The organism is Actinoallomurus acanthiterrae, assembly GCF_054775715.1.
In genome coordinates, this window is the sequence record NZ_BAAHCO010000001.1 from 11,550,879 (window position 1) to 11,781,564 (window position 230,686).

Annotated in this window: 188 protein-coding genes, 1 tRNA gene and 2 pseudogenes (2 of these 191 only partly in view); 100 read left to right on the forward strand and 91 right to left on the reverse strand. The window is 69.5% G+C overall.

From position 1 onward, the window contains the following. A protein-coding gene (gene def, locus ACYVF7_RS54580; protein ID WP_460355695.1) for a peptide deformylase crosses the window boundary here: on the forward strand, positions 1-365 show its 3' portion. 166 nt of this gene lie to the left of the window's left edge; only the last 365 of its 531 coding nucleotides appear in the window; its start codon lies off the left edge, out of view; it ends in the stop codon at positions 363-365. 74 nt (positions 366-439) lie between these two features. Further along, positions 440-748 (forward strand): chorismate mutase, encoded by a 309-nt coding sequence (locus ACYVF7_RS54585; RefSeq protein WP_460355697.1) that lies wholly within the window; start codon positions 440-442, stop codon positions 746-748. A gap of 32 nt (positions 749-780) precedes the next feature. Here the strand turns inward: ACYVF7_RS54585 and ACYVF7_RS54590 are convergent, their stop codons facing one another. From ACYVF7_RS54590 to arfB, 3 genes are all read right to left on the reverse strand, one after another. Then, a complete protein-coding gene (locus tag ACYVF7_RS54590) occupies positions 781-1,572 on the reverse strand; it encodes an SDR family NAD(P)-dependent oxidoreductase (RefSeq protein WP_460355698.1) in 792 nt (263 codons plus the stop codon). 211 nt (positions 1,573-1,783) lie between these two features. Then, the gene (locus ACYVF7_RS54595) at positions 1,784-3,319 is read right to left on the reverse strand and encodes a DHA2 family efflux MFS transporter permease subunit (RefSeq protein ID WP_460355700.1); all 1,536 of its coding nucleotides are present in this window, start codon (positions 3,317-3,319) and stop codon (positions 1,784-1,786) included. Between the two features lie 154 nt (positions 3,320-3,473). Continuing rightward, positions 3,474-3,902 carry an alternative ribosome rescue aminoacyl-tRNA hydrolase ArfB gene (arfB, locus tag ACYVF7_RS54600; RefSeq protein ID WP_433180050.1) on the reverse strand — a complete coding sequence of 143 codons (429 nt, stop codon included), beginning with the start codon at positions 3,900-3,902 and terminating at the stop codon, positions 3,474-3,476. Between the two features lie 319 nt (positions 3,903-4,221). Here arfB and ACYVF7_RS54605 point away from each other — a divergent pair, with 319 nt between their 5' ends. Further along, complete coding sequence (locus ACYVF7_RS54605; protein WP_460355702.1) at positions 4,222-5,862, forward strand: carboxylesterase/lipase family protein; 1,641 nt, start codon at positions 4,222-4,224, stop codon at positions 5,860-5,862. A gap of 112 nt (positions 5,863-5,974) precedes the next feature. On the opposite strand, the gene ACYVF7_RS54610 is transcribed toward ACYVF7_RS54605, so the two are convergent. Continuing rightward, positions 5,975-7,048, reverse strand: a complete 1,074-nt coding sequence (locus ACYVF7_RS54610) for an alkene reductase (protein ID WP_460355704.1) — start codon at positions 7,046-7,048, stop codon at positions 5,975-5,977. Between the two features lie 114 nt (positions 7,049-7,162). Between ACYVF7_RS54610 and ACYVF7_RS54615 the strand changes: the two genes are divergently transcribed. Further along, positions 7,163-7,540, forward strand: coding sequence for a MerR family transcriptional regulator (locus ACYVF7_RS54615; protein ID WP_460355705.1), 378 nt, complete (start codon positions 7,163-7,165; stop codon positions 7,538-7,540). Between the two features lie 202 nt (positions 7,541-7,742). Here the strand turns inward: ACYVF7_RS54615 and ACYVF7_RS54620 are convergent, their stop codons facing one another. The 3 genes from ACYVF7_RS54620 to ACYVF7_RS54630 all read right to left on the reverse strand — a co-directional run bounded on the left by ACYVF7_RS54620 (position 7,743) and on the right by ACYVF7_RS54630 (position 11,387). Beyond that, positions 7,743-9,173: a glycoside hydrolase family 18 protein gene (locus ACYVF7_RS54620; protein WP_460355708.1), complete on the reverse strand. Its 1,431-nt coding sequence runs from the start codon at positions 9,171-9,173 to the stop codon at positions 7,743-7,745. 205 nt (positions 9,174-9,378) lie between these two features. After that, positions 9,379-10,329 (reverse strand): prolyl aminopeptidase, encoded by a 951-nt coding sequence (gene pip / locus ACYVF7_RS54625; RefSeq protein ID WP_460358588.1) that lies wholly within the window; start codon positions 10,327-10,329, stop codon positions 9,379-9,381. A 206-nt stretch (positions 10,330-10,535) separates the two neighbouring features. Next, positions 10,536-11,387, reverse strand: a complete 852-nt coding sequence (locus ACYVF7_RS54630; RefSeq protein ID WP_460355711.1) for an oxidoreductase — start codon at positions 11,385-11,387, stop codon at positions 10,536-10,538. Between the two features lie 205 nt (positions 11,388-11,592). Here ACYVF7_RS54630 and ACYVF7_RS54635 point away from each other — a divergent pair, with 205 nt between their 5' ends. Then, the gene (locus ACYVF7_RS54635) at positions 11,593-12,465 is read left to right on the forward strand and encodes a helix-turn-helix transcriptional regulator (RefSeq protein WP_460355713.1); all 873 of its coding nucleotides are present in this window, start codon (positions 11,593-11,595) and stop codon (positions 12,463-12,465) included. 88 nt (positions 12,466-12,553) lie between these two features. Here the strand turns inward: ACYVF7_RS54635 and ACYVF7_RS54640 are convergent, their stop codons facing one another. Next, complete coding sequence (locus ACYVF7_RS54640; RefSeq protein ID WP_460355716.1) at positions 12,554-13,402, reverse strand: LysR family transcriptional regulator; 849 nt, start codon at positions 13,400-13,402, stop codon at positions 12,554-12,556. Between the two features lie 169 nt (positions 13,403-13,571). Between ACYVF7_RS54640 and ACYVF7_RS54645 the strand changes: the two are divergent. After that, positions 13,572-14,299: pseudogene (locus ACYVF7_RS54645) on the forward strand (SDR family oxidoreductase). Between the two features lie 63 nt (positions 14,300-14,362). Here the strand turns inward: ACYVF7_RS54645 and ACYVF7_RS54650 are convergent. Next, positions 14,363-14,485, reverse strand: coding sequence for a hypothetical protein (locus ACYVF7_RS54650; RefSeq protein ID WP_460355717.1), 123 nt, complete (start codon positions 14,483-14,485; stop codon positions 14,363-14,365). On the opposite strand from ACYVF7_RS54650, the gene ACYVF7_RS54655 reads away from it, so the two are divergent. Then, complete coding sequence (locus ACYVF7_RS54655; protein ID WP_460355719.1) at positions 14,484-15,062, forward strand: MBL fold metallo-hydrolase; 579 nt, start codon at positions 14,484-14,486, stop codon at positions 15,060-15,062. The two genes, ACYVF7_RS54650 and ACYVF7_RS54655, sit on opposite strands and share 2 nt — an antisense overlap. A gap of 201 nt (positions 15,063-15,263) precedes the next feature. Here the strand turns inward: ACYVF7_RS54655 and ACYVF7_RS54660 are convergent, their stop codons facing one another. Then, the gene (locus ACYVF7_RS54660; RefSeq protein WP_460355721.1) at positions 15,264-16,931 is read right to left on the reverse strand and encodes a sensor histidine kinase; all 1,668 of its coding nucleotides are present in this window, start codon (positions 16,929-16,931) and stop codon (positions 15,264-15,266) included. Continuing rightward, positions 16,928-17,605 (reverse strand): response regulator transcription factor, encoded by a 678-nt coding sequence (locus ACYVF7_RS54665; protein ID WP_460355724.1) that lies wholly within the window; start codon positions 17,603-17,605, stop codon positions 16,928-16,930. The genes ACYVF7_RS54660 and ACYVF7_RS54665 overlap by 4 nt, the downstream gene beginning before the upstream one ends. A gap of 79 nt (positions 17,606-17,684) precedes the next feature. Here ACYVF7_RS54665 and ACYVF7_RS54670 point away from each other — a divergent pair, with 79 nt between their 5' ends. From ACYVF7_RS54670 to ACYVF7_RS54680, 3 genes are all read left to right on the forward strand, one after another. Beyond that, positions 17,685-18,179, forward strand: coding sequence for a hypothetical protein (locus ACYVF7_RS54670; RefSeq protein WP_460355725.1), 495 nt, complete (start codon positions 17,685-17,687; stop codon positions 18,177-18,179). Between the two features lie 84 nt (positions 18,180-18,263). After that, a complete protein-coding gene (locus tag ACYVF7_RS54675; protein ID WP_360887611.1) occupies positions 18,264-19,037 on the forward strand; it encodes an SDR family NAD(P)-dependent oxidoreductase in 774 nt (257 codons plus the stop codon). A gap of 10 nt (positions 19,038-19,047) precedes the next feature. Continuing rightward, a complete protein-coding gene (locus ACYVF7_RS54680) occupies positions 19,048-19,812 on the forward strand; it encodes a crotonase/enoyl-CoA hydratase family protein (protein WP_460355727.1) in 765 nt (254 codons plus the stop codon). Between the two features lie 2,392 nt (positions 19,813-22,204). Here ACYVF7_RS54680 and ACYVF7_RS54685 read toward each other — a convergent pair. The 3 genes from ACYVF7_RS54685 to ACYVF7_RS54695 are packed head-to-tail and all read right to left on the reverse strand — an operon-like array spanning position 22,205 to position 24,651. Further along, positions 22,205-23,008, reverse strand: coding sequence for an oxygenase MpaB family protein (locus ACYVF7_RS54685; protein WP_460355728.1), 804 nt, complete (start codon positions 23,006-23,008; stop codon positions 22,205-22,207). Positions 23,009-23,053: 45 nt separating this feature from the next. After that, positions 23,054-24,163 carry a WD40 repeat domain-containing protein gene (locus tag ACYVF7_RS54690; RefSeq protein ID WP_460355730.1) on the reverse strand — a complete coding sequence of 370 codons (1,110 nt, stop codon included), beginning with the start codon at positions 24,161-24,163 and terminating at the stop codon, positions 23,054-23,056. Continuing rightward, a complete protein-coding gene (locus ACYVF7_RS54695) occupies positions 24,160-24,651 on the reverse strand; it encodes a SigE family RNA polymerase sigma factor (protein WP_460355731.1) in 492 nt (163 codons plus the stop codon). The genes ACYVF7_RS54690 and ACYVF7_RS54695 overlap by 4 nt, the downstream gene beginning before the upstream one ends. A 191-nt stretch (positions 24,652-24,842) precedes the next feature. On the opposite strand from ACYVF7_RS54695, the gene ACYVF7_RS54700 reads away from it, so the two are divergent. After that, on the forward strand, positions 24,843-25,793 hold the full coding sequence (locus ACYVF7_RS54700) for a phosphotransferase family protein (RefSeq protein ID WP_460355732.1): 951 nt from the start codon (positions 24,843-24,845) through the stop codon (positions 25,791-25,793). A gap of 16 nt (positions 25,794-25,809) precedes the next feature. Here ACYVF7_RS54700 and ACYVF7_RS54705 read toward each other — a convergent pair whose 3' ends face one another. Then, positions 25,810-26,721, reverse strand: a complete 912-nt coding sequence (locus tag ACYVF7_RS54705) for a class I SAM-dependent methyltransferase (RefSeq protein WP_460355733.1) — start codon at positions 26,719-26,721, stop codon at positions 25,810-25,812. A 352-nt stretch (positions 26,722-27,073) separates the two neighbouring features. Here ACYVF7_RS54705 and ACYVF7_RS54710 point away from each other — a divergent pair, with 352 nt between their 5' ends. From ACYVF7_RS54710 to ACYVF7_RS54760, 11 genes are all read left to right on the forward strand, one after another. Next, positions 27,074-28,102: a glycosyltransferase family 2 protein gene (locus tag ACYVF7_RS54710; RefSeq protein WP_460355735.1), complete on the forward strand. Its 1,029-nt coding sequence runs from the start codon at positions 27,074-27,076 to the stop codon at positions 28,100-28,102. Continuing rightward, positions 28,099-29,211, forward strand: coding sequence for a GNAT family N-acetyltransferase (locus tag ACYVF7_RS54715; protein WP_460355737.1), 1,113 nt, complete (start codon positions 28,099-28,101; stop codon positions 29,209-29,211). Before ACYVF7_RS54710 ends, ACYVF7_RS54715 begins: the two co-directional genes overlap by 4 nt. Continuing rightward, positions 29,208-30,125, forward strand: coding sequence for a glycosyltransferase family 2 protein (locus ACYVF7_RS54720; protein ID WP_460355738.1), 918 nt, complete (start codon positions 29,208-29,210; stop codon positions 30,123-30,125). The genes ACYVF7_RS54715 and ACYVF7_RS54720 overlap by 4 nt, the downstream gene beginning before the upstream one ends. A gap of 68 nt (positions 30,126-30,193) precedes the next feature. Further along, a complete protein-coding gene (locus ACYVF7_RS54725; RefSeq protein WP_460355740.1) occupies positions 30,194-30,961 on the forward strand; it encodes a polysaccharide deacetylase family protein in 768 nt (255 codons plus the stop codon). Positions 30,962-31,011: 50 nt separating this feature from the next. Continuing rightward, positions 31,012-34,572, forward strand: a complete 3,561-nt coding sequence (locus ACYVF7_RS54730) for a hypothetical protein (RefSeq protein ID WP_460355742.1) — start codon at positions 31,012-31,014, stop codon at positions 34,570-34,572. Positions 34,573-34,622: 50 nt separating this feature from the next. Further along, entirely contained in the window at positions 34,623-35,021 is a 399-nt protein-coding gene (locus ACYVF7_RS54735; RefSeq protein ID WP_460355744.1) for a hypothetical protein, read from the forward strand. 294 nt (positions 35,022-35,315) lie between these two features. Next, positions 35,316-35,744 carry a hypothetical protein gene (locus ACYVF7_RS54740; RefSeq protein WP_460355746.1) on the forward strand — a complete coding sequence of 143 codons (429 nt, stop codon included), beginning with the start codon at positions 35,316-35,318 and terminating at the stop codon, positions 35,742-35,744. Positions 35,745-35,900: 156 nt separating this feature from the next. Next, positions 35,901-36,455, forward strand: a complete 555-nt coding sequence (locus tag ACYVF7_RS54745; RefSeq protein ID WP_460355747.1) for a hypothetical protein — start codon at positions 35,901-35,903, stop codon at positions 36,453-36,455. Between the two features lie 43 nt (positions 36,456-36,498). Next, the gene (locus ACYVF7_RS54750) at positions 36,499-36,855 is read left to right on the forward strand and encodes a hypothetical protein (RefSeq protein ID WP_460355750.1); all 357 of its coding nucleotides are present in this window, start codon (positions 36,499-36,501) and stop codon (positions 36,853-36,855) included. Between the two features lie 312 nt (positions 36,856-37,167). Further along, positions 37,168-37,611 carry a hypothetical protein gene (locus ACYVF7_RS54755; RefSeq protein ID WP_460355751.1) on the forward strand — a complete coding sequence of 148 codons (444 nt, stop codon included), beginning with the start codon at positions 37,168-37,170 and terminating at the stop codon, positions 37,609-37,611. 193 nt (positions 37,612-37,804) lie between these two features. Further along, the gene (locus ACYVF7_RS54760; protein ID WP_460355753.1) at positions 37,805-38,341 is read left to right on the forward strand and encodes a hypothetical protein; all 537 of its coding nucleotides are present in this window, start codon (positions 37,805-37,807) and stop codon (positions 38,339-38,341) included. Positions 38,342-38,371: 30 nt separating this feature from the next. Here ACYVF7_RS54760 and ACYVF7_RS54765 read toward each other — a convergent pair whose 3' ends face one another. From ACYVF7_RS54765 to ACYVF7_RS54775, 3 genes and pseudogenes are all read right to left on the reverse strand, one after another. Further along, positions 38,372-39,682: a GH39 family glycosyl hydrolase gene (locus ACYVF7_RS54765; protein WP_460355755.1), complete on the reverse strand. Its 1,311-nt coding sequence runs from the start codon at positions 39,680-39,682 to the stop codon at positions 38,372-38,374. Between the two features lie 23 nt (positions 39,683-39,705). Then, the gene (locus ACYVF7_RS54770) at positions 39,706-40,965 is read right to left on the reverse strand and encodes a cytochrome P450 (protein WP_460355757.1); all 1,260 of its coding nucleotides are present in this window, start codon (positions 40,963-40,965) and stop codon (positions 39,706-39,708) included. Between the two features lie 403 nt (positions 40,966-41,368). Beyond that, positions 41,369-42,451 (reverse strand): annotated as a pseudogene (locus tag ACYVF7_RS54775) (RNA-guided endonuclease InsQ/TnpB family protein); the annotation flags it as partial. A 93-nt stretch (positions 42,452-42,544) separates the two neighbouring features. On the opposite strand from ACYVF7_RS54775, the gene ACYVF7_RS54780 reads away from it, so the two are divergent. After that, positions 42,545-43,417, forward strand: coding sequence for a mechanosensitive ion channel family protein (locus ACYVF7_RS54780; protein WP_460355760.1), 873 nt, complete (start codon positions 42,545-42,547; stop codon positions 43,415-43,417). A gap of 31 nt (positions 43,418-43,448) precedes the next feature. On the opposite strand, the gene phoA is transcribed toward ACYVF7_RS54780, so the two are convergent. From phoA to ACYVF7_RS54805, 5 genes are all read right to left on the reverse strand, one after another. Beyond that, complete coding sequence (gene phoA / locus ACYVF7_RS54785) at positions 43,449-44,807, reverse strand: alkaline phosphatase (RefSeq protein WP_460355762.1); 1,359 nt, start codon at positions 44,805-44,807, stop codon at positions 43,449-43,451. Positions 44,808-45,227: 420 nt separating this feature from the next. Beyond that, on the reverse strand, positions 45,228-46,514 hold the full coding sequence (locus ACYVF7_RS54790) for a serine/threonine-protein kinase (RefSeq protein WP_460355765.1): 1,287 nt from the start codon (positions 46,512-46,514) through the stop codon (positions 45,228-45,230). 838 nt (positions 46,515-47,352) lie between these two features. Next, positions 47,353-50,076: a helix-turn-helix transcriptional regulator gene (locus tag ACYVF7_RS54795; protein WP_460355768.1), complete on the reverse strand. Its 2,724-nt coding sequence runs from the start codon at positions 50,074-50,076 to the stop codon at positions 47,353-47,355. Positions 50,077-50,193: 117 nt separating this feature from the next. Then, positions 50,194-52,653, reverse strand: a complete 2,460-nt coding sequence (gene pabB, locus ACYVF7_RS54800) for an aminodeoxychorismate synthase component I (RefSeq protein WP_460355771.1) — start codon at positions 52,651-52,653, stop codon at positions 50,194-50,196. A 344-nt stretch (positions 52,654-52,997) separates the two neighbouring features. Continuing rightward, the gene (locus ACYVF7_RS54805; RefSeq protein ID WP_460355773.1) at positions 52,998-53,906 is read right to left on the reverse strand and encodes a helix-turn-helix domain-containing protein; all 909 of its coding nucleotides are present in this window, start codon (positions 53,904-53,906) and stop codon (positions 52,998-53,000) included. 138 nt (positions 53,907-54,044) lie between these two features. Here ACYVF7_RS54805 and ACYVF7_RS54810 point away from each other — a divergent pair, with 138 nt between their 5' ends. Continuing rightward, a complete protein-coding gene (locus ACYVF7_RS54810; protein WP_460355776.1) occupies positions 54,045-54,890 on the forward strand; it encodes an SAM-dependent methyltransferase in 846 nt (281 codons plus the stop codon). A 150-nt stretch (positions 54,891-55,040) separates the two neighbouring features. Here the strand turns inward: ACYVF7_RS54810 and ACYVF7_RS54815 are convergent, their stop codons facing one another. The 6 genes from ACYVF7_RS54815 to ACYVF7_RS54840 all read right to left on the reverse strand — a co-directional run bounded on the left by ACYVF7_RS54815 (position 55,041) and on the right by ACYVF7_RS54840 (position 61,950). Beyond that, entirely contained in the window at positions 55,041-55,874 is an 834-nt protein-coding gene (locus tag ACYVF7_RS54815; RefSeq protein WP_460355779.1) for an NmrA family NAD(P)-binding protein, read from the reverse strand. 267 nt (positions 55,875-56,141) lie between these two features. Further along, complete coding sequence (locus ACYVF7_RS54820) at positions 56,142-56,729, reverse strand: hypothetical protein (RefSeq protein WP_460355781.1); 588 nt, start codon at positions 56,727-56,729, stop codon at positions 56,142-56,144. Positions 56,730-56,734: 5 nt separating this feature from the next. Next, on the reverse strand, positions 56,735-58,087 hold the full coding sequence (locus ACYVF7_RS54825) for a WXG100-like domain-containing protein (protein WP_460355784.1): 1,353 nt from the start codon (positions 58,085-58,087) through the stop codon (positions 56,735-56,737). 122 nt (positions 58,088-58,209) lie between these two features. After that, positions 58,210-58,506, reverse strand: a complete 297-nt coding sequence (locus ACYVF7_RS54830) for a WXG100 family type VII secretion target (protein ID WP_460355786.1) — start codon at positions 58,504-58,506, stop codon at positions 58,210-58,212. Positions 58,507-58,926: 420 nt separating this feature from the next. Then, on the reverse strand, positions 58,927-61,236 hold the full coding sequence (locus tag ACYVF7_RS54835) for an acylase (protein ID WP_460355789.1): 2,310 nt from the start codon (positions 61,234-61,236) through the stop codon (positions 58,927-58,929). 300 nt (positions 61,237-61,536) lie between these two features. Further along, entirely contained in the window at positions 61,537-61,950 is a 414-nt protein-coding gene (locus ACYVF7_RS54840) for a hypothetical protein (RefSeq protein ID WP_460355792.1), read from the reverse strand. A gap of 290 nt (positions 61,951-62,240) precedes the next feature. Between ACYVF7_RS54840 and ACYVF7_RS54845 the strand changes: the two genes are divergently transcribed. Further along, on the forward strand, positions 62,241-62,735 hold the full coding sequence (locus tag ACYVF7_RS54845) for a hypothetical protein (protein ID WP_460355795.1): 495 nt from the start codon (positions 62,241-62,243) through the stop codon (positions 62,733-62,735). Between the two features lie 62 nt (positions 62,736-62,797). Here ACYVF7_RS54845 and ACYVF7_RS54850 read toward each other — a convergent pair whose 3' ends face one another. Together ACYVF7_RS54850 and sigJ are read right to left on the reverse strand one after the other, a co-directional pair. Continuing rightward, entirely contained in the window at positions 62,798-63,925 is a 1,128-nt protein-coding gene (locus ACYVF7_RS54850; RefSeq protein ID WP_460355798.1) for an NAD(P)/FAD-dependent oxidoreductase, read from the reverse strand. Between the two features lie 187 nt (positions 63,926-64,112). Then, positions 64,113-64,988 carry an RNA polymerase sigma factor SigJ gene (gene sigJ, locus ACYVF7_RS54855; protein ID WP_460355801.1) on the reverse strand — a complete coding sequence of 292 codons (876 nt, stop codon included), beginning with the start codon at positions 64,986-64,988 and terminating at the stop codon, positions 64,113-64,115. A gap of 181 nt (positions 64,989-65,169) precedes the next feature. On the opposite strand from sigJ, the gene ACYVF7_RS54860 reads away from it, so the two are divergent. Beyond that, positions 65,170-65,787, forward strand: a complete 618-nt coding sequence (locus tag ACYVF7_RS54860) for a hypothetical protein (protein ID WP_460355802.1) — start codon at positions 65,170-65,172, stop codon at positions 65,785-65,787. Positions 65,788-65,942: 155 nt separating this feature from the next. After that, on the forward strand, positions 65,943-67,736 hold the full coding sequence (locus ACYVF7_RS54865) for a WD40 repeat domain-containing protein (RefSeq protein WP_460355803.1): 1,794 nt from the start codon (positions 65,943-65,945) through the stop codon (positions 67,734-67,736). A 136-nt stretch (positions 67,737-67,872) separates the two neighbouring features. On the opposite strand, the gene ACYVF7_RS54870 is transcribed toward ACYVF7_RS54865, so the two are convergent. Further along, complete coding sequence (locus tag ACYVF7_RS54870) at positions 67,873-69,441, reverse strand: alpha/beta fold hydrolase (protein ID WP_460355804.1); 1,569 nt, start codon at positions 69,439-69,441, stop codon at positions 67,873-67,875. A gap of 273 nt (positions 69,442-69,714) precedes the next feature. Here ACYVF7_RS54870 and ACYVF7_RS54875 point away from each other — a divergent pair, with 273 nt between their 5' ends. The 5 genes from ACYVF7_RS54875 (at position 69,715) to ACYVF7_RS54895 (ending at position 73,497) form a co-directional block, all read left to right on the forward strand. Further along, complete coding sequence (locus ACYVF7_RS54875) at positions 69,715-70,425, forward strand: hypothetical protein (RefSeq protein WP_460355805.1); 711 nt, start codon at positions 69,715-69,717, stop codon at positions 70,423-70,425. 272 nt (positions 70,426-70,697) lie between these two features. Next, on the forward strand, positions 70,698-71,582 hold the full coding sequence (locus ACYVF7_RS54880; RefSeq protein ID WP_460355807.1) for an ABC-three component system protein: 885 nt from the start codon (positions 70,698-70,700) through the stop codon (positions 71,580-71,582). Then, on the forward strand, positions 71,566-71,817 hold the full coding sequence (locus tag ACYVF7_RS54885) for an ABC-three component system middle component 6 (RefSeq protein WP_460355809.1): 252 nt from the start codon (positions 71,566-71,568) through the stop codon (positions 71,815-71,817). Before ACYVF7_RS54880 ends, ACYVF7_RS54885 begins: the two co-directional genes overlap by 17 nt. After that, positions 71,807-72,109 carry a hypothetical protein gene (locus tag ACYVF7_RS54890; RefSeq protein WP_460355811.1) on the forward strand — a complete coding sequence of 101 codons (303 nt, stop codon included), beginning with the start codon at positions 71,807-71,809 and terminating at the stop codon, positions 72,107-72,109. Before ACYVF7_RS54885 ends, ACYVF7_RS54890 begins: the two co-directional genes overlap by 11 nt. Continuing rightward, positions 72,106-73,497 (forward strand): ABC-three component system protein, encoded by a 1,392-nt coding sequence (locus ACYVF7_RS54895; RefSeq protein ID WP_460355813.1) that lies wholly within the window; start codon positions 72,106-72,108, stop codon positions 73,495-73,497. Before ACYVF7_RS54890 ends, ACYVF7_RS54895 begins: the two co-directional genes overlap by 4 nt. 37 nt (positions 73,498-73,534) lie before the next feature. Here ACYVF7_RS54895 and ACYVF7_RS54900 read toward each other — a convergent pair whose 3' ends face one another. The 3 genes from ACYVF7_RS54900 to ACYVF7_RS54910 form a co-directional block, all read right to left on the reverse strand. After that, entirely contained in the window at positions 73,535-74,755 is a 1,221-nt protein-coding gene (locus ACYVF7_RS54900; protein WP_460355816.1) for an exonuclease domain-containing protein, read from the reverse strand. A gap of 386 nt (positions 74,756-75,141) precedes the next feature. Next, on the reverse strand, positions 75,142-75,630 hold the full coding sequence (locus tag ACYVF7_RS54905; protein ID WP_460355818.1) for a hypothetical protein: 489 nt from the start codon (positions 75,628-75,630) through the stop codon (positions 75,142-75,144). A 57-nt stretch (positions 75,631-75,687) separates the two neighbouring features. Next, complete coding sequence (locus tag ACYVF7_RS54910) at positions 75,688-76,314, reverse strand: LysE family translocator (protein WP_460355821.1); 627 nt, start codon at positions 76,312-76,314, stop codon at positions 75,688-75,690. Between the two features lie 106 nt (positions 76,315-76,420). Here ACYVF7_RS54910 and ACYVF7_RS54915 point away from each other — a divergent pair, with 106 nt between their 5' ends. Further along, a complete protein-coding gene (locus ACYVF7_RS54915; RefSeq protein ID WP_460355824.1) occupies positions 76,421-76,990 on the forward strand; it encodes a CGNR zinc finger domain-containing protein in 570 nt (189 codons plus the stop codon). Between the two features lie 63 nt (positions 76,991-77,053). On the opposite strand, the gene ACYVF7_RS54920 is transcribed toward ACYVF7_RS54915, so the two are convergent. Both ACYVF7_RS54920 and ACYVF7_RS54925 read right to left on the reverse strand, forming a co-directional pair. Beyond that, positions 77,054-77,467 carry a hypothetical protein gene (locus ACYVF7_RS54920; protein WP_460355826.1) on the reverse strand — a complete coding sequence of 138 codons (414 nt, stop codon included), beginning with the start codon at positions 77,465-77,467 and terminating at the stop codon, positions 77,054-77,056. A gap of 177 nt (positions 77,468-77,644) precedes the next feature. After that, positions 77,645-78,124, reverse strand: a complete 480-nt coding sequence (locus ACYVF7_RS54925) for an ATP-binding protein (RefSeq protein WP_460355829.1) — start codon at positions 78,122-78,124, stop codon at positions 77,645-77,647. A gap of 156 nt (positions 78,125-78,280) precedes the next feature. Here ACYVF7_RS54925 and ACYVF7_RS54930 point away from each other — a divergent pair, with 156 nt between their 5' ends. The 5 genes from ACYVF7_RS54930 to ACYVF7_RS54950 all read left to right on the forward strand — a co-directional run bounded on the left by ACYVF7_RS54930 (position 78,281) and on the right by ACYVF7_RS54950 (position 84,153). Then, complete coding sequence (locus tag ACYVF7_RS54930; RefSeq protein WP_460355831.1) at positions 78,281-78,442, forward strand: hypothetical protein; 162 nt, start codon at positions 78,281-78,283, stop codon at positions 78,440-78,442. Positions 78,443-78,855: 413 nt separating this feature from the next. Next, entirely contained in the window at positions 78,856-81,285 is a 2,430-nt protein-coding gene (locus ACYVF7_RS54935) for a lamin tail domain-containing protein (protein ID WP_460355834.1), read from the forward strand. Between the two features lie 482 nt (positions 81,286-81,767). After that, on the forward strand, positions 81,768-82,700 hold the full coding sequence (locus ACYVF7_RS54940) for a helix-turn-helix domain-containing protein (protein WP_460355836.1): 933 nt from the start codon (positions 81,768-81,770) through the stop codon (positions 82,698-82,700). Between the two features lie 488 nt (positions 82,701-83,188). Further along, entirely contained in the window at positions 83,189-83,665 is a 477-nt protein-coding gene (locus ACYVF7_RS54945; RefSeq protein WP_460355839.1) for a hypothetical protein, read from the forward strand. A 35-nt stretch (positions 83,666-83,700) separates the two neighbouring features. Continuing rightward, positions 83,701-84,153: a hypothetical protein gene (locus ACYVF7_RS54950; protein WP_460355841.1), complete on the forward strand. Its 453-nt coding sequence runs from the start codon at positions 83,701-83,703 to the stop codon at positions 84,151-84,153. A gap of 333 nt (positions 84,154-84,486) precedes the next feature. On the opposite strand, the gene ACYVF7_RS54955 is transcribed toward ACYVF7_RS54950, so the two are convergent. Then, entirely contained in the window at positions 84,487-86,082 is a 1,596-nt protein-coding gene (locus ACYVF7_RS54955) for a phosphodiester glycosidase family protein (protein WP_460355844.1), read from the reverse strand. A gap of 384 nt (positions 86,083-86,466) precedes the next feature. On the opposite strand from ACYVF7_RS54955, the gene ACYVF7_RS54960 reads away from it, so the two are divergent. The 4 genes from ACYVF7_RS54960 to ACYVF7_RS54975 all read left to right on the forward strand — a co-directional run bounded on the left by ACYVF7_RS54960 (position 86,467) and on the right by ACYVF7_RS54975 (position 93,350). Further along, positions 86,467-88,059 carry an ImmA/IrrE family metallo-endopeptidase gene (locus ACYVF7_RS54960; protein WP_460355846.1) on the forward strand — a complete coding sequence of 531 codons (1,593 nt, stop codon included), beginning with the start codon at positions 86,467-86,469 and terminating at the stop codon, positions 88,057-88,059. 9 nt (positions 88,060-88,068) lie between these two features. Beyond that, a complete protein-coding gene (locus ACYVF7_RS54965; protein ID WP_460355849.1) occupies positions 88,069-88,680 on the forward strand; it encodes a hypothetical protein in 612 nt (203 codons plus the stop codon). A 549-nt stretch (positions 88,681-89,229) separates the two neighbouring features. Next, positions 89,230-90,762 (forward strand): hypothetical protein, encoded by a 1,533-nt coding sequence (locus ACYVF7_RS54970; RefSeq protein WP_460355852.1) that lies wholly within the window; start codon positions 89,230-89,232, stop codon positions 90,760-90,762. Next, complete coding sequence (locus tag ACYVF7_RS54975) at positions 90,759-93,350, forward strand: phospholipase D-like domain-containing protein (RefSeq protein ID WP_460355853.1); 2,592 nt, start codon at positions 90,759-90,761, stop codon at positions 93,348-93,350. The genes ACYVF7_RS54970 and ACYVF7_RS54975 overlap by 4 nt, the downstream gene beginning before the upstream one ends. A 21-nt stretch (positions 93,351-93,371) precedes the next feature. On the opposite strand, the gene ACYVF7_RS54980 is transcribed toward ACYVF7_RS54975, so the two are convergent. Beyond that, a complete protein-coding gene (locus ACYVF7_RS54980) occupies positions 93,372-93,584 on the reverse strand; it encodes a DUF6000 family protein (RefSeq protein WP_460355856.1) in 213 nt (70 codons plus the stop codon). Beyond that, positions 93,581-95,731 (reverse strand): WD40 repeat domain-containing serine/threonine protein kinase, encoded by a 2,151-nt coding sequence (locus ACYVF7_RS54985; protein ID WP_460355858.1) that lies wholly within the window; start codon positions 95,729-95,731, stop codon positions 93,581-93,583. The genes ACYVF7_RS54980 and ACYVF7_RS54985 overlap by 4 nt, the downstream gene beginning before the upstream one ends. Positions 95,732-96,281: 550 nt before the next feature. On the opposite strand from ACYVF7_RS54985, the gene ACYVF7_RS54990 reads away from it, so the two are divergent. The 7 genes from ACYVF7_RS54990 (at position 96,282) to ACYVF7_RS55020 (ending at position 106,191) form a co-directional block, all read left to right on the forward strand. Beyond that, positions 96,282-97,745 (forward strand): protein kinase family protein, encoded by a 1,464-nt coding sequence (locus ACYVF7_RS54990; RefSeq protein WP_460355859.1) that lies wholly within the window; start codon positions 96,282-96,284, stop codon positions 97,743-97,745. Between the two features lie 7 nt (positions 97,746-97,752). After that, on the forward strand, positions 97,753-100,647 hold the full coding sequence (locus ACYVF7_RS54995; RefSeq protein WP_460355862.1) for a DEAD/DEAH box helicase: 2,895 nt from the start codon (positions 97,753-97,755) through the stop codon (positions 100,645-100,647). Next, positions 100,644-101,834 carry a hypothetical protein gene (locus ACYVF7_RS55000; protein WP_460355864.1) on the forward strand — a complete coding sequence of 397 codons (1,191 nt, stop codon included), beginning with the start codon at positions 100,644-100,646 and terminating at the stop codon, positions 101,832-101,834. The genes ACYVF7_RS54995 and ACYVF7_RS55000 overlap by 4 nt, the downstream gene beginning before the upstream one ends. A gap of 189 nt (positions 101,835-102,023) precedes the next feature. Then, the gene (locus tag ACYVF7_RS55005) at positions 102,024-102,413 is read left to right on the forward strand and encodes a hypothetical protein (protein WP_460355865.1); all 390 of its coding nucleotides are present in this window, start codon (positions 102,024-102,026) and stop codon (positions 102,411-102,413) included. A gap of 209 nt (positions 102,414-102,622) precedes the next feature. Continuing rightward, positions 102,623-102,922, forward strand: coding sequence for a hypothetical protein (locus ACYVF7_RS55010; protein ID WP_460355867.1), 300 nt, complete (start codon positions 102,623-102,625; stop codon positions 102,920-102,922). Positions 102,923-103,127: 205 nt separating this feature from the next. After that, complete coding sequence (locus ACYVF7_RS55015) at positions 103,128-104,354, forward strand: HNH endonuclease (RefSeq protein WP_460355870.1); 1,227 nt, start codon at positions 103,128-103,130, stop codon at positions 104,352-104,354. A gap of 148 nt (positions 104,355-104,502) precedes the next feature. Further along, positions 104,503-106,191: an SWIM zinc finger family protein gene (locus ACYVF7_RS55020; protein WP_460355873.1), complete on the forward strand. Its 1,689-nt coding sequence runs from the start codon at positions 104,503-104,505 to the stop codon at positions 106,189-106,191. Between the two features lie 460 nt (positions 106,192-106,651). Here the strand turns inward: ACYVF7_RS55020 and ACYVF7_RS55025 are convergent, their stop codons facing one another. Beyond that, on the reverse strand, positions 106,652-107,995 hold the full coding sequence (locus ACYVF7_RS55025; RefSeq protein WP_460355875.1) for a WXG100-like domain-containing protein: 1,344 nt from the start codon (positions 107,993-107,995) through the stop codon (positions 106,652-106,654). A gap of 50 nt (positions 107,996-108,045) precedes the next feature. Next, a complete protein-coding gene (locus tag ACYVF7_RS55030; protein ID WP_460355878.1) occupies positions 108,046-108,327 on the reverse strand; it encodes a WXG100 family type VII secretion target in 282 nt (93 codons plus the stop codon). A 403-nt stretch (positions 108,328-108,730) separates the two neighbouring features. Here ACYVF7_RS55030 and ACYVF7_RS55035 point away from each other — a divergent pair, with 403 nt between their 5' ends. Continuing rightward, positions 108,731-108,901 (forward strand): hypothetical protein, encoded by a 171-nt coding sequence (locus ACYVF7_RS55035; protein ID WP_460355880.1) that lies wholly within the window; start codon positions 108,731-108,733, stop codon positions 108,899-108,901. On the opposite strand, the gene ACYVF7_RS55040 is transcribed toward ACYVF7_RS55035, so the two are convergent. Next, on the reverse strand, positions 108,892-109,455 hold the full coding sequence (locus tag ACYVF7_RS55040; protein WP_460355881.1) for an ATP-binding protein: 564 nt from the start codon (positions 109,453-109,455) through the stop codon (positions 108,892-108,894). The genes ACYVF7_RS55035 and ACYVF7_RS55040 overlap by 10 nt on opposite strands. 299 nt (positions 109,456-109,754) lie before the next feature. Here ACYVF7_RS55040 and ACYVF7_RS55045 point away from each other — a divergent pair, with 299 nt between their 5' ends. Both ACYVF7_RS55045 and ACYVF7_RS55050 read left to right on the forward strand, forming a co-directional pair. Then, positions 109,755-110,621, forward strand: coding sequence for a helix-turn-helix domain-containing protein (locus ACYVF7_RS55045; RefSeq protein ID WP_460355882.1), 867 nt, complete (start codon positions 109,755-109,757; stop codon positions 110,619-110,621). 10 nt (positions 110,622-110,631) lie between these two features. After that, on the forward strand, positions 110,632-110,763 hold the full coding sequence (locus tag ACYVF7_RS55050) for a DUF397 domain-containing protein (RefSeq protein ID WP_460355885.1): 132 nt from the start codon (positions 110,632-110,634) through the stop codon (positions 110,761-110,763). Between the two features lie 34 nt (positions 110,764-110,797). On the opposite strand, the gene ACYVF7_RS55055 is transcribed toward ACYVF7_RS55050, so the two are convergent. From ACYVF7_RS55055 to ACYVF7_RS55090, 8 genes are all read right to left on the reverse strand, one after another. After that, positions 110,798-112,891, reverse strand: coding sequence for a DEAD/DEAH box helicase (locus tag ACYVF7_RS55055; protein WP_460355888.1), 2,094 nt, complete (start codon positions 112,889-112,891; stop codon positions 110,798-110,800). Beyond that, complete coding sequence (gene brxD / locus ACYVF7_RS55060; protein ID WP_460355891.1) at positions 112,888-114,189, reverse strand: BREX system ATP-binding protein BrxD; 1,302 nt, start codon at positions 114,187-114,189, stop codon at positions 112,888-112,890. The genes ACYVF7_RS55055 and brxD overlap by 4 nt, the downstream gene beginning before the upstream one ends. A 2-nt stretch (positions 114,190-114,191) precedes the next feature. Next, positions 114,192-116,966: a BREX-2 system phosphatase PglZ gene (gene pglZ / locus ACYVF7_RS55065; RefSeq protein ID WP_460355894.1), complete on the reverse strand. Its 2,775-nt coding sequence runs from the start codon at positions 116,964-116,966 to the stop codon at positions 114,192-114,194. Positions 116,967-117,042: 76 nt separating this feature from the next. Next, positions 117,043-120,783 (reverse strand): hypothetical protein, encoded by a 3,741-nt coding sequence (locus ACYVF7_RS55070; protein ID WP_460355897.1) that lies wholly within the window; start codon positions 120,781-120,783, stop codon positions 117,043-117,045. Beyond that, a complete protein-coding gene (gene pglX / locus ACYVF7_RS55075) occupies positions 120,780-124,400 on the reverse strand; it encodes a BREX-2 system adenine-specific DNA-methyltransferase PglX (protein WP_460355899.1) in 3,621 nt (1,206 codons plus the stop codon). Before pglX ends, ACYVF7_RS55070 begins: the two co-directional genes overlap by 4 nt. Continuing rightward, on the reverse strand, positions 124,397-128,884 hold the full coding sequence (gene pglW / locus ACYVF7_RS55080; protein ID WP_460355901.1) for a BREX system serine/threonine kinase PglW: 4,488 nt from the start codon (positions 128,882-128,884) through the stop codon (positions 124,397-124,399). The genes pglX and pglW overlap by 4 nt, the downstream gene beginning before the upstream one ends. 455 nt (positions 128,885-129,339) lie before the next feature. Beyond that, positions 129,340-129,801, reverse strand: a complete 462-nt coding sequence (locus ACYVF7_RS55085) for a hypothetical protein (RefSeq protein ID WP_460355904.1) — start codon at positions 129,799-129,801, stop codon at positions 129,340-129,342. Between the two features lie 25 nt (positions 129,802-129,826). Further along, positions 129,827-130,156, reverse strand: coding sequence for a hypothetical protein (locus ACYVF7_RS55090; RefSeq protein WP_460355905.1), 330 nt, complete (start codon positions 130,154-130,156; stop codon positions 129,827-129,829). 464 nt (positions 130,157-130,620) lie between these two features. Between ACYVF7_RS55090 and ACYVF7_RS55095 the strand changes: the two genes are divergently transcribed. From ACYVF7_RS55095 to ACYVF7_RS55105, 3 genes are all read left to right on the forward strand, one after another. Next, a complete protein-coding gene (locus ACYVF7_RS55095) occupies positions 130,621-131,838 on the forward strand; it encodes a hypothetical protein (protein ID WP_460355908.1) in 1,218 nt (405 codons plus the stop codon). 640 nt (positions 131,839-132,478) lie between these two features. Further along, positions 132,479-132,991 carry a hypothetical protein gene (locus tag ACYVF7_RS55100; protein WP_460355911.1) on the forward strand — a complete coding sequence of 171 codons (513 nt, stop codon included), beginning with the start codon at positions 132,479-132,481 and terminating at the stop codon, positions 132,989-132,991. A 111-nt stretch (positions 132,992-133,102) separates the two neighbouring features. After that, on the forward strand, positions 133,103-134,350 hold the full coding sequence (locus tag ACYVF7_RS55105) for a DNA/RNA helicase domain-containing protein (RefSeq protein ID WP_460355913.1): 1,248 nt from the start codon (positions 133,103-133,105) through the stop codon (positions 134,348-134,350). A gap of 225 nt (positions 134,351-134,575) precedes the next feature. On the opposite strand, the gene ACYVF7_RS55110 is transcribed toward ACYVF7_RS55105, so the two are convergent. Then, the gene (locus ACYVF7_RS55110) at positions 134,576-135,727 is read right to left on the reverse strand and encodes a hypothetical protein (RefSeq protein ID WP_460355914.1); all 1,152 of its coding nucleotides are present in this window, start codon (positions 135,725-135,727) and stop codon (positions 134,576-134,578) included. A gap of 936 nt (positions 135,728-136,663) precedes the next feature. Between ACYVF7_RS55110 and ACYVF7_RS55115 the strand changes: the two genes are divergently transcribed. Next, on the forward strand, positions 136,664-138,910 hold the full coding sequence (locus tag ACYVF7_RS55115) for a hypothetical protein (protein ID WP_460355915.1): 2,247 nt from the start codon (positions 136,664-136,666) through the stop codon (positions 138,908-138,910). A gap of 22 nt (positions 138,911-138,932) precedes the next feature. Here the strand turns inward: ACYVF7_RS55115 and ACYVF7_RS55120 are convergent, their stop codons facing one another. Beyond that, positions 138,933-139,517, reverse strand: coding sequence for a hypothetical protein (locus tag ACYVF7_RS55120; protein WP_460355917.1), 585 nt, complete (start codon positions 139,515-139,517; stop codon positions 138,933-138,935). Between the two features lie 260 nt (positions 139,518-139,777). On the opposite strand from ACYVF7_RS55120, the gene ACYVF7_RS55125 reads away from it, so the two are divergent. Next, the gene (locus ACYVF7_RS55125; RefSeq protein ID WP_460355918.1) at positions 139,778-140,362 is read left to right on the forward strand and encodes an MFS transporter; all 585 of its coding nucleotides are present in this window, start codon (positions 139,778-139,780) and stop codon (positions 140,360-140,362) included. Beyond that, positions 140,260-141,171 carry an MFS transporter gene (locus tag ACYVF7_RS55130; RefSeq protein WP_460355919.1) on the forward strand — a complete coding sequence of 304 codons (912 nt, stop codon included), beginning with the start codon at positions 140,260-140,262 and terminating at the stop codon, positions 141,169-141,171. The genes ACYVF7_RS55125 and ACYVF7_RS55130 overlap by 103 nt, the downstream gene beginning before the upstream one ends. A gap of 50 nt (positions 141,172-141,221) precedes the next feature. On the opposite strand, the gene ACYVF7_RS55135 is transcribed toward ACYVF7_RS55130, so the two are convergent. After that, complete coding sequence (locus tag ACYVF7_RS55135) at positions 141,222-141,635, reverse strand: winged helix-turn-helix transcriptional regulator (protein ID WP_460355921.1); 414 nt, start codon at positions 141,633-141,635, stop codon at positions 141,222-141,224. Between the two features lie 104 nt (positions 141,636-141,739). On the opposite strand from ACYVF7_RS55135, the gene ACYVF7_RS55140 reads away from it, so the two are divergent. Beyond that, the gene (locus ACYVF7_RS55140) at positions 141,740-142,690 is read left to right on the forward strand and encodes an NADP-dependent oxidoreductase (protein WP_460355923.1); all 951 of its coding nucleotides are present in this window, start codon (positions 141,740-141,742) and stop codon (positions 142,688-142,690) included. Positions 142,691-142,731: 41 nt separating this feature from the next. On the opposite strand, the gene ACYVF7_RS55145 is transcribed toward ACYVF7_RS55140, so the two are convergent. After that, a complete protein-coding gene (locus tag ACYVF7_RS55145) occupies positions 142,732-143,322 on the reverse strand; it encodes an HD domain-containing protein (protein WP_460355926.1) in 591 nt (196 codons plus the stop codon). Between the two features lie 360 nt (positions 143,323-143,682). Between ACYVF7_RS55145 and ACYVF7_RS55150 the strand changes: the two genes are divergently transcribed. From ACYVF7_RS55150 to ACYVF7_RS55165, 4 genes are all read left to right on the forward strand, one after another. Beyond that, positions 143,683-144,171: a cupin domain-containing protein gene (locus ACYVF7_RS55150; RefSeq protein ID WP_460358590.1), complete on the forward strand. Its 489-nt coding sequence runs from the start codon at positions 143,683-143,685 to the stop codon at positions 144,169-144,171. A 145-nt stretch (positions 144,172-144,316) separates the two neighbouring features. Beyond that, a complete protein-coding gene (locus tag ACYVF7_RS55155) occupies positions 144,317-144,916 on the forward strand; it encodes an RNA polymerase sigma factor (protein WP_460355928.1) in 600 nt (199 codons plus the stop codon). Beyond that, positions 144,913-145,881 carry a CU044_5270 family protein gene (locus ACYVF7_RS55160; RefSeq protein ID WP_460355931.1) on the forward strand — a complete coding sequence of 323 codons (969 nt, stop codon included), beginning with the start codon at positions 144,913-144,915 and terminating at the stop codon, positions 145,879-145,881. Before ACYVF7_RS55155 ends, ACYVF7_RS55160 begins: the two co-directional genes overlap by 4 nt. 20 nt (positions 145,882-145,901) lie before the next feature. Continuing rightward, complete coding sequence (locus ACYVF7_RS55165) at positions 145,902-146,237, forward strand: hypothetical protein (RefSeq protein WP_460355933.1); 336 nt, start codon at positions 145,902-145,904, stop codon at positions 146,235-146,237. Between the two features lie 117 nt (positions 146,238-146,354). On the opposite strand, the gene ACYVF7_RS55170 is transcribed toward ACYVF7_RS55165, so the two are convergent. Beyond that, positions 146,355-147,386 (reverse strand): CU044_5270 family protein, encoded by a 1,032-nt coding sequence (locus ACYVF7_RS55170; RefSeq protein WP_460355935.1) that lies wholly within the window; start codon positions 147,384-147,386, stop codon positions 146,355-146,357. Beyond that, the gene (locus ACYVF7_RS55175; RefSeq protein ID WP_460355937.1) at positions 147,383-147,931 is read right to left on the reverse strand and encodes an RNA polymerase sigma factor; all 549 of its coding nucleotides are present in this window, start codon (positions 147,929-147,931) and stop codon (positions 147,383-147,385) included. The genes ACYVF7_RS55170 and ACYVF7_RS55175 overlap by 4 nt, the downstream gene beginning before the upstream one ends. Positions 147,932-148,121: 190 nt before the next feature. Here ACYVF7_RS55175 and ACYVF7_RS55180 point away from each other — a divergent pair, with 190 nt between their 5' ends. After that, the gene (locus tag ACYVF7_RS55180; RefSeq protein ID WP_460355938.1) at positions 148,122-148,637 is read left to right on the forward strand and encodes a hypothetical protein; all 516 of its coding nucleotides are present in this window, start codon (positions 148,122-148,124) and stop codon (positions 148,635-148,637) included. 124 nt (positions 148,638-148,761) lie between these two features. Here the strand turns inward: ACYVF7_RS55180 and ACYVF7_RS55185 are convergent, their stop codons facing one another. Beyond that, on the reverse strand, positions 148,762-149,940 hold the full coding sequence (locus ACYVF7_RS55185) for a serine hydrolase domain-containing protein (RefSeq protein WP_460355941.1): 1,179 nt from the start codon (positions 149,938-149,940) through the stop codon (positions 148,762-148,764). A gap of 403 nt (positions 149,941-150,343) precedes the next feature. On the opposite strand from ACYVF7_RS55185, the gene ACYVF7_RS55190 reads away from it, so the two are divergent. Continuing rightward, on the forward strand, positions 150,344-150,856 hold the full coding sequence (locus tag ACYVF7_RS55190) for a hypothetical protein (protein ID WP_460355943.1): 513 nt from the start codon (positions 150,344-150,346) through the stop codon (positions 150,854-150,856). A gap of 102 nt (positions 150,857-150,958) precedes the next feature. Here the strand turns inward: ACYVF7_RS55190 and ACYVF7_RS55195 are convergent, their stop codons facing one another. The 3 genes from ACYVF7_RS55195 to ACYVF7_RS55205 all read right to left on the reverse strand — a co-directional run bounded on the left by ACYVF7_RS55195 (position 150,959) and on the right by ACYVF7_RS55205 (position 153,371). After that, positions 150,959-151,177 carry a DUF642 domain-containing protein gene (locus ACYVF7_RS55195; protein ID WP_460355946.1) on the reverse strand — a complete coding sequence of 73 codons (219 nt, stop codon included), beginning with the start codon at positions 151,175-151,177 and terminating at the stop codon, positions 150,959-150,961. Then, positions 151,174-151,617, reverse strand: coding sequence for a DUF642 domain-containing protein (locus tag ACYVF7_RS55200; RefSeq protein ID WP_460355949.1), 444 nt, complete (start codon positions 151,615-151,617; stop codon positions 151,174-151,176). Before ACYVF7_RS55200 ends, ACYVF7_RS55195 begins: the two co-directional genes overlap by 4 nt. 248 nt (positions 151,618-151,865) lie before the next feature. Then, entirely contained in the window at positions 151,866-153,371 is a 1,506-nt protein-coding gene (locus ACYVF7_RS55205; RefSeq protein ID WP_460355952.1) for a glycoside hydrolase family 76 protein, read from the reverse strand. A gap of 398 nt (positions 153,372-153,769) precedes the next feature. On the opposite strand from ACYVF7_RS55205, the gene ACYVF7_RS55210 reads away from it, so the two are divergent. Together ACYVF7_RS55210 and ACYVF7_RS55215 are read left to right on the forward strand one after the other, a co-directional pair. Next, a complete protein-coding gene (locus ACYVF7_RS55210) occupies positions 153,770-155,215 on the forward strand; it encodes a vanadium-dependent haloperoxidase (RefSeq protein WP_460355953.1) in 1,446 nt (481 codons plus the stop codon). After that, on the forward strand, positions 155,212-155,760 hold the full coding sequence (locus ACYVF7_RS55215; RefSeq protein WP_460355955.1) for a DUF6529 family protein: 549 nt from the start codon (positions 155,212-155,214) through the stop codon (positions 155,758-155,760). Before ACYVF7_RS55210 ends, ACYVF7_RS55215 begins: the two co-directional genes overlap by 4 nt. Before the next feature lie 25 nt (positions 155,761-155,785). On the opposite strand, the gene ACYVF7_RS55220 is transcribed toward ACYVF7_RS55215, so the two are convergent. Both ACYVF7_RS55220 and ACYVF7_RS55225 read right to left on the reverse strand, forming a co-directional pair. Next, complete coding sequence (locus ACYVF7_RS55220; protein ID WP_460355958.1) at positions 155,786-159,157, reverse strand: phosphodiester glycosidase family protein; 3,372 nt, start codon at positions 159,155-159,157, stop codon at positions 155,786-155,788. 144 nt (positions 159,158-159,301) lie between these two features. Beyond that, a complete protein-coding gene (locus tag ACYVF7_RS55225; protein ID WP_460355959.1) occupies positions 159,302-159,934 on the reverse strand; it encodes a TetR/AcrR family transcriptional regulator in 633 nt (210 codons plus the stop codon). 97 nt (positions 159,935-160,031) lie between these two features. On the opposite strand from ACYVF7_RS55225, the gene ACYVF7_RS55230 reads away from it, so the two are divergent. The 5 genes from ACYVF7_RS55230 (at position 160,032) to ACYVF7_RS55250 (ending at position 165,656) form a co-directional block, all read left to right on the forward strand. After that, entirely contained in the window at positions 160,032-160,868 is an 837-nt protein-coding gene (locus ACYVF7_RS55230; protein WP_460355962.1) for a class I SAM-dependent methyltransferase, read from the forward strand. Between the two features lie 347 nt (positions 160,869-161,215). Continuing rightward, a complete protein-coding gene (locus ACYVF7_RS55235) occupies positions 161,216-162,679 on the forward strand; it encodes an FG-GAP-like repeat-containing protein (protein WP_460355964.1) in 1,464 nt (487 codons plus the stop codon). 425 nt (positions 162,680-163,104) lie between these two features. Beyond that, the gene (locus ACYVF7_RS55240) at positions 163,105-164,214 is read left to right on the forward strand and encodes an amidase domain-containing protein (RefSeq protein WP_460355966.1); all 1,110 of its coding nucleotides are present in this window, start codon (positions 163,105-163,107) and stop codon (positions 164,212-164,214) included. 92 nt (positions 164,215-164,306) lie between these two features. Beyond that, positions 164,307-164,687 carry a hypothetical protein gene (locus ACYVF7_RS55245; protein ID WP_460355968.1) on the forward strand — a complete coding sequence of 127 codons (381 nt, stop codon included), beginning with the start codon at positions 164,307-164,309 and terminating at the stop codon, positions 164,685-164,687. 156 nt (positions 164,688-164,843) lie between these two features. After that, positions 164,844-165,656, forward strand: coding sequence for an SAM-dependent methyltransferase (locus ACYVF7_RS55250; RefSeq protein WP_460355971.1), 813 nt, complete (start codon positions 164,844-164,846; stop codon positions 165,654-165,656). 22 nt (positions 165,657-165,678) lie between these two features. Here the strand turns inward: ACYVF7_RS55250 and ACYVF7_RS55255 are convergent, their stop codons facing one another. Beyond that, positions 165,679-166,179: an NUDIX domain-containing protein gene (locus tag ACYVF7_RS55255; protein ID WP_460355972.1), complete on the reverse strand. Its 501-nt coding sequence runs from the start codon at positions 166,177-166,179 to the stop codon at positions 165,679-165,681. 139 nt (positions 166,180-166,318) lie between these two features. Between ACYVF7_RS55255 and ACYVF7_RS55260 the strand changes: the two genes are divergently transcribed. The 6 genes from ACYVF7_RS55260 to ACYVF7_RS55285 all read left to right on the forward strand — a co-directional run bounded on the left by ACYVF7_RS55260 (position 166,319) and on the right by ACYVF7_RS55285 (position 171,201). After that, complete coding sequence (locus ACYVF7_RS55260; RefSeq protein WP_460355974.1) at positions 166,319-167,065, forward strand: hypothetical protein; 747 nt, start codon at positions 166,319-166,321, stop codon at positions 167,063-167,065. After that, positions 167,062-168,006 carry a J domain-containing protein gene (locus ACYVF7_RS55265; RefSeq protein ID WP_460355976.1) on the forward strand — a complete coding sequence of 315 codons (945 nt, stop codon included), beginning with the start codon at positions 167,062-167,064 and terminating at the stop codon, positions 168,004-168,006. Before ACYVF7_RS55260 ends, ACYVF7_RS55265 begins: the two co-directional genes overlap by 4 nt. A 77-nt stretch (positions 168,007-168,083) precedes the next feature. Then, positions 168,084-168,473: an ArsR/SmtB family transcription factor gene (locus tag ACYVF7_RS55270; RefSeq protein ID WP_460355979.1), complete on the forward strand. Its 390-nt coding sequence runs from the start codon at positions 168,084-168,086 to the stop codon at positions 168,471-168,473. Next, positions 168,448-168,927 (forward strand): SRPBCC family protein, encoded by a 480-nt coding sequence (locus ACYVF7_RS55275; RefSeq protein WP_460355982.1) that lies wholly within the window; start codon positions 168,448-168,450, stop codon positions 168,925-168,927. The genes ACYVF7_RS55270 and ACYVF7_RS55275 overlap by 26 nt, the downstream gene beginning before the upstream one ends. Position 168,928: 1 nt before the next feature. Continuing rightward, positions 168,929-169,678 carry an SDR family NAD(P)-dependent oxidoreductase gene (locus tag ACYVF7_RS55280; protein ID WP_460355984.1) on the forward strand — a complete coding sequence of 250 codons (750 nt, stop codon included), beginning with the start codon at positions 168,929-168,931 and terminating at the stop codon, positions 169,676-169,678. Between the two features lie 113 nt (positions 169,679-169,791). Continuing rightward, a complete protein-coding gene (locus tag ACYVF7_RS55285; protein WP_460355986.1) occupies positions 169,792-171,201 on the forward strand; it encodes a S41 family peptidase in 1,410 nt (469 codons plus the stop codon). A gap of 126 nt (positions 171,202-171,327) precedes the next feature. On the opposite strand, the gene ACYVF7_RS55290 is transcribed toward ACYVF7_RS55285, so the two are convergent. From ACYVF7_RS55290 to ACYVF7_RS55310, 5 genes are all read right to left on the reverse strand, one after another. Further along, positions 171,328-172,287, reverse strand: a complete 960-nt coding sequence (locus tag ACYVF7_RS55290; protein WP_460355989.1) for a CU044_5270 family protein — start codon at positions 172,285-172,287, stop codon at positions 171,328-171,330. 60 nt (positions 172,288-172,347) lie between these two features. Then, positions 172,348-172,845, reverse strand: coding sequence for a SigE family RNA polymerase sigma factor (locus ACYVF7_RS55295; RefSeq protein ID WP_460355990.1), 498 nt, complete (start codon positions 172,843-172,845; stop codon positions 172,348-172,350). Between the two features lie 105 nt (positions 172,846-172,950). After that, positions 172,951-173,619, reverse strand: a complete 669-nt coding sequence (locus tag ACYVF7_RS55300) for a TIGR04222 domain-containing membrane protein (RefSeq protein WP_460355993.1) — start codon at positions 173,617-173,619, stop codon at positions 172,951-172,953. 108 nt (positions 173,620-173,727) lie between these two features. Continuing rightward, positions 173,728-174,168, reverse strand: coding sequence for a PPOX class F420-dependent oxidoreductase (locus ACYVF7_RS55305; protein ID WP_460355995.1), 441 nt, complete (start codon positions 174,166-174,168; stop codon positions 173,728-173,730). A gap of 173 nt (positions 174,169-174,341) precedes the next feature. Continuing rightward, a complete protein-coding gene (locus ACYVF7_RS55310; protein ID WP_460355998.1) occupies positions 174,342-175,343 on the reverse strand; it encodes an ArsR/SmtB family transcription factor in 1,002 nt (333 codons plus the stop codon). A 266-nt stretch (positions 175,344-175,609) separates the two neighbouring features. Here ACYVF7_RS55310 and ACYVF7_RS55315 point away from each other — a divergent pair, with 266 nt between their 5' ends. Both ACYVF7_RS55315 and ACYVF7_RS55320 read left to right on the forward strand, forming a co-directional pair. Further along, entirely contained in the window at positions 175,610-176,551 is a 942-nt protein-coding gene (locus tag ACYVF7_RS55315) for a hypothetical protein (RefSeq protein ID WP_460356000.1), read from the forward strand. Between the two features lie 35 nt (positions 176,552-176,586). Continuing rightward, complete coding sequence (locus ACYVF7_RS55320; protein ID WP_460356002.1) at positions 176,587-177,072, forward strand: peptidase inhibitor family I36 protein; 486 nt, start codon at positions 176,587-176,589, stop codon at positions 177,070-177,072. A gap of 34 nt (positions 177,073-177,106) precedes the next feature. Here ACYVF7_RS55320 and galT read toward each other — a convergent pair whose 3' ends face one another. The 6 genes from galT to arfA form a co-directional block, all read right to left on the reverse strand. Further along, complete coding sequence (galT, locus tag ACYVF7_RS55325; protein WP_460356003.1) at positions 177,107-178,159, reverse strand: galactose-1-phosphate uridylyltransferase; 1,053 nt, start codon at positions 178,157-178,159, stop codon at positions 177,107-177,109. 27 nt (positions 178,160-178,186) lie between these two features. Then, the gene (locus ACYVF7_RS55330) at positions 178,187-179,140 is read right to left on the reverse strand and encodes a LacI family DNA-binding transcriptional regulator (RefSeq protein ID WP_460356006.1); all 954 of its coding nucleotides are present in this window, start codon (positions 179,138-179,140) and stop codon (positions 178,187-178,189) included. 83 nt (positions 179,141-179,223) lie between these two features. Next, positions 179,224-180,468 (reverse strand): multiple monosaccharide ABC transporter permease, encoded by a 1,245-nt coding sequence (gene mmsB / locus ACYVF7_RS55335; protein WP_460356007.1) that lies wholly within the window; start codon positions 180,466-180,468, stop codon positions 179,224-179,226. Then, a complete protein-coding gene (gene mmsA, locus ACYVF7_RS55340; protein ID WP_460356008.1) occupies positions 180,465-182,012 on the reverse strand; it encodes a multiple monosaccharide ABC transporter ATP-binding protein in 1,548 nt (515 codons plus the stop codon). Before mmsA ends, mmsB begins: the two co-directional genes overlap by 4 nt. Before the next feature lie 65 nt (positions 182,013-182,077). After that, positions 182,078-183,205: a multiple monosaccharide ABC transporter substrate-binding protein gene (gene chvE / locus ACYVF7_RS55345; RefSeq protein ID WP_460356011.1), complete on the reverse strand. Its 1,128-nt coding sequence runs from the start codon at positions 183,203-183,205 to the stop codon at positions 182,078-182,080. A gap of 182 nt (positions 183,206-183,387) precedes the next feature. Further along, complete coding sequence (arfA, locus tag ACYVF7_RS55350) at positions 183,388-184,893, reverse strand: arabinosylfuranosidase ArfA (protein WP_460356014.1); 1,506 nt, start codon at positions 184,891-184,893, stop codon at positions 183,388-183,390. A 177-nt stretch (positions 184,894-185,070) separates the two neighbouring features. Between arfA and ACYVF7_RS55355 the strand changes: the two genes are divergently transcribed. The 5 genes from ACYVF7_RS55355 to ACYVF7_RS55375 all read left to right on the forward strand — a co-directional run bounded on the left by ACYVF7_RS55355 (position 185,071) and on the right by ACYVF7_RS55375 (position 190,797). After that, positions 185,071-186,120: a LacI family DNA-binding transcriptional regulator gene (locus tag ACYVF7_RS55355; RefSeq protein ID WP_460356016.1), complete on the forward strand. Its 1,050-nt coding sequence runs from the start codon at positions 185,071-185,073 to the stop codon at positions 186,118-186,120. Between the two features lie 153 nt (positions 186,121-186,273). After that, positions 186,274-187,431 carry a mandelate racemase/muconate lactonizing enzyme family protein gene (locus tag ACYVF7_RS55360; RefSeq protein ID WP_460356018.1) on the forward strand — a complete coding sequence of 386 codons (1,158 nt, stop codon included), beginning with the start codon at positions 186,274-186,276 and terminating at the stop codon, positions 187,429-187,431. After that, on the forward strand, positions 187,428-188,432 hold the full coding sequence (locus tag ACYVF7_RS55365; protein ID WP_460356020.1) for a zinc-dependent alcohol dehydrogenase: 1,005 nt from the start codon (positions 187,428-187,430) through the stop codon (positions 188,430-188,432). The genes ACYVF7_RS55360 and ACYVF7_RS55365 overlap by 4 nt, the downstream gene beginning before the upstream one ends. An 11-nt stretch (positions 188,433-188,443) precedes the next feature. Further along, positions 188,444-189,400 (forward strand): PH domain-containing protein, encoded by a 957-nt coding sequence (locus ACYVF7_RS55370; protein ID WP_460356022.1) that lies wholly within the window; start codon positions 188,444-188,446, stop codon positions 189,398-189,400. Further along, positions 189,400-190,797 carry an aldehyde dehydrogenase (NADP(+)) gene (locus ACYVF7_RS55375; protein ID WP_460356024.1) on the forward strand — a complete coding sequence of 466 codons (1,398 nt, stop codon included), beginning with the start codon at positions 189,400-189,402 and terminating at the stop codon, positions 190,795-190,797. Before ACYVF7_RS55370 ends, ACYVF7_RS55375 begins: the two co-directional genes overlap by 1 nt. A gap of 134 nt (positions 190,798-190,931) precedes the next feature. Here the strand turns inward: ACYVF7_RS55375 and ACYVF7_RS55380 are convergent, their stop codons facing one another. Then, positions 190,932-191,504 carry an NYN domain-containing protein gene (locus ACYVF7_RS55380; protein ID WP_460356026.1) on the reverse strand — a complete coding sequence of 191 codons (573 nt, stop codon included), beginning with the start codon at positions 191,502-191,504 and terminating at the stop codon, positions 190,932-190,934. A 317-nt stretch (positions 191,505-191,821) separates the two neighbouring features. On the opposite strand from ACYVF7_RS55380, the gene ACYVF7_RS55385 reads away from it, so the two are divergent. From ACYVF7_RS55385 to ACYVF7_RS55405, 5 genes are all read left to right on the forward strand, one after another. Next, entirely contained in the window at positions 191,822-191,989 is a 168-nt protein-coding gene (locus tag ACYVF7_RS55385) for a hypothetical protein (protein ID WP_460356027.1), read from the forward strand. A 9-nt stretch (positions 191,990-191,998) separates the two neighbouring features. Further along, positions 191,999-192,070, forward strand: a tRNA-Lys gene (locus ACYVF7_RS55390). Between the two features lies 1 nt (position 192,071). Further along, positions 192,072-194,327, forward strand: coding sequence for a transcriptional regulator (locus tag ACYVF7_RS55395; protein ID WP_460356029.1), 2,256 nt, complete (start codon positions 192,072-192,074; stop codon positions 194,325-194,327). A gap of 63 nt (positions 194,328-194,390) precedes the next feature. Further along, positions 194,391-194,702: a PadR family transcriptional regulator gene (locus ACYVF7_RS55400; RefSeq protein WP_460356031.1), complete on the forward strand. Its 312-nt coding sequence runs from the start codon at positions 194,391-194,393 to the stop codon at positions 194,700-194,702. Then, a complete protein-coding gene (locus ACYVF7_RS55405; RefSeq protein ID WP_460356033.1) occupies positions 194,699-195,454 on the forward strand; it encodes a hypothetical protein in 756 nt (251 codons plus the stop codon). Before ACYVF7_RS55400 ends, ACYVF7_RS55405 begins: the two co-directional genes overlap by 4 nt. A 436-nt stretch (positions 195,455-195,890) precedes the next feature. Here the strand turns inward: ACYVF7_RS55405 and fxsT are convergent, their stop codons facing one another. The 4 genes from fxsT to ACYVF7_RS55425 all read right to left on the reverse strand — a co-directional run bounded on the left by fxsT (position 195,891) and on the right by ACYVF7_RS55425 (position 203,744). Then, a complete protein-coding gene (fxsT, locus tag ACYVF7_RS55410) occupies positions 195,891-200,147 on the reverse strand; it encodes an FxSxx-COOH system tetratricopeptide repeat protein (RefSeq protein ID WP_460356036.1) in 4,257 nt (1,418 codons plus the stop codon). A gap of 74 nt (positions 200,148-200,221) precedes the next feature. Continuing rightward, positions 200,222-201,196, reverse strand: coding sequence for an AAA family ATPase (locus tag ACYVF7_RS55415; RefSeq protein ID WP_460356039.1), 975 nt, complete (start codon positions 201,194-201,196; stop codon positions 200,222-200,224). Between the two features lie 311 nt (positions 201,197-201,507). Then, complete coding sequence (locus ACYVF7_RS55420) at positions 201,508-202,947, reverse strand: VMAP-C domain-containing protein (protein WP_460356041.1); 1,440 nt, start codon at positions 202,945-202,947, stop codon at positions 201,508-201,510. Beyond that, positions 202,944-203,744 carry an effector-associated domain 2-containing protein gene (locus ACYVF7_RS55425; RefSeq protein WP_460356043.1) on the reverse strand — a complete coding sequence of 267 codons (801 nt, stop codon included), beginning with the start codon at positions 203,742-203,744 and terminating at the stop codon, positions 202,944-202,946. The genes ACYVF7_RS55420 and ACYVF7_RS55425 overlap by 4 nt, the downstream gene beginning before the upstream one ends. 469 nt (positions 203,745-204,213) lie before the next feature. Between ACYVF7_RS55425 and ACYVF7_RS55430 the strand changes: the two genes are divergently transcribed. Continuing rightward, a complete protein-coding gene (locus tag ACYVF7_RS55430; RefSeq protein ID WP_460356045.1) occupies positions 204,214-204,675 on the forward strand; it encodes a hypothetical protein in 462 nt (153 codons plus the stop codon). Positions 204,676-204,693: 18 nt separating this feature from the next. Here ACYVF7_RS55430 and ACYVF7_RS55435 read toward each other — a convergent pair whose 3' ends face one another. Both ACYVF7_RS55435 and ACYVF7_RS55440 read right to left on the reverse strand, forming a co-directional pair. Further along, positions 204,694-205,878, reverse strand: a complete 1,185-nt coding sequence (locus tag ACYVF7_RS55435; protein WP_460356047.1) for an FAD-dependent oxidoreductase — start codon at positions 205,876-205,878, stop codon at positions 204,694-204,696. 125 nt (positions 205,879-206,003) lie between these two features. After that, positions 206,004-207,464: an MFS transporter gene (locus ACYVF7_RS55440; protein WP_460356050.1), complete on the reverse strand. Its 1,461-nt coding sequence runs from the start codon at positions 207,462-207,464 to the stop codon at positions 206,004-206,006. Positions 207,465-207,520: 56 nt separating this feature from the next. Here ACYVF7_RS55440 and ACYVF7_RS55445 point away from each other — a divergent pair, with 56 nt between their 5' ends. Together ACYVF7_RS55445 and ACYVF7_RS55450 are read left to right on the forward strand one after the other, a co-directional pair. Continuing rightward, positions 207,521-208,150 carry a TetR/AcrR family transcriptional regulator gene (locus ACYVF7_RS55445; protein ID WP_460356052.1) on the forward strand — a complete coding sequence of 210 codons (630 nt, stop codon included), beginning with the start codon at positions 207,521-207,523 and terminating at the stop codon, positions 208,148-208,150. Between the two features lie 114 nt (positions 208,151-208,264). Then, positions 208,265-209,524 carry an alginate lyase family protein gene (locus ACYVF7_RS55450; RefSeq protein ID WP_460356054.1) on the forward strand — a complete coding sequence of 420 codons (1,260 nt, stop codon included), beginning with the start codon at positions 208,265-208,267 and terminating at the stop codon, positions 209,522-209,524. Positions 209,525-209,581: 57 nt separating this feature from the next. Here the strand turns inward: ACYVF7_RS55450 and ACYVF7_RS55455 are convergent, their stop codons facing one another. Then, a complete protein-coding gene (locus ACYVF7_RS55455; protein ID WP_460356056.1) occupies positions 209,582-213,103 on the reverse strand; it encodes a fibronectin type III domain-containing protein in 3,522 nt (1,173 codons plus the stop codon). A gap of 325 nt (positions 213,104-213,428) precedes the next feature. Here ACYVF7_RS55455 and ACYVF7_RS55460 point away from each other — a divergent pair, with 325 nt between their 5' ends. Genes ACYVF7_RS55460 through ACYVF7_RS55470 form a run of 3 tightly spaced genes read left to right on the forward strand, consistent with a single transcriptional unit; the run spans position 213,429 to position 216,326 of the window. Beyond that, entirely contained in the window at positions 213,429-214,256 is an 828-nt protein-coding gene (locus ACYVF7_RS55460; protein ID WP_460356058.1) for a dolichyl-phosphate beta-glucosyltransferase, read from the forward strand. Between the two features lie 37 nt (positions 214,257-214,293). Then, on the forward strand, positions 214,294-215,262 hold the full coding sequence (locus ACYVF7_RS55465; protein WP_460356060.1) for a glycosyltransferase family 39 protein: 969 nt from the start codon (positions 214,294-214,296) through the stop codon (positions 215,260-215,262). Beyond that, positions 215,238-216,326, forward strand: a complete 1,089-nt coding sequence (locus ACYVF7_RS55470) for a mannosyltransferase YkcB-related protein (RefSeq protein WP_460356063.1) — start codon at positions 215,238-215,240, stop codon at positions 216,324-216,326. Before ACYVF7_RS55465 ends, ACYVF7_RS55470 begins: the two co-directional genes overlap by 25 nt. Before the next feature lie 69 nt (positions 216,327-216,395). On the opposite strand, the gene ACYVF7_RS55475 is transcribed toward ACYVF7_RS55470, so the two are convergent. Then, complete coding sequence (locus tag ACYVF7_RS55475; protein ID WP_460356065.1) at positions 216,396-217,736, reverse strand: FAD-binding oxidoreductase; 1,341 nt, start codon at positions 217,734-217,736, stop codon at positions 216,396-216,398. Between the two features lie 222 nt (positions 217,737-217,958). Here ACYVF7_RS55475 and ACYVF7_RS55480 point away from each other — a divergent pair, with 222 nt between their 5' ends. Both ACYVF7_RS55480 and ACYVF7_RS55485 read left to right on the forward strand, forming a co-directional pair. Then, positions 217,959-218,378 (forward strand): SRPBCC family protein, encoded by a 420-nt coding sequence (locus ACYVF7_RS55480; protein WP_460356067.1) that lies wholly within the window; start codon positions 217,959-217,961, stop codon positions 218,376-218,378. Beyond that, positions 218,375-218,830, forward strand: coding sequence for a MarR family winged helix-turn-helix transcriptional regulator (locus ACYVF7_RS55485; protein WP_460356070.1), 456 nt, complete (start codon positions 218,375-218,377; stop codon positions 218,828-218,830). The genes ACYVF7_RS55480 and ACYVF7_RS55485 overlap by 4 nt, the downstream gene beginning before the upstream one ends. Here the strand turns inward: ACYVF7_RS55485 and ACYVF7_RS55490 are convergent. Beyond that, positions 218,827-219,933, reverse strand: coding sequence for an alpha/beta hydrolase family protein (locus tag ACYVF7_RS55490; RefSeq protein WP_460356072.1), 1,107 nt, complete (start codon positions 219,931-219,933; stop codon positions 218,827-218,829). The two genes, ACYVF7_RS55485 and ACYVF7_RS55490, sit on opposite strands and share 4 nt — an antisense overlap. A gap of 636 nt (positions 219,934-220,569) precedes the next feature. On the opposite strand from ACYVF7_RS55490, the gene ACYVF7_RS55495 reads away from it, so the two are divergent. Then, entirely contained in the window at positions 220,570-221,112 is a 543-nt protein-coding gene (locus ACYVF7_RS55495) for a hypothetical protein (RefSeq protein WP_460356075.1), read from the forward strand. Between the two features lie 85 nt (positions 221,113-221,197). Next, complete coding sequence (locus ACYVF7_RS55500; protein ID WP_460356077.1) at positions 221,198-221,968, forward strand: L,D-transpeptidase; 771 nt, start codon at positions 221,198-221,200, stop codon at positions 221,966-221,968. Positions 221,969-222,053: 85 nt separating this feature from the next. Here ACYVF7_RS55500 and ACYVF7_RS55505 read toward each other — a convergent pair whose 3' ends face one another. The 6 genes from ACYVF7_RS55505 to ACYVF7_RS55530 form a co-directional block, all read right to left on the reverse strand. Continuing rightward, the gene (locus ACYVF7_RS55505; protein WP_460356080.1) at positions 222,054-223,094 is read right to left on the reverse strand and encodes a trypsin-like serine peptidase; all 1,041 of its coding nucleotides are present in this window, start codon (positions 223,092-223,094) and stop codon (positions 222,054-222,056) included. A gap of 35 nt (positions 223,095-223,129) precedes the next feature. Next, entirely contained in the window at positions 223,130-224,851 is a 1,722-nt protein-coding gene (locus tag ACYVF7_RS55510; RefSeq protein ID WP_460356083.1) for an ABC transporter ATP-binding protein, read from the reverse strand. 569 nt (positions 224,852-225,420) lie between these two features. Next, positions 225,421-226,863, reverse strand: a complete 1,443-nt coding sequence (locus ACYVF7_RS55515) for a serine hydrolase (RefSeq protein WP_460356086.1) — start codon at positions 226,861-226,863, stop codon at positions 225,421-225,423. A gap of 116 nt (positions 226,864-226,979) precedes the next feature. Then, positions 226,980-227,789: a hypothetical protein gene (locus ACYVF7_RS55520; RefSeq protein WP_460356089.1), complete on the reverse strand. Its 810-nt coding sequence runs from the start codon at positions 227,787-227,789 to the stop codon at positions 226,980-226,982. Positions 227,790-227,791: 2 nt separating this feature from the next. Then, complete coding sequence (locus tag ACYVF7_RS55525; protein ID WP_460358592.1) at positions 227,792-229,081, reverse strand: VWA domain-containing protein; 1,290 nt, start codon at positions 229,079-229,081, stop codon at positions 227,792-227,794. Positions 229,082-229,225: 144 nt separating this feature from the next. Next, a protein-coding gene (locus tag ACYVF7_RS55530) for a protein kinase domain-containing protein (RefSeq protein ID WP_460356090.1) crosses the window boundary here: on the reverse strand, positions 229,226-230,686 show its 3' portion. The gene runs 513 nt beyond the window's last position; the window shows 1,461 of its 1,974 coding nt (coding positions 514-1,974); the start codon falls outside the window, past its right edge — the gene reads right to left on this strand; it ends in the stop codon at positions 229,226-229,228.

Consider the following 230,686-nt stretch of genomic DNA (forward strand, 5'->3'; position numbering starts at 1 on the left):
CCGCCAACCAGATCGGCGTCTCCCTGCAGGTCTTCGTGTACGACTGCGACGACGACGCCGGCCGCAACCACGTCGGCCACGTGGTCAACCCGGTGCTGATCGCCACCGACGGCGAGATCGTCGAGGACGACGAAGGCTGCCTGTCGCTGCCCGGCCTCCGTTTCCCGACCCCGCGGCACGGTCACGCCGTCGTCGAAGGCGTCGACATGACCGGCAAGTCGCTGCGAGTCGAGGGCACCGGCTACTTCGCCCGCTGCCTCCAGCACGAGATGGGCCACCTCAAGGGCCGGCTCTACGTCGACACCCTGAAGGGCGACGCGCGCAAGGCGGCCCTCCGCGCCGTCCGCTCCGCCGACTGGAGCTGATCCGGGCCGCCGCGGAGCCGAGGCGGATCGCGTCCGTCTCCGCGTTCGGGAGCCGACCAGAGGAGAGTCCCTCCATGACCCACGACGAGATCCACGGGGTCCGCGCCGAGATCGACGAGCTCGACCGCCGGATCGTCGCGCTGCTGGCCGAACGGGAGAATCTCGTACGCCGGGCCGGCCGCCTCAAGACCGACGACGCCGCCGTACGGGCACCGCAGCGCGTGGAACAGGTCGTCCAGCGGGTACGGGCCACGGCCACCGACCTGGGTGCGACGCCCGACGTGGTCGAGCGCACGTACCGCGCGATGATCGGCGCCTTCATCGACCTGGAGCTGACGACCCTCGCCACGTCGCCGGTCGAGCCCGATCCAGGACAGCGGTAGCCACGAACAGAGCGTGGTCGTCGCCCTGGGCGTCAGACGGCCTTCGTGGCCCCGCCGTCGATGACCAGGTCGGCGCCGTTGAAGCTCCCGGCGTGCGGTGACACCAGGTAGGTCACCAGCGAGGCGACCTCCGCCGGCTCCACCAGCCGCCCCGTCGTCATGCCCAGCTGGGCGGGCAGCCCGGCCACCAGGTCCTCGTGGGACACGCCCAGCATGTCGGCCAATCCCGCGCCGTAGCCGTCCGGCGCCTCCCACATCGCGGTGCGAACCGCGCCCGGCGAGATCGTGTTCACCCGGACGCCCTGCGGCCCGAACTCTTCGGCGAGCGCCTTGCCGAACGCGGTCAGCGCGGCCTTCGCCGTCGTGTACGGGATCGGCCCGGCATGTGGCATGCGGGCGCCGTTCGAGGAGATGTTGACGACGCTGCCCCGCGTGCGAAGCAGGCTCGGCAGGGCGGCGCGTGTCGTACGGACGGCCGCGAAGAAGTTGAGGTCGAACAGGGACAGCCAGTCGCCGTCGTCGAAGCCGAGGAACCCGCGGGCGGCATCCTGGCCGCCGTCGCCCCCGCCGACGTTGTTGACCAGTACGTCGAGACGACCGCCGAGCTCGGTGAGCGCCTGTTCGACCAGGCGCGCGGGCCCGTCGGGCGTCGCCAGGTCCACCGGCAAGGCGATCGCGCCGGTCTCCTTCAGCTCGGGCGTGACGGTCCGCGCGGCCGCGACCACACGGGCCCCTTCCGCGGTCAGGGCGGCGACGGTCGCCAGCCCGATGCCGCGGCTCGCGCCGGTCACCAGGGCGGTTCGGCCGGTGAGTCGGGTGTCCATCTAGACCTCCAGAAGAAGAGCTGCCACATAAGCGACACTGGAAAACTAGTAGATGCAACACTGATGTTGCAAATGAATCTATACCGGCGACGAATGTGTAGCGGTCGCGGCAGTGCGGGCCGTTCTGGAAGCGGCGGCGGGATCCGGGGCTGGAGACGACGACGGCCCCACGGTTCGAGACCGTGGGGCCGGGACGTGCGCTGAGCGAGGGTCAGTGCATCGGCATCGGCGTGTCCGCCGAGGTGCCGGTCGGCTTGCGGCGGGGCAGGAACAGCGCCGGGATGAACGCCAGTGCCAGCAGGCCCACCGCCCACCAGTAGGTGCTCTGGAAGGCGTCCGCCATCGGACCGATGATCTTCTGCATGATCTGCGGCGGAACCTTCTGGGCCGAGGACAGCCCGCCACCCGCCGAGCCGCCGAGCTTGTCGGACAGGGTGTTCGCGAGCAGCACAGACATCAGCGCCGTGCCGATGGAGGCGGACACCTGCTGAATGATGTTCAGCATGGTGCTGGCCTTGGGCACCTCGTCGTGCACGAGCGTCTGGATCGCGGCCGCCATGGTCGGCATCATCGTCATGCCCATGCCCAGCCCCATCACGAACAGCACACTGCCAAGCACCCAGTACGAGGTGTCGGCCTGCAGGACCGCGGTGAAGCCGGCCACAGAGGCGACCACGACGACCAGACCGATCAGGACGACCCGGCCGGGGCCGATCTTGTCGGTGAGCTTGCCGCCCACCGGCATGGTGACCATCGCACCGATCCCCTGCGGGGCGAGCAGCAGGCCGGAGGAGAAGGCGGTCTCGTGCCGCACCACCTGGTAGTAAAGGGGCAGCAGGAGCATGGCACCCATGAACGCGCACATGAACAGCGTCATCGTGCCCGAGGCCGCCGCGACGGACCGCCGCTTCAGCAGCCGCAGATCGATCAGCGGGTTGGCGGCGGTCAGCGCGCGGAGCGTGAACAGGACCACCAGCACCGCTCCGGCGATCGTGGTGACGAGGACGTCGGTCCTGCCGAAGTCGCTGTGCTGCGCACCCGTGGCCAGGCCGTAGATGAGCGAGGCCAGGCCGGGCGACAGCAGGATGAGGCCCAGGACGTCCAGGCGTTCGCCCGGGCGCGGGGTGTCGCGCTCGAGGATCCTCGCGGCGAGGAACAGCGCGAGGACGCCGATCGGCAGGTTGATGAAGAAGATCCATCGCCAGGAGACGTCGTCGACCAGCCAGCCGCCCAGAATCGGTCCGCCGATCGGCCCGAGCAGCATCGGGATCCCGACGACGCTCATCACCTGGCCGACCCGCGACGGCCCGGCCTTCTGGGTGAGAATCGTCATGCCGGCCGGCATGATCATGCCGCCGCCGAGGCCCTGTAGGACACGGAAGGCGATCAGCGACTCGGCCGACCACGCCATGCCGGCCAACGCCGATCCGGCCACGAAGAGCGCAATGGAGATCATGTACAGCCGCTTCGTGCCGAACCTCGCCGACGCCCACCCCGTGAGCGGGATGACGGTGGCCAGGGCGAGCGTGTAGCCGGTGGCCACCCACTGGATGGTGGAGAGCGGGGACTTGAACGCCCCGGCAAGGTGGTTGATCGCGACGTTGACGACGGTCACGTCGAGGATCGACATGATGGCGCCGAGGACGACGACCATGGCGACCGCGAGCACGCCTCGATCGAGCCCGGCCGGCGGTGCGGGTGCCAGCGGTGGATCTTCCGCGAGCTCAGGTGATGGCAGAGTGCTCACTTCGGTCTTCCAATCATCAATCGCCCACATGGGCAGTTAGCCGGGGTTTTTTGGGTTGGCCGGACCATGATGCCGGGTGGCACCGACAATCTGGCAATCGGAGTGAATCCGCAGGTAGGACCGCCGGTATCGGTCCGGGTACGGAGCGGGACGTTCAGGCGTCGAAGCGGCCGGAGCGACCCCGCTTCACGTCGCCGCGGCGGCGCTTGTTCTCCAGGCGGCGCTCGTGGACGCGGCGGCTGGGCTTGGTGGGACGGCGCGGCTTCGGCGGCGGCGCGGTCGCCTCGGCGAGCAGGGCGGACAGCCGCGCCTTGGCCGCCTCACGGTTGCGCAGCTGTGACCGGTGCTCCTCGGCGCGGATCGTGATGACGCCGCCGACGAGGCGCCCGGCGAGGCGCTGCAACGCGCGTTCCTTGTACGGCTTCGGGAGTGCGGCGGACCCGGCCACGTCGAAGGACAGCTCGGCGGCGGTGTCGCTGGTGTTGACATGCTGTCCGCCCGGCCCCGACGAACGGGAGAAACGCCAGCGCAGCTCGGCGTCAGGGATGACGACCGAGCCGCGAACACGCACGGGATCGGACATACTGCCGATTATCCCTGGTGAGCATGGTGCATGTCGCCTAATTTAAGGGACTCCTGAATCGCCGCCGTCCCGCCCCGTCCAGGACGGCTCTCCCGGCTTGACCGGCCCGCCCTCCGGATGGCCGTATCCAGGCTTGCGCACACGTTCTCCGGTCGGCACCCGGTGCGTCGCGCCGCTTGAAGCGGTGCCGGGGTGGTGGTGGGTGCACCCGTCAAGGTGACGGCAGTGCGTCCGCGAAGCGGGACCGAGGCCCACTGACTCCACGGGCGTCCTGCCGCAGAGTCGTGAACGTCGATCGCGAACTGTGGAGGTGGCGTTCATGCCGGAACAACGAGACCCCGCGAGACCGAGGGCGCGCAGGGTCGCCGTGGCGGGTGCGGCCGGGCTCGGCCTCGTCGCGCTCTCCGCGACGGCAGTGCCGGCGATGGCCGCCGGGAACGATGACGCCGCGGTGGTGCGGACCGCGGAGGGACCCGTACGGGGCGTCGTCGCCGCCGACCACCGAACGTTCGCGGGCATCCCGTACGCCGCGCCGCCGGTGGGGCCCCTGCGCTGGACCTCGCCACGGCCCGTCGCCCCGTGGACGCGGACGCGGGAGGCGACGAGACCCGGCAGCGCCTGCGCGCAGACGGCGGGCTTCCTCGGCGACGCGCCGAGCGAGGCGGAGGACTGCCTGTACCTCAACGTCACCACGCCCCGGCGCACCACCGGACGGCGGCTGCCGGTGATGGTCTGGATCCACGGCGGCGGCTTCTACTCCGGCTCCGGCGACCTGTACGGGGCCGAGCGCCTGGCGACCAAGGGAGACGCGGTCGTCGTCACCCTGAACTACCGGCTCGGCGTCTTCGGGTTCCTCGCCCACCCGTCGCTGGACCGGGGCGGGCGGCTGTCGGGCGACTTCGGTCTGGAGGACCAGCAGGCGGCTCTCCGCTGGGTCCGGCGGAACGCCGCGGCGTTCGGCGGGGACCCGGGCGAGGTGACGCTGTTCGGCGAGTCGGCCGGGGGCATGAGCGTCTGCTCGCATCTGGCCGCCCCTGCCTCGGCCGGGCTGTTCCAGCGTGCCATCGCGCAGAGCGGCCCCTGCGCCCTCACGACCCAGTGGCCGTACAAGGATGGAAACTGGGTCGTACGGCCGCGGGCGGACGCCGAACGGCAGGGCACGTCGGTCGCGGCGAAGCTCGGCTGTGCCGACGCGACGGACGTCGCGGCCTGCCTGCGCGGCAAGCCGGTCTCGGCTCTGCTGGACGCCTCGGACGGCGGCCAGGGGTTCGGGCCGGTGTCCGGCGGCGGCGTGCTGCCGACCGACCCGGCGACGGCCCTGAAGACGGGACGGTTCGCGAAGGTGCCCGTCATCCACGGCACCACGCGCGACGAGCACCGGACGTTCGTCGCCGCGCTCGAGTACTTCACCGGTCACGCGACCACCGAGGCGGACTACCGCGGCGAGATCGAGGGCTTCTTCGGCAAGGAGAAGGCGGCGAAGGTCCTGGCCGCCTACCCGGTCACGAAGTACGGCTCGGCGAGCACCGCGCTGGCCACCGTCTGGACCGACTACAGCTGGGCGTGCACGGCGCGCCAGGCCGACCGGGCGCTGAGCACGCGGGTGCCGACCTACGCGTACGAGTTCGCCGACGAGCACGCGCCGTGGGCCACCGACACCCCCGCGCCGGGGTTCCCGACGGGCGCGTTCCACGCCTCGGAGGTGCAGTACCTGTTCGACGACGCGCAGTTCCGCGGACCGCTCACGGCGGAGCAGGGCCGGCTGTCCGACCAGATGATCGGGTACTGGACGCGGTTCGCCCGCACCGGCGACCCGAACGGCGGCGGGGCACCGGCGTGGGCGCGCTCGGCCGCGGGCGCGGAGCGGGTCCTGTCGCTCGCCCCCGGCTCCGGCGGCATCCACCCGGTCGACCTCGGCCGTGAGCACCGCTGCGGCTTCTGGGCGTCCATCGACCAGTGAGACCGGGACCGGCGCGCATCCGGTAAGGCCGGGACCTGCGCGCGACGAGAAACCGGCGCCGCCGTCCGCTGCCCGCGGGCGGCGGTACCGCATGTGCAGATGGGTGACCGTCTCAGGCTGCGTGCTGATACGCCGGGTAGGTCAGGTAGCCCGCGTCGCCGCCCTGGTAGTACGTGGCCTCGTCGACGGGGGCGAGCGGGAGGCCGGTGCGCAGTCGTTCGACCAGGTCGGGGTTGGAGATGAAGGCGCGACCGAAGCTGATGAGGTCGGCTCCCAGCCCGAGCCAGTGGTCGGCGTCGTCCCGTCCGGTCTGCTTCGGTCCCATCGGGAGCACCGGGTTCATGACGAGGGTGCCCGGCCACGCGCGGCGCAGGCCGACCAGCACCTCTTCGTCGGCGGTGGCCTCGAGGTGGACGTAGGCCAGGTCGAGGCGGGCGAGCTCGGTCAGCAGGGCGGTGTAGAGCTCGGGGACATCGCTCTCCTCGACGCCCCAGAACGTCCCGCCCGGGGAGAGGCGGATGCCGGTCCTGGCCGCGCCGACGGCCTCGACGGTCGCGGACACCGCTTCGACGGCGAACCGGATCCGGTTGCCCACCGAGCCCCCGTAGCCGTCCGTGCGCAGGTTGGCGTTCGATGAGAGGAACTGCGAGATCAGGTAGCCGTTGGCGCCGTGCAGCTCCACGCCGTCGAAGCCGGCGTCGACGGCGCGGCGGGCGGCCTGGGCGTACGACCGGGCGTGCTCCGGGATTTCGGCGGTGTCCAGGGCGCGAGGCGTCGGTGCGGGCCGGGGCCCGGTCGGGGTGAACACGTGGCCGACGGCGGGGACCGCCGAGGGGCCGACCGGCTGTACGCCGATGGTGTCGGGATGCGAGACCCGTCCGCCGTGCATGAGCTGGGCGAAGATCCGCCCGCCGTTGGCGCGCACGGCGGCGGTCACGGGGCGCCATGCGGCGACCTGCTCATCGGTGTGCAGCCCCGGCGTGCCCGGGTTGGACTGTCCGATCGCGCTCGGCTGCACGCCCTCGGACACGATCAGGCCGGCCGTCGCTCGCTGGGCGTAGTACGTCGCCATCGACGGCGTCGCCAGACCGCCGGCGGCGGCCCGTACCCGTGTCATCGGGGCCATCACCACCCGGTTCGGCAGCGTCAGGTCGCCGAGCCGATGGCTGCTGAAAAGGGTCGTCACGTCGGGGCTCCTTCGTGGTCCACGGCACCCGGATCTCGGGTACGGCGGTTACGCTAGAACCTGACATTGACGTCAGAGGCAAGCTTTGTGTCGCGGTTCACAACGGGAGGCGACGTGCGCATCGGGGAGCTCGCGGCACGGGCCGGAGTCAGCGTCCGGTCCCTGCGCTACTACGAAGAGCAGGGGCTGCTCGCCAGCACCCGCAGCGCCAGCGGACAGCGGCACTACACCGAGTACGACATCGAGCGGGTCACGTTCATCCAGCGCTTGTACGCCGCGGGTCTGTCCAGCCGCACGATCACCGAACTGCTGCCATGCGTCGACTCACCCAGCGAGGAGAACTCCGACGCCGCGCTGGAGCGGATGGCGCAGGAACGGGACCGGCTGTCCGACCACATCACGGAGCTCATCCGGACCCGAGACGCGCTGGACGGGCTGATGGTCACGGCCCGAGCGCATCGCGAGCAGTTGCGGGCGGCGATGGCCCGCTGATCGGGCGCCGCCGCCAGGCGATTCCCCGGCCCATCCGCACGCGTTCGCCAGGCGATCCCCGGACCGTCCGCACGCGTTCGCCAGGCGATCCTCGGTCCGTTCGTGCCCGGCTCGTCGGTGACGGCCGAGTAGGCCCGTACGCATGACGTGGCGGGCCGTGCCGCGCCGCACGGCCCGCCACGTGAGCGGGGAGCTCAGAGGATCAGCCGGTGAAGGCCTTGGCGAAGTCGCCCTCGTTCTGGGCGATGCTGCTGCAGGTCGCGCTCGCCCACTGCTGAGGACCGCCGGGGCAGGGCTTGTCCCGGGTGGCGGACCACATGGAGAGCCACGCGAGGTTCTTCTGCTTGGCGAAGGCCGCTAGCTTCTTGGCGTCGGCGACCGTGAACACCTCGGTGTTCGTGTCGTTCACACCGATCATCGGGGTGACGGCGATCTTGCTCCACGCGTTGCTCACGCCGAGCGCGCCGCGTACCTGGGCCTCGGTGGACGTCGCCGCCTGGATGGCGTAGTCGCCCATCTTGCCGCTGGGGTTCGGGGCCTGGCCGTCCCCGTAGTCCATGGCCATGATGTTGACGGCCGAGACCGAGTCGCCGTTCTGCTTGGCGCTCTTCAGCAGGTTCACGCCGTCCTGGGTGAGCCCGGACGGCAGGACCGGCAGCGTGAACGACACGTCCAGGCCCGACACCTGCTTCTGCAGGGACGCGATCGCCTGGGCGCGCCGGGTGTTGGCCGCCTGGTCGGCGATGGCGGCGCCCTCGACGTCGAAGTCGACCTTCTTCAGCTTGAACGTGTCGATGACCTGCTTGTACGCGGAGGCGAGCTGGCCGGAGTCACCGCAGGCCTGGGCGAGTTCGGTGCCGTTGGCGCCGCCGAACGAGACACGGACGTCGCCGCCGGCCGCGCGCAGCGCGTCGATCTTCTTGGCGACCTCGTTGTCGCCGAGCGCCTGGGAGCCGCCCCACTTCGGGGTGCACCCGCCGCCCGCCACGATGAACGCTAGGTTGAACGTCTTCACGCCGTTCTTCGCCGCGCCGGTCAGGTCGTACGGCGGGTAGAGGCCCACGTCCACGTACGGCGCGAATCCCCCGCCGCCGGACGAGGACGGCGGGGTGCTCGTCGGCGGTTCCGTCGTGGGCGGCGTCTTGGTCGGCGTGGGCGAGGGTGCGGGGGCGCCGTCGCCCGAGCAGGAGCCGCCGTTCACCTTGCAGGCGGTCGGGGACGCGGATTTGCCGTCCACGGTGAATCCGACCTGCCGGGCCTGGCCCGGTCCGATGTCGCCGTTCCAGCTCTCGTTCTTGACCGTGACGTGGCTGCCGTCCTGGTGGGAGACGCCGTTCCACAGGCTGGTCATCTTGGCGCCGGCCGGGAGGTCGAAGGACAGGTCCCAGCCGTGCACGGTGTCGGTGCCGGTGTTGGTCAGCGTGTACTGGCCGGTGTAGCCGGAGTCCCACGATGAGACGGAGCGGAACGCGGCCTTGACCGACGCGGTGTCGGCCGATCCGGTGGCCGCGGTGAGGCCACCGGTGCTCGTACCGCCGGTCGCGAGGGCGACGCCGCCGACGCCCAGGACGGCCGCGAGGCCGAGGACGATCGGCAGCTTCGTCCGCCGCCGTCGCGTGGGGTGTGGACTCATGAGGGGGTGCCTCCAGGGAAGCGGGGGTCTACGGTCGTGCGCCTGCAGGGCGGTGCCAACGTACGGCCGTGGAACCCCTCTGCGGCCGCCGTTAAGGCGCCCTTAAGGGGCGGCTGAAAAGCGCCTAAGACTGCCGCCTCCGGCGTGGCCGTTCCGGCTCCCCGCCGGCTCCCGCCGGCTCCCCGCCGGGTCCTTCCGTGGGGCTTCAGGGGCGGAAACGGTCGGTGGCGTCGATCAGCAGGTGACGGATCCCGGGCTCCGCGCTGCCGTGGCCCGCGTCCTCGACGACGTGGAACTCGGCCTCGGGCCAGGCCCGGTGCAGTTCCCATGCCTGGTCGGGAGGGGTCTTGATGTCGTAGCGACCATTGACGATCACGGCGGGAATGTGCCGGATGCGATCGATGCCCGCCAGCAGACCGCCTTCGGGGAGGAAGCCGCCGTTGCCGATGTAGTGGTGCAGGATGCGGGCGGCGGCGAGGACGGCGGCGTCGTCGAGCGCCGGCGGCTCGACGGGGAGCAGGGTGTTGGCCGAGAGTTCCCAGGCCATCCAGGCGCGGGCCGCGGGAAGGTGCACCGCGGGGTCCGGGTCGCCGACGCGGCGGCCGTACGCGGCGACCAGATCGTCCCGCTCGGCGACGGGGATCGCGTCCCGGAACGCCTCCCACTCGGCGGGAAAGAGCTTGGCGGCGCCGGTCGGCGTGAACGCCCAGGCCTCGTCGGACGGGCGGACGAGGTAGATGCCCCGCAGCACGAGTTCGGTGACGCGATCGGGGTGCGCCTGGGCGTACGCGAGGGCGAGGGTGCTGCCCCAGCTTCCCCCGAAGACCAGCCAGCGGCCGATGGACAGATGCTCGCGGAGCCGTTCCATGTCGGAGATCAGGTGCGGGGTCGTGTTGTGCTCCAGAGAGACCCGCGGGTCCCCCGCGTTCGGCCGGCTGGCACCGCAGTTGCGCTGGTCGAAGAGCACGATCCGGTACGCCGCCGGGTCGAAGAACCGGCGGAACCAGGGCAGGAGTCCGCCGCCGGGACCGCCGTGCAGGAAGACCGCGGGCTTCCCGGCCGGGTTCCCGCAGACCTCCCAGTGGATCCGGTCGCCGTCCCCGACCTCGAGCAGGCCCGAGTCGTACGGATCGATCGCCGGGTAGAGCTCTTTCAGCGCCATACGTGATCAACGATCAGCGCTCCGCCGGGTTCCCGCGCCCGCCCTGGAGCTTGAGTTTTAACCTCCACCCGGCTACCAGGAGGCGCGGGGTGGCGTGAACGGCTACGAGCAGGTCCGGCTGTGGTGGACCAGGCGCGGGCCGGCTTGGTGATGACCGCCGCCGTCGAGGCCCCGCGCCGGGGGCCCGACAGCGAGTGACGTTAGGCGGACCGGCTGGTGTCGTCGAAGTCGGTGGAGGCCGACAGCTCGGCCCATGCCAGCATCTCGCGCTCGAAGGCGTCGCGTCCGGCCTGGACGAGCCGAAGCGCGTCGGTGCCGAGCAGCAGGCGCGTCGGCGGCTGGTCGGCCGCCACGATTCGCAGCACCGCGGCCGCGGCCTTGTCCGGGTCGCCCGGCTGGCGCCCGCTGCCGTGGACGCGCCGGGCGCGCAGTGGCTCGAACAGCTCGTCGTAGTCGGCGATCACACGGGGTGCGCGGATCATCGAGCGGCCGGCCCAGTCGGTCCGGAAACTGCCCGGCTCGACGGCGGTGACATGGATGCCGAAATCGGCGACCTCCTTGCCGAGCGTTTCGAGGATGCCCTCCACCGCGAACTTGCTGCCGTGGTAGAAGCTGAGGCCCGGCATGGTGATCAGCCCGCCCATCGAGGTGACGGCGATGATGTGGCCCGAACGGCGCTCCCGCATGTGCGGGAGCACGGCCTTGATCACCGCCACGGTTCCGTAGACGTTCACCTCGAACTGACGGCGAAGGTCATCCATCGACGACTCCTCGAAGAGGCCATCATGGCCGTACCCGGCGTTGGCGACGAGTACGTCGACCGGGCCGAGGTCACGCTCGGTCTCGTCCACGACCGTGTCCACCGCGTCATGGTCGGTCACGTCCAGGATGCGGGCGTGCGCGTCGCCGGCGAGCGCTTCAAAGGCCCGTGCGTCGGCGGGCGTGCGCACCGTGCCCACCACCCGGTGGCCCGCGGCCAACGCCGCGCGCGCGAGTGCGCGGCCCAGGCCGGTGCTGACGCCGGTGATCAGGAATGTCTTGGTGTCCGACACAGGAGTTCCCTTCGTGCGATGCGAACAGAGGCCGACCGAGGCGGTCAGGCCCCGGTCGGTCTCGACACGTTCCACTTCAGCACCGGAATCGGCTGCTGATCGGCTTGCGGGGGGTCCGCTTCGCCCCGGGAACGGCCGGACCGGGGGACCGCCAGTCCCCCTTTCGCGGGCCGTCGGGGCGACCTTGGGTCCTATCGTGAACGGCATGGACCGCAACACAGCTCTCGGTGAGTTCCTCCGCTCTCGGCGGGCACGGATCACCCCGCGCCAGGCGGGCCTGTCCGACGACGGTGGCTCTCGGCGAGTGCCAGGACTGCGCCGCGAAGAGATCGCGCAACTGGCGGGCGTCAGCGTCGACTACTACGTACGCCTGGAACGCGGACGCCGGCTGAACGTCTCCGAGACCGTGCTGGACGCCATCTCCCGCGCGCTACGCCTCGATCCCGTCGAACGCACCCATCTGTTCCAGCTCGCCAAGCCCGCCGCGGACAGGCCCCGCCGCACGGCGACGCGTCCGCAGCCGGTCCGCCCGGGGCTGCGCGACCTGCTCCGGATCCTCGAGCACACCCCCGCCCTTGTGCTGGGACGGCGGCTGGACGTACTCGCGTCCAACCAGATGGCACGCGCGCTGCTCACCGACTTCGACGCGCTGCCGCACCGCGAGCGGAACCTGGTGCGGTTCATGTTCTGCGACGAGACCGCCCGCTCGCTGTACACCCACTGGGACACCCACGCCCAGGACATCGTCGCCTCGCTCCGGCTCTACGCCGGACGCCATCCCCACGATCCACTGCTGGCCGAACTCGTCGGCGAACTCTCGATCACGGATGAGGACTTCCGCCGCTGGTGGGCCGGCCAGGACGTGCATCGGCACACGCATGGCAGCAAACACTTCCACCACCCGATCGTCGGCCCGCTCACCCTCAACTACGAGTCCCTCACCCTGCCCGCCGACCCGGACCAGCGGCTGAGTGTCTACACCGCCGAGGCAGGCTCCAGCTCCGAACAGGCGCTTCGGCTACTGGCCGCGTGGATACGGCAGCCCGAGACCTCGCACGGGCAGCACGCAGATCATTAGACGCCCGCCGGTCCGCGAGGAGCGGTCGGCCATAGTGGCTGCGTCCCATGAGCCGGGATGGGCGTTATGGAACACGGTAGAACTCAAGCTAGAGGCGGGTCGCGGCCTGGACCAGTCCGGCGAGGGCCCGGGAGCGGCTGTGCGGCGGCCACGCGATCACCGTCGTCACCGCAGGCGCGTCCAGCACCGGCACGGCGGCGACGTCGTGGCGCAGATGGACCCGGCAGTTCTCCGGCATGACCGCCGAAGCCCGGCCGAGGGCGATCAGCTGGACCAGTTGCGCATGGTCCCGGACCTGCGGGCCGGGGCCGTCCGGGTACGTGCCGTCGGGGCCGGGCCAGCGCGGCATCGGCAGGCCGGGCAGCGCGGTGACGTCCGCCATCCGCACGTGCGCGCGGCCGGTGAGGGGGTGCGCGGCCGGCAGGATCACGACCTGCCCCTCCGTGCACAGTTCCTCGGTGTCGAACCCGACCGTCGAGTCGAACGGCCGGTGCAGCAGCGCCACGTCGGCCCGCCCGTCGCGCAGCAGCCGCTCTTGCTCGCCGGGCCCGCACAGGAACACGTCGACGGCGACCGCGCCGGGTTCGGCGGCGTACGTGTCGAGCAGCTTCGACAGCAGTTCGGTGGACGCCCCGGCCTTCGTGACGAGGACGAGGCCGGGCTGACCGGTCGCGGCGAGGGCGGCGCGGCGGGTACGGCGATCGGCGGCGTCGACCGCGTCAAGGGCCGCCCGGCCCTCGCGCAGCAGCACCGACCCGGCCTCGGTCAGCGTGACGGCGCGGCTGTTGCGTTCCAGCAGCGCCACGCCGAGCCGCCGTTCGAGCTGCTGGATCGCCCGCGACAGCGGCGGCTGCGCGATCCCGAGTCGCTCCGCGGCCCGTCCGAAGTGCAGCTCCTCGGCGACGGCGACGAAGTACCGCAACTCCCGCGTCTCCATGCCGCCACGGTACCCGGCGGAACGGCCCGCTCCGCGCCGCCGAAAGCCGACGGCAGAGCGGGGTACGGGTGCCGGGAGAGCCAGTTGGCCTGGGTCGATACCTGTGAGGTATCGCCGGTTACCCAAGCGGTGTTGAAGCCCCAGCCGGGCCGCGGACAGGATCATATACATGAGCGAACAGACGATCGCGCTGGTCACCGGCGCGAACAAGGGAATCGGATACGAGATCGCGGCCGGCCTGGGCGCCCTCGGCTGGAGCGTCGGCGTCGGCGCCCGGGACGAGGAGCGACGGGAGGCCGCCGTGGAGAAGCTTCGCGCGGCCGGCGTCGACGCCTTCGGCGTACCGCTCGACGTGACCGACGACGCGAGCGTGGCCGCCGCCGCCAGGCTGGTCGAGGAACGCGCCGGCTCGACGTGCTCGTCAACAACGCCGGCGTGACCGGCGGCATGCCGCAGGAGCCCACCAGGGTCGACCCCGCGACCATGCGGACGGTCGTGGAGACCAACGTGATCGGCGTCATCCGCGTCACCAACGCGATGCTGCCGCTGCTGCGCCGCTCGGCTTCGCCGCGGATCGTGAACATGTCCAGCAGCGTCGGCTCCCTCACCCGGCAGTCCGATACCGACGACCCCCTCGCGACGGGCCCGATCTCGGCCGCGTACTCGCCGTCGAAGACGTTCCTCAACGCCGTCACCGTCCAGTACGCCAAGGAACTGCGCGACACGAATATCCTGATCAACGCCGCCTGCCCCGGCTACTGCGCGACCGACCTCAACGGCCACCGCGGCGTCCGTACTCCCGAACAGGGCGCGGCGATCGCGATCCGGCTCGCGAGCCTGCCCGACGACGGCCCGACTGGCGGGTTCTTCGAGGACGCCGGGGTAGTGCCCTGGTAACGGACCGGTGCCCGGGCGATGCCCCCCAGGTGACCGACGGACGCCGGAGTCGTGCCCTGGCGATCAGACGCCCAGGTGACGCACTCGGCCGCCACGGGCGCCGCGTGAGGACCAGCCGGGGTCCTGTCCCCATCCGGCCGCCGAACGGCTCGCGGCGACGATCATCGCGACGGATACTGCGGCCATGAGTGATCGTCCGCGCGAGTCGAGCGCGACCTACGCCCTGCTGCACACCGGGTACGTCGGCGGCACCGTGGCCAGCACCGTCGGCTTCGTCCGGGACGGGGACCGGCTGGTGGTGACCGACCCCGGAATGGTCCGTGACCGGGGCATGATCCTCGACCCGTTGCGGGCCCTGGGCGTGGAGCCGGGCGACGTGACCGACGTGGTGTTCAGCCATCACCACCCGGATCACACCCTCAACGCCGCGCTGTTCCCGGCCGCCCGGTTCCACGATCACTGGGCGATCTACCAGGGCGACGTCTGGGAGGACCGGGACGCCGACGGGTACGAGCTGAGCCCGTCCATCCGCTTCATCCGTACTCCCGGCCACACCCCGGAGGACATCACCACCCTCGTCGGCACGCCGGAGGGGCTCGTCGCGTTCACGCACCTGTGGAACACCGCGACGTCGGTCGGGGACAACTACGCCACCGACCTCGACGCCCTGCACGCCGGCCGGGCCCGGCTCCTCGGCCTGGCCGACGTCGTGGTCCCGGGCCACGGCCCGGCCTTCCGCCCGACGGCGACCACACCGCGCTGAGCCAGCACCGGACACTCGATTCTGTTTCACAAAGCCGCGCCGACGGCGGTCATGCCGCGCGGAGCGACCACCCGGACGCCAAGGGCTGTTCCACAAGCCGCACCAACAGCTGCCACACCGCACGGAGCGACGACGGACGCCAGGGACTGTTTCTCAGGCCCACTCGTGGCGCAGCCGGGCAACGGGCTGATGAAGCAGCCCCTAATGCCGTCGGCTTCGGCGGGGCCGTTTCGGGGTCGTGGGGAGCCAGATCTGGACCTGTGCCCCGCCGAGTGCCGAGCGGTCGATCCGCACGTCGCCGCCGATCGCCTCGGCCATGCGGCGCGCGATGTCGAGCCCCAGGCCGGTGGACCCGCCGCCGCTGGATCCCCGGACCAGCGCCGCCTCGGGGTCGGTGATCCCCGGGCCCGCGTCGGCGACGAGGATGCCGACCAGGCCGGCACCCGCGTGCAGGGTCACCGCGAACGCCGTGCCCTCCGGGGTGTGCCGGAACACGTTGCCCAGGAGCGAGTCCAGCACGGCGCTCAGCTCGGCGCGCGGCACCGGGACGGCGACGGGGTGCTGTGCGCCGATCAGCTCGCAGTCGCGTTCCTGGTCCTCGGCCAGTGCGGACCAGAAGGCCATCCGGTCGCGGAGCACCTCGGCGGCGTCGCAGCGGGACGTCTCCTTCGGCTTGCGCGCCGACCGGATGATCTTGTCGACCTCCTCCTCGAGGCGGGCGACGGCGAGCCGCGTCTGCTCGGCCGCGGGTTCCGCGCCGAGCGCCGCCGCGTTGAGCCGCATCGCGGTGAGCGGGGTGCGCAGGCGGTGGGAGAGGTCGGCGATCAGTTCGCGTTCCGCCGCGAGGAGCTGTTCGACCCGGTCGGCCATCGTGTTGAACGCGCGGCCGGCCTCGCGCAGCTCCGGTGGTCCCTGCGGGTCGATGCGGGTGCGCAGGTCGCCGCCGCCGAGCGCGGTCGCGGCCCGGGCCAGGGTCCGCGCGGAGCCGACCACGCGGGAGCCGAGACGGTCCGCGACGACGACGGACCCGGCGACGAGCACCGCGGCCACCAGGGTGAGCGTGATCCAGGCGGCCCGCACTCCCCGCGCCAGGTCCTGGCGGGGCAGGTACACCTCGACGATCGCCGTACGGTCCTCGTCCAGCGCGACCGGCTGCAGCAGCACGTAACCGCCGGGCGCGGGCGCGGAGAAGGCCCGCCCCCGCGCGGTCGCGGTCGCCAGGTCGCCCTCCCTCGCATGCGACGTCCCGACCGTGCTCCCGCTCCCGCGCGCTCCCGCGTTCGACGCGCTCCCCACTCCCGCGGCCGACACGTTCCCCGCTCCCGCGGTCGGCGCGTCTCCCGCTCCCGTACGCGGGGCGCTCCCCGCTCTCGCGGTCGATGCGTCTCCCGCTCCCGTACGGGGTGCCTCGGCTGCTCCCGTGCGCGGTGCGCCGCTCGCTCCCGTACGCGGAGCGCTCCCCGCGCCGACGGTCGGCGCGTCCCCCGTTCCCGTACGGGGTGCGCCGCCCGTTCCCTTGCGTGGCGCGTTTCCTTTTCCCGTATGCGGGTTCACCGCTCCCGTACGCGGTGCGTTGCTCGCTCCCGTGTGGGGTGTGTCGCCCGGTGCGTTCGCCGCCTGGCTCCCGGCGGGGACGTGGATCGCCATACGGCCCGCCGCGCCGGCCTGCGTGCTGGCGACGGCGCGTTCGAGCTCGGTGCGGTCGGTCGTGATGGCCAGTGCCGGGGCGAGCGACCCTGCCTGACGTTCGGCGTCGGCGAGTGCGCGGTCCCGGGCGATCTCCTTGACCATGAGCGCGAGCGGGATGAGGAACGCCAGCGCGACCATCGACGTGACGGCCGCCGACACGAGCGCGAGGGAGCGTCTCACGGCGGCGCCATCAGTTTGACGCCCACGCCGCGCACCGTGTGCAGGTAACGCGGGCGGGACGCCGTCTCGCCGAGTTTGCGGCGCAGCCACGACAGGTGCACGTCGATCGTCTGGTCGTCGCCGTACGGCTGCTGCCAGACCTCGGCGAGCAGTTCCCGGCGGGAGACGACGTGGCCGGGGCGGGACGCGAGGTGCGCCAGCAGGTCGAACTCCCGGCGCGTCAGGTCGAGGAGCACGCCGTCGAGGTACGCCTCGCGCCGGTCCAGGTCGACCCGCAGGCCGCCGACCTCGCACAGCCGCCCCTGTGACTGCGGCTTGGAACGGCGCAGCACCGCGGCGAGACGGGCGCTGAGGTGCTCGCCGGAGAACGGCTTGATGAGGTAGTCGTCGGCTCCGGCGTTCAGCAGCCGTACGATCTCGGTCTCGTCGTCGCGTGCCGTCGCCACGATGACCGGGACGTCGGACACGCCGCGCAGCATCTTCAGCGCCTCCGCGCCGTCGAGGTCGGGCAGGCCCAGGTCCAGGACGACGACGTCCGGCGCCGCGCGGGTCACCTCGCGCAGGGCGTCCAGCGCGGTGCCCGCGCTGCGGACGGCGTGCGCCCGCTCGGTGAGCTCACGGATCAGCGCCGACCGTACGAACTGGTCGTCCTCCACCACGAGCACATTCGCCATGCCCGGCACCTTAGAGCCCTGACACGGCAGAAACGCCGAAATAGCAACAAACTACGGCGATTGCGGCACCATGGGGCCGGTGCGACGGGCGTTGACGTACGTGGCCGCGTGGGGCGGTGCGACCTCACTGGCGGTGCTGCTGGTCTGGTTCGGCGCGCGCCCGGTCCTGCACAACGCGGTGTTCGGGCCGCCACCCGCGCGCTCGGTCGTCGACCACGTGCCGGAGTCGCCGGCCACCTCGACCGCGCCGCCCTCTCCGGCGGAGCCGAGCCCCACCGTACGGGCGACGCCGAAGCGGACCGTACGTCCCACGCCGTCGCGGTCGAGTACGAAAGCCTCTCCGTCGTCGCACGCCGACACGCGTAGCTACACGCTCGACGGCGGCCAGGTCGTGCTGTCGATGGGCGCGACGTCGGCGCGCCTGGTCTCCGCCACGCCCGCCGCCGGGTGGGAGGTACGGACCTGGCACGCGCCCGGGTGGCTGCGGGTGGACTTCACGAAGGGCGAGACCACCTCCTCGCTGTTCTGCACGTGGAACGGCCATCCGCCCGCCGTCCAAGTGGAGAACCAGTAGGAGATCCGGCCCTGGGAAAGAATTTTGATACGCGTGAGTAACGTCACCCGAATCCGATTCGGGTCTCTCCTGTAGCCTCCTGCTATGGACGTAAACGGAGTTGCCGCCATCGTCACGGGCGGCGCGAGCGGACTCGGTGAGGCGACCGCGCGGGACCTCGCGGCGCACGGTGCCAAGGTGGTCGTGGCCGACCTCAACGAGCAGAAGGGCAAGGCCATCGCCGACGAGATCGGCGGTGTCTTCGTCAAGGTCGACGTCTCCGACGAACAGCAGGTGCAGGCCGCCGTCGACGCGGCCGTCGCCACCGGCGCGCCGCTACGCGTCGTGGTGAACAGCGCCGGCATCGGCTGGGCGACGCGCACCGTGAACCGGGACGGCTCCCCGCACGACCTCGCCTCGTACAAGAAGGTCATCGAGGTCAACCTGATCGGCACGTTCAACGGTCTGCGGCTCGGCGCCGCCGCGATCGCCAAGACCGAGCCGGTGGACGAGTTCGGCAGCCGTGGCGTCGTCATCAACACCGCCTCGGTCGCCGCCCTGGAAGGGCAGACCGGTCAGATCGCCTATTCCTCCTCCAAGGGCGGCATCGTCGGCATGACCGTGCCCGCCGCCCGCGACCTGGCCGCCATCGGCGTCCGCGTCAACACCATCTGCCCGGGCATCATCGACACGCCGATCTACGGCGAGGGCGACGCGGCCGAGGAGTTCAAGAAGAAGCTCGTCGCGCCGGTCGTCTTCCCCAAGCGCATGGGCAGGCCGTCGGAGTTCGCCCACCTCGTCCGTTCCCTGGTCGAGAACGACTACGTGAACGCCGAAGTCATCCGCTTCGACGGCGGCATCCGCTTCCAGCCCAAGTGAGGTCCTGACGATGTCGGATGCGGTCCTGACCGAGGTGGACGGCGGCGTCGCCGTCATCACGATCAACCGACCCGAGGCGAGGAACGCCGTCAACGGCGCGGTCGCCCAGGGCATCGCGAGTGCGATCGACGAGTTCGACGCCCGCAAGGACGTCTCCGCGTACGTCCTCACCGGCGGCGGTGGCACCTTCTGCGCCGGCATGGACCTCAAGGGGTTCCTCACCGGTGACGATCCGACCAAGGGGGGCCGCGGCTTCGGCGGCATCACCGAGCGGCCCCCGGCCAAGCCGATCATCGCCGCCGTCGAGGGGTACGCCCTGGCGGGCGGCTTCGAGCTCGCGCTGTCCTGCGACATGGTCGTCGCGTCCTCGGAGTCGAAGTTCGGGCTGCCGGAGGTCAAGCGCGGCCTGGTCGCCGGCGCGGGCGGCCTGCTGCGGCTGCCGCAGCGGATCCCGTACCACGTCGCGCTGGAGATCGCCCTGACCGGCGACCACTACCCGGCCGCGCGGCTGGCCGAGCTCGGCCTGGTCAACCGGGTCACCGAGCCCGGACAGGCCGTCCAGGCCGCCAAGGAGCTGGCCGCGAAGGTTGCGGCGAACGCCCCCTTGGCGCTGGCCGCCACCAAGCGCGTCATCGTCGAGTCCCGTGACTGGCCGAGCGACGAGCAGTTCGCCCGGCAGGGCGAGATCATCGTCCCCGTGTTCGCGTCCAAGGACGCGATGGAGGGCGCCGCCGCCTTCGCCGAGAAGCGCACGCCCAACTGGTCCGGCGAGTGACCGTCGGGGGCGGGGCCGGCCGGTCCCGCCCCCGACGCGTCTCAGCGGGCAGGGCGGCCGAGCCGCCCACGACATGCGCATGACCGGCGACGGTAGAGCGCATGGGCCGAGAACGATCGGCCACCAGCCCACCCGCCGCATGGGCGAAAGCGGTCGGGCACCAGCCCACCCGCCGAATGGGCGAGAGCGGTCGGGCACCAGCGCACCCGCCGCATGGCCCCGCCCGTACGAGCACCGGATCGGCGGGCCGGATGCCATCGCCCCCGCCGACTCCCCCTCCAGCGAGCGCCGTGCCCGGCCCTGTGGCTTTCGCCGACGAGGCCGGGCACGGTGTCATCGCGCCTGATCGGGTCGTCCTGGGTGCCGTCCGAGGACGCCCAGGAGATCGCCGCTCAGGCGGGCGCTCAGCGGTTCCGGCGTATCCTCCAGCTCCTTCGTTCGGACGTCGCGGCTATCCGGCCCGCGGTCAACGGCGGTAGCTGTGCCGCAGGCGACCGTGGTGTCCGGGCCGCAGAGGACTGCGGCGTCTGGAACGGTGGCGCAGCGGCAGCCGCCGCATGAGTACCGGTCCTGCGAAGGGGCCCCAGCGCGAGCACGATCGGAGTCGTGCAGGCGGTCGGGAAGGTCCCCGACGGGTTGGCCGTGCAATCCGACTCGAGGACCGCGCCGCTGGTGGTGCGCACCGTGACGAGGATGTCGTTCCCCATGGTCGTCGCCGTCACGCAGTCCGCGCTGACACCGACGAAACTCGAGACGGGCGCGAACGCCCTCACAGGCGCGGGCGACGGAGTCAGGACGACTTCTTGCCCCAGGACCTGGTTGTTGCTGGTGATCACCACGAACTTCGAGTTTCCCTGCACCGTCGAGTCGATGCATTTCTCCGGCCCGGTGGCTCCCGTGGGCCCCGTCGCGCCGGTCGGGCCGGTAGGTCCGGTCGGGCCGGTAGGTCCGGTCGGGCCTGTGGGCCCGGTCGCCCCGGTCGGGCCGGTGGCCCCGGTCGGCCCCGTGGGCCCGGTCGGACCTGTCGGTCCCGTCGCCCCGGTCGCCCCGGCGGCCCCGCTGGGGCCCGTCGGTCCGGTGGCCCCAGTGGCACCGGTAGCCCCGGTGGGGCCTGTGGCACCCGCCGCCCCGCTCGCGCCCGTGGGCCCGGTCGGGCCCGTCGGCCCCGTCGCCCCGGCCGCCCCGCTGGGGCCGGTCGGCCCGGTCGCCCCAGTGGCACCGCTCGCCCCGGTGGGACCCGTGGCTCCGGTAGCTCCGGTCGCGCCGGTAGGTCCTGTGGCACCCGTCGCGCCACTGGCCCCGGTGGGTCCCGTCGCTCCAGTAGCGCCGGTCGCCCCGGTAGGTCCTGTGGCACCCGTCGCGCCGGCCGCCCCGCTGGGGCCCGTCGGTCCAGTCGCGCCGGTGGCCCCGGTCGCTCCAGTGGGCCCGGTAGGGCCTGTTGCTCCTCGGCGGCCCCGAGGACCTCGCCTCGCCCGGACGTCCTTGATGATCGCTTTCGCCCCGCCGCCCCCGTGGCCGGCATGGCTCAGCTCATTGTGGACCTCCCTGGCGGTCCCTTCCAAACAGTTCAGAGCGAGGTCGGCATGTTCGCCGTCGCACAGCGGGTCGACGCCGAAACGCAGGGCGGGAGAGACCGCCGGAATCGTACGGGCCGCCTCGGCCGGGCCCATCGATACCACGGCGACGGTCATGCCGCTGAAAGCCGAGGCTGCGGCCATGACAACGTGGCGCCGTCCAGACCAGGAGCCGACCGGCCTTTCTTTCTTGTAATGAATCAATTTGGACATCCGCATCGAATCGAAATCAGGCTGAGCTGATTGCCCGACAATGGCGCGATGTAGATACCCGCCCGACTTTCCCGAAGCGCATCACTCAATTAATGTTTAGGCAACGAATACTATCCTGCAAACGAAATGAATCGCACATGAGCAGGGTAACGTTCTGGAGTTGCCACACATCTCGCCCACCCAGGACGGGTCGCGCCTCCACGTACGCGGCCTCGACAATTACAGCCCGTACTAGCACCCTCGGACCCAGCCAAAATTCCTTTCCCTGGACGTTACATGATCTTGCCGATTCACTGCTGCCGACCGTTCGCTCGCGCCGTTACCGTGGAAGCGCTTCTTTTCAGAAGCCGGGAGCGAAGTATGGCCCGAGAAATGGGTGCCTGTTCGTCGCATGAGGTGTGTTGACAGCAAATCGATCTCCGGCCGGGCGGTGCGTGCACGCACCGCCCGGCCAAAAAGTCCAGCGATCCCGTTCGCCGCAGAATGCGATAAGGCGGTCAGTCTCAGCGGTTGAATGCGCCGCCTGTTGACCGGTACGGAAAACCATCACCGAATGACGCGCCGCGACTCTTCGCGACGAGAAGGACCGCCCTCCGCAGGAGAAGTCAGCAGGCACTCACGCGCCCGACGAGCCTGCGGCGCAGCTCGTACAGGTAGTAGTCGCGAGGCAGCGTTCGTACCTGCAGCGGCAGCCGCGGGTAGACGAGCCGCAGCGACCGGACGAGCAGGTGGAAGCGGACGCGCCGGGCGCGGTCCCACCGCCAGCCGTACTGCCGCCTGATCGGATCCGGCATCAGCCCCGCCGTGAGCAGGCGGATGGCCGCTAGGCCGGGCGCGTTCAGCCGGCCGCCCGGCAGCCGGGGATGCAGCACCTGGTGCGCGATCGCCCGCGACGCGTCGTTGATCCGCAGCGAGGCGAGCGTCCGCGCGTAGTAGTCCCGGAAGTCCTCGTACGACGCCGGCATCAGCTCGTACGGGCAGCCGAGGATCGTCGCGAAGAGCTTGTTCTGCTCGTAGAAGGTCTCGAGTTCCTCGCGGGTGAGCTCCCGGAAGAGCAGCCGGTACGCGTGGACGGAGGTGGCGAAGAGCGTGGCGGCGACCCAGACCTGCAGCTCCGGGTCGTCGGCCCGATAGTCCTCGCCGGTCACGCCGGCGTGCATTCGGCGGACGATCGAGCTCAGCCGCTCCGCCTCCTCCCGCGTGCCGAACTCCACGGCGTACACCCACTGCATCGTGCCGCGCAACCGGCCCAGCGGGTCGCGAGCGGTGTAGCTGTGGTCGTACACACCCTGTGCGATCTTCGGGTGCGCGGTCTGCAGGAGTGACGCGGCGCCCCCGGCCGCGATCAACACTCCCTCCCTGCCGACCGCGCGGATCAGGTCCCCGTCATCGAAGTACCCATCGCCCATGCCGCCATTGTAAGTAATCACTTTCGCGGCGGCGAGCCCTCTCCCTCACCAGGCGGCTGCCGACTCGATGTCGGCGTCCTTCCGGTCGCCCAGCAACGTGACCTTTTCGTTCGCGAGCAGGCTCAGCGGATATCCGCCACCCTCGAAGAGCAGATTCGTCCCCGTCGGGTCAAAGGTGATCACCCCGAAATCCGAGGCGCCGCCGGGCCCGGCCGACAGCAGGACGCGAGGGCGCGGGCCGGGCGTCACCGGGTACCGGACGATCTGTATGCCACCCCTACCGGACTGGTAGGTCGCGGCGATAGAGCGTCCGTCGGGGCTGAAGGCGAGCGGCTTGCCGACGATCCCGGCCGCAGAGTTCACCATGATCCGGCTCGCCAGCAGATCGGTGTTCGTCGATGTCACATCCAGCGCCCGGATCTGCGTGACGCTCTTTCGCGTGAAGTCCTGCCAGTCGAACGCGACGGTGCGGCCGGTCGGATCCATGGCCACGGACATGAGCACGCCGGGCCTGCTGGAACGCCACGTCACCGTCTTCCCGGTGGTCAGGTCCACGACCGCCACCGCCCCGTGCATGGTGTTGAGACTCTGCCCGTCCCGGACCCCCGGCTGGATCGCCAGAGCCAGTTTCGTGCCGTCCCGGGAGGCCGCCAACGCGACCACGGAGCCGGCGTCCGCCTTCACCTGGAGGGGCCTGGTTTCCGCGACCTTCCCCTTGTCGGTGATCCGGATCCGGTAGAACCGGTGCGGTCCCCGATCGGTCATGGCGAAGTACGTGCGGCCGTCACCCGTCCCGGCCAACCGCGTGACACCCCCGATCGACGTCTGGGCGACCTTCCGCCGGGACGCCGTCTCGTACACGGCGATCCGGTTCGGAACGACGGCGGCGAGGTAGTAGCGCGGTGGGATGGCGGCCTGTCCCAGCGGCGGCACCGTCGTCACCTGAGGCGCCCGATGGCGGGGAGGCCCGTCCGGCAGTGCGGCGGCCACCCCGGCGGTGGCCGCGGCGACCGCGCCGGCCGCGATCAGCGGCACGAGCCGGCGGGAGAAAAGGAGCCGACGGGTGGGCAGGCTCAGGTCCGGGACGGCATCGGCCGGCAGCGTCTCCGCTACGGCGCCGAGCGAGTCCTTCAGGCGTTCCTCGATGGTGTTCATCGCTCCCCCTCCTCGAGGATGCGGGCCAGGGCGGTCAGCGCCCGGGACGTCGTGGACTTGACCGTGCCGCGGCTGACCCGCATGGTGCGCGCGATCTCCTCTTCGGAGAGCTCGCAGAAGTAGCGCAGGATCAGGGCCTCCCGCTGGCGGGCCGGAAGGCGCTGGAGTGCCCGGATCACCTCGCGCCGCTCCTCTCCGACGAGCGCGGCGGCCTCCGCCGACCAGACCGGCGGCTCGTGCCGCCCTCGCGGCGTCAGCCGGCGACGGCGCAGCGCCGACCGGCAGTTGTTGAGGACCGCGGATCTGACATACGCCAGGGCGTTCTCCCGGTCACGGAGATGCCCCCAGCGCCGGTGCAGACCGAGGAAGGCGTCCTGTACGACGTCCTCGGCGGTCGGCCGGTCGCCCAGCATGATCAATGCGAGTCGCATCAGGCCCAGGGCGTGACCGCGATAGAGGGCCGTGACGGCGGCATCCGCGTCCGTCACGTCCCTCGCGCGGGGTGCCGCGTGAGTCACCGCTTCTGCTTCCATGTCCCAGAGACGCCGTCGTGGCCGCCAGGTTGCCTGTGCCCGCCGAGGAATCCGCTCGGCACCCGGCCGGCCCGGCCCGTACGTCCAAGGCGGGCGGCACGAAATCTGGTCGATCGGGCCGACCGGCCGACCGTATCGTTGGCCGGATGGCGACCGACTCCCTGCCCGTGGTGACCACCGACGCGCAGTTCGCGGCCGTGCGCCGGGACGAGGCCCGGCTCCGGCCAGGGGTCCTGGCGCTGTGCCGCCGGCTTGGGCACGGCGACGTCGAGGTCACGCGTTTTCCAGACGGCTCACTGCCCGTCTACGCCGTCGGCGACCGGTACGTGCTCAAGCTGTATCCACCGACCGACCAGGAGCACTGGGAGATCGAGGATCGTGTGCTGCGCACGATCGACGGCCGGCTGCCGGTGCCCACGCCTCGGGTGGAGGAGTCCGGCGAGTTCGGGGACTGGCGTTATGTGGTGATGACACGGTTGCGCGGCGAACCGCTGACCGAGATCTGGCCGCGGACCGGCCAGCGGGACCGCGACCGGCTCGCCGAACAACTCGGCACCACCCTGGCCGCCCTGCACGCGATCCGCGTCCCCGCACTCGGGCCGCCGGACTGGCGGAAGTTCCTCGCCGGCCAGCGGGACGGCTGCGTCGAACGCCAGCGCGCCCGTGGCCTCGACCCGCGCTGGCTGGCGCAGATCCCGGAATTCCTCGACTCGGTGCCGCTCCCGCCGTCGCCACCGGTGCTGCTGCACACCGAGGTCATGCGCGAGCACCTGCTGGCCGTCCCCGGACCGGACGGCGGATGGTCGCTGTCCGGCCTGTACGACTTCGAACCCGCCATGATGGGCGACCGGGAGTACGAGTTCGTCTCGGTGGGCCTGTTCGTCTCCCGCGGCGACGCCCGCTTCCTGCGTCGCCTGCTCACCGCGTACGGATACGGCGACGACCGGCTCGACGCGGCGCTGCGACGTCGCCTGCTCGCGTACACGCTCCTGCATCGCTACAGCGACCTGTCCTGGTACCTGGAGGAGATGCCCGAGCCGTCGGTGCCCACGCTCGACGCTCTCGCCGCGCGCTGGTGGTCGCTCGAGACGGCCTGAGTCCGCCGGCACGCCGTCAACCGGCCGCCTCGAGCCTTCCGATGACGACCGTCGCGTCCGTCTCCCCGCAGGAGGCCACCTCGGCGGACAGCCCACCGCGGGCGAGGGCCTCCAGCGCGGCCGGCACCTGCCGGTCGCTCGTCTCGGACAGCAGCACCCCGCCCGGCGCGAGCCAGTCGCGCGCCTCGGCGGTGACCCGCCGGAAGACGTCCAGGCCGTCCACGCCGCCGTCGAGCGCGACCCGTGCCTCGTGGTCGCGGGCCTCGGCGGGCAGCAGGGCGACCTCCTCGGTGGGGACGTACGGCACGTTGGCCAGCAGGACGTCGACCCGGCCTCGCAGCGTCGCGGGCAGCGGGTCGTACAGGTCGCCCTCGTACGCCCGGCCGCCGACGGCGGCGAGGTTGCGGCGTGCACAGGCGACGGCGGCGGGATCGACGTCGCAGGCGTGCACCTCGACCTGATCGACGTCGGCGCGATGCAGCCCGGCCGGATCGACGTCGGCGGCGTGCACCTCGGCCGGATCGACCTCGGCAGCGTGCAGCCCGGCCGGACCGACGTCGGCGGCGCGCAGCTCGGCCGCCCCGAGCAGCGCGGCCAGCGCCACACCGAGCGCTCCCGAGCCGCAGCACAGGTCGACGACGACGGCCCGCGGGCGGGCGAGGGCGGCGGCCCGCCGGACGAGGAACTCGGTACGGCGGCGGGGCACGAACACGCCCGGGTCGACGGCGACGCGCAGCCCGCAGAACTCCGCCCAGCCGAGCACGTGCTCGAGCGGCAGGCCGGCGACGCGCCGGTCCACCATCGCGGCGAGGTCATCCGGCGTACGCGCGGTGTCGATCAGCAGCCGTGCCTCGTCCTCGGCGAAGACGCAGCCGGCGGCCCGGAGACGGGTGACGACCGTGGAAAGGGAAGGAGGGGAAAGTGGCATGAGAGCCTTTCGGGGGAACCGAAGGATGCTCTCGCTCTCAGCGGGACCGTACGAGCGGATGGTGAGAGCATCCTGCCTGCGCAGCCGGAATGGGTCTCACCTCCTCAGAACGCGGACACTGCCGGAGACCCCAACCCTATCCGGCCCCGCGCGCAGCCCCACCGCGAATTCCGGAACGTGGCTTCGGTGACGGCTCCGTCACCCGGAGGAGCCGTCCGGCTGACGTAGGCGGGGTGCGTCAGGCGGGGGAGGGATTTCCGCGCCGTCCAGCCGACCATCGATGGTGTCAATCGACCTCGGCAGGCGGACTCGATTCCCTCCGAGCACCCCCTGCCAAACCGGGGGCACCACCATGCACGAGCCGGACTCCCTGCACCGCGCCGGCGTACACTCCGGCGCGCTCCTGCACCACCTGGACGCGGCGCGTCACCGCGCGTCCTGGCCGACCGTCACCGCCGTCATCCCCACCCTCAACGAAGCCGACAACCTGCGATGGCTCCTGCCCCGGCTCTCCGGGGTGGACGAGGTCATCGTCATCGACGGCGAATCCTCGGACGGGACCGTCGACGTCACCCGGCGCCTGCGACCGGACGCCGTCGTCATCAGCCAGCCACCCGCCGGGAAAGGTGCGGCGATGCGGGCCGGCTTCCATGCGGCGACGAGCGACGTCATCGTCGCCATCGACGCGGACGGGAGCATGGATCCCAAGGAGATCGACGCGTTCGTCGCGCTGATCTGCTGCGGATTCGACGTCGTCAAAGGTTCTCGCTACTGCGTCGGCGGGGGCTCCGACGACCTGACCCTGCTGCGCCGGGCCGGGAACCTCTGGCTGACCAGGCTCGCCAACATCCTGTACGGCGTGCGCTGGACGGACCTGTGCTACGGCTACATCGCATTACGGCGCTCCGTGGTCGACCGGCTGGGCCTGGCCGCCGACGGGTTCGAGATCGAGACGGAGCTGTGCGTCAACGCCATCACCACGGGGCTGCGCATCGCCGAGCTGCCGAGCCATGAGTTCGACCGCAGGTCGGGCGTTTCCAAGCTGAACGCCCGCCGCGACGGCCTCCGGGTGCTGCGCACGATGGTCCGGCGACGCCGAGGACCGGTGAGCCGCCGGCACGCGCGGGCTCGGACCGGCCTTGGCCTGCCGAGCCTCGAACGGACCGGTCAGAGCCTTCCCGGCCTCGAACGGACCGGTCAGAGCATGCCGGGCATCGAGCAGACCGCTCGGGGTCTGCCGGGCCGCGAGCGGACCGGCCGGAACCTGCCGGGTCTCGCACGGCCCGGCCGGGGCGTGCCGGGCTCCGACCGGTCCGGTCGCGATCCGTCCGCGCTGGAGCAGGCCCGCCTGCAGGCCGGCGTCGAGGGGGCCGCCGGGTGAGGTTCGACATCGCACGCCCGAACGAGCTCGGGGAGCCGGAGCTGGCGCGCTGGCGGGCGCTTCAGGGCGCCGGCGCGGCTCTCGGCAATCCGTTCCTCGCCCCGGAGTTCGCCCTCGCCGTGGGCCGCTTCCGGGACGACGCGCGCGTGGCCGTGCTCAGCGAGGGGTCGCGGATCGTGGGCTTCCTGCCGTACGAGCGGCACGCGCTCGGGCTGGGCCGGCCGATCGGCGCGGGGCTGACCGACTGCCAGGGCATCATCGGGCCGCCGGACCTGGAGTTCGACGTGCGGGCGCTGCTGCGTGCCTGCCGGCTGTCGGTCTGGGAGTTCGACCACCTGCTGGCCGAGCAGGCGGCGTTCGCGCCGTACCACGCGGAGACACGCGTCGAGCCGGTGATGGACCTGACCGCGGGCTTCGCCGCGTACGCCGACGAGGCACGGAAACGCTCGCCCAAGACGCTGAAGACCGTCCGGTACAAGGAGCGCAAACTCGGGCGCGAGGCCGGCGAGGTGAGCTACACGTTCGACGAGCGGGACACGGCGGAGCTGCGGCGCCTGATGGTGTGGAAGTCCGCCCAGTACCGCCGGACGGGCCGCACCGACCGGTTCGCCGTGCCATGGATCACGGCGCTGGTCGAGCACCTGCACGCGACCGGCGTCGGGGTGCTCAGCGTGCTGCGCGCCGGGGACCGTACCGTCTCGGCCCACCTGGGCCTGCGGGCGGGGCCGGTGATGGCGGGCTGGTTCCCCGCGTACGACGTGGAGTTCGGCCGGTACTCCCCCGGCATGATCGGCCATCTGCGGATGGCGGAGGCGGCGGCCGACGCGGACATCGGCTGGATCGCCATGGGGCGCGGCGGCCGGGAGTACAAGGACTGGCTGAAGAACGCCGAGTTCCCGATCGCCGAGGGCCGGGCGGCCCGCGTCTCGGCCGCCGCCGGGCTGCACTGGGTCCGTGAGGCCCCGATGCGCCGGGCGCGCAGCGCGGTGCTGGCCAGCCCGGCGCTGTACGCGGGCGCGGACCGGGTGCTCCGGGCGTACGCCCGGCTGCGCCCCGGCGGCCACGCGAGCGCGCCCGCGCCTGTGCCCGAAGAGGGGAGCGCGGCGTGAAGATCTCCGTGGTCATCTGCGCCTACACCGAACAGCGCTGGGACGACGTCCTGGCCGCCGTCGCGTCCGTACGGGCGCAGCGGCTCGCGCCGCAGGAGATCATCCTCGTCGTCGACCACAACGAGCCGCTGCGAGAACGCCTCCGCGCAGCGCTCCCGGACGTCCGGGTGATCCCCAACACCGGGCGGCAGGGGCTGTCCGGCGGCAAGAACACCGGTGTGACCGCGGCCGGCGGTGACGTGGTCGCGTTCCTCGACGACGACGCGGTGGCGGACCCGGACTGGCTGTCCGTGCTGGCCGCCGGGTACGCCGAACCGGACGTCGCCGGGGTCGGCGGCCGTACGCTGCCGCTCTGGCCGTCCGACGCGCCCTGGTGGTTCCCCGACGAGTTCGCCTGGGTGGTCGGCTGTACGTACCGGGGGATGGCGGCCGGCCCGATCCGCAACCTCATGGGCGGCAACGCCTCGTTCCGGCGCGCGGCGTTCGACGTGGCCGGGGGTTTTCGCAGCGGCATCGGCCGGGCACCCGGGAAACGGCCGCTGGGCTGCGAGGAGACCGAGTTCTGCATCCGCCTGCGCCAGGCCGCGCCGGAGACGGTGCTGCTCTTCGACGACCGCGCGGTCATCTGGCACCGCGTGCCCGGCGAACGCGCGCGCTTCGCGTACTTCCGCACCCGCTGCTACGCGGAGGGGCTGTCGAAGGCGATGGTCACGCAGAGCGTCGGGGTCGGCGACGGGCTCGCCAGCGAACGGCGGCACGCCCTGGTCGAGTTGCCGCGCGGCGTCGGGCGCGGAATGCGCTCCGCCGTCACCGGCGACCCGGCCGGGCTCGTACGCGCGGGCGCGATCGTCGCCGGCCTCGCCTTCACCATGTCCGGGTACGCGGCCGGCTCTTTCCGGAGGCCCCATGGCTGATGCCCCCGCCGGCCTCCCCGGGAGGCCTCATGAGTGATGCCCACTCCGCAATTCCCTCGGGATGTTCCATGGATGACGCCCGCCCCGTACCCATCCTGATGTACCACTCGATCGGTGGCACCGATCGGCTGGCGGTGCGCCCGGAGGCGTTCGCCGAACAGCTCGCCTACCTGAAGGACGGCGGCTTCACCCCCATCGCCTTCGGCGAGCTCATGCGGCGGCGTCCCACGACCGGGCGGCCCGTCGTGCTCACCTTCGACGACGGGTACGCCGACTTCCATGAGCGGGCGCTTCCGCTGCTCGACCGGTTCGGGTTCCCCGCGACGGTGTTCGTCACCACCGGCTGGATCCGGGACGCCGGGCCGTACGCCGCGGGGCGGCCGCTCGCGCGGATGCTCAGCTGGGGGCAGGCCGAGGAGATCGCGGCCTGCGGGGTGGAGGTCGGCGGGCACGGGCACAGCCACGCCGAGCTCGACCAGCTCAGCGACCCGGTGCTGCGCACGGAGCTGCTGCGGAGCAGGCGGCTCCTGGAGGACCGGCTCGGCTGCGCGGTGACGACGATGGCGTACCCGTACGGCTACTCCAACGTACGCGTCCGGCGCGTGGCCCGGGCGGCGGGGTACAACGCGGCCTGCGCGGTGGCGAACGCCCTTCCGACCGGGCAGGACGACCCGCTGGCCGTGCCCCGGCTGACGATCCGGGCCGGCACGTCCCTCGCGGCGTTCGAGCGGGCGCTGCGAGGCCGGGGGTTCCTGGTCGACCACGCGCTGACCAAGGGGTACGCCGTGGTCCGCCGGTCCCGCTACGCCGTTCGACGCCTCCGAGGATCCGTGTGACGCGTCAGAAGTCACTTGCGCGAGCGGGGGAAGAGGCGACACTGGAGCCCATGGCGGCCCTGCGGAGCGAGCTGGCCAATCCGCTGTTCCGCAACGCGTACGCCCTGATGATCAATGGTGGGCTCACCGGCGTGCTCGGGCTGGGCTACTGGCTCCTCGCCGCGCGCTTCTACCCCGCCGCCGAGGTCGGCCGCCAGTCCGCGCAGAACCAGGCCATGATGTTCCTCGGCGGCCTGACGGCGCTCAACTTCATCCTCATCCGGTTCATCCCGGAGATGGGCCAGAGCACCAGCCGGCTCGTACTCCGCACGTACGTCGCGGGCATCGCGGCCGCCGCCACCCTGGCCGCCGGGTTCCTGCTCACGCTGCGGTGGTGGGGCCCGTCGTTCGCGCACCTGTCCGGGCTCGGCGCCGGGATCTTCTTCGTCGCGTCGGTCGTCTCGTGGAGCCTGTTCACCGCCCAGGACGGGGTGCTCACCGGGTTAAGGCAGGCCACCGGGGTGCTCGGGAAGAACACCGTGTTCGCCGCCCTCAAGCTCGTGCTGCTCGTCGCCCTGGCCGGGGCGCTGCCCGAGGACGGCATCGCGATCTCCTGGGTGCTGTCCGCGCTCCTTCTGCTGATCCCGGTCGAGGCACTGATCCACCAGCGGTTCATCCCCCGCCACGTCGCCGCGACCGCGGGCGACCGGCCGGTCCCCACGGGCGCGGAGATCGGCCGCTACATCGCCGGCGACTACACCGGAACGCTCTTCTACTACGCCCTGTGCAACCTCGTACCCGTCGTGGTCGCCGCGCGCCTCGACGCCCGTACGAACGCGTTCTTCTACCTGGCGTGGGTGCTCGGCGCGACCGTGGACGTGCTCGCCGTCAACATGGCGACCTCGCTCACCGTCGAGGGCGCGTTCGACGCGGGTGGGCTCGCCGCGGCCTGCCGCTCGGCGCTCCTGCGGATGACGCTCATCCTCGTGCCGGTCACCGTGGTCCTCCTGTTCGGCGCCTCGGTGGGGCTGTCGCTGTTCGGTGCGGGTTACGCCCGGCACGGCGCTCCGCTGCTGCGGCTCCTCGCCCTCGCCACCCTGCCCAAGGCGCTGATCGAGGTGTACATCGGCGTGCTGCGGGTGCGGCGGCGCACCCGGCGGGTCGCCGTGCTGCAGGGGGTACGGTTCGCCGGCGTGCTGGCGCTGGTCCTGGCGCTGCCCGGCACGACCGGCCCCGGGTACGCCGTACTGGCGGTCAGCGTCGCACTCGCGCTGGCCGTGGCACCGGCCCTGCTCCGGGTGATCCGCACCACGACGCCCACGACGCCCACGCCGGCCATGACGCCCACACCGACCGGGACAACGGCGCCAGCGGCGTCGCTGGAGGCGACGTCCGCGTCGACCGGGACGCCCACAGCGGAGGGGACGCCCCCACCGGCCGCGATGCCCACGCCAGAAGCGCCCCAAGCGCCGGAGGCCACGCACCCGCCGACGGAGCAGCCCGCAGCGGAGGCGACGTCCGCGTCGGCCGCGACGCCCACGCGAGAAGCGACCCCCGTGCCGGAGGCCGCGCGTGCGTCGGCGGAGCGGTCCGCCCGGCGGCGACGTGCCGCGCAGGCCGCGTCCTGGCCGGCCTGGGCATTGTTCGCGGCCGGGCTCGGCCTGTACTGGATCCCGCTGCGGCACGTACGGCTCGCTCACCTGACCGGGTACGGGCTGATCTCGGTGCTGCCGGTCGCGACCCTCGTCGGCGCGGCCCTTCTCGTCGCGGCGTTCTTCGTGACGCTGTGGCTGGGCCGCCCGCGCCGGGTGCTCCTGCTCCTGCAGCTCGTGAGCATCGTCGTCGCCCTGCACGGCCTCGCCCCGGCGCTGGAGCCGTACGCCCGGCCGGAGACGGCCTGGCAGCACTACGGATTCGTCGAGTACATCGGGCGGACGGGCGCGGCGGACTACGCGCTGGACGCGAGGTTCAGCTGGCCGGGGTTCTTCGCGTTCGTCGCCTTCGTGACCCGGGCCGCCGGGCTGCGCGACCTGGAGCCCCTCCTGCACTGGGCGCCGGTCGCCGCGCAGCTGCTGTACCTCGCGCCGCTGTACCTCATCCTGCGGGTCATGCGCGCGAACTGGCGCGCGTGCTGGTTCGCGGCGTGGCTGTTCGTCGTGGCGGACTGGGTCGGGCAGGACTACTTCAGCCCCCAGGGCTTCACCTACCTGTTCTACCTGCTGTTCGTCGGCGTGCTGCTGAACTGGTTCCGCCCGCCGGTGCGGCCCGCCGCGTGGCTGCCCCGGAAGAGCCGGGTGCGGACGTTCGTCCGCGGACCGCTGGCGGCCGGCGAGCGGCCGCCGGTCGGCGTCCCCGTCGGCACGCGCACCGTCCTCGTGCTGCTCCTCGTGGTGATCTTCGCGGTGACCACCGCGAGCCATCAGCTCACGCCCTTCGTGACCCTGTTCACCTGCGCGGCGCTGGTGGTCGTCCGGCGGAGCACGGCGCGGGGGCTGCCGATCCTGCTCGCCGTGATGGTCGCCGGCTGGGTCGGTTTCATGGCGACGGCCTACTGGGCCGGGCACATCGGCGACCTGTTCTCCGGCGCGGGCGCGCTGCTGTCCAACCTGACCGGCGGTGTCGCGGGCCGGGTGAGCAACGGCAGCCAGAGCCTGGCGACGATCCAGCTGGTGCGGATCCTCATCGCCGCCGTGCTCATGGTCCTCGCGGTTTCCGGGGCGGTACGGCGGCGGCTGCGCCGCCTCGACGACCGGGTCGCGCTCGTCCTGCTGGCGGCGCCCTTCCTCGCCGCGGGCCTGCAGAACTACGGGGGCGAGATCGCCCTGCGGGTGTATTTCTTCGTCCTCCCCGGCGCCTGTCTCCTGGCGGCGTATCTCTTCTTCCCAACGACGTTCACGGCGACGCGCCGTACCCTCGCGGTCTGCGCCGCCGCCGTCTGCGGGTTCCTGCTGGCGGGCGGCTTCCTGTTCGTCCGGTTCGGCAATGAGACGTTCGAGCAGGTACGCCCGGGCGAGGTTCAAGCCTTCGAAACGATGCTGCGGCAGAGCCCGACCGGCGTGATCAACGTGGTGTGGCAGGCGGACCCGCGCGACGACGCGGGCTACTTCCCGATGATGCCGTGGGGCGAGCGGTCGATGGAGCGCTTCGACTACACGGCCGTGCGCGCTCCGGCGAACCCGTCCGACATCTCCGGGATCCTCGCGGCGCTGCGCGAGCGGCCCGCCGGCTACTTCATCACCACCCGGGCCAACGAGGCGTACAATCACTACAACTACGGCCTGGCCGCCGGGTACGCCGACCGGATGCGGGCCGCGCTGGCCGCCACGCCGCAGCTGCGTCCGGTCTTCCTCGACGGCGACGCCGCCGTCTACGCACTGCGGACGCCGCCGCCCGGCGCGCCGCCCGCGCCGGTGGCGGCGGGTCGCCTCCGGTTCGGCTCGACGAGCTGGACCCCCCTCGGCCTCGTCGTCCTCCCCCTGCTGATCGTGCTCCTGGTCGCGCGGGAGGTCGTGCGCCTGCGGATCCCGCCCGGAGAGGAACTGCGACTCCGGCTATTCACCCCATGGATCGTCATTCTCGTCATCACGCTCGCAGCCGTCATTATCGAGCGCTTTCTGGCATTGGGGTCGTGATGCGCAGGCGACGGATTTTTGCGACATCTAGCGTATTCCTCGTCGGCGGTTTGATCGCCGTCGCCCTGCTCCCGCCGGACGCGGCACCGGCCGTCCACCCGCTGGTTCCGGTATTCGCCTTCGTGACGCCGGCCTTCTGCACGGCGCTGCTGCTCACCGGGCTCGACCCCACGGCACGGAGTATTTTGTCCGGTGCCTCCGCGATCGCACTGAACGTCGCCGTCGCCGAGGTGATGCTGGCCTGCTCGATCTGGTCGCCACGCGGCGGGCTGATGGCCATCGCAGCGTGCTGTATACCCCTTTTCGCCCTGGCCGTCGTACGTCGCCGGAATGACCGGGATTCCAGGGAAATGCGGATGGCGGGGCCGACGTACTCTTCCCAACCAACCAACCCCGACCGACCTCCCGGCCCCGATGACGACGACGAGTCCTGGGCCTTCGACCGCTGAAGCCGGTGCCCCAGGGCGTACGCGCGGGGTCTTGAACTTAGTGCCGAGGCGGCGTGCCGTCCTCGGCGACACACCGTACGGGGCGGACTCCAGAAGCAGATCCGGGCTCGGCCTGGGCATTTCCTCCGGCATTTCGAGGCTGATGTCGATCTAGGCGGGGTAGCGACCGTTAAGTCCGGTTTTTTGGATTCGGTCTTTATTGCCATCTTACCCGGATCTTAGCTCCGCGAGAAAGTGAGCGGGAATGTTACAAACAACGGCGTCCACCCGAAACACGGGGAGCAGCGCCGTTTCGTGAAGACCATCGCGCCATTCCGAGATAAGGAGACCGACGTGCTGAAGAAGACGTTCGCCATCAGCGGCCTGGCAATCACCGCCGCCGCGGCTGCGATTCTCACCAGTTCGCCAGCGTCCGCCCAGGCTCCTGCGGGCGGCGGCGGCTGGTGGAGCAGCCACCACTTCCGCTTCAGGTCGCACCACCGCAACTTCAACGCGAATGAGAACGAGTTGTTCAACCGCATCCGCATCCGGATCCGGAACCGGAACAACAACATCGCGATCGCGCGGAACGACCAGGCGCAGGCCCAGCGCGAGAACCAGCGGCAGCGTGAGTTCCAGCGCCAGCGGCAGTTCCAGTTCGACCCGCCCGCGAACGGGGCACGGCCCGGGGCGCCCGGCGCACCCGGCGCCGCTCCGGCCGCCCCTGGCGCCCCTGGCGCCTGAGCCCAGCGGGGTCTGATCCTGGGCGGTGAACGCCGGCATCACACGACGATGGCTCGACGAGCCACGCAGTGACGGCCGCCTACCCGTCCGGTCCGGAATGGGCGCCGGGCACGACTGCTCCGGCGCCCTTCTCCCAGACGACGAAAGGAGATCGGCGTGCTGAAAATGAAAAGCGCCTCTCTCGGCTTGGTGGCGTCCGCAGTCGCCGGCGTCTTGCTAACGGGTTCGCCGGCGAACGCCCAGCCCGACCTGGCCGGCTACTGGCATCACCACAGCTCTCATCGCTTCTACCACAGTCACCGGCACATTGCGCTGAACCACAACCGTCCGCGCATCTTCATCCGGATCTTCATCTACAACCGCAACAACAACATCGCGATCGCCCGGAACGAACAGGCCCAGGCGCAGCGCGAGCGGCAGCGGCAGCGGCAACTCGAGCGGCAGCGGCAGCGGCAGGAGTTCGAGGATCCAGGCGTGGTCAGGACCCGCCGCCCGGGCGCCCCGGGGACGGCGAGTGCTCCCTTGACGTCGAGCGCTCCCTCTACGACGTCGAGTGCTCCCTCGACCGCGCCGGCCGTCCAGGCGGCCCGTCCGCAGATGGCCGGTCCACCGAGCGCCGTCCGGGAGCAGGCACCCGGGCCCGCTCCGCTCCGAGGGCAGAGCGCGAGCTCCGATCAGGACTCCGGGTTCGGTTCGTCGCAGACGCCCTGACCACCTGCCACACCATCCGATTCAGCACTGACAGGAGATTGAGATGTCGAAGAAGACGTACACGCTGGGCGGTCTCGTGATCGCCGCGGCTGCGGGCGTGCTCCTCAGCGGCTCGCCGGCGTCCGCCACGCCCACCTGGGGCGGCGGCTGGGGTGGCTGGGGCCACTCGCACCGGTTCGCGGCCTTCCACCGGCACAGCAACTTCAACGCGAATGAGAACGAGCTGTTCAACCGCATCCGCATCCGGATCCGCAACCGCAACAACAACATCGCCATCGCCCGGAACGACCAGGCCCAGGCCCAGCGCGAGAACCAGCGGCAGCGCGAGGACCAGCGCCAGCGGCAGTTCCAGATCGACCCGCCCGAGCGTCCTGGGGCCCCTGGCGCGCCCGGCGTATGAGCTGACGCCGACGTCCAGCGACGCGGCCACGTCGACGACTCGGACCGATGGCGTGCGGTGAACGCCCGAATCCTTTGAACACAATAAGCGGCCTTTTCGGACAAACCATGGCATTAGCCACTAGGTAAAGAGTCGCCGACAGAATGACCAGCCCCAGGGCAGGAGTGATTACTCCTGCCCTGGGGTTTCGTCGTTTTATAAGCACCTTACTGCTCGATTGCCATGTCAACAGCATTGTCGGGAAAGTACGCCTATGGCGCTCAAAACGGGCGCTGATGGCCATCGAGCCATTTCCGGCAACAAGGAGTTGACGTGCTTAAGAAGACAAGCGCCGCCGGCGGTCTCGTCGTCGCTGCCACCGCGGCCGGCCTCCTGCTCACGGGTTCGCCCGCGTCCGCCCAGGTTCCCATGTGGCACGGGCACCGCCACCACGTCCGTGTGGGCTCCCACAACCACAACAGGAACGTCAACGTGAACAGAAACCGGATCATCGTCCGGGTCCGCGTCCACAACCGCAACAACAACATCGCGGTCGCCCGCAACGATGGTTTCCGCTTCCGCTTCCGCCGCCACCGCTTCTTCGACGGCGACCGGGACTGCTGCTTCCGCACCAACCGGTTCCGCGACGGGGACGGCGACGGCTTCCTCGGCGGCGGCCGGTTCTTCGACGGCGGCCGGCGGGACGGTACCCGGGCCATCATCCGCGGCGACGACGTGTTCGCCAGCGCCGGTGACGCCCGGGCGTTCATCGACTGACCAACAGCAGCCCGATACGTCGCCGAACTGCTAGCGACGGCGACTGTCGGCATCGGGATAGCCGTCACCTGAGCCGCACGGGATGACAGTTCACCGCACGGGGCGCCGGAGTGGCCACTCCGGCGCCCCTTCCCACTCCGACCCTTATTCGCGACCAGGCCCCGAAGGGCCCGTTCCGTGGAAGGAGTTCGATGTGCTGACGAAGAAGAGCGCCGCCCTCGCCCTGGTGAGCGCGGCGACCGCAGGCGTACTGTTCGCGGGAACACCCGCGGAGGCCCAGCCGGTGCCCGCCCGAGCCGGCGTCACCAGCGCTCCGGGTGGCCTGACGAGCGGCCCGGCTCAGACCGCTGCCGGGAGCACCCTGGTAGCGAGCGATCATCACCGCCGGCGCCACATCAGGCGCCACATCAGGCGTCACATCAGGCGCCACTACCGCTTCCGGCACCGCCACTTCCGCCGTCATCACCGCAGGTGGTGGCGCCATCATCGTTATCACCGGCCGTGGTGGTGGCGGCATCACCGCTATCACCGGCCTTGGTGGTGGCGGCACCATCATCGCTACTTCCGCCACCACCACTTCCGGCACCACCACTTCCGGCACCACCACTTCCGGCCGTTCCATCGTCGCCACTTCCGGCACGGTGGCATGGGGTTCCGCCCCTTCCACCGCTTCGGACACGGCGGGATGGGGGGCCACCAGTTCCACCACTTCGGGCACGCGCGACGCTGAGCGCGGAACGTGACGACGATCGCCGGGCCGCTACTGAGACATCCAGCGGACCTCGTACGGAGCGAGAGTGAGTTCGGCTCCGCCGACCCGCGTACGGACCCGGCGGTCGCTCACGTTGACGACGACCGCCTGGTGCCGCTGGGCGAGCACCCGGACGTGCGCGTCGGTCGGCCGCAGGTCGAGCAGTTCCGTACCGGCGGGGAACCACCGGGCGAAGTTCTGGAGGAGGGTGAGCATGCCTCCCGGCGCACCACCCGTGCTCACCAGCGTGCTGATCCACAGACAGCCCTGGCAGCGCGCGTCCTGGGCCTCGTTGTTCCAGTACAGGACGGTGCTGACGCCGGTCCGGGCGAACTCGATGAGCGCCGCCGCGTTGATGGCGATGCGCTTGTTCTCGGCCCACGGAAGGCTCTGCGGCTCGACGTAGTACTCGCTCCACCAGATCGGCAGCGTCGTCTTCGACCGCAGCCAGTCGTCGATGGCGCCGAGCTTGCCCAGCGCGGTCACCTCGTCCGGGTACACGTCGCGGTCGTCGCTGGCCGTCGGCCCGTCCACCGCGACGAAGTCGGCGCCGTGCTTGTGCGCCAGCCAGTAGTCGACGGCGTCGATGACGCGCTGGTCGACGCTCCCCCACGGGCCGCGTACCGACGACTGATGGCCTTGGACGAAGCTGTACATCGGGAGGTACGGACCACCGACCTGGATGCGCGGGTCGACCGCCTTAACGGCGTCGTAGACCGCGTTGTAGAAGGCGGTGAAGTCCTCGTACCTCCAGCGGTCGGCCTTGGCGTCGAAGAAGCCCTTGAGCTCGTTCCAGACCTGGAAGTGGCGCACGTCTGGGTAGCGCCGCGCGACCGCGGCGGCCAGCGCGGCGTAGTCGCGGTAGTGGTCGGGCGTCGGGGCGACCTCCAGTTTGCTCCAGTCCGTCGCGCCCGGCCGGCCGCCCTTCATCCAGTCGGGCGCGCAGCACAGGGTGATGACCGGAACGCCGCGGGTCTTCCGGATGTAGGCGATCCGCTGGTCGAGCGAGCGGAAGTCGAAGACGCCGGGGGACGGCTCCGGGTTGCCCGCTCCCCACCCCATGATGTGCTGGTTCTGCAGGACGGGCTGCCGCGCGATCGCGGTCGCGGCGGTGCCGCTGGCCGGTCCCGTGTCGGCGCTGTAGTCCGTGTGCGTGAATCCCCAGGCCGGCCAGTCCGCCACCCCGCGCGCCCCGACGACCCCGACCGGTCGCTCCTCGGGCCGGTCGTTCGAGGACGCCACGCGCCGTACGGCGAAGCCGAGGGTCGCGATCAACGCCGCGGCGACGGTGACGCAGAGGATCAGCATGGGTGGGCGCATGCGAAGGACCACGACGATTCGCCTCAGATCTTGTACGGCAGCCGCTTGATGCCGTTGTCGAAGCCAGAGAGCAGCGGCTCCGGCTCGCCTGTCGCCCTGATGCCGGGCACGCGGGTGAAGAGCTCCCGGAACATCGCGGTGAGCTCCCGCCGGGCGAGATTGGCCCCCAGGCAGAGGTGCGGTCCCGGGCCGCCGAACCCGACGTGCGGGTTGGGATCACGGCGGATGTCGAAGACGTCCGGCTCCGCGAACACGTCCTCGTCGCGATTGGCCGACAGGTAGAACAGCACCACCTTGTCGCCTCTGCGGTAGGACTGGCCGTTCATCTCGTAGTCGCAGGTCAGCGTGCGCCGGAACTGAATGATCGGCGTGACGTACCGGACGATCTCCTCGATCGCCCCGCCGATCCGGCCGTCGAAGTCCGCCAGGAGCAGCGCCCGCTGATCCGGGTGGTCGGTGAACAGTTTCAGCCCGTGCGCGAGGGCGTTCCGGGTCGTCTCGTTCCCGGCGACGAGCAGCAGGTCGAAGAACGCGCCCAGCTCGCGCAGCGACAGCCGCTCGCCGTCGACGTCCGCGTTCACGAGCGCCGACACCAGGTCGTCGGCCGGCCTGCGGCGGCGCTCCCGGCCCAGGCGCGCGACCAGGCGGTGCAGGACGAGGATGGCCTTGAGGTTGCCCGCGAGGAGGCGGAGCGTACGGAGCCGTACGACGTCGCCCCGGACCCCGGAGTACTCCGTCATGGCGTCCACGCAGGCGGCGACCTTCGCGTGGTCGCGCTCGGGGATGCCCATCATCGCGCTGATCACCCGGATCGGCAGGCGGGCGGCCACGTCGGCCACGAAGTCGCCCGAGCCATGCTCGAGGACGTCGTCGACGATCGCCGTGGCCGTCGCGGCGATGTGCTCGTCGATGCGTTCCAGCCGACGTGGGGTGAAGGCGCGGGAGACGATCCGCCGGAGCCGGGCGTGCCGCGGATCGTCCATGTTGACCATGGGCCGCCCGAAGAGCAGGACGATCCACGGCGGAGGCTCGGGCGAGGTCGCGGCGGGCTCGCTGCTGAACACCTTCGCGTTGCGGCTGGCGTGCACCACGTCGGCGTGGCGGACGAGCGCGTAGAAACCCCGCCCCGAGCGGACGAACGGCACCCGCTGTTCCGTGACGAAGACGGGCCGGTCGCGGGCCCGCAGCCGGGCGAATACCGCCGACCGCTCCTCGGGGGGACGGGCCCAGAAGTCCAGTCCGGCGAGGTCGAGATCGTTTTCTGCCCGAGTTCGCGCGCCCATGAGGCCCCCATCGCGGTTCGCGTGCCACTGACGCTAACCCGCGAAAGCGAGATTTTGGGCCCGGCGGCCGGATCGCGCCACCGCCGGTGGGCTGTAATTTCTCGGCCTTACGGCTACCTGTGCGAATTCGCCGGAATTGCTCCATTTTTTCCGGATACAGGCGGCCGGGTTCAGCGATACACGCGGACGTAGTCGACCTGGAGAGTCGAGGTTTTCCAAGCGGACGCCGGCTTCCCCGCCGCTCCGCCGACCGCGTGGCGATCGTCGCATCCCGGGGGTTCGGGGAGACTCGGGCCCCGCTCGGTACGGTTGGCGGGACTCTACTCGTATGAAGGTGGTCGTGGTTGACTTCCTCCCCCTCCTCAAGAAGGGGGAGTCCCGTCGGCCTTGGGGCCGATCCGGCTTAAGCCGGGCGCCTCGCGGCGCGGGTTTCCTGGTTCAGCGCTGACTGCGGAAGGGAGGGCCCTTGCCGTCTGACACCAGCTCCACAGGCATCACCAGGGTTGTCCCTGGCTACGGCTCGACCAGCCGCAAGGATGTTCTTGGCCGCGTTGATGTCCCGGTCGTGCCGGGTGCGGCAGCCCGGACACGTCCAGTGCCGGGTGGAAAGACTCAGCGTGGTGAGCAGGTGCCCGCAGGCCGAGCAGGTCTTGGAGGATGGGTACCAGCGGTCGATCACGATGAGGGTGCGTCCGGCGCGTTCGGCCTTGTACTCCAGTTGCCTGCGGAACTCCCCCCACCCCGCATCACTGATCGCCCTCGCCAGCGCGTGATTCTTGACCATGTTCTTGATCGCGAGGTCTTCGATGACGATGATGTCGGCTCGGCGGATCAGGTTGGTGCTGGTGCGGTGCAGGAAGTCGTTCCGGGCGTTGCGGACCTTGCGGTGGGCGCGCGCGACCTTGGCCTTGGCCTTACGCCGGTTCATACTGCCGCGTTGGCAGCGGGCCATCCGCCGCTGGTAACGGGCGAGGTTGCGGGCCTTGCGCTCAAGGTGGCGGGGGTTGGCGATCCGTTCGCCATCCGAGGTGATCGCGAAGTCCTTGATGCCGAGGTCGACGCCGATGGCGTGCCCGGCTTCGTCCATGGGCTCGGGGGCGTCGGTGTCGATGGCGAACGTGACGTACCAGCGGCCGTCCGGATACCGGGAGATGACGACCATGGTCGGGTTGAGCGTGGCGACCTCGACGTGGTCGAAGGACCACACGAATCTCAGCGGCGTGGTGGTCTTGGCCATGTACAGCTCGCCGTTCTTCATGCGGAACGCCGAGCGGGTGTAGTGCGCGGTCTGACGCGAGCTGCGGGTCTTGAAACGCGGGTACTTCGCCCGGCCGGCGAAGAAGTTCGCGAACGCCGCGTGCTGATGCCGCAGCGTCTGCTGCAGCGGAACCGACGACACCTCCGAGAGGAACGCCAGATCCTCGGTCTTCTTCCACGCGGTCAACGCCGCATCGGTCTGCTTGTAGGAGGTCCTCTCGCCCCGCTCCGTTTTTGGTCCGTCTCAGCCACGCCGGGACGGTCCTGGCGGAGTCCGAATCCCTCCCCGGCAGGAAGGCCGGGACATCCTTCGGAGAACTAGGTGAACGAGCTACATCTGGCCGAGCAGATGGCCAAGGTGCGGACCCGGGCACGGCCGTGGCGTTCGATCTTCGCCGCGGTGCTGGCCATGCTCGCGATGGCCGGGTCGATCCTCGCCCGGCAGCAGGCCCGGACGCCCGGTCAGCGGCTGCCGTGGCAACTGGCCGCGGCCGGCTGTGCCGTGGTGTTCTGCGTGCTGGCCTTCTCCGCGACGCTCGGGCTGTCCGGCCGGGTGCGGGACCTCATGCTGCCCCGGATCGGCACCAGCCACGCCACGATGGTGCGGCTCGTCCTGGTCCTGATCGGCGGCCTGACCACTCTCGTGCTCACGCTGCAGCTCTTCGGCCTGCCCGTCGGGCAGCTCGTGCTCGGCGGCGCCCTGACCGGCGTACTCGTCGGGATCGCGGCCCAGCAGACGCTCGCCAACCTCTTCGCCGGCATCATCCTGCTGCTGTCCAGGCCGTTCGTCGTCGGCGAGGAGGTACGGCTGTCGTCCGGGCCCCTGGGCGGGGAGTTCCAGGGCACGGTCCTGGAGATCGGCCTGACGTACGTCCGGCTCCAGGCCGACGACGGCGACTATCACCTGCCGAACGCCCAGGTCCTTTCCGCCGCCGCCGGCCCGCCGACCGCCGCCGAACCCGAGACGACGGTGCCCCCGGGCGCCGCGGCCGACCCGGGTCCTGCCGTCGGCGCGGTGACGGGAGCAGAGGCCGTGGCCGGAGCGATGGCCGGAGCAGGGGCCGTGCCCGAAGCGGAGGCCGGAGCACAGGCCGTGCCCGGAACGGATGCCGGAGCACAGGCCGTGCCCGGGGCACAGGCGGGCGCGGAGGGCGATGCCCAGGGTCACGGCGGAGGGCCGGCCACCGCACGGTGACCGGCCCTCGTAGACGTGACTCAGGCGTGACTCAGTGGCGTACGCGGAGCGCTCGGGTGAGCGTGCCGAACAGGTCGGTCTGGTCGGTGACCCCGACGACGTTCGCGGCCTGCGGGCCCTGAGCGGCGATCCGGACCTCGGTGCCGGTGTGCTCCTGCGACTGGCCCGGGGTGTTGGTCGCGTAGTTGATCTTCATGGGGCTGCCGTCCGCGGTGATCAGCGTCGCCGTCTGGCCGGGGCTCTGGGCGTCGACCGGGATGATCTGGCTGGTGTGCCCGTGGTCGGCGGTGACCACGACGAGCGTGTCCCGGTGGTTGCGGGCGTAGTCGAGGGAGGCCTGCACCGCCCGGTCGAACTCGACGTTCTCCCCGATCTGGCCGCACGGGTTCGCGGCGTGGTCCTGCTTGTCGATCGAGGCGCCCTCGATCTGCAGGAAGAAGCCGTTCTTGCCGTGCTTGGACTGCGCGTCGAGGAGCCCGATCGCCTTGTTGGCGAGGTCGCGCAGGTGCGGGCCGCTGAACTGCGCGTTCGGCGTGCACTTGGCGGGGTCGGTGCCGCCGACCTTGGCGAGCGGGCCGGTCCACTCCAGCGGCATGTTGCCGTCGGAGAACAGCCCGAGCACCTTCTTGTCCGGCTTCGCGGCGGCAAGGCCGGCGGCGTCGGTGACGACGTTGTAGCCCGCGGCGGCGGCCTGGTCGAGGACGGTCTTGCCCTTGAACGACCCGGCCTTGACCGTCTGCGCGAAGCGGGCCTTGCCGCCGCCGAAGTAGACGTCGGCGCCGGTCTGCACCTGCTGCTCGGCGATCGAACCCGGCCCGCCGTTCACCTTGTCCTGCTGCGGGCACTTGGCCATGTCGGCCGGGCCCTCACAGGACCGGTCGGCGACGTGCGCGGAAAGGACCGCCGGGGTCGCGTCGCCCAGCTCCGCCGTGCTGACGTCGCCGGTACGGAACCCGGCCTTCTTGGCCAGCTCCAGGACGGTCGCCTGCGACTTGCCGTCGGGCGTCACCGAGATCGCGCCGTTGTAGCTCTTGTGCCCGGTGGCCCAGCCGGTCCCGCTGGCGGCGGAGTCGGTGACGTAGTCCGGCTTGCTCGGGTCGCTCTTGCTCACGGCGTACGTGGTGTACTCGCCGGTCAGCGGCAGGGTGTCCATGGCCAGCCGCCCGGCGGCGCCCTTGGCGTAGTTACGGGCGATCGTGATCTCCGAGTCGCCCATGCCGTCACCGATGAGCAGGATGACGTTCCGGGCCTTGCCGCCCTTGATCGCGGAACGGACGGCGTCGGTACGGTCGCCGCCGGACGCGAAGGTCGGTATGGCCGCCGCGGTCAGCGCACCGACGGCCACCGCCGCGATGGCACCCCGGCGGATCAGCCTCGACGATGAGGTCATGTGACGGTCTCCTCTAAGCAAATAAATCGCAAAAGCCGCTGCTTGCGGGGGATACGTCACCAGGCTGGAATGGCAGCACACGCCGCGTGGGGTGACGGCCGGATGAACGACAGGCGAAATCCTCCGGCAGCCGCAGGGGCGGTCCAGCCGAGATCATCGGCAGCATTCACGCCGGTGGACGGACCGAGGCCACCGGCCGTGTCCACGCCGGCGGACGAATCCAGACCACGACGACCATCCCGGCGAACGGACCGAGGCCACCAGCGGCAACCACGCCAGCGGACGAACCGAGGCCTTCGGCCGCTTCCACGCCGGCGGACGATTCCGGATCACCGGCTGCGGCCACGCGGGCGACCGGCCGGAGACGCCGAGCCGAGAAGCAGGCCGCTGATCAGCGCCCTCGCGTCCCGTCGGTGCCGGTCAGTGATGCTTACCGTGCTTCTTCCGGTGCGTTTCGGGGCGTTTGGAATGTTTCGGGCGAGCGTGCTTGACCGTGGGGTGGGGGGCGGGCTTCCGGGCGGTGGCCGACGGGTGCGAGGCCACGGGAGCGGCCGGTGCCGAGGACGACGGGGTCGTCGCCGGGCGGTGCGGACTCGTCGGCCGGGCGAACCATCCCACTCCCCCGGCCAGCAGCGCGATCGCCAGACCGCCGACCGCCAAGGGAAGCGCCCGGCGGGGCCGGGCCGGCTCGTCGGGCACCGGTACGGACAGGATCTGTGTCGCGCCGCCGACCGGATGCCCCGGCCCGCCGACGGGGTGCATGTGCCCGGCCGGATCCCCCGGTCCGCCGGACGGCCCCATCCCCGGGAACGGCGCAGCCCCGGGCGCGGGCGGCATCGGGACGCCGTCCAGCCGGGTTCCGCCCGCCATCGTCATCCCGGGGTCGGACCGCAGCCGGGCGGCCCGGTCGGCGACGGACACGGCGCCGGCGGGCCGCATCTCCGGGTCCTTCGTCGTCAGTGCGAGGACGAGGTCGCGGACACCGGGCGGAACGGACGGAGGCAGGACGGGAAGGGGCGAGTCGCGATGCGCGAGCAGCACGGCGGTCGGCGGCCCCTCGTACGGAGGCCGTCCGGTGAGCATCTCGTACGCGATGACGCCCAGCGCGTACAGGTCGGTGGCCGCCGTCGCCTGCCGGCCCACGGCCTGCTCGGGTGCCAGGTACAGCGGCGTGCCCATGAGCATGCCGGTCCGGGTCAGCGGGATGGCGTCCACGGCACGGGCGATGCCGAAGTCGGTGATCTTGATGGAGCCGTCAAGGCCGACCAGGAGGTTCCCGGGCTTGACGTCACGGTGCACGATCCCGGCGGCGTGCGCCACGGCCAAGGCGGCCGCGGCCGAGCCGAGGACCTCGAGCACGCGGTCGGGGTCCATCGGCGCGTCCCGGGCGATCGACGCCGCGAGGGACTCGCCCTCCACGTACTCCATGACGAGGTACGGCGGCTCGTCGCCCCGGCCCTCGTCATAGTCGAAGACCTGGGCGATACCGGGGTGGGACAGGGCGGCGGCGTTCTGCGCCTCGCGGCGGAACCGGTCGCGGAACTCCGCGCTGTCGGCGTACTCGCCGCGCAGGAGCTTGACCGCGACCGGACGACCGAGTGCGGTGTCCTCGGCGCGCCAGACCTCGCCCTGCCCACCGACGGCGATGCGCTCGACCAGCCGATAGCGGTCGCCGAGGACCGTGCTGGGGCCGAATGTCATAGTCATCGTCCGCGCCACGATACAGACACATACCGCCATGAATCACCCGGTCGAGGTAGGACAGGGGGCGTCAGGCGTGTCGCCTGCGGTCACCGGCGGCCTGTCGTTTTCGGCCTGACGGCGTCCGTGACGGTCGTCGCCGCCACGCCCGCCTCGGCGAGCCGCCATGCCCCCGCGATGGCGGTTCCCCGGACGCGCGTCAGGGGCGTCCCGATCGCACGGGGCGCCCCTGACGTGTGCCGGGAAGCCCGGCGATCTCTCTCGTCCAACTTGTTCCGAGGGCACGAGTTGGGGACCCCGCCCTCGGATTTGCGCTTGCGAGGACGACGTTAGCGACGATGATGCCGGAAGCTCCTGAGTACCGGCGACTCAACTTCCGGCGGACCGACGCGCGCCGATTGAGTCGCCGAGGCCGCGCGAATGAGCAAACGGACGCCGGGGCGGGGCGGTGACCTCCCCATGCGAATGACCCGATGTCTCGCCGTAAACGTTAGTGATCCTCACTAAGCCGCGCTTGAGCCGCAGGACCTAATTCCGGCCGGGACTCCCGGTCCCTCGCGCCAGCCGCGGTCCGCTGCCGCGCGGCCAGACGCACCCCGGCTCCCCTCGCAACAGCCGCCAAGCGCTCGCGCCACCGATGCTGCGCGGACGACGGGACCGCTCCAGCGCTCCCTCGGACACCGCGACCACCTGACGCCCGCTCGGCCGAAGCCACGCGCATACCGCGCGGGCCCGAGGCGCCCCGCTCCCCCGCGTACGGCCCGCCGGGCACTCGCGCGGCCAAGGCCACGCGGATGACGCGACCTCCGGACGCTCACGTGGCGAGGCTGTTCGGGTCGCAGCGTCAGCCGAGCGCGCTCAGGTCCAGTTCGCTCAGCTCGCTGCGCGAGCCGACGCCGAGCTTGGGGAACGCCCGGTACAGGTGGTTGCCGACCGTGCGAGGGCTCAGGAACAGCTGGGCGCCGATCTCCCGGTTCGACAGGCCCGCCGCGGCCAGCCGTACGACCTGGCTCTCCTGCGGGCTGAGCAGGCCGGCCGGGCCGGGGGTCGCGGAGACGGCATCCTCGCCGGAGGCGCGAAGCTCGGCGCGGGCGCGCTCGACCCACGGCGCGGCGCCGAGGTGGTCGAACATCTCGAAGGCCGCGCGGAGGTGTTCGCGCGCCTCGGCGCGGCGCCGCTTCCGGCGGAGCCATTCCCCGTAGAGGAGTTCGGCTCGGGCGTGCTGGAAGGGCTGGTCGGGGACCACCTCATGCCCGTAGAGGCGTACCGCCTCCGCGTAGTACCGCTCGGCCTCGTCGTCGGGGGCGAGCAGTGCCCGGCACCGGGCCACCACCGCCGCAGACCAGGGTCGCCCGATCGCGGTCGCCCAGCCCTCGAGCCGGTACATCGGTTCCTCGGCGATATCCGGCCGTCCCGCGCGGGCCGCCGCCTCGATCACCTCGGGGGCGGCGTACAGCGCGACGGTCTGGTGCCGGCGGCCTCCGGTCCAGATCGGGGCGAGCCGTTCGAGGGCCGGCGACGTGCGGCGGCGGCCGAGGTGCAGCAGGCCCGACGCCCATCCCGCCATCACCCGGCCGGCCTCGCCCGCCCCGTCGGCGGCCCGGACCAGCCGGTCGCAGAGCTCGTCGTCACCCTTGATCGCCGCCAGCCAGGCCACGACCCCGCCGAGGTACTCGACACGGTGGGCCTGCCCGATGTCGCGCGCGACGTCCAGCGCCTCGGCGGCGGCCGAGGCGGCCTCGTCGAGGCGGCTGCGCAGCATGTGGGACTGGGCGAGCAGTGCGAGCGCCTGGGGCAGTACCCCGATCAGGCCGTGCTCGCGGCAGTGGGTGACGGCCGCGGCCGCCAGCTCGACGGCGCTCACCTCATCGCCCGCCATGAGGCTCAGGGACACGGCGAGCAGGCGCTGGTCCATGTCGTCGTCGGGCGCCGCGCGCAGGGTCGCGACCGCGTCCCGGACCGGGTCGAGGTCGTCGACGACCTCGTCCGCCAGCAGCGCCGCCACGCTGCTCATGCCGCGCGCGACCTTGTCCTCGCCGATCTCCCGTAGGACGTCGACGACGGCTTGGGCGAGTTCGCCGTCGCCGGCGAACGACGCGTTCCGGCCGGCCTGATGAAGCATGTGGGCGGCGCCCGTCGCGTCGAAGGTCGCGAGCCGCCGGGCTCCCTCGACCATGATGCGCCCGGCGCACCCCAAAGAGCCCCGCTCGAATTCGACCGAGGCGCGAACGCGGTCGATGCGTGCGCGGGGCCTCGGGTCGTCGGCGAACGGCAGGGCTTGGTCGGCCAGGGCCGTCGCCCGGCCGAACTGCCCGGCCTGGACCGCGAGCTCGGCGGCGGCGGACAGCCGGCAGGCCGCGCGGCGAGGGTCCGAGGTGAGCTCCGCGGCGCGTTCGTACGCCGCCGACGCCACCGCCGCGCCCTGGCGCTTCTGCGCCCGGCGGGCGACGCTCTCCAGCTCGTCGGCGACCTGGTCGTCCGGCCTGGTCGCGGCGGCGGCCAGATGCCACGCCCGCCGGTCGGCGTCCTCGGCCCGATCCAGGACGGCGGCGATCGCCCGGTGCGCGGCGACCCGCCGGGCGTACGGCGCGCACTGGTACGCCGCCGCCCGGATCAGCGGGTGCCGGAACGCCACCGTGGTCGTCGACACGTGGAGCAGGCCGGCCCGCTCCACCGCCTCGAGGTCGGCGGGGGTGGCGCCGAGCCGCTCGGCCGCGCCCAGTACCACCGCGACGTCTCCGGTGTCGTCCGCGGCGGCGACGAGCAGCATGTCCCGCGCCGCCTCGGGGAAGCCGTTGATCTGCCGCTGGAACGCCTCCTCCACCCGGTTCGACGGGGGCGCCCCGTCGACCGCGACCGCGAGGGGTCCCAGCCGGCCGGATCGCTGGTCGGGGGTGAGCATGTTCGGCAGTTCGATGAGCGCGAGCGGGTTGCCGGCGGCCTCCTGGAGAATGCGGTGGCGGACCTGCGGGCCCAGGTCCCCGGCGTACTGCGCGAGCAGGTCCTCGGCCGCCTGCGGGGTGAGCCGGCCGAGCCGCAGCTCCGGGATGTCGGTGCCGGTCAGCGCGGGCGCGTCGTCCCGTACGGCGAAGATCATCGCGACGGCGTCGGCCTCCAGACGCCGTGCGGCGAACGTCAGCGCGTCGGTCGAGGCGCCGTCGAGCCACTGCGCGTCGTCGATCAGGCAGAGAACGGGACGGTCCTCGCCGAGGTCGGACAGCAGGGTCAGCACCGCGAAGCCGATGAGGAACCGGTCGCGGACCGACGCCTCGCCGAGCCCGAACGCGCTGCGCAGCGCCTCGGCCTGCGTGGGCGGCAGCCGGTCCACGCGGTCGAGCACGGGCCGCAGGAGGAGCTGCAGGGCGGCGAACGGGAGCTCGCTCTCCGACTCGACCGCCCGTACCTGGAGCACCCGCATCCGGGTCGCCTCGGCGGCGGCCTGCGTCAACAGGACCGACTTGCCGATGCCCGCCGCGCCGCGCAGGACCAGCGCCCCGCTTCGGCCGGATCGGGCCGAGTCCAAGAGCCGCGAGATCTCCCGCTGCTCGCCCGAACGTCCGTACAGCATCGACCTCTCCCGGCAGTGGTGCGCCCATGGACTCAAAGGTCACGGTCGTTGCTGTGATCTTAACGATCAGTCATAGGAAATGGTGGGATTTCGCCTCATACAACTGATCGCGATGACTCAATCGGAACCCACGGCGATACTCAAGCCGAGCGCGGCGGCCATCGCCCGCGACTTCACCAGCGTCTCTTCGAACTCCGCGGCGGGGTCGGACGCCGCGACGATCGCACCGCCCGCTCCGAAGCCGACCGCCTCGGGCGTGATCACGATCGTACGGATGACCATGCCCAGGTCCGCGGCGCCGTTGAGGGAGAACCAGCCCAGCACCCCGGAGTACACGCCGCGCGGCCCCTCCTCCAGCCGATCGATGATCTCCATGGTGCGCAGCTTCGGCGCCCCGGTCATCGACCCGCCCGGGAAGGCCGCCCGTACGCAGTCCACCGCCGAGACACCCGGCCGCAACGTGCCCCGGACGGTCGACACCAGGTGGTGCACCGGGGCGTACGACTCGACCGCGAACAGGTGCGGGACGTGGACCGAGCCGACCTCGCAGACGGTGCCCAGGTCGTTCCGCACCAGATCGACGATCATCAGGTTCTCCGCCCGGTCCTTCGCGCTGTCGCGCAGTTCGCGGCGGAGCGCCGCGTCCTCCTCCGGCGTCGCACCACGCGGCCGCGTGCCCTTGATCGGTTTGGACTCGACCACCCGGTCGGCGCCGACGGTCAGGAAGCGCTCCGGCGAGGCACTGAGCACCGCGACGCCCGGGAAGTCCAGCAGCGCGCCGTACGGCACGGGGCTGATCCGGCGCAGGAACCCGTACGTCCGCAGCGGATCGACGGCCGCCCGCGTGACGGCCATGTTGGTCAGGCAGATCTCGTACGACTCACCGTCGCGGATCTCCTGGTGACACTCGGCGATCCGCTTGAGATAGGCCTCCTCACCATGCCGCAGCACGTACGGCACGGCCGGCGCGGGCCGCGCCCGGTCCGACGCGGATGGCAGGCGGTCGGCCACGGACGAGTCGCGATCAGCTGCAGGCGGTACAAGGTCGGCTACGGGCGACACACGATCAGACGCGGGCGGCACGCCGTCGGCTGCGAGCGACACATGATCGGGCGTGGGCGCCACGCGATCAGACGCGGGCGGCACGCCGTCGGCTGCGGACGGCCGGCGTACGCCTCCGGCGAGCAGACGGCGGACCCGGGCCTCGGTGGCGTCGAGCCACGCTGCGGCCCGCGGGTCGTCGCCGCCCTCACCGAGACACAGCAGGAAGCAGGAGTCCTCCTGGTGGTCGATCACGACGGCGCGGTCGGCGAAGAGCAGCGCGGCGTCGGGCGTCGGAGCGTCGTACACGGCGGCGCCGCCCGTCTCGGCCTTCAGCTCGTAGCCGAGATAGCCGACGTAGCCGAGGGCGAAGTCGAACGGCAGGCGCTCGTCCGGAGGCAGGGCGCGCTCCCGGAGCCGGGCGTCGAGGTAGTCGAGGAACGGCCCGGGGACGTGCTCGACCGGCCGATCCGGGCGGTGCACGCGTACGGTGCGCTCACGCGTCCGGTACGTGACGAACTCCGCGAGCGGCCCGGTGCCGTCGCCCAAGATCGAGAAGCGGGACCCGACGCCGGCTCCGGCTGCACCGTCCAGCCAGAAACTCCGCGGCCGGCCGGCGAACAGCTCACGGTAGGCCGTCTCCGGATCGGGCGCCCGGTCGAGCCGCCGCACCTCGAGCCGGTACGGCGAGGCAGACCGGGGCTCGGCGGCGTCCATCGGAACCACCGCCTCAGGCCGAGGAACGGCGGCACTCCCCGGAACGGACTCGGACCCGGACACAGCGGCATCCATTGGAACCGACTCCGACCGAGCCGCGGCAGCGTCCACCGGGACCGGCTCCGGGCGGGGCATGGCAGCGTCCACCGGAACGGACTCCGACCTGGACGCGGCATCCCCCGGAACCGGCTCCGGCCGGGGCGCGGCAGCATCCGCCGGGGCCGGCCGGGAACCCGGCCCGGTCCGGGGAGGGCCGCTGAGGTCGCGGAAGTTGGCGAGCAGTTGGCGGCCGTACTCGGTGCCGATCGACTCCGGGTGGAACTGCACGCCCCACAGCGGCCGCGTCCGGTGGCGTACCCCCATGAGCACGCCGTCGGCCGTCCAGGCGACGCGCTCGAACTCCTCCGGCAGCGAGGTCACGGCCAGCGAGTGGTATCGCACGGCCGTGAACGGCGAGGGGATCCCGGCGAACACGTCCCGCCCGGTGTGGTGAATCGCGGACGGCCGGCCGTGCACGGGCTCCGGAGCGTGCTCGACCGTGCCGCCGAGCAGTTCGCAGATCCCCTGATGGCCGAGGCACACGCCGAGCAGGGGCAGGTCCCACTCACGGATCGCGCGGGCGCACACCCCGAAGTCCCGCTCACGGTCCGGACGCCCGGGACCGGGTGAGATGACGACGTTGTCGAAGTCGCTGGAGTCCAGCGTCGACCAGTCGACGTCGTTGTGCACGACCACCGGCGGCCGTCCGTTCACCTCGGCCAGCAGGTGGAAGAGGTTGTAGGTGAAGGAGTCGAAATTATCGATCAGCAGTGTTCGCATCGAGACTCCGGAGCCCCCGTTCAGTCGCATGGTACGTCGGGCGGCACCGTGGTCACCGGCGGACCACCGACCGGCGCCCTCCGCCGGGCCGTCGTCTCCCTGTGAGCCGGTAGGACCGACGCCCCATCTCACCACCCCGTGAATGGGCTCTGAGCCCCTATCTCCACCGGTGATCCGCTGCGAGGATGCGCGGTCAGTCGAGCAATTCGCCGAGCGAAAGGCCGATGATGCCGTACCTCAAGTCCGCCGCCGTGGCGATCGCCGTCGGCGCCGCCACCGTGGCCCTGTCCGCCCCCTCCGCCTCGGCGGCCACTCCACGGCAACGTGAAGTGGAAGTGATCTGATCAGGTCTCTCGGAGGATCCGCTGGAGCATCTTGACGGATGCGTTCGGCGGCTCGGCCTCGATGACCACGCGATTCAGGACGTGCCAATAGTGGTCGACGTCCGCGGTCTTCGTGGCGTAGACGGCGTTGGTGAGCTGCTCGAGGTAGACGACGTCGTGGATGTCGTCCTCGGGGAAGCGCAGCAGCGTGATCGGGCCGCCGGCCGCGGCGTGGCCGCCCGCGCTGAACGGCATGACCTCGATCGTCACGTTGGGCCGCTCGGCGACCTCGAGAAGGTGCTGGAGCTGGGCCCGCATGGTCGCCGCGCCGCCGATGGGGCGGCGCAGCGCCGCCTCGTCGATGACGGCCCAGAGCTTGGGCGGGTTGGGCCGGTCCAGCAGGAGCCGCTGCCGCTTCATCCGCAGCGCGACGCGACGGTCGATGGTGGTCTCGGAGTAGTCGCCGTGGGCGAGACGGACGACGGCGCGGGCGTAGTCGGGCGTCTGCAGCAGACCGGGAACGAACTGCACCTCGTAGGTGCGGATGACACTGGCGGCCTGCTCCAGCCCGAGGTAGTCCTCGAACCAGCGGGGGACGACGTCGGCGTACTCCCGCCACCACGGCGGCGCGGTGGCCAGTTCGGCGAGAGTCAGCAGGGTCGCGCGCTCGGCCTCGTCCTCCACGCCGTAGAGGGTGAGCAGCTCGGCGACGTCGCGCTGCTTGAAACCCCGCCGTCCCAGCTCCAGGCGGCTGATCTTGGAGTGCGACGCGTGGATCGCCGCTCCGGCGCTCTGACAGGTGAGGCCCTGGGCCTCGCGCATCCGGCGCAGCTGGGCGCCGACGAGCATCCGCAGCACCGTGGGGCCGGCCTGGCGGTAGGCCAGCAGAGCGCTGTCGGCCACGCCACCGCCGAGGGGGACAGTGACCATGCCGTCCTCTCCGCTCCACAGTCGTCACCGACACTGATCGCGTTCGAAGCCTCTCACGATAGCCTCGGCCGTGCGAACCAGATTGGCCGGTTTGCCCCACGGCATCCTCCCCCGCGGCATCGAGGAAAGGTCTTCCCCGTGACCGACGAAGCGCCCGCACCGCAGACCCCCGGAACATCCCCGTCGCCGTCCGACCGGGAGGCCCCGCCCGAGATCGACACGACCGTGCCGCACTCGGCCCGGATCTGGAACTACTGGCTCGGCGGAAAGGACAACTATCCCGTCGACCGCCAGGCCGGCGATGAGTTCCGGGAGACCTTCCCGGGCATCGTCGACGCCGCCCGCGCCGTCCGGCACTTCCTCGCCCGCGCGGTCCGGCACCTGGCGGGAGAGGTGGGGATCCGGCAGTTCCTCGACATCGGCACGGGCCTGCCGACGGTGGACAACACGCACGAGATCGCCCAGCGGGTGGCCCCCGAGACGCGGATCGTCTACGTCGACAACGACCCTCTCGTACTGGCGCACGCCCGCGCCCTGCTCACCAGCACGTCCAACGGCGCCACCGACTACATCGACGCGGACGTACGCGACCCCGACCGCATCCTGGAGGCCGCCGCCGCGACGCTGGACTTCGACCGTCCCGTCGGGCTGATGCTGCTGGGGATCATGGGCCACATCGACGACGGTGAGGACCCGCACGGGATCGTACGGCGGCTGCTGGACGCCCTGCCGTCCGGCAGCTACCTGGTGCTCAACGACGGGACCAACACCGACCCGAAGCGCCGGGAGGCGCACAAGCGCTACAACAGCGGCGGCGCGGTCCCGTACCATCTCCGCTCGCCGGAGGAGATCATCCGCTTCTTCAACCGCCTGGAACTCCTGGAGCCCGGCTTGGTGCCGGTGTCCCAGTGGCGTCCCGAGCACAGCCCGTTCGGCCTTCCGCCCCGCGTCGAGACGCTCGGCGGAATGGGCTACAAACCCTAGGACGGTCAGGGCTTGAACGACAAGGCACCACCCTTTTGGGATGGGGCCTGCCCCATGCGCCTAGGCGAGTGGGGCGATGGCGCTATACCAACATGCCGCAGGGACGCGGGGCGTCGACTGCGTGTGGCGCCAACTGCAGGGGGCGCCAGCTCAGCGGAAGGCGGCGGCGTGCTCGACGGCCCAGTCGCGGAACGTCCGCGCCGGCTCCCCGGTGATCTCCTCGACGGTGGAGGTGACGGCGGCCGGCTGGTCGTCGGGCGCGCTCAGCAGGGCGTCCACGAGCGCGGGAGGCCATCCGTCGCCCAGCATCCGTTCCCGCGCCACGTCGGCAGGGGTCTTCTCGAAGCGCAACGTACGACCGATCGCCTCGCCGATCGCCTGAACGCGCTCGGCCGTGGTCAGCGCTTCCGGCCCGGTCAGGATGTGCTTCGCGCCGACGTGCCCGTCCTCGGTGAGCGTTCGCGCCGCCACGGCCGCGATGTCGGCCTCATGGATGATCGCCTTGGCGCCGGCGAAGGGATAGCGGACGACGTCCCCGGCCCGAACCTGCTCGGCCCAACCGAGCGCGTTGGCGGCGAACGTGCCCGCCCGCAGGAAGCTCCACTCCAGACCGCTCTTCTCGATGAGCCGCTCCATGTCCGCGTGGAACTGATTGATGAGGTCGGCTTGCCGCTCGGCCTCGTCGTCCACGCCGAGGGAGGACAGGTAGACGACGCGGCGGGCGTGCCGCCCGATCGCCTCGAGCACACCGGGCGCCTGCTCGGCCGTGAGGAACGGCCAGACGAGGAAGACCGACTCGACACCTTTGAGCGCCGCCTCCAAGCTGTCCGGATCAGCCAGGTCCCCCGCCACGGCCTCGACCCCCTCGGGAAGGCCCGCCGCTTCCGGATCACGGGTGAGAGCACGGACCGCGACGCCCGCCGCCGACAGCCGAGTGACGAGATGCCGACCGACATTGCCGGTCGCTCCAGTAACCAGGATCATGAGACTCCCCCAAGCGCGGATCGTTGCCGTCGCCGAGGACCGTACGACCTCAACCTAGATTGAGGTCAACATCCGAATGTCGCGCGGTCAGCTGATATATGGAGAAGCTCTCTGGAGGTGCATCGCGCGCCACAGGATCGCAAGGAAAGGCCTGCACGTCAGCGTGGGACACCCGAAGCCGCCGGTCACGACGCTTCACGGAGGCTGAAATTTTCCCTAGTCAGCACTTGTCTCGCAAGGACGTTCGCCGCGACAACAGGTAGCCACCTACTCGGGATCGTTGGCACGCTTGACCCACTGCAACAACTCCATATCGAACTCAACGAGCACTTCGACAGGCTCACCCGTTGCCCGCTCAAGAATTGTTCCCTTATAGACTTCGTAATGCGAAAAGCCCTCAATCATCTCTGGCTTCGTCAACTCCCTCAAGACTTCTTTCTTGATAGCTCCCCACGGCCGCAGATCTTCGAGAGCCTCGATGCGTGGAGCCTTCGCGTCAGGTCGGCGCCCAAGGCGCGAACCCCAGCAATAACCCTGCGGGACAACATTCACCAAGTACATGAAGTCTTCAAAAACAGGGAGCTCAAAAGCAAACACTTGCGATTCTTTACGGTCCGCAAATTCTACATCTTCCGCCGGTACAGGAAATACTCGGCGCGGCTCACCCAATACCGATATCTCAACATCAATAGTATGGACCAGTTTGCCGATTTCCATCCGCTCCACTGCCTTGATCGCCTGCTTGGCGGCATCCCATGATGCATCAAGCCCATCCAGCGCCTCGGCGACATGCTCCGAATATGGCATATGCCCAAGGATGTAAAGCTGGAATTCTCGAAGTCCGAACTCCACCACGATCATCACCTCGCCCGAAGATTCTTTATATCAAACCTTCCCGTCGACCAATCAATCTTCAGATCGGCGGATCCCGGCATAACTCGCCCGTCCCTATCTACGATAATGACCGGCTGACCATTTCCATCCTTCGCGGGAAGGATTACTATCCTTCCATCATCCGCCACTTGTTGACCACCCACTCTTTCAAATAGTTGACGAGATGCAGCATCGGCGGCCTTTGCCGCATCTTCTTGACTCATATGCGCTTGCGAAATTTTGTCACATAGATACTTAGTTTTTTCGCCGCGCGGCATCGAAGTGGCTTCTCTACCTACGTTACTGCCGAACTCTGTCGGCGCGAGGCCTTCCGTAATATCTTTTTCGAGCACCTTACCGGCGGTCTTGTCGAAGGCCGCTTGCACGGCTTTGACGATCTTGGTGTTCGCTATCGCGCTCGTAAGGTCGGCGAGAATGTCGCGCAAAACGTAGCGCGCGGCGATGCGGGTGACGGAGCGGAGCATGAAGGCGCCGACGCGGGCGAGTACGGGGCGCAGTGCGCGGCCGATGAGTCGTCCGGCGAATTCGGCACCGAGCAGGATGATGATCTCGGCGATGGTTTCCGCGGCGACGATGTCGGCAGCCTTGCGGGTGGTGGCGGCATAGTCGTGGCAGGCGCCTCCCAGGGCCTGGCACATGGTGAACAACCCCGACAGCACCGTGGTGGAGTCGCCGGGCTTGTAGAGGCTGGCCCAGTAGTTGCTGACCGCGGCGTGTTCGGTGTTGTCGGCGGGGTCGAGGATGGTGGAGATGGTCCCGTCGAGCCAGGACGCGACCTTGCCGATCTCCTGGGCCGCCTCTTGCCAGGCGTTGCCCGCCTCGTCGAGCAGGTGGTCGTTGCCCTGTGGCCAGTTCGGGGAGTCGCCGATCGCCGATGCGACCCAGCCGGGCAGTTGGGGGACTTTGACGCGCAGGCGGGGGACCGTGGTCGAGGGCGCCCAGTTGAACCCGGTGACCACAGGAGGAGAGCCGGCGACCGCGAAGGAAGTCGACACCTGGTGCTGTGGGTATCGCGGCGGCGGGCCCGCGGGTTTGTCGGCGCGTGAGTGATGGTCGGCGGCCAGATGGTTGTTGATCGTGTGGGTCAATCCCAGCGACGTGCCGCCGAGCGCTTCGATCGCGGTGTGGAAAGCCTGGTAGGCGGCCTGGGCTGCCGGTTGGTAGACCGTGGCGAACTGGTGCGCGGCCTTGTCGTCCCCGGCCATCGAGGAAGCGGCCTGCAGTCGCTGCGACAGCTTCTGGTAGGCGTTCATCAGGTCCTGTTGTCCGACCGCGAAGTTTCCCGCCGCCTTATCGACTGTCTCCGGGGTGATGTCCACCCGGGCCGCGATGGCGGGAGGTACTGGGGTCGGGCGTCGTCCCTGGGCAAGCGCGACAATGGGTGGTTCAGATCCTGGTGTCGCGGCAGGCGGGCCGGAAGGCGTAGATGGCTTCTGGCCTGTCATCTTCCGTGCCACATCGCTAGGTTCGCCCTGATGGACCGCCCATAGTTGCGGTGAGCGACACCGATCACCTTCTTGAGGTCATCTAGCGAATCGGCCATGTCATCCGCTGCCGCCCGCCATTCCCTGTGAGCCTGCCGGTACGCGGCCTTGGCGTCCCCGTCCCATTCCGCCAGGTGCCTGGACAGGCCCCGGTCCAGCTCATTCAGCAGGCCCCGCACCGCTGCCAGGACCTCCTCGAAAGCCGCCTCCCCCTTCGACAACGCTGCCAGCTCGGCCTGGATCCGACCGTCCATGAAAGAACCCCTCGTGTTCAAGCTGCCGGGGTCGATGCGTCGTCCGAGCACCGTCCGTTCGGCAAGGTCGACCCCGATACGAAGCCCGACACCGGATCCCAGACAGCACAACTCGTGCAAGATAGATGAAATCTGACTGAGAGTCGATAGCTTTGCCAGGGGCCTGTACGAGCCCCTTCCGCAGCGGGAGAGACCAGCGGAAAACGGACGGCCCGGATCAGCCCTTGAGGACAGTGGACCTACGCGGCCGGGATCGCTTTTCACCCGCGAGAACGGCGGACGCCCTGTCGCGGCGTACGAGGCGACAGGGCGTCCGCGACACTGCTCGAAGGCGAGCGTCCACCCGGGCGGGTTCTGCGGCCCGCCGGGAACTCCCGGTGTCAGCAGTACGAATTCGGCCTCCGGGTCGGCGTTCGAGCGTCAGCCGGTGACGCGGGTGGTGCGGTACTGCGGGTCGGCGGTGATGTCGGCGTCGGTGAACCGCTCCGGCACCCACTGCTTCTGCGAGAACAGGCGGGTCTGGTCGGTGTGGTGCGGCGAGGTCGGGTCGGACGACTCGGAGTAGGTCAGGATGGTCGACGCTCGCGGTCCGCCAGGGGTGAGGGACACGGCCATGATGAAGCTCGAGCCGAACGACACGTCACCATAGGTGCCGCCGGTCTGGAGTCCGTCGCCGGGGTAGATGGCGTTGAAGCAGCCCTCACCGCCCGGGCAGCCGGGGATCCCGATCCCGAGGTACCGCTGCGCCGATCCCAGCGGCGCGTCGAGCGGTACGCGCAGTGCCGTCATCCGCTGTACGGCGGTGGCGAGGCCGCGGCCGACGGACGGGTTAGCCGTGTCGAGATCGCGCGGGGTGGTCAGCGGATGCGCGGGATCGAACGGCGTGCGGAACAGGCCGTCCGGACCCTGCGCGGCCGCCAGGAACTCCCGCCACAGCACGGCTCCCTTGCTGCCGGTGTCGGTGCGCAGGTTCCAGCCGGCCAGCACCCGGCACGCCGCCCGTACGTCCACGGTCGAGCCGTCGGCGGCGGTCAGCGTCGGGTGCGCACGGCAGTACGCCACGAGTTGGTCGCGGAGGAGTTCGGCGCTGAGGTCGCGGTCGCCGAGCGTGGTCCGCTGCAGGCTCGTCAGGTCGAACCCACGCGGCCCGAGCCCGTCGGTCCCGGCCAGCCGCTGCTTGACCATGTCGAGGCCCAGCCGGGTCCGCAGCGACCGCTGGGTACCCGTGTCGCCGAAGATCCGCGGGAATCCGGTCAGTGGCGCGTTGGGGTTGGTCAGCCAGGGGCTGTTGTTGGAGTTGGTCACGTAGTCCGTACGGGACAGGCGCGGCGTGCGGGCGGGGCCGAAGATGCCGGGTTCGATCGCGTCAGGGTCGCTGCCCCACGCGCAGCGGGAGGTCGAGCCGTCGAGTGCGAGATCCGGGCCGGGAACGGCGCAGGTCTTCAGTTGTTCGTCGGTGACGTGCGGGGCGACCGACGCGTCGGCGTAGTAGGCCTGACCGTTCGAGTCCGCCGCGATCGTGTTGATGAACGGTATGCCCTGGTAGGTGTCCTGCGCCTTCCGTAGCTGCGCGACGCTGTCGGCCTGGCCCATCGCGAGCCAGGTGTTCATCGCCCGTACGTTGCGGGCGTTGGCGTCGCGGATCGCGTACGCCGTCGTGGTCGTCCAGCCGTCCGCCATCACGGGCCCGTACCGGGAGTCGTACAGCGTCCGAGTCACCGTGCCGACGCTTCCGTCCTTGCCGCGGACCGGCACCGTCACGGTGCGCTTGGTCATGGCCTCGCGGTGCCCGTCGACGATGTACGCGGTGGGGTCCCCGGGCGCGAGCTTCAGCCGGTAGAGCGTGGCGCGCGTGGCGGTGGAGACGGTGTGGCTCCAGGCGAGGTGCTGCGTGTGGCCGATCTCGACGAGCGGCGTGCCGTACAGCGCGACGCCACTGACGTTCAGCTTGCCGGGGATGGTGAGCTGCACCTGGTAGAACCGCCCGATGCCGTTCCAGGGGAAGTGCGGGTTGCCCAGCACCATTCCGCCCTTTCCACGCGTCGCGTCCCGGCCCAGCCCGTACGCGTTGCTGCCCGCGTCGGCCTTCGGCAGTACGGGGACCGTCGCGCGGGCGCTCCGGCCCGCCGACGGCGGGGTGGCGGTGGCGATCTGCTCGATGGCCTGCTCGGCGCCCTCCAGCCGGGTGGTGTGGTACAGGTCGCGGTAGACGTCCAGCTCCGTCATCGGCCGTACCCACGCGGCGCCGCGGCAGGTCGGGTCCGGGAGCCGGGAGACGCCGGTGTCGTGGAGATAGCGGTTGTCGCCGGCGACGTATCCGCGGACGAGCTCGCGCACCTCCTTCGTCGGCCCCATCGGCGCGGGCTGGGCAAGGAGTCCGCGTACGGTGCCGGACCGCAGCTCCGCCTGGTTGTATGCGTCGCTGGCGAGGTTCGACGCGTGCGCCAGCGGATCGTCGGTCTGGGCGTCGGCTCCGAAGTACCGTGACCGCTCACCGGCCAGCGTGACCAGCCGCGACGCCTCCACGCACAGGTTGTCCTGCGCGAACGCGTACCCGTGCCCGAACCCCAGACCGCCGTAGTCCGCCGCCTTGATGTGCGGGATGCCGTACGCGGTCCGCCGGATCTCGGCCTGGTACCGCCCGGTCGGTGCCGCCCCCGCCGGGACCGCGAGGGTCAGAGGGAGCACGGTGAGTGACGCCACCGCGAATGTGACGAGCTTCCATCTCATGAAGATCACCTCGGGCCCATCGTCCGAGGGCCGGGGGCGCCGCGCATCGGCCCGTGGAAGGGTTCCGCCTGTCCCTCGGACGAACGACCCCGGTCGTCCTCAAGGCGAGATTCGTGCTCGGCAACCGACCACGGTCGTATATCGGCTCACTCGCCTGGAGTTCGCGGCCGCGGAAGGGGCATCGGCTGTCCGCTCAGCCGCTGGGACGGCCCGGAGACGCGTCGCGTCGGCCACCGCTCGGCCGATGCGGCCCTGAACGACAAGAGGCGGCCTGATTCAGGGCTGGCCAAGCAGCGCCGGTCAGCGACGGGCGAGGGGGCAGCGGGCGTCGCGGTCGCGGTTCGGGCAGCACACCACGGCCAGGTCGATGTAGTTGCCGCCGGTGAGCCACCAGGCCCAGACGACGTCGTTGCCTCGCTGGAGGGTGTCGAGGGCGGTCGCGGCCAGAGTCCGTATGTCCGGGGCGTGACGTTGCAGCTCGGGGTGCAAGAACGATGGCTGGATCTCGGTGTACCGCCGCTCCAGCCAGGCGACGGCCTCCGCCGGATCGTCCCAGGTGGCCTTGACGAAGCGGGCGGGCTTGGCCAGCCAGGCGGACGTACGTTCGGGCGGGACAGGCGAGGTCTCGAACCCGACGCCGCCCGGCGACCGTACGGCGTCGAACGTCTGGACGGCTTCTCCGGGCCCGCGGTAGGCGTACGCGTGGAAGTGCACGTGGCCCCCTCACCCGGCAACGGCCATCCAGGACCGCCGCCCGTGCTCATGGGTCGCTCGCCGCGGCTACCCAGTGCCACATCACGCCGTTGAGCTGCTCTTCCATGGTTTCATCACCACCGGGACCGGAAGCGGAGAGATGCGCCGGCTGATGAGGACCCACCGGACTCTGCCTCTCCGATCGTCCGCCGCGCTCTGTCGACGAAGCGTGCTACGCCCCGGATCCGACGAGAAACGACACGTCTGGGAAACTGTCCCGATCTTGCAGTCGTCCCCGGGGGTCCTCGCCTGTGCATCGTCGTCGTGCCCTTGTCTTCCTCCCGCTCCTTCTGATCGCCTTGAACGCCTGCCGCGACGGTTCCGGGCCCGGCGCAGCCCCGAAATCCTCCCCGTCGTCCTCCATCGCGAGCCCCACGGCAAGCCCCACGATCACTCCCACGCCGACCCCGGCCCATGCCAAGTCGCACCGGCCCGCCTCCCCGTCGCGCTCCGCCCACAAGCCGACGCTCGCCGGCCCGAGGACCAACTGCGGAGCGATCCAGCCCCCGGGCAACGGCCCCATGGCCGCGGTCGGTGTGCTGAAAGGGCGCGTCGCCTGCGCGACGGCGATGACCGTCTTCCGCACCTACTACCGGAAGGACACCCCGAAGCAGGGCAGCGCCGGCGTGGCGACCGTCCGGGGCTGGCGCTGCGCCAGTAACTCGGCCGCCCAGACGAACATCACCGGCCGCATGTCCACCTGCCGGACCTCCACCACGACGATCAGCGCCGACGTCATCCCCTGACGACGTCCGCGGCCCGATCACCGACGCCGGAGCGCCGAACCTGCGGCGCGGCCGGTCCGGGCTCAGGAAGGGCCGCCGCCGGGGGTCAGCACGACCATCGCGGGATGGCGTTGCGCGGCGAACGCCCCTCGTACGATCACCTCCTTGTACAGGGCGGCGATCCGGCCGGTGAGGACGAGCTCCATCGGGCTGTCGTCGGTCCGTACGTACTGCACCAGGGCGTCGCGCCGTCCCAGGCTGATGCACTGGTTGACGTACCGGAACTTGAACGGCCCCGGCTCGCGCCCGGACAGGTCGTTGCCCACCGCGCGCGCCACCTGCCGGGCGGACGGCAGCGCCGTGGCGCACGCCATGCGCAGTTCCTGCCCGCCCGGCCGCCGCAGGACCGCCGCGTCGCCGATCGCGTACACCTCCGGATGTGACACCGAGCGCAACGCCGAGTCCACGACCATCCGCCCCTGCTCGTCCACCGTGAACCCCGCGTCACGGGCCAGCGCGGATACGCGGAAACCGGCGGCACACACGACGATGTCCGCCGGAAGCTTCTCACCGTCGGCCAGTGACAGGCCGTCCGCGCATACCTCAGCGACCCGGGTGTTCTCGCGGACGTCCACGCCGAGCCGGGCGAAGACGCGCCGCAGGTGCTTGCGGCCTCGTTCGGACAGCGCCGGGCCGAGCCGGTCGGCGGTCACCAGCCGCACGGTCCCTCGCGGTCGCGTCTCCCCCAGCTCGGCCGCCGCCTCGATCCCGGTCAGCCCGCCCCCGACCACCGCGACGGTGCCGTCGTCGGCGAGCCGCTCCCGCAGCCGTTCGGCGTCCTCGACGGTGGCGAGCGGGTAGCCGTGCTCGACCGCCCCGGGCACGGCGCCGGCGTTGGAAGCGCTGCCGAGCGCGTAGACGAGGGTGTCGTAGCCGAGCCGCCGCCCGTCGGCCAGCTCGACCTCGCGCTCCGCGGCGTCGATCGCGGTGACCCGGCCCACGACGAAGTCCACGGGCTTACCATCGAGCAGTTCCGCGATCGGCCGTGTCCGTATCCGCTGGCCGGTCGCGACCTGGTGCAGCCGTACGCGCTCCACGAACCGATCGCGGGCGTTCACCAACGTCACCCGGGCGTCCCGATGCCGCGCCGTCAGCCCGGCCGCGACCAGTCCCGCGTAGCCCGCGCCGAGAACCAGAATGCGCGCCGTCATCTCACGCTCCCCTCTGTCGACGATGTGCCGTCAAGGAGGTGACTCGGCAGCCGTGCCGTTTCGTGACGATCGCGCCTGGTGACCGTGCTCACACCCGCTGCGCCGCGGTCATGACACGCTCGCGTCTCCCGCGCCGCCCGGTACCGCGTCGAAGCGGGATCCGCTGCGCGTCCCGTGCCGCTGACGCCTATCGGGGCTCCTGCGCCGATGCGTACGCGAGCTTGTCGGGGTTGAGGATGCCGCGTACGCCAACGATCTGGTCTCCGGCGACGTCGAGGCAGACGATCAGGTACAGCTCGCCTGCCTGGTGCACGACGATCGCCGGTTCGCCGTTGACCGCGCGGATCGCGACCTCGATGTCGACCGCGCGGGGGTGGTTGGCCAGCCCGCAGTACAGGCGCGCGACCGCGGCCGGCCCCACGATCGGACGGCGCGCGGCCGAGGTCTTGCCGCCGCCGTCCGACCAGGCGACGACGTCCTCGGCGAGCAACCGCTCCAGCGCGGCGACGTCGCCGTTCCCGGCCGCGGCGACGAAGCGGCGCACGATCTCCTCGCGCTGACCGGGGCGTTCGGCGAAGCGCTGCCGGTGTTCACCCACGTGCTCGCGGGCCCGCCGGTAGAGCTGCCGGGCGTGCGCCTCGTCGATGTCGAGTACGTCGGCGACGTCCCCGTGCCGGTAGCCGAACGCCTCCCGCAGCACGAACGCCGCCCGCTCGGCGGGCGTCAGCCGCTCCAGCAGTACGAGCACGCCGAGCGAGAGGGACTCCCGCTGTTCGACCGTCTCGAGCGGCCCCAGCCGGCCGTCGTCGGTGAACACCGGTTCCGGCAGCCACGGCCCGACGTACTTCTCCCGGCGGGCGCGTGCCGAGCCCCGGCGGCTCAGGCAGAGGTTCGTGACCGCCTTGGTCAGCCACGCCGCCGGAACCTCGACCGGCCCGCTCCCCTCCCACCGCAGGTAGGCGTCCTGCAGGACGTCCTCGGCCTCGGCTGCCTCGCCGAGCAGCCGGTACGCCAGGCCGAACAGCCGCGGCCTGTTCTCCGTGAACTCAGCGAGCTTGTCCATGATCCTCGCATCGGCGTGCCGCGAGCCGCCCTCTCCACGACCCGCGAACGTCTTGTCACCCTATGCCCGCGCTCGCGCGAGACCACCTTCCGCCCGCGACCGGTCATCGACACGATGCGCGCACTCGACGCCCGTGGGCCGACCAGGTGTCGAATGTCCCTTTTGGCTAGGCTGCCGCCTCATGTCCCTACGCTTCGACCCGGCCGGCTGGGAGCAGCTGAAGCCCGGTGCCTTCCAGAACTCCGACGGCGACATCGCCGAGTTGCACGTCTTCGACATCCCGCCTGACCTGACGGCGCCGCTGGAGGACCTGGACAAGCTTCGGCGCGACACGGTGGCGCGTACGGCCGCCTCCGGCGGGGGCCTGGTCGAATTCGACCTGGTCACCCTGCACGGCCTTCCCACGATCCAGCAGATCGTCAAGCTGCCTCTGCCCGACCGGCCCGGCGTGGCGTACATCGCGTCCTTCACCCTGCCGCGGGCCGACCGCAGCCTGGTCTTCAAATTCCTGTGCGTCGAGCAGGGCGTGACCGGGATGCGCGACGCAGCCGCGTTCGACCGATTCATGGCCGAACACGGGAAGGGCCGTACGCCCGACGAGATGATGCGGTACTGGGCCCAGCACCCGTACGCGCCCGAGGTCCAGGGCGGCCTCCCGCGCAACTGGTCCGAGGATCCGTGGTGGGACCAGCACTTCCCCCAACATCCGCTGTCCCGCGCCCGCCGGCTCCTGCAGACCATGGCTCCGACGATCGAGGTGCATCCGGCGTTCCACGCGGCACCGCCCTGGCGCGGCTGAACCCCGGCACGCTCGAAGCCCCGCCGGAACGGGTCTCACGTCGCAGGTGCGGAGCCGCTGCGTTCCGGCGGGCGGCTCGCGTCGAGTGGCCAAGGTCTCGCCGGGAACTCCGCGATTTTGCGATCTTTACCATGGAACGTTCCTAGGATGCTCACATGGCGGAGATCATCGACTACGGACGGTTCGGGGAACGGCTCGCCCGGCAGCGTACGCGCTGGGACCTGCTCGACGAGGTGCAGCGCGAGTGGGGATACGAGGATCCCGGCGGCGAACCGCTCGTGACGCGAGAGGGAGAGGCCCCGGGGTACGAGCTCGACGAGTCGGACCCCATCCCGGCGGCGCTCGTGGAGTGGTGGGACTCTCCCGTCAACTCCTTCGCCTTCCGGCCCCGCCTGTACTGGACGCACTCGCAGTGGCCGCCGTCAGGGCCCGACTCGGTCCCGAATCCGCAGGATGACGAGATCCGCGTCATCATGGCCGAGTACCAGTACGTCAACCAGTGGGGTTACCTCGCTTCCGAGGCGCATCTTCCCGATCCGCAGGTCCTGGTCAACACCCTTGACGGCTGGGCGGTACAGAGCCGGTCCATCTCGGAGTTCTTCCTGCAGTTGGCCATGGAACGGCTCCCCGCATGCTTCGGCTGGAACCTGCGGATCCGCCGTGCCGTCGTCGACGGCGACCCCGCGATCGTCGAGCGGCTCCAGGCGTCGTACCGGGACCTGGGCCTGCTGCCCTGGCAGGAGATGGGCACCGACGCCCTGACCTACGGCGCTCCGGACGCGCTCATCCGCCACGGCCGGGGCCCGCGCGCCGCCTACGCGATCGTGATCCAGGGCCGGACCCGCGAGGCCGTCGTCCAGGTCGCCGACACCTTGGGCCTGACCTGGACGGACGAGGAGATCAAGGCGCCGAGCGAGGTACCGTCTCCCGTCGAGGACCTCGGCCCCGCGTCCTTCACCGAGGGCGGCACCGACGACCGGCTCCGCTGGACGGCGATCTCGACGAGGGCCACACCGCCAGTGCCGCCCGACCTCCCCGAACTCGGCGAACTGCCAGGACGTACGGCGGCCGCCACCGACGAGGACGGGACGACGGCCGTCGTGGGAGACGCGACCGGCCACGTGCACGTCTGGGCGGCCGACGGCCCGGAGACCGAGGACCGGGCGCTGCACCGCGCGCCGGTGACGGCGATCACCTGCTACCGGCGGGTCGACGGCGGCAGCGTGGTCGTGAGCGGCGACGCCCATGGGGTGCTCCGGTTCTGGGCGACCGTTCGCGCCCCGTCGCGGACGGCGTTCGACCGGCGAAGGTCACCGGTCGCCGCGCTCGCCTCCGTGCGCCTGGAGACCGGCCCGGCCCTGGCCGCCGCCTGGGCGGACGGGCTCATACGCGTCTGGGACCTGGGCACCATGGATGTCGCGGACCTGCGGATCGGGACCGGCGTCGAGAGCCTCGCCCTCGCTGCCGACGGTGTGCTGTACGTGACCACCGGCCAGGGCACCGCGGCGCTCCGCCTCGACCTGGACCGGCTGTGGCCGACCCGCAGGCTACGGATGCGGCTCGACGAGATCGACTGGGGTTCCCTCTGGACGAATCGCGGCCCCGGGCACGAGATCCCTGGCCTGATCGCCAAGGTGGCCTCCGACGACGAGGACGCGGCTCAGGCGGCGGTCAAGCGGCTCTACGAGCTCCTGGTCTCCAAACACGATTCCGTCGCCGCGGCCGCCCCCGCCGTGCCGTTCCTGGTGGAACGGATGCTCATCCCCTCGAACCGGGCGCGCAACACCCTGCTGCTCCTCATCGCGGACATCGCCGACGGTCCCGGCGAGGAACGCGAGGCCGTCAAGGCCGCGGTCCCCTCCCTGCTTCACCTGCGGGATGACGAGCACCCGTCCATCCGATGGGCGGCGGGAGAGCTCGTACGCATCTGCGGAGTCCCGGCCGCCTGACCGTCCGCCGGGGTTCGGCGTCCTCGGCGGTGGCCGGGCCGGTAGCCATGCCCGGTCGCCCCCGGGCACGGCGGCGGCGTTCGACCGCCACGTCCGCATCGCCGGCGCCGACCCGGCCCGCCGCGCCGCCCGCCCCTCACGGCGCGGCCGGCGGCTCGCCTGAGCACTGGCCGGCGTCGGTGCGTCCGGTGGCGAAGTAGGCCACGATGCGGGCGGCGCACTCGGGGACCTGGACGGCGGAGGCGTGGACGTCGTCGTCGACGGTCAGCACCGTCCCGCCGATCAGGGCCTGCATCTGCTTCGCCCACACGTACGGCGTGGTGGTCTCGTACCGGTGGGCGGACAGCTGGAGCGACCCGCCTCCGGCCTTCAGCGGCCAGCGCTGCGGTTGGAAAGGCCATCCCGCGCAGGTGGGCACCGGATCGGCGTGCCGGCTGGTGACCGGGTAGCGGGCCAGGCGCCGCTGGTACGCGGTCCACGCGGAGGCGAAGTCACGCTGTCCCGCTTCCTCGTTGCAGACCGTCGCCCGGAACATGGCGCTGTCGTCCTCGTCGGACCCGTCGGCCGGGTTCAACGTCCGGAAGACCCTGGCCACCGCGGGCGGCGCGATGGGGCCGGGCGAGTTCGTCAGCGCCTTGAGCGCCGCCGCGGTCAGTGCCCAGTGCTCGCTCGTCTGGGAGGCCAGGCTCGCGATCACGCCGCCGTCGACGAGGGCGTGAGGGTACCTCTTGGGATCGGCGTCGTAGGCGCGCTCCAGACGCAGTACGGCGGCCTTGACCGCTTCGGGCGTCGTGCCGAGCCCGTACCTGGCGTTCCGCTTCGCGATCCACGCGGCCTGCCGGGAGAAGTTCTGGTCCTTGGCCTGGGCGGTGGTGTCCGTGTAGGAGTCCAGCCGGAAGTCGGGTCCCATCACGCTGTCCAGCCACATCCGGGCGACCCTCTGCGGGAACAGGCTGCGGTAGTTGGCGCCGAGCGCGGTCCCCCACGACATACCGAGGTAGCTGATCGTGGTCTCGCCCAGCGCGGCGCGGATCTGATCGAGGTCGCGCGCCACGTTGGCGGTGGTCAGCTGGGAGAGGAAGGCCGGGTCGCGTTTCGCGCAGGCCTGGTTGGCCGCGACCTGCCGCGCGTACGCCCGCCTGACGGCCTGCTCGGTCAGTGGCCCGTGCGGCGGCGCGACCGCGCTCCTCAGTTCCGGGCAGTCGACCCTGGTGCTGCGGCCGACTCCGCGGGGGTCGAACCCGATGAGGTCGTACCGCTCGTTCAGCCCCGCGTCCGCGGGGTTCCGCGTCATCATCCTGAGCGGCACCAGGTAGCCGCTGACGCCGGGACCGCCGGGGTTGACCGCCAGGCTGCCCAGCCGGTGCGCCGGATCGGTGGCCCGCAGCCTGGTCACCGCGATGCTGATCTTCCGCCCGTTCGGCTGGGCGTAGTTCAGCGGAACGCGCAGGGTCCCGCACTCCATGCGGGCCATCAGCGGCCGGGCGCGAGCCATCTGGCCCCTGCGCAGGCCGAACCCCTCGAAGTCGCCGTCGGCGTACCGCGAGCACGCCTGCCAGGTGATTCCGGCGCCACCGTCGGTCGGCCCCGCGAGCGCGGAGGTCGGGGCGAGGGTCACGAGGGCGGCCGAGCCGATGATCGGCACGCCGACCGCCGCGAGCAGGCGCTCGCGGCCGGTCTTGTGTTGCGTCGGGGGCCGTGACATGAGGATGCTCCTCAGGGGGATCTTGGGGAACACGCCTGTCTCGTTGACGGCGCCCTGGCGGCGCGGTCGTTCACGAGCGGCACATCTCCGCGATGGTCAACTATTTACGCCATCCGGACACCTTTGGACAAATATTGACATAGCGTACCAGCAGCTCTGACCTGGTCTTTCCCTGCCACAGGGCCGCGAGGGACACCGCCGCGCGGCCCCGGCGGAACCCGGCCGAACGGTCATGACGTCTCACTTCGCGTTCACATCGCGAGGAAGGACCACATGGACGCCTCATCGACGGCCGAGTTGCTCGCCAGGATGTTCCGCGAGGGCCACGAGATCGCGGCTCACCCCGACGGGCCGGTCGTCCGGCTCCCGGACGCCGCGCTCACCGTGGCCGTCGGCACGCCGGACCTGCAGTCCAACGGTCTCGTCGTCCGGCTGCCCGTCGGTATCGGGCACCCGTCGTGGGGCGACACACCGGCCTGGGACCAGTCGGTCGGCATCGCCCGCGAAGGGTTCCATCCGGTCGCCGAGGCGCTGAACGGCTGGCTGCACAACGTGTTCCCGGTGTTCGCGGCGTTCGCCCTGCCCGGCAGCGAGCTCGCCGGCAACGTGCACACGGACCTGCGGTTCGACGGCCAGCGGGCGCTGCGGATCCACTACGGCCCACTGGCCGTACGGGACTTCGGCGGCCTGGGCCAGACGACGCAGCGGGCCGCTGTGGACCGACCGCCGTCCACCGTCGTGGCCGAGCGGCTCTTCGGCGGCTACGTGCTGCCGGACCGGCCGATCTGGTGGTACTCCTTCTGCGCCCGCATGCCGAACGGCCCGATCGACGAGGTGACCGTGCTGAACGGCGACGCGAGCGAGCAGCTGACCGGCATCTCCGACCACCTGCCCTGGGAAGGGCACGGCTCGCTGAAGTCGTGGGCCCTGGCCGTACCGGCCACCGGCGAGGTCTACCAGGCCGAGGTACCGATCGGCGGCTGACCCCTGGCCCGGGCAGGGCCGCCAGACTATTCGGGCGGGTAACGGCCTCCCCTATCCTCCGCAGTGCCTGACCCTTATAGCCGTCCAGGATTCCGTTATCCGGAAGGCCTCAACGACCGTACGGCGTTCACTTACTATTGGGGGAAACGCCTGATCAGGGACACGTTGTGGCGGGCAGTATGGAATACGAAACCAGTGTTATTTTCGTGTTCTCCGAGGAACCGATGGGCTCAAATGACGATCAGGACAGAGCTTGGTTCCACAGCCAGTTCATGTCTCTGTCGGTCAGGAAGACCGGATTCGAATGGCAGGCGTTCGTCAACGATCTGATGCACGCGGTGCATCCCGGCGAGTTCATGGCGGTCGACCCGGCCGGACGGGGTGACAAGGGCTGCGACGGATGGGTCGGCGGGCTCATGCTGGCCTGCTACGGCGCGACCACCCCGAATCAGCGGAACGTCGCGAAAAAGGTGGAGAGCGATTTCGCCACCGCCGTGAAGTACTGGAGCGACAGCATGGACCGCTGGGCGTTCGTGCACAACAACGCGAACGGGTTGCCCGAGATGGCGGCACGGGCCGTCATCGCGCTCCGGAAGCGCTATCAGGGCTCCGTACGCGTCGAGGCGTGGCCCCCGCAGGTCCTGTGGAACCACTGCGCGTTCCTGCCACGACGGCATCTCGCGACGATCATCGGCTCACCGCCGTCCGATCACCCCGCCGGCATGACGTACATCGCGCGCTGTGTCGAATCCCTCGCCCGGACCCGCCTGCGGCCGGATCTGAACCCCATCCACGAGGTCGTCTACGGCAAGATCGAGCACAACGGCTTCGGCACCGAAGTGGCCGAATTGATCAAGCGATTTCAGGTGCACACCGGCCATGTGAACTACTACTTCTCCTATGCCTCGCCCGGTGAGCAGGCGCAGGTGTCGGAGAATCTCCAGGCGCGTTTCGCGGGTCACCGTGCCGTGTACGACTCCTCCGACGCCGTGTTCCACGCGCTCTGCGACGACCTGGTCGAGGAGGCGTTCGGGACCGGCGGCTATCCCGACAGGGCCCAGCAGCGCAGCGCGGCGCTCATGGTCGTCACCCATTTCTTCGAAAAATGCGAGATCTTCGAGGCGCCCCAGGAGCAACGGCATGCTGCTTCCTTCTAAATCCATACCGGCCGATCAGGCTCTGCTGGCGGTCGGTGCTCAGATTCTGGTCCAGCTCGAACAGCCGGGCAGCGTCAGCGCGGTATGGGATCGGCTGCAGGAATGGCGTTCGGCTCGTGGCGTCGAATCCGCGCTGCCCTTCTGGTGGTTCGCGCTGGCTCTCGACACCCTCTACACGATCGGCGTCGTCGATCAGTGTGACGGCGAGCTGATGAGGAAGAGCCGTGCTGCGTGAACTCACGAGCGACCTGCCCGCGTTCAAGGCGGCCCGTTTCGGCGACGGCCTGAACATCGCGGTCGCGCACCGGGCCCCCGACGCAGGGACCAGCAGGAATCCCGTCGGCAAGACGAGCTTTGTCCGGCTCCTGGACTTCCTGCTGTGCTCCGACATCCGCACCGGGCACCCGCTGCGCCGTACGGACCTGGCCCACACGGAGTTCGGCCTCACCCTCGACCTGTCCGGCCGCCGGCGACGATCGTACGGACCGGCGACGACCTCGGGTCGGTACGGCTGGACGAGGAGGTGATACGGCTCGCGAAGGCGCGCTCCCGCCTCGGCACGGGGTTGTTCGGGCTCTCCGGCGGAGGCAACGAACCGTCATTCCGCTCGGTCATCGCCTACTACGTCCGGGACGTCACGGTGGGCGGATTCGCCTCGCCGACCGAGACGTACCGCAAGCAGCGCGCGATCGACACGCAGCCCGCCCTCGCGTACCTGTTCGGCCTCGACGTCGACCTGGTGGCAAAGGTCCGTGAGGTGAGCGAGACCGACCGGAACCTGCGTGAGCTGCGGAAGGCCGCCAAGGAGTCGATCCTGGGCATGACCCTGGGCCGAGGCAACGACCTCGACGCCCAGATCCGGACCCTGCTGATCCAGCGCGAAGACCTCGCGAGCGGCATCGCGGAATTCCGCGCGGCGGACCGCTACGCCGAGCACCGCACGCGCGTCGACGAGCTCAGCAGGCGGATCCGCGGCATCAACGACCACCTCGTGGTCATCGAACGCAGCGTCAACGACATCGAGAAGGCGATCTCCGAGGACGAGGAGGGCATTCCCGGCCACGACTTCGTCCGCGAGGTGTTCGACCAGGTCAACGTCGTACTCCCCGACCTCGTCACACGCCGTTTCGAGGAGGTCCGGGCGTTCCACCACTCGATCGTCGCGAACCGGCGCCGCTACCTCCAGGCCGAGCGCGCCCGGCTGGTGCGCGAGACCTCGCGCGAACGCCAGGAACTGGCCGACCGCGACCGGGAACGCGCCGAGCTGATGCGCCTGCTGGAGGCGGACGGCGCGTTCGAGACGTACGGCGAGCTGCAACGCCAGATCTCCATGATCGACGGCCGGCTGAGCGAACTCGTCGAACGCCGCGCCATCGTCGACCGCTGGGAGAACACCAGCCGGCACCTGCGGCTCCGCTCCGCCGAACTCACCTTGCAGATCAGCGCGGACCTGCACGACCGGCGCGACCACATCGTCGACATCGCACACCTGTACGCCGGATACGCCTACCGCCTCTACGGCGACGGCCGGCCCGCGGCGCTGACCATCGAGGCCCGGAAGTCCGGCTACAAGTTCGTGCCCACCATCGGCGGCGACGCCACCCACGACGTCCAGGCCATGGCATTGTTCTGCTTCGACCTGTGCATGGCGGTCACCGCGAAACGCGTCGGCCACGGCCCCGACTTCCTCGTCCACGACAGCCACCTCTTCGACCACGTCGACTCACGCCTCGTCGCCAGGGCCCTCGGACTCGCCGCGGAGACGTGCCGGGAGGCGGGGCTGCAGTACATCGCGGCCCTCGACTCCGACCGCCTCGACGCCGCGCTCCGGGAGAACCCCGGCCTGAACCCTCACGTGTGCGCCGAGATGACCGACGAACGGGAGGATGGTGCTTTGTTCGGGTTCCGCTACTGACGGATGAGCGGGAGGACGGCGCCCTGTTCGGGTTCCGCTACTGACTGATCAGCCGCAGAAAGGTGCCGGTCGTGACGATCGGGATACCGTAGATGCGCGCCCGGCGTGCCTTGCGGGAAAGGGTGTCGGGATCGGCGGCCACCAGCAGGGCCACCTCCTTGGTGACGCGCGGATGCGGAACGTACCCGGCCGAGCGGGCCCGCGCCTCCAGCACGTCCCGGCCGAGCTCCGCCTCACCGGTGAACGCGACCCGGTCTCCTCTTTCAAGCCGGAACCGGTCGAACGGGCGCGCCCTCCCTTCAGCGGCGCGTTCCAGTGCCCGCCGCGCCGATCCGGGCGGCAGCCCGACGAGCGCGGCGACGCGGACGAGCTCGTCCCGCTGAGCCGGCGTGACGGCACCGTCGACCAGAGCCGCCCGAGCGAGCGCGGCCAGATAATCGTGATGCAGCCGGTCCAGGTCGGCGCGGCCCAGCCCGACGGCGGCGGCGAACTCCACCAACGCGTCCGCCTGGGTCGGTGAGATCCGGCGATCGAGCAGCACCCGGTCGAGCAGGCCGAGGTAGGAATCGGCCACGGCGGGCTCGGGGACACGCGGCATCCGGTCGAGGATCCGAGCCAGGAAGTGCCCGTCCCGCTCGGCCGAAACACCGCGCCGGACTGCGGGCGCGTTCGTGTTCGGGAGGTCGGGCCATGGCGCCGACGCGGCGGTCTCGAGCAGATCCCGCCAGGGAACCCGCCCCTCCACGAGTCCGAGGTAGTGGCGGAGCAGTCCCGCCGCCGCGTGCGCGTCGACGAGCGCGTCGTGGTGGCCACTCAGCGGAACATCGGCGAGCGCGCAGCATCCCGCCAGATTTCGCGGCGCCTCGGGCATGAAGTACGACGCCCACCTCATCGTGCACACGCCCGCCTCGGGAGCGAGCGGAGCCGTGGCGCCGAGCCGGGCGAACTCGCCCGAGATGAAGAGCGCGTCGAAGGCCAGATTGTGCGCGACCACGACTCGCCCCTTTAGGAGTGCCGCGATCGTCCCCGCGACCTCGTCGAATGCGGGCGCATGCCGGATGTCCGCCGCGACGATCCGGTGAATCCGCCGGGGCCCCAGATCGCGCCCGGGGTTGACCAGCGTCGCCCACTCACCCGTGACGTCCCCCGAGGCGTCGAGCTGCACGATGCCCACCTCGATGACCCGGTCCTGCCAGTCGGATCGCAGCCCGGTCGTCTCGACGTCGACGACCGCATAGCCGTACGGAGCTGTCGCCATCGGCCCGCCCTCCCCTCGCGCTTCGTCAGAGCACTCATTCGCCGTGCGCTCCTGATCGCGCATATCTCCCGAGGGTGGTTACACCGTAACCGGCGCTCTTGTCGGACATCGATATCGAGGCGGCGAATACCAGATGTATATTCAGGCGCGAATGCGAGCTCCAAATTGGCGCGGGGTTATGCCGTAAATCGGCAATCCGGAAACACTCGGCGACGTGTCCGAACAGCCGGTCTCGGCTTGCCCCAGGGCCTCCCAGGCAGCCGACCTGTCCGGCCGTATGGCCGGGCAACGTTACGCCGCGCCCCGGGAAAGACCAGGTTGTGGCCCACGCCGTCGATGACGAGCCGAATTTTGGCCGCTGTCAGCCGCGAGGAGCCGACGGGGGCTCATCGGCGCTGCCAAAGACTCTCGTCCACACGGACCTCGGGCAGTCCTGGCACTGACGCCGTGGCCACATAGAGCACGCACCGGTCGTCGTCCCCGTCCGTCGCGGCCCAGAGACGGCTGCCGTCCGGCAGGATCACCGTCCACAGTCCCGGCGGCTCGGTGTCGCCGTACAGCACGTACGCGTCGAAATGCGCGGCGAACCGTTCGGCGAACTCCTGGCGACCGACCCGGTCGACAAGACGACCCTCGATGCCGACGCTGAAGCTCATCGCGAAATGCCCGGACACCTGTTGCTCGTACGTACAGAACGCGGCGAACACCACGTCCGGCGGAACATCCCGCAAATCGTCGGCGACGCGGTCGGCATGTCCGACGAACAGCTCATGTGCGGCGATCTGGAAACAGTCCAGCAGGAATGTCCGCAGCTCGATCTCCGGGACCAGCCGAGACGACAGGCAGTCATAGCTCGTGGCCGCTGTCTCCGTCACGGCGCAACCGTACGCAACCGGTGGCGCACACCTGCGCATCCACGGGCTCCGGGAAGCTTAAGAGAGCATCTCCGTCACGATGACCGCCGCCAGCGCGAGGTAGGTGACCCCGGCGGCGAGCGTCATGACCAGGGCGGCTCGGCCGCCGGGCCGGGCGAACCGGCGCAGCCGTCCCGCCGCGAGAGCCACGCCGCTGTCGACGCCGAGTCCGACGGCGAGAAAGAGCACTCCCAGCGTCAGCAACTGTGCGCCGGCTGAAGAACTGTGGGAGCTGACGAACCCCGGGAGGAACGCGACGAAGAACACGAGGATCTTCGGGTTGGTGAGGTTGGCGATCAGGGCGCGCAACACCAGCCGCTCGCCGCCGCCTGCGGGTACGTCCTCGTGTGGCGCGGCGTGCAGGGAACGGAAGGTGTCGAAGGCGAGCCAGCACAGGTACGCGGCCCCGGCGAGGCGTACGGCATCGAATGCGGCCGACTCGGTCCGCAACAGCGCGCTGAGCCCGATCACCGAGCCGATTGTCCACAGTGCCATGCCCATGGCCATGCCGACCGCGGACTTCACGCCGGCACGCGCCCCCCAGCCGAACGAGGCCGCCACGATGAAGGCCATGTCAGGACCGGGTGCCAGACAGATCACCAGCACCGCCGCGAGGAAACCGGGCAGGACCGCGGGGTCGATCACCGGACGCACCATCCTTTTGTAACGGGATGCAGGGATTCATCACGTTACACCGGTCTTCTAAGATGCGTAACGGTCAGACTTGCTATGTGGCGTTACAGTGAGATGCATGACTTCCCGTCCGGCACCGGCTCTTGTCACCCCTGCGCCGTTCGCGTTCATGGTCGAGGTGATCAACAAGTGGGGATCGGTCCCTCGCGAGGTGGCCGGTGAGCAGCAGACGCGGTATCCATCGCTACGGGGGCTCGCCCTGGAGCACGGGTTCCACCTCGACCCGGTGTCCGGCGCCCTCAGCGACGAGAGCGTGACGCAGACGGCGGATACGCTCTATCCGCTCTTCGACGCGCCGGATGTCGCGGCGTTGGTGGACCGCGTGAACGCAGTCCTCGGCCTCAGCGCGGTGCGGCCGTCCCTTGTACGAGCGGGCGACGGGATCGCGGAAGCCTGGATCACCGATGCACCCGACCGCTTGCTCGCCGCGTTCGCGCTGGCGCTCCACCATCACCTGCTCGCCTGGGGTTACGGACCTCGGCTCGGGCTGTGCGAAGGTACGCGCTGCGCCGACGTTTATGTGGACTCCTCATCGGCGGGCCGCCGCAGGTTCTGCTCCACGACCTGCCAGAGCCGTAGCCGAGTCGCCGCCTTCCGCGCCCGACGACGCAACGCGGAAACCGCCTGACCTGCCTGGCTATGTCAATCCGGGGACACATGGACGCCGGTCACGGTCGAGAGCAGGAGCGATTCAGCGGCGGCCGAGCGGGCAGTGGACGTCCCGGTCCCGGTTGGGGCAGCAGATGACGGCGAAGCCGGCGAAGTCGCCACCGGTCAGCCACCAGGCCCAGACGACGTCGTTGCCGCGCCGGAGAGTGTCGAGGGCGGTCGCGGCCATCGTCCGTACCGTCGGCGCATGTCGTCGCAGTTCGGGATGCGCGATGGATGGCTCGATCCGAGCGCACTGCCGTTCCAGCCAGGCGACCGCGTCGGCTGGAGCGTCCCACGTCCCCTTGACGAAGGAGGCGGGCTTGGCAAGCCAGTCGGCAGTGCGCTCGGGCGGGATCGGCGAGGTGTCGAACCCGATGCCGCCTGGCCGCCGTGCGGCGTCGTACGGCCGGACGGCCTCCCCGGGCCCCCGGTAGCCGTACGCGTGAAAGTGCACGGGGCCCCGTCCCGGGGACGCGGCCCGGGACGACGCCCGGAGCCGCCGTCCGTCACTCACCCTCGGCCCGTCTCGATGACGGCGACGAGCACGCAGGCCTCGCCGTCCTCACCCGTGTAGCCGCCGCACCGCGTCGCCTTGATCCATGACACGCCGCTGAGCTGGTCTTCCATGGCTTCACCTCCCTCCGGCCGTTGCGTGGGACCCGGACTCCGGGCAGGGGAGGATGGCCGTCGGGGGCGGTTCCGCGGCGAAGACGGCGGTGACCGTACGGCCCTGGTCGTTTCCGTGCCAGCCCCAGCTGTCAGCGAGAAGCGTGACCGTACGCAGGCCACGCCCGCACTCGGCGAGTTCGTCGGCGTCGGCGACGACCGGCTCGGCCGGGCCGCCCTGGTCGGTGACGGAGATCTCCGTACGGCCGGCGGCGTGGTAGACGTCGACGGTGAACGAGCCGCCCTGCCCGGAGCGGGTGTGCCGCAATGCGTTCGCCACGAGCTCGCCGACGGCCAGCAAGACCTCGTCCAGGCGAGGCCGCTCGGGCAGCAGTGCCGCGATGAACGCCCGTACGGCGTGGGCCTGATCGGGACGGCCGGGGAACACCGCCCGCCAGTACATGACCGGCGCGACGACGGCCGGCTCCGAAAGCGGGAGAAGCATGGACACCTCGTGGGAGTGGTCGATCGGCGGCGTACCGCCGGGATGCTTCTCAGCTCACACGAGGCGCATGGCCCGTCACAGTCGGTAGGTGGACGCGGGCGTCCGGAACCGCGATTCGCACGCGAGACCGCAGCACGTGACCGTCCGGCGAGCACCGTGCCGGGGCGTCACCGCGCGGAACGTTCGGCCGCCGGCCCGTCCCGCCGCGACCGCCGACTGGGCGCCGAGGAGGAGTTCACCGTGTACCTCGCCGGCCTGCGGACCGCCCAGAAGCGCAAACGGAACCTGATGAGAATCCTCGACCAGCAGGATCTCTGAGGGCGATCGCCCACGGCTGTTGCGACGGACGCCCGAACCCGGAGAGGGCGCACAGCGCCCGAAGGACCCTTCCCCGCACGATGTCGTCGGCGTCCGGACGGCCGTTAGCCGACCCGATATGCGAAGCGTCCCGGCCGTTTGCGGTCACGCCGTCGGGTCCGTGGCCGAGCCGACAGAACCCTCCGATTCCCGTGACGTCGATTTGATGGAATCAGTCACCGACCATTTCCGTGACCGCTCGATCACTTTGCGTTCGACGGTTACCGTGCTGATTCTCCGGCCGGAGACTCTCGCTCGTGCGGACCGGCAAGTGTCGACGATCCGTTAGCGAAAATACGCACGCCCGCCATTTCATCGCGGCCGTTCCACCACCATTATGGGTGGCCGACACAAAACGGTCATCGGAGGAACTTTTGCGCGTCCATGTCTTGCCCGGGCGTACGAGGACGATCGCGGGTGTCGCCGTCGGCGGCCTGACGCTCGCCACCCTGGTCGCCGTCGGCGACTCACCGGCGTCCGCGACACCGGCGACGTCCGTAGTGGTCAATGAGGTGTACGGCGGCGGGGGGAACTCCGGTGCCACCTACACCAACGACTTCGTCGAGCTCACGAACCGGAGCGACGCGGCCGTCAGCCTGGACGGCTGGTCGGTCCAGTACCACTCCGGCGGCGCGACCGGTACCTGGCAGGTCACCCCGCTGAGCGGCTCGATCGCGCCGGGCGGCTTCTACCTCGTCGGTGAGGCGAAGGGCGCGGGCGGTACGCAGGCGCTGCCGGCGACGCAGGCCACCGGAACCATCGCGATGTCCGCCACCGCCGGCACGATCGCCCTGGTCCAGGGAACCACGGCGCTGACGTGCGCGGACTCGGCGGCGTGCCAGAGTGCCTCGGTCGACCTCGTCGGCTACGGCACGGCGGCCCTCAACGAGACGGCACCGGCGGCGGGCGCGTCCAACACCGCCTCCGTACAGCGAAGCGGCAAGGCGGACAGCGACGACAACTCCGCCGACTTCAGCGCTGGGGACCCGACTCCCGCCGCCGCGAACGCGGGCAGCGGAGGCGGCGGTGGCAACGGCGGCGGTGAGCCCGGTCCACTGCGCGTCCACGACATCCAGGGCACCGGCTGGCTCTCGCCGCACAACAACGAGAAGGTCACCAACGTGCCCGGCATCGTCACCGCGATCCGGTCGGCGGGCAGCAGCAAGGGCTACTGGATCCAGGACCCGACCCCGGACGCGAACGCGGCCACCAGCGAGGGCATCTTCGTCTACAGTTCCTCGCCGGGCGTGGCGGTGGGCGACTCCGTGCTCGTGTCGGGCACGGTCAAGGACTACTACCCGCTGTCCAGCGGCGACACGGTCGAGAAGACCTCCAACCTGTCGGTGACTGAGATCAGCGGCTCCACCGCGTCCGTGCTCTCCCACGGCAACGCGCTGCCGCCGGCCGAGGTCATCGAGCCGGACACGGTCCCCGCCACGTACGCTCCGGATCTCGGCGGCGCGAACATCGAGGCGACGCCGATCGACCCGGCCCGCTCGGCCCTCGACTTCTGGGAGTCGCGCGAGGGCATGCGGGTCGAGGTCGACGACGCCCGGGTGGTCGGCCCGTCCAACAAGTACGGTGAGCAGTACGTCACCACGAAGCCGGCGCAGGCGACGACGTACCGCGGCGGCACCGAACTCCTCGCCGAGAACGCCGTGCCCTCCGGCCGTATCGAGGTCGCGACCGCGGACGGCAGCAACCCCGGCGTCTCGGTCGGCGACGTCCTCCAGGGCGCGACGACGGGCCCGGTCGACTACTCCCAGTTCGGCGGCTACACGATCGCCGCGACGCAGGTCGGCACGGCGCAGCACAAGAACCTGCCGCCCGTCGTCGCCACCCCGCAGAGCCGCAGGCAGCTCGCCGTCGCGACGTACAACGTCGAGAACCTCGCGCCCGGCGACTCCGCCACGAAGTACGCGCGGCTCGCCCAGGGAGTCGTGACCAACCTCGCCAAGCCCGACATCGTCGCGGTCGAGGAAGTACAGGACAACACCGGCGCAACCGACGACGGCGTGGTCGCGGCCGACCAGACGCTGACCAAGCTGACCGCGGCGATCGTCGCGGCGGGCGGCCCGAAGTACGACTGGCGCGAGATCGACCCGGTCAACGACAAGGACGGCGGTCAGCCGGGCGGCAACATCCGGGTGGTGTTCCTGTTCAACCCGGCGCGTGTGTCCTTCGTCGACCGGGGCTCCTCGTCGGTCGACCGCTCGACCACCCCGACGTCGGTGGAGAAGCTCAAGGGCAAGCCCGCCCTGAGCCTGTCGCCGGGCCGGATCGACCCGGTCAACACGGCCTGGGACTCCAGCCGCAAGCCGCTCGCGGGCGAGTTCCGGTTCCGGAACAAGCCGGTATTCGTGGTCGCGAACCACTTCGCTTCCAAGCTCGGCGACCAGAACGCGGACGGCCGCTACCAGTACCCGGCGCAGTCGTCGGCGGTGCAGCGCGCGGCCCAGGCGACGGCGGTGCACGCCTTCGTCCAGCGGATCCTGAACGTGGACAAGAAGTCGGATGTGGTCGTGCTCGGTGACCTGAACGACTACCAGTTCAGCCCCGCGCTCGCGGCGTTGAAGACCGGGTCCACGAGTGGGAAGGGCAGGCCGATCCTGACCGATCTGATCGGCACGCTTCCGGAGAACGAGAGGTACACCTACGTCTACGACGGCATCTCGGAGGTGCTCGACCACATCCTGGTGACCCCGCGCACTCACGGCGTGCAGTACCAGGTGGTCCACGTCAACGCCGAGTACACGAACCAGACGAGCGACCACGACCCTCAGGTCGTACGACTGAAGCCGTGACCACGCCGACCTCGTGACGCACGCGGCGGTCACCTCGACCTCGGGGCGAGGTGACCGCCGCTTGTCACTGCCCGGTCAGTGTGAGCATTCCGAGCTCTGCTGGATCACCGCGGGAGAACCTGCACGGTGTGACCGGCAGGGCGTTAGCCGGTCGCGTCGGACGGCTTGTTGCCCAGTACGGCTACTACGAGAAGATCGGCGCGGGCTTGGCTCAGGCGGGCGTCCAGAGTCTCCAGCACCCCCCGACAGCTTCAGCTTACGCAGCGCTTTGTCCAGCACACCGATCCGCCGAACGACGTCAAACGCCGGCTCCAATGACGGCCAGCAGACCCCGCAGGGCGCATCCGCACCGGGACAAGCCCCGAATCGCTGGAGATCATTGCCTGATGGACATGCATCCGGGAAAATGCGGACGGCTGGTCCATGCGGATGAAAGCGAGGGATGCCTCATGGGCGTCGGTGAGGGAGCGACGACCGTGGGCATGGCAATTCGACGCGCCCGGCTCGAGCAGGGGTTGTCGCTGCGTCGGCTGGCTCAGGAACTGCACATCGGAGCGAGCACGCTGTCCGAGTATGAACAGGACCGCCGTCTTCCCTCAGAGGACCTGCTCACCGCGTGCGAGAAGAGATTAGACCTCCCCGACGGGGAACTGATCGCGCTGCGCCGGACCGCCCTCGTGGCACGAGCCGCCGATCTCATACCCCTCGCGTCCCCAGCGGACTCCGTTGACGGCCTGCCGCCAGGCTCGCCCTCCGATTCGCCGACCGACGTCGCCACCGCGCCCGAGACCGCCGCTCCCACGCCACCCGGCGCTCAGCTCGATCGCAACCAAGTCCCCGATCCGGGCACCGCACGCTCCTCCCGCCTGCGCCGTTGGTCGAGTTCGCTCGCCACGGCCGCCGCGGGGGCGATCATCGCGCTGGCGATCCAGGACATCCCGCCGCTGCTCCACCATTCCGGCGCGTCACCGCACAAGAGCACGGGCCGCCCGAGCCCGTCCCTTGTGCCACACGCACTGCCGACAGACGACGGCGATCCGCGTAACAGCGGTTGCGACGCCGATGCCGTCACACTGAGCGTCGCCGACCTCAACGTCTACCGTCCGGGACGGATCGTCATCGGTCAGACCGTCGCCCACTACTCTCCATCGTGCAAGACGATCTGGCCCCGCTTCGAGCCCACCGCTGCGCTGAACCGTATCGCCCCGCATGCGCATGTCACGCTCATCGGGCTACGCCCGATCGACCACCGCCGCGTTACCTACGACGCCGCCTACGAGGGCGTCTTCGCGTGGGGCAACATGCTCCTCACCACGACCGGATGCGTTACCGCGACCGTCACCCTCACCGGTCCCGGCCTGCCCACGCCGGTCACCTCCAGCACCCCCTGCATGACCGGACCGACGCACCCCTAGATGCGGGCAGGTCGAACTCCCCAAGACCTGCCGACGGCGGCGCACGGGCGGCTCTCGCAACAAAGCCGTCCGGCGCAGGGCGATCAGATTCCCCGGCAGGGAGGGCTTCATCTCTTCTCGCAGGCGGTGAGCAACTCCGGTGAGGGAAGTCGAGCCGGCCACGCCGCGTCGCCGTACCAAGGGTGTTCATTCCGTCATCGAGCCCATCAGGATTCCCCTGCTCCGATCCGGATGAACGGACTGCCCGCAGCGGCCGGGATCCATGGGCACCGCGGCAGTGATCCACTGTGGTCTCGGCAGAGGGGCTGAAACCGTTCGGAAAGTGTCCGAGCAGTGTTCGCTCGCTCCGTGAACGCGCTGGTCAGCGTCGTTGGTGTGCGGTGAACGACCGGGGATCGCGCATGCCTCTGTCGAACGAGCGGCGCCGGCGATGAGATCAATGCCAATGCGCCGATTCCGCCGGCGCGCCGACATCACGGGGAGCCCGGATGCGTATCACTCTCAAGAAGGCATGTGGCGCGGTCGCCACGTTCGCGGCCGTCGCCGCGTCCGCCGCGGCCACCGCCCCCAGCGCCCAGGCGGCGCCGGCGAGGCCGACCTGTGTCATCAACCCGTCCACCGGCAACTGCTCCTACCCCTCCTGTTCGGGGACGGGCTGCGACCACACCGATCCCTACAGCACCGGATGTGCGGTGGGTTCCTACCGGGTCTTCCCCCGTGACGCCAACGGGCTGGAACTCTGGTGGTCACCGGCGTGCAAGACGAACTGGGTTGTGGTCGTCAGTCGGCTCTCCGAGAGCTTCTACGTCGAGCGAGGATCCGATCACGCCGAGGCCTCATGGGCGGCCACGGGCGGTGGGTGGACCGACCAGCTCTACGCCCCGGGGGCGGCACGAGGGTGCACCTCGATCTGGGATGGGCGCTCGACGTGGAGTACGCCCGAGTGCACGCCGTGGACGTCGTGACGCGGGAGCCATCAACCCATCGGAAGGAAAAACCCATGAGAAAGTCGTCAGGCATTCGCCTCGCCCGGAACATCAAGGCGGCCCGTGTCGCCGCCGTCCTCGTACTGGCCACGTCGGCCGTGTCGGCCACAGTGTTGACGGCCTCGCCGTCCTACGCGGCAGGAGGGTGCGTCAACAAATCGCAGAACGGATGGACCATCCGCCTGTGCGCCAACAAGGACTTCGTCGCCGCCACCTCCGACTTCTACGTCCTCAAGAAGGGAACGACAGGAAACGGCTGCTCCGTCAAGGGCAACTACTTCCTCAATGGCGATTTCGCTGACTACAACAGCTGGTCCTGCTCATCCATCGGCACCAACCAACAAGAGATCATCGGTACCGAGACGGCCATCGGCGGCGCCACCATAAAGACGTGCGTGGACGTCACGGAGAACGTGGTTCCGTTCCGGACGTTCTTCAGCCAGTGCCAGACGTTCACGGACGTCTGAGAAACATCGATCCTCGAGACACACGGGATCAGGGGTCGGTGAGCGCAGAGATGGGAGCGCATTGACCCAGCCTCGTGGGGCGCCGGTTCGAGCCGCCGGCACCCTACGAGGTGCTCGCCACATCCTGGTGACCCCGCGCACTCACGGCGTGCAGTACCAGGTGGTCCACATCAACGCCGAGTACACGAACCAGACGAGCGACCACGACCCCCAGGTCGTACGACTGAAGCCGTGACCTTGTCGACCTCGTAACGCACGCAGCGGTCACCTCAGCTCCTCGGCCGAGGTGACCGCCGCCGCTCGTTCAGTGTGAGCGTCCCGCGCTGTGACGGATCACCGCGGGAGAACCTGCACGGTGTCACCGACAGGGCGTTCGCCGGTCGCGTCGGACGGCTTGTTGACCAGAGTGCCGTTGACCGCCATCGCCGTCGACCCTCCGCCGTCGAGGTTCAGCGCGTTCACCGCGCCGAGCCCGCGCATCAGCTCGGCGGCCTCCTGAATCGTCGCGCCTTCGCTGACACCCGGCTGGCGGCCGTCGACGGTGACGAGAATGAGCCGCCCCCGGGCGTCCGTGCCCGCGAGGGTCCGGGGCTGGCGCTGTTCCGCCCAGGCGTAGCCGAAGGACAGGTCCGCCGGATCCACGAACCCCTCCGTGGCGGCGTCGATCGACAGGCGCCCGTCGCGTACGAGAATCGGTCCGGCGCTCACGATGCCGGTCTTGCCGGCCAACGGCACGGCCTTACCGGACGAGTCGCGGACCCGCTCGTCAACGGTCAGCCGCCGCCCGATGACGGCGTGGGCTTTCAGCCACGTCGCGGCCGTCCCGATCCCCTGAAGCACCGAGCCCCCGGCCGGGACCGTACCGCCGCCGCCCGTCCCGACGCCGACCACCCGGCCGCCGTGGTCGAGCACGGCCTGCGCTCCGGCCCCGGTAGGCAGGTTCGCCCCGAAATGAGGGGTGAACAGCACGAGGTCGTCGGCGCTGGTGCAGGTGAAATCCTGGCGTGGCAGTTCGGTCGGTGACACTCCCGGGCGGCCGCAGTCACGGATCTTGCCCGGCACCCGGTTGATGCCATTGATCGCGTACGACGCCGCGCCATCGCGGACACTCGCGCGCGAGACGAGGTTCGCGACGCGGCTACGGCGGCCTCCGTTCTGCAGGATCAGCGCGGCCCGGTCGCCGGCGGACTGGGCGTCGAGAGTGCCACGGTAGGCGGCGAGGCCCGACTGCGTCCCCTGGACGCCGTCGGCGTCGGAGGTGATGAAGAAGCCGCCGTTGACCGCCAGCACAGAGCCCGCCGCGCGGGCCTGGGCGGACGTCGTCATCCGCCCGGCGACCGCACTCCCGTGATCGGCGACGACGCTGCCGTGGAACCGCGCGGGGTCCACAATGCCGACGTGGACGCTCTCCCGGTCGGGCGCCTGGTCGACGTCGTAGCCGGTCCATTCGACGGCCGGGTGCAGGCCGGCGGAGGTGATCGCGGCCGCCTGCCGCTGCGCGTCCGCCTGGCCGGCGAGCCCGCCGACGCGCACGCGGTGCCCCTCGCTGCCATGCGGCGTGTCGGAGAAGGCGGGCCACGGCACCTGCTCGGTGCGCGCGTCGATCCCGGCTGCGGCCAGCTGCGCGACGGTCTTGGCGGCCCACTGCGCGTCTCCGAGCTCCGCCCAGGTAGCGGCGCCGGTCAGCCGGTTCACGGCGGGAGCCTGCACGGTCACGGTCCACACGGGACGCGCCTGTGGCACGGAGACCGACGCGGTACGGACCTCCACCCCGGGAACGGGCGACGTCGAGGTCCACGTCACCGTCGCCGATTTCCACGGCAGCGCGCTCGCGCCCGACGGCGTGGCCGCCGTGGCCGGTCCGGCGACCGCTGTCGCGGACGCGGTGAGCAGAGCCATGCCCGCGACGACCCATCTGGAACGCACCATCGATGACCTCCTTATCGACATGAGGGATTATTCGCCGCATAGTCGACCGCTCCGGCCCTCTCGCCGGGGAATGAACAGCCCACCACCAGGTGAACTACCTCTTAAGGCTGCAGCGGAGGCCCGATTTTGCCTCTTCGGCACGGCACCACGGTGAGGCGCCGTCGGCACGCGGCAGCTCACAGGTCATCTCGGCGCTACGACAGACTGCACGTCACGATCAACGGATGGCCAGCTGGCAACCGTGGTCGATGAGTCCCGTAACAGGGCTGTTCATGACTCCGACAAATATCTTCGGCTCCCCCTTGTGAGGCCCGCGCCGCAGAATAGGAACCACCCGTTCCGCCGGGACGTCTGATGGCCGGTACCCCCAGGAGGCGATCACGGATGCGTGTGACGACACGTGAAACACCAGATCCCGCCGGCCGCCGCGTAGACATCTACGTGCGGCCGGAGCGTCTCTGCGTTCTGATCATGGAGGCGGGTGTTGACTCTTCCAAGGAGCAGTTGCGACAAGCGGTCTATGAAGTGATGCGCGAGCTACACGCACTTGGCGTAAAACGCCTTCGCGACCGTGACTTGACAATCTTCTTCTGCGAATGGAATATGCTCGGTCGGTCGTTGCGCGGGATCGGCCTTCCGCAGAGTCCCGCCAAACGACTCTTTGACCTGTTCAGGCGGCACCCGAAAATTGCAGACCTCGTCGTCGAGGTTGAGGACGGTGATCCTCGCGATGCTGGCGCCGAACCTCTAATGAGGTACTCGTATGGGCGCGTCATCGCCTACGCGGATCCCTTTGATGATGCATCAGAGTTCGCCTCTCTGGGGAGCAACATCGAGATACGCAGCGCGGTACTCAAGGAGCGCGCCATCCGAAAGAGCGTTCCGCGCTGGGCGCTGCCCACAGTGGCCCAGCGGCGGGGGCTGCCCTTCCGCCACACTATGGACGACTGGAGCGACCGCCGGGGCGAGATCATCCGTTTCATCGGTGAGATGCTCTCCAATGGCTCCTATCAGTGGCTGCGCCGTGAGACCCGACAGGGCTTCGGCATCCGGGTCGAGGAACGAGCGGCGTCAAAGACGGGGCGATTCGGAGCGCTCAGCTTGGACTGGATCGCCGAGGATCTGACCCACGAGATCGTCATCTCGATCAACAAGGATCTGTCGGCAGCCGACAAGTACGTGGTCCTGGCACACGAGTTGGCCCACGTCGCACTGCATCTACCCCTGCTATATCTCGGGCAGGTCGCAGAGCAAGGCTCTTGGCTACGTCCAGGCCTCATCGACGTGGTCGAACAGAGGATCACAGCCCTATTCGCTGATCGTTCCGTGCTGGAACAAGATGCCAACGCCTTGGCCAGCTATCTACTCGTCCCCCCAAAGATCGATGTCGGGGGGCTAGCGAATATGACGATCGAAATGGGTCGCGCCGTTGACCCGAATGCGCTGATGTGGCGATTGTTCCAGCACTCCTTCCCAGAGACGCGGATTGAGAATTACTCTTGGCGCAACCTCGAGAACTTGGACGAGCGGGCCCGGCGAGAGATGGCTAACGTGGCCGGCCTCAACGACATCGCACCCGAGTCGCTGTATCTCATCATGCTGGAGGCGACGTTGAGTCGTTCATCACCGGAGGCACAGCGTCGGCGACAGCAAGTGGAAGACGGCATCGCCGAAGTCTTCGCCGCACCGAACCCGTCCACCACCCGAGCAGGTGGTATCGATGCCGGAGGACACATCGCATTCGTAGCGGACGGTCCGGCTCAGGGACGGCAGATCATCGACCCGCTCGTTTGCCCCGACCCGCTCGCTCCCCGAGTACCGCTGGTCCCGGCCCCCGGCGGCAGGACGTGGAGAAGCGTACTCGATCCGACTGCGCCGGCACGGCTATTGGAGGAGTGGCGGCGTGAACATCCAGATGCAGCGATGGCACTCTATCCGAACAGATCCGTTCCGTCGTTCCCCGTCCTCACATTCTAGGGAGTGCCATTGAAAGAAGAGTTCGTCCTGACCCAAGAGACCTTTCTCAGGGTTCTCGGTCTCTCCGAGATCGAGAACGGCCTACGGTCGCCGGACGACCGCCACGCTCTGTATACCGCGGCGATCGAGCTCGTGCGCCAGAGCCGAATCATGGTGGAGTCTCCGGATTGGACGCCCGCCTCCACTTCACTCGATCTGCGGGTTCCCGGGACGAGTATCATCATCCGCCTCTCGCGCTGGCAGAAAGAGGAGCTGACCGGGGCGATCACTGCTGCAGCAATGGTCATCGGAATGGCTCAGAGCGATCCGAAGACGCTGACGGCGGCCGGCGTCCTGGCTCTGGCAACCCGTGTCTCACGCCTTCGAGCCGAGTACGGGGAACGGTCGATCATCGAGGTGCTCCCCAGCCCTGCGCGGCCGACTGCTGCGGCGATCACCTTGTTGCTGCACGGAAACCCCTGCCGGCATCCCGAGTCGGGCTGCCGGTTCCGCGCTGCCGACGGGCGGCACTGCGCGATCAGCCGGGAGCAAGTGAAGGAAACCGCAAACCTGCTCGTAGAACGCGGCGTGCTCCGGGTCAAGAACGCCGTCGAGCCGCACGAATACGCGATCGTTTTCTAATCTGCACTCGACTCGCGGCCGAGATCCAAGGTGTGCGTTGCCGGATTCGTTGAGAGGCCTGCCGACCGACGTGGCGGCACCGGGCCAGAGGCCGTGCTGACTTGCATAGGGAGACTTCTCCTCCGGCACGGCTGCGCCTCACAGCTCAGGTAATCAGCGGAGGCTCATCGGCGCTGCCAAAGGCTAAAACGACTGTCGTCCACGGGGACCTCGGGCAGTCCTGGCACTGGCGCCGTGGCCGCACAGATCACGCCGACGCTCATCAAGCCGCAGCTGCCCCGCACGAATGCATCAGAGAAAGGCGGGGAACTCAGACACCTGGTTCGGACTACGCCAACCCTCACCCAAATGGCAAAATGTATCGAATCGGCATTCAGTGGCAGCAAGCAGTAGGGATACGTTTTGAAGTGAGAGAAACGTCTTGTTTCGCCCATTTGTTAACTAAATAGCGATGAACGATACGTTTCATCTGCGATCGCGCGCCTGACGCACAGGATTCGCTACGCGGGGAGTTCGGCGAACCTTCCACGTCAGTGGGCCTTCGGAGGAATGGGGACGGGTGACGACTTCAATCGAGGGGCCGGCTGGTCGGCCCCCGGGCTGGACCAGCGGGCGGGTCTCTATCCGCTGCGCGTGGAGGCGCACATCTTCGCCGTGGTCGATCGCCTGGCTCCCGGCGTGACCTCGGTCGTCCGCTTCGCGCGCTACTACGCCCTGTACGCCGCGCTCGCGGCGCATGCCCAGCGGAAGGACCTCGACGCCGATGCGTGCCGGCGGCTGCTCCGCCGCAGTGAGGTGCTGATGGCCGCCGCATCGATCGCGGAGGAACGCGCGGGCGATGGCCCGGCGTCGGCGCACGGTGTGGACAGGATCGAGGTGCTCGACGACGGCATCAATGTCGCCACCGCGGCGGACGAAGGGCAACTCAAAAGCTCCTACTCCCCTCGCTTGTGGGGGTTCTGGGAGGACTATCGAGGCCCGAGCTCCAGCCTCGACACCGTCATCACCGAGGGCGGCGTCTTGCGGCCGGGAAGGCATGAGTGCCCGACCTCCGTCATCCAGTTCTTCGAGCCGCTGTTCGAGGCCGTCTTCGAGAATGTCGTCTCCACGGACCGGCTGGGTGAGCTGCGACCGTTCGCGGTGCAATCCGCGACGTTCCCCGAAGGACCATGGCTTCGCGGCCCGTTCACCGCCACGGACGGCGACGGGACTCACGACCCCGACGCCTGGCAGCCGGACGATCGGCGGCGGCGGTCGGCGCTGCGCATGATCGGCCGCACGACAGAGCTCTACGGCGACCGCGCCGACCTCAGCTGGGAGGAGGTCGTACGACGGGCGGTGGCCTTCGGGGACAGGCCGGAGACCGACCCGCTGCTCCGCGATATCCCCGAGATCCTCAGCTGGCGCGGTCTGCTGCTGCGCCACTACTCGGTCAACGCGTGGCGCCGTCTGTGGGCCGGTCTGGTCCGCTCCATCGGCCGCGATGAGGAAGGCGACAGTACCAGGGACGACCTGCGCTCCTGGCTGGCCGATCCGATGGACGACGTACCGCTGCGGGAGTTCATGAGCGGCCTGCCCGCAACCACGGCGAGCGGTCATCCGGCCGCCGCCGAACGCCAGGTGCTCGAGGACGGTGATTCTGAGGATCAGCGGACCAACGTGGCGTTGCTGCTGGTCGGCGCGCGACGCGCGCGGGAACTGACTGGTGAGGCCCGCACCGTGTTCCTCGGCAAGCCGGAAATCCTCAACCCGGAGTGGGTGATGCGCCGCGCCGAGGACTTCCAGGACCGACCAATGCGGGACTTCGCGGTACAGCTCGTCGAGGACATGCTGGCGCAGGCGCAACGGGTCGCGTTGGCCAAGATGCGGCCGGATAAATCGGGCCGGCTTCGTGTGTTCTCGCGGGTGCACGAGCGCAACGGCCGGTTCTACAAGACCAGTGACGAGGGTTCCGGCGACCTCGGCCTGCGGATCAGCCAGCTCGCCGACTTCGCCTGGCAGTTCGGCCTGATCGACATCACCGAGGAGGGTGTGGCGTCGATGACGGACACCGGACACAGGCTACTGGAGCTGGGATCGTGACCACACACGAGACCTTCGCCTCGCCTCTCAGCCTCCTCGGCGAGTGGCAGGCCCGTGCGGACGAGGCCCCGCTGCGCGAGCTCCTACTGCTCGGCTTCACGGTCGACCTGCCGTTCCTGGAAAAGGTCGCCATCCCGATGGCACGGGCGATGGGCGCGCGCATCACCGTCGTAGGCGATGTCGCGATGGGACAGTACGACCCGATCGACGTCCGCATGGCCGGGCGCGCGTACTTCCACGGCCACGCCGCGTGCCACGGCGCGTTCCACCCCAAGCTCGCCGTCCTCATCGGCGAGTACGACGTCATCGCGGCCGTCGGCTCTGGTAACCCGACGATGGCGGGCTGGGGCTACAACGACGAACTCTGGACGGTGCTGCGCGGCCAGGACACCGGGGTACCGGCCGCGATCCCGGAGATCGCCCGGTGGCTGCGGGATCTCGACGGCCCCGTCGCGGTCCCGGCGTACGTCACCGCGCTGCTGCGCGAGATCGGCGACCACCTGACCGCGCTCCCCGTCGCCCCGGGGCAGCAGGACGACGTACGGGTCCTGCACAACCTGCGCACCCCGCTCCTCGAGCAACTGCCCGAAGGCCCCGTGGACGAGCTGTGCCTGTACGCACCGTTCGTGGACGTGACCGGCGACGCCCTCAGACGGATCGTCGAGCGCTTCGACCCGGCCCGCGTCGTCCTCGGCGTCCAGGAGCGCTGGACGAGTTACGAGGGCGACGCCATCGTGCGCGCGCTTGCCGGGCGCGACGCCGAGCTCCGCCGCCTCGTCGAGAAGGTGCCCCGGCACGGCAAGCTGCTGGAGTGGAGCGTCGGCGGAGCGCGTCACGCACTCACCGGCAGCGCGAACCTGACCCGCCCCGCGATGCTCGCGACGACCGCCGCCGACGGCAACTGCGAACTGGCCGTCCTGGCCCCCACCGCCGACTCGCTCCTGCCCGAGGGGACTACGGTCGTGTCGGTCGACTGGCTACGGAACCGCCGGACGGTACGGCCGACCGCGAGCGGGCCCACGTTGTTCCTGCTCGGCGCCCTGCTGACCAGCGAGGGCCTGCATGTCACCCTCGCCCGGCCGTACGAGACGGACGTCCTCATCGAGACGTCCCCGGACGGTTCGCCGGGCTCCTGGCAGCCCATCGGCACGATCCCCGCCGGGCAGACCGATCGTCTCTTCGCCGTTCCCGAACTCGCCGGGACCGTCGTACGGGCGAGGGTCACCGGCGAGCAGGGCCCGGCCATATCGCCGGCGGTCTTCGCCGCGCAGCCGATCCGCGCAGGTCACCGCCCAGAGGCGGACGACCGGCCGCGCCTGTCCCGCGCGTACGCCGAAGAGGAGATCTTCACCGACGAGGAGATGGCCCGGCGCTTCCGCCTCGACATGATGCGGCTCGTTGAGCAGCTCCCCCGGCGCCGAACCGTCCCGAGCGCCGCGTCCCGCTCCGAGTCGGCCGACTCGTCGGCTGTGCCGGACCGCTGGGCCGCCTACCTCGACGAGTGCGAGCGCACGATCGGTCAGCCGCTCACCAGCAAGGCCTTCGGCCGGCTCGTCGTCGGAATCCCCAGCGCCCTGGCCCCGCTCGCCTGGGGCGTCGACGTCACCGCCCCCTCCGACGAACCGGAGGAGGAAACGGCCGAAGAGGTGGCAGCCGTCGTACCTCTGCCCGCCTCCGAGCGCGAGAACTGGCGGCGATGGATCTCCCGCGCCGTCGACCGAGCGGCTCCCCGCGCCGAGGAGGACACACCGGCGCTGATCGTACGGATCCTGATCGCCCGGCTCTTTGTACGGCTGCTCGGACATGGTCTCTGGGATCTCGACGACGAATCCTGGCGGCGCGATCTCGCCCGCATCACACAGCGGTTGAAGCCCACGGAAGCCGATGACGCGCCGGAAGAGTCGCTCGAGCACGTCGCGGTGCTCACCGCGGTCTGCATGGGACTGCTCCTCAGCGGAGCGAGCCTCGCCGGAGGCGCTCCCGAGGACATCACGGCCGCACAGACGTGGCCGGGGGTACGCACCGTCGCGGCCCGGGCCGACGCCGACCTCGCCGACGACCTGCTCATCCCGCCGATCCTGCCGCGCGCCCGCGTACTGAGCCGGTCGGAGCTGGAGAACCTCATCGACCTCGCCGGCAGCGACCCCGCCGCGCCCATCCTGGCCGAACTCCGAGCGGAGGGCTGGGACCTGGACGGCGACGACGGCTACTACTGGGTGACGGGAGCGTTCAGCAACCCCATCCCTGTGGCCGCCCGCGTCGCCACCCTGCTCGGCGACTACACGGAGACCGCCGTCGTGTACGCGTTCGCGAACGGCCGCCGGGCCCTCGTCGCCTGGCGCCGCCCCGACCTGATCCTCGCCTCCGCCCCGGCCGGAAACGCCTGGCGCGTCTACCGCGTCACCGCGCCGGCGACCCCCGAGTCACGCCTGGCCGGAAGCGAGGGCATCACCAGTGTCGGCCTCGTCGGCAGGCCGGTGTCGCTGCGCCTGCCTCCCCCGGAGCCCGTGCGACGCCTCCTCGCCGACGCGGGACTCGACCCGACACGCGCCGCCCGCATGGTCGCCAACGGACCCGGCGAACAGTAGGCCGGACGTGGTGGGCCGCCGTCACGACGCGGAAGCTGCTATGAGCCGTTCGGCGAACAGGCAGGATAGTTGGATCACTCGCTGTGCGGCGAGCGGATCCTGCTCGGCGAATGCGAATCGGCGCCAGAGCTCTCTGGTTCCGATGAACCGTTGCGCCTGGGCGGTCCCGAGCTCCGCGTCAAGATGGAGCAGCGCGCCGATGTGACAGCGCACAGCTTCCCGCTCCGCCGTCACTTGCTCGTAAACGCGAATGGCTTACCAGCGGCTAGGTCCCAGACCCGCACCGTCTTCTTGCCGCTGTGGCTGACGGCGATGCTCTTGCCACTCACCTGGGCAGCCACGACCGTATTGACCTCACTGGTGTGACCGGCGAGAGGGTCGCCGATCTGTTTTCCGGCGGCTAGGTCCCAGACCCGCACCGTCTTGTCGTCGCCTCCAGTGACAGCGATGGTCTTGCCGTTCAGTTGGCCTATAGCGACAGCCGAGACACTGCCGGTATGACCGGTGAGAGAGGCGCCGATCTGTTTTCCGGCGGCCAGGTCCCAGACCCGCACCGTCTTATCGTCGCCTCCAGTGACAGCGATGATCTTGCCGTTCAGCCGACCCACCGCCACGGCTCTGACGTTGCCGGTGTGACCCCTGAGAGGAGCACCCAACTGATGTTGGGTCGCAAAATCCCACACCCGCACCGTTTTATCGGCTCCACCGACGAGGATTTCCTTGCCGTTCAGTTGGCCGATCACCGCATCCTGGAGACGCCTCCCATTGGGCGTATTGGGGCCTGCAACGCCAACGGTGACGTATTGTTGGTCCACCATATCCCATACCATCATCGAATCGTCAGAGGAAATACTGCCGGTTGCGACGACCGGCCCCCCGCTAAGTTCACCGATGGCCATCCAGGCCACGGCGTAACCGGGATTGAATGTCCTCCCGATCGGTCTACGTGTCACCAAATCCCAGACGCGAAGGCCATCCTCAGTGCAGCAGACCACCACCGGCTTGGCTTTCAGAACTGCCATTGTCAGCGAACGAATAACCGCCATGACTGTATGACTGACTCCGGCGATCACGATCTCCGTAGGAGAATCGATCTGTTTTCCGGTGGCCAGGTCCCAGACCCGCAAATTCAGGGCCTGGCTGCTGCCACCACCACCGCTTCCGGTGACGGCGATAGTCCTTCCGTTCAGTTGCCCTACCGCTACCGCAGTGGTGTCGTCAGGGACGGGAAGGACACCGTCCAGCTCTTGTTCCCTCCACAACAAGGCAAAGGCGGTGCCACCACCGACCGTCGCCGTGGCGGCTGCTGCCGTTATCAGGAGACGCCGACGAGTCATTCGAGGTCGCGGCGAAGCCGGGTTCAGCGGCGGACTACCGCTGCGCGGGCGACCGTCCGACCGCTCCGTCTTCGCAGTTGGATGGCGATCTATCGACCCGGTGTCCTTTGCGGGAGCATGGCCAGTGGGCGAGTCGTTCAGCTCGTAGTTCCGAAAGTTCGCATCAACCTCGGTAACCATGGCCGTCGATGGATTAGCTGGCGAGATATCCGTACGTTGAGGCGAATGACTGAGGAGGGCGCGAAGGGAGGCAGCAATTTCGGCTGCGTCGGAGGGCCGTTGATCGGGCTCTTTGGCCAGCAACTCTGCCACCAGTTGATCAAGTTCGGCAGGGACTCCTGGACGGAGGCAGGAGACGCGAGGAGGGGCTGCAGTCAGATGCTGGTTCATTAGCGCGCGAGGAGGGCCTGTGAAGGGCGGTTGGCCGGTCAGCAGCGCTTGCAGGGTGCAGCCCAGAGAGTAGAGATCGGCGCGGTGATCTATGGGTTTTCCGTCGAACTGTTCGGGGGCCATGTATGCGGCGGTGCCCAACCATTTCCCGGTCGCCGTGAGGCCGCCAGTGGCATCAGCATACTGACAGATCCCGAAATCACAAATCTTCACACCACCCGCCGCGAGGCGCATCAAATTAGCCGGTTTGATATCCCGGTGCACGACCCCCTTGCGGTGGGCGTGATGCAAGGCATCAGCGACTTGCGCCATCGCATTCACAGCCATTTCTATCTGAAGCGCTCCCGAGCGTGCGGTCAGCAGTGTTTTGAAGTCGACGCCTTCAAGCAACTCCATGACGAAAAAGGGATGTGCACGGTCGCCGATCCGGTGTTCGCCGATGTCATGAACCACGGTGATGCCCGGGTGCTGCAGGCCGGCCGCTACACGCGCCTCTCGCCGCAACCGGGCTATCGACGTCGGATCTGCGTCTAGTTCCGCCAGTACGATCTTGATGGCGACTCTGCGATCGAGGTCCTGGTCGGCCGCCGACCAGACCTCCCCCATACCGCCCTGACCAAGCCGGGTCATCAGCCGATACCGATCCCCAAGCATCGTTCCAGGTTGCACCCCGCCGCCCTTCCAGTGCGCTACAGCCACAACTCCCAGCGGGTCACCGTCTGGGAGCCACTGTGTATGCATCACGACACCCCGCGATAAGAACAGACCTCCCGTGAAGTTATTCGGTTCCACTCTCAGACCGCGGGAGCATGCGCATATTGATGCTGGCATCTCCTGTCTCCTGTAGATCGCTAACACACCCAATGCGGTGCCTGGGCTGGTCAGGCATCGTGCACGGGCTCTCCAGCCGTTCCTGGTCGTAGCCGGCACGCCACGGCGGTACGGGGCTACCTGTCCTTGAGCGCTTCGGCGGATCCGGGTCACGTCCACGCAGATGGTGGCCGCAACCTACTCCGCCGCCGTGAGGTACGCGCCACGGCTGAACGAGCGGAGGCTGGCATCGACCGCTCTGTGCACCCCGGGAGCGCAAGCGAAACCTGATCGGCCGCCTGCGGCTCCGTTGGCGGCCGAAGGCCGACAAGGGCGACAGACGATCGTTTATCCTGCTGGCCATCGGCGGTCGGTCAGGCAGGCGGGGGATCGCATGCGGCGCGCTGCGCGGGACGAGATGACGCGCACCATCCGGGAACAGCCCGGCCTGTTACGGCGGCTGTCCGCGACCGGGCTGCTCGCCGTTTTGGCATCGTCCGCGCTGAGTCCCGTTCTGGCCGCAGCGTTGAGCGGCGCATCGGTGGCCGAGGCGATCGCCGGCATTGCGGGCGGTGTCGGTAGCGGCTACCTGACCAACCTCGTCGCGGACGTCGCGGCACGTGTGCGCGGCGGCGGATCGTCCGATGTCAGCGAGGCCAGAGAACTACTGACCGCCGAGCTGCGGACCGCCCTGGACAAGGACGACGCCGTGGCGGACGAGCTGAACGCTTCGCTCGTCTCCCTCATCTGCCAGATCGCCGACCTTGAGGCAGCGACCGAGGACCTTCGCCGTCATCTGCTGGCGCGTTTCGAGGAACTGGAAGCGCGTACCCGGGAACGTACGGCCGAGCAACAGCGGCGAGATCAGCACCTGCACGCCGCGCATCGCCGCCACGACCGGCAGGTCCAGGAGCAGCTTCACGAAATCCTCGATCGGCTCCGCCTGCTCACCCGCGACACCGACGGGCGTGCCGAACCGCCGACTCGCCCGATCGTCACCCCGATGGTCGTGCCGTCGGTCGCTTACCCGGGCACGCGCGAGACCGCATGGGAGGGCGGCGCCGAGCTCGTCGTCGGGAACAACGTCTACCTGCTGCACGATGTTCTGCTCGACGAGTGCACACGCCACGATGGCACGGTGTCGCGGCAGGCACGGGCGCTGCGGACCATACCGAGCAACGGCCCGGACCGTTACGTCTGGCTGCGGCAGGTCCGGGTACGTCCGGACGTTGCTGAGGCACGTCGTGCGCTTCGGGCGCTGGATCGCGAGCGGAAGCTCCTGACCCGGCTCGGCGAACCACACCTCAGCCAGTACGTGTCGGACGGGCACACGGCCACCATCGCCGTGGCCTGGCCGGTGTCCCGGCAGCACGGGCCCGCTGAGCTGCTCTCACCATCCAACCCGCCGGGGCTCTTCTCCCTGGCCGGCGGCCTGGCCGGGTTGTGCGACACACTGGCGCGGCTGCACGGGCTGGGTGCGACGCATCGTCTCGTGATGCCGGATCGGATCGTCGTCCACGATGACGGCCGGCTGTCGTTTCTCGATCTGGGCTTGGCGGGGCACGACCCCACACCCGGTGAAGGCCCAGCCGACTACCGGGCATCGGAACAGCTGCGCCGCGGCACCGTCCGGCCTGGCCCGTGCACCGACGTCTATCAGCTCGCTGCGCTCGCCTATCACCTGGTGACCGGGCACCCTCCCCACCCGAGGACGCCACTACCCATAGGAGGCCAGGCCCCAGGTCTTCCCGCAGTCGCCGGTGCGGCGATCGACGCCGCGCTGAGCGCCGATCCCGGCGCACGGCCCGCAACCCCTTCGCTCGGTGCCGCGCTTCGGGCGGCCCGCGACCAGCTCTGAGGCATGCATGGACGTCGTTGATCTGCCCAGCCCGCTCGTCCTCGTCCCCGGTTCGACGCTGGAATCGTCCCTCCGCCGGGCACGCGACAGGGCGTGGCTGCCCGCCAGTGCCGAGGATCTGGTCAGTGAACTGAACACTCGACCGGACGGCATCCCCGCGACGCTGGACGAGCCGAGAACCAACGGCGGGGACAGGAGCCTGCTCGTTTACGGCCGGACCTATGTGGCCCGGTTGTTCCCGTCGAAGCGTGGCGACGCCTACCTGATCGCGTCGGTCTTCCCCCTGCGGATCAACCACCACAAGAACCTGGCCAAGTGCCATCTCATGCTCCGCCCACCCGGCTGGCGGCTCGCGTACGAACTCCGCCGGGTACCCGAGGGAATGAACGCCCACTGGCCGACCATCACCCGCGCGTGGCAGGACCGGCAGGCCGAGCAGGCCGCCCGCCAAGGCGCGCCCCCGCTGAACGACGAGCGGTCCGCCTACATCGCGACGCTGAGCGCCTTGGTCGACGAAGAGCAGCGGATACGGACGGATGCGGCACCGCAGTTGTATCCGTACCGGGCGGTGGCGCCGACCGGCGAGCAGCGCTACCGCGCGAACGCCGTCTACGATTTCGACCTTGCCGGCGGCCGGGCGCCGGAGGAGCGGACTTTCGTCCAGATCCATGGGCAGTCGGACCTGCGTGGCCAGGTGACCCGCGTCACCGGCCGCCGCGCCACCGTTCGCTTCCACCAGGCGGTCGACTGGGATCGTGTCCAGGGCCAGGGTGAGCTGGAGGAGACGCCGAGCAGCACCGTGTACGACAAGCAGCGGGAGGCGATCGCGCTGCTTCGGGACGGACAGGCGCGCAACACCGGCATTCTGCCCGCTCTCGTCGACCACCGCGTTCGGCCGATCCCCGCAGCTCGCGACGAACCCTCAGATCACCTTGATGAGGACCAGACCGCCGCGTTCCGGAAGGCGCTGCACGTCCCGGACGTGCTGCTGGTGCTCGGCCCACCGGGAACCGGCAAGACACGTACGATCAGTCAGATCGCCGACGGCTGCGCGGAGCGCGGCGAACGCGTCCTGGTTACCTCGAACAGTCACCGCGCGGTCGACAACGTGCTGCCCAAGTTGCCGCGGAACCTCGTCGCGGTGCGCGTCGGCGCCGAAGGCAGCGTGACCAGCGACGGCCAGGCCTACCTGTTGGAACGCCAAGCGTCCGATCTGGTGCAGCAGGTGCTCGCGAACACCTCCCCCGCCATCGCCGCCTACGCTGAGCTTCCGCACGCCGAACGCTGGGCGGCGGAGCTCGACGCGTGGCTCGTACGGCAGGCGGCCGCGGCCGGAGAGGAGGAGAGCGCCGAGGCGGCCCTGCAGTCCGCCTGCCGGGCCGCCGGTGGCCCGCTGCGGGATCGCGTCGACGGTCTCGCAGCCGAGCTGGCCGGGTGCGAACGCGAGATCGCTCGCGCCCGAGAGCAGGTCGAACGATGGATCGTGCGGCGGGACCTCGCCGGAGCGCGCGCCGGGCTGCCCGTACTCGGCCGGTTCTTCGAGATCCTGCGGCGGCGGCGCGAGCGGCGGGTGACGGCCGGGCGGCAGCGGGAGCTCGAGGTGGCCGAGGCGGCCGCGCGTACGCGCGCCGAATTGTCCGGCGCCGAACGGCAGCTCGACGCCGCCACCCGCGACGATCCGGCCGTGCGGAAAGCGCGGGCGGTGCTCGAGGAGAGTGTCTCGCGGCACGGCCGGTGCCGGGAGGAAGCCGTCGCCGCCGCACGCGCCGTCCATCAAGCCGTACGCCCGGTCCCCGGCGTGGTGGCTCCTCCAGAGGAGCCCGGCGAACTGCAGGAATGGCTGGGCACCTGGCTGCCCGTCCTGTCGGCGCGCGGCCGTCTCCTCGCCGAATGGCACGAGAAGATCTCCGTCGAGACCGACCAGCTGTATCCCGAGCTGATCCGGTATGCCGACGTCGTCGCCGCGACCTGCATCGGCGCAGCGTCCCGGCCCGAGTTGGCGGAGGTCGACTTCGACGTCGCCGTCGTCGACGAGGCCGGCCAGATCGGCACCAACACCGCGCTCGTCCCGCTCGTCCGGGCCCGGCGCGCCGTGCTGGTCGGGGACCACAAGCAGCTCCCACCCTTCCTGGACAGCGACGTTGAGGAATGGGCCGCGTCGGACGGCGATCCTCGTGTCCGTGACCTGCTCGCCAAGAGCATCCTGGAGCTGCTGTGGGACGGTCTTCCCGACAGCCACCGGGTGCTGCTGTCCCGGCAGCGGCGGATGCCCGCCACGATCGCCGACTTCATCTCGGCGGAGTTCTACGATGGCCGGCTTCGCACCGGCGTACGGCGCGAGCACCGCGACCCGCTGTTCGGCAGCCCGATGACGTTCATCGACACCTCCGGCCTGCCCGCGATGCAACGGCGGGAACAGCGCTTCGGCCTCGACCACGGGAACCTGGCCGGTTACACGAACCCGGCCGAAGCCGAGATCATCGCCTTGCTGGCAGCGCTCTACCACCGGTTGAAGATCGAATGGGCGGCCATCCTGCCGTACAAGGCGCAGGTCAAAGAGGTACGTGCCCGCGTCGACCGGCTGACCGGCCGAGAGGCCGACACTCTTCTCAACATCGGGACCGTCGACGCCTTTCAGGGCGGCGAACGCGACGTCATCCTGCACGGCTTCACCCGCAGCAACGACCGCGGCAACGTCGGCTTCCTCTCCGAACTCCGCCGCGCCAACGTCGCCTTCACCCGGGCTCGGCAGCAACTGGTCATGGTCGGCAACCTGCGGACACTCACCGGTGCCCACGACCCGGGCTTCCGCGCGCTGGCCCGCTCACTGCACGAGTATCTGCGAGCCCACGGCGAGATCCGCCCGTACGCCGAGATCCGCACCCTCCTGGAAGACGCATGAACGACCGCCTGATCCGGTACAGCGAAGACCGTGCCCTGGAACACGCCGCGTACGCGCTGGGCAGGACGCCAACACGTATCGTGAAGCTGCTGCTTCCGGTGCACCGCGTCGAGATTCAGGCAACGGTGACCGAGGCCCGTCCGTACGCGCTGATCGACCGTTACCTCGAACACGGCATCGTCGAGGGCCGCCTGCAGTCCGTCGCGGAGCTCGCCGACTTCTTCTTTCTCGACCCGAACCTAGTGGACCGGGCGATCCGCTTCCTCGCCGCAATCGGCCATGTGCGGGAGACCGGCGGTGTCCTGTCGCTGACCGATCTCGGCTACCAGTCGGTCCGCGACAACAAGCGGTACGAGGTGGTGCAGCAGGATCGCCGCGCACTGTACTTCGACGGTTTCGGCTCCCGCCCGCTCAGCCGCCGCTACTACGGCTCCGGCCGCGTCACGTTCCTCTCCCTCTCCGATCACCATGGCTGGTTCACGCCCGTGTCGAGCTTGCGATCCTTCCGGCCGGCAGCGCTCACCGACCTCGCGCGCGATCCGAAACGGGACCGCTACAACCTCCCGGGTCGTGTCGACGACCTGCGAATGCTGAGAGCTGAAGAGGTCTTCCTGCCGGCGTACGTCGTCCGCACCCTCGGGTCGGAACGCGACCGCTATGTCGTCTACACGCAGATCGGCGACGAGGACGATACCGAGATGACCGGGCTGTACGCGGGTACACCCGAGGTGGCGTCGCTGGTGGAACTGGAGGAGAACGCCAGCGATGGCGGCCTGAACCTCCCTCGCGCCCAGGAGTGGCTGGCGAAGACGGACCTGGGCGAGTTCGAACCGACCCGGCGCGCCGACGGCACCTGGCAGCTCGTCCTGCCCCCCAGGGCTTTCGCCCGGACCGCCGAAAAGAACAACGGCCTGTGGGCGACGAAGGTGGGCTCCTTCGTCGTACTCGGCAGCGACCTGATCCACGTCTGGTGCTCCGACGAGAAGCTCCGGACCGATGCGCTGCTGAGGCGCATGGACAGGCTTCTCGCCCACCGGTCGCGCATCAGCGCGACCGACGTCGAGGTCCACCTGTCCCGGCTCGCGCGCCAGCTCCAGCTGGGTCCGATCGACATACCGACCGTTCGCCACATGGCCGCCAGCGCCGGCCTCCACGGTCTCGCGGCCCAGCTCTCTGAGCTCTTTTAGACCTATACGTCACCGTCCGTATGCTTACGAACCCGAGCGCGGCCCGATGACTCCATAACGCTTGGAACAGCACGAACCTCACATGACGCCGCCACGCCAGGTGGTCGCCTACGCGCCATCGGAACACGCCCACACGCGAGCGAAAGCAAACTATAGAACCAATAGCACTCAGCGTGCTATCGTTCCTGCATGACATACGAGATCAGCTCAGCGAACTACAAGAAGCTCGCCCTCGCCGCCAGAGGCGCCGGAGTGAGCGTCGATGAGATGCTCGAGCGCATCCTCGACGTCTGGCTAGCCCAGGACGAAGTCCCGGAGGCGCGGCAGAGCACGGACGGTGACCAGATCCGCGTCTACGCGATCTACAAGAGCACACGGGTCGAGGCCTTGTTCGACCGCAAAACCGAGGGAATGACGGGAACGACCGCTCCCATCGACGGCAAGAAGTTCGGCTCGTCCAGCGGCGCCGCCCGCGCGGTCGTCGAAGCGCTGAACCCGAGGGTCAACAGCAACCGCAGCGGGCCGAGGTTCTGGCGAGTGGCCGCGACCGGGAAGGAACTGGCCACCGTACTTCCGTAGTTGACGGCCGCGGATTCATGTCCAGCACGAGCGCGGCGCTTCGGCTACGACCGAGGTGGCTCTTCGACCCAGCCGAGGCAGGGAGCTAAGCCGGGCCGACCCGACCCGACAGGCGCGCTTGCGAACACGTACGGCGAGCATCTCAACGGGGATGGTTGACGATGACGACTGCGGCAAGAGGCCGCCTGCCGGAGAGAGGCGCCGCGCTCGTGAAGGCGATCTCGGGGCTGGCGATCGGGTCGACCGCCGTCGGTATCGGCGGGTTGTTCCTGACGAACATCGCCGCGATAGCGATCGTGCTGATCCTCGCAGCATGCTGGGTGCTCGCCGACGCGGGCCGTGCCGAACGACTCGCACTCATCATCCGCGCCATACACGGCGCCCCCTCTGAATCGATATCGAAGGAGGGTGCTCCCGCCCAAGTCTCGCCGACGACTCCACCGCGGGCCGTCGACGGCCATTGGCGGGTGCTGACGAATGCCCTGCGGCGCGATGACCGCCAGGCATAGCGACGGAATCTCCGCCGTCCGCGTCTGAGCAGCGTGAACATCGACACAGAGGGTCGACAGGGAGCCCCGCCATCGCGCCCTCCGGCAGGTCGAGGCCGACTGGTCATCAGGAGGTCGGCGCGCGGGGAGGTCCGCTTCCGCTGTCACAGGATTCGGAGGATGCACTAACGCCACTTATGTCGGATATCGGGCGTACGGTGCGATCATGGCGCTCTCCGACATCACGCGCGAAGCAGTCCTCGCCGCGATTGCCGAGTTCGACCGCCTGGGACGGGACGCCTTCCTGGACAAGTACGGCTTCTCGCGCGCCCGACGCTACATGCTCCAGTACGACGGACGGCTCTACGATTCCAAGGCCATCGCCGGTGCCGCCCACGGCCACCTGCCCGACCGGGCCCCGCTCACGGTCAACGACCTCTCCGGCGGCATCCGTCACGCGGTCACCGCTCTGGAGCGGCTGGGCTTCGAGGTGATCGGCGAACCCACCGCCCCGCGAACGGGCGACGAGATCGTGCGGGCGATCGGGAGACTCCGACGCGCTCCGGTCAACGGCAAGCCGATGCTGAAGCAGGCCGTCGTCCTGCTGTGGGCGATCGGCCGCGCCCGCGCCGGAGAAGACCGCCTCGCGGGTTGGGCGGAGACCGTCGCGGCGCTGACCCCGTTGCTGGAGGAGTTTCGCCGGGACGGCGAACGCCGCCAGGGCCGGCCGGACTACCCGATCGCCGCCTTGTGCCACGCCGGGCTCTGGGAGCTGCCCGGCCACACCGACGTCCCGCGCGCCCACGGCGACGCCGCCTTGAAGGCTTGGTTCGCCGAGCACTCACCCGAAGGCGGCCCGTCGGCGTCGCTGTACGCGCTCGCCCGCGAATCGGGCGTGGCGAGAATCCGCTTCATCGAGGCCATCGCCGCGCGGTTCTTCGACGACTTCGACGAGAGTGACCTTCTCGCCGCTGTCGGCCTCTACGACGAAGACGTCGCGACCGACGAGCCTCCGCGCCGTGAGGCTTCCGACCGGGAGACGGCGCCGAGGCACGCCACCGCGGACCCCAAAGCCGATTACACCCGACTGTGTGAGTCAGTCGCGCGCTCGGAGGCGCGCACGCGCGGACGGCGTCGCTCAAGCAACACCGAAGACCCGATCCGGCTCGCCACCGCACGCCGCGCAGTCCTGATCCGCAGTGAAGGTCGCTGCGAGAATCCCGAATGCGGCCGCCCGGCCCCGGACGTCAACGATCGCGGAGAGCCGGTTCTAGAGGTCGATCATGTCGACCAGCTCACCGACGGCGGCCGCGACCACCCGATCCAGATGATCGCGCTATGCCCCGACTGCCATGCGGTCAAGACACGAGGCCGCGCTCGCCACCGGCTCATCCCCTTGCTGGCGCGGACAGCACGCGATCTGCACGACCGGTGGGACACCGCCGAGGCGTGATCGCCCGGCAAGCGAGTATTCACGCCGGGCGTCGCATCTGCGAGCACCATCGACGCCCCCTGCGGATGGCTCGGATTGCGCAATCGATCCTGCGCGCATCCCGCGCGTTCGCCTGCCGGAATCGGCCGGATTCGCTTGGATGATGCGCATGATCCGCGCTCCAGCGTTCTCCCAGGATGACCTGCTCGACCTGGCGGGTGACCGATCGTTCGCGAGGGCTCAGGGCTACCTCGACGCGGTCGCCGGCCTGGAGGCCACCGAGGGCGGCGTCACCGCCACCGTGTACGGCAGCGACGACTACGAGGTCATTCTGACCGTCGATGCCGACGGGGAACTGTCCGGCGAGTGCGACTGTCCGTACGGGGAGGACGGCAACTTCTGCAATCACTGCGTCGCGGTCGGCCTGGTCGTCCTGGAACGCGGGCTGGACCTGCGACAGGCAGGAGCCCACGCCGCCGACCGTGGCCAGAGGCTGGACGCCTGGCTGGAGGCCCTACCCCGCGAGCGGCTGCTCGCGCTCCTGCGGGAACAGATCGACCAAGATCGGAATCTGCGCCGCCGCCTGGAGGTACGGGCAGCGGCCGAGCAGGCGGACGCCGACCTCGACATCGCATCGTTGCGCAGCCAGATCAGGGCACTGCTCGATATAACGCCGTTCGGCCGGTACGGCTATGTCGAGTACGCGGGCGCCCCCGGCTATGCGGCGCAAGTCGAAGAGGTGGCGGCCGTACTGCGGTCGCTGACCACCGCCGGTAAGGCGTCCCACGCGGTAACGCTCGCCCGGCAGGCCATCGCGCTCCTGTGCGAGGTCTACGAACAGGTCGACGACTCCGACGGAGTGGTCGGCGCGGCCTCCGACACGCTGGAGGTGGCACACCAGGAGGCCTGTGCGGCCTCCGACATCGACCCGGTCGAAACCGCCGAGTGGCTGGCAGACCACATGCTCGGCGACTGGTCGAACCTGCCGGAGATCGACCTCCGCGGCTACTGGCCGATGCTGGGCGACGCGGGCCGGGCCAGATTCACCGAACGGGTCGCCGAGGCGTCACAGGGCCCATCCGACTGGACTGCGAAGTACCTCAAGCAGGAGATCGCCCGCGTCGAAGGAAACGTGGACGCGCTGGTCGCCGAACTCGCGGCCAACCTTGACTCGTTCGGCGGGACGCATCTGAGGATCGTTCAAGAGCTTGACCGCGCGGGGCGCGCAGCCGAGGCCTTGGAGTGGGCCGAACGCGGGCTGCGCGACACGTCCCGGCGTCCGCACGTCGACCCGCTCGCGGACTATGTCGTCGACCGGTACCAGCGGTCCGCTCGGCACGCCGACGCGGTCGCCGTACGGCGGGAACGGTTCAGCGCGGCTCCAACGCTCGAGGGCTACCGGAAGCTGCGCGACGCGGCGAGCACGGCCGACTGCTGGGACGCGGAGCGCACGGCGGCCCTGGAACGGCTAGAGCAGCGTACGCCGCCGGACGACGCCGACCTCCACTACGACGGGTCCGTCCTGGTCGACGTGCTCATCGACGAAGGGGACATCGACGCCGCCTGGCCGGCCGCCGAGGGACGGGCGAGCGAGCGGCAGTGGCTGGCCCTCGCCGACCTCGTACGTGACGAACGCCCGGCCGACGCGCTGAAGGTGTACCGGCGGGCCATCGAACCACGCACCCGCCGCACCGGGGACGGCAACTACTACGAGATCGCACGGCTCCTTCTCCTGGCCCGCGACTGCCATCGCCGACTGGGCACCGAGGAGGGGTTCGCCGCGTACCTCGCCGCCCTGCGCACCGCACAGAAGCGCAAGCGCAACCTGATGAAGATCCTCGATCAGCGCGGCCTGTGACCGGCGACGGTCATGGAGTCTGCACGGGCGCGCTGATCCCCTCGAGATCGTTGCCCCACTTGGCCGGCTGACGCCGGCGCGGCCGTATTCCATAGGAGCCCGCTTTAAGCCAGAAGTGAGTTTTCCCTGACGACGACCTCGGGCTGAACTTGAACTTCCAGCTGCCCGACCGTTGATTCCGTCCTGAAATCAACAGTAACCGAAGTTGAGCCAGAACCAGAGTCGATTCGGAGTAGCTCCGCCCCTTCCCGGAATATATCAAGCAGCAGCCGTTGGTTGTGATGCAGTTGAAGCCGGACGGATCCGCCCGGAGAGTCGTACGATAGAGTGATTACCTGGCCATCATCGCAAGGAATGCGCACGACACGCGTTGCCGTGTCCGGTTCGGCGGGCTCCGGCTCGACTCCTAGTGCATAAAGAACCTCTTCGTCCGTCGGCACAATGAACTCGCGAATTACCATCATCCACCCCTAGGTATGATCGTTGTCAATCGAGGCCCGTTTTCCGTGATTTGCCAGGCCGTCTCGACCTTAAGAAACCCGCCGGGACCCGCGAGGACCCCTTCCCTGATCTGGAAGTCACCGTACTGGTTCGAATATGACCTAACTATATTCGAGTCCGAGGACACCTGCTGGTTGAAGAAGTCGGACAGGACCTGACGACCCTCTGGTGTGTCATGGATGCCGATGCGGTTCAGCTGAGCCAGATTCTGCGCCGACCTCGGAGCGTTATGAGAACCTTTAACGACTCGACCGAACATATAATCATACTTGCCATCATCAACAATGGCGCGGCCGGGCCCTAGACCGGAGCCGGTTCCGATCTCGTCAGTGATGGCCTTGCCTGCCGTGGCCTCGAAGTCAGCCGCGATGGGTTCGATCTTGGGAGTTTCCGCCGCGGCGGCCACCGCTTCGGCGACTACACCTTCTGTGACGGCGGCGCCGACCTCGCGGCCGACCGCGGACGCGCCCGCGGCGGCGATCCGGTTGAAGACCCCGCGGAGCCGTGTGATGACGCCCTCGCTGCCCGCGCTGAGCAAGACGAGCACTTCCTGCGAGCTCACGATCAGATTGATCTTGTTCTGGGTGGCCCAGGTGACGTTCGCGTAGCGATCGCAGGCGTCACCGAGGGCGTTGCACAGCTTGATGAGACCGCCCAGCAGGCTGTGCCCGTCACCGGCTTGGTAGACCTTGTGCCAGTACCGCTGGATGGCAGCGAAGTCCTGCGTCTTGCTGGAATCTGCCAGTTGGCCGATGCTCCAGTTCAGCCACTCGGCGATCTTGTTCACCTCGTTCGCCGCGGCGTACCACTTGCCGGCGGCGTTTTCGAGGTTGTTCGGGTGCGCGGCCGGCCAGCACCCGACCAGCAAGGTGGCCAGAAGCCGGTTGGCACCGAGGTAGGGACCCGTCGCCGCCGGGCCAATGGCACTTTGTGGTTGTGCCAGCGACATGTCCGGGTAGACCTCGTTGGGGCCCAGAAGAGCCGATGCGCCGCCGCTCGCATCGGCGCGCGAATGATGATCGGCGGCCAGATGGTTATTGGCCGTTTGTGTGAGGCCGAGCGACGCGCCACCGATGACGACGATCGCCTGCCGGAACGCCTTCCATGCGGCCTGTACGGCCGGGGCGTACTTGGCGTTGAAGACATTGGCGGCCTTGTCGTTGCCCGCCATGCCGTGGTTTCCGTCCAGACCGCCGAGCAGGCGCATCCACGTGTCGACGAGGTCGTGCTGCCCCACTGCGAAGTTCTTCGCGGCGCCGTCCACCATCGCCGGGGAGACATCGACGCGACGTGGAGCCACCATTGGCGGACGCCACGGTTGTTTCGGCTGCCAGGGAAGGGGGCCGCTGCCGGTCACACGACGTCCCACATCGTGACGTTCGTATCCAGGGAAACGTGGTAGTGAGCGTGCGCAGTCGTGATCACTTTCCGAAGCGCTGCCAGCTGTTCGGCCATGTCGTGAGCGGCGGCCTTCCATTCTCCGTGAGCGGTCCGGTACGCACGGGCGGCGTCGCCATCCCACCGGACCAGCGACGCCTGAAGGTCACGGTCCAGATCGGCCAGCGCTCGCCGTACCGCCTCCAACACCTGCCCGAAGCCGGCAGCGGCCTTCTCCATGGCCGCGAGCTCAGCCACGATCCGATCTCCCATGAACCTCAGCTCACGAATCAACGCACGTATCGATCCCCGTCATCCAGCGGTCCGCCCGATCGGAGACTCGCCGCTAAGAGTTACATGATCTCATGTATCGGTCAGAGAGGGCGTCGTCATCTGATCAGTGCCTTTAGCTGGTCATTCCGAGCCAGGCAACCGCAATGTCGAACATATTGTCAACGCAGCCGTCGGCCCGACCACGTGTTTCGATCCGGCGGTCGATCGCGGCAAGGCCGAGGCCTCGGCTCGGGCCGTCACGCATCACTCGAGGTCATATGTCGCTGCCAGCTCAAGGACACCCGGGCAACCGCACTCGTGAACTCACGCGTCGAACCGCGTCACGGGGTCTCCACCAAGCCGATCGGGAGGTCGCAGCGGATCACGCGTGGCGGTCGTCGGTTTCTTCGAGCATCCGGTGCGCGTCTTCGACGTATTTCCCGATAAGCCTGCGCAGCTCGGTGAGCTCGGCATCGCGGCGCGGATGACCGACGACCGGAAGTTCGAGCGCCCTCCGAAGCTCGGCGAGCTCCCGCTCGTACTCGCTGGTCACAACTGACCGGCCGCGAGGCCACCGATAGCGGCGCGGTTCGCGTTGCCGCCGGCACCGTTCGGTTGCCTTGGTCCGCCGCCCTGGCTCATCGGCCGGCGTACGTCATCGGCGATCGTATCCGACGTCTCCGCTGCGAAGATCGCAGTTACGGTACGGCCGGTGTGGTCGCCGTGCCAGCCCCAGCTGTCGGCGAGGAGCGCGATGGTATGCAGACCGCGCCCGGACTCGTCGAATTCATCGGCGTCCGTGACCACCGGCTCGGCCGCGCCGCCGTCGTCCGTGACCGACACGGCGGTACAGCCCGCCGCGTGGCGAACGTCCACTGTGAAGGATCTGCCCCGCCCCGACACGGTGTGCCGCAATGCGTTCGCCACCAGCTCGCCGACCGCGAGCAGCACCTCGTCGAGACGCGGCCGGTCCGGCAGCAGGGAGGTGACGAACTCCCGAGCCGCGTGAGCCTGGTCTGGTCGGCCCGGAAAGGTTCGCCGCCAGTACATGGCGGGCACGGTCGCGGCCGGCTGGGGAAGCGTGGGAAACATGAGCACCTCACGAGAAGTCATCGACGGCGAACCGTTCCAAGCGGGTCGCCGGAATGCTCCTCAGCTCACCCCGAGCACATCGAGCGCCTCATACGGTCGGGCACGACAAGCGATCGAAACCGCACTTCGCACGCGTGGCTTCGGAACAGCGCGCCAAGGCACGATCCACGCTGAAACGCCCTGGATCCGAACGTTCGCGCAGCGCACGGTCCGCTTCCCCGCCCGGGAGCGACATGCACCGATTCCGGAGCGTATTCGGAAGGCACGTGCTGTAATCGAATGTCGACAACCCCCTGATCGACGGCCCCGGGAGGTCGACGATGACCAGCCCCTTCGTCCGCCGCCGGCGGCTCGCCGCGGAGCTGCGCGCACTCCGGGAAGAGCGTGACATGACCGCCGATCAGCTGGCCTGCTTAATCCACCAGTCGCGCATGAAGATCTCGAAGCTGGAGAACGCCCACATCCGACCAGACCTCGCCGACGTCATGAAGATCCTCGACGTGCTCGGCGTGACCGGCGAGAAGTGGCACGAGATCGTCCGCATCGCCCGCGACGCCGCCGAACGCGGCTGGTGGGATTCGTACGGCGACGCTATGGGCGACCGCCAGCGGCTGTACGCCGACATCGAGTCCGGCGCGAAGACCATCCGCGAGTACCAGCCCGGTGCCATGCCCGGCATCCTGCAGACCCCGGACTACACCTGGGCGCTGATCGAGCACGCCAGGGCCGAAGGCCCCATCACTTACATCCCCGAACGCCTCGTCGAAGCCAGACGCCAGCGCCAGCGCACCGTTCTTCGCCAAAGAGGCCCCGAGTACGAGGTCATCCTCGACGAGGTCGGCCTCCGCCGCTTTAGCGTTCCTCCCGACGTCATGTACGCCCAGCTCCACCACGTCATCAAGATCGCCGAAACCCAGCCACGCGTCACCGTACGAGTCTTCCCTTTGGTCACCGGCATGACCGACTCACTCACGCCTAGCGGATCATTCTCTGTCTTCACGTTCCCAGACCCGACCGATCCGATGATGGCGGCCGTGCAGACTATCTCCGCCGAACTCTTCTACACGGAACCCAACGAGGTGGCGAAATATGTGCGTCGCTACGACTACGTACAGAACGCAGCGCTGTCAGAGGTACGGAGCCTCACCTTTCTAAGCGACCTTGCCGACCGGATCGTTGACGAGTAGGACTCCGTACATGGACACGAATGAGACGGACTGGCGCAAGTCGAGCCGCAGCGAGCCCAACTCGTCCTGCGTCGAGGTCGCAAGCGCCACCAGAGGAACGCAAGGACGCACCGCAGCACCAACTGATCACTCAAAGATGTAGGGGCGGGTTGGCAACATCAGCGCCGACCCGTCAGCTACAGATTATGGATCCGCTGTGGCCCCTTGAGCAGCATCGTTGCGGTATGAAGGTCAGCAAGGCGCGCTGCCAGCGTCTTTTCGGCGAGGCGCTGGGGAAGAGCAGCACCGAACTTGAGCCCGGTAAGTGCCTTCTCATCCGGTTCGGGCAAAGAGAGGCGGTCGGTGGCGTCCTCCAACGCGGCATGCCACATATCAACGGTGAGGTCGGAGCGGAGCCGTAGCCATTCGTCACTCACCTGCTGTTTGGCGTCGGCTACGGCCGACAGGCTGGTGCGCAGTGTCATGTTGGCCCGGTAGCCAGCCCAGGTCCACCATCGGATATCGCCTGTCGGTGCCCGCGTGATCACTGTGCCGCCGGGATGGACGGTATGGAGAAGGTTCTCGCGTGCATCGTCGAGTGCGTCGACCGCCCGTCGGGTGAGCCGTATAGGCGGATCCGTGCCGAGAAGTACATCTCGGATCGCCGACATCAGGTGGTAGGACGACCCACTGAAACCTCCGGAGTTCCATCGGGCCCGGCCGCCGCCGTCGGCTGGTTCGACGAAGCAGCGGCGGCGCCGCCAGTCGATCCAGGTGACTCGCCAGTTCCTCCCGGCGAGCAGTAGCAACCGGGGACCTTCCTCTCGGTCTGCCAGCAGCGACGGATCGGTTCGACCGATCTCGGCACGCCCATGGAGCACGGTGAATTCGGGCGGCGAGGTGAAGACGCTGGTGATCTCCATGAAGTGACGGTGACCGAAGGCCTTCTCCGCTGATGGCCCGATGAACAGCATCCCGCCATCGGAGTCCAGGAAACCGCTCGATACCAAGTGCGTGAGGATCGGTTCTGCAGAGCCGAACGGGCCGAGCCCGGACCACCATTCCCGCCAGGTACGGGATCCGACCCGCCCTTCCTGGAGGCACAGCGCCAAGAGCTGCTGGGCGACGATGTGACGGGGCTCGGGCGGGGCGGCCACCGGTTCGACGAAGTGCCGGCCCCAGAGCGTGAGCAGCCCTGTCGCCCCGAGTAGGCCGTCCTCGTCCAGCGCCAGGAAAAGGCAGTTACGAGACGTCCCGGGGCGCCGCCCCGTACGACCGATACGTTGCAGGAAGGAGGCCACGGTGGGCGGAGCGTTGATCTGGATGACCCGGTCAAGGTCACCGACATCGATACCCAGCTCGAGCGTGGACGTAGCGACGATCACACAGTCCCGGGCCTCGGAGAACGCTTGCTCGGCCTGCCTGCGTTCTTCGACGGACAGCGACGCGTGGGACAGGAACGTTGTGATCCCGCGAGCGCGTAGTGCCGCACCAAGGTGCTCGACGATGCGGCGGGAGTCGCAGAACACCAGACGCTTCTCCCCACCGTGCAGTGCGGAAATGATCTTGGCGGCATTCTCGACCGACCCGACGTAGTCGAGCTCGACGTCCCCGGGTGGAGGGCCGGACGAGGGCTTGGCGACATCGGGCGAGATTACGTGAGCGGGGCGCACATCGGCGCTTGATCCTTGCAACCACCGCAGAAGATCGGAGGGGTTGCCGACCGTTGCGGACAGCCCGACGCGCTGGATTGGGCGGCCGATCAGGCGTGTGAGCCGTTCCAACACGGCGAGTAGGTGCCAGCCTCGATCGTCGCCAGCGAAGGCGTGCACCTCGTCCACCACGATGGCACGCACTCCCGCAAAGAACACGTGGTGCTCGAGCTTGGTGCTGACCAGCATCGATTCCAGCGACTCGGGCGTAGTCAGCAGGACATCGGGCGGATCCCGCCGAATTGCGTCTCGCGCGGATCCGGACACGTCGCCATGCCAGAGCGCTACCCGGCGGCCCAGCCATCCGGCGTAGGACTCCAGGCGGGGCAACAGGTTGTTGAGCAGGGCCTTGATCGGGCACACGTAGATCAGGGAAACACCAGACCATTTTTGGTCGGCCATGGCCGACAGCAGCGGGAACATCGCCGCCTCGGTCTTGCCGCCCGCGGTGGGGGCGAGCAGGACGGCGTCCGAACCGGCCAGCAACGGCCCGATGGCCTCGTCCTGCAGCGGGCGAAGTGACCGCCAGCCGAGGGTGTTGACGATGTGGTGTGCCAGCGTCGGATGCAAGCCGGTCACAGATCGAGCTCCACCTCGTCGGCCGAGGCTGCGTTGCGCTCGACCTCGCTCAGCTCGGAGGCGTGCACAGTGAGCCCGTAGTGCTGCCGGGGGTCGAAATCGTCGAACTGGTCGACCCGGTCGAGCACGTCGACCAGTTTGCGCAGGTAAAGCCGTGGGGCGATGCCGACCTGGCCTCCGAGCCGTCCGGCAACGGCCTGTGCCAGCTCGGTGATGTAACCGTCGTCGACCGTGCGGCGGGAAGCATCGGCGATGTAGAGGTCCCTGACTCGCCGCCCCAGCTCCCCCAGTGAGTCCAGGCTGAAGCCAGGCAGCCGGATCTGAATTGCCCGGGGATTGTCGAAGCGGGCGTCGTCCAGGAAGTCGGTGGACAGCCGTTGCGCCAGTGGGGCGAGCCGCTGCACCCCCTGCGGACCGTCATAGAACGCAGGCGTACCTGTGATCAGCAGATAGAGACCGGGAAAACGACCGGAGTGCACCTCGTCGATGAGCTGCCGCAGCGAGTTGAGTGCCTTGTCGCGTGCGTCTGACCGGACACGTTGCAGCGTTTCGACCTCATCCAGTACCAGCACCAGGCCTGGATGCCCTGAGTCGCGCAGCACGGTCAGCAGGCCCTGCAGGAATCCCAGCGCACCGAAATGGTCAAGGTCCCCGCGGACTCCGGCGGCCCGGCGTGCTGCCGCAGCGACGTTCGGCTGCCCCCCGAGCCAGGCGAGGATGGCTTCCGCGGTGCCCAGGTCCCCGGCGGCAAGTGCGTTCCGGTAGCCGCGCAGCGCGGCGGCGAAGGTCGGCGCGGATCGGCTGACCTCGGCGAGTCGACGGGCGAGCAGCTCCTCCACGGCACCCTCAAGTGCCGAACCGTCCAGGGCGGGATCCGCAGCGAGGGCGTCCTCCTCCAGCACGTAGAACCATGCATCGACTACCGAACGTAGCGCTGAGGGCGGGTAGCTCGCCGTGGACAGCCGCTCGGTGAGGCGCCGGTAGACGGTCTCGAGTTTGTGCAGCGGGGTCTCGTTCTCCGACACTTGGACTTCGGCGGTGGCCATCCCGCGGCGTTTGGCCTGTTCGGCGAGCCAGCGGGTGAAGAAGGTCTTTCCGGAGCCGTACTCCCCACGGACGGCCTTGAACACCGATCCACCTTCGCTGACGGTGTCCAGCTCGGCCTCGATGGCGGAGGTGAAGCGGTCCAACCCGACCGCCAGCAGGTCCAGGCCCGCCTGCGGGACGGCCCCGTGCCGGAGAGCGTCGATCACCTCTCGACGTCGTACCGCGCTCACCGGCCCCGCACCGATCGACACGCTCACCGCCCCTTCAGCTCGAACTGCCTGCGGAGCATTGTCTCGTCCAGCCTGACGTTGCGTCCGTTATCGATGACCGCGAGCACAGGGTAGTTGTCGACGTTGAGGATCCGTTGCAGAGTCGCAGCGAACCCGGCGGCCCGTACGGCGGGCTCGCCGGCGCGCTGGGCCACGACCGGAAGCGGCAGCACTCCCCCGGCCTCGAGCAGCGCGATCAAGACGGCCGTGACCTTGGCGGCCGGGACCTTCCGCGGCATGAGCTTCTGCTGGGCGTCGAACAGCTCGGTGGCCAGCAGCTCGGTCACCAGCGCCTCGGCGGGCGCCGCGCCGGCAGCGGGTGCAGCCGTTTCAGCCGCGACATCGAACAGCTCCGACTGGTCCTTGCTCGTGCTGGCCTTGGTGGTCTTGCGCGGGGCGGGCATAGGGGCCGGTACGGGTCGTACCGGCCGTACCTCGGCATCCAGCGACCACCAGGGAGGGCTCTGCTCGGGCAGCGCTCGCCAGCCCGCCGGGGCGTCGGCTCCCAGGGGGAGGAACGCCAACAGCGGAATCGCCACCTCGGCCAGGGCAGCGCCGCCGTGGTAGCCGGCCTTCTTGTCGGTGTAGCGGACGTAGGGATCCCAAAGCGCGACGATCCGGCCGTTCTCGGTGGCGACCCGCGGCCCGGCCAGCTCCACTTCGCCGTCTCCGGCGGGCGAGGTGGCCTGGCGGTGCCGGGCGGATCCAGCCCCGGCCGTCCGGCGCAGCTCCCCGCCAAGTTCCAGGACGTGGCCGTGGTCGCTGGTGATGATGATGGCCCTGCCCTGGTAGCGGGCATGATCGAGCAGTGCTCGCAGCCCGGAGATGTCGGCGATGCTCCACGGCCGGTCGGCGCGGCCTTTGTCGAGGCTGTCGTCGATGGCGTTGAGGACGACGGCGACGGCGGTGGACTCGTCGCCCAACGCCTGCACCAAGTCGTCGCTGAGGGTCTCCCCCGCTTCACCGGGCAGGCCGCCCTTGTGAAAGAGTCGCGCCTTCCGGCCCTTCCAGAAATTGTGGCCCTCGAAGGCGGCGCGCTCGTCATCCTGGCCACCGACGGTGATTCGGGCGGCGAACAGGCTGGCACGCGACACCTGGGTGAGCGTGGGCAGCGCGGCGATCACCGCACGTCGCCGGGGCTGGTCGCCGGTCACATTCAGCGGGTCGTATTCCTCCCAGCGTTCGGTCCGCAGTTCCTCGCCGAGCGCGGTGGCGACGGCGGCATTCATCCCATCCAGCACCAAGAAGAGCACGGCGCGCTCATGCCCGTTCTTGCCGGCCACCAGCGGCGCCACGACACGCGGAAGCACGGTCTCGACGGTGAGGGCGTCACCGGGGTCGGCCGCTGCGGCCGTGGATGCGGCCAGCTTGACGGCGAACGCCTCGTCTAGGGCGCGGCGCCGCTCCCGGACACGTGCATACAGGTCGCGGTAGGCGGCCTGCATCGCCTGGTCGACCTCGCCCGCCCAGACGTCGTCGCGGGCCCGGTCGACCCAACCCCACTCGTCGAGCTGCGCCTGGACCGCGGCACCGACGCCGGAGACGGACCTGACAGGCGTGGCCAGCCACTGGATGAGCCGCCGCGCCATCTCGGCCCGCCGCAGGCGGTGGCCATGCAGGTCCTTGGTGAGCGCGTGCGCGCGCAGCGCCGCCACCGCCCCGGCGAGCTCACTGACTCGGGCGTGATCGCGGACGGCCGCGTTGAGGGTCCGTGCGATATCACCGAGCCGGGCGTCGACGCTGGACTTCAGCAGAAGGCTGTGGCGTGCCGCCGGGCCAGCACCGAACTGGCCGAGTAGTTGTTCGGCCCGGTCCAGCACGGCGTGGGCATGCCGCCCCGCGTTGGGGTCGCGGCGGTCGGCCAGGAGCCAGCCGACCAACCGCTCGGAGGCGGCCGCGAACTCCCGCACGGCCCGGTCGGTAACCTTGATCTCGCCGGGCCGGGCCATGGCGATGTAGGTCAGAACGCCGCCCTGCGCCCGCTGCACATCCCCGCCCGCGCCTGGATTCCAGAGCGCGGCACAGAGCAGGCCAAGAGCCAGTGCGTCCGCGCCGTTGCCCGCTTCTACCAGCGGGAACAGCACTTCAGCGGTACCGCCGACGTACTCACGTAGCCAGTCGATCAGGCCGACGCGCTCGGTGTCACGGAGCGTACGGAATGCCTCCATCGACTCGCGGTCCCGGCTCCACAGCAGGAGAGTCCCGGCATCCAGGTTCTCGGGTTCGACGCCGAACCGGTTCAGCCGCAACCGGCGGGCGGCCAGCGCTCTCATCGCCGTATCCCGGGTGAGCAGGCTCCCGTGGAGTCGCGGCCAGCCGCCTGGTGGCATGGCGTTCAGCAGCGCCTCCCCCGCCCAGCCCTCGGCGGCCAACCGAGGGTCGATGCTCTGGGCGCCGAAGCTTTCCTGGATGAGCCGCCATGGCTCCACGATGAAGATCCGCTGACGGATGGCCCGGCTGAGCAGCCCGGGACCGAGTTCGCTCTCCTCCGCCGCCGTCAGCACCACGAGAATGCTGTCGCCGCCTCCTTCGACGTGCTCGGTGACCTGTTCGAGCACCGCCAGTGGCGACACGCAGACCGCGGTACGGACCATACGGCCATCGACGGTGAACGGCGCGAACCCGTTGCCGGACGGTTGAGCACGCATCAGCAGCACTCGCTCGGCCCGGCCGTTGTACTTGCGCAGCAGGCGGGCCACCTCCTGCTCCAGCGCGGCGGAGGTGACGGGCAGCACCCGGCCGGTCGTCGACGTAGCCATGGCTACTCGACCACCCGCCAGGAGATCTCAATCACCGCGCCGGAATGCTCGGCGGCGATCTCCGCCACAAGGCTCTTCAGCTCGGCGACCGGAAGCGTACGGGTAGAGCCGGCCAATCCACCGGCTGTGTCCCGGTGACCGGCGGGTCCTCCTGCATAACGCGCCCGCCGCCATCGGTGGGTCCGCTTCCCTGCTCGCTCCCGTCGGCCTCCTTCTCCCTGGCCTCTTTCTCTGCTTTCTCTGCGGCCCGTTGCGCGCGCAGCAGTTCGGCCGCGTCGGCGTTCGCCCTGCGGGTCAGCTCGCTGGCGGCCGCCCCGGCCTTGGCCAGAGCTGGGCCAAGCCCGACGGTGAGTTCGTCGGCGGCAGCGTCCTCCCGAAGCCGAGCGAAGATCCGGGTGGCCTCCTGGTCGTACGGGGCCGGCAGCGAGGCGATGTGCTGGAGTGCATCCCATTTGGCGGTGCGGATGGCCGCGACCACCGCCGCGGCACTCTTGATGCTCTTGCCCACCCGCTGCGCCGGTCCGCCCAGGTCCGCGGTTGCGAGCTGCTCGATGATGTCGAGCCGTCCGTACCGGGATCCGAGCCCCTCCAGCAGATCCGCGGCGGTCTGCGCGGTGTGCAGTCTCCCCTCGCCGGCGGCCGGGTCGAGGCCGAGCGTCCGGGCATGCGCCTCGAGCTGGGCGACGAGTTCTTGGGCGGCGTCCCGGTACTTCCGGGAGTCGTCGGACAGCTGCCGCGCGAACAGCGTGGCCAGCCGAGTCCGCCTGGCCTCCGGCGGGTTGTGGCCGAACACCTCCATGGCCCGGCGACGGGCCATCTCCCACGTTTCGGAGTCGGGAAGCCGCTCTTCCCGGAGCGACATCTCGTCCTTGATCTGATTCAGTTCGGGCGGCGTCGACAGCACCGCGCCCCGATAGACGAAGGCCCGGTCGGACTGCTCAGCGAAACAGGCGATGATCAGGTGGCCGAGCAGTGCGTCCAGGCCACGCGGCTCGGGCAGATCGATCCATTCGAGCAGCTTCGTGGCGTTCAGGTCGCCGGTGTTGCCCTCTTTGGCGGCGAGCTGGTGAAAGTGCTGCCGCCAGTGCGAGCCGAGCACGAACGCGGCCTCATGCATCTCGCCGATCAGGAGCGGGTTGGCGATCCGCCGCATGGTCGCCCGGTGCGCCTTGTCGACCTCGACGCGGCCATCGGAGACCTCGGTTGCCCGCCGTACGTAGTCGCGCACCACCTTGGCGTCGGCGAGCTTCACCGTGGCGCCGGACCGGTCAGGGTCGAAGTCCGGATGCGCCGGGTACTGTGCCGCCAGCATCTGGTCGGTGAGCGACCACATCGCGTCGGACAGCGTGGCACCGGACGCGAGCCTGGGCGCGAGTCCTTCGTACAACGAGTGCAGATGCTCGTCGAAACCGCCCACGATGTCGCCTGGCTGTTTGGTGGTCAGCCCGTACGCCTGGCGCAGCGTCTCGGTCAGCTTGCCGCTCAGCACGTCCCGCTGAGCCGTAAGGGTCTGCCGGGCCCGATGCCGGTCGGTCGGATTGAGCTCCTTGGCGTGCTCGTCGAACCGCTGGCCGTGCAACACGTAGTCGATGACCACGAGCTGCCGTAGATCCCGCATCCGCTCGGCCGACAGTGTCGCCGGAATCCAGCAGACCGTGCGGTCGTGGATGCCCCGAGCCGTCAGGCCCTGCACGCGGACCCGGTCATCGGCGGGCGTGTGATCGCCCTCGTCGAAGGGGTAGTCGAGGATCACCCGCCAGGAGGTCGGGTCGGCCGGATGGAAGGCGTCATCGCGTAGATCGTGCTCATCGCGGACGTTGCCGAAGACGACCTCGACGGAACGCTTGCTGCCCCGCCACGTCAGGTCGAACCGGTCACCGCTGTACTGGTCGGTCTCGGTGACTCCCAGCTCCTTGTAGAGCAACTTCTTGATCAGGTTCTTCCGGGCACCGTCGCTGTCGGCGAATCGGGCGGTTGACAGCACCGACTCCACGTCGACGCCGACCAGCTCCAGGCCGACCCCGGGGTCATCGGCCTTCACGTATTTGATCTCGGGGAAGCGGCCGGCCCACGTCTCGACCTTCCGGGCGACCTGGGCGACCTCGGTGCCGGGGATCGGGCTGGTGACGCTGCCGTGGTTGAGCGCCGACAGCCGGCTCGCCGTCAGGTTGTGCAGGGCGGGCACCGTCGGTGCCAGCGCCGACAGCAGCAGTGTCTTCATCAGCCGGTCGTCTCCGCTGAACGCCCGTACCCTGCCCGCGAGCTGCGCGTCGACCGAATCGCCACGACGGACACGGGACAGGTCGTCGTCGTTGAGCCCGTAGGTCTCCAGCAGGTACGGCCGGAGCCGCGTTTCGTACAGCTTCTGGGCGGCCTCGAATTCGACCTTCAGCTTCTGCGTGAACGGCTCGTCGCCGCCCTCGGTGATCACGTCGTACAGATCGCCGAGCGGGATGAGCTGACCCAGCCGTAGCTCCTCGCGGCGGCGGATCAGCAGCTTGCGCATCAGTTTCAGTGCGGTCCGGGACCGCTGCAACGCCGACGAGAGGTAGACGAGGGTGTCCATGAACGCCGGGCTGAAGGGATAGGTCTTGCGGAACGCCTCGATATCGGCTCCGGTGCCGCTCCCTGAGCCGAGCAATGTGTCCCAGACCTGCTGGCGAAGCTTCGCCGTCTGGTCGAACGCACGCGCGATCGCCGCCTCCGCCTCGGTGTCCTTCGGCTTGAGTACCCGCTCGCGGGCGATCACCGGCAGGTTGCGATCTTCCAAGGAGACGGTGTCGAAGCGCGCCTTGGCCAGGTCGAGCGTGTCCAGGATCCGCAGCTCGGCGGCACCGCTCACCTGCTCGCCGAGGGCCTCACGGAGGTCCCGCTGGCGGGCGATGAAGCTGACCACCGGTACCGGCCGGTCCGGGTCACCGGATTCGACGAAGTTGGTGACCTTCTGCATCTCCCGGCTCACGAACTGCGCGTCCCCGGCCGAGTTGATCAGCCACAGCACCAGTTCGTCCAGGAACAGGATCAGGCCGTCGTAGCCGAGCTCCTTGGCATGCCGGCTGATCTCCTTCAGGCCGGCGTCCAGCGATACGAATGCCTCGGCGTCCTCCTTGGCATCGCGAAAGAACCCCTCGCCCCAGGTCTGCAGCAGGTCGTTGACCAGGCGGCGGCGCAGCTCGTCGTCGTACGCGGCCGCGAACGCCGCATCGAGTTTCTCGGTGGTCCAGAAGGCCGAGCTCTCGCCCCACTCGTCCTCAACATCGCCGCCGGGCAGGTCGGCGATGAACTTCTCGTCGCCGATCTTCTCGCGTAGGTTGCGCATCTGGTCCAGTAGCGCGTCCGACCGGTGCACCGCCGGGATCGTCTGCACATCGGGATGCAGCACGCGCACGTAGTCGATGTAACGGCCGAAGACGCGCTGCTCCAGCGACTTGGCGCCCAGCAGGTGCAGCGGGACGAGGAGGAACTTTCGGCCGTCCATCCAGTCGTGCTTGGTGAGCAGACCCGCGAACTCAGGTCGCTCTCGCGCCGCTTTCGCTCCCCGTAGCAGCGCATGCAGTACTGCCATGAAGTGCGACTTACCGGCACCGAACGATCCGTGCAGGTACGCCGCCTTGGACGCCTGCCCGGTGACCGAAGCCTTGATCAGACCGAGAGCCTGGTCGAAGTTGGTGACCAGCGAGTCGGTGATGACGTACTCGCGCAGCGTCTCCTCGGCATGCCTGACCCCGCTCGCCAGTTCGAGGACGAAGTCGGCGTCGTTCATCGACTCCGGGATCTCGATGAACTCCCGCAGCAGCGGCTGATTCGGCGTGGTCATGACTCCTGCTTCTTCTTCCCCGTCGTACGGCCACGGCTCGTCGCCGGCGGACGCCACCCAGCGAGATCATCGTCAGTGAGGCCCAGCCGACCAGCGGTCTGGTCCAGGAACCCCTCGTAGACCTCAGCCGGGCTGCCGCCATAGTTGGCGTCGAACTCCCCATGCCACTGCCGCACCCACGGCAGCACCTCACGCAGGCCCGCCAGCAGCGGCTGCAGCTTGTCGCGGCCCCAACCGTCGTTCTGCTCCCGCTCCACGATCAGCGTAGCCAGCGCCTGCGCCTGCTCGCGATGGTCGAACCCGGCCCAGCCGAGCAGCAGCGCCCCGTTCTTGGTGCTCGTCGCGCCGTCCCGGCTCGCGTAGGGGTAGGAGATGAACCGCTCCTTCGGCACGTCGAGCTTTCCGCGGTTACGCCAGTAGGAGGTCTTTAGGAAGTCACCCGACCCATACTTGGCCAGCACCGGAATCTGGTCCCGGATCTTCTTCTTAACCTCTTCGGACTCGGCCGCGTCCTCTTCCCGCTGCCGGCCCCAGACGTGCTCCCAGTCCTTCCGCTTAGTCAGTCCGGACGGCTTGTAGCGGAACGCAGCCAAGTAGGGCACGTGCTCGTCGGTCATAAGCTCGGCGACGACCTTCTCCAAATCCTTGCCGGGCGCGTACAGCTCAGCCACTTGGAGTACGTCTGCGTCCCGGCGCAGCGCGTCGGCCAGCTCAGCGGTAGTCAGTAGCCGCGGCTGCTCCATCCCGTCCACCTCGTGGAACCAGTGCTCGCGCGCCTCGAACCGGTCTAGGAGCCACCCACCGAGGGCTTTCTCCTGCATGGCGTCGAAGCCGCCGGTGGCCCAGCGGCGCTTGCATTCCGGGCGCTCGATGAGTCCGATGTTTCGATCCGACTCGATTAGCGCGATCCGCTTCTCTACTACCGCCCGGTATTCCGCTGACCATTGCTCCGGCAGTTTCGTGATTGGAGTCGAGTTGTGCCGAACGAACCACTGTGTTCTTGCCTCGCCCGCCACCATCTTCCGCGCCAGCACGATCTCGAACGCGCGCTCCCCGAGCTTCAACTCGGGCACCGCTTCCGCTGGAGCGGTCAGCACCTCATCGAGAAGCCCGTATAGCGCGTAGACTTGCCAATCCAGCTCTTCCTGCTCGGCAATCAACCGGCCACGGGTAGCATGCCACTCTCGTCGAGCCTGAGCCAGTGCTTCCCGGCTCGGCACTGCCTTCGCCGCCACGCTCGATGGACTCACCGCCGAGAGATGTTGTGCCAGCGTCTCCAACTCTCGGCCCAGCTCCAAAGGCAAACGTGCAGGCAACGGAAATTGCTGAACTTTTGTTCCGTTGAACTGATAGAAATCCTCCCATGGCACCGTCGCCTGCCGTGCACCCCGACTATCGACTGTACTGCCCTTATTGTGCGCGACTTGCTTGAGCCAGAAGCATGCAGTCGAGCTATTGAGGATCCCCAACAGTTCTAGGTACTCGCCCTCTCCCGCCCCTTCTGGCAGCTTGATCACGGGCGCGGTCCGGTTGAATACTTTACGTCCTCGATCGAGCACAAAATGGTTATGTGTCGCCACTTCAGCGAAGGCAATCGACAGTGGCGCTGCATATCTCCTTGGAAAGAACATGCTGTGGTCAAACCATCGCAGACCCCGTTCGACCGGCCGCCGCCCGAAGTCAATTCTTCGGTCAAGGAGAATGCGGTTCAACCAATAGAATTGCGCTTCACGATTTGCAGGCGGCCGGGGAACACCACTATTGTTATACGGGAAGAGCGTCCATGTCGGCGTATACAATTGGAAGTCCCGGACGTCTTCCCCTAGGACGACCGGAACACAAGATTCACTCAAGCCCCGGGTACGCGCAGCCGCCGAAGGAATATAGAAGGCCTCATCAAGGCCGGTGTGCGTTGTCCGACCGATTGCATCGATACTCTTTTCCAGCCGCTCAGGAGAGTCCTCGAGTAGCGCCAGAAGATCCGCGGCGCCACCACCGGTGAGGCTCCAAGGGTAGTTAGCGAGAACTTCCCGCTGCGAATCCACAACACTGACCCACTCGCTTTCGGAACCGGGCTCACTCAATTGCTTAACGATCGCCCGCCACACAAGACCCAGGCTCGGGTCCACAGGAGCGCTGGGCTCGCCGCGGATACCCATGACCGTCCGAATTGTCTCGCTGCGTGACTGGCGATAGTTCTTGTTGCGACCGATAACGATCACTGTTGGCGTACCGTGACCGGGAACATAGGCACCGGATGTATCGATGACGTGAGTAAGCTCAACTTCATCACGGAAGAACTGCTCGATCAATTTTCTGCCGAACTCACGCTTCATAAATGAGTTAGCAGTGATTTGGCCGATGAATCCTGCACGCTTACCATCGCCGTCGGGCTTACGGGCAAGCCGAAAGAAACGCTGAGCGAAAGGCACCGAGAGCGCGTAAGTTCCAGCACAAGCGTCGTATAGTTCGCGGTAGAGCTGGTTGAGCTTCTTGTCCTTGACGGTTATGTACGGCGGGTTGCCGACGACAGCGTGGTAGCGGCCCTCGTCGAGGATGCGAGGGAAGTCCTGGACATCTTCTGAGGCGTAGTGGAAGTCAGCGAGGGCGTCATCCTGGTCGATCCCGGGGATGGACTGCTGGCGGTGCTTGATGAGGGCGTCCCCTATGGCAAGGTTGAGCGGCAGTTCGTACTGCTCGACCTCTATTAGCGTGGTGAACTCAGACGCCTTCACTGCGGCGATGAAAAGACGGAAGCGAGCGATGGCCACGGCGAACGGGTTGAGGTCAACGCCGTGCACGGCGGACAGTGCTAGCCGGACTCGCTCACGCCGGTCTCGGGCGGGAGCCTGCTCGTCCCATTCGGCCAGCAGTCGGTGGAAGGCCCCCAGCACGAAGTGGCCAGATCCGCAGGTCGGATCGATCATCAGGACCTGATCGTGGCCGAACTCTTCAATCGCCGGTGTGAGCGTGTAGTCGAGGATGAACTCTTCGACGAATTCTGGGGTTTGCAGAAGCGCGTAGTTCTTCCGCGCCGCTTCGGACAGGTCCTGATAGAGGTCGCCGAGGAAGCGGGTGTCCCAGTCCTCGCTATCGAAGGTGTGGGCCAACCCGCCGGATTCGCCGCGGCGACGCCAGAAGGCGATCAGCCCTTTGGCTGCATCGTGGGAGATCGGGATCTGGTAGAGCGGATTATGTTGCTTGTCGAAAAGTAGATGCCCCGCCTGCGATCGGCCGATCTCGGCAAAGGCGGCGAGCAGCCAGCCTCGGTCGGTCTCGGCGGGATTGGCGCGGAAGAACTCGTCCTGGGCCTCTTCGGCGAGGATCATTCGGTCGTGGTCAGGTCCGGCGAGGTAAGGCTGGGTCAGCAGCCCGTTGTCCTCACAGAAGCGGACGAACACCGTGCCGAGCACCCATGCTGCGGCCGCCTGGGTGACCCGCTCGTCCCGCCAGGACTCCCAGGTGGCGGCGGTACGGCCGACCTTGAACGCGCGGTCGTACTCGCCGCGAAGCCGGCTGTAGACGTCGAGGATCGCTTCCACCTGGCTCCGCAGGTCACCTTCGAGCGACGTGACCTGCTTGACGAGGTCGTCCTTGAGTGCCTTGGAGACGATCACGAGGCCTGGGCTCCGCTTCTGTGCTGGTTGGCCACCCATGCGTCGGGCAGCACGATCCATTCGTGGGGAAGTTGGGCGGGCACGAGGGCGCCGTCCAGGCGCGGCTGGTGCTCGGGGTTGTTCATGGGACAGAGCAACCACACCGGGGCGCCGCCCTTCCGGGCCCGGCCGACGAGGTCGAAGAGCACGTCGCCCGCGTCATAGCGGGTGAAGGCTCCCGCGTCGTGTAGCAGCAGCGGCGCGTTCGCCTCGGTCTGGGCGTCGGCGAGGCGAGGTTCGACGAGCTTCCACGCCTTGCCGGCGTACTCCTTGAGCTTGAAGGCGGCCCGGCTGCCCGGCTCGGCGACGTCAGCACCGAGGATGGTCTCCCAGGTGGGCTTCTGCCCTGGGACGACCTGCTCGCGCAGCGCTTCCAAGAACAGTTCGGCCAGGTTCAGCGGGCGCGCACCGAAGCGGGTGATCAGCTCCTGGCGGGCCCGCTCGTACCGGCCGAGCTGGACGGTGATGGCCCGGAATCCGCCGGCGGTGTCCGCAGCGGAGACCGCCGCCTGCAGACGCTCCTCCGTACGGAGGGCCTCTGCGATCTCCGGGCTCTCCGCGGTGAAGCGCGATATTTTCGCCCGGGTGATGCGGCGGCCGACGTGAGTACCGGTCGTGGACTCCTCGGCTTGCGGAGCAAAGTAGTGGCCGGCACGCCAGCGCACCTCAAAGCCGGCGTCGCGCAGCAGCCCATCGAGCTTGGGGTGGCCCGGCAACGGCTCCAGTGCAGGGAACCTGGCCCGTACCTTCTCGTGGATCTGGGCCGGAGTGAGGCCGATCGCCTTGCCGTCCCGCATCCCGGCCGGCACGACGCCCGCCTGGGACAGGCGCAGTGCCCGTACGGGTGATAGATCGCGTGGGTAGATCTCCAGCCGTGCGGTCGCGGCGGCCTTCTCGGAGGCTGCCGCGGCGAGGAAGACCAGTCGACGGTCGTCGACGGTGACCGCGACACCGGGGACGCTCACCGCCTGCAGTTCACGCAGCACGGTGGCCGGGGTGGGCAACGGGTCCTGGGCGGCGAGTCGGTCGGCACCCTTGCCGAGCGCGTCGGCGTAGTCGAGCAGCGCCGGACCCGCCGGGGTGTCGGGCGCATCGTCAGCGGTGGCCTCGAGCGCCACCATGATCCGGTCGCCGTGCCTGCGGATGATGAGCCGGGGTTCACCTTCGACCGGGTCGATCTCGACGGCGGCCCGTACGGCGGCGGTGGCGATCGCGCGGCGTAGCCCCGGGTCGGTCCGGGTCGACCCCCGGCGGGCGAGGATCGCCTCGGCGAGCTCGGCGGCGCCCATGACCCGGCCGCTCTCGGCCAGCAGTGTGAGTACCTCATCCAGGACGCTGCGGATGAGGGGGGCACGGCGCCAGCGAGCCCGCTGTTTGATCAGTATTTGGGCGACACGGCCGGAGGTCACCGACGGCTGCAGCGCCGTGGCCACCTGGGGCTGCATAGGCCACCGCGAGAGCGGAGATGGCGTGCCCGAAGGGTCCGGGAGGCCGAGCAACAGCCGGGTTGCCTCTACCTCCGTGGCGTTGCGGCCGGTCTTCTGCAGGTCGGGAACGAGCAGCGCCGCGATGACGTCCAGCCCGATCCGGCTGAGAGACTCCTCTTCCGGCTCTCCGGCGGCCTTCGCGGAGCCAGCGTCGGCGGCCTCGGCCTTGGCCACCTTCTTTTCACCGGGAGCAAGTGGCGACGACTCGTGCTCCGCCAAACGGGCCCGCCACTCACGGATCCGCCGCTGCAACTCCTGGCGGGTCTTGGCGCCCAGGCCCGGCAGGTTGAACAGCGATTTGGACGGCAGGTCCAGCAGGTCGCCGACGGTGGCCGCGTCCAACCGTACGGCCGCGGACACGGCCCGCTGCGTGAGCCCGGCGGCGTGCAGAACGGTGGCGCGGGTGGCCGCCGCGGCGGCCTTGTCCCGAGTCTTCTCCGGTGCGTCGTCGTCGGCCGGCAGGCTGCCGCTGCCCGCGCTGTCGGCGGGATGCTCGGAGCCAACGGGCGGTGCGGCGTCGCTGTTCCGGAAGACCATCCGCCAGGCGGTGGTCATCTCCTTGAGCGAGTCGTAGCGTTTCTTGGCGTCCCGGTGCAGCGCCGTGTGGAAGAAGTCGACGAGTCCGTCACGGATCGCCGGGTCGAACGCCTCCACCGCCAGGGTCGGCGGCCCCTCGGTGAACTGGACCTCGGTCTTGCCGTCGCCCCACGCGGGCAACTCACCGGAGGCCATCTCATGTAGCGTGACGGCCACGGCGTACCGCTCGGCGTGCGCGTCGTACACCTGGCGGGAGGCGCTGCCGAGGAAGGGGTCGAGATAACCGGGCGTACCTGCCTCGATCTCCTTGACCGAGATGCCCGCCAGGCTGAAGTCGAAGAGAACGAGCTGGCGGGTGCGGTTCGGCCGAACCCGGATCGCGATGTTGTCGGGCTTGATGTCGCGGTGAGTGACGCCCTCGCCCTCCAGGAAGTCGACCGCGCCGAAGAGGTACTCACTGAAGACCTCAAGCTCGTCGGGGCTGAGCCGGCCGTCCTCACGGATCTTGCGGGCGACCGTGTGCTCACCGGCATGGTCGAGCACAAGGATCGTGCGGCCACCGATCCGTGCGGTCTCGTTACGGGCCAATCGGATCACACGCGAGTCGTTGTCCAGCCGCCGGAGCACCGAAGCCTCATGCTCCAGCCGCGACGCCTTCTCGTCCGACAACGCGATCTTTAGGACTTCCTTTTTGCCCGAGGTGAGCTTCTCGGCCAGAAAGGCACGCGAAGTCGATCCGGTACCGAGCCGCTTCTCGATCCGCCACTCGCCGGCGACGACCTCACCGGGCCTGGCCGTCAGCGGGTCGGGCTCTTCCGCCTCGAGGACGGTTTCGTCAGCGAGAGCCTGGTTGGACGCCTCCGTCTCGTCTACGGCGGGAGCAGTCGCGGGCTCCTCCGGTGCGGTCGCCTCCTCCTCGACGAGCTCCAGCATTTCGAGGAACTCGGCCACCGTGGTCAGGCGCTGCGCCGGAACCGGGGCGGTGGCCGCCTGGACGAGCTCGTCCATGAACTCGGTGACTGAGTCGGCCACGGCAGAGGGGCGCAGCCCATTGTCCCTGGCCAGGATCGTGTACAGCTCGTTGCGTTTCTGGGCGGGCGGCTTCCCGGTGAAGAGCAGGTACGCCAGGGCACCGAGTCCGAAGACATCCATGGCCACCGGGTCGGGGTCGGTGGCACTGATCTCGGGAGCGAGGTATCCCTGCGCCGATGTTTCGATGTGCCGCCCGACGTGGCTGGTCGAGGTTCCCCTCAGGACCGAGTCACCGGCCGTACCGCCCGCCGAGTCCGGACCGCGGGTCGCGGACTGCCAGTCGCTGATCTGCAGCAGTGGCCGCAACCAGCCGGCCTCCTCGCTGCCACCACGCACCTTGGCGGGAGTGACGAGGATGCTCCGGGCCGACAGCGCCCGATGGTGAAGGTGCCTGCCGTGGGCGTACGAGACGGCCTCGGCGAGCTGGCGGATCATGCCGAGCCGGGCGTCCAGGTCCAGCTTCTCGCCGTACTGCGCCATGTGGTGGTCCAGGCGCATCGCGCGCGAGTCATGCCTGAAGATCAGCGCGGGGCCGACCTCGTGCTCCTCCATGGCGTCGACCTGGACGATCCCGGGATGGCTGATCCCGTGCAGCGAGAGCACCTCACGCTTGGCGGCCCGGATGATGCTGGCGCGCATCGCCTGATCGGCGTTGCGCTCGACCAGATAGATCCGGATGCGCCGTTTCTCGGCTTTGAGCTGCGAGTGCCCGGCGTGGTGATCCTCCCAGGTCGGACCGACGTCGAATGGCTTGGCCTGGAGCTGCCATGAGCCGACCCGGAGGTGACGCCTACTGCGGGCGATACCGACGTCGTTGAGCAGCTGGTCGAGCTGCTTCGACAGCGTGGGGGTGAGCCGGCGCCGATCGTCCTGCGGCGGCTTGCGGAGCAGGTCCGCCCAGATCTCCGGCAGCCCGCTCTGTCCCTCGGTGCCGTAGATGCCGTGCAGATGGTGGTCGGGCAACTCCACCTGGAGCTGTGGAACCGAAAGGAAGACCGCCGCCTGAATGAACGGAACGGTCTCCTTGACCCTCCGCTTGCTCGCCGTCCTGCGCAGCAGCGACTTGAGCTGCTTGGCCTTGGAGTCGGCCAGGTGCAGCGGGTTGTCGAAGGTCCGCACACCCGAACCCGACGGTGCAGCCAGCAGCCAGTTCGAGCCGCTCGCCGTCAACCGACCATGCAGGCTCTTGATCTCGATGAGGTAGATGCCGCTAGGCGCGGCGACGAGCAGGTCCACCTCACGCACGTGGCCGGTATCGGCTGTAAAGGTGAAGTTGGACCAGACGCGGTAAGGCTCAGCGTCCGGAAGCAACTGCCGAACGTACTCAAGGGCCTCACGCTCATGCTGGAACTGGGAAGGCGTAACGGTGGTCCAGCGACCCTCTTGCATACCCTCGACAATCCCCCTTCAGCCGATAATCCCTCCGTAGGACGACCGAAGGCGCCAGTTAGCCTACTTCCGGTCATGGCCGCATATGGCCGCGCCCCAAGCTTGACAGGCTAGGCGATCGCGCACGGTGATTTGTGCATACGGATAAATGGCGAGACGACTCTCCATATCCCCTTATCACCATTTTGCTTGCACAGGTAGCGTCAGTTCAACACTTCCCCCTACAGCATGAAGTTCCGACTCGACGAATACGTGGCAGACACCCCCTCCACACGAAGGCATCGACGCTACGCGCCGCCGCCTCACCCGGAAGGAACTTCTCGCTAGCGGGTGTGGGTCTTCGAACTTCGCAGTCTTCGAAGTCCAGACCTGAGCGGCAAGATCAAGTTGTGGGATCGCTACCAGGCGTGGGCCGCACGGCTTCTGCTTCCGCCGGCCTGGGTGGCCGGTGATACTCATCCGGGCATCACCTTCCGGCTGTGGCGCAGGTCGATGACGTGGGTCAGGTCGCCAGCCGTGATGGTCATCTCGGTGTCGCCCTCGCGTACGCGGCACAGCGGATTGTCGATGTGGTGCGCCGGGGCGACGCGGCCGTCGGCGTCGAGGCCGGCGGTGAACGGGCCATTCCAATCGAGCCTGAGGACGGGCCCGTGACGGGGGCGGTAGGTCACCGAGTCCGCCGTCCACTCGGGCCGACCGAGTGCTGCGGCGAAGTCGCCGATTGATCCGTCGGTGGTGCGGCGGCCGACCGTACAGACCCAGGCGCGGCCGGGACCGGCCGAGCGGAGTTCGGCGTGGGCATCCGGTCCGGTGACCGTGATCCATATACCGCCCTCGGTGGCAAGCGCGACATACCCGTCGCTGCGGCGGGCCGCGATCCAGTCACCGGTCTGCACCCATTCGTCGGTGTGTGGCAAGGGGCACCATGTGTGGGTGTGGCCATCAGGTCGTCGGCGGGTATCCGGTAGAGCGCGAGCACGGTGTCGCGGTGCTGGCGGGCGCGGGGCAGGATGCGGTTGCCTGTCCAGGCGCCCGGCCGGGCCGAGGAGTGCACGGCCGCGTTGGCGGGTGGGTGACGAAGATCTGTGTCTCCGGGCCGAGCGTCGCACTCCAGATGTGCTCCTGCAGGCCGGGCAGCCCGGAGCGGTAGTCCTCGACGCACGACAGCATCGCGTCGGGGGTCTTGTAGATGACACAGGACGACTCGTACGGCCGGGACAGCAGGTCGCGGTGGAAGCGATACGTCCCGTGTTGCGCTGGCGGCCGAGCCATTCCTTCGGGAGGTCCCGTGCGGCGGTACGTACGGCATCGGGGACGCGGTAGCGCCGTGGCGAGCACAGTCACGGGAGCACGGCGTCGTTAAGTGCGCCGACGCACCAGACCACCCACATGATGGGCGCAGCCTCATCCAGCCGGGAAGCCCGCAGCGTCTGCAGGTAGGGTCGGCCGTGCGCGGATCCGTGCACACCCCGCCAGGAGTTCGCGTACCGACCAATCGCAGAACGTCGACAGTCCTGACCAAAAGTTGGTATTTCGGTCACCCTGATCATCGACCGTCCGTGAACGACCTTTCGCAACAAGCCAAGGTGAGCACCAGCCGGCACCCGCGGACGTGGCTGTCCATAGCCGCTAAAAGTGCGCTGCAGGGGCAACCACCACTCTGACCGGGTGATACGCACCAGCAATAGGATTGACCACCTAAGTCGCGAAACCGCTTGATCACCCAGGGATGCGCCATGCCTGTCGTCGAAGATCCAACCGATGCATTCAGCGAGTTCACCCAGAACATCGAATACGCGAAAAGGCTGGTCAACGGCGGTGAGCGGCTCGCGCAACTCCGGGTTGGAGCCTTCGACGTCGACGACCTTTACCGAGCCGCCTGGGTGCAGGCTGTAGCGGCGTTGGACCACTGGGTGACCCGCGAGGTCGTCGACCGCTCAGTCGCTCTGGCCGAAAACCCCAACGCCGAGCGGCCCGACAAGTTCAACAAGCTGACGATCCCCGTCGAGCTGTTCGAGCAGATCCACCACGACAATCAGCCGCTCAGCGGAACGTTCCGCCACCATCTCAACCAAGTGTTCGGATACATGACCTTCCAGAACCCTGACAAGATCAAGGAAGGATTCGCCCACGTCAGCAAGATCGACCTTTGGAAGAAGGTCGCCGAGATCCTCAACCAGGACCGCGCCCCCGCAGAGCGTCTGAGCGCTGACCGAGTTCGCTCCGCACTCAAGGGAATCGCTGCGCGGCGCAACCGAATTGCGCACACGGCGGATCGCGATCCTCACACTCCCGGCAAGAGAGCCCCGATCACAGCGGCAGACGCACACGCCACGATCAACTGGCTGTTGCAGACGGCGCAAGCCATCTCAATCGCACTCGGCAAGGTCCCCGTCGCCCCGACTCCTAACGCGGTTCCCGAAGGCGTCGACGCTACGGACGGCGCCGTGGCCGACTCAGCAAGCGCTCGGCCAGAGCCGACAGGTCGTAGCCCGTGGACGGAAGAGACCCTTCGCCAGCAGATCCAGAAGACCTGCACGGCGGGCGTCGCAGACCTGCTGATGGCCGTATACCGACAAGCCGAATGCCATCCAGCCTTTTCTGGCTTTTACTTCGGCGAAGGCAAGAAACCGTCGGTTACGGCCTGGTTTAACGTTGGAGAAGACGAGTCCGCCGCGGTTTGGAGTATCTACACCGACGAGCAGAAGGCGGTGCTCGCAGTCAACTTCCAGTGGATGCGCGACCGTCGCGCCCTGGCGAATCGGTTGGCCCCACTTGCGGAGACTCTGAGCAGGCTGCCGGGGCTGCACGACCTCCCTAGACAGCTGGTGACCAGCAACTATATGCGGCGACCTTCGCTGGGAAGGGCCACGCTATCCGCTCCGAACGCCAAAGAGGTGTTCCTTGGAGCGTTTAACGAACTCCTTTCCGAACGGAAGCGTAGATTCTTCTGATCGCTCCAAGCGTTTGGGGCAACAGTTATCACGGGCCCTGTTCGCGTCGGAAGGGCGCCGGGCGTACAGCCAGCGTTTCAGCGGCGCAACGTCGGGTCCATTAGTGAGCACCCATCGGCCGTCCGGGCCAGAGGGATCCTTCGGTAGCGAGCATCTCGCCCAGGCCGTTCGGCCGGCTCGTTCCAGGCACGGGCGATGAGCCAGTCGCGTGCGGTGGCACGTTCGTCAAGCGGGTGGGATAGTTCGGCCGGACATGAGTCCCTCACTTGAGTCCGGTCGCGGCGGCACCCTGCATGGTCCTCTGCTGCAGGACCAGGAAGATGATGATCACCGGCAGCGTGCTGACGACCGCCAACACCGAGGATGACGTTGACGGGACACGACCTGTTCGTCCCCAAGCTGGTCGAGCCCGAAGGGCAGTGTGTAGTGATTCGGCGACTGACTGATGAGTGCATGTGCGAATCACCCATGCGAGGCCAGAAACCTCCTCCGTCAAGAGCGGGACTATTCTCGTCGGACCGGCCGTCGGCTGTAATCTCCTTAGTCATTAGGTAGCGGCCCGACGGGCTTCCGCCGATCGGCTCTGATCGCGGACATGCCCCCACCCGCACGAGTTCTTCGTGCTGCCTGGGGGAAGTTCGTGACGGCGCTTCGCGTGTCCGCCGAGAGTCTGGTCGGCTCACCGATGGAACGACAGCTCGCGGGGATCCTCACCGATCACCTCAAGGCGACCACGGGTAGGTACCCGTCCGCGTCGGAGAAGAAGTCGTGGCCGCGGAGCGTGCCGGTGCTCGCGCGCGACCTCATCGAGGCGGGCCTCGGCGACGTCGAGATGCTCATCGAGTATCAGCTTCCGCTCACCAGCAAGCGAGCCGACGTCGTACTCGCGGGCGTCGACGCGCGCACCGGTGGCGACGCCTACGTCGTCGTCGAGCTGAAGCAGTGGAGCCAGGCCGACCTGTACGAGGACGACGAGCATCTCGTGCTGGTCGAGGGGTTCCACCGCCCCCTCGGTCATCCGCTGCTGCAGGTCCAGGGCTACTGCGAGCACATCGCCGACTTCGTCGGCTCGTTGAGCGAGCACCCGGACGCCGTCCGGGGCGTCGCCTATCTCCACAACGCGGCCGATCTCGACGTCCGCGACCTCTTCTAGCTGTCCACCACGGAGCGCACCAGGCTGTTCACCAAGACCCGCCGGGGCGCGTTCCTCGAGTACCTGCGCGCGCAGTTCGCTCCGCAGAGCGGGGCCGGCGCGGCGGACCGGTTGCTCGACAGCGCGGTGCGCCCGTCGAAGCAGCTCCTGAAGCTGGCCGCCGCGGAGATCAAGGACCGCGAGCAGTTCACGCTGCTCGCCGAGCAGCGGCTGGCGTACGACCTCGTGCAGCACGCGGTGCACAAGGCCCGTACGTCCGATGCGAAAGAGGTTGTCATCGTCACGGGCGGGCCGGGCAGCGGAAAGAGCGTCATCGCGCTCTCCCTGCTGGGTGACCTCTCCCGGCAGGGATACACCGTGCTGCACGCGACCGGGTCGCGGTCGTTCACGCAGACGATGCGCCGCCACGTGGGCAAGGGCTCGTCCCGCGTGCAGAACATGTTCAAGTACTTCAACAGCTTCATGAAGGCGGGGAAGAACGACCTCGACGTGCTCATCTGCGACGAGGCTCACCGCATCCGGGAGACGTCAGAGAACCGCTACACCAAGGCGACGCAGCGGACCGGGCGGCCGCAGGTCGACGAGCTGATCGCTGCCGCTCGGGTGCCGGTGTTCCTGCTCGACGAGCACCAGGTGGTGAAGCCCAACGAGATCGGCACGGTGGAGGCCATCAAGTCGCACGCCGCCTCGCTGGGGATCCGGGTGCACCACGTTCCGCTCGACGGCCAGTTCCGTTGCGGCGGCAGCCGCAAGTACGAGGACTGGGTGCTGCGCCTGCTCGACCTGGAGCCCGGTGGCCCGGAGACGTGGACCGGTGATGACCACTTCGAGGTCCGTCTCGCCGAGTCACCGTGGGAGATGGAGAACCTCCTGCGGAAGAAGCTCGAGGAGGGCTACTCCTCGCGGATCTCGGCCGGCTACTGCTGGCCGTGGAGCGACGCGGTGGATGGCGGTCTCGTCGACGACGTCCGGATCGGCGACTGGGCCAGGCCGTGGAACGTCAAGGGCGACCGAGCCGTCGGTGACGCGCCACCGAGCGCGCTGTGGGCGACCTTCGACGGCGGCTTCGAGCAGGTCGGCTGCGTGTACACCGCGCAGGGCTTCGAGTACGACTGGTCGGGCGTCATTCTCGGCCCCGACATCGTGGCCCGCAACGGCCGGCTGGTCACCGTACGGGAGGCCAACAAGGATCCCGATTTCAAGCGACGTTCCGTCACCGACCTGCAGTACGCCCGGCACATCCGCAATATCTACAAGGTGCTGCTGACGCGGGGCATGGTCGGCACCGTGATCTACGCGGTCGATCCGGAGACACGGGAATTCCTCGCCGACCTGCTCACTGCGAACCTCGGGGAATGATCTACCGGCCCCAGTACGGGGCATGGAGCCCACTCGTGGAAGAGCCGGAGGATCATCCGAAGCGACCCTCCGGTTTTCCTATGAGGTCCTCAGTTGGTCGGCGAGGTCGGAGCGGCCGAAATTGGTAGGTCTCACCCGGCAACGCAGGATCCGACGTTGATGGCCATCACCTGTCGGCAAGCCGCCACCTTGGCGGCTCTGGCGGCGTAGACCTCGGCCGACGTATTAGGAGCCGCAGGAATCCCACTTATTGTTCCATTGGGCTAGGTACGCACCCTCATGCTTCACCTTGGAGATGAACTTGACCGGCTCCGATAGCTTAGTGCTGTTGGCCCTCATGTTGTATTTCCACACATTCTTGAACATGAAGTCCTCGCCGTCCTGCCTCCCGTTGGAGAAGCCGGATTCATGAGTGTGGCTGTATCCCCCATGTGGCTTGCGCAGCATAACGGGCTTCTTGCCGACCGTCGTGCGCTCGACGATCTGCTCTGCGGTGGATCCGTCGTAGAAGGCCGATGCGAGGTAGCTTCCCTTCGGAGTGTCGATCACGCCCCAAGGGCCGAGGTCCGCGGCCTTCTTCGTGCGGTAGTTGTAGAAGTTGAACGAGACCTGCTTCTTCGGCGCGTAGTAGCTGATGCCAGCGAAGATTCGATCTCCGGCCCGGACTTTGAAATTCTTGATCTCCATCTCCGGCAGGCCGTTCTTCTTATCGTCACTGAGCACCTCCCACCAAGCGTAGTCGCTGTTAAGCCCTTTGCCAGCGTTATCTATACCGTTCTGCATCAAACGGCGACTGTTGATTCCGCCGATACCAGACCAGAGGTTGTACGAGGACGCATGCTTGCAGACTGCGTCGAATTTCGGCTCGTCGAAGACGTAGGAGGCTCCGGTGAACGCCGGAGCGCTCTTGACCTGCTTAGCCACGGCCCCCGACCAGATCGGGTTCGAACCGATCGGGTATTTCGGGGCCGTCGCATGGACGTTCGTCGCACACATGTCGGGGACGACCCAGGACGACACGTGGCCATACATCTGCTCCCACAGCTTACGCTGCGTCGCTGATTTCGGCCGGGGATACAGGCCGTAGCGCTGGATATCCGCGTCGGATGCGATAATCGGATTCCAGGTCTTCGGTGGCACGGTGACAGACATGCGGCCGCCGTAGACGTTGTATACACGGGTCGTGGAAGAGCTGGCCGAAGGCGTCGCAGAACGCTTTCCTGTGGTGTCCGTGTAGTACGTTCGGACGACCGGCACCTGGCGGCATTCTGAAGCGGCATCATTATTTCCGCCCGCCTTCGGTGCGGGAGTCGCGGCCGTTAGGCCGACCACCGAAAGTGCTGCCCCGCTTACCGTTCCCCACGTAGTGCGTCGCATCCGTTCCCCCTCGCATGTCCGCGTGCAATCGCCCGCCTGCCCGGCATCACACCGAAACCCCGTACCGCCAGAAGCAGGACAAAATTCGCGAGCAACACGTTAGCCCGCAAGATCGACTAAATTGATGCCTGGCCAGAAGCGGACGGATGGCCTTATCGAGCGGCCTAGCCGAAATGGCTACGCGGAGTGGTCTTTAATTCGCCGACACGACGTGGATCGGCAGCAGGGCACAGAGGTCCGTCCCGGAAGACCTGGGCGAGGTCGTGTCACCCGTTCCCTCAGCGGGAGGGCACGGCGGGCCGTAGTGGATGTCGAGCCCGGCACTGCCGGGCCGGAGCGCCTGGTACTCGACAGTCCGGCCATCCTTGCTGCGGGAGACCTCCCGGAGCACTCCTGCATCGTCGCTGAAGGGCACCGTCTCGCCGGCGCGAGCAACGGCTTTGATTCGCTGGCCGACATGGAGGGTCTCCGTCGGCTGAGCGATGTACTCGTCACTGCAATGGCTGGCAGCGATATCCCTGCCTCCGACGACGAAGACCACCTTCGGCGGCGGGCAGGTGCTGATGTAGGGCTTCTGTGCGTGGGCGCAGGCCACGAGCGGGGCCGCGGTCGCCGCGAGAAGGATCGCCGCAGCGGAGCGCCTACGCATCGCGGAGGACCGCTTCGAACATCGCCTGTCTCTTTTCACGTCGACCAGCCGGTGGGGCTGCGGCCGCCATCGCTCACTCGGACGAGGATCGCGGACGGCCCGTTAGGTCCCCTAGACCCTTCTGTCGCCATCTTGCGGCATGGCTTCCGCATTGACGAGTGCTTCGCGTAAGTTCAGCGGCCCTGCCCGGTCGCAGGCGTACCGGCCGAGGGGGTTGCGGTCGTGGGCAGACGCCGGCTCGCCCTGCTGTCCGGTAACGGCCAGCGTATGGCGGCGGATCATTAAGGGTGCCGGAGCTCGCTTGGTATCAGCCGCCCCTCGCCGACGCCGCACGGTCGACCCTGCGTTCGGAGGAGATGCAGACGGCCGTCGCGAATGCACAGATCAGTGAGAAGGAGCTGATCGAAGCGGTGGTGAGTGCGGCGCCGAAGCTGCTCTGCAGCGGAGAGGTGGACCTTGTCGGGGACATCCCGCTGTCGGAGCTTCTGTTGTCGCTCGCCGTAGCCGTCGTTCGGACGGTAAGGGCTCGTCCGAAGGGCACGGTGGCCTTCATTGCGGTCGCCGGTCTTGCGGGGGTCGCGGTCGGGGTGACCATCGGATGGTTCGGTCTGGCCATCTCCGCCTGTGCTCTGGTCCTCGGCGGCCTGATGTCGGCGATCAGCGCACTGCAGATCGGTCCTAGTGAGTGGCGTCTCGATAACGTTTCGAAACACGACTTCCAGCAGCGGGTGCTGGCACCGTTCCTGCGAGAGCAGATCAACGCCAACACGACTGAGTACGAGCGGTTCTTTCATGTCACGAGCGTGCCGAGCCTCTCGGATCTGTCCGGTCGCGAGCAGGTCGCGGCGACTGCTGCTCGCGAGCGCCTTACCAAGGTGACCGGTGCCATGTCGACCGGGAGCATCGCGCTCTCAGGGCCTCGGGGCGCGGGTAAGACCACGCTGTTGCGCGGGTTCTGTGACAGCCGCTTTGCCGTTCCCGATGCTCCGGAGCTTCGGCTGATGGTGTCGGCGCCGGTGGTCTACGACGTTCGGGACTTCGTCGTTCACCTGTACAAACAGCTCTGTCTCGCGGTCACGAAGAACAGAGTCGATCAGGGCAGGTTGTCCGGCCGAAGGTCACGGCGGGGTCGGCTCCGCGCGGCGTTCGCCGCGATATTCTTCACGGCCGGTCTGGCCATGCTCACGAGCCTGGTCGTTGAACAGGCCAGCCGTGCACAGGTCGCGCAGGGCACCTATCTCGTGCTCGGTGGCGTGCTGACGGTGCTGGGCGGGATCTCGGTGGTGCAGCCCTATCTGGTGCGGATCAGCGGTGCCAGACCCCTGGTGACACGTGCCCACCTCCTGCTCACCACTCTGCTGTCCTCGGCGGCCGTCGTCTCAGGTGTCGCGCTGCTCGTCTGGACTCTCACCGAACGACCGCGGCGTATCACGTTGCCGAGCACCCAGTCGCTTGTGGCGTTCATCGGCTCGTTGCTCATCGTCGGCGGCTTTTTCGTGCTCACTCGTCGACCACGCCTGGAATCCCAGGAACGCGCCGCCTCCTTCGAGGACGAGGCCCGGCAGAGCCTGCAGCAGCTGGAGTTCCTGCAGACATTCACCACCGGCTACTCAGGAACCCTTGCCGTACCCGGAGGAGCCCAACTCGGCAGGACGGTCGGCAAGCAACTCGCCCAGCAACGCCTCTCCCTTCCAGAGATCGTGGATCAGTACCGAGAGTTCGCGTCCAAGGCCGGCGGCTGGTGGCGCGACTTGCATGGCGGTAAGGGCAAACTGGTCATCGGGATCGATGAGGTCGATAAGATCCGCGATGCGTCGTCAGCGGAAGAGTTCATCAACGACGTCAAGGCGATCTTCGGGACGCCGAACTGCCTGTATCTCGTGTCGGTCTCCGATGAGGCCCTGATCGGGTTTCAGCAGCGATCCCCGACCCTGCGTGCGGCCATCGACACCGCCTTCGACGAGATGGTCCGGGTGGAGCGCCTCACTCTGACCGATGTTCGCGAACTGCTGCGCCGACGGGTGGCCGGCATCTCCGATCCCTTCATCGCACTCTGCCATGTGCTCTCCGGCGGCCTCCCGCGTGATGTTCTGCGTACGGCTCGCGCGCTCGTCGAGGTCCGTACCGACGAGCGAAATGAGATCAGCGACATGACCGCCGCGTTGATCGCACGCGAGGTGTCGCTCATCAAGCAGACGCTCCTGCGTGGGATCACGGGCGATGACAAAGCGTCCAACCGGCAGAGCCTGATGAAGGACCTCGTCGATGAGACGTGGCCCGCGGACTTGATGAAGGCGGCCTACGAATACGCACGAACCGACGATGACCCGACGTCGCGCTGGCTTTCAGTCGCTCTGTACTACCTGGCGACCGTCGCCGAGGCGTTCGGCCCTGGCCTGGACAAGACGATTGAGGACCTGGACGCCACCGATCTCCTGGCACGCGCGCGTGCCACCCTCGGGATCGACGCGGACATCGCCGGCGAGCTGGTGTCCCGCTTCCGCGGCGAGCGGGGTCTGCCTTTGCTCACTTGAGCCCTCACGCTCTCGGGGTTTGTCACGCCCGGATCGGGGGCGGCGCGTGCGGTTCGGTCAGGGCGCGCTGGGCGGTGTCGAAGATGAGCGAGCGGGCGAACTCCGCCGGCGCGTGGGCACCGTGGGGCAGGAACACGGCGTGGTCGCGGAAGCAGTAGCGGGCGGTCGACCATACCTGCCACGCCATGTCACGGAGTGGTGCTCCGCGGCGGAAGCCGCGCATGCGGGCGGACCCGACGACGAGGCAGACGAGGCCCGGTAGCCATACCGGCATCGTCATGAACAGGGGCGCTACGGCGGACGCCCAGCCCGGAGCGGGATCCGTCGAGCCGTGGCGTGCTGCCAAGGAGACCAGCAGGAACAGCCCCGCCAGCGGCACGCCGATCACCGTGAGGATCACACCGGTGGTGACCATGCCGCGTGGAGCCCGGGGCCGCGGGAGGTCCAGCAGCTGGGCCAGGGACGTGCTCGACGTGCTGTGCGCGCGGTAGCCCCGGACGTACGCGCTGGAGTGCGCCGTCTGGGCGGTGACGATGCCCGGGACCGGTTGGGTCTGGTCCGTCATGTGGCAGAGCGGGCAGGCGTTCGACGCCGGGCCGTAGTCCATCCGTGAACTCCCACAATGATCTGCCGAAATCAGTCAGAGGTAGACATATCAAACGGAGATCGTCGACGACGACCGCCGGCCCTCGCCAATCCGAGGGCTCAAGCGGTTGCTTCGCCAATGCCTTGGTGCGATCGGGCTGACGCGGCACCTGGTCGACGAGGAGACCTCACCATATGTCTCAGATCTTGGACAGACTGTGGCGGAGACGTCGCTCAGGGTGGTTTCATGCGCCCGTCCCCTGACAGGTGAGGAGTTCTCCCATGGCCCTGGACGCGGACGCTCGTTCCGTTGCCGCGCGGCTCGATCGGCTTCCGGTGACGCGGTGGCACTGGATGCTGATCGTCGTGGTGGGGCTGGGGACCTTCTTCGACCTGTACGAGGTGTTCCTCGGTGGGGTGCTGGGAGCCGTTCTGACCGAGCAGTGGCACCTGGGGACCAACGGTAAGTCGCTGGTGATCGCGTCCGGGTTCGCCGGGATGTTCGTCGGTGCGATCGGGCTGGGCGTGGCCGCGGACCGGTTCGGCCGGCGGCGGATGTTCCTGGTCAACCTCGGCCTGTACTCGCTGCTGTCCCTGCTCACCGCCTTCGCGCCCGACCTCGGAACGTTCCTGGTGCTGCGGTTCCTCGGTGGTCTGGCGCTCGGTGCCGAGCTGACGCTCGTCGACACGTACGTCAGCGAGTTCATGCCTCGCGGGGCCGGGGTCGCTACCTCGCCTGGGCGTACACCGTCGGCTTCTGCGGCGTGCCCGTCGCGGCGTTCCTCGGTGGAAGGTTCGTCGCCGGGCGGCATCTGCTCATCGACGGCTGGCGGTGGCTGCTGGTCGTCGGCGCGCTCGGTGCTCTGATCGTGTGGGTGCTGCGCGGCCGGCTGCCGGAGTCGCCGCGCTGGCTCGTCGCGCAGGGTCGTACGGCCGAGGCGGAGGAGATCGTCGCCCGCGTTGAGGCGACCGTGGACGGTCCGCTGCCTCCGGTGACGGCGGACACGGACGCGCCTGCCGCGCGGGTGGGGGTCGCGGAGATGTTCGCCGGTGAGTACCGCCGCCGTACGGTCATGCTGTGGATCTTTCAGGTGCTGCAGACGGTCGGCTATTACGGGTTCGGGTCGCTCGCGCCGGTGGTGCTGCACGCCAAGGGGTTCGACGTCGTGCAGTCGCTGGGGTACGCGGCGCTCAGCTTCGTCGGGTATCCGGTGGGGTCGGCGCTGTCCATTCCCATCATCGAACGCATCGAGCGTAAGACGCTGATCATCGTGTCGGCGCTGGTCATGGCCGCGTCGGGGCTCGTGTTCGGGTACGCGCGCGACACCGCGCTGATCGTGGCCGGTGGGTTCGTGCTGACCTGCGCGTCGAACGTGTTCTCCAACGCCTTCCACTCTTACCAGGCCGAGATCTTCCCGACGGGCATCCGCAGCAGCGCGATCAGCATCGCCTACTCCCTGTCGCGGGCCACGTCGGCGGTCCTGCCGTTCGTCGCACTGCACGCGCTGAAGGGTCTGGGAGCCGGGGCGGTCTTCACCGGTTCGGCGGTCGTTCTGGTGGTGCTGTGCGTGGACGTCGCGGTGCTCGGGCCGCGCAGCACCGGCCGCAGCCTGGAGAAGGCCGCGCGCCCGGCCGACGGTGAGCCGGAACGGCCCGTCGACGGTGCCTCCGCCTGACCGCGACCCGTACGACGTGCCCCCGGGTCGGCCATCGGCCCGGAGCGGCGTCAGCGGACCGGCTGTGGCTCCACGGCGGCGCGGTCGTCGAACTCCTGGCGGGCGCGGAGGATCTCCCGTGCGTGTTCCAGGGACCAGTCCGCGATCGCGCCGGTCAGCCGTCCGGCCTCGATCCCGAGCGGCGTCAGGCCGTACTCCACGCGTGGCGGAACGGTCGGGTAGACGGTGCGGCTTACCAGCCCGTCGCGTTCCAGTGCCCGGAGTGTCTGGGTCAGCATCTTCTGCGTGATGCCGTCCAGGACGCGTCGCAGTTCGTTGAACCGCATGGGTTCCTCGTGGCGCCGCAGCGCGGCCAGGACGTACAGCGCCCACTTGTTGGCCAGCACCTCGATCACCGTCCGCGAGGGGCAGTCGCGGTGGTAGGTGAAGCGAAGGCCGGTCCGGGCCGATGAAGCGGTATCCATGAGGTACCTATATATCGAACAGGTGCCTACTTCACAATAGGTACCGCCCTCCTCCACGATGAACGTGCGGCCGGAACGGCCGCTCTCAGGAGGAGAACGAACAGATGAGTACACGCATGCGCGCGATCAGCCTGCAGACCTTCGGCGGGCCGGAGGTCCTGGAGGTCATCGACACCGACCGGCCCGTTCCCGGCCCGCAGGACGTTCTGGTCCGGGTACGAGCTGCCGGCGTCAACCCGGCCGACTGGAAGAGACGTGCCGGGATCGTGCGGCGATTCGGGGAACCGCCCTTCGCTCTCGGGCTCGACCTGGCCGGGACCGTCGAGGCCGTCGGTGACCAGGTGGAACGTTTCCGGCCCGGCGATCCGGTGTACGGCGCGGTGCTGCCGCCGAGCGGCAGCTACGCCGAGTACGCCGTCGCCCCGGAGCAGGCTCTCGCGCCCGCACCGCCGAGCCTGGACCTCGTCCACGCCGCCGCCCTGCCCACCGCCGTGCTCACCGCCTGGCAGCCCCTCGTCCGCGTCGCCGGCCTCAGCGCCGGGCAGCGCGTCCTCATCCACGCCGCGGCCGGCGGCATCGGGCACCTGGCCGTACAGATCGCGAAGGCACGCGGCGCGTGCGTCATCGGCACCGCCCGCCGCGACAAGCACAACTTCCTGCGCGAGCTCGGCGCGGATGAGCTCATCGATTACACCATCACCGACTTCACGACCGTCGCCCGCGACATCGACGTGGTCCTCGATCCGATCAGCGGGGAGTACGGGCCCCGGTCGCTGCGGACTCTCACCCCGGACGGTGTCCTCCTCGACGTCCGCGGCACCGGTCCCGACCGGACCGAGACCCGCGAACTGGCCCGCGCCCGCGGGCTGCGCTACGTCGAGTTCGGCTTCACCCCGTCCGGTGACGATCTGCGTGAGGTCACCGATCTCGTTGAACATGGTGCTCTGCGTGTCCTCGTGGATCAGGTACTGCCCCTGGAGGACGCGGCGAAGGCGCACGAGCTCAGCGAGACCGGCCGTGTCAAAGGCAAGATCGTGCTGACCGTCGGAGGATGACCGCGCGACGTACGGCACCGCAACGGCCGGCGGCCTGGTCGTCAGCCGGTGATCGGATGGGCCGATTGGAAGGCGAGGCGGCTGTCGGCGTCGGCGGCGATGGCGATCAGGAGGTCGTCGAGGGCGATGAACGCCTGCCAGGTGGCCTGGCCGCTCGTCTCCGTCAGGTGATCGACGACCCTCTGTTCCAGGTCAGGGACGCGTTTGCCCTTCCAGACCTTGTCGGCGAGGCTCACCAGCAGGTCCTCGATCGCGATGCCGGGTTCGGTCCAGGCAGCATGGGTGCTGGCGAAGCGGGCCAGGTGCTCGTCGACGCCGCGGTCGAGCAGCAGACGGTGGCCGGCCGCCTCGTGGGCGGAGCCGGGGCCGGACAGCTCATCGGTGTGGATGGTCTTGCCGATGTCGTGCGTTGCCGCCCCGAACAGGACCGCCTCGCGGTCGACGGCCACCGCGCCGTAGTGGTGGTCGAGCCAGTTCAGGATCTGGTGGGCGACGTCGTGAACGGCGCGCAGGTGGGCGGCCAGTCGGGGCGGGGCGGCCGATGCGCGGAGCAGGTCCTCGACGCGTCGAGGGAGCGGGCGTAGGTCCGGACCGGGTTCGGTGAGGGCACGCTGCAGCGCGGTCGAAGCCACGCGCACACCGTAGCCGTTCGTCCGACCGCGTTTACCGGAGCCGGCTTCACGGCTGGCTGCTCACCTCCATCGTCGTGCTGGCGCGGGCCGGTGTCACGGTGAACCCGTCCACCGACGGAGAGCGCGAGCTTCTCGAGGACGTCTGCGAGCACGCCAAGGCAGGCGTATCGGCGACGCGTCGGCAGGCGATGCCCGCCGCCTCCCGACCCCGCCCTTCGTTACCCCAGCCCAAGATCGAATGACCGCCAGACCGTGGCAAGATCGTCTTATGCGGACAAATCGGCAGCTAAGCCCTGATCTGGCTCCCCTCCCCCGTTGCCACGGTCGTGTGACGACGGTCGCGTTCGTGGGCGCGTGACGATGACCGTCGAGGAGAACGAGGGGACGGGCCGGGTGCTCCGCCCGTACGTTCTGGCCCCGGGCGAGGGAGCGATGGCGGCGGCGCCCGATGGCTCCGTCATGCGGTTGAAGGCCACCGGGGAGTCGACCGGTGGCGGTCTCGGGATGGTCGAGGGCATGGACCCGCCCGGGTTCGCGACGCCGTTGCACCAGCACGGCTTCGCCGAACTCTGGTACATCCTCGAAGGCCGCTATGACTTCTACGTCGCCGGCGAGTGGCTGTCGGCCGAGGCCGGAGGGGTGGCGTTCGTGCCCGGTGGGCTGGTGCACGGCCTGCGCGCCGGGCCGGAGGGCGGACGCAAGCTGACCATGATGATTCCCGGTGGGCCTGAAAGCTTCTTCCGCGACGTACACGCCCTCATCGAGGCGGACGCGATGACGCCGGAGAAGGTCCGGGCGCTCGGCGCCGAGTACGGCATCGAACTGATCGGCCCCCTTCCCGAGAAGTGACCTCGCCGTGACGCGAACGGACTGCGTATGGGCGAGCGGGCTCTGGAGCGTGAACTCGGTCGCGGGGATGTGGTGATTGGGGGTGAAACATTCGCCGATGTGAAGGGCTCCCGATGGCCGCTGATCCCTCTGTGCGGTGCCGGCGATGACCGCGTCGTCCGGTTCCGATTCCCCGCATCGATCGGATGCCGAGCTGATCGCCGAGTCCCGTGAAGAGCCTGAGGTGTTCGCGGGGTTGTTCGATCGTCACTGGCCGGTCCTCTACCACTACGTCATGCGCCGGCTCGGTCCGGACGTCGCCGAGGACCTCGTCGGTGACACGTTCCTGACCGCGTTCGAGCGACGACACCACTTCGATCCGCGTTATGCCGATGCGCGGCCCTGGCTGTTCGGGATCGCCACCAGGTTGATCTCCCGCCACCGCAGGACCGAAGGCGCTCGCTACCGGGCGCTGGAACGCAGCCCCCAAGATGTGGCCGCCGAAGAACCGGCGGATCGGGTGACGGCGGCGATGTCCGCCGTGGCGGTCCGTCCGGCACTCGCCGGAGCGCTCGCCGGCCTGTCGGCGCGTGACCGCGATGTTCTGCTCCTCATCGCCTGGGCGGAACTGTCCTATGACGAGGCCGCCGCCGCGCTGGCCATCCCCGTCGGAACCGTCCGTTCGCGGCTCCATCGAGCCCGGCGGAAGGTACGCGCCGCCCTCGGCGACACCAACCCTCTGCTCGTTGAGGAGACCGTCTCATGAACGACATGGAGCTGCTTGCCGCGCTGGGCGAGCACCTGGACCAGGAGGCCCCTGCCGCACTTCCGCGGCAGCGGCAGCGGCTGATCACGGCGAGCCGTCGCCGGCGGCGTTCGGCCGTCAGGGTCCCTCGCCTTCGGCCGGCCCTGATCGTGGGGGTCGTGGCCGTGGCATCCGTGGCCGGGGTGACGGTCGGGACAGGCTCCGGCCGGCCGGATCCCGCGCCCTCCACGATCCGTTTGGACAGCGCGTCCGTGACGCTGGACAAGGCGGCGCGGGCGATGGCGGCACAGCCGTACGTGACTCCTCGGCCGCACCAGTGGATCTACACGAAGGTGGCCGAATACGGCGCCAACACCGCCGGCGGAAAGCGTCCTGCGTTCAGCGAGACCTGGGTGCGGTTCGACGGCCGGCAGGAGGCCGTGATCGAGGGCGGCAAGCTCACCGTCGATCAAAAGGCGGGAGGCGGCGATACCGGCACGCCCGAAGGGGCCTCTGCCCTGCTGCGATCGCTGCCCACCGATCCGCAGGCCCTGCTCGCCGCGCTGTCGGCGAAGGTCGGCACCCAGCCGCGCGGGGACGCGGCCCTGGGCCGGGACGGTCTGCTGTTCGCCAACATCGTCCAGCTGCTCCGGAACGCTCGGATCGGCGCTCCGCCCAAGACGCAGGCCGCCCTGTACCGGGCGATCGCGACGCTCCACGGCGTGCGCGTCGAGAAGAACATGACGGACGGCCTCGGCAGGCACGTCATCGGCGTAACGCAAGGAAGCACCAACAGCTACGTGCTCCTCGATCCCGACACCTATCAGGTCCTCGGGATCCAGAGCGTGTGGAGCGGGCACCCGACCCCGACCGAGGTCCGCCTGGCCAAGATCAAGAAGTTCGACCTCGACCTGCCCAGGGGCGCCATCACGTACGGCCTGGTGACGGTCACGACCGCCACCGTCGACCGCGCCGGTCAGCGCTGACCGCCTTGAGGAGATGACCCGTGTTCCACACGACACTCAGGGCCATCGCATCGGGTGCCCTCGCGGTCGCGGCCGTGACCGCAGGGACGACCACACCCGCGATGTCCGCCGGTCTCACCACACCGGCGGCCGGCTCCCCTTGGCGGCACTATGAAGTGCCGGTCCAGGGCAGGAAGGCGAATCTGACGAGCGTCGTCGCGCCCGGCCGGAACGACGCCTGGGCGGCCGGATTCATGACCAATTTCAGCACCCCCGGCCTCGCGTCTCCCGACGCGGCCCGGGCCAAGCCCGAGGACGACGACGTGGCGGAACATGGGCCGTCGGCGCTACCGGAAACGAAGCCCCCATCCCCGTGATCGCGCGCCGAGGCTAGGCACCGATGACCTTCTGTCCGTGATGGCAGTGAGGCCCCCACCATCACGGACAGAAGGTCATCTCCTCGACCGCCCGGTCGTTCGCGTGAACCGTCGTCGTTACGGCCTCTTCGGTGGACGCTGCCCGGGGTTGTCGACGACTCCGGCCGCGAGGAGTGTCGACAGGCTTTCGGCGGCGCCCTTCTTGATCACCGTGCCGTCGGGGAACCTGTGGTCCGTGACGGCCTTTTCCCGTTCACCGCGGTAGGCGTACGTGGACGGGTCCAGGAGGATCTCGGTGACCGTCCTGCCCCCGATGGGACTCTGGACGACGGCGAGCGCGGGTCGTCCCTGGTCGTCCGCTGCCGCCTTGTTCACCGTCACGCCGGGGATCTTCGCCAGGGCACGGTAGGTGGCGGCCTCCAAGCCCGGTGGCAGTACGCCGACGCTGAGCACGGACATCAGAGCCGCCCATGCCCTGTCGTCGGCGCTGCTGGACTCACCCGGCGTCCGGGTCCCGCGCGCCCACGCCAGCAACGCGTCCGGGTCGCGGGGCAGCGCGGTCAGCGAGGCATAGTCGTTGGGGAAGGGGCCACTGCCCATCGGAGAGATCACTAGCTTGCCGTGATCGAACCTCGCCCACAGCTTCCCATCGGCCCGCGTCCAGTACTGGTCCACCTTGGCCTTCAGCGGCGACCCGGCAATCCGTACGGCGCCTTGGTCCGGCCCGACGATCGAGGCGGACCGGACCTCGGTGTAGGTCCACTGGGTGGGCCGGGGAGGGGTGACCGCCCGGTGCTCCGCGGCGCCCGCAGCGCGGTTCAGCGCCACTTGGGCGTTGGCCACCGAGCCCCCGGGCAGACCGGGCAGGACCGGGCGAGGGTTGCCGTTCTTGTCCGCTCCGCCCAGGCTCTGGGTCACGGTGAGCCCTGCTGCGATCGCCACCGCCAGGCCTCCGACCGCGACGAGCCGTACGCCGGACCGCCGCGACGAGAGGCGGCGTCGCGTCGCCGGAGCGTCGACGCCGGACGTGGTCACTCGTGCGAAGGCCGCGCGGCCGACGGTGTCCTGCCCGGCGCCGGCGAGGGTGCCGGGCGGGACCGGATTGGCCGGTGCGAGCAGCCGGCGGACGTCCTGGATGTCTTCGTTCATGACTGGTGGCTCCCCTGCAGTGATGCGATGGGCGGGCAATACTCCTCGGCGTCGAGTTCGGCGAGTACGGCCGACAGCCGCCGCCGGGCGCGGTGCAACCGGACCGAGAACGTCTTCACGGAGCATCCGGCGACGACCGCCGCGTCCTTGGTGTCGAGTTCCTCCCAGCCGACGAGTTGGAGGGCCTCACGGTCGCGGGCGGACAGCCGCCGCAGTGCCGCGCCGATGCGCCCGCCCTCGGCGAGCCCCACGGCGACGTCGGCGACCGGCGCGTGGCGGTCGCGGTCGTCGCGCAGTCGCCCCCACAGCAGGCCGCGCCGTCGATGGCCGCGCGCCTCGTTCGCCAGTACGTTCCGTGCCACGTTGAGCAACCACGGGAACGTGCGGTCCGCCGGGATGTCGTTCCGGCGCCGCCAGGCGATCAGGAACGTCTCCGCCGCGACGTCACGCGCCGTCTCGTGGTCGACTCGCCGGGCCGCGTAGCTCAGCACATCGTCGTAGTGCGCGTCCCACAGCTCGGCGAAGCCATCATCCGCATCCGGCACGCCGACTCCCTTCTCTCGTGCCATCCTTCGCCCCGAGATGTCCGGCACACCGCTTTTCTCTACACCTCCACGCGAATCCGCTCGCGGACCCGACGCGGATGCGTCGGTCGGCCCGGCCGGTCTCCAAGGACGGTCTGCCGGATTAAGGTGCTGAGTGGATGCGTGGGCCCATCGATGGGGGAGGGTGCTCGTGACGTACGCCTTGGACGCCGTCCTGGTCCATGTCATCGGCGCGGTGAACGTAGTGGTCTTCCGGATGTCCCGCGGGCGCGTGCTGGTGCACAGGTTCGACGGGCCACCGCACGTGCGGCTCACCGAGATCGGTCAGGTCCCCGAGCTCGATCCGCTCTGGGTCGATTACCTCCGGGACGGCGACGACTACGTCCTTTTCGTGGCGGCCCGCCAGTCCGATGAGCGGTGGGTACGGGACCTACGCGCCGCCACGAGCGCCACGGTGGAGATCGAGGAGGGCACGGCGCGTTCGGCCGTCTCGGTGGTCGGTGACGGCGAGGAGGTACGCCGGCTCCGCGAGGAGGCCGGCGACGGCGTCGTGACCCGGGAGATCGACGCCGATGTCTTCCCGGTGGTCGACGAAGCGGAGCGGTCAGCGGTCGCGGCTCGGCTCCTCAAGGGCGCCTCACTCGACGAGAGGTACGAGGTGAGGAAGCGGCGAATGGTTGCCGTGGCCCGTCTGAAGGCTCGCTGACCTCCGCTGTTCAGCGTCGCGGTCTCGTCACGACCGTTGGCATGAAGAAGGTGCACCTGATCTGCGCGGATCCGATTGCGTAGATCGTTTCCACAACAGAGTCAGGTGCACGAAACGGCTGCCTTCAGCGGGTGCCGCAGAAGGCGGTGTCGAGCGTCTTCTGGATCGCGTCCAGGATCTGTGGGGTGTGGGGGTCGGAGAGGTCGCGCAGGGTCACGGACAGGCTGATGCCGCGACGGCCGTCGGCGGTGTGCCAGCTCTGACTGCCGTAGCCGACGATGCCGCCGTCGTAGCCCCAGACCGTGACGCCGCAAGGGAGTCGCATACTGTCCACGCCCAGCCCGTCCGCCTCCTTGGCCGGGCCGCTGTCAGGAATCGGGACCGTCTTCGTCATCTCGGCGAGCCACGTCGCGGGCAGCAGCCGGCCGCCGAGCAGCGCGGTGTAGAACCGGTCGAGGTCGCCGGTGGTGGTGATCATCGCGCCCGCGGGTCCCGCGATCGAGGGGTTCGTCCGGGTGATGTCCACGGACCGGCCGTCGATCTCCATGAATCCGTGCGCGTGCGGGCCGGGAATGTCGGGGTCGCCGTAGGGAACGGTCGTGTTGTGCAGCCCCAACGGCCGCAGGATCCGGCTGGTGATCTCGTCTTGCCAGGACCGGCCGGTGACCTTCTCGATGATGAGACCGGCCAGCACGTAGTTCGTGTTCGAGTAGTGCCAGCCCTTGCCGGGCGGGAAGTACGGCGGAAGCGCGACGCCACTGCGGGCGAGCTGTTCGGCCGGGAACGTGTGGAACCGCACCTTCTCCAGGAACTCCCGGCCGGCTATCGGATAGGTCTTGGTGTCATCGAGGTAATCGGCGATCCCGGAGGTGTGGTTCAGGAGCTGCCGCAGCGTGACGTGCTGCCCGCCGGGCACCAGGCCGGGCAGGTACCGCTCGACCGGGTCGTCCAGGCCCACCCTTCCCTGCGCGGCGAGTTGGAGGAGGACCGTCGCGGTGAACGACTTGGTGATGCTCCCCATCCGGAAACGCCCCTGCCCGGGCACCGGTTGCGTGCCACCCAGCCGAGCGTGCCCGCTGACACCCCGCCACCGGCCGTCGGTGCCGATCACTTCAGCCTGCGCCCCCACCGCCCCCGCGGCCGTCACCGCGTCCAGCGACCGCTGCAGCTGCCCTCCGTCGGCCGACGAGGCCGACGCCCGGCCGCCTGCGGCACGGGCCGAAGTGATCGGCACCGTCAGCGCGGCCAGGCAGGCCGCCCACACGGTCACGGTCCGCCACCGGCCCTTCGCACGTGCGTCCATCGGTTACCTCCTGTGAGTACGTCGAATGGCAAGGCATCACTCAACGCCCACACGACCTGCGGCGGCGTCCCCATGCCGGGGGAACCTGGGTCTCCCCCCGAAGGGTGACGACATCGCCTTAACGGATACCGCAGCGGGAGCCGAAGACCCGGGCCGGGACCGGCCTCAACCTCCGCGCCACGCGACCACCGCTTTTTCGGCCAACACCACGACCACGCGACAAATCGGCGCCAACTTCATTTTTTATTACTTTCACGCCACCCGCAGAATTCATTTCCCCTTCGTACCGGTGATGTGACCTCCAGGTCCTGCGGCCAGAATTTAGCCTGGCCACGCGAGACCGGTTCCGCATCGCAGCATTACAGACGACGAAAGGGGACGAATAGTGCTCGCCAGGACGTCGATGGGGCCAGTCGCGATCGCGCTCACCTGCAACCTCCTCGGGACGGCGTACGCGGCCGCGACACCGACTCCTCACCCGGACGAGCCGACCCCACCGCAGAACGCCGAGCAGGGATTCACCGGAACCGGCACCGGCTCGGCGAACGCGATGGAGGTGGAGGGCTGCTGGTTCAGCGCCCATAAGCCTTTCGTGCTGCACACCAGAGACCGGTACATCCACGGAAAATCCGAGATAACCAGGTGCACCACTCCGGCTCCCGTCTACTGCCATCTCCAGTCGCGTCTGCAGATGTGGGTTCCCTATACCGGCCAGTGGGTGCAGAAGGGCGAATGGGCGGACGCCGGCTGGAAGCCATGCCGACCCGGGATCGCGCTGACCCCGTCCTACAAATGCCCCAGTCCCTCGACGGGGCACGAATTCATCACCGACAGCTGGCTGACGATCGTCACCCATCGGGCCGGGTCGGCGTCGAATTACGTGAACAGCCCTCGCGAAAAATTCGTCTGCAGCTGACGGCGCGCATGGCGGCCACGAAGCCGTCCGGTCCGTCGCGCGGCCGGGCATCGCCGGGCGGCCATTCGCGCCCGGCGATGCCTGGAGGCTGCGAGGAGCCTCCTACACGCCGCAACCGCATCGGTCGACGGCCACGTCGTCGATGACCGGGCCGAAGGCGCTGTTCGTCGTGCTCGAGAACTGGACAGTGCTGGAAACCCCGGTCGCCCGGAACCTGACCGCCCGTGTCACGTATCCCATGTTGGCGGGGGTGTGACCGGTGGTATCGAAGGAGAAGTTCTGCGCGAGACCGCCGTTGATGAAGACCTGCCCGGTCTTCACCGCCGGCGCCCCCGCGAATTCCCGGCCAGCGCGTAGATCACTTCGTACATCACGCCCGGACGGGTCGCGAAGGTCTGGGCCACCCCACCAGCGGAACGACCACTCAGGTCGAGTGACTGGCGCCCGTCCGAGGCCTGCCAGAAGCCGGCGCCGATCAGATCGACGCTGCCACTGGTCACCCTCCACGGTCCGATGAGCTGTCCCGCGTCGAAGGTTCGGAAGGTTCCCGGCGTGACGACCGGGTTCTCGAAGCTGCCGTCCGCCAGCCCGGACGTCGCGTTGGCCGGAGTGGCCGCGAAGGCGGCCGATCCGGCCAGCGCGCCGGCCAGGCCGGCGCCCGCGCAGAGCCGCCGCCACGAGCGCGCGTGGTCGGTCCGGCCGCCGCGAAGCCGCGGCCCGTCGGAGGCGAACCGGTCGGCCGGGGTTGCGTCGATAGCCATGATTCTCCTTTGTTCGCGCGATCCATCTGCACCGAATGAGCAATAAGCACCCATTCACCGACTCGCATCACGAAACCGGACGTCAACCGTTCGTAATGAGCGAGCGACCTCAAAGGAATCATCGAATAGACGCTGCGTCCAGAAAGGACACGCACGTTTATCGCCACCGCATCGACCGGTCAAACATGAACGGAAATTGTAGTATTTACGTTTCTCCACCAGATTTTCTGTTGGTCACGGCCTCGCCGTCACGCGCCACCCGCGGCGGCGGCGTTCATCAGGTCGAGGGCGCTCTGTTGCCGGGCAGCGTCCGTCGAGTCCAGCGGGCCCGCCCAGTGGTAGCCGTACTGGTCGAGGGCGTTCCGGTCGTGGGCGTACGCCGAGTCGGCCTGCCGGTTCAGGTACGCGGTGTAGGGGTGGTCGCCGAGGGCCTTGTTGAGCACGGCAAGCCCGCGCGCGTACACGCCCTTGAACGACGGGCCGTCGCCGCCGCCGTTCGACTGGGGCTCGCCCGGGTCGGCGAGGATCCCGTTCGGGTTGAGGGCCAGGTTGGTCGTGGAAGCGTCGGCGAGCCGCCGCGCGTCGGTCAGCAGGCCGGAGTCGCCGGTGGCGCGGTACAGCTCGGCCAGGCCGTTCAGGATGACGCCCTGGTTGTAGGAGTAGACGGGCTGCCCGTTGTTCTTGCAGGTCGACAGGGTGAGACCGTCGTTGATCAGGTTCGCGGAGTTGATCATCCCGGAGGCCTTGAACCAGGACCACTCCTGCTTCGCCCGGTTCAGGTATGTGGTGTCGCCGGGGATGCGGTTGTGCAGGGCGGCGGTCAGCTGGAGGTACAACTCGTTGGCGATGGCGTTCTTGTAGTCCTTCTGGGTGCGCCACCAGACGCCGCCCCCGCACGTGCCGTCGGTGTAGGAGGTCATCCAGTCCGCGTCTGCGCGGGCGGTGTCCAGGTAGCGGGTGTCGCCGGTCAGGTCGTAGGCGTCCACCCAGGTCAGACCCCACCAGCCGGTGTCGTCGAGGTAGTCGTTGCGGAAGTTCCCGCCCTGCGCGGAGCGGTTGGCGTCGTACGTGGCGGCGATCGCGTACTGGTAGCTGCCCATTCCGGCGACCCGGACGTTGTCGATGATCGCGGTCAGCGCGTTCGCGGAGTTCCACCAGTTGGTGGTGGTCCACAGCCCGGTGCCGTTGTCGTAGTACATCATCAGCGCGGTGGCCGCGGCGGTCGAGCGGCTTCCGGCGTTCCAGGTCGTACGCGCCCACGGGGTGCAGGCGATCTCGGCGCGGTCGCCGGCCTTGCCGCAGGCGCGTACGGCGCCGACACCCCGGTTGTTCCAGTCGTCGACGTTGTACATGAGCGTGCGCCAGCCGCGCTGGCCGCTGGGGACGGTGGTGTCGCCGAGTTTGCTGCCCTGGCTCCAGCTCCGGCCGCCGTCGAACGAGCGGTCCAGCCACACCTCGTCGGCAGGGTTGCCGTTGTCGATGCTGCCCCAGGCCATGTCGTCGGCGTCGTCGAGGTGCAGGACGATCTGCCGCGAGTAGATGGTGGCCTGGACGGGAGCGCGGTCGCCGGCGGACAGGGCGGGGTCGCGACCGTCGCAGTACTTGTCGCAGATGGACGCGGCGGCAGCGCTCGTACCGGCCAGTGCGGGGATGGCGGCGGCGACGAGTGAGGCGGTCGCCAGCAGGCGGATGAAGCGGCGGATCGATGGGCGGGCGGGGCTCCGTGGGCCTGGAGCGGGGCGGGGGATCGACATGATCGACTATTGATCCGCACCCGAGGTCACGTCAATGGTCAATCCAACCGCCCTGGCGACTCTATGGATCGTCCCGGGAGCAGGGGCAGTGTCCGGTCGGCTTTTGCCAGACCGAATCACCGACCGGCCAAGGCGCGCACGTACCGTGAAGCTATTTGACCGCGCCCCAGCCCCTCTTTTTCCTACGACGGAACATATTTGCCGATCCATGGCGATTTGTCCTGCAGATCAGCACCACCCCAACCAGGAATGCGGCGGGATTCGATGGTTTTGGGGTAACGCGGTAGGGTATCGGCCCTGGTAACTCGATATATGCGACTACGCCGAGGCGACTCACACATTTCCTCCGGTTGACCGACAGTTTCCCTTCCGCTAGCCGACAAGAGGACATCGTGGGAATGATCGCTCTCTCAATACCGCGGAGAATTCAGCGCCGTCCCGTGCTCGCGCTCGCGGTGGCCGGTTTCACCATCGGTGCCCAAGGCGCCGTGACGGCCACCGCCTCCCCACCCGAGAGCAGCGTCGTCGAGAGAGCCTCGCAAGGCAACGTAGTGATCGATTGGAACCGGACACTGCTCACCATCGTGCGGTCTCCGCAGACGAAGCAGTCTCACGTCCACCCGACCCGCAACTTCGCGATCATGAGCGCGGCCGTCTATGACGCGGTCAACGCGATCAGCCGGGCTCACCCCGTCTACGGCATCGCCCTCACCGCTCCGCGGGATGCCTCACGCCCCGCCGCGGCGGCGGAGGCCGCGCACGACACCCTCGTCGCCTTGTACCCGGAACGGAAGGCCGAGCTCGACCGGCAGTTGACCGCCGATCTCGCCGCCATTCCCGCCGGCCACGCGAAGCAGGAGGGCATCCGGGTCGGTTCCCAAGCAGCCCACGGCATCCTCGCCCTACGCGCGCACGACGGCGCCGACGCCGTACCACCTCCCTACACCACCACCGGCAGACCCGGCGACTACCGGCCGACGCCGCCGGGTTTCAAGCCACCGGAGTTCACCGGCTGGGGCAAGGTGACCCCGTTCCTGCTCACCACCGGCCACCAGTTCCGCCCGGCCGCACCCCCGGCGTTGAGCAGCTCCGACTATGCGGCCGCCGTCAATGAGGTCGGGAGCGTCGGCGCCGCCCACAGCACGACGCGTACGGCGGAACAGACCACGCTCGCGAAGCTCTGGACCGCTCCGATCCAGAATTACTGGTACGACATCGCCCAGCAGGTCGCCCTCGCGCGCCAGAGTGACCTGGACCAGTCGGCGGACATGTTCGCGCTGCTGAACCTCACCATCGCCGACGCCACCATCGGCGTCTACGACGCCAAGTACACCTACCGGTTCTGGCGGCCGATCACCGCCATCCGCCTTGCCGAAGGCAACCCGCGGATCAAACGGGACCCCACCTGGACCCCGCTCGTCCCGACCCCGCCCGACCCGTCCTACCCGGGCATGCACAGCGCGATCAGCACGGCGGCGGCGACGGTGCTGACCGCCTTCTACGGCGACCGCAATGCCTTCACCCTCACGTCACCCGCCGCGCCGGGCGGCGCACCGCCCTACGCCAATCGCTACACCGGCTTCAGCGCGACCGCGACCGAAGCCGGGCTCAGCCGCATCTGGGGCGGCGTGCACACCCGGCTGGACCACCAGGCCGGCAACGGACTCGGCGCGGCCATCGGCCGGTACACCCTGGGCCGGCTCAACATCACCACGGTCACGCCGGCTCCCCCGCCCGGGAAGACCCCGCACACCGGCCCCGCCAAACGCCTCGGCGTCGCGGTCCACGACGCCGAACTCGGCGAGATCGTCGCCCCTGGCCGAGGACGGGTAGGGAGCAGATGACCGAGAGCAGCATGAGGAAGCGGGCCGGACCGCGACTGGCGGCGGCGGCCGGGCTCGCGCTCGTCGTGGCGGCGGCGCTGTTCGCGTTCGGCCGGACGCACACGCCGAATTACGACAGCAGTCTGTTCGGGCGCCGCGGCGGCGACGCGAACCTTCTCAAGGCCGAGCTCGGCACGGCACTGCAATGTCTGGCGTTCTTCCAGCTGATATTGGCGCTGTGGATGTACCGGCGGCTGCCCGGGGCCGGAGCCGCCCCACGCCGGGTACCGCTCGCTCACCGCATCGGCGGAGCCGTTCTGTTCGTGCTCTCCCTGCCCATCGCCTACCACTGCATCACCGCGTACGGGGTGCAGACGTACAGCGCCCGGGTCGCCCTGCACGCCATCGCCGGATGTTTCTTCTACGGCGCGTTCGCCGCCAAGGTGCTCATCGTCCGCAGCCGGTACCTGACCGCCTGGGCGCTGCCGCTCGCCGGCGGCACCCTCTTCTCCCTCGTCGCGATCCTGTGGTTCTCAGGGCCGCTCTGGCAGCTGACCCAGCCGTAGTTCGTCGGCGCATGGGTGCGCCGGATCAGGTGCCCGGGTCGATGGTCACCGTGGCGGACTTGGCCTGGGGGCCGGAGGTGACCGTGACCGTCACCGTGCCGGGGCGTACGGCGGTCAGGGTGCCGGTGGCCGGGTCGAGGATCGCCAGGACGTCGCGGCGGTGGCGGGCGGCCTTGGCCTCCTCCGGTGACGAGGTCACCACCAGGCCCGGGCCGCCACTCCACGTCACGCTGGCCGGGTAGCGAAGCGGGAACCGCAGCCCGAAGCCGCTCGTCACGCCGGTCGCGGCGACCTGCCCGGACCCGCCGGCGGGGACACGCTCGGGCGCCGACAGCTCGATGCCGTCGATGAGCGGGCGGCTCTCGGCCTCCAGCCAGTCGCGCGTTCCCGGATCCGGCAGACCGGCCCGTACGCGCCCCGGGCGGGGGTCGACGCCGACGCGCATCCAGCCGAAGAAGCCGCCCTGGTCCGGTGAGCTGTACGGGGTCTTGCCGACGGCCGGGGTGTTCACCTCGAGCACGCCGTCCGCGCGGGTGACGGCTGCGGTGTGGGCGTGGCCGTTGAACAGCGCGACCGGCTTGCCGGACTCCTCCCGGAACGTCGCCAGCCAGCGTTCGACGAGACCCGCCTCGAGCTGGTCGGTGAGCTGGGAGTCACCGGCGCCGGACGGGTCGTGCGGCGGGTGGTGGAAGAGCACGGCGACGCCCGTGACGGAACGGTCCGTGGCGGCCTTGTTCAGCTCGTCCTGGAGCGCGGGGATCTGGTCCCAGTCCGACGTGCGCAGGCTGCCCGTGTGGGAGTCGAGCAGGATGAACCGCGTGCCCTTGTGGTCGAACACCTGCCGCGTCTTGCGGCCGGTCGCGCTGACGAAGTTGTCCAGCCCGCCCGAGCCCAGGCCCGCCTCGTGGTTGCCCGGCACCCAGTACACCGGCAGCGTCGCCGGGACGTGGTCCTTCAGCAGCTGGTCGGCGAACGCGAAGTCCGCCGGGCTGTCGCTGTCGACGAAGTCGCCGTTGACGAGGATGAAGTCGGGCTTGGCGGCGACGGCCTGGTCGAGGGCGGCGGCCGCCTGCTTGGCGGGGAAGGAGCCGGCGCCCGCGGCGGCGCTGACGTGCAGGTCGGACATGATGGCGTACGTCCAGCGGCCGGCGCCGACGCCGCGCTGCTGCAGGACGTACGGGTCGGGCGTGGGCGCCTCGCGGTCGTCGGGCTGCTGGCCGACCTGGGCGGCGAGGGCGTCGAACTCCAGCTCCCCGGCGTCCTTCTTGTCCTGCGCGGTCTCGACGACGTAGATGTTCAGCAGCGTGATCGGCGTGGCGAACCCTGCGGGCAGGGTGCCGCTGACGCGCCGCCAGCCGGTCCAGTCGACGCTGAGCGCGAAGGTGAACGGCACGTTGGTGGTGCCCTGGGAGCGGAGGGTCGCGCGCAGCCAGTGCTCCTTGCCGTCGCCCTTCACCCACAGGGCGAGGCCGCTCGCGCCGCTCGGCAGGGTGAGCGGGGTCGGCTGGACGACGGCGTAGCCCGCGGAGGTGCTGGGCTGGCCGGTGAAGTCGTACGTGAGGCGCAGCGCGTGGTTGCCGGCGGGTGCGCCGGGACGGTCGGCGGCCTCCACGGTGTCGACCTTGGCGGTGCCGCGGGCGGCCGACGCGCTCCACTTCTCGTCCGGCTCGAACTCCGCCATGGACTTGTCGACGAGGCCGACCGACACGGGGAGCTTCGCGGTGACGCCGCGGACGGTCGCGGTCAGGACGGTGCCGCTGCCGGTCGCGCCGGGCTTGCCGGTGACCTTCAGGTCGCCGTCGGGTTCGGCGGTGACGTCGATGGCGTTGTGGTCATAGCCGAGGGTGACGTCGCGTGGGGCGACGGGCGCGCCGAAGCCGTCGGCGTCGTTCCCGGTGAGCCCGATGTCCATCGGCGTGCCGGGGGTCAGGGTGGCGGCGCGCCGGGTGAAGGCGAGCCGGTGCAGCGGGCCGAGGACGCGCAGGTCGTGGTCGCCGCGCGCGGACCCGGCGCGGGCGCGCAGCCAGGCGCCCGGGGCGAGGGCGTGGAAGACGCCGCCGCTCACCCGGCCGAGCCGCCCGGCCTCCCAGGTGACGTGGCGCCCGCCGACCGGCACCGCCGCGTACGTCTCGTCGTACCCGGCGGCCGTGACGTCGCGGGTCAGGCCGGGGAAGACGCGGTCGGCGCGCGGCCGTACGTCCAGCCCCTGCAGCGTGCCGGAGCCCTTGCGGCTGAACAGGCCGACGCCGTTCGGCACGGGCCGCTCGCTCCCGTCGGAGGGAGTGTTGACGACGCTGACGCCCGCGTCTCCGGGGCGGCGGGCGACGGCCTCGGTGGAGCCGCCGCCGTCGAGCATGTACGCGTCGCCGGCGCCGAGGCGGGCCATCAGCCGGGCCGTGTCGTCGAAGCTCAGCCCGGTGGAGGAGCTCGACGACCCGTCGACGGCGACGAGGAGGAGCCGGCGTCCGCCGTCGCTCCAGCCGACGGCGGTGCGGGGCTTGAGCGCGTCGTTGCCGGTGCTCGGCGGGAAGTCGATCGCCTTGCCGTCGCGGACGAGCACGGCGCCGCTGCCCAGCGCCATCTTCAGCTTCGTGTTCGGGGCGAACGAGATCGCCGCCGCGTCGCCCGGCTTGGCGGCGGCGAGCTGCCCGGCGGCAGCGCCGCGGCCGAGGAGCACGAGGCCGTCGTCGGGGACCGGGGTCGTGGTGAGGTGGTCGTTGACCGCGGTCACCTTGCCGCCCGCGACGATGAGCTCGGTGTACGGGCCGGGGTCGCGGATGAGGGTGCGCAGGCCCGGCCCCCACTGCGGGGTGAAGGCGTCGATGCCGTCGGCGGGCGCGCTCGCCGAGTTGAGCGCGGCGAGGGGCCGTTCGACGCCGGCGACGGTGGCCGTGCCCTGGATGGCCAGGTCGGCGAGGCGGGCGAGGCCGTCGGTGCCGATGGTCGCGACGGTCGACGGCTGGTTCGTGCCCTTGCGGAGGGTGCCGCCCTGGATCTCGGGGCCGATGGCGGCGTTGGTCTCGGTGATGTCGAAGTAGTCGCCGTTGACGGCGGCGACCGCGCGCTGCTCGTCGGCGGCCTGCGCGAGCGGCCGGGCCTCGCTGACCTTGCGGCCGACCAGGTCGACGCCGACCGAGTGGTTCCGCAGGTCGGCGCTGAGCACGTGCGCGCGCGTCCAGCCGGTACGGCCGAAGGTGTCGAAGGTGGTGCGGACGATCCCCGGGGCCACCGGCTGGTCGACCCGGTCGGCCTCGATCGACTCGCCGGGCACGGCGGTCTGGTAGGAGGGCGCCGGGACGGGCGGCGGCTGCTCCGCCCGCGCCGGAACGCTCCAAGCGGGTGCGCCGAGAACGCCCAGAGCGAGGGCGCCCGCGGTGAGCAAGGATCGTACGCGCATCGAGTCCTCCGTGGGGGTGCCGCAGGAGGCTAACGTGCCGGCCGGCTGATCACTAACACCGATCTTGTCCGATCGTGGTCGCCCAGATGAACATCTTCCGTGTCACCGGAGGGACCACGCGGAACGACGAAGCCGCGGACCGTCTCAGCCGGTACAGAGCCGGCAGCTCAGGGTCTCCTGTGACCAGTGCTCCCACTGGTCGGGCGACCAGCCGCGGTCACGGACGAACAGCAGATAGAGCTCCGGGCTGAGCAGGCCGAACAGCAGGTCGGCGGCGTACTCCTCCGTGGCCTCGGCACGGATCCCCGGTTTCGTCACCAGTGCCCGGGCGGCCACCGTGTGGACGGTCGATCTCGGGTCGACGTCCTGGTCCCACAGCTCGGCGATCCCCGGATCGGCCAAGGTGGCGGCACGCAGCATCTCGATGATCGGAGCCACTCGCTCCAGGATCCCGCGCGTGCCGTGGACATGAAGCCGTAGCTGGGCGTCGGCGGTCTCGGCCGCGAGGGCCTCCTGGAACCACGGCCGGTCCATCGTCGCGATCGGCTCCTGGTCACCCGCGATCGACACGTCGACCAGCTCTTTGAGCAGCACGCGCTTGTTGCCGAACGTGAAGTAGATCGTCTGCACGGCGACGCCCGCCCGATCGGCGATCTCCTGGAGCGACGTCGCGCCGTATCCACGCTGGACGAACAGCTCGCGTGCGGCCTCCAGCATGCGCTCCCGCGTCTCCTTGGCCTTCCGCGCCCGCTTGTCCGCGCCCTTGACCTGACTCATGGCTATAGCTTATCTCTAGATATCGACTCTAGAGTTGAACTCTAGTGACGTGCGCCGACCGGGCGTCCGTCACCCGACGGCACAGGAGGAGACCTCGATGCAGGCCATGGCCAACGTTCGGCAAGCAGAAGCGTGGAACGGCTGGGAAGGCGCCAACTGGGCGCGGAACGCCGCCCGCTACGACGCGATGGTCGCCGCCTTCAACGACGCGCTGTTCCGAGCCGCCGCGATCGATGAGGACGACCGCGTCCTCGACGTCGGCTGCGGAACAGGCCAGATCACGCTCGTGGCGGCGCGCCGCGCGTCCCGCGGGCACGTCGTCGGCGTCGACATCTCGGCGCCGATGCTGGAACGCGCCCGCGCCGACGCCGCGGAGCAGGGCATCGCCAATGTCGGGTTCGAGCAGGGGGACGCCCAGGTCCATCACTTCCCCGACGGCGGCTTCGACGCCGCGATCAGCCGCGGCGGGGTGATGTTCTTCGACGACCTGGTCGCCGCGTTCGCGAACATCCGGCGAGGGCTGCGACCGGGCGGGCGGCTCGTGTTCGTGGGTCCACAGGGCGGCACCCCCGACAGTGCCTACGCCCGTGCCACCGCGGCCCTGAAGCCGCTGATGCACGGGCCGTCGCCCGCCGCGCGGGGGATGGGCTCCCTGGTCGACCCGGCCCGCATCCACGAGGTGCTCGATGCGGCCGGATTCGCGGAGGTGAGCGTCACCGGGGTCGAGGCGCTGATGGACTACGGCCGCGACGCCACCGACGCGGCGGAGTTCATCCTCGGCCAGGGACCGGTCCGCTTCAACCTGGAAGGGGTCGAGGCCGCCGTCGTCCAAAGGACGCGCGAAGAACTGCGAGCCGGGCTCTCGGCGTACGAGACCACGGAGGGCATCCGCATCCCCGGTGCCGTCTGGCTGGTGAGCGCCGTCCGCCCCTGAGCGTCCGCGTGGCACTCCCCTGGTCGGCCAGACGAATTTCTCCCGCCGCGGTGAAGTTCCGGGCGGTGCCACCACGCAAGATCACTGTCCGGTACGATCCGGTTGCCAGTCCTCCGGGCGATCTATAGAGGTCCGCCCGGTTTTGAAGTGACCGGCGTTCGATGGCCGGCCTGGCCGTGGCGCGCCGCCCTCCCCCGAATTCCGTGGATCCGTACCCTGCGCGGCGCCGTCCAAGATCCCGGCCGGTATCCGACCGGCTCAGCCGCGACCGGCGTGGCCTCCGACCCCCAGCGGTCGCGGCGCCTCCGCACCGGACGCGGCGAACCGGCAGTGAGTGAGGAGATTGCATGAGGTCGTTCGGCCGGCGGGTGCTGCCGATGGGATCTGTGGCGGCACTCATCCTGGCGGGCGGAGGACTGACGGACGTGGCGAACGCCGCGCCGACGCCTCGCCCGGGCGCGAACCTCGTCGCCAAGCCGGGCGCGCGGGCGATGGCCCCGCAGGTCACCGCGACGGCGGCTGCCCCCGCTCCGGCGTCGGCGAAGCTGTCCCTGAAGGGGCAGTACCAGAAGACCAATATGAACTGCGTGCCGACGTCATCGTCGATGAGCCTGTCGACGTTCGGCGTCAGCGTGAGCCAGGAGACCCTGGCCAAGAAGATGGGCACCAGCCCCACCAAGGGCACGACGGGCGCCCAGGCGCGGCCGGTGCTCAACTCCTACGCCGACCCGCTCGGCTACTCGTACGGCTTCGCGGACGCCTCCACCGCCTCGAGCCTGATGGCGAAGGTGTCCTACGACGTCGGCGTGCTCAAGCGGGCCCCCGTTCTCGGGGTGTGGATGGAGAAGCTGCCGTGGAACTCCAAGATGAGCGGCAGCAAGGTCGGGCACGCCATCGTCGCGTACGGCTACAACCGCACCGCCGGGACGATCACGGTCTTCGACCCGTGGAAGTCCACCGGCGGGACGCACACCCTCTCGGCCAAGAGCCTCGCCGCGGACATGCAGTCGTACGGGATGTTCCTGATCACCGCCCGTACCGACGTGGGCCTGTCGACGCTGGGCAACCAGACCGGTGACAGCACGGCCGACGCCGTGGCAGTCGACCAGGCCACCGGGAAGCTGTGGCTGTACCCCGGTCCGAAGTTCGCCACGTCCGGGCGGAAGCTGATCGGCAGCAGCGGCTGGAACGGCATGGCCCAGCTCACCGGCATCGGCGACCTCACCGGCGACGGTAAGGCCGACCTCGTCGCCGTCCGCAAGAGCGACGGCACCCTGTGGGCCTACCCCGGCGCCACGAACGCCGTCGGCACGCCGATCAAGATCGGCAACAGCGGCTGGAACGCCATGACCGAGCTCACCGGCATGGGAGATCTCACCGGCGACGGCCGGGCCGACCTCATCGCCGTGAGCAAGAGCGACGGCGCGCTGTGGCTCTACCCCGGCAAGGTCAAGGGTCTGGGCAGCCGCGTGCAGCTGCGGGCGAGCGGCTGGACCGGCATGGAGAAGCTGACCGGCGTCACCGACATCACCGGAGACGGCAAGCCCGACCTCATCGCGGTGCGCAAGTCCGACGGCACCCTCTGGGTCTACCCGGGCGGCACCCGTTCCCTCGGGACGGCCAAGCAGCTCGGCTCCGGCTGGGGCGGCATCCGCTCGCTGACGCTGACCGGGGACATCACCGGTGACGGGGTCAACGACCTGGTGGGCGTCGAGGCGAGCAGCGGCGTCATGTTCGTCTACCCGGGCCGTGCGACCGGGTACGCCGCCCGGCAGCAGCTCACGACCGGCTGGAACGGCTCCACCGGCTGACCCGCGAACGCGGCCGGCCGAGCGGCGAGCTCGTCCGCCCGAGGCGCGAACTCGGTCGGTTGAGGCGCGAACTCGGCGGGCCGAGTCTGCCGTATGGCGACGGGCGCGGTGCCGCGAGGTGCCGCGCCTGTTCCCGTATGAACGGCACGGGAACAGAACCATGTATAGCGACTTGACACGGCGCAGGACCGCCACACGGCTCGCTGAGCTGGAGATTCGTTAGTAAGCGACCTGCGCTCCCCGACCCACTCAGCGCGGGGGCCTCGAACTCGCGCCACGGCATTTCCGGACTTCGCCCCACCTCGACCGTCACCCGATTAGTCCACAACCGGCCACCTCACCTTACAGATTTGACAAGATCGACACTCGGTCGGGTAAAACCGAATCAGCGCATCACGGGGTAGGTCGACTTCACGGGGAGAGCGGTGACCATTAACCGAATCGGTCGATCCAGAACATCAGTCAAGGCAGCGGGTGTACTGAGCGTCGGCGTAGTCCTGGCGAGCGGGATGACGCTCTCGCATCCAGGCAGCGCCGAAGCAGCTGAAGTGACCGCAATGAAACAACGGATCGCAGCTGGACAGGCTTTTCTTGCGCGGCGGGCGACATCGCTGGTCAACGGCGCACGAGTCGACGCGACATCGCGTCGCGTCGGTGGCATGACGATGGACGACAGGCTGGTGATGTCCGAAACGACGACCATTCGAGAACTGCAAAGCCTGCGGCAGGTGCTGTCCGAGGTCGGTGAGACATTCGCCGCGACATCCACTGCCATCACTCCCGGGCGTACATCGCACCACGGATCGGCATACACGGTCGAACTCACGGAGGACACTCGTCTCCGTTACAGCGGCAGCGGCAGCGCCGTTTACACCGAGTATGTAGCTCATCATCGGTTCACTTTCAGCGCCACGCGAATGGTCAGCCATCAGTTGACCGACGACGGACCCGCCCCGATCACAGAGCCGACCGGCGTGACCGCCGCCGAAGCGCGTCGGGCCCTGCGGGCAGCCGGAGCGTACGACCCCGACCCGCGAACAGCGCACCCAGCACAAAAGCCTCGATACAAGCCGACCGTGGCAAGCGATTACGCCGAAACGTACTGGAAGAAGTACAACAAGCACTACCGCCGCTTCGATGGACGCAGCGACGGCGGCGACTGCACCAACTTCGTCAGCCAATCGGTGCACGCCGGCGGCTGGGCCTACGCGACAGGCTGGTACCGAAACGCCCATCACTGGTGGTACGGCAAGCACAATCAAAGCTGGGCTTGGGTCGGCGCGCCATACTTCCACGACTTCGCGGTCAAGTACAGCAAGCGCGCACACGCACTTGCCAGACCATCGAACCTCGACTGGGGCGACGTATTTCAGGGTGACCTTCACAACAAAGGCCGGAAGGTCCACTCAATGATCGTCACCTACGTCTTCGCACGCCAACAGAACCAATGGATTCCGTTGGTCACGTATCACAGCCCAAGCACCTTCCGCAGATCGATTTTCGACATTATCGCGAAGTACCCCAGCGCCATCTGATATCCCCTGGGTCTTAGCTAGTTTCCTGTTGTCATTGCCTCCGGAGGTCGGTAGCCTCCGGAGGCGTGGCCGCTTCCCAGAAAACCGCCAGCTTGGCGATCACAGCTGCGCTGATCATGACAGGCTGTTCCGTCGGGAACAGCAGTCCACCTCCCAAGCAGGACGACCTTGTCAAGGCGGTCCGCACTTTCCTCACCGCCTACGACAACCGCGACCAGCGGACCGTTCTGAAGATGCTCGGCTCGCAGTGGCGGTCAAAGGTCTCTGAACAGCTCGACCGATTCGGCGGGCACCGCCTCCGTGACGCGCATATAACGGTCACGGCGGACCTGCAGGACTCGTACGTCGTGGACATCGATGCTCCGGACCCTCTTCGGCTGAGAACCGACGCCTTCTGGCTGCGGGACAAGAAGCAGTGGGGCTTCAACCCCCTCACGGACGTGACGCGACTGCCATCGCCCGGAGCCAGCTGACCGCCGCGCGGCGGTGCGGCCCTCGACCTGCCCGACCGGATTTCCACCCGTCCGGCCGGCGTCGGCCACGGGAACAGAACGATCTTCACGTTCGTTGCACCTTGACTGGCGGTCATTGTCCGCGGCGGCACGTGTATGGAATCGAGGGAGTCCGTGATGGACGACGAGGAGGTCCCGGTCCACGACCTGCGTACGGACCGGCCGACCCCGGCCCGGATGTATGACTACTACCTCGGTGGCAAGGACAATTTCTCCGTCGACCGGGACGCGGCCGAGCAGGTCCTGACCGCCGCCCCCGAGGTGCGCGTGCTGGCGCGGGAGAACCGCGCGTTCCTCGGCCGGGCCGTGCGTTTCCTCGCGGGCGAGGCGGGCATCCGGCAGTTCATCGACGTCGGCACCGGGCTGCCGACCCAGGGCAACGTGCACGAGGTCGCGCAGACCGTCGCACCCGGCTCCCGCGTCGTCTACATCGACAACGACCCGATCGTGCGCGCCCACGCGAAGGCGCTGCTGCCCGACGACGGCACCACCGCCGTGGTCGAGGCCGACATGCGCGACCCCGGCCCGATCCTCGACCACCCGGACACGCGCCGGCTGATCCGGTTCGACGAACCGGTCGCGGTGCTGTTCATGTCGGTGCTGCACTTCATCGCCGACGAGGAGGACCCGTACGGCCTCGTCGCGGCGTTCCGGGACGTGTCCGTGCCGGGCAGCTACCTGGCGCTGTCCCACATCACGCCGCCGGACCGCAACGCCGACGGCGCGGTGTCGGCCGCCGACGTCTACAAGAAGCGCGCCACCTCCCCGGCCATCCTCCGCTCGCCGAAGGAGATCGAGACGCTCTTCGACGGATACGACCTGGTCGAGCCCGGCCTGGTCAACCTCCCGAAGTGGCGACCCGACGACCCCGACGCCGTACGGGACGCCGAGTCCATCTGGATGCTCGGCGCCACCGGCCGCAAGCGCTGAGCCCCCGGCGGGAAGAGCCACCTCAGGCGATCGGGCTGCCGTTCTCCAGCAGGACGGGCGCGCCCGCGGCCACCGCTTCCAGGCAGGCGGCGATCCGGCGGGCCAGGCGCGCGTTGGCGAGCTCACCCACGCGCTCTGGTGGGACGAACGCGTACGAGGCCAGCTCGTCGGCGGGTAGCCGGATCGCCGCGACGTCGCGGTCGGACAGCACCCCGCCGTCGTAGACGAGCATCAGCCCCTCGGGCAGTTCGGGCCGAGACGGCACCCAGTCGATGGCCAGGACGCGCTGGATCGGCCGGTCCAACCCGAGTTCTTCGGCCACCTCTCGGCGGCACGCCGCATGCGGGGACTCTTCCTTCTCGACGATGCCGCCGGGTATCTCCCACGTGGGCTTGTACGTCGGTTCGACCAGCAGCACCCGCCCGGCCGTGTCGCGGAACAACGCGCCGGCGCCCATGCGCTTGCGCGGCAGAGACGCCACGAACTGTTCGGGCGGCGGGGTCGCCGGGCGAGGAGAACTCACCCGGCGAGGTTATCGAGGTCATCGCCCGTGCGTCGGCCCGGAAGCGCGGGATGGCCCGTCTGAGGACGGGACAGCGGCTTGCCGGGGTCGACATAATGGGGTTCGGCCGTCGGCAGGAGCGGGGCAGGAGGCTCGGCGCGTGGACTCGTCGTTTCCCATCGTCCCGACCGGCGACGACCGGCCCCTCACGGGGCGCGGCGGTGGGCTGGAGCCCACGCGGCCCGGCACGGCTCCGCTGCACCAGGCCGGGGAGATGGGCCTGGACTCCGGGGAGAAGCTCCGCCAGGAGTGCTGGGAGATGATCGGGGGGCGCACCCGGGAGCGCCTGATGGAGCTCGCCGGCGGCGTCATCGACTGGTTCGCCCGCCGTGACTCGTCCAGCCTCGACGGCCGGCCGTACGCCGTGGTGTTCGGGGACCGAGGCCTGACCGTCGCCGAGCCGCGGATCAACACCGAGCATCGCCCGGTCTATGCCATCTCGGGGTTCCTGTTCGAGCCCGGGTCGCTGCGGCATGTCCGCGTGGACCACCGGCCGCCGCCGTACGCGCCCGGGTCCGGTCCCGCTCTGGGGTCCGGGCCGAGGCCGCCGGGCGCGCCGATCGCCGGGCTCGACTCCGCCGACCGGGGATTGCTCGGCAACCTCCCGCCGCGCGCGCAGGAGCTGCTGCAGACGCCGTTCGCCTCGGGTCAGCGCGTGCTGCGTTGCAACTGGGCGTACGAGGGGTTCGAGCACCAGCTGAACATGTTCATGGTCTGCCTGGCCGGGGCACGGGACGTCACCGTCGCGTCCGGCACCAAGGTGATCCCCGCCGGCCATTCCGACGCGACCGCGCACTGGTCGCTGACGTGCTATCGGGCCTCGGTGGCGCGCCGCATGGGCAAGTGAGGCCCGCGGACTTCGCCGAGCTCTCCGGGCACGACGCGTACGACCTGCTCGGGGTCGGCCCGGACGCGACCCAGGACGAGATCCGGCGCGCGTACCGCGCCCTGGCGAAGACCGGGCATCCCGACCTGGTCGTGGACGCGCGGGCGAAGAAGACCGCCGAGGACCGCATCCGCCTGCTGAACGCCGCGCGCGACGTCTTGCAACACCACCGCGCCGCCTACGACGCCTTCCGCTCGGTGCCGCCGGAACCGGAGCCGGAACCCGAGGAGATCATCGACGATCCGTGGGCGGATGCCGCGCCGGGCACCCCGCCTCCCCAGGACCCGTGGGCGAACGCCGACGCCGGCCCGCCCCCTCCCGCGGACCCGTGGGACACCGCCGACCACGGCCCGCCCCCGCCCGCGCCCCCTTGGGACACCGGCGCCGGTCGGCCACCGCCCGCTCCGCCGCGTCCGCGCTTCGTCCGGCCGGTGCGCCGGCGGCGCTCGATCCGGGCGAGGGTCGGCATCGGGTGCTCGGTGGCCTGGGGGGTCGTGTGGTTCGGCGGGGCGTTGGTCCTCATCCTCTCGGCACTGTTCCCCGATCGCGGGCCGCAGCCGTCGGTGGCCGTTCCGGCGAAGTTCGCGGGTACGTGGCAGGGGACGGTGACGGACGCCGCCAAGAAGAACGGCACGCACGCGCGGTGGAAGGCCGAGGTCACGCTGCACGCCGGGAAGCACAACGGCGACGTGCGCTACCTCGACGGGAAGTGCGCCGGCACGGCCGTGCCGGTCTCCTTCGAACGCGACCGGCTGACGGTGAAGACCGTGTTCGGGTCGTCGATGACCGGCTGCGACGTCGGCGACATGCACCTCGGCCGGCGTAAGAGCGCCAAGCTCGACGTCACCTACTACGACAAGAACGGCAAGTTCACGGCGTCCGGCGTGCTCGCCCGGCGCTGACTCCCTGCGGTCCCTTGACAGGGCCGGAGTGCGGATCGATTATTAACCCACTCGTTCTAAAACAAGGTGGTTATGGAGTGGCCGACGACCGGATCAGCCTCGTGTTCGCGGCGCTCGCGGATCCCACGCGGCGCGCGATCCTGACCCGGCTGACCCAGGGGGACGCGACGGTGGCCGAGCTGGCCGCGCCGTTCGACGTGTCCCAGCCGGCGATCTCGCGGCACCTGAAGGTGCTGGAGAACGCCGGGCTCATCTCCCGGACCCGTCGCGCGACGGCCCGGCTCAGCCACCTGGAGGCCGAGCCGCTCCGCGACGTGACGACCTGGCTGGCCCGCTACCAGCGATTCTGGGACGAGAGCCACGAACGGCTCGACGAGCTGCTCGCGGCGCTGCAGGGCGGAGACGGCCGCCCCGACGCGACCACGACGAACGGAGAAGACGATGGCCAAGACGCAGATCATCGCTGAGCCCGGCATCCCGCAGATCGTCATCACGCGGGAGTTCGAGGCACCGTGCGACCTGGTGGTCCGGGCGTACACCGACCCGGAGCTGATCGTGCGCTGGCTCGGCCCGCGCGAGCTGACCACGCGCTTCGACTACCACGAGCCGCGCGACGGCGGCCGCTGGCGATACGTCAGCACCGACCCGGCCGGCAACGAGTACGGCTTCCACGGCGTCTTCCACGGCGAGCCGTCGGCGGACGGCATCGTGCAGACCTTCGAGTACGAGGGCGTGCCCGGCCACGTCGCCCTGGAGACGGTGACCTTCGAAGAGGTCGACGGCCGGACGCTGGTGCGCTCGGTGTCGGGCTTCCAGTCGGTGGAGGACCGCGACGACATGATCGCCTCCGGGGCGGAGCACGGCATCCGCGACTCCGACGAACGCCTGGAGGAGCTCCTCGCCGAGCTCCAGGGCCGCTGACATGATGCTCGAACGGAAGAACGCCGTCATCTACGGAGGCGGCGGGGTGATCGGCGGCGCGGTGGCGCGGGCCTTCGCCCGGGAGGGGGCGCGCGTCCACCTGGCCGGGCGGACCGCGGCGAGGCTGGAGGCGGTCGCCGAGCCGATCCGCGCGGCGGGCGGCCGGGCCGAGACGGCGGTGCTCGACGCGCTGGACGAACGGGCCGTCGACGAGCACGCCGACGAGGTCGCGGCGAAGTTCGGCAGCCTGGACGTCTCGTTCAACGTCATCGCGCACGGCGACGTTCAGGGCACGCCGCTCGCCGAGATGTCCCTGGCGGACTTCGAGCGGCCGGTCGTCACGGCGGTCCGCACGACGTTCCTGACGGCGCGGGCCGCCGCGCGCCACATGACGCGGCAGCGCTCGGGCGCGATCCTGATCTTCGGCGGATACGGCCCGCCGATGCCGCGCCTCGGCGGGCTGCTGGTCGCGTTCGGCGCGCTGGAGTCGCTGCGGCTCAGCCTGGCCTGCGAGCTCGGCCCGTACGGCGTGCGCGTCGTCACCCTGCAGACCGGCGGGGTGCCCGAGACGCTGCCGGAGGGCTTCGAGGGCCGGGAGGCGATCGTCGGCGACATCGTCGGGAAGACCATGCTCGGCCGCGCGGCGACCTTGGACGACGTCGGGAACGTCGCCGCCTTCGCCGCCTCCGACCGGGCCCGTACGATCACCGGCTCGGCGATCAACATCACGTGCGGCTCGGTCCCCGGCTGATCCTCGTCATCCTCCAGGGTGACCCTGGATCCGGTTCTGCGGAGTGACGAAACGGCGAAGGACGCGTCATTAACCTGACGGCGCCTTGATCGCCGAGACGAAGGAAAAGCGCCGTGCGGAAGCCCGAGCACCAAAGGAAGATTCCCCGCAGAGTCACGGCCACGGCCGTCGCCGCGACGCTCGCGCTGGCGGCGGCCGCGCCGTCCGCCGTGGCCGCCACCAATGAGGAAAGCCCGGTCGACGGCGTGTGGACCTCGGACGGGTACGCCACCGTCCTGTCCATCGACCACGGGCGGATGCGCGCGTACGAGACGACCGCGGTGAGCTGCCTGCCCGGATTCACCGCACAGCAGAGCGGGCCGGTGGGCGCCGGGGGCAGGGTCACGTTCACCGACAAGGACGACGACGTCATCCGGGTGTGGCGCGACCGCCAGGGCGGTCACCTCAGCATCGACGGGTCGGCCGGCGTCCGGGGGCTGCGCCGGACGGCCGCGCTGCCGGCCCGGTGCGGCCGGTCCGTACCGAAGGATCCGCGGACGACGTTCGACGTGTTCTGGCAGACGTTCGCCGAGAACTACCCCTTCTTCGCCGCCAAGGGCATCGACTGGAACGCCGTGCGGCAGCGCTACCGCGCGCAGGTGACCGCCGGGACCACCGACGACCGCCTGCTGTCGATCCTGGACGCCATGATCACGCCGCTGCACGACGCGCACACGGGCATCATCGCCGGAGGCAAGATCCTCTACCACGTGCGGCCCGGCACGACCATGCCAACGCCGGACTACGACGCCAAGATCAAGGCCTTCATCGCGAAGCGGGACACGCCGCTGCGGGACTTCGCCCAGGGCCGGATCTCCTACGCCGACCTGGCCGGCCGCCTCGGCTACCTGCGGATCTCCGGATTCGGCGGGTACACCGACGCCGATACCTACGCCGCCAACGCGGCGGAGCTCGACCGCGCGCTCGACGCCGTCCTCACCCCCGCCCGCACGACCGGCCCTGGCAAGCTCCGGGGGCTCATCATCGACCTGCGCGTCAACGGCGGCGGGTCGGACGTCCTCGGGCTGCGCATCGCGTCCCGCCTCACCGGCCGCGCCTACACGGCGTACTCCAAGCGGGTCCGCGACGACCCGAAGAACGCGGCCGGGTTCACGCGCCCCCAGCCGATCCAGGTACGCCCCGCCCACGCACCGCTCTACCGCGGACCGGTCGCGCTCCTCACCGGCGGCTCCACCGTGAGCGCCGGCGAGACCTTCACCCAGGCCCTCATGGACCGACTCCCCCGGCCGGTCCGGATCGGCGAGAACACCCAGGGCGTCTTCTCCGACATCCTCGACCGGCACCTCCCGAACGGCTGGGCCTTCGGCCTGCCCGACGAGGAGTTCCTCACCCGCACGGGCACGACCTTCGACGGCCCCGGCATCCCGCCGGACGTCCGCACCCCGGTCTTCACCGACGAGGAACTCGCCAAGGGCCGCGACTCCGCCTTCGACCGCGCCGTCGCCCTCCTGACCCGCAGGTAACGGCTCACCAGCCCCCGGCGTCCGGGATGAGCGCCGGCGCATAGGTGGCCTCTCATCGGAGTCGTCTTTCAAGGCCGCCGCGGACGGGAGTCCGCGGCGGCCGGTGAACTCACTCGATCGACGCCGTCATCGCTGGCCGGCGCGGTCGACGATTTTCACGGTGAGGCGGGTGAGGGAGTACACGACGGCGCCCACGGGGAGCTTCTTCCACCTGGGGTCCACGCCGTTGATTTTCGAGATCGGTGCGTTGTGGCCGTTGTTGACGGTTCGCTGCCCCACCATCTGGTAGGTGGTCGGGTCGAGGAGGAACTGTTCGCCGTAGCCGTGTGTCACCGCGATGGCGTGGCGGCCGGCGCCGTCCTCGACCTTTTCGACCTGGACGCCGGGGATCATGGCCATGACGCGGTACAGGGCGGCCTGGGCCTTGGGCGGAATGCCGACCGGGGTGTTCCAGAGCCACTGCGCGGCATCTCCGAAGGCTTCGCCATCGCGCGTCGGGTATCGCCAGTCGCTGCGCTTCTCGGCGTCGACATCCTTGTAGATGTTCGCGCGGAGCACCTTGGGATCCGTCGACAGCGATGCCGCCGAGTCGATCCGTTTCTGCATCTCCCGGGCGGATGGGCCTCTCGAGTGAAAGAACACCAGTTTTCCGTTCCGGAACGACGCATCGCCCTTGCCATCGAACCTGGTCCAGGTCTCGCTGGTCACCGGGCGCGCACCGGGCTCTCCGCCGACGCCGGACTCGAGCATCTTCTGGTACAGCCACTGGTTCAGGCGCGGTTTGGCCTGCGGGCGTGCCTCCGCCGCCTGCGCGGCCTTGCCGAGTACCTCCGACGCGCTCACCAGCCGTACGGACGGCGCCCGTGACGGGGCGGCCCCGCCGTCCGCTCCGGCGGTCAGCACACCCGCGGTGACGGCGGCGGCGGTCACCGCGGCGACCGCCGACGTGGTCCGTACACGGTGCCGCGACCGCATCCGGCGGCCACGCCGTACGCCCCCGTCGACCAGCGCGTTCACCTCCGGCTCGATGCCTCCCGCCGCTCGGTGCATGGCCTGGGCCAGCCGCCGCTCATCGACATCCATCATGTGTTCTCCCCTTGGTCCTTCGAGTGGGTCATTCCTGCGGTGCGCCGGTGCCATCTCCCGTCACCGGATCAGCACGTCGAGTTCGTCGCCGAGCGCTTCGCGGAGCCTGCCGAGGGCCCGCATGCTCCGGTTGCGTACGGCACCGGGACTCAGCCGGAGAAGGGCCGCGACCTCCTCGACGCTCTGGTCCTCCCAGTAGCGGAGCACCAGCACGGCGCGGTCCTGCGCGGAGAGTCGCGCGAGCCCGTTCAGCAGCGTCAGGCGTAGCGCCTGATCGGAATCGGCGGCCGCGGTGTCCGGTAGCCGTTCTCTCGGTGTCTCCCCGCTGCTGCGCTTTCGGGCGTGAGAAAGGTAGGTCCGCAGCAGTACCTTGCGGGCGTAGGCCGCCGGGTTCTCGGCCCGCTGCACACGTCGCCATGACGCGTACAGCTTGCCGAGCGTCGTCTGTACCAGGTCCTCGGCCAGATGCCAGTCGTCGCACAACAGGCAGGCGGTGCGGAAGAGCGAGGCGCTGCGGGCGGCGGCGAACTCATGGAAACCATTCGGGTCTTTGGCCATCAGGCCTTCCTCGGCGTCGTCGGTTCGTCCTCTACTCCCCAGACGCCGCGATCCCCCGGGTACGTCACAGCCCTCGCGCTACTGAGCCGCTGAGGCAAGGGCGGCTCACCAGCCGCCTGAGCCGCCTCCGTCCGAGCCGCCCGAGTCCCCGTACCCGCCCACGTCGAAGCCGCCCGCGTCCCCGTAGCCGTCCGAGTAGCCGTAGACGGCCGGGTTCATCGGAGTGTGGCCGTGCAGGGGGTCGACCGGCCGGTCGCGCTTCGGGTTCGTCAGCGGCCTGTGCTTCGGCGGCGTGTACGCGTGCGTCTCGAAGATCTTCCGCAGCTCGTCGTCGGCGATCCCGGCCGTTCCCCTGACCGCGACCCGTACGAGGCCATCGGGCGCCTCGGCCAGTTCGCGCCGCAACGAACGGCTCCGCGAGATCCGGCGCCACTGCCACAGCACGCTGACCCGGGATCGCGGCAGGAGTCCCTCGGCGCCCAGTCTCCAGCCGACCTCCGCCACGGCCGGGGACACGGCGATCAACGTCCGGGTCAGGCCGAGGACCCGGCCGACGTCCGGGACCACGGCCAGCACCGTCGTCTCGACCGGATCCGGGGCGGTCGTCTCGGTCGCTTCGTCCGCGGACCGCTGCTCGGCGTACACGCGGTGCCGGTCGGGTGTGATCCGGATGCGCCCGTCCGTGTGGAGGGCGACGAGCGCGACCATCGCCACGCGGTCGGGTCCGCCGAACAGGTAGGCGATCTCGTACGGGGACAGGTCGTGCTCCGGCATGGGGCGCCCTCCATGCGGGGTCGTGTCGAACCCTCCGACATTCACTCGGACGCGGTCCATACCGCTGCCGTTCCATCAAGGACGGCCCCGTGGCGCGACGGGTCGTCGTCAGCGGACGGTGCGAGCGTGGAGACCCGGCCCGTCGAGGTTCCAGGCGATGACCCTGCGGGGGTGGATGCGGATCACCTCGTCGCTGAACATCGGCATCAACGGCCGGTCGAGCCGGAGGATCTCGACGACCCCGCGTATCTCCAGGCCCCGCCCCGTCTGGCCGCCCGGTCCGACGGGGTGGTCGGCCTGGTCGTCGACGACGAGGGAGACGCGTGCGTCGGCCTGCACGTCGCGAAACCTCTGGGTCTCGCTGAGCGCCGGCCCGCCGAGGTCGATCGTCTCGGTGTCGGCGTCGACCCAGAAGGCGACGGGCTTGACGTGGGGTGCCCCGTGCGGGCCGACGGTCGCCAGGCGACCCAACGGGTGGGTTCCTAGATAGTCGCGCTCGATGTCGGTGAAGACGGGGTCACTCCGCAGCGCCTTCGGTGAATCGCTCATTCCGCGCACCTCCTAGGTTTCCAACGCTAGGAGCGCGCGGAATGCGCGGCATCGGGCGCACGGCCGAACCGTCGCTCGACAGATGGGCCTACGACCAGAGCTCGCGGAGGCGGGCGGCGGCGAGGTACGCGCCGCCGACCTCGCTCGCGGCCGATCATCCCGATCGGGGCGCCTTACCGGAGGACGGTGGAACCTCCGGCGAGAAGGTCCGTGCCCAGCGGCGTGACGGTGTGGAGCACGTACGGCCCGCGCCGCGTGCTGGTCACCAGACCGGCGTCGCGGAGTGCGCTGACATGCCGGCTCGCCGCGGGCGCGGAGATGCCGATGCGGCCGGCGAGGGCCGTGGTGGTCGATCCGGCCTCGGCGATGACGGCGAGCACGGCCGCCCGGCTGCCACCGATCAGCGCCGCCAGTGGATCGCGGCTCACCTGCGGCTCCCGTCCCGGACCGCCGCCGGTCCAGGCCAGGTCGTGCGCGATCGGATAGACCAGGGTCATGGGGTCGTCGGTACCGATGTCGTACAGCGCGGTCGGCGTGCGCCAGCAGAAGAAGGACGGCACGAGGCGCAGGCCCCGGCCGTTCAGATGAACGTCCCTGTCGCGCGGGTACGAGACGCTGAGCACGGGAGGCTCCCAGCGCGCGGCGTGGCAGAAGCCGGCGAGCAGCCCGGTGATGCCGCCGTCGAGCAGCGCCCGGGCGCGGAACATCCGGTCCGCGTCGAACGCGGCCCGGATCTGCCGGTGATAAGGGGCGACCGCAGCGTCGTGGTACGCGCGGATCGCGTGGTCGAGGCGCCGCAGCGTGGTGGGCTCGCCGTCGGCGAGCGGCCTGCCCCACTGGGGTAACGGCCGGCGGGCGTCCAGGAGGAGGAGGTCACGTCGCAGCCGGCTGCGCGGGGTCGCCATGATCGCCTCGAACCCATCCGTCGTGGCGACCGTCTCGCGAGCCGGGGTGAGGAAGTCCGCCGAGTAGCCCCATGGCGGTGCGAGCCGCATCAGCATCGCCGCCGACGCCGGCAGCCGACCGCGGGTACGGCGCTTCCAGCCGCCGAAGACGACGGCGCCGTCGCGTTTTCGCAGGAGGTGGGCGCTGAGCAGGATCTCCCACATGAAGTCCGGGCTGTTCGCGACCTTCGTCTCGAGCAGGTCATCCGGCGTGAAGTGAATACGCAGCATGGCACGGGCCCCCGTGGTCGGCCGGCGACGATTCGGACCTCAGCGTAAGCGCACGTTCCGTGGGTCACCTCGCCGCTGACCGCCTCCGGTCAACCGCACGCGTCGACGCCGAGTGATCCGCGCGTAGCCGGGCCGAGGCCGCCTTTTCATGCACCGTCTTATCCGCTCTGACGTCGTGGTTTGCGGTCAGCGTCAAGCCCCTGGCCGACCCGCCACGCTCTTGCGCATGCTGCGAGACGTCGTTTCCGGCAGTGAGGAGTCCGGCGATGCGATTCGCGGCCGAAGGGCGGGTGATGAGTCCCGCCGTGCGGATGTGCGCGGCGCTGGCCGTCGCGCCGGTGATGTTCGCCGCGGTCGGCTGTGGACCGTCGCGGCATCAGGTCGCACCCTCGTCACGGGCGGCGAGCGATCCGGACACCATGGTGCTCCGCGCCGAAGCGGTCCTCACCTCGCAGTGCATGTCCGCGCACCACTTCCGCTACTGGGTACCGCCCGAGCGGCACCGGACGGCCGCGGTGGACGGCCCGCAACGCTTCCCGTTCGTCGTCGACGACGTCGCCTGGGCCCGAGCGAACGGGTACGGAGAGAGCTCCGGCATCACCGACGCCGAGCGCGGCCGGATCACGCGGAACGACCCCAACGTCCGGTACGTGGGCTCGCTGTCCCCTTCCGGCCGGAGGGCGTACGAGCTGGCGCTGAACGGCCCACCGCCGTCGGCCGGTGGCGGGCTCAGTGTCCGGGTGCCCAACGGATACACGTTGCGGACCAGCGACCGGGGCTGTGTCGCCGAGGCTCGTGGCCGCCTCTACGGCGACCTGCCGACCTGGTTCCGCGCCCAAGCGGTCGTGGACAACCTCTGGCCGCAGATCAGCGCCATGGTCCGAGCCGACCCGGCGTTCCGTTCCGCGACCAGGCGCTGGGCCGCCTGCATGCGCGGGGCCGGCCATCCCTACGACAGCCCGGACCGGATCCGTGACCGGCTCGGCCGGCTCGTACCCGGAGGCGACGCGGCGGCCGAGCACCGGGCCGAGGTCCGCCTCGCCGTCGCCGAGGCCGGATGCGCACGACGCAGCGGTCTCGGCCCGGTGAGTCGCCGGCTCGATCGGACGTACACGGCGGCCGTCGACACGCGCTTTCAGGGCGCCATCGAGACGCTCCGGAGGCTCCGCGCCACCGCCCTCACCCGGGCACGCGGGCTCATCCGGTGAGCGAGGAAACACCGTCCATCTTCAGGAGGAAGTCCATGTCCAAGAAACGACTCACGGCCGCGGTGGGCACGTTGCTGCTGGCCGGCGCCATGACGACGGCGACGACGTCGGCGTACGCGGCCGGCCCGGCCGGCGCACGCGCGGCGGCGGCGCTGTCCCGGCCCGATCACTCCTGTGACAGGGGCGACTTCTGCGTGTACACCGACTACAACTTCGGAGCCTCCGGCGGCCAGACCTGGGCGTGGCAGGGCAGCGACACGGACTGGTGCTACAACGACGGCACCCCGCCCTGCAACAGCGATCACTCGTGGTGGAACCACGGCAACTACGACGGCAGCGGCGACTACAACGTCGTCGTGTACGACTACGGCAGCCACGACAGCGGCTCGCCCCACGTCCCGACCCTGTGCGTCCGGATCACGTACTACGGCACGGGCTACGACGTGCCGAGCGCGGACGGCAGAGGGTCGGGCCACCGCTGGATCCAGGGCGGCTGCCCATCGGGCGTTCCCACGCTGTGATCCCGTCGCCCAGCGGCCGGAGAGCGGACACGCCCTAAAGTTCGCGGAGGCGGGCGGCGGCGGTCTCGGGGAGCACGTCGTTGATGTACGCGCCGCCGCCGGTCTCGGCCGTGGCGAGGAACTTCAGTTTGTCGGCGGTGCGCTGCGGCGTGTAGATGCGGGCACACAGGTGTGCCAGGGCGCGCGAGGTGCGCGCCGGGGCCTGGTACCAGCAGGCCATGTACGGCGTCGTCTGCTCGTAGAGGGCGTCGAAGCGGCGCAGCACGTCGGCGTACAGGCCCATGAGCTCGTCGCGCGCGGCGGCGTCGAGGGCGGGCAGGTCGGGGACGCAGGAGCGCGGGGCCACGTACACCTCGTAGGGCCAGCGGGCGGCCTCCGGCACGTACGCGAGGAAGCCGTCGGTCTCGGCGACGACGCGGGGACCGGCGGCCTCGCGGGCGACGACGTCGCACATGAGGCACCCGCCGTGCTCCTCGCGGAACCGCTCGGCGGCGGCCAGCATCCGCCGCGGGATCGGCGGGATGTACGGGAAGGCGTAGATCTGGCCGTGCGGGTGCGGGAGGGTCGCGCCGATCGCCGCGCCGCGGTTCTCGAAGAGGAAGACGTACTCCACGTCGGGCCGCTGCCCGAGTTCGACCGTGCGGTCGGCCCAGGCGCGGCCGACGGTGGCGAGCCGCTCCGGCGGCAGGGTCGCGAAGGAGCCGTCGTGGTCGCTGGTGAAGCACAGCACCTCGCAGCGACCGCCGGCCGGGCCGCCGAGGGACGGGAAGCGGTTCTCGAACGACACGACGTGGTAGTCGGGGGCGGGGATCTCGCTCAGGTGTCCGTCGCGGGACGGGCAGAGGGGGCACTCGCCGGGCGCGGGCTGGTAGGTGCGGTTCTGCCGGTGCGCGGCGACGAGGACCTCCTCGCCCTGCAGCGCGTCGTACCGCAGTTCGGCGGCGGGCGCGTACGGGGGCAGGTCCCGCCGGTCGGGGGTGGAGCGGTCCAGCCCGGGCACGTCGTCGAAGTAGATGATCTCTCTTCCGTCCGCGAGCCGCACGGACGTGCGGCAGGAGGACTCGGTGACGGCGTGAGCGGAGGACATCGGGGGTTCCCTTTCGCGGAGCAAGGGTCAGGCAGGGGCCCGGCCGGCGCTGCTGCGGCTGACCAGCTCGGTGGAGATGATGATCTTCTTGTCGCTGCGCCGGCCGCTCTCGATCTGTTCGAGCAGCAGGTTAACGCTCGACCGGCCGACGGCGGCGAAGTCCTGGCGGATGGTGGTGAGCGGCGGGATGAAATACGCCGCCTCGGGGATGTCGTCGAAGCCGATGACGCTGACGTCGTCCGGCACGCGGCGGCCCGCCTCGTACAGGGCCCGCAGCAGGCCCAGGGCGTTCTGGTCGTTGGCGGCGAACACCGCCGTGACCTCCGGGTCGGCGGCCAGGGCCAGGCCCCGGTCGTACCCGGATCCGGCGCTCCAGTCGCCCGGGAGGGTCGGCGGCACCGGCGCGCCGGCCTCGAGCAGCGCGTCCCGCCAGCCGCGGTGGCGCTCGCGCGCCTCCAGCCACGACGGCGGGCCGGGCAGGTGGTGGACCGTCCGGTGCCCGAGGTCGAGGAGGTAGCGCGTCGCCGCCTTCGGCCCGGAGTACTGGTCGACTCCGACGGCCGGGACGATGGTCTCGCTCTCCATCACCACGAGGGGTATGTCGGAGGGCAGGTGCTTGGTGGTCTGGGTCAGCGGGACGTGCCCGGGTATGACGATGAGCCCGTCCACGCCCTGGCCGCGCAGCCGCTCGGCCGCCTCGCTGATCGAGCGCTGGCTGGCCGACTGCAGCGCGATGACGCTGGTGAAGTAGTCGGCCTGGCGGGCGCAGCGCTCCATCTCGCTGATCATCGACGCGGGCCCGTAGAGGGTCGCGTCGAAGCTGACCACGCCGAGTGTGCGCGAGCGGCCGGTGGCCAGGGCCCGGGCGAAGGCGTTGGGCCGGAAGTCCAGCTGAGCTGCCGCGGCCAGGACCTTGGCCCGGGTCTCCGAGCTCACCCTCGGGTGGTCCTTGAAGACCCGGGACACGGTCTGGTGCGACACCCCGGCGAGTTTGGCCACATCCCGAAGGCCGGGGCGCGCCGTGACCCGCGCGTCGCCCCGGTCCTCGGATGGTGCGTCCAGGTTCACCGGGAGGTGCCGGCGCGGCGCTTGGCCCAGACGTCGAACGCCACCGCGGCCAGGAGCACGAGGCCCTTGATCAGCATGACCCGCTCGCTCGGCGCGCCGAGGAGGGACATGCCGTTGTTGATCACGGCCATGATGAGACCACCGGTGATGGCGCCGACGACCTTGCCGACGCCGCCCTGCACCGCCGCGCCGCCGATGAAGGCCGCCGCGATCGAGTCGAGCTCGAAGTTGGTGCCGGCGGTCGGGCCGGCCTGGTTGAGCCGTCCGGCGAAGATGACGCCGGCCAGCGCGGCCAGCACGCCCATGTTGACGAACAGCCAGAACACCACGGACTTGGTCTTGATGCCGGACAGCCGGGCGGCCTGCAGGTTGCCGCCGATGGCGTAGATGTGCCGGCCGAAGACCGCGCGGGTGGTGACCAGGGTGTAGGCGAGGACCAGGACGGTCAGCACGATGAGCACGACCGGCAGGTTCTTGAACCGCGAGAGCTGCACGACGATGAACATCACGACGAACGCGGCGAGGGCCATCTTCACGATGAACAGCGGCAGCGCGTCGACCTTCTGGCCGTACCCGAGGCGGCCCGCGCGGGCCCGCCACTGGGTGAGCACGATGCCCACCACGGCGATCACGCCGACGATCAGGGTGAACAGGTCGCCGCCACCGAGCGGGCCGAGGCCGACGTTGCCGAAGTAGCCGGGCAGGAAGCCGTTGGCGAACGTGCGGACCTGGTCGGGGAACGGGCCGATGCCCTGGTTGCCCAGCACGGTGAGGGTGAGGGCGCGGAAGATGAGCATGCCGGCGAGTGTCACGATGAACGCCGGGATCTCGAAGTAGGCGATCCAGTAGCCCTGCCACGCGCCGATCACCGCGCCCGCCACGAGCGTCAGGATGACGGCGAGCGGCCAGGGCATGTGGTGGTTGACCATCAGCACGGCGGACAACCCGCCGGTGACGGCCACGACGGAGCCGACCGACAGGTCGATGTGGCCCGCGATGATGATGAGGATCATCCCGATCGCGAGGATCAGGACGTACGAGTTCTGCACGAGAACGTTGGACATGTTCTCCGGCGAGAGCAGGTCCCCGTGGGTGAGGACCGCGAACAGCGCCACGATCAGCGCGAACGCGACGTAGATACCGCTCTGCCGCAGGTTGACGGAGAAAATCCGGTCGGTCACGCCGCGCGACGGGGGCGACGCCTCGCCCTTGTCCGAGCGGGCCGGTGCGACGCTGCTCATGAAACTACCTGCTCTTCGTCGTAACGGGTCATGTACTGCATCAGCCGCTCCGGGGTGGCCTCCTCGCGGGAGACCTCACCGGTGATGCGCCCGGCCGACATCGCGTAGATGCGGTCGCAGATGCCGAGCAGCTCGGGCAGCTCCGAGGAGATGACCAGCACGGCCTTGCCCTGGTCGGCCATCTCATTGATGATCGAGTAGATCTCGTACTTGGCGCCGACGTCGATGCCGCGGGTGGGCTCGTCGAGAATCAGCACGTCAGGGTCGGTGAACATCCACTTGGACAGCACGACCTTCTGCTGGTTCCCGCCGGACAGCTTGCCGGCGATCGCGGCGACGTTCGGCGCCTTGATGTTCATGCTCTTGCGGTAGCGCTCGGCGACCTGGATCTCCTCGTTGTCGTTGACCCAGCCCCGCTTGGCGAGCTTGCGCAGCCCCGCGACGGAGACGTTGCGCTTGATGTCCTCGATGAGGTTCAGGCCGTACCGCTTGCGGTCCTCGGTGGCGTACGCGATGCCGTGCTTGATGGCGTCGCCGACCGACTTGACGCGGATCTCCTTGCCGTCCTTGTAGATGCGGCCGGTGATCCCGACGCCGTAGCTGCGGCCGAACACGCTCATCGCCAGCTCGGTACGGCCGGCGCCCATGAGCCCGGCCAGGCCGACGATCTCGCCGCGCCGCAGCGCGAGGTTGGCGCCGTTCACGACGAGGCGATCGTGCTGGGTGGGGCTGCGCACGGTCCAGTCCTCGATCCGCAGGATCTCCTCGCCGACGTTCGACTCGTGCTCCGGGTAACGGTGCTCGAGGTCGCGACCGACCATCCCGGAGATGATGCGGTCCTCGGTGACGAGGTCCTTCTCCATGTCGAGCGTCTCGATCGTGCGGCCGTCCCGGAGGATCGTGGTCGAGTCCGCGATGGCCTTGATCTCGTTGAGCTTGTGGGAGATGATCACGCAGGTGATGCCCTGGTCGCGCAGGCCGCGCAGCAGGTCGAGCAGGTGCGCGGAGTCGGAGTCGTTCAGCGCCGCCGTCGGCTCGTCCAGGATCAGCAGCTTCACGTCCTTGGATAGCGCCTTGGCGATCTCGACGAGCTGCTGCTTGCCGACGCCGATCTCCATCGCCGCGATGGTGGGGTTCTCGTCCAGGCCGACGCGGTCGAGCAGCTCGGCGGCGGCGGCGTTGGTCTTGTTCCAGTCGATGAGGCCGCGCTGGGCCTTCTCGTTGCCGAGGAAGATGTTCTCGGCGATCGACAGGTGCGGGCTGAGCGCCAGCTCCTGGTGGATGATGACGATGCCGTGCTTCTCGCTGTCGCGAATGTTGGAGAAGCGGCACAGCTCGCCGTCGAAGTGGATGTCGCCCTCGTACGAGCCGTGCGGGTAGACGCCCGACAGCACCTTCATCAAGGTGGACTTGCCTGCGCCGTTCTCACCGCAGATCGCGTGGATCTCGCCGCGCCGCACCACCAGGTTCACGTCCTGCAGCGCCTTGACGCCGGGGAACGTCTTGGTGATCCCGCTCATCCGCAGAATCGCGTCGTCGGTCATGTCGTGCCCTTCATGTCACGCCGGAAGGGCGGACGGCGCCGTCGGCGCCGTCCGCCCTCGATCCGCTACTGCAGCTGCTGCTGGGTGTAGTAGCCGGTGTCGACGAGGTTCTTCTGGACGTTGTCCTTGAAGATCAGAACCGGCTGGAGCAGCATCGACGGGACGACCTTGACGCCGTTGTTGTAGTCCTTGGTGTTGTTCACCGTGGGCGTGCCGCCCTTGAGAGCGGTGTCGGCCATCTTGACGGTGACCGCGGCGAGCTGGCGGGTGTCCTTGTAGACGGTGGAGTACTGCTCACCCTTGAGGATCGACTTGACCGAGGCGAGCTCGGCGTCCTGGCCGGTCACGACCGGGTACGGCTGGCCGGAGGTGCCGTAGCCGGCGCTCTTGAGGGCGGACAGGATGCCGATCGACAGGCCGTCGTACGGGGAGAGCACGCCGTTGACCTTGGCGCCACCGCCGTAGGCCTTGGTGATCAGGTCCTCCATGCGCTTCTGCGCGGTCGCCGGGTCCCAGCGCAGGATCGCGACGGTCTTGAAGTCCGTCTCCTTGCTCTTGACGACCAGCGTGCCCTTCTGGATGTAGGGCTTCAGGGTGTCCATCGCGCCGTTGAAGAAGTACGACGAGTTGTTGTCGTCGGGCGAGCCGGCGAAGAGCTCGACGTTGAACGGGCCCTTGGCGGTGCCGTCGGTGCCGTCCTCCTTCTTCAGGCCGAGGCCGGTGAGGAGGGCCGTCGCCTGCAGGACGCCGACCTTGTAGTTGTCGAAGGTCGCGTAGTAGTCGACGTTCGGCGACTTGAGGAGCAGCCGGTCGTAGGCGATGACCGGGATGTGCTTGTCGTGCGCCTCCTGCAGCTGCGTGCTGAGGGACTTGTTGTCGATCGAGGCGATGATCAGGAGCTTGGCGCCCCGGGTGATCTGGTTCTCGACCTGGTTGACCTGGGTGGGGATGTCGTTCTCGGCGTACTGCAGGTCGACCTTGTAGCCCAGCTTCTCCAGCGAGGACTTGAGGTTGTCCCCGTCGTGGATCCACCGCTCGGAGGACTTGGTCGGCATCGTGACGCCGATGAGGGCGCCCTTGGTCGAGCCCGTGCTGCCCTTCTTGTCGACGGACTTCGTGCTCGAGCCGCAGGCGGTCATGGCGAGGGCCATGCACAGGCCCGTGGCCATCGCGGCCAACTTCGTGATCTTCATATCTCACCTTGGGTGGGACGGGGGGTACGACGGGAAGAGACGTGTTACCACTGCTTTGCCGGAGTGTTAACGGTCACACTTGGGATGTCAAGACACAGTTCGGCAACGCGCCTGTCTCGAAACAGTCCAGACCGCAAGCGTGTGACCGGTAACATCACGAGGGTTACTCACTTCTCCGGAGGTCAGCCCAGAAGCCGGATGACGTTCCATGAAACGGGCGGCAGCACCGCGGTCAGGGTGCCGCCTTCCACCCGGACCTCCGGGTTGGGCCGCGGGACGACGCGGAACGGGTCGTCCGCGGTGTTCCGGGCGTAGGGGTCGGGGTCGGCGAGGGTCGTCGCCTCCCTCGGTCTGACCGCGCCTAGCGCGCGGACGTCGATGTCGACGGTGAGGCTCTGGTCCACGGACCGGTTGACCATGAAGAGCGCGGTCTCGCCGGTCTCCTCGTCGCGGGTCGCGACGGCGTCGAGCACGGGCACCTCGCCGTACGCGGCCGTCTCGTACACCGGGCAGACCGGCTCGACGCGCAGCACCTCGCCGGCGGCGTGCCGGGACGCCTGCGCGAACGGATGGAACGTCGTCTGCCGCCACGCCCGGCCGCCGGGCTCGGTCACGATGGGCGCGATGACGTTCACGAGCTGGGCCAGACAGGCCGCGGTGACCCGGTCGCTGTGCCGCAGCAGCGAGATCAGCAGCCCGCCGAAGGCGACGGCGTCGGCCAGGTGGTACCGGTCCTCCAGCTGCGGCGTCGCCACCGACCAGTCGCTCGGCCCGCCATAGGCCACGTGCCGGCTCATGTACCAGATGTTCCACTCGTCGAACGAGATGTTGATCTTCTTGCGGCTGCGCAGCCGGGCTCCGACGTGGTCGGCGGTGGCCACGACCGACGCGATGAAGTGGTCCATGTCGACGGCGCTGGCCAGGAAGCTGCCGAGGTCGCCGTCGTGCTCTTCGTAGTAGGCATGGCACGAGATGTGGTCGACGTGCTCGTACGCCTCCTCGAGCACGGTCGCCTCCCACGCGCCGAAGGTGGGCATCTTCGAGCTGGAGCTACCACAGGCGACCAGCTCCAGGTTCTTGTCGACCATGCGCATCGCCCTCGCCACCTCGGCGGCGAGCCGGCCGTACTCCCGGGCCGTCTTGTGCCCGATCTGCCAGGGCCCGTCCATCTCGTTGCCCAGGCACCACATCGCGATCCCGTACGGGTCCTTCGCCCCGTTCTCGATGCGCAGGTCCGACAGCCGGGTCCCGGACGGGATGTTGCAGTACTCCAGCAGGTCGAGCGCCTCCTGCAGGCCGCGGGTGCCGAGGTTGACGGCCATCATCGGCTCGACGTCCGCCTTGCGCGCCCAGCGCATGAACTCGTCGATGCCGACGTGGTTGGGCTCGAGGCTGTGCCAGGCGAGGTCCAGGCGCGTGGGCCGCGACTCGACCGGTCCGATGCCGTCCTCCCAGCGGTACCCCGACACGAAGTTGCCGCCGGGGTAGCGGACGGTGCTCACCCCGAGCTCCCTGGTCAGCTCGAGGACGTCGGTGCGGAATCCGTCGTCGTCCGCGCTCGGGTGGTCGGGCTCGTAGATGCCGGTGTAGACGCACCGGCCCAGGTGTTCGACGAAGGACCCGAAGGTCCGGCGGTTGACCGGTGCCACGCGGAAGGCGGGGTCCAGCGTCATGCGTGCCGTCAGCACACTCGTCTCCTTAGGCCGCGGGGAGTGACCTCAGGACAACCAGTGTTAACGCTAACCATACGCTGACGTCAACGGTTGACTTCTGGCTCGTTATCGCTAACACTCCTCGGCAACCTGGTAGAAACCTGGCGAGGCCAGGAGAGACCTCGTCGTTCGGCCGAGACAGGGGAGGTGACCGTGAGCGACGATCTGGAGCGGCCGGCCGGTCCCGGTTCCGGCCGAGGTACGGGCACCGTGGTCATGGCGGACGTGGCGAAACTGGCCGGCGTCTCGCCCATGACGGTGTCGCGGGTACTGAACTCACCGGCACGGGTCCGGCGCGAGACGCGGCTGCGCGTCCTCGACGCCGTACGCGAGCTCGGCTACCGGCCCAACTCCGCCGCCCGGGTGCTCGCCACGGGCCGTTCCGGCGTCCTCGGGGTGGTCGGCTTCGACACCACCCTGTACGGCCCGGCGTCGATGCTGTTCGGCATCGAGCAGGCCGCCCGGGACGCGGAGTACGGCGTGACCATCACCAGCCTGGCCGCGCTGACGCAGCGCAACGTGGCCGAGGCTGTGGACCGGCTGCGCGGTCAGTCCGTCGACGGCGTCATCATCATCGCCCCGCACGTCGCGTCGGTCGAAGGGCTCGGGGACGTGTCCGCCGGCCTGCCGGTCGTCGCCGTGGGCGGCGGGGACGGCGGGGTCATCCCCGTCGCCGCCGTCGACCAGTACGCGGGCGCGGCGGCGGCGACCCGCCACCTGCTCGATCTCGGTCACCGGACGGTGCGGCACCTGGCCGGCCCGAGCGACTGGGTGGAGGCGGGCTCCCGGCGGAAGGCATGGGAGGACACCCTTCGCGCCGCGGGGCGCGAGATCCCCCCGGTCGTCGTCGGCGACTGGAGCCCGCGCTGCGGCTACGAGTACGGAAAGCGGCTGGCCGGCGATCCCTCGGTGACCGCCGTCTTCACCGCCAACGACCAGATGGCGGTGGGCCTGATCCGGGCCCTGCACGAGGCGGGCCGCCGCATCCCCGGTGACGTCAGCGTCGTCGGCTTCGACGACGTCCCGGAGGCTGCGTATCTCAGCCCGCCGCTGACGACGGTCGGCCAGGACTTCGGCCAGGTCGGCCGGCACGCGCTCCAGCTTCTCCTGGAACGCATCGGCGGCGCTCCCGTGGAGGAGGGCCGCCGGATCATCGTCGAACCTGAGCTGATCGTGCGGCAGAGCACGGGCCGCCCCGGTTGACGCACCTCGTGCACCCTCGACCCCCGTCCAGCTCGGCCGCCCTACCGGACGGCCTTGAATGATAGCGCTAACAGTGATCATCGCTTTCCCGACCCTGCAGCGTTATTGGCGAAGCGGCCTGACGCTGGGCAGTATCAAGTAGGGAGACCCTCTATGAGAATCACCCGTGTAACCACCCACGTCGCCGGCACCCCCTGGCGCAACCTCACGTTCGTGCAGGTCCATACGGACGAGGGGCTCGTCGGCGTGGGTGAGGCGCGGATGCTGAACCACACCGACGCGCTCATCGGCTACCTGGCCGAGGCCGAGGTGAACCACATCGCCGGCTCGGACCCGTTCAACATCGAGGACCTCGTCCACCGGATGAAGTACGGCGACTACGGCCGCGCCGGTGAGATCGTCATGTCCGGCATCGCCTGCGTCGAGATGGCCTGCTGGGACATCGTCGGCAAGGCCCTCGGCCAGCCGGTGTGGCGCCTGCTCGGCGGCAAGGTCCGCGACAAGATCAAGGCGTACGCCAACGGCTGGTACACCGTCGAGCTCACCCCCGAGGCGTTCCACGGGGCGGCGAAGAAGGTCGTCGAGCGCGGCTACCAGGCGCTGAAGTTCGACCCGTTCGGGTCGGGCACCATGGAGCTGGACCACGCCGAGACGATGCGCGCCGTCAGCCTCGTCGAGGCGGTCCGCGACGCCATCGGGGAGGAGGCCGAGCTGCTCGTCGAGATGCACGGCCGGTTCTCCCCCGCGACCGCGATCCGCCTGGCGGGCCTGCTCGCGCCGTTCAACCCGAGCTGGATCGAGGAGCCCTGCCCGCCGGAGAACCTCAAGGCCCTCGCCAAGGTCTCCGCGCACACCGACCTGCCGATCGCGACCGGCGAGCGCATCCATGACCGGATCGAGTTCCGCGAGCTGTTCGAGGCGCAGGCCGTCGACATCATCCAGCCGGACATCGGCCACATCGGCGGCATCGGCGAGGCCCGCAAACTCGCCGCGACCGCCGAGACGCACTACGTCATGGTCGCCCCGCACAACGTCGGCGGCCCCGTGCTGACCGCCGCCAACCTGCACCTGGGCGCCTGCACGCCCAACTTCAAGATCCAGGAGCACTTCAACGACTTCGCCGACTCGGCGATCAAGGGCGTGGCTCCCGGCCTGCCCGAGGTCGTCGACGGGTACTTCTCGCTCCCCGAGGCCCCCGGCCTGGGCGTCGAGCTGGACCTGGACGCGCTCGCCGAGTTCCCCCGCCAGCGCGCCAACTTCAACCTGTTCGCCGAGGACTGGCACAAGCGCGACGGGGCCGAGTCCAAGTGAGCCGATCCGTACTCCTGGAGCAGCCGGGACGCCACCGGCTGGTCAAGGGAGAGGTTCCGACGCCCGGGCCCGGCGAGGTGCTCGTCCGGGTCGCGGCGGCGGGCATCTGCGGCAGCGACCGCGAGATGTACGAGGGCGGTCGCCCCGACGCGTACTGCACCTTCCCGATCGTCCCCGGGCACGAGTGGTCGGGCACGATCGAAGAGGTCGGGCCCGGCGTCGATCCGGCCCTCGTCGGCCGGCCGACGGTCGGCGAGGGCTTCGTGAGCTGCCAGGTCTGCGAGCGCTGCCACGCGGGCGAGGGCAACCTGTGCCTCGCGGGCTACGACGAGGTCGGGTTCACCCGGCCCGGCGCGTTCGCCGACCACCTGGTCGTGCCCGCCCGCCTGCTGCACACGCTGCCGGCGGGCACCGACCTGCGCGCGGCCGTGCTCCTCGAGCCGGCGGCGGTCGCGGCCGCCGCCGTGCTGCGGGCCGCCGCCCTGCCCGGGGAGCGGGTCGGTGTCGTCGGCGCGGGCACGCTCGGGCTGCTCACGATCCAACTGCTGGCCGCGTCCTCCCCCGCCGAGCTGGTGGTCAGCGACCCGCGCGCCGGCCGGGAGCCCGTCGCGCGGGCGGGCGGGGCCACGGCCTACTTCCACCCGGACGAGCTCGGCGAGCTCGACCTCGACGTGGTCGTGGAGACCGCCGGCGCCCGCGACTCGGCGGCGGCGTCCGCCCGGCTCCTGCGCCGGGGCGGGCGGCTCGTGCTGACCGGCATCCCCGGCGTGGTCCCGGAGATGCTCTCCCCCTCGACGATCGTCGAACGCCAGCTGACCGTGACCAGCGTGTTCGGCGCCCCGTCGGCGGCCTGGGCGCACGCCGTACGGGCCTTCACCGCCGGCCTGCTCGACCTCGGGCCGCTGGTGACCCATGAGTTCACCCTCGAGGAGTACGCCGACGCGGTGGCACTCCTCGGGCAGAGCGGCGACGACGTCGGCAAAATCATTCTGAAGCCTTAAGGAGTTGTGTGATGAGCGTTCCCCGGTACCCCGGCGAGCACCTGCTCGACCAGTTGGGCATGCCCGCCCGCAGTGCCGCCCCGGCCGGCTCGGAGGCCCGGTTCCCCGACGGCGGGAGCTGGCGGACGGAGCTGCCGTCCTGTGAGGGACCGGAGGTCCTGGCCGCCGCCTTGGAGGAGATCGACCGCTTCGAGGTCCCGATCCACCGCATCAGCCAGGGCAGCGGCGTCTGGATGCTCACCGACGCCGAGATCACCGAGATGGTGAAGGCGTGCGAGGAGCGGCACATCGAGCTGTGCCTGTTCGTCGGCCCGCGCGGCACGTGGGACATCGGCGCGGGCGTGAAGGCGTCCTCCGGCGGCTCGGGCCCGCGCGCCCGTGGCCGTGACCAGCTCGCCCAGTGCGTCGAGGAGGCCGAGCGCGCCGTGGCGCTCGGCGTCAAGTGCCTGCTCGTCGCCGACGAGGGCGTGCTGTGGACCCTGCACCGGCTGCGCGCCGCGGGCGTGCTCCCCGCCGACGTCACCCTCAAGGTGTCGGCGCTGGTCGGCCCGGTCAACCCGGCCGCGTACGCCATCTGGGAGAAGCTCGGTGGCGACTCCATCAACGTGCCCAGCGACCTGACCATCGGGCAGATCGCCGAGCTGCGGGCGCAGAGCGCCGCGCCGATGGACTTCTACGTCGAGGCCCCCGACGACCTCGGCGGTTTCGTCCGTCTCTACGACGCGGCCGAGCTGATCCGCTGCGGCGCGCCGATCTACCTGAAGTTCGGCCTGCGCAACACCCCCGGCATCTACCCGGTCGGCCGCCACCTGCGCGACCTGGCCGTCAACGCGATCCGCGAGCGCGTGCACCGCGGCCGCCTCACCCTCGACATCCTCGAGCGCCTCGGCGCCGACGGCGGCATGTCCCCGCTGGGCTCGCGTCTGCCCGGTGACCTGAACCGCTTCCCCACCGACGGAGACCTGTGATGACCCTGCTGTACGGAGTCGACCCCCGGACCGGCGAGCGCCTGGAGCCCGGCGTGGAGGAGACCTCCGCCGAGACGGTCGCCGAGCTGACCGAGGCCGCGGCGAACGCCGCCCGCCCGCTCGCCGCGCTGCCGTTGCCCGAGCGCGCCGCGCTGCTGGAGGCCGTCGCCGACGCGCTGGACGCGGGTGTGGAAGAACTCGTGGCGCTGGCGGACACGGAGACCGCGCTGGGCTCGACCCGCCTGACGGGCGAGGTCGGCCGGACCACCGGGCAGCTGCGGCTGATGGCCGAGGAGGTACGCGACGAGGGCTTCCAGCGGGACACCGCCGAGCCCGGCTTCGTACGGGCGCTGCTGCCGATCGGCCCGGTCGCGGTGTACGCCGCGAGCAACTTCCCCTTCGCGTTCTCCGTCGCAGGCGGCGACACCGCCTCGGCGTGGGCGGCGGGCTGCCCGGTCATCGTCAAGGCCCACCCCGGCCACCCGCGCACCTCGGTCCGTACGGCCGAGATCATCGCCGAGGCCCTCGCCAAGGCGGGCGCGCCGGCGGGGACGTTCGCGATCGTGCATGGTTTCGAGGCGGGCCTGGCGCTCATCAAGGACCCGAACATCAAGGCCGCCGGGTTCACCGGTTCGGTGCGCGGCGGCCGGGCGCTGTTCGACGCCGCCGTGAGCCGCCCGGACCCGATCCCGTTCTATGGTGAGCTGGGCAGCGTCAACCCGGTCTTCGTCACCCAGGCGGCCGTCGCCGCCAGGGGCGAGGAGATCGCGCGCGGCTACGTCGGCTCGTTCACGCTCGGGTCCGGGCAGTTCTGCACGAAGCCCGGGCTGGTGTTCCTGCCCTCCGGGCACGGGCTGGATGAGGTGCTGGCCGAGGCGGTCGCGCCGATCGAGGCGCCGGCGCTGCTCACGCCGCAGATCGCGGACGGGTTCCGCAGCGGGGTCGAGCGGATCGCGGGCGAGACGCGCACGGTCGCCGAGAGCGCCGGCGCGCACCTGTTCGCGGTGAGCGCGGAGGAGTTCGCGGCCCGCCCCGAACTGGCGGAGGAGTGCTTCGGCCCCTCGTCCATCATCGTCGAGTACTCGTCGGAGGAGGAGCTCCACGCCGCGGCCGCCGCCGTGCCCGGCTCCCTCACCGCGACCGTCCACGCCGAGCCCGCCGACGCCGACCTGGCCCGCGACCTCGTCACCGAACTGGCCCACCACGTCGGCCGCGTCATCTACAACGGCTGGCCCACCGGCGTCGCGGTCAACCACTCGATGCACCACGGCGGCCCCTGGCCCGCCACGACCTCGGTCCTGCACACGTCCGTCGGCACGGCCGCGATCCGGCGCTTCCAGGTCCCGGTCACCTTCCAGGGCCTCCCCGAGGAGGTACTCCCGCCGACCGTCCGGTGAATCAGCGGGCGTGATCGGCGCGGGCGCTCCCGCGGTCCGAACGCGGCGGTTTCGCCACAGGCGAGGCCGCCGCAGGCCGGCCCTCACGGAACCGGCCTCCGAACGGCCGAGGCACGCGAATCGGCCGCAGACGATTACACGCGACTACTCCAATCATCAGTTGTCGCGACCCAATCCGGCTTACCCAGGAAGTGGCAGTAAGGCAGTTGCGAGTTCGGGAGACGCAAAGGTTTGTGCCCTGCCCAGCAAGCGACTTCAACGTGGCTTAGCCCCAGTTGTTTGATGGACTCAACGGTCGGCAGAAGGTCGGTATCACCGGAGAACAGCACGAGAGCGTCGTACTGCTTACGGAGTGCCAGGTGGATCAGATCGACGGCTATCGCAACGTCGATCCCCTTCTCTCTAGGAGAAGCGTCCGGCCAGCCTCGATAGTTGAGCTGTCGGCGGATGACCTGGACCCGGGGATCTCGTGACCACTCTGCCGCCTGCGCGTCGTTGGCCGAGGCAGGTGTGGGCTGGCGGGTCGGATCGGGTCGACCACGGTACACCCGGATCGCGGTGACTTCACTCAGACGAGAGCGGCGCTGCTGGATGAGATCAGCGAGTCGACTGGGGTTCGGCACGCAACAGTACCGGGGAACGCCGTAGCTCTCGAAGAGGCCGTGTCCAACGAGATGGACGTTCTGGAAATCCACGAAGAGCGCCACACGCTCCACTGCAGCGTTCAACATAAAAAAGCCCCGCCAGTCCCGGAGGACGACGGGGAGTAATACCGCTAAGAGTACGCACGGTCGGACTTGCCGTCAACCCACTCACCCTAGCCGACCGCCCCAGGCCGTCCCCGTTGCCACCGTAGATCGAATTTGACCATTCACGCTAGCAGCACGAGAGATCACTAGCATCCCGATTTTCGAATGAACTATGGCCGACACATAATCACCAAGAACCATATTTAAGGCAATTGCCGCACATTCGACGACGGCAGACTGGAATCCGACTGCTTCGGCTGCGAGGACTCCACGCGGTGGCCGCCGCGCCCGGCGCGCTCACCGCGACCGCCCACACCGAGCCGTGCGGCGCCGAGACGGCCCGCGAACTCGTCACCGAGTCCGGCCCGGCACGTCGGCCGGGTCGTCTACGACGGCCGGCGATTTATCCCTTTGCTGGGATGATCGACCGCCTCGTACGCTGAGGCACCAATCGGCGTGTAGCTCAGCAGCAGAGCACCGGGCTCTTATCCCGGAGGGCGCGGGGGCGGCACCCGCCACGTCGGCATGAACCGTCCTGAGGTGCACATCGGCACCGGATATCCGGCCTGGCAGCTGGCGAAGGCGTTCACGACCGCGTCGAGCCACGAGGACCCTGCGGCGCGCAGGCGTGCGGAAGAGCGCCTGCACCGCTGGGAGCAGGTGATGCGCGGCATGACGGACGGCACTCTCACCATCGGGTCGCGCACCCCGGTGGCCGGCCTCCCTGCGTGGGTCACCCCGGAGGTCGTACGCGGTGGGTTCGCCACCGGCGAGGCCGCAGCGGGCGGCCCTCTCCTGCCGCACGAGCTGGAGCCCGCCCGCCGGAGCGGCGTTCCCGCAGAGCGGTACGCGCTGTTCTGGCACCACCTGACCGACGCGGGCCTGGCCGAACTGACCGCGCTGCTCGACAGCGGCGCGTACGAGGTCGGCCTGCCGGAGGAGGCGGCGCTCCTCACGGTCGCGTGGCTGCTGCGGTCCGGTGACCGGGTCGCGGCGCTGACGCTGCTGGAGCACATCCACCCATTCGCCGACCGGCTCCGCTTCGCGCCCCGGCCGACCACCGTGCCGCCGCGCAGCGACGCGATCGTGCACCGTGAGACGGTCGGTGAGGTGCGCGCCGCCCTCGATCGTCGCCGCCCGAATCGCGCCGTCGCGACGATGAACGAGGCCCTCACCGTCTGGAACCCCTTCGCCGACGAGCTCTTGGCGCACTGGCTGGAGACGGCCGAGCCCGGCCCCGTCGCGACCGGGCGGGTCGGGGCCGTCGAGCCTGACCGGGTCGGGGCCGTCGAGCCCGACGGCTGGCGGGAGCGCGGTGCCGACCTGCTCGCGCGGTACCGGCACCTGGCCACTGTCCACACCCTGTGCACGAAGCATCGCCGCCCGAAGGAGAATCTCGCGATCCTGCGGACCGCGCTGGAGGAGACGGTCGCGGGGCACGGCCTCGCGCCCCGGCTGCGCGGGTTGCTCCAGCACGCCGTGGACTCGATGGTCCGGCGGCGCGGCGTGCCCGGCTCTTCCGAGCACACCGCGCTGCGCGAGGCCCAGGCCGTCACGGCCGCCCGCCCGACGCTCCACGCACTCGCCCAGGTCCTCGTCGCTCGCCTCGCGGACCTGCCGCCGGACATCGGCCTGCCGTCCGTCGACCAGGTGGTCGCGCCGGTGGCCGAGGAGGAGGCCCGTACGGGCGCGGCCGCGGGCAGCGAGGTCCCCGACGCGCTCCGGCGGGTCGTCGAACGTGCGCTCAGCGCCCCGATCACCACCCTCGTCGAACGCGGCGTGGTCCCATCCGCCGAGGTGCTCGCCGAGCTCGTCCCGCAGCTCGTCGCCGTGACCACCGCCGAGGCGTACGAGGACGCCGCGCTGCGCACGCTGATGGCGGCGGTGTACCGCGCGTTCCGCAACCGGCGGTCCCTGCTCCTGCTCAACCTCGAGCACCAGGTCCGGCTTGAGGAGCTGCCCTGGGTGGCCGCGGTGACGCGGTACCGCTCCACGAAGGGCGGCGAGCAGGCACGGACCGCGCTCGTACGCCTCGGGGAGCTCGCGTTGCAGGCCTTCCCGGGGACGATCCTGCCCAACCCGCTGATCCAGGAGCTGTCCGCCCTCGCCCGGCAGGCGCGCCTCGACGTGCCGTTCACGGAAGAGCTGGCCGCCGACATCTTCGAGCACGCCTTCACCCCCAAGGTGGTGCGTGCCGCGCGGCTGGCCGCCGACGTGCTCGAGGGTACGCTGTACGAGCGGTACTACGGCGTCGACTACGCGGCGATCCGTGAACTGGACGGTCCCGACGCGTTCGCCGCGCTGTGCGGCGACCGGGCCGGCGGCCGTACGGGCGGCTCGTGGGTCGCGGCCAACGGCATGGTGATCGAGCAGTCGCAGATCCTCACGTCGCACAACCTGGCCGCGCTGGTCCACCCGATCGGCGTCGATCCGGCCGGGGGCTGGCCGGAACTCGCCCGACGGGCGTTCGCGACCGTGTGCCGCCTGGTGGCCCGGATCCAGGCCAACCCGCGTCCGCTGAGCACCGTCAAGGACGCGGCGTACGCCTGGCGGCAGACGCTGTTCTTCCTGTCGCTGTGCGGCTTGGAGGACCAGATCGCCGTCATCGCCTGGATCCAGGAGGAGGCGCGGCGGCATCCCGAGCACGTCGCACGGCGCCTCGCGCCCGTCCTCGCCGGACTGCGGCACGTCCTCGTCGGCGGCGGCCTCGACGACGGCAGCGCCCCGAACGCCCGCCGCTTCCTCGGCTGGAGCACGGGTGGTCACTGGATGGCGTCATAGTACGCACTTTGTACTACGCGAAAGGTAGGATCGTGCTTCGTACTATTTGAGGCGGGAGGCAAGATGCACAGCAACGACGCCCAGATGCTGGTGCTCACCGTCTTGGCGGACGGCCCGCTGCACGGTTACGCCATCAACACCGCGATCGAAGAGCTCACCGGCCGCAAGCTCGGCCCCGGCAGCCTCTACGGAGCACTCTCCCGGTTGGAGACGCGCGAGCTGATCCGGCCCGCGGACGAGGCGGCCGAAGCCGGGGAACGCCACCGCACCATGCAGATCACCGACGCGGGCCGCGAGCTGTTGCGTGCCGAACTCCAGCAGATGGCCCGCGTCTCCGCCGCTGGTCTGCGCGCGCTCGGGATCGATCCGGCATGAGGGCCGCCACGTTCTTGGCCGGGCTCTACCCGCCGGCCGTTCGCGAGCGATGGGGCGCGGACATCAGCCACGAGGTGTCCGCGTCGGGAATCCGGTCCTGGCCCGACACCCTCGCGGGGGCCGCGCGGCTCTGGCTCCACCCGGGCGACTGGCCCGAGACGTTCACCGGCCAGACGCGCCGCGTCGTGACCGTCACGCTGTTCGCGATCATCGCCGCCGGCGGGCTGCTGCTGCGTGCGGTCACACCATCGACGACCCTGACCGCCGACATCCGCCACCCCGCGACGAGCCTGTGGCTCGCACCGCTCCTGCTCGGCGTCATCCTCGCCGCGCCGCTTCCATCGCTGCGCGGTAAAGCGCTCCGCCGCCTGACCACCGTGGCGATCCGCACCCTGGCCGCCCCGGCCACCGCGGGCCTGGCCATGGTCCTGACGGCCTGGAGCGGCGTGGCCCAGCACGCCACGGGCGTCGCCGAAGTCGCCCTGGTCGTCTACTACTGGCTCACCTTGGGGTTCGTCGCGCTCCGCCTGTGCACCCTCGTCGCCCGCGTCGCCCAGACCGCCACGCTGCCGACCACGCGCCGGCTGTCCACTGCCCTCCTGCTCATCGGGATCGGACTGGCCGTCGCGGCGAGCCAGAACCTGCTCGGGACCGCACCCCGCCCGGACTCCCTCGCCCAGTCGGTGGCACTGGGCCTCCTGGCCGCCGTGGCCGTCAGCGCCGGCCACGATCTGCGGCGAACGAAATACTGAGACGGTTAGCACCGTTGCGGCCGCGCCTGTAGGCGCCGAACTCATGGCTCGACCCCAGGACCTTGCGGATGGTGAGGTAGGTGAAGACGGCCTATTGCCTTCAGCGCGGACAACGTCGCTATTAGGGCGCTTCGAGGTAGATGACGGTTGTTACGCTGACACATGCGCCCCCGTTGCCACTCCAACTGCTAGTGCGCCACTGCGCCCCAAGCACTTCCGCCGTTACCATTCAATCTCCAAGCATGGACTCGGCTGCCCAAAAGGCGACCAAAATGGCGTGCAAGGCAAATACACCGCATATGACGCATCTCCAACTTAACTCTAACATGACTGTATATTGTGTGAACCGAAATATGCCAAGCGGCTGTCCGTAACAAGAAAACGACCCGCGTACATAGCAGGCTGTACGCGGGTCGGCGGCGAACTGCATGTGAAGCTAAGCGATAATCAGGTAGATGTCGCAGTTGGCTCGTATGTACTTGCTACCCGAGATCGTCCCAGGGTGGGAGTCGCCCAGGGCGCGCCGATAGCCGGCGAGCGTGTCGGCGAAGCGGGCCTCCGCCTCCGCGTCCTCCCCCAAGGCGCGGAGGTCGAGAGCGAGGTTGAGGGCGCAGGCGAGCGTGGTCGGGTGGTCGTCACCGCCAGTCTGGCGTGCGTATTCCAGGGTCTCGACGTCCCGCCGACGGGCCGCCTCCGCGTCGCCCATCGCGAAGATGTCGCTAGCCAGGTTGATCGCGCACGCCAGGCTCCGTGGGTGGCCTGGCCCAAGTTGCTGGATAAGGGCGGCGAAGATCTCCTCGTTCAGTGCGTAGGCCTCGGTCACCTGTCCTATGAGCCGGAGGGCGACCGCAAGATTCAGGCCGGCGGCGAGCGTGTTGGGGTGCTCCGCGCCATAGAGTTTGACGTACTGATCACGGACGGTGCGGCCGAGTTCGACCGCACCGGACAGATCCCCGGCCTGCCGCAGGCTGGCGGTGTGATTGAGCGCGGCCGCCACGGAGTCGGGTGAGCCGTCGCCGTACCGAGCGCGGCTCAGCTCCAGCGCTTGAGTGGACAGGCGCAGCGCCTCGTCGTGGTCGCCGGCGCGGCGTTCCATCGCCGAAAGGGCGTTCAGGTTCTCGATCGTTCCCGGGTGGTTATCGCCGTACTTCACGCGGATTCGCTGGGTGATCTGGCGCTGGAGATCGCGGGACTCCCGGTAGCGACCGAGTTCCATCGCGTCGACCGCCATGGCGGCCAATGCACTGAAGGTGTTGAGGTGGTCTTCGCCGAGGACACGGCTTCTCCGCTGGTGGGTGTCCTTATCCAGCTCTTCGGCCTCCTTGGGCTGACCGTTGAGACGGAGGATCATTCCCAGGAAGAACGCGTGCTCGAGCGTGAACGGGTCATCAGGTCCGAACCGCCGTCGAGCCGCCGCGTACAACAGTTGGTTGATGTCCAGAGCCTCGCTGAATTTGCCCAGACAGCGCAGGTCCGCGCAGATGTAGCCCTGTGCCTCGAGAGATCTCTCATGGTCGTCGCCGAGGTCGGCGACCAGGATCTCACGCGCGTGCAGGTCGTGCTGGTACGCCTGGGAGTAGCGACCGAGCGTGCGCAGTGCCTTGCCGAGCTTGAGTTCGGAGGCAAGGGTCTGCTCGTGCCGCTCGCCCAGCCGTTCCGCCCAGACCTGGAAGGTGCGTTGGGCGAGGTCCTCATATCCCTGGTAGTCACCCCAGCGGTAGAGGAAGTCGAACAGGTTGATCAAAAGCTGGTGCGCCCACGGATCGTCGCACTCGATAAGCCTGGTGAATTCGACATGGGGCAGAAGGCTGGCGTACAGCGGCCACGTGTCCGGCGACTCGGGATCGTTCGGGTCGGCGTTGGCGAGCAGCATATGCGCGCAGTGCCGCAGTTCGGCGCTCTCTTGTGGGGTGAGCTGGTCAAGAAGCACCCGTTGCACCAAGCGATGCAGCAGGAGTGTGTTGTCCCGGTAGCTAATCTTCGCGAGCGCGTACTGGTTGATCGCTCGAAGGGCGCGTCCCAGCCTGATCGGGTCCGCGAGGGTCCGGACGAGTTCCTCCGGGCCGTCGATGTTGCGTCCACCGGACAGCAGCCTGCGTGAGATCGGCTCGGGCGCGAAGAACGCACAGACCCTCAGGAGTTGTAGGGCGGCGGGGTCGGTCTCGTGAAGCCGCTCGAGGGAGACGTTCCAGGCGGCGGCGACAGGGACGGGGTAGTCCGGTGGCGCACCCTGCGCCATCAGCTCGCCGGCCTTTTCCTTGAACAGCTCGAGGTATTCGCTGACCGGCATACCGGTCTCGGCGAGCCATACCGCGGCCTGCTCGATCGCCAGCGGAAGGTCGCCCAGCGCGCTCGCGAGTTCGCTCGCGGTCTCCTCGTCGAGGTCCGGATCGCGCATCCGCAGCAGTTCGGTGCTCTCCACCCTGTCGAACACATTCACCTCGAGGGTGTGCGCGACATGGGACCAGTGCGGGTTACGTGAGGTCACCAGCACCTTGCCGGGGCCGTCCGTGGGGAAGAACTGGCGCACACTGTCAAGATCCTCGGCATTATCAAAGATCAACAACCAGTTGCGGTACGGGCGACCGATCCGGAGAGCCTCCAGGGCGGCGGGCACTGCGACATTGACCTCGCCGGCCACCGGCAGGCCCAGCTGGGCGGCGAGCTCGGTCAGGGACTGCCTGACCTGCCCCGTGCCTTCGGCGGGCACCCACCAGATGAGGTCATAGTCGGTCGTGTGGCGGTACACGTATTCGACGGCGAGCTGGGACTTGCCGACGCCGCCCATTCCATGCAGCGCGTGCGGTAGCACCGCGGTGGTTCCGGCCCGCAGGCGCTGGTGCAGATCCGTCAGCAACTCTTCGCGGCCGGTGAAGTTGATGTTGCGCGGCGGAACATTGCCCCAGACCGGGGGAGGTTCGTTGGGATTACGTTCCTCGGCCGGTGGGACTGTGCGGAGGGACACGCTGACTCCTGGAAAGGGGATTATTGGTTCGGAGGCAGATGACTCCTCAAGGGGAGCCGCGACCGTGACCTCATCACTCGGCAGTGCCATGGTGTCCTCACTGAGTATGTGGTTACAGTCAGTCATTAGATCATTGCCGTAAGTGTCGGCGCGAGTCGCTCGGTGCGTCGTACCGTTCTGGCGAACTCTGCGCAGTTCGTCCTCAAGCTGGAACGCCGGCCTGAGATAGGGGCCGCTCAGGGCGTGGAGCGCCTGACGGACGGGATCGACGAACGCGGCCGAATCCGCTGGGACCGGTGGCACCTGGGCCGCGCCCGGTCGGAGCAGCAGGTCAGGTAGCCGCCCCAGCACGTCGACCCGGTCGGCGAGGCAGTCCGCGAGCGCCAGCAGCACCTGAGCCGTCTCGGACCGGCGCCCGGCTGCGAGCAGTTCCGCTCGCACGCCTGTACGGAAGTCATGTGTCACGACCACCGGGCCGGTGTCCAGCCGACCGTCCCCGACCGGCTCGAGAAGTCCGCTGCCGATCACTTCCGACAGGTCCGAGGGTCGGGACGATGGCAGCATGACGGCTTGAATGTGCCGCATAACGTGCAGGTGGAGCGGCACGGCTGCGAGGTAGACCGCGAGCCTGAATGCACTCGGCGAGGCGGCGGCGCGGAAGCGCCGCACCAGCTCGGATGAGTCCAGGGAGTCGGGCTCCTCGTCCGTCCTCCTGCCTGCCGGCCGGTGGTCCGGCCGGCAGAGCGTCACCGCGCCCTGCCAAACGGAGGTACGGCCGCTCACGAACTGAGTCCAGCGGTGGAGCTGATCGGCCGTCATCTCGACGATCGGGACTCGCACCGGGCCTGCGGAGCTCGGGCGGTAGCGGCGATTGGGCGCGGCGGGTCCCGGTGTCCGCAACGCGTCTGGAACGGGATCCAGGCCCGTCCGGCGCCACTGTCGCGCCGGGAGCGGGTTGACGATCGCGATTGTGGCCGAGCGGGCCCACATGGCCACGGCCCGCTGGCCGGCTCCGTTATGCCAGGCTTCGCCGACACCATCGCTGAGCACGACAAGGAGCCGTCGCCCAGTCTCCCCCAGCCCGCTCAGCGCGGCGGGGGGCAGCCGGGGTCCGTCCTCCGAGACGGAAGCCCGCAGCAGCGGCTCGGGGGCGTCCGTGTCGAACAGGTGCGTGCGGATGAGACGGAATGCGGCCGTCGACTCCAGGAGGCCCACGAATTCGCGCAGCTGAGGACGGTGCAGATAGGCGAAGCGACTGTCGTCCATCACGATGTCGAGGTCGAGCCATCGCTCGCCGACCGGGCGGCATTCGGGCAACCACAGGCCGTCCTCGGCCGCGCGTTCAGCGGTCGCTATCTCGTCGATCTCAACGTCACCGCGCCGAGATTCGGCGAGTCGCTTGAGCGGGCGTAGCGCTCGGACCAGCACCCTCTGGTTGAGCAGCGGGGGCAGCTCGCTATGACCGACGGCGTGGCCGTCACTCGCCACGAGTGGTGCCGGGCTCGCGGACAGAGCCAGGGCACGGGACTTGCGTGACCCTGGCAGTGTTTCGGGCACGTCATCTTCCGGCACCGATTCGGTCGGCGACGTGAGCGGCCGAGGATCCGCCGCGGGCGGCCGGACAGGCGGGACGGCAGGGGCTTCGGCGGCTTTGCCGTCCGGCCTGTCGTCACCGCGATGCTGCGCGGCGGCCGTTTGCTGCGCCGCGAGCCACAGGGCGTCGCCCACTTCCGACCATGACAACCGGTAGGGGGGTAGATCCCTCCCGCCCCCCGGCAGCGCGGAGTCGGCTGGTCGAGATCTCACTCAGGCACCGCCGACTGGCTCAAGCGTTTCCAGAGCAGATCCAGCAGTCGTTCGCCCGGGTGGCCGGCGTGATAGGCGCCCGACGTCGCCAGGAAGACGGCGTTCAGCAACTGGTCGGCCGCGATCTCCGGCCGACTGCGCCGAAGCGCGACGAATCGTTCGAGCAACTCGGTCGTCTGCGCGTCCTCCGCCTCCGCGAGATGGGCGGTCACCATGTCGACCAGTTGTTCTTCGGTCGGGGCACTCAGCTCCAAGCGGAGGCACCGGCGCAGGAAGGCGGGCGGAAATTCACGCTCGCCGTTGCTGGTGATGATGACGATGGGGAACGTTCGGCATCGGACGAGGCCCCGTTCGACCTCTGCCGTGACGTCGCCGTCCGCGGTGTTGACCGTTACTCTGGGCCACCGGCCGCGTACCCGGACGAGCTCGGGAATGGAGTATTCGCCGTCTTCAAGGACGTCTAGGAGATCGTTGGGAAGGTCACTGTCTCCCTTGTCGAGCTCATCGATCAGCAGGACCCGTGGCAGCTCGAAGGGGAGCAGCGCGGTCCCGAGCGGGCCGAGCTGGATGTACTCGCCGATCGTCGGCTCGTCCTCACCGCGATGGCGGTTGACCGCGGCGTCCTGTGCGCGGCCGATGGCGTCATAGTCGTAGAGACCTGACCGTCGGGTGCTCCGGCTGCTGATCGGCCACCGGAGCACGCGTCCGAGTTTCAACTCGCGGCTGATCCGGTAGGCGAGGCTCGACTTGCCCACCCCGGGATGCCCGGTCACCAGCAGCGGCCGACGAAGATAGATCGCCGCGTTCACCGCGTCGGCCTCCTCCGGGTCGGCGTGACGCGGACGGCCGTCGGCGAGTCGACCGAGCCGCCGGTCCAACTCGTCGGGTTCGTCTGGCGGTGGCGGCTGGACGGGCCCTCCGGTGAACCTCCTCCACGGGGGCGGTGGGGGGAGCACATCGCTCAGCCGCACGTCGTGCAGAGGGCGGCCGGTGCCACGGTAGATCCACCAGGCGGGTGTCGAGGACAGGGGCGCGTCACCGTACGGTCGGTCGTGCTCGGCTCCTGACCGTGCACCAGGTGACTGGTCGGCGCCCATAGAAGAGCGTCCCCTTCTATCGCGGTAGGGGTACAGGTTCACTGCCTGGCAGGACTCGAATTTCAAGAACTGACGAGATGCCCCGGCATCAGCATCCCGCGACGACATGTGATGCGCAAGCGGAAGCGCTGATTTGGACCGTTCTATTCCATGGTTTACGACGAACCCGCTCACTGGCGATCGCATCAGGGAAGTCGGATGCGGGCGTTCACATCCAAGAAGTGCCCGTGATCATCCCAGAGCAGCGAGATGTGCTGGCCGTATGTTGAGCCTGTGCCCTCTGCGATAATTGCGTTCTGCCGCAGTCGTTTGATTTCCGGCGGCAGACGGCGAGCATTGATGGCGGCTACCGCAGCACCGAAATCGGCCGCCGAGCGCCGATCCCGACACCACAACACCACTGGCAGACCTGCACGCAGGGAAGCCTTCAACTGTGAACGGCCGGGCTCTTCATCGGGCGACGAGTCCAGGATACAGGCGACCGCCGTGGCTTGATCAAGATAGACCCGGAATTTCCGGGGATCGCCGTTCATGTCCGGCGGTGTCGGATGGATCCGACAGTCGTGACTGGGATCCGCGAGCATCCGGGACCTGCGACGCCAGGCATGGTGCCACGACGTTTCCGAAAGCCGATCCCGGCTCCGTACGACGACTTCGAACTCCGCCCCGATCGGAACCGACTGATCGTCAGGGGGCTCACGGAGCCACTGGTCGACGTCAAGGTTGATGAGTTCAGATGGCAGCACGAACTCGATGGTCAGAGGATCGTTGAACTGGCTCGCCCAGCCCGAGACGGCTTCTCGAATGAGATCGGCCACTCCACCGGGGATGTCGTCGAACCCACAGCGTGTCTCTCTTCCCGCCGGCTCGGGACGCCACTCGGCCGGATGGAACTGCCTCCAGTGCGTGATGAGGAATCCACCGGGCCCCTCGGTCAACGATGGCTCGATCATGATGATCAGGTGCAGCGGTAGACCGGCTGCGGGCCACGTGCGGTCGCGGATCGCCAGCAGGGAGTCGGCCGCCTCCTCCGCTCCAGCGGCGCGGAGCAGCATCGCCTGGTCGACGATCCACGCTCGAAGGCCCTCTGCCACGCCCTTGGCCTCGGGGGCCTGGGCGAAGAGCGCGGCGAACAGGAGATGTGGCGGCGTGCCGTCGGGTCGGGCGTTCATGTCGAGCAGGATCGAGAACGCCTCCCACGCGTCATTCAAGTGGCCCGGCGGCGGCACGGAACCGCCGCACGCGATGCAGAAGATCCGCGTGAGCTGCGGGATGGTGCGCCCCTCCAGCAGTCGGCGGACGGCGGTGCAGTCAGCCGTGGGCAACGCCTCCGCGACCGGGCTGATCATGCGCCGTACGAGGGCGGTGCCCGGCAGGTCCCCGGCGACGTGGTCGAGGAAGCGGACCATCGCCTGGAACGCACCCGGCCGGTCCGCACAGGCCGCCACCAGGTTGTACAGGTGGATCTTGGCGTAGTCCGAGTCCCGTACGTTCAGCGGACCGTCCAGCTCGCGCCCTATGAAATCGACCATCGCATCGCGGACCGACCGGTCGAGCATCAAGGAGATGCCCTCCAACGCATCGGCGATCCGGGGCACAGATGACCCGCTCTCGGTGCCGGTCACGCCGAGCCATTCCGCAGCCACGGAGCCGCGATCTCTCGTGCGCGTCTCATGGGCAGTGAATCGCCTTCGACGAATGTGAGCACGTCGATCAGCTCCCGCACCCCTCCCGGGTGATCGTCACAGGTTTGGGCCAGGTTGAGCACGTGCAGCCGGGTCCGCGCGTTGTACCGGACCGTCGCCGAGATGTCAGGACGCAGCTGATCAATTACCAAGGTCCGGCCCGCTTCGTCCGCAAGCGAAGGAACCGCCTCGAGTGCACGGGCCAGTGCGAGGACGCCGCCGCCTGCCGATCCGTCCGTGCCCGAGGCGCGCAGAGCGCGTACCTCGGCCAGCACGGCGTCGGCATTGAGCTGAGCGGCAAGCGGTGCGAGACCCGCGTTCATCGTGGCGGCGCGCTGAATGGCCGCGATGAACAGGTCGGGGACCATACTCAGAGCGCGCGCCGGGTCAAGCCCCATCTGCTCGAAGTAGGACCGGCCGGAACCCGTGATATGCGGGTCAGCCAGCGGACGGAGTTGCTCGCGGATATTCTCGACCAGCGCTTCCCGAACGGAGGAGCGCTCATCGGGGCCGTCATTCACCTCCATGGGAGGCGCCTCGAACCGTTCCACGAGTGCCCTGGCGACGTGCTCGCGCTGATCTGCCGCGAGCGGTGCCACGAACGATCCGATGGCCTCGTCCATTGCTTCTGCGAGCACTCGGCGTTCAGGCGGACCGAAAATCCTTTTCGAAACCACCCTCAATGTGCGGTCACCAAGGAGTTGAACGAGCCAGCCGACGATCGCTTCCGTTAGCACACTCCGATTGTGCATCAGAGTCGCCCGGTTAAGGCAGGAATGGTCTGGGCAGCACTCGTTTGTGGCCAAGTTCCGGAAGCCGTGACGTGCCCGGACCGCCCGCATGCCGGATCCGGTCGGCGGGCGGTGGCGACTTTTCGCGCCCGTGATCTCGCCGCCCAGATCACCGACCCTGATAACGGTCGAACGCGTCGCGGGCATCGGGGTCGAATGCAGCTCCCCCATGGGGGACACAGTGCCACACATTGGCCAGAATCGGGCATTCCATTGACCGTCACGACTTCCGTGGTCTGATGGCTCCTGGACTCAAGAGAGGAGTCAGATGCAATCACCAACAGAACCGTTGGCGGCTTTCGCGTCGCTGGACACTCGACAGCAACTCCCCCGCATGGCGCGATCGTGGCCGGCGTCCTGCCAGGCGGCCGCGGTCTCGGTGGGCGGGTTTTTCGCCGTGCTCATCATCGCCATCGTGACGCATCGGAGCAGTCCGTGGGTCATGGCGACAGCGTTCACCATTCCCGTCTTAGTGTTCGGCGCGGTCGCGGCGTATGAGTGGCGGTTCGGTCGCCGATTCGGCATCACGCTGAGTCGACTACACCTGATCGGAGTCGTAGCGGGCCTGACACTCTGGCTGATGTACCAGACCGCCCCCGGCAGTCTGCCGTTCGATCCGTCCGCGACGCAGTTGTGCGCCTACGTCGGGCATCCAGGGGAGCACGCCTGTTCGGTCAGGGCCGACGCCGCGCGAATGCGCAGCGACATCGCCTGGTGGTCCACCGGCACGCTGATCGCGCTGTTCGGCCTGTTCGCCCGCCGCTCCCGTACCGCGGCCTGGACCACGCCCGCGATCGCGATCGCCGGCGGTGCTCTGGCGCTCTACTTCCTCGAGGTGTTCGTCAGAGCCACCGCACAGAACGGATTCGTCTTCTGACGATTACGGCGCGAGGCGTTACGGGGCCGTCCAGCTCACGATCGGTGCGGCGGCTTTGGCGACGGACCCGGCGGGAGTGAGCCTCAGCAGAGTGTTGCGGACGGCTTGCCGCCGGCCGCCGCGAAGGTCGGCGCCGAATCTGGCGGTGATGGCCGCCATCCGGGCCATCTGGCGGCACCGTGGCCGGCGGGCCTGGTCGAAGGCGGCCAGCGCGGCGGTCAGGTCGCCGCCGGCGGTGACCGGTGCCGCGATGAGGCGGCCCACGCAGACGCCGTCTTCCACGGCGGAAGACGCTCCTTGCCCCACAGTGGGCACCATGGCGTGGGCGGCGTCGCCGACCATGACGACCCTCCCGCGGACGTAGCCGCCGAGCCCCGGGTGCAGGTGGTAGACGTCGTGGCGCATCAGCTGGTCGGCGGTGGTGGCCGCCACGATGGCCTGGATTCGCGCGGACCAGCCGGAGAAACGGTCGCGGGCGGCGGCGAGTTCGTCGTCGAAGGAGGCTCCTTCGGGATGCCGGAAGTAGCCGTACCAGTAGAGCTCGTGGTCGCTGATCCGGACGGCACCGAACTCTGTGCCCGGTCCCCATGCCTGGAAAAGGCGGCCGTCGGAGGTGGTGTCGGGGATGATCGCCCGCCAGCTGGTGCTGCCGCTGTAGCGGGGGCGGGCGTTCGGGAACAGCTGCCGCCGTACGGTGCTGCGAACGCCGTCGGCGGCCACGACCAGGCCGGCTTCGCCGGTGTGCTGCCCGGAGGTGGTCCGCCAGGTGACGGCGGCCGGCTCGCCGGCGGGGTGACCCGGCCGGACGGCGGTGACCTCGGCGCCGGTGACCAGCTCGACGCCGTCGGCGGCCTCGGCCGCCTGCCGTAGGGCGGAGTGCAGGCGTTGCCGGTGAATGCCCCAGATCGTGGTGGTCGCGCGCACGTCCGGTGTGTCGGGGATCCGCAGCAGCCAGCGGCCTCCCGGATCCTGAAAGCCCGCGGGGACGGTCTCATGTCCCGCGGCGCCTACGGCCTCACCGGCGCCGATGGCCTCCAGGGCGCTCATCCCGTTGCGGGTGATGGCCAGGCCCGCACCGACCTCCCCGAAGGCCGGCGCCCGTTCCAGCACCGTGACCGCCCAGCCCGCCTGTGCGAGCGAGGTGGCCGAAGCGAGCCCCGCGATTCCGCCGCCCACCACGATCGCCGTCAGCCGCTCCGCCACCGGCCCTCACCTCTCCAAACCGAATCGCCCGCCTCGTGGGGACGAAACCGACACCGCCAAGTACTACATCGCGTAGTACTACCACCAAAGTACTACATTCCGTAGTACATAGGCCTGCGGAAGTGTCATGACCTGTCGGTCGCGGGACGGAGTCGGTGGGAGATGAGCATTCCACCAGCGGCGAGCAGGCCGGTCAGGATGAAGACGCTCAACAGGGCGGTCCGCATCGAGGTGCCGTGGTTCTCGCTGAGCGCGATGGCCCCTCCGCCGAGTCCGGCGATCACTGCGGTGGCGAAGGTCTGGGCGAGCTGAAGGGCACCGCTCGCCTCGCCCTGCCGCTCCGTGGGGGCCTGCCGCAGGGTCTCGGTCGTCGACGCGTTGAAGCCGACGCCCATTCCCAGGCCGCCGACGGCCCAACCCAACACGGCGATCCACGACGGCAGCACGTCGGACAGGGTCGTGAGTGCGATCAGCACGACTCCCGCGAGGAGAACGGCGAAGCCGGAGATGGTGGCGGCGACGCGGCCAGCGTCGCGTCTGGCCTGCAAGGCCGAACCGGCGACCCAGGTGATGGCTCCCGCGGACAGCCCGAGCCCGGCCATGGTGGCACCCATTCCGCGCAGTTCCTGAAGGCCGAGCGGAAGGAACGCCTCGGTGCCGAAGTAGGTCCCGCACAGCAGAGCCCGGACGGTGACACCGGCCCCCAGACCAGGCCGGGCACTGAGAGTGCCCTCAGGCGTCACCCAGCGCAACGCGGGCACCGTGATGGCGATGCCGATGACCGCCAGGACGAGCAACACGGCCAGGTTCGTCAACAGCAGTGCCTGGAGGAGAAGGCCGGTGCCCAGGGTGAGCACGACGGCGCCGCCGAGCGGACGTTTCCACCACGGAAGCGCGATGGCAGGGGCGACGGCGCCGTTCGGCCGGTGCAGTGCGCGCAGCGGGGGCAGGACGAGCGCGGCCGCGGCGACGATGATCGGCAAGATGAGCAGGAACACCGCACGCCATGTGGTGCGGTCGGCCAGCGTGCCGGTGATGGCCGGGCCGATGAGGGAGGGAATGGTCCATGCCGACGACAGCAGGGCGTACATCCGGGCCCGCAGTCGTTCGGGGTAGGCCAGACCGATCACGGTGTAGGCCATGGCCATCACGGCGCCCACACCCAGCCCCTGGCCGAAACGGCCGACCAGGAAGAGCGGCCAACTGGGGGCGGCGCCCGCCACCACGCAACCGGCCGCCAGGGTCAGCATGCCCCATGCCATCGGGCGCCAGGGGCCGCGACGGTCGGCGGCCCGCCCGGAGAGCACCGTGCCGATGACATTGGCCAGCATCAGCGCGGACAGTCCCCAGCCATAGGCGCCAAGGCCGTCGAGGTCGTCGGCGATGCCGGGCAGGATCGTGGCCACCCCGAGTGACTCGAACGCGACCACGCCGACCGACAGCAGGACCCCGAGGGTGAGCGCGCGATAGGCGTCGCCGAAGACGCTCTCGCCGGAGCGGGCGCCCGTCGCCGGCGCAGGAGGCGGGACCTGTTCAACGTCATGGTCGGCAGAGCTGTCAACCGATTCGCCGGAGCTGTGGCTCATGGTGCCTCCTAGTTATGTTTCGTTTCGGATCGGAACATAACTTGTATACTTCCTCCATGGCCCAGACGACAAGCGGCACCGCTCGGGGCGGCGGTGGGAGACCTCGTGACCCACGCATCGACGACGCGGTTCCGCGAGCGGTCATCGAGATCCTCAACGAGGTCGGCTACGGCGGCCTCACGATGGAAGGGGCCGCCACTCGCGCCGGGACGAGCAAGCCCGCCATCCGTCGCCGCTGGCGCTCCCGCCAGCACCTTGTCGTCGGAGCCCTGGCCGCCACCTTCGGCACCGCACCGACGCCCGACACCGGCTGCACCCACTGCGACCTCATCGCCGGCATCAGCACGCTCAGCGACGCCTTCACCACCGCCATCGGCCGCAAGGCACTGCCCGCGCTCGTCGCCGACCTCACCGACGACGCCGAGCTGGAGAAGGAGTTCCTGGACGTCTTCTTCCATCCGCGCCGTGCCACCACCGCCGAAGCGCTACGCCGCGGCATCGACCGCGGCGACATCCGGCCCGACGCCGACATCGACCTTCTGCTGGACATGCTCGCGTCGACCACGTACTACCGCGTGCTCTTCGGGCATCTCCCCATCACGCCCCAACTCGCCGAGGACGTCGTATCGGTGATCATGGCCGGTGTCGCCACCGAGCGATGGCGTGGGGATCACGCGGAGGAGTAGTGGAGCGGCGATCCGGAGCTTCAGTTTCTGATCCATCCGGGCCGTCAGAAACGGTTATCGCCGGGCGTCCGGACCGTCTCCTGAGCGAGAGCATCGACGCGCATAGGAGACATCATGGGGCAGATCCAGATGAGTCGGCGGAGCGTGCTGGGGCTGACGGGTGGGTTGGCGGTCGCCGGCGTGGCCGGTGTCGCGGGAGCCGGGCTGCTCGACGGCGGACACGCGACGGCCGGCAGTGTGGGCGCGAAGCTGGCCAAGGCGCCGGCGAAGCGGTTCGCCCACCCGGGGCTGCTGCACACGAGCGCCGATCTGAAGCGAATGCGGACCAAGGTGCGCGCGGGCGCCGCGCCGTGGCAGGCGGGCTGGAAGGCCCTCGAGGCGAACTCCCACTCCGGCAGCGGCTGGAAGGCGCGCCCCCAGGCGACGGTGTACCGCGGCGGCTCGCAGCAGAACTACGTCCTCCTCTACAACGACGTCCACGCCGCGTACCAGAACGCCCTGCGCTGGAAGCTCACCGGCGATCGCGCGCACGGCGACACGGCGCGCGACATCCTGAACGCCTGGTCCGCGGCCCTGAAGACCGTGACCGGTAACGCCGACCGGTTCCTGGCGGCCGGGATCTACGGCTACCAGTTCGCGAACGCCGCCGAGCTCATGCGCGGCTACCCCGGCTTCGACCTCGCGCGGTTCCAGAAGATGATGCGCGAGGTCTTCTACCCGGCGAACGACGACTTCCTGAAGCACCACAACGGCGCGTTCATCACGAACTACTGGGCGAACTGGGACCTGGCGTCGATGTGCTCGGTACTGGCCGTCGGGATCCTCTGCGACGACCACGCCAAGGTGCGGCAGGCGGTGACCTACTTCAAGACGGGTGCGGGGAACGGCTCCATCCGGCACGCCGTCCCGTACCTCCACCCGGGCGGCCTCGGCCAGTGGCAGGAGGCCGGGCGCGACCAGGGGCACACGACACTCGGGATCGGGCTCATGGGCACGTTCTGCGAGATGGCGTGGAACCAGGGCTACGACCTGTACGGCTACGACGGCAACCGGTTCCTCAAGGGTTGTGAGTACGTCGCCAAGTACAACCTCGGGCACGACGTGCCGTTCACGCCGTACGTCTGGAAGGCCGGCGCGCCGGGCGTCTGGAGTCATACCGAGACCCAGACCCAGGTGTCGCCCTCCGCCCGGGGCAATGTCCGCCCGATCTGGGCCCTGGTCTACAACCACTACGTCCGCCGCCGCGGCCTGCGCGCGCCGTACACCAAGGCGATGGCCGCCAAGGTGCGTCCCGAGGGCGGCGGCGGGAACTACGGCCCGAACAGCGGCGGCTTCGACCAGCTCGGCTTCGGCACGCTGGCCTTCACCCGGTAGCGCCGCCCGGCAATGACGAGGGGGGACCGGGTCAGGGGCCCCGGTCCCCCCTTCGCGTCAGTGAATGGTCGCGGCGAAGATGTGCAGGGACGGCACACCCGGCGTCACGCTGCCGCTGACGTTCGGCAGGACGACGCGGGTGACGGTCTTGCCGGGCTGCAACGGCGTGGAGGCGCCGTAGACGCAGACCGGCAGGGGATCCTTGCCGTTCGGACGGTTGCGGTACGGCATGTACAGCGCGACGCCGGCGCCCGACTGGGAGCACCCGGCGTGCCAGTCCGGCACCGTGAGGGTGAACGAGTCGCTCGTGCCGTCGGAGTAGACGACCTGGCCGGTGCCGGTCGACGGACCGTACGCCGAGGTGAGCAGGAAGGACAGCGTGCCGCCCGAACCGCTCAGGTCGAACGCCGTGCCGCTCGCGACGGCGTTGTCGTTCTGGCCCGCCGCGACGTTCGGCCAGGTGAAGGTCGTCCCATCGGCGGTGACGGTGCCGCCCGGCGTGGCACCGGCGGCGGCCAGCGCCTGCGCGGAGAGGCTCGACCCCGCACCGTCGATGTTGGCGGCGGTGGGGCTCGCGTCGTCGCTGATGCCGACGTTGTCGTACGCCGCCTGCAGCGACGGCGCGGGCGGGGTGACCGCCCCGGTCGCCTGGACGGACTCCGCCGTGCCGCCGGTGGTGAAGACGGCGACGGCGGTCAGGCGGCTGCCGGAGGTCGCGTCCGCGGGCGGGGTCACGGTCCACTTCTGCGAGGCCGACGCGCCCGCCGCGACGTCACCCAGGTCGGCGGGCGAGGCGGGGCTCACCTGGTAGCCGTTGGTCGCCGACAGGTACACCTTCGCGCCGGACAGCGGAGTGTCGCAGCCGTCGGTCAGCGTGGTGGTGGCGGCGGTGGGCTTGCCTGGCTCGGCGGTGTCCGAGGCGATGGTCAGCTTCGCTCCGGCGCACGCCGGGACCGTGCCCGGCACGGCCGTCAGGACGGCCGGCTTCCCGGATCCGGCGACGTTGTCCGCGGTGATCTGGAAGGTGTACGGCCGCAGTGTCTTCAGACCGCCGACGGTGGTGAAGATGTTCCGGTCGCTCGTCGCCCAGATCGCGGTGTGCCCGGTGTAGCGCACCGGTTTCAGCCCGGGCGCGCTGATCGTGTACCCGAGGATCGGGGTGCCGCCGGCGGACGACGGCGGGTTCCACGACAGCCGTACCGTGCCGCCGTCGGCGTTGGACGCGAACGACGTGGGCGCGCCCGGGACGGCTCCGACGCCGCTCTTCGGCGTGACCGCGGCGGACGGCAGCGACGCCGCACCGGTGCCGTGGCCGCCTGCGGCGGTGACCGTGAAGGTGTACGCCGTGCCGTTGGCCAGGCCGGGCACGACGGCGTACCCGAGCCGGCGGAGGTCGGCCGCGGAGACGGTGACGGACTTCCCACCGGGCGAGGCGGTGACGGTGTACCGGAGCACCGGGGATCCGTGGTCGACGAAGACCGGGTTCCATCCGACGTACGCCGCGCCGTCGGCGGCGGAGGCGGCGACCTGGGCGGGGGCGTCGGGCACGGTGGTGCCGCCGGGCGTCACCGCGAGCAGGTGCCGGTAGGCGGGTTCGAGCCCGGCGTTCCCCAGGACGTTCGCCGGCACGTCGTTCAGTCCGGCGATGAGGTGGTTGTTCTTCTTGACGATGTTCTTGGCGTTGGTATCGGCGTCACCCTGCTGCCAGTAGTTGCTCTCGATGTCCGTCGGGTCGGACCCACTGGCGCCGGGCCGGTAGTCGGTGTGGGTGCCGCCCCAGTCGTTCTCGTTCCCGTACAGCACGTTGCCGTTGATCGTCATGAACGTCGCGCCGTTGTCGCTGTAGATGGCGTGGCCGTGCCCGAGGGAGTTCAGGATGACGTTGCCGGTGACGTGCTCGCCGTCGGCCAGGGAGGTGCCGGTGATGCCCTGGGTGTAGATCGCGCCGCCGTCGGCGAGCAGCTGCATGGGGTCGCGGATGAGGTTGGCCGAGATGGTGTTGTCGTTCGAGTAGTTCGGCGTCGCCTGCACGGCGATCTTGTCCGGCCAGCCGCCCCAGCCGATGGAGATCGCGGTGTACGAGGTGTGGTCGATCTGGTTGCGGGAGATGCGGGTGTGCTCGGCGTACCCGACGTCGATGGCGACGCCGCCGTGGTACTCGGCGGGGAGTCCGTACAGGTGGTTGTCGAGCACCTGGACGCCGCTGGTGTGGTCGGCCTGGCCGGCCGGTTGCGGCATGTCGACGCCGCCGGCCTCCAGCCCGTTGCCGGAGATGTCGGTGAACACGCAGCCCTTGACCGTGGCGTCCTGTGAGCCGTCGCCGAGGTCGAGCCCTGCCGCGCCGAGGTGGGCGAACACGTCGCCCTCGAACCGGACGCGCTGGTCGTAGGCGAGGCTCACGTTGCCGGGCGCCTTGGTCCACGCGCCGTACGGGCAGGTGCCGCCGGCGATGAACTGGCACAGGCCCTGGGTGGCGTACCCGGTCGGCCCGGTGACCGTGTAGTTCGCCTGGATCTCCGAGAAGCCCTCCGGCGTGCTCGGCGTCAGCCACGTGGCGTAGGAGAACTGGACATCGGTGAAGGCGACGTCGTGGATCGGGGCGGACGCCGTGCCCTTCGCGTCGACGAGCTTCTCCAGCGTCGGCGCCTCGATGTCCGCGCGCCGCGGGTCCTCCCCGCGCCGCGGGATGTAGGAGACCGTGCCGGCGGACCGGTCGAGATACCACTCGCCGGGCTGGTCGAGCACCTCATAGGCGTTCTCGACGTACGCCGGGACCTTCCCGTTGCCGAGGCTCTGCGGGCCGACCAGGTTGACCGTACGGCCCGAGTTGTCGGTGCGCATCACCCGCTTGTTGGAGTTGTCCCAGCACGGCTGCGCCATCGTGATCGTGGTGCCGGACACCGATCCGACCGGGCAGCGTGGTTCCGTCCAGGGGCCCTGGCCGCCGGTCTTGAGCGACCAGTAGCCGTCGCCGCCGCTGTAGACGAACTCGATGTCCTTCGGGTTGCGCCACGACGCCATCGCGTCCGACGCCGCCGTGTACCCGGTGTCGGTCGCGGTCAGCTTCGTCGGCAGCGGCCCGGCCGCGCGCCGGGCGCGGGCGCCGTCGACGTACAGCTGCCGGGTGTTCAGCCCGGCCGGGGCCGGGGCGGACCAGAGGTTCCTGGCCCGATCGGTGAGTTTCCAGCCGGTGAGCCGCCGCCCGCCGGAGACGACGGGGTGCGCACCGGGCGCGGCCGTCCAGATCACCTCGTGGCCGTTGGTCCCGGAGTCACGGGAGTCGAGCGTGAGCGGTTCGGTGAGCCGGTACGTTCCCGGGAGCAGCCGGACGGTGATGTCTGCCTTCATGTCCTGGTCGAGAGACCGGACGACGTCACGGGCGTGCGTCAGCGTACGGAAGGGGCGTCCGGAGGTTCCGGGCGCGTGGTCGTCGCCCGTGGGTGAGACGTAGAGCACCGCTCCCGGCGGTCCGGCCGCGGCTGCGGGGACGGCGGCCGTGACCAGGGGAACGGCGAGAGCCGTGATCGCGGTCAGGAGCAGAGCGAACGGTCGTCTGGCAGGCGGACGGAACGGGGCCATGCGGCCTCCTCGGGTCGTCTCCGTGGAGCCATCGATGGAGGATTGATCGGATGTCTCCTGCGCGGAGATTACGATCACCCCTAGGGCCTGTCAATACGCCAATTCGTGAAACTCCCACGTCAAATGGGATATATGAGTGTCTGGACACTCACCTTCAATGAAGGCGCACGTCGCCAAGTGGTCGGACCACAACGCGTGATCTTTAATGGACCTCGGTGCTTCATGAGCGCCGGATGAGAGCGCCCGCTCCGGCGGGCCCGAGCTCTCACGCAGACCTCATCGACGTGTCAGTCCGTTCACAGCGCGACTCACGACCGTGGATGTCATGAGCGACTTCACCCTCACCGCGCAGGACATGCCCGTCCGTCCCCTCCGCAGGTCGTCCCACGTCCTGGTGGAGGTCGTCATCCCGGTCTACAACGAGGAGCACGTCCTCGCCCAGAGCGTCGGCCGGCTGCACACCTACCTGACCGGCACGTTCCCGTACGCCTTCCGCATCACGGTCGCCGACAACGCCAGCACCGACCGGACCTGGGACGTCGCCATGCGGCTCACCCAGGACCTGCCGCACATCCGCGCCGTCCACCTGGACCAGAAGGGCCGGGGCCGCGCCCTGCGGCACGTGTGGGGCATGAGCGACGCCGACGTCGTCGCGTACATGGACGTCGACCTGTCCACCGACCTCGACGGGTTCCTGCCCCTGGTCATGCCGCTGGTGTCGGGGCACAGCGACCTGTCGATCGGCTCGCGCCTGGCCCGCGGCGCCCGCGTCGAGCGAGGGCCGAAGCGCGAGATCATCTCCCGCTGCTACAACCTCCTGCTGCGTACGACGCTGCGCGCGCGATTCTCCGACGCCCAGTGCGGGTTCAAGGCCGGCCGTACCGAGATCGTCCAGGCGCTGCTGCCGCTCGTCGAGGACCAGGCCTGGTTCTTCGACACCGAACTGCTCGTGCTCGCCGAACGCAGCGACCTGCGCGTCCACGAGGTCCCGGTCGACTGGGTGGACGACCCCGACAGCCGCGTCGACATCGTCCAGACGGCACTGGACGACCTGCGCGGCATCGCCCGGGTCCGCCGGCGCCTCCGGCGCGGGGAGTTCCGCGCCCCGGTGCCGTCCCGGCGGCGGCCTGTCGCCGTCCGCGCCGCGGCCTGACCCCCCACTGTCCCTCCGCACAGGAAGACCCACCCGGATGACGACGCACATGTCCCCGCCCGCCGCCCCGATGACCCGCGATCCCGCCGCACGGCACCGGCAGCGCGCCCCCGGCCCGTACGACCCGGCCCCGCCGCCCCGCTGGGCGCGCCCGACTCTGTGGGCGATCCTCGGCCTTGCCGCGGTCCTGTACGGCTGGCGCGTCTGGTCCCTGTCCGGCAACTCCTACTACTCCGCCGCCGTCCTGTCCGGGGCGCACAGCTGGAAGGCCTTCTTCTTCGGATCGCTGGACGCCGGCAGCTACATCACCGTCGACAAGCCGCCGCTGGCGCTGTGGATTCCGGCACTGGTCGCGCGCGTGATCGGCGTGAACGGCTGGAGCCTGGTCGGCCCACAGGTCGTCATGGGCGTCGCCGCCGTCGCCGTGCTGTACGCCACCGTCCGCCGGAGCTTCGGGTACCGCGCGGCGCTGATCTCGGCGCTCGTGCTGACGCTGACGCCGATCACGGTCGCGATCGACCGCGACAACAACCCGGACACTCTGCTCGTCCTGCTGCTCGTGCTCGCCGCGTGGGCGCTGCAGCGGGCGCTGGAGTCCGGCCGGCTGCGCTGGCTCCTCGCCTGCGCGGCGTTCGTCGGGCTCGGGTTCAACACCAAGATGATGCAGGCCTACCTGGTGCTGCCCGGCTTCGCGCTGGTGTACCTCCTGTGCGCGAAGGGCTCGACGGTCCGGCGCGTCGGTCACCTGGCGGCCGCCGGGGTGACGCTCGCGGTGTCGAGCGCCTGGTGGATGCTGATCGTCGACCAGTGGCCGGCGAGCGACCGCCCGTACATCGGCGGCAGCACGAACAACACGGTCTGGGACCTCGTCATCGGCTACAACGGCCTCGGCCGGATCTTCGGCCAGTCGGCCGGCGGCGGCGGTGCGGGCCAGGGCGCGAACTTCGGCGGCACGTCCGGTGCCGGCTCTTCAACCAGATCATGGCCGGACAGATCTCCTGGCTGATCCCGTTCGCCGTCATCGCGCTCGTCGTGGCGGTCGCCCTTCGCGGCCGCGCGCCGCGCACCGACCAGGCCCGCGCGGGGCTGCTGCTGTGGGGCGGCTGGCTGGCCGTGCACTACGCGGTGTTCAGCTTCGCGCAGGGCACCTTCCACCCGTACTACTCGACCGCCATGGCGCCCGCGCTGGCCGCGCTGGTGGGGGCCGGCACGGTGGCGATGTTCCAGGCCCCGCGCCGCTGGTCCTGGGCGCTGCCGCTCGCGTTCGCCGTCACTGGCGGATGGGCGTTCGTCGTGCTGCGCCGTACGCCGAGCTGGCACCCGTGGGTCGCCTGGCTGGTCGCGGCGGCCACGGTCGCCGGCGTGGCCGGACTCGTGATCGCCCGCCTCGCGCCGCGTACCCGGACCCGGCTCGCGCTGGGCGCGGCGGCGGTCGGCCTGGTCGGGTCCCTGGCGGGGCCCGCCGCGTACGCCACCACGACGGCGTTCAGCGGCACCGGCGAGAACGGCACCAACCCGACGGCCGGGCCGGCCACCTCGGGCGGCATGGGCGGCGGGCCGCGGATGAGCGGCCGTTCGATGCCCGCGGGCATGAAGCCCCCTACGGGTGGCGGGGCGCCCCAGGGCGGCGGCGCACCATCAGGCGGCACAGCGGCGCGCGGCGGCGCGCCGTCGGGCGGCATGGCGGCGCGCGGCGGCGGGCCCGGCGGTGACGTGAGCGCATCGCTGATCTCGTACCTGGAGAAGAACCGAGGCGGCGCTACCTGGCTCGTCGCGGTCTCCAGCGCGCAGGGCGCCTCGTCGATCATCCTGAAGACCGGCGAACCGGTCATCGCGATGGGCGGTTTCACCGGCAGCGACCCGGCCATGACCGTCGCGAAGCTGAAGCAGTACCTCACGGAGGGCAAGCTGCGCTACGTCCTCCTCGGCGGCGACAACCGCGGCGGGAACACCGCGGTCACCGACTGGATCAAGAAGAACCTCACGGTCGTCAAGGCCACCGAGTACGGCGGCGGCAGCACGTCGAGCTCGACCGGCAGCGGCCAGACGCTGTACCGCTACAACGGCTGACGCGCTCGTCCGTACGGATCCGCGGCCCGGTGTCCACAGCCTGTGGAGACCGGGCCGCGGCCTTGCGGCCTACTGAGGCCGGACGTTGTGGTTGTGAGCGAACAGATTGCCGGGGTCGTACTGACGCTTGACGGCGGCGAGCCGCTCATAGGTCCCCGTCGGATAGATCGCGGCGACGTCCTCCTCGGTGGCGGAAGCGAGGAAGTTGGCGTAGGCGCCGGTGACGTGGGGTGCGAGTCTCCCCCAGATGGCGTCCAGCGCGGGACGAGCGGCGTCGACGACCGGCGTCGGACCCGCGACGGTGGTCACGAACATCAGCTCCGCTCGGCGATGCGCGTAGGCGGTGGCGTCGTCGGAGACTCGGGACACCGCGCCGCCGACGCTGCGAACGGCGATGAACGGCGGCCTCTCCGACGCCCCGACCTCGGCGAGGATCCGGAGGACCTCGGGCGCCGACTCCTTGTCGACGAAGGCGCCTCGGGTGACGAGCTGGATTCCCGGCGGTGGGGTCGCCCCGTCCACGAGCGTGTCCGCATAGGGCGTCAGCGTGACGTCGTCGTCGATCACCGTGCCGAGCCGGCGGATCGGGTCGATCGCCTGCGCGGCGCGTTCCGGGTCGTCACCGTCGAAGGCGACCTGGATCTCGACCGGCGCTTCGGGTCCGCCGGCGAACGGATTGGCGAAGTTCGCGATGGAGGTGAGCTCTTCGGGAGCGGTGCGCAGGTGGTCCGCCCAGCCCTGGAGCACGCCGGCCAGCTCCGACGCCGGGAAGACGATCTTGCCGTAGAAGATGTCGGTCGTCGGGTGCGCCACGAAGTCGAAGGCGGTCACGATCCCGAGATTGCCGCCGCCACCGCGGATCGCCCAGAACAGCTCTGGGTTCTCCTCCGCGCTCGCGCGCACCACCTCTCTGTCGGCGGTGACCACCTCCGCGGCGACCACGTTGTCCAGGGCCAGACCGTACTTCCTGACCTTCCAGCCGATGCCGCCGGCCAGCGTCAGCCCACCGACACCGACACTCTTGGTGTCGCCCGAGGAGATCGCCAGTCCATGCGCGGCCAAGGCGTCCGCGACCTGACCCCAGGTGGCGCCGCCGCCGATCCGCACGAGGTGGCGTTCGTCGTCGATGACCTCCACATTCGCGAGCATGCCGAGGTCGATCACGACGCCGCCGTCGTTGGTGCCGAAGCCCGCGAAGCCATGGCCGCCGCCTCGCACGGACAGCGGAAGCCCTGCGTCGGCGGCGAATCCGACACCTGCCCGTACGTCCCTGACGCTCTTGGGTCGCAGAACATAGGCCGGACTACCCGCGGCCAACACCGTGCGACTGGCCGATTCGTACTCCGCTCCGCCCGGTTCGATGATGTCGCCGCCGAAGTCACGGCGAAGGGTTTCCAGCGCTGAGCTCATGACGTTCCTTCTGCGAGGTGAACCTGACGACCAAGAGATGCCGGCGACCTGATCCCTGTGACAGGCCGGCCTTGTGACGTACGCCACCGGCCGCGGCCGTCACGGAACTACGGGGACCGGCGTCATGCGCGCGCACCGGCGGATTGGAGATGCTCGGTGGACAGATAGTCTGCGCGCAGACTAATCTTTCACCTAGATCCCCTCGCGGAACGGAGTACGGACATGTGGGAGTACCAGCACACCGCGGAGACGGCCGCGGCCCCGGAGACCGTCTGGCGCCTGTGGGCCGACGTGCCCGGCTGGCAGACCTGGAACGCCGAGATCGAGAAGGTCGAGATCGACGGTCCGTTCGCGGTCGGTTCCCGGATCACGATGACGCCGCCCGGCGACGAGCCGGTCGTGCTCGACCTGGTCCAGGTGGAGGAGCACACGCTGTTCGTCGACCAGATGGACGCCGGTGACTTCACCGTCACGACCGTGCACCGCATCGAGCCGCTCGGCGACGGCCGGATCCGGATCGTCTACCGCACGGAGATCGACGGGCCGGCCGCCGACCAGGTCGGGCCGCAGCTCGGCCCGGCCATCACCGGCGACTTCCCCGAGACCGTCGCGGCTCTGGTCCGGCTGGCCGAGGCCCGATGACGTCCCATCCCGACGAGAGCCCCGGATTCCTGCTCTGGCAGGTCACGCTGCGCTGGCAGCGGGAGATGACCGCCACCCTGGCCCCGCTCGGCCTCACCCATGTGCAGTTCGTCCTGCTGGCCAACACCTGGTGGCTGAACACCCACGGTGAGGAGCCCAACCAGCTGACCCTCGCCCGGCGTGCCGCCACGGACATCAAGATGACGTCGCAGGTGCTGCGCAAGCTCGAGGAGAAGGGCCTCCTGGAGCGGAAGGTCGACCCCGCCGACACCCGGGCCCGGCGGCTGCGGGTCACCGAGCGGGGCGCCGAGGCGGCCCAGGCGGCGATCACCGCGGTCGAGGCGGCCGACGCGGAGTTCTTCTGGCGGGTGCCCGACACGGCGGCGCTGCTGGGGATCCTCCGCCCCCTGGCCGCGCCGCCGGACGAGCCGAGTCATCAGGGCGTGTCCTAGGCGGGCAGGCGGGTGAACCAGTCGACGATCGCCGCGGTCCCGGTCACCGCCGTCCCGAGATGACGGGAACCCTCATAGTCGGTCGGGCCGAGGTCGATCGGCGTCAGGTTCACCCCATTCGCGCGGAACGCCGCCCGACAGTGGTCGGTGTTGGCGGTGACCGCCTGCTCGTCGCCCGCGGCGTAGTAGAGGCGGATGGGCGCGCGCGGCACCCAGCCGGTGCACGTCCCGTCGGCGACCCGCAGCGCCTTCGCGAACGCTCCGGTCGGGTGTTCCAGCATGGCCTTGCCGCGCGAGGTGAGGAGAGGGTTCGGATCGCCCGGCTGCCGCGGTTTCCCGTAGAGCCTGTCGGGCAGTGCGGCGAGCATCTCCTGGCCCGGCGTCGTCCCGTCGAACAGCCGGTTCACCTTGTCGGCGTACGGCGCCTGGAACACCTCGCCGGGAGAGTCGTAGAGGTGGTGCAGGCGGTTCCAGGAGACGAGCAGGTAGGTCGTGTAGGCCACGCCGATTTTCGACGGGATCTCCTTACCCGCGAGGAGCGCCGGGAGCTCGGCGTCGCGGAAGGCGTACCCGCCGCTGATGGGCGCGACGGCGCCGAGGCGGTACCAGCGGTCGGCGCCGTCCTGGAGCGCGCGGGCGAGCCCAAGGGCCGCCGACGCGCCCTGGGAGAACCCGGTGACCAGGACCCGCCGCTGCGGGACCATCCCCCGGCGGGCCATGAACTCGCGGGCCGCGCGCAGCATGTCCAGTGACGCGGTGGTCTCCGACGGGACGTCCATCCACGGGTGAGTGCCCGGCCCCTCGCCCAGCCCGAGGTAGTCCGGGGTTACGGCGACGAAGCCCGCCGCGCCGAACGTCATCGCCGGGGAGGACGAGAAGTCGTCCTTGCCGATCGAGGGGGCGTCCTCCTTGTAACTCTGGGTTCCGTGGGTGAACGACACGATGCGCGGCCTGCGGTCGCCGCTCCGTGGCAGGACGATCAGACCGCTGGCGACGGTCGGCCGGCCCTTGGCGTCCACCGTCCGATAGAGCAGGCGGTACAGCTCAACGCCGTACCGGACCGAGGCATGCTCGAATCCGGCCTTGGCCAGCGCGGTGCGCACCTCGTCGGCCGAAAGGGTCTTGAGGCGTACGGGTTTCGCGGCGAGCGCGCCCCGGCCGCGGCCGGCGCGGAGGCCTCGGCGGCCGGGCGGGCACCCGCCGGCGCGGCGGTCGTCGGCGCGGCGGTCGCGCTGATCGGGGTGAGCGCCGATCCGGTGAGGGCGAGTCCGGCGCAGACGGCCGTGGTGAGGGCGATGGCTCGCCGGCTTACGAGTGATCTCATGCCGCCGACGCTACGGACGCGGCCGATCGCGCCCCAGCCGGTGGACCCCAAGTGAGGGGGTGTACCCAGCCCCCTGGCGGGGGTTCGCGTAACCTCCCATGGCGCTTTTGGACATCTCGCCGTCACGGGGTCGTACATTCTGACTGTCAGTCAGGCATATCACAAAGCAGGCAGAAAACCCCTGGTCAGACGATGACGGCAGCAATTCGACACTTGTGAGGGCGGGTTCGTGACGCGCTGCGACGCCGCTGTCACAGGAGTTTCAGCACCGATAGCGCTCAATGTCCGGGTTAATGGTAAAGCATCGCCCATAAATGAGACATAGTCGGTATCCGACCGATAGTGTGCCGCGTGCGCCGTTGATGGATGAGCCTCACGGCGCACATCGACCTACTTCCATTTCTGGAGGTCCTGCATGCGCCTGAACAAGGCGACACTGACCTTTGCCGGTACGGCGGTCGCTCTCGCCGTAACGATGACCGCCTCCCCCGCGTGGGCCTGCAACGACCGTGACCCCGCGCTCCGGCTCGACGTGAAGTGCGGCACCAGTGGCCAGCCGAGCTGGATGGTCACCAACCCCAACCGCTGGGGCGCGGTGCCCTTCACCTGGAGCGACAACCAGCACGGCCAGAGCGGCTCCAAGATCCAGGCACCCGCGGGCGGCAGCGTGGCGCTGCCGACCCACGCGACGATGGTGAAGGTGATCGCGTACCGCCCCGACAGAAGTGACCTGCCCGTCTGGCAGCGGCACGGCGCGTTCGGCATGAAGCACTGCGCCGGCGCTCCGAAGCCGTCGAAGCCGGGCAAGCCGGGGAACCCGGCGCCGCCGAAGAAGCACCACCCGAAGCCGAGCCCGACGAAGCCGAGCACCGCGACGCCGTCGCCGACGACCACCGCCCCCTCGGGCGAGGCGCGTCCGGCGACGCCGGTCAAGGCGCAGCCGAAGTTCACCGGCTGACGGCCGAACGTTCGCGGACGGCCCGGGAAGGCGCGTTCCCGGGCCGTCCGCGTACCGTCCACCCACGATCTAAGGAGCGGAACCGATGTCCATCAGCTCGGCCGTATCGGGGCCCCGCTGGGCGGCAGCCGCGATCGGCGTCGCCCTGGGTATCACGCTGACCGGCTGCGGCGGCTCTGCCCACCATGACAAGAACGCTCCGGCTGCCGGCGCGAACTCCCAGGCCACCGACGCCGAGCCGGCGAAGCTGGGCGAGGCCCCGAGCACGATCGCCACCGCGCGTGCGAAGACCGTCCAGATCTTCGCCAACCCCGGGGACAGTTCGCCGAGCATGCAGCTGCAGAACCCCAACCCGGACGGCGTCACCCGGGTCTTCCTGGTCATCGGCAGCAAGCCCGGCTGGCTGCACGTCCTGCTGCCGGTGCCGCCGAACGGCAGCCAGGGCTGGATCGCCGAGAAGGACGTCACGACCACGAAGACCAGCTACTGGGTGCAGGTCCTCCAGGGCGCGCACCGCGTGAAGGTCTACCAGGGCAAGCACGCGGTCATCGACACGCCTGCCGCGATCGGGAAGGCCGACACCCCGACCCCGGGCGGCCGCTATTACATCGCCGAACTCCTGCAGGCCCCGGATCCCAAGGGCGCCTACGGGCCGTACGCCTACGGGCTGAACGGCTACTCGACGAAGCTCACCCAGTTCAAGGGCCAGGACCCGATCATCGGTATCCACGGCACGAACGAGCCGAAGTCACTCGGCAACTCCGTCAGCCACGGCTGCGTCCGCGTCGGCAACCCCGTCATCACCAAGATGGCGAAGATGCTTCCGCTCGGCACCCCGGTGCAGATCAGCGCCTAGGTCTGAGACCGCCGGACGCCGTTGACCTCTGGCCCCCGGTGCCGGGGCCGCCGCGCGGACGGCGGGCCCCGGCAGGCTCAACGGGTCACGCCTTCTCGGCGGCGCGGAAGGTGGCCAGCACGCTGGCGCCGAAGTACGGCCCATAGCTGATCAGGCTCTTCGGGGTGTGCGCCGCGTGGACGGAGATCTGGTACCCGCTGCCCTTGGTCACGTTGAACTTCTTGAACCAGGGCCCGCCGCTGGAGCCGCTGTTCATGTCACAGGCCATGCCGTGGGTCATGACGCCGGCCGGGTCATTGACCTGAGAACCGCTGCAGTACTGCAGGGTCTGGCCCTTGTTGCCGTTGGCCGGGTAGCCGAACAGGTAGCCGGTGGGCCGGTCCAGGGTGTTGAAGGCGATGCCCTGGCCGCCGACGACCGCCTGGATCTTACGGTTCTTCAGGGGCTTGAGGACGATGGCCCCGAAGTCGTACCGCCGGTCGCGCACCCACTTCCCGGCGCTGTCCTTCTTCATGTACTCGCCGGGCACGAACGCCCGCCGCACGGCGAACTTTCCGTACGGCGCCTTGCCGTTCTTGTAGCCCGGCACGAAGACGAGGTTCGTCGTCCACTTGCCCGTCGGGGTGCGCAGCGCGTGCGCGACGGTGAGGGCGACGTCGCCGTCCTTGCTCGTGACGACGTTGGCCGAGGCGACGAAGCCGCTGCCGCCGTCACCCTTGCCGAACAGCTTGCCCGCCGTCTTGGCGACCAGGCCGCCGCGCTTCCACGTGGCCTGCTTCTTCCCGGTCGCGCTGACGCCGCCCGAGGTGGTCCGGGTCGCGGCGGCCGACGGCAGAACGGGGTCGACGGTCACCGGCGCTCCACCCTTGGGCTGCGCCGTGGCGCGCAGCGTCCGCTCGGCGGCCGAACCGGCCTCGTCCGCGAGCGGCTTCGCCGCCTTCATGCGCTCCGGCGTCCAGTACGCGGCGGCCTTCGCGTCATCGTCTGCGTACTGGACCGCCGCGGGGCCCGAGCGCGTCACCGTGGCGGACTGCGGCCGCGCCGAGGTGGCGGAGGAACATCCGGACGCGACCGTACCGAGGACCGCGACCGCCATGACGCCGCCCATGAGTCGGGGGGAACCCAATGACACTCCTTGTGAGGGGGATGTGACCGGGCAGCCTATGGCAAACGCGCGAGTTGTGGATCATCAACGGTCGAAGTGGGACGAAGGGTGACGACCTTGTCGGCCTCGGGGGCCAGGTGCAGGTCGTGCGTGATGAGGATGGTCGTACGGCCGGCCATCAGCCGGCGCAGGGGCTCCAGCACCCGGCGGGCGGTCGGCGCGTCCAGGCCGGTGGTCGGCTCGTCGAGGATCAGCACCGGCGCGTCGCGGACCATCGCCCGCGCGATGGCGATCCGCTGGCGCTGCCCGCCGGACAGCAGCCGGCCGCGCTGCCCGACCAGGGTGTCGTAGCCGTCCGGCAGCGCGGTGACGAAGTCGTGGGCGTCCGCGGCGCGCGCCGCGGCGACGATCTGCTCGTCGGTGGCGCCCGGCCGGCCGTACGCGATGTTGTCGCGCACCGTGCCGGGGAAGAGCATGGTCTCCTGCTGGAGCACGGTCACCGTGTCGCGCAGGGTCGCCAGCGACAGTTCGCGGATGTCGACGCCGTCGAGGCGGATCCGTCCGGCCTCCGGGTCGTAGAAGCGCAGCAGCAGCTTGGTGATCGTGGACTTGCCCGACCCGCTCGGCCCGGTCAGCAGGACGAGTTCCTCGGGGCCGGCGCGGAACGACAGGTTCGCGAGGGCGGTCCGGTCGGCGCCGGGGTACCGGAAGGTGACGTCGTCGAAGGCCACCCGCCCGCGGCGCGCGGCCCGGGTGCGGGCGGCCGGGCGGTCGGCGACCGTGGGCCGCGTCTCCATCAGCTCGACGATCCGCTCGGCGCTCGCGGTCGCCTCCGAGGCGAGCAGGTTGACGTGGCCGAGGCTCTGGATCGGCGGGTAGAGGTACCCGAGGTAGGCGGCGAAGGACAGCAGGCCGCCCAGCGTGACGCGGTCGGCCGTGAGCTCCCACGCGCCGAAGCCGAGCACCACCAGCACGCAGACCGTCTCGATGACCTGCACCAGCGGCTCGTACAGCGCCGCCAGCCGGGTCTCGGCCATCTTGGCCTCCAGCCAGGACAGCCCCTCCCGGTGCAGCCGTCCCCGTTCGGCCCGCTCCCGGTTGTACGCCTGGACGAGCGCCTGGTTCGACAGGCTCTCCTCCACCACGCTCGTGATCGCCCCGCTGCTCTCCCGCTCCCGTACGGCGGCGTCGCGGAACCGTGAGGTGAAGTTCCGCACGGCGACCCAGAACAGCGGCGCGACGGCGAACGACACCAGCGCCAGATCCCAGCGGACGTACAGCGCCGCGCCGGCGAAGAACACGGCGCTGACCGCCGCGGTGACGGTCTGGATCACCCCGGAGGCGACGAACTGCTCGATCGCCTCGATGTCGCCCGTGAGACGGACCATGAGGTCGCCGAGCCGGCGGTTGTCGAGGAAGTCCGGCGACAGCCGCTGGATGTGCGCGAAGACGGCGTCGCGCAGCCGGAGCAGGAACCGCTCCCCGACCAGGGCCGTCAGGTAGCTCCCGCCGAAGGTCGCGACACCGGTCAGGACCGCGACCTCCAGCCAGATCAGGGCCGGCGTCCAGAAGGCGTGCAGGTCCTTGGCCGCCAGCACGCGGTCGGTGATGTCGCCGAACAGCCAGATCGCGACGACCTCGCAGGCCGCCGACAGAATCAGCAGCAGCGCGCCGACGACCAGCCACCGGCGGAACCCTCGCGTGTACGGCCAGAATCGACGGAACGCGTCCTTCGCGGAGACACCGGAAGGATTCGATGCGGCGGGCGTCCGATGCATTTCTTCCTCTTCTCAGGACACTTCTCAGGGCACGAGAAAAGGGAGTCGGCGGGCCACGCCCGCCGACTCCCCTACCCCCCGTTAACGCTGGTCAGCGCTTGGGCTGCGGCGCGGGATGCGGGCTGCAGTGCTTCTTGTGGTGCTTGCGCGGCGGCTTCGGAGCCGGCTTCTTCTTGGGGGGCACCGGCACGATCTTGCGGAAGCTCATTTTCGAGTCCTTTCTTTCTCCGTCGCCCTTCGGCGCTTACGAGAAAGACATTAGGGGCCTCGATTGAGAGTCCCTGAAGACGGACATGAGAGCCGCTTAAGATCCGGCTGAGACGCGTCCTGAGACCGGACGGCGGGCACCCACGGCCCGCCGTGGTCCACGAGCAGTCTGGATCGAGCTTCCGTTCCGTGTTAGTCCGGCTGCTCTCCGGGTATCCCGGCGCACCAGCGCGGTATCCCCCGACTCCGCCCGGCGATCGGACGTCATGCGAACCCGGTCGCCGGGCGGCCAGACCTTTCCCTCGGGAACATGACAACGGCCGCCGTGCGATCGCACGGCGGCCGTCACACCACTTCGGGTACTACCGGCCGTGCCTCGCGGCCTCGTACTTGTCGATGGCCAGGCCGAGCTGGGCGTACTTCTCGCTGTAGGCGACCGGGTGGGCGCCCGGGGCCGTCGGCGGGCGGTTGGGGTCGATGTACTGGTTCCCCAGGTTGGAGAAGATCGCGATGATGTAGTTGCGGCCGTTCTTGCCGGGCAGGTTCCGGACGATTCCGGCGTCGCTGCCGGAGTTGGAGACCAGGCCGGTCTTGTGGGCGAAGGTCACCTCGGCCTTGGCGTTGCAGGGCCGTACGTCGTGCTGGTAGGCGTCACCGTCGACGGTCACGCTGCCGTCGGCGCCGATCCACCGCTGCGGGACGACCTGCGGGATGCCGGGGGCCGGGTAGTCCGCGCCGCACCAGTTGCTGGTGGACAGCACGTCGTTCATGCCCTGGTCGCCGAGCTCCTTCTTGAAGAACTCCCGCGAGGACCTGCTCAGGACGTCCCGGGTGACGGCCTTGCCGTTCGGGGCCGTCCAGACCTTGCCGGGCGCGCCGTTGATGAGCGTGAGCAGCTTGGCGGTGTCGAGGGAGCTCATCGTGACCGGGTTGCTCCAGTGCCCGCCGTTGGCCGCGTTGGTCCCCTTGACCTGCATCGTCTCCAGACCCAGGTCCTGGAACGTCTGGTTCAGGTCGTCCACGGCGTTGTGGTCCCACAGCATCTTCAGCAGCGCACAGGAGGCCGGGTTGGAGGACCAGGTCAGCGAGTCGTCGACGTACTGACGGATGGTGTTGCTGGTGGCCCCGCCACACAGGCTGCTGGTGGCCGTCGGCTGGTAGCTGTAGGTGTCGTCGAGCTTGACGACGCCCTTGTCGACCAGGCGCAGCACGCCGAAGTTGATCATCAGCTTCAGGACCGAGGCCGGGTAGGGCAGCATGAAGTCGGTCGAGGCGTTCTCCCGGCCCGGCACCACGTCGATCGTGCCCTGAGCGTGGTTGGTGTACCAGCCGGAGTCGTCCCACTGCCGCCAGCGCACGTCGCTGGTGTGGAAGTTCTTGTCCACCGACACGACCTTGCCGTGCGGGTACTGCGGGCTCATCAGCACCGTGCCGGACGACACGGGTCGGTTGTGCTTGTCCAGCTCGATGACCGTGGCGTCGATCTGCGGCTGCTGGGAGATCGGCTTGGCGTCGTCGGCGGCGGCCAGCAGGCGGGCCCGCTGTTTCGGCGTCTGCGCGTCCTTGTCCACGGAGTGGGCCTTGAGCGTACGAGCCTGCGCAGTCGTCGTGACCGGGTCGGTGTCGAGGACCTCCTGGAACTTCAGGCCGTCCATCGTCTGCTGCAGCGTGGTCGCGATCGACTTGGCGGACGTGTCGGCGCTCGTGGACTTGACCGACTGGGCCGGCGAGCAGGCCGACCCCATCAGCGCGCCGACAGCGACGAAACCGACAAGGCTCCGCCCCCATATCCGAGTTGTTGGCATGATCATTACGGTAACGAAGAGATCGTTTGGTGATGACCGAAACGCGGATTTCGACGATCTTGTGACAGATGCCCGGGCGAGCAGGTCGTACGACCGCGCCCGCCCGGGTCGGCGAATCAGGAGAACCAGCGCCGGGGATGGCGGGTCAGGCTGTAGCCGGCGACGCCCATGGCCGCGGCGAGCAGGCCGCCGCCGATCGTCCAATACCACCGGGTCGACGGCCAGGAGAACCAGCTCTTGGCGCGCTGCAGCGGCTTCGGCGCCGAGCTGACGGCCGACGGCTCCACCGAGGGCGCCGCCTCCGGAGCCATGGTGGTCCCCGGGTTGACCGCGGGGGCCAACGGCGCCTTCAGATGCGCACCGGACGGCTCGGCGTTGCCGTTCCTGGCGCTGATCCGCAGCCGTACGTCGACCGGCAGGCCGGCGCCCTGATTCGGCAGGCCGACCGCCGACAGCCGGACGTAGTAGGTGCCCGGCAGCGGGTCGCTGGACCAGGGCTCGGCCCACGAGCGGATCTGCCGCAGCGCGCAGTGCAGTTCGAGCTTGGCCGTGCCCTGCTGCGTGGTGGCGGACTGCGGTCCCCCGGTGCAGGCCTGGCGGCGGCGCAGACCGTCGAAGACGTCGACGGTCCAGGTCGCCGCCCCGGACTGGGACGTCTCGGACGGCAGGGTGACGGTCACGGCGACCTGGTCGGTCTGACCCGCCGCCGCAGCGAACTGCCAGTACAGGTAGTCGCCGGTCGACGCCGACAGCCGCGCGGTCTGTCCGGGCCGTACGGTGGTCGCGGTGAGGAACGACGTCCCGGCGGTGCCGACCGTCTTGTGGGGCTTGGGCGACGCTTTGCCGCCGGCGAAGGCGGGCCCGGCGGTGGCCAGCGCGAGGACCGCGGTCGCGACCGGAAGGCCCAGAAGGGGCGTTACGCGCACGGTCAGTTCTCCTTCCAGATGGCGATCCGCCAGCGGGCGAGCCAGCCGAGGATCAGCCCGGCGACCAGGCCGGCGGCGGCGAGCACGACGAGCAGCAGCCAGCCGCGGCCGAGGTCCGGGCCGCTCGGCGCGGGCGAGGAGGGCACCACGTCGACGGTGAGCTCCAGCGGCATGCCGGGGGCCGTCCGTACACCGGGAGGCGCGGAGAAGGAGTTGCTCACCACCAGGCAGACGGTGCCCGCCGGAGACGCGCTCGTGGACGGCGACGCGGACGCGTCCTGACCGGACGGTTCGCCGGAGCGCTGGTCGGACCAGCGCAGGCCGGTGGACAGGACGTCGGTACGCCCGCTGCCCGCGTCCGTGCCGCGGACGAGCTCCTGGCCGTCCTGGGACGTCGCCCGCAGCAGCACCCCGTAGTCCGGGTTCAGCCTGCGGTCGAGCGCGACGCTCACGGAGGCGCGCAGCTCCTGCCCGGAGGACACGGGCACCCGGTAGACGCGGTGCTCGCCGAACTGCTCGCGGTCGGTGTAGACACCGGGCGACAGCACCGGGGCGTTGGCGCACTGCGCGCCCCCGGCCACCTGCCGAGGCGTCTTCTGGTACGTGCTGCCGGCGCGGCGGACCAGCTGGTTGAGCCGGCTGGTGAGCTGCTGCTGGTGCTGGACGGTGGTGTACGTTCCGCCGGTCGCGTTGGCGATGCAGGTCAGCTGCGCCTGGACCTTCTGGTTCGGGTTGAGGCCGAGCGTGTCGATGACGAGGTGGATGCCCTGCGCGGCGAGCTCGCGGGCGACGTCGCACGGGTCGGGCGGCGCGCAGGTGTCCTCTCCGTCGGTGATGAGGACGATCCGCCGGGTCGTCTCGCCGGCGCCCAGGTCCTTGGCCGCCGCCCGCAGGGCCAGCCCGATCGGGGTCCAGCCGGTCGGACGCAGCGTCGCGATCGCGGCCTTCGCCTCGGTCTTGTTCATCGGGCCGACCGGGCTGATCTGCGCGGTGTCCTTGCAGCCGACCGTCTTGGGACTGCCGGGGTAGCGGTACCGGGAGCCGAGCACCCGGATGCCCAGCTGCGTCTCGCCCGGCAGTGCGTCCACCACTTCGTCGAAGGACTGCTGCGCCGCCGAGATCCGGCTTCGGCCGTCGATGTCCTTGGCCCGCATCGAGCCGCTGACGTCCAGGACCAGCTCGACCTTGGGCGGCTCGGTGGCAGTGGCTTTGGCGGCGGAGGCGGGTGGAACACCGAACATCGCCAAGGCGGCCAGCAGGCACAGCAGGCCGGCCGCGAACCGTCGTCTCATGATCACCCGAGGATCCTAATGATCACCAACCGGCGTACTAAATCGGGTGGAAGACGCATCACAAGTGCTGGGTGGTCTTGCGACGCATGGACGGGATACGCGCCGGTGACCCGAGTCCGCGACGCCGCAGGACGGCCGGGGTCGTCAGGCGAGACTCCAGACGGACACCGAGCCGTCTTCGTACCCGGCGACCGCGACGGGCCTGCCGTCGAGCGTCGTGGTCGACAGCGCTGAGACCACGGAATCGCCGGTGAACGGGCCGCCGACCGGTTTTCCGGTGGCGAGGTCCCACAGGCGTACGGTGCGGTCCGCGCCCCCGGCGATGATCACCTGCCGGCCGCCCAGGGAGGCGACGGCGACCGCGTGGGCGGCCATCCGGATCGCGGTGCCGATCCTCTCACCGGTCAGCAGGTCCGACACCTGAATCGTCGAATCGTCACCGGCGGAGACGACGACCTCGCGTGCGCCGATGGCGCCGATCGCCACGGAGGTGACGTACTCACTGCCATGGGCGCTGTGCCCGGTGAAGGTGGCGCCGATCTGGCGCCCCGAAGTCCGGTCGAACACCCGCACGGCCGATCCGTAACCGCCGTCGGCGGCGACCTCCCGGCCGTCCTCCAGCCTGGCGAACGCCAGCGAGATCACCTCCGCGTGGGTGTCCAGTCGCGGAGCGACGGTCCTGCCGGTGGCCGGATCCCAGGTCTGCACGGTCGTGTCGAAACTGCCGGAGACGACGACCTGCCGACCGCCCACCGGCGCGAACGCCACCGCCGTCACGCCGTTCGTGTGACCGGTGAAGGTCTTTCCCGTCTCGGAGCCGGTCGTGAGGTCCCACATCCGGATGTAGTCGTTGCCGTCGCCGCTCAGTTGCGTACCCGCGACGACGACCTGCCGGCCGTCGAAGGCGCCCGCCGCGACCGACTGCACGCTCAACGCTCCAGGGGCGGTGAACGAGCGGCCGAGCGCGCCGGTCTCCAGATCGGCCATCTTCACGGTGTCGTCACCGCAACCGGCCACGACCGTCGGATGGCCGTTCACGGTCGTCACCGCCATCGAGGCGACACCGGCCGGCCTAGCGTGACACGCCTGGAGACGGCGGAGCGCGGTGCCCGGGGCCACGGAGGACGGGCGGATCGCCGGCTGCGAGGACGTGCCATGACGGACCGCCGGAGGCGCGGACGTGCCGTGACGGCCCGCCGGACGGTGGTGGTCATGCGCGAGCAGGCGCGGCACGCCGACGAACCCGAGCACGACCACGGCGACCAGCGTGGTCGCCCCCGCGGCGAGCAGGCCGCGACGGACGGCCCGCCGCCTGCCACGGGACGGCGGACCGGGTGCGGCATCCCGTCGGTGCGTGGTCGTGTCCGGCACCGGGATGGCGCCGGTCTGGATGGCGTTCTCGATCGCCCGGCCGATCCCGGCCGTCAGCGACTCCGACGCGGACGGCCGTACCGGTGCGGGCCGCGTCGGCACCGGTGGTGATTCCGGGGCCGACGCGGACGTCGCCTCGCCCGACGCGACACGTTCGAGCACCGTATGGATGTACTCCGATCCAGGGCGCTGCGAAGGATCCTTGTCGAGCAGCGCGGAGAACAACGCGGCGAG

Excerpts from the sequence above, each read along its gene's own strand:
- ACYVF7_RS54585 (WP_460355697.1), top strand. The coding sequence starts at position 440 with ATGACCCACGACGAGATCCACGGGGTCCGCGCCGAGATCGACGAGCTC.
- ACYVF7_RS54590 (WP_460355698.1), bottom strand. The coding sequence starts at position 1,572 with ATGGACACCCGACTCACCGGCCGAACCGCCCTGGTGACCGGCGCGAGC.
- arfB (WP_433180050.1), bottom strand. The coding sequence starts at position 3,902 with ATGTCCGATCCCGTGCGTGTTCGCGGCTCGGTCGTCATCCCTGACGCC.
- ACYVF7_RS54605 (WP_460355702.1), top strand. The coding sequence starts at position 4,222 with ATGCCGGAACAACGAGACCCCGCGAGACCGAGGGCGCGCAGGGTCGCC.
- ACYVF7_RS54620 (WP_460355708.1), bottom strand. The coding sequence starts at position 9,173 with ATGAGTCCACACCCCACGCGACGGCGGCGGACGAAGCTGCCGATCGTC.
- ACYVF7_RS54635 (WP_460355713.1), top strand. The coding sequence starts at position 11,593 with ATGGACCGCAACACAGCTCTCGGTGAGTTCCTCCGCTCTCGGCGGGCA.
- ACYVF7_RS54640 (WP_460355716.1), bottom strand. The coding sequence starts at position 13,402 with ATGGAGACGCGGGAGTTGCGGTACTTCGTCGCCGTCGCCGAGGAGCTG.
- ACYVF7_RS54655 (WP_460355719.1), top strand. The coding sequence starts at position 14,484 with ATGAGTGATCGTCCGCGCGAGTCGAGCGCGACCTACGCCCTGCTGCAC.
- ACYVF7_RS54650 (WP_460355717.1), bottom strand. The coding sequence starts at position 14,485 with ATGGCCGCAGTATCCGTCGCGATGATCGTCGCCGCGAGCCGTTCGGCG.
- ACYVF7_RS54665 (WP_460355724.1), bottom strand. The coding sequence starts at position 17,605 with ATGGCGAATGTGCTCGTGGTGGAGGACGACCAGTTCGTACGGTCGGCG.
- ACYVF7_RS54675 (WP_360887611.1), top strand. The coding sequence starts at position 18,264 with ATGGACGTAAACGGAGTTGCCGCCATCGTCACGGGCGGCGCGAGCGGA.
- ACYVF7_RS54680 (WP_460355727.1), top strand. The coding sequence starts at position 19,048 with ATGTCGGATGCGGTCCTGACCGAGGTGGACGGCGGCGTCGCCGTCATC.
- ACYVF7_RS54685 (WP_460355728.1), bottom strand. The coding sequence starts at position 23,008 with ATGGGCGATGGGTACTTCGATGACGGGGACCTGATCCGCGCGGTCGGC.
- ACYVF7_RS54690 (WP_460355730.1), bottom strand. The coding sequence starts at position 24,163 with ATGAACACCATCGAGGAACGCCTGAAGGACTCGCTCGGCGCCGTAGCG.
- ACYVF7_RS54700 (WP_460355732.1), top strand. The coding sequence starts at position 24,843 with ATGGCGACCGACTCCCTGCCCGTGGTGACCACCGACGCGCAGTTCGCG.
- ACYVF7_RS54705 (WP_460355733.1), bottom strand. The coding sequence starts at position 26,721 with ATGCCACTTTCCCCTCCTTCCCTTTCCACGGTCGTCACCCGTCTCCGG.
- ACYVF7_RS54710 (WP_460355735.1), top strand. The coding sequence starts at position 27,074 with ATGCACGAGCCGGACTCCCTGCACCGCGCCGGCGTACACTCCGGCGCG.
- ACYVF7_RS54725 (WP_460355740.1), top strand. The coding sequence starts at position 30,194 with ATGGATGACGCCCGCCCCGTACCCATCCTGATGTACCACTCGATCGGT.
- ACYVF7_RS54730 (WP_460355742.1), top strand. The coding sequence starts at position 31,012 with ATGGCGGCCCTGCGGAGCGAGCTGGCCAATCCGCTGTTCCGCAACGCG.
- ACYVF7_RS54750 (WP_460355750.1), top strand. The coding sequence starts at position 36,499 with ATGTCGAAGAAGACGTACACGCTGGGCGGTCTCGTGATCGCCGCGGCT.
- ACYVF7_RS54765 (WP_460355755.1), bottom strand. The coding sequence starts at position 39,682 with ATGCGCCCACCCATGCTGATCCTCTGCGTCACCGTCGCCGCGGCGTTG.
- ACYVF7_RS54770 (WP_460355757.1), bottom strand. The coding sequence starts at position 40,965 with ATGGGCGCGCGAACTCGGGCAGAAAACGATCTCGACCTCGCCGGACTG.
- phoA (WP_460355762.1), bottom strand. The coding sequence starts at position 44,807 with ATGACCTCATCGTCGAGGCTGATCCGCCGGGGTGCCATCGCGGCGGTG.
- ACYVF7_RS54790 (WP_460355765.1), bottom strand. The coding sequence starts at position 46,514 with ATGACTATGACATTCGGCCCCAGCACGGTCCTCGGCGACCGCTATCGG.
- ACYVF7_RS54795 (WP_460355768.1), bottom strand. The coding sequence starts at position 50,076 with ATGCTGTACGGACGTTCGGGCGAGCAGCGGGAGATCTCGCGGCTCTTG.
- pabB (WP_460355771.1), bottom strand. The coding sequence starts at position 52,653 with ATGCGAACACTGCTGATCGATAATTTCGACTCCTTCACCTACAACCTC.
- ACYVF7_RS54805 (WP_460355773.1), bottom strand. The coding sequence starts at position 53,906 with ATGGTCACTGTCCCCCTCGGCGGTGGCGTGGCCGACAGCGCTCTGCTG.
- ACYVF7_RS54815 (WP_460355779.1), bottom strand. The coding sequence starts at position 55,874 with ATGATCCTGGTTACTGGAGCGACCGGCAATGTCGGTCGGCATCTCGTC.
- ACYVF7_RS54830 (WP_460355786.1), bottom strand. The coding sequence starts at position 58,506 with ATGGACGGTCGGATCCAGGCCGAGCTGGCAGCGTTGTCGAAGGGGGAG.
- ACYVF7_RS54835 (WP_460355789.1), bottom strand. The coding sequence starts at position 61,236 with ATGAGATGGAAGCTCGTCACATTCGCGGTGGCGTCACTCACCGTGCTC.
- ACYVF7_RS54850 (WP_460355798.1), bottom strand. The coding sequence starts at position 63,925 with ATGACGGCGCGCATTCTGGTTCTCGGCGCGGGCTACGCGGGACTGGTC.
- sigJ (WP_460355801.1), bottom strand. The coding sequence starts at position 64,988 with ATGGACAAGCTCGCTGAGTTCACGGAGAACAGGCCGCGGCTGTTCGGC.
- ACYVF7_RS54860 (WP_460355802.1), top strand. The coding sequence starts at position 65,170 with ATGTCCCTACGCTTCGACCCGGCCGGCTGGGAGCAGCTGAAGCCCGGT.
- ACYVF7_RS54865 (WP_460355803.1), top strand. The coding sequence starts at position 65,943 with ATGGCGGAGATCATCGACTACGGACGGTTCGGGGAACGGCTCGCCCGG.
- ACYVF7_RS54870 (WP_460355804.1), bottom strand. The coding sequence starts at position 69,441 with ATGTCACGGCCCCCGACGCAACACAAGACCGGCCGCGAGCGCCTGCTC.
- ACYVF7_RS54875 (WP_460355805.1), top strand. The coding sequence starts at position 69,715 with ATGGACGCCTCATCGACGGCCGAGTTGCTCGCCAGGATGTTCCGCGAG.
- ACYVF7_RS54880 (WP_460355807.1), top strand. The coding sequence starts at position 70,698 with ATGTCTCTGTCGGTCAGGAAGACCGGATTCGAATGGCAGGCGTTCGTC.
- ACYVF7_RS54885 (WP_460355809.1), top strand. The coding sequence starts at position 71,566 with ATGCTGCTTCCTTCTAAATCCATACCGGCCGATCAGGCTCTGCTGGCG.
- ACYVF7_RS54900 (WP_460355816.1), bottom strand. The coding sequence starts at position 74,755 with ATGGCGACAGCTCCGTACGGCTATGCGGTCGTCGACGTCGAGACGACC.
- ACYVF7_RS54915 (WP_460355824.1), top strand. The coding sequence starts at position 76,421 with ATGACTTCCCGTCCGGCACCGGCTCTTGTCACCCCTGCGCCGTTCGCG.
- ACYVF7_RS54925 (WP_460355829.1), bottom strand. The coding sequence starts at position 78,124 with ATGCTTCTCCCGCTTTCGGAGCCGGCCGTCGTCGCGCCGGTCATGTAC.
- ACYVF7_RS54940 (WP_460355836.1), top strand. The coding sequence starts at position 81,768 with ATGGCAATTCGACGCGCCCGGCTCGAGCAGGGGTTGTCGCTGCGTCGG.
- ACYVF7_RS54945 (WP_460355839.1), top strand. The coding sequence starts at position 83,189 with ATGCGTATCACTCTCAAGAAGGCATGTGGCGCGGTCGCCACGTTCGCG.
- ACYVF7_RS54950 (WP_460355841.1), top strand. The coding sequence starts at position 83,701 with ATGAGAAAGTCGTCAGGCATTCGCCTCGCCCGGAACATCAAGGCGGCC.
- ACYVF7_RS54955 (WP_460355844.1), bottom strand. The coding sequence starts at position 86,082 with ATGGTGCGTTCCAGATGGGTCGTCGCGGGCATGGCTCTGCTCACCGCG.
- ACYVF7_RS54960 (WP_460355846.1), top strand. The coding sequence starts at position 86,467 with ATGCGTGTGACGACACGTGAAACACCAGATCCCGCCGGCCGCCGCGTA.
- ACYVF7_RS54970 (WP_460355852.1), top strand. The coding sequence starts at position 89,230 with ATGGGGACGGGTGACGACTTCAATCGAGGGGCCGGCTGGTCGGCCCCC.
- ACYVF7_RS54985 (WP_460355858.1), bottom strand. The coding sequence starts at position 95,731 with ATGCTTGGGGATCGGTATCGGCTGATGACCCGGCTTGGTCAGGGCGGT.
- ACYVF7_RS54990 (WP_460355859.1), top strand. The coding sequence starts at position 96,282 with ATGCGGCGCGCTGCGCGGGACGAGATGACGCGCACCATCCGGGAACAG.
- ACYVF7_RS54995 (WP_460355862.1), top strand. The coding sequence starts at position 97,753 with ATGGACGTCGTTGATCTGCCCAGCCCGCTCGTCCTCGTCCCCGGTTCG.
- ACYVF7_RS55000 (WP_460355864.1), top strand. The coding sequence starts at position 100,644 with ATGAACGACCGCCTGATCCGGTACAGCGAAGACCGTGCCCTGGAACAC.
- ACYVF7_RS55005 (WP_460355865.1), top strand. The coding sequence starts at position 102,024 with ATGACATACGAGATCAGCTCAGCGAACTACAAGAAGCTCGCCCTCGCC.
- ACYVF7_RS55015 (WP_460355870.1), top strand. The coding sequence starts at position 103,128 with ATGGCGCTCTCCGACATCACGCGCGAAGCAGTCCTCGCCGCGATTGCC.
- ACYVF7_RS55020 (WP_460355873.1), top strand. The coding sequence starts at position 104,503 with ATGATCCGCGCTCCAGCGTTCTCCCAGGATGACCTGCTCGACCTGGCG.
- ACYVF7_RS55025 (WP_460355875.1), bottom strand. The coding sequence starts at position 107,995 with ATGGTGGCTCCACGTCGCGTCGATGTCTCCCCGGCGATGGTGGACGGC.
- ACYVF7_RS55040 (WP_460355881.1), bottom strand. The coding sequence starts at position 109,455 with ATGACTTCTCGTGAGGTGCTCATGTTTCCCACGCTTCCCCAGCCGGCC.
- ACYVF7_RS55045 (WP_460355882.1), top strand. The coding sequence starts at position 109,755 with ATGACCAGCCCCTTCGTCCGCCGCCGGCGGCTCGCCGCGGAGCTGCGC.
- ACYVF7_RS55050 (WP_460355885.1), top strand. The coding sequence starts at position 110,632 with ATGGACACGAATGAGACGGACTGGCGCAAGTCGAGCCGCAGCGAGCCC.
- pglZ (WP_460355894.1), bottom strand. The coding sequence starts at position 116,966 with ATGGCTACGTCGACGACCGGCCGGGTGCTGCCCGTCACCTCCGCCGCG.
- ACYVF7_RS55070 (WP_460355897.1), bottom strand. The coding sequence starts at position 120,783 with ATGACCACGCCGAATCAGCCGCTGCTGCGGGAGTTCATCGAGATCCCG.
- pglW (WP_460355901.1), bottom strand. The coding sequence starts at position 128,884 with ATGCAAGAGGGTCGCTGGACCACCGTTACGCCTTCCCAGTTCCAGCAT.
- ACYVF7_RS55090 (WP_460355905.1), bottom strand. The coding sequence starts at position 130,156 with ATGGCTCGGCCGCCAGCGCAACACGGGACGTATCGCTTCCACCGCGAC.
- ACYVF7_RS55095 (WP_460355908.1), top strand. The coding sequence starts at position 130,621 with ATGCCTGTCGTCGAAGATCCAACCGATGCATTCAGCGAGTTCACCCAG.
- ACYVF7_RS55110 (WP_460355914.1), bottom strand. The coding sequence starts at position 135,727 with ATGCGACGCACTACGTGGGGAACGGTAAGCGGGGCAGCACTTTCGGTG.
- ACYVF7_RS55120 (WP_460355917.1), bottom strand. The coding sequence starts at position 139,517 with ATGGACTACGGCCCGGCGTCGAACGCCTGCCCGCTCTGCCACATGACG.
- ACYVF7_RS55125 (WP_460355918.1), top strand. The coding sequence starts at position 139,778 with ATGGCCCTGGACGCGGACGCTCGTTCCGTTGCCGCGCGGCTCGATCGG.
- ACYVF7_RS55135 (WP_460355921.1), bottom strand. The coding sequence starts at position 141,635 with ATGGATACCGCTTCATCGGCCCGGACCGGCCTTCGCTTCACCTACCAC.
- ACYVF7_RS55140 (WP_460355923.1), top strand. The coding sequence starts at position 141,740 with ATGAGTACACGCATGCGCGCGATCAGCCTGCAGACCTTCGGCGGGCCG.
- ACYVF7_RS55150 (WP_460358590.1), top strand. The coding sequence starts at position 143,683 with ATGACCGTCGAGGAGAACGAGGGGACGGGCCGGGTGCTCCGCCCGTAC.
- ACYVF7_RS55155 (WP_460355928.1), top strand. The coding sequence starts at position 144,317 with ATGACCGCGTCGTCCGGTTCCGATTCCCCGCATCGATCGGATGCCGAG.
- ACYVF7_RS55160 (WP_460355931.1), top strand. The coding sequence starts at position 144,913 with ATGAACGACATGGAGCTGCTTGCCGCGCTGGGCGAGCACCTGGACCAG.
- ACYVF7_RS55170 (WP_460355935.1), bottom strand. The coding sequence starts at position 147,386 with ATGAACGAAGACATCCAGGACGTCCGCCGGCTGCTCGCACCGGCCAAT.
- ACYVF7_RS55185 (WP_460355941.1), bottom strand. The coding sequence starts at position 149,940 with ATGGACGCACGTGCGAAGGGCCGGTGGCGGACCGTGACCGTGTGGGCG.
- ACYVF7_RS55190 (WP_460355943.1), top strand. The coding sequence starts at position 150,344 with ATGGGGCCAGTCGCGATCGCGCTCACCTGCAACCTCCTCGGGACGGCG.
- ACYVF7_RS55200 (WP_460355949.1), bottom strand. The coding sequence starts at position 151,617 with ATGGCTATCGACGCAACCCCGGCCGACCGGTTCGCCTCCGACGGGCCG.
- ACYVF7_RS55205 (WP_460355952.1), bottom strand. The coding sequence starts at position 153,371 with ATGTCGATCCCCCGCCCCGCTCCAGGCCCACGGAGCCCCGCCCGCCCA.
- ACYVF7_RS55210 (WP_460355953.1), top strand. The coding sequence starts at position 153,770 with ATGATCGCTCTCTCAATACCGCGGAGAATTCAGCGCCGTCCCGTGCTC.
- ACYVF7_RS55215 (WP_460355955.1), top strand. The coding sequence starts at position 155,212 with ATGACCGAGAGCAGCATGAGGAAGCGGGCCGGACCGCGACTGGCGGCG.
- ACYVF7_RS55220 (WP_460355958.1), bottom strand. The coding sequence starts at position 159,157 with ATGCGCGTACGATCCTTGCTCACCGCGGGCGCCCTCGCTCTGGGCGTT.
- ACYVF7_RS55225 (WP_460355959.1), bottom strand. The coding sequence starts at position 159,934 with ATGAGTCAGGTCAAGGGCGCGGACAAGCGGGCGCGGAAGGCCAAGGAG.
- ACYVF7_RS55230 (WP_460355962.1), top strand. The coding sequence starts at position 160,032 with ATGCAGGCCATGGCCAACGTTCGGCAAGCAGAAGCGTGGAACGGCTGG.
- ACYVF7_RS55235 (WP_460355964.1), top strand. The coding sequence starts at position 161,216 with ATGAGGTCGTTCGGCCGGCGGGTGCTGCCGATGGGATCTGTGGCGGCA.
- ACYVF7_RS55250 (WP_460355971.1), top strand. The coding sequence starts at position 164,844 with ATGGACGACGAGGAGGTCCCGGTCCACGACCTGCGTACGGACCGGCCG.
- ACYVF7_RS55275 (WP_460355982.1), top strand. The coding sequence starts at position 168,448 with ATGGCCAAGACGCAGATCATCGCTGAGCCCGGCATCCCGCAGATCGTC.
- ACYVF7_RS55280 (WP_460355984.1), top strand. The coding sequence starts at position 168,929 with ATGATGCTCGAACGGAAGAACGCCGTCATCTACGGAGGCGGCGGGGTG.
- ACYVF7_RS55290 (WP_460355989.1), bottom strand. The coding sequence starts at position 172,287 with ATGATGGATGTCGATGAGCGGCGGCTGGCCCAGGCCATGCACCGAGCG.
- ACYVF7_RS55295 (WP_460355990.1), bottom strand. The coding sequence starts at position 172,845 with ATGGCCAAAGACCCGAATGGTTTCCATGAGTTCGCCGCCGCCCGCAGC.
- ACYVF7_RS55300 (WP_460355993.1), bottom strand. The coding sequence starts at position 173,619 with ATGCCGGAGCACGACCTGTCCCCGTACGAGATCGCCTACCTGTTCGGC.
- ACYVF7_RS55305 (WP_460355995.1), bottom strand. The coding sequence starts at position 174,168 with ATGAGCGATTCACCGAAGGCGCTGCGGAGTGACCCCGTCTTCACCGAC.
- ACYVF7_RS55310 (WP_460355998.1), bottom strand. The coding sequence starts at position 175,343 with ATGCTGCGTATTCACTTCACGCCGGATGACCTGCTCGAGACGAAGGTC.
- ACYVF7_RS55315 (WP_460356000.1), top strand. The coding sequence starts at position 175,610 with ATGCGATTCGCGGCCGAAGGGCGGGTGATGAGTCCCGCCGTGCGGATG.
- ACYVF7_RS55320 (WP_460356002.1), top strand. The coding sequence starts at position 176,587 with ATGTCCAAGAAACGACTCACGGCCGCGGTGGGCACGTTGCTGCTGGCC.
- galT (WP_460356003.1), bottom strand. The coding sequence starts at position 178,159 with ATGTCCTCCGCTCACGCCGTCACCGAGTCCTCCTGCCGCACGTCCGTG.
- mmsB (WP_460356007.1), bottom strand. The coding sequence starts at position 180,468 with ATGAGCAGCGTCGCACCGGCCCGCTCGGACAAGGGCGAGGCGTCGCCC.
- mmsA (WP_460356008.1), bottom strand. The coding sequence starts at position 182,012 with ATGACCGACGACGCGATTCTGCGGATGAGCGGGATCACCAAGACGTTC.
- chvE (WP_460356011.1), bottom strand. The coding sequence starts at position 183,205 with ATGAAGATCACGAAGTTGGCCGCGATGGCCACGGGCCTGTGCATGGCC.
- ACYVF7_RS55360 (WP_460356018.1), top strand. The coding sequence starts at position 186,274 with ATGAGAATCACCCGTGTAACCACCCACGTCGCCGGCACCCCCTGGCGC.
- ACYVF7_RS55370 (WP_460356022.1), top strand. The coding sequence starts at position 188,444 with ATGAGCGTTCCCCGGTACCCCGGCGAGCACCTGCTCGACCAGTTGGGC.
- ACYVF7_RS55375 (WP_460356024.1), top strand. The coding sequence starts at position 189,400 with ATGACCCTGCTGTACGGAGTCGACCCCCGGACCGGCGAGCGCCTGGAG.
- ACYVF7_RS55395 (WP_460356029.1), top strand. The coding sequence starts at position 192,072 with ATGAACCGTCCTGAGGTGCACATCGGCACCGGATATCCGGCCTGGCAG.
- ACYVF7_RS55400 (WP_460356031.1), top strand. The coding sequence starts at position 194,391 with ATGCACAGCAACGACGCCCAGATGCTGGTGCTCACCGTCTTGGCGGAC.
- ACYVF7_RS55405 (WP_460356033.1), top strand. The coding sequence starts at position 194,699 with ATGAGGGCCGCCACGTTCTTGGCCGGGCTCTACCCGCCGGCCGTTCGC.
- ACYVF7_RS55440 (WP_460356050.1), bottom strand. The coding sequence starts at position 207,464 with ATGAGCCACAGCTCCGGCGAATCGGTTGACAGCTCTGCCGACCATGAC.
- ACYVF7_RS55445 (WP_460356052.1), top strand. The coding sequence starts at position 207,521 with ATGGCCCAGACGACAAGCGGCACCGCTCGGGGCGGCGGTGGGAGACCT.
- ACYVF7_RS55450 (WP_460356054.1), top strand. The coding sequence starts at position 208,265 with ATGGGGCAGATCCAGATGAGTCGGCGGAGCGTGCTGGGGCTGACGGGT.
- ACYVF7_RS55455 (WP_460356056.1), bottom strand. The coding sequence starts at position 213,103 with ATGGCCCCGTTCCGTCCGCCTGCCAGACGACCGTTCGCTCTGCTCCTG.
- ACYVF7_RS55460 (WP_460356058.1), top strand. The coding sequence starts at position 213,429 with ATGAGCGACTTCACCCTCACCGCGCAGGACATGCCCGTCCGTCCCCTC.
- ACYVF7_RS55465 (WP_460356060.1), top strand. The coding sequence starts at position 214,294 with ATGACGACGCACATGTCCCCGCCCGCCGCCCCGATGACCCGCGATCCC.
- ACYVF7_RS55470 (WP_460356063.1), top strand. The coding sequence starts at position 215,238 with ATGGCCGGACAGATCTCCTGGCTGATCCCGTTCGCCGTCATCGCGCTC.
- ACYVF7_RS55475 (WP_460356065.1), bottom strand. The coding sequence starts at position 217,736 with ATGAGCTCAGCGCTGGAAACCCTTCGCCGTGACTTCGGCGGCGACATC.
- ACYVF7_RS55480 (WP_460356067.1), top strand. The coding sequence starts at position 217,959 with ATGTGGGAGTACCAGCACACCGCGGAGACGGCCGCGGCCCCGGAGACC.
- ACYVF7_RS55485 (WP_460356070.1), top strand. The coding sequence starts at position 218,375 with ATGACGTCCCATCCCGACGAGAGCCCCGGATTCCTGCTCTGGCAGGTC.
- ACYVF7_RS55495 (WP_460356075.1), top strand. The coding sequence starts at position 220,570 with ATGCGCCTGAACAAGGCGACACTGACCTTTGCCGGTACGGCGGTCGCT.
- ACYVF7_RS55500 (WP_460356077.1), top strand. The coding sequence starts at position 221,198 with ATGTCCATCAGCTCGGCCGTATCGGGGCCCCGCTGGGCGGCAGCCGCG.
- ACYVF7_RS55510 (WP_460356083.1), bottom strand. The coding sequence starts at position 224,851 with ATGCATCGGACGCCCGCCGCATCGAATCCTTCCGGTGTCTCCGCGAAG.
- ACYVF7_RS55515 (WP_460356086.1), bottom strand. The coding sequence starts at position 226,863 with ATGCCAACAACTCGGATATGGGGGCGGAGCCTTGTCGGTTTCGTCGCT.
- ACYVF7_RS55525 (WP_460358592.1), bottom strand. The coding sequence starts at position 229,081 with ATGAGACGACGGTTCGCGGCCGGCCTGCTGTGCCTGCTGGCCGCCTTG.